This is a genomic window from Spirosoma pollinicola, assembly GCF_002831565.1.
In the GTDB taxonomy this organism is placed as follows: domain Bacteria; phylum Bacteroidota; class Bacteroidia; order Cytophagales; family Spirosomataceae; genus Spirosoma; species Spirosoma pollinicola.
Genome location: NZ_CP025096.1, coordinates 1,672,472 through 1,903,157 on the forward strand (window position 1 = coordinate 1,672,472; position 230,686 = coordinate 1,903,157).

The following is a 230,686-nucleotide window of genomic DNA, read 5'->3' on the forward strand; positions in this document are numbered from 1 at the left end:
TCATAGGGGAGGGCTTTTTCTGGTTCGTACATCCGCAAATGCAGTTCCGATTGCCACATATTTTCCAGTGCCGTTTTCAGCAATGCCCTAGTTGATTGTTCATGAAACGTATTCGTTTCGGCATCGTCATGATTGTGCACGTACTGCTCCATTAAAGCAGCCAGAGGGTCTTTGTTGTCATCAGCGGCCCCACTTCCATGATTGTGATCATGCTCATCATCGTCGTGGTGAGCTTGAGCAGGCCCGCCATGATCGCCTTCTCCTTCGTCGTGCTTGTGCATGTAGGCATCTACCAGGCCCGCTATGGGTGCCCCGTCGGTATTGGCGGGTGGGCCACCGCCACCGATTGATTTTTCAAATTCCTCGCCCAAAAACTGGCCGTAACGTAGTCGTAAGGCTTTTTGGTCGAACCCAATTTCATTCGACTGGCTTTTAAAGGCATGTGTCGGATTGGCCTTGTCGGCCATTTTTTTGCGGGTGGCAATTAGTTTTTCGGTATCGATAATAATTTGCCGCTGACTCCGGAAATACTCCGGCATTATATTTACGGCCATCGTAGCCAGTTCGCTTTCTTCAACCTTGGTTGTGTCTTTGTAAACGACAAAATACGTATCTGACTTCGTGAAATTTGGCTCGGGCTGGCGGTTGTCGAAGGCAGCCCAATAGTAATAAAGCTCGTCGCCGGGCGTGAAATTCAGCGCCTTTAGATCAATGGCCTTGGTAAATCGTGCTTCTTTGAAATTGGTCGGGCTGAGCGGGAATTTCATTTCCCGGAATTTCACGTTCTCGCCCGATCCCCGCGCTACGGTTGCCACAATAAACGCCTGAGTAATACTGAAATCATCAGAAATTTTAGCGGCTATGTTTAACGTTTTGGGGTCTTTGAGGTAATGAAACTGATACAGCACTTTTGAGTCAGGCTCAATTTTAGGCGCGAGGTCTGGCCTGGCTTCAAGGCGGTAAAAATCTGATTGATAAACAACCGAATCCTTATTGCTTTCCGTCCGCCAATAGGCTTTGATGGCATAAAGCCCTGAACTAATAAGTCGATCCTGATACGTGTACGCATTACCCGACTGCCGGAAGGCCAGTTCCTGTCCACGACTGCCAACCATTCGAACCGAGAGCTTCTGATTTGAACTAAACTGCACCCGCCAGCTCAGGTTCGAACCAACCACCGACGAAGCATTTAAATTTGATGAATTCGTTTCGGAAAGGCGTGTATAAGCAGGCGGCTGAATACGCAAACTGGCCGATTCGAAGGAAGGAGGAACGGGTTTGCTTTCAGGCATGACAGCAGCCATAAAGCCACTCTTTTTCGGCCCTTTCTCAGGACTTTTTTGTAGTAATGGATAGCCAACATAAACGGCGAGCGCGCCCACTAAAAACAGGCTGTATACACCCGCTTTCGACCAGACAACCACGGGTGCCTGTACACGTTGAATCTGCTGATTCAGCCGGTCAAGCTGAAGTTGTTCGGCCAGATTGAGCTGGGGTTTAGTCAATAGGGGCAAGCTATACTCAGCATCGCCAACCGTCTGATGAATGAGTTGAATGGCGAGCGGTTTTTTATCCTGGTACAGTTTATTGAAGATAGCGCCCGCGCCAAATCCTGCCACGCCCAGCAAAACTGGCCATAGCGATGGTCCCGTAAACGTAGCAGTCAATAAATAGGCCGAAGCGGCCAGCAGCAGGCAACGCAGAAGGACGTTCGCGTAAAGCTGGTACGTGACCGACGAAATAAGACGTTTTAGTTCGTTCATGCGTTTTTTGTCAAGGCGAGCCAGCGTTCAACTACAACTAAAACGATAAATAATAGCAGTAGTGCATGTTGCAGGCTCGCATGTTGTACCCTTGTTGGCTTGGTTGAGGGTATAAAAAGACTCTTGATCGCTTGTTGGCCAAGGGGCTGGCTGTTTATTTTCAGACCATAATACCGGAGTAACTGTTCGCCCAACCATTCCGGCAATTGCCCGGTTTCGACACGTTCGGAGGTTTGGGGGGTCAGTACGTCGTTCGTATAAATGACGTTGGGTAGTGACGTATGTTGCAAATTGCCCGAAACAATCGATAAGGTTTGTGGGGATGGTTTGGCAGGCAAGTGGTCGGTGAGTTGCCAGGTGTATGCCTGATTCGATGTAGGTTTTTCGTCAATCACCCACTCTATACCGTATACATCGGCTAGGGCGGTCAATGCGGCTGTAACCGTCTTTCGCTCCTGTTCATTTTTATATTGGACCAGCGTTCGGATAGGTCCCGAATGTACAGGCTCCGACTGGAATTTGAGCGAAGGGTCCAAGGCAGAGCTACTGGTAAGTTTACCGCCCTTGTTGATAAATAATTTTCGGTTGTCCTTTAAGGATAGATAAGCGCGGGGCTGATTCGTTGAATCGATGAGGGTATGAAGCTGAAAATGAGTTGGTACCGTAATGGCGGGAACATCGGCTAAGGCCTCCGTAGGGCTTATGTACAGATGAAGCACATTGTGTTGTGCATCAACCTGATTAATAGCTGTTTGCAAGCGCAATGGATCGAGTCGGGCTTGGTTCTGGAACGGGTATGGTTTGTCGTCTAGTTTCGTCAGACGATCATCGGCCCAGATAACTCTTTCCCCTTTCTTTAGAGCTTCGGTTAGTTCAAACTTGAAATTATCCGCAACAGACGAGCTTGGTTGGACCAGATGAATTTTCTGAACAGCTGGTGGCTTCGTCAGCCAGTTAAGCAACGGTTGGGCGAGTAAGACGGCTAGCAAAATCAAGAGTAAACATCGAATAATCAGCAGCAAAACATTGTCGAGCCGGAACCCCCGGCTTTGTTGCTGTTGCTTTTCCAAAAGCCATTGTGTAGCCGCCCAGGGCAGCGGTTTCCCCTGCTTCTGGTGCCAGAAGTGAATGATGACCGGAATGATAACGGCCAGCGCCCCCCACAATAAAATTGGCTCAACAAATGGCATATTAACTTGTCAAATACTGTTTTAGCACCAGGGCAATTGGCTCGCTTAAGCGAACGCGGATCAGCCGAACGTGCGGAATTCGTAAACTGGTTTCTAATTGGGTCAGGTAGTCGGCAGATCGTTGGCGAACCGTATCCCGAATGGCATCGGCCTGTAATTCGATTTCTTTCCCCGTTTCCAAATCCTGAAACCGGTAAAAGCCACTCATCGTGAAGTCGATTTCCTGATCGCCCAATAGCTGGAAAATAACAATCTCCCGCCGGGGGCCAGACACTTTCTGAATCAGGTTCACCCACTCGTCATTTACCTGAAGGAAGTCGGACGCAATAATGAGCATCTCGCTTTGCTTCCGGCTGAATTCCGGGAAGGAGGTAGCTGTACTGTCCCAGGTACCATTCGCTTTAGCGGCTTCGAGCGTGGCTACGAGTTTCAGGAAAGACTGTTTACCTGCCGGAACCAGCGTTTGTATCGTACCATTCTGCAAGCTGTACAAACTGATCTGGTCGCTTTGTCGGTTACTCAGATAGGCGAGTGAAGCCAGCAGGATTTTGGCATATTGTAATCGACTGACATCCGCTTCGGTATAGTTCATCGAGCCGGACAGATCGAGCACAAACCTAACCTGCTGATTACTTTCAGTAGCTGATTCGCGGACCAGATATTGATTCGACTTGGCAAATAATTTCCAGTCTATCCGTTTCGGATCGTCGCCCGGTGTGTAGTGCCGAAATTGCTCGAACTCGGTGCCAATACCGGATCTGTTACTGGCCTGAATACCCAATAATGACTCATCACTGACTAATTTTCCAGCCAGTTGCAGGTTATTGAGCTTTATAAGATCCGTTGTGAGCATAAATCTTTACGACAATCGCAGCTCCGTAAGCAACTGCTTGATTACCTTGTCGGTCGTAATACCCTCAGCTTCGGCACGGAAGTTCAGGGCAATACGGTGACGCAAAATAGGGTAGGCCAGCGATTGAATATCGTCGGGAATGACCGAAAAACGCTCGTTTAACACAGCACGTGCCTTTGAGCACAACACCAGAGCCTGCCCAGCACGTGGACCGGCACCCCACTGACTCCACTGTTTTACATAGGCCGAAGGGGAGTCGTCAGGCCGGGTAGCCCGCACGAGCTTGTTGATATAGTCGATCAGTTCTTCGCTGATGTGGACCTGTCGGGTCAGCTTTTGCAACTGGATGATGTCCTCATCGGAGAGAATCGTATTCAACTCAGGGCGGGCCGTTCCTGTTGTACTTTTCAGTACGTTTAACTCCTCGCGTTCAGATGGGTAGCTGAGTTTGATATAGAGCAGAAAGCGGTCTAGCTGTGCTTCTGGAAGAGGATATGTACCCGCCTGCTCAATTGGGTTTTGGGTCGCAATGATCAGGAATGGCTTCGGCAATAAATAGTCTTTACCGCCGTAGGTAACCTTATACTCCTGCATGGCTTCGAGCATGGCCGCCTGCGTTTTAGGTGGAGTCCGGTTGATCTCATCGGCCAGAACGACGTTCGCAAAGATTGGCCCCTGGTTAAAGACGAATACTTTGTGGCCAGTCTCATGGTCATCTTCCAGAATTTCCGTCCCAACAATATCGCCAGGCATCAGGTCAGGGGTAAACTGAATACGTTTGAATCGCATCGCCAATGCATCAGACATCGTTTTGACCATCAAGGTTTTGGCGAGACCGGGAACACCTTCGAGCAGGCAATGGCCACCGGCCAGAAGCGAGATTAGTACTTCGCTAATGGCTTCTTCCTGTCCAATAATTACCTTTCCAATTTCTTTTCGAAGCAGCGGCAGCTTGGCTACCAGCGATTTGTAGTGAGTTAAGTCTGTTGATTCCAACTTGCTATATGTATCAGGTTGTAAGAAGGGGAGTACTAATGAATAATATAAAATGTATGATGAATAATGTGTCAGCAATTGAGCCTTTTTTCATTTTTCATTATACATTATTTAAGCGGTCAATGCGTACGTCACTATGTTCACACCAAACTTTGTATTGTCTTCGGCCAGGAAACGCTTGTTTCGGAAGTCGTAATCCCACTCGCAGCCGTAATCTTTGTTGCTGTATAAAACACCAATCCGCCCGTTGATCGTAATGGCTTTGAGGTAATCATGTACCAGGTCATCACCCCAGCCATTTAGCTCAAATGAGGTAGTTGGCGGGCCTTCGGGAAATTTGAAAAAGCAAGTATAGATGGGGTGTGAATTAGAGATTTTCTGGAGGGCTTTCGGACCAAATGTGCGTGCCATTTCCTGCTCAAATGATTTAGCAAAGAGGCCGTCCACGTCGTGGTTACAGTCGTCGACAAACACGAACCCGCCGTTCTGAATATAGCGTTTGAAGTGATCGCGCTCCAGGGCCGAGAACTCGACTAGTTTGTGACCGCTGAGATAGCAAAACGGGCTTTTGAACAGGTCTGGACTACTGAGTTGAACTACCTTTTCTTTCTGATCGACGGGTAGGGTTGTGTATTCTACAAGCGAATGCATCAGGTTCGATGGCATTCGCTGATCGGTTTCCCAGTCGCCGGAAGTATATTGGATTCGTGTGAAAAAAAAAGGTTTCAAGATCGTTTGTTGAGGGAGAAAACAGACCAACGTATCTATCGTCGTTTAGGTGTTTAACCGTCGATATTACTATTAGTAGTTAATATTATATTCATTTTAGTGGTCATTCTTAAAATTGGCATAATAGAGCTATATCGTGCCTTTTATCCTTAAAAATAGCTTTTCCAGCGCTATTTACCTAGGCTATCAACGGTTTTTCCATCACGAAATCCTCCATCAAATAGCCATCGCCAATGTCGATGTCTTCGTGATCAACGACCGAGAAACCCATTCGTTCGTAAAACTGGACAGCCTTATTGTAGCGGTTGACATTTAAACCCAAGCGAGTGTTCTTATGTTGCACGGCTATGGTAGCGACCTGATTTATCAATGATCGACCAACCCCTTTGCCCTGACTGGCGGGGAGCATGTAGATCTTGTGAATTTTGGTAAGGGGCTGCCCTTTATACGTTAGTTCGTAGGAAACGTAGCCCAGTGGCTCGTTGCTGTCGGTATCTTGGGCGATCAGAAAGACGTGTTTTTTCTCAATTACCTGCGTCCTGAGGGCCTCAGGACTATACATCATCTCCAGCATGTAGCTGATTTGGGCAGGCGATAAAATCTCCCCGAACGTAGTAGGCCAGGTTTGGTAGGCAATGTCGCGAATGATGGGGAGGTCTTGTTCGGCGGCTTTGGTAATGGTAATCATTGGTTGAGCATCAATCAGACGGGTTTTGTCATCAGAACCCGTAAGGTCTCCAGGTTAACTTGTTTATCAAAAATTGCCTTAACTGGAATCTGAAAACCAGGGACTGTAATTGCCGTAATGATATCATTTAGATAGAGGACCGCTATGAAAGCGAATGCCATTGTTGGCTCATCCAGTTGGTATTGCTCAACTGATTTTCGGACGGGGTCGATGATCCAATATTCCTGAACACCGTGTGCTGCATAGTCCTCAAACTTGACACCCCGGTAGCGACCCGTAGTACTTTTAGAGAGAATTTCAACGATTAAATCCGGTGCCGGATGCTCCATTTGATCATCCTCGAATGAATTCGCCGTCTCATTATTCCAGTAACAGATATCTGGCTCATAATCATTGCGCGTTAAACCAATCAGGGCTTTCTCTGAATCAACAGCACCTAAATCATGTAGGTGTACGTAGACTCGAAGTAGAGTCGTTAGATTTTGCGTTGCATCCAAATGTCGACGCTTAACAGGCGAATGCATAATGACTTCGCCGTTAATGAATTCGGCTTTAATATCATCGCGAAGCCATTCTCGAAACGCCCGACGTCGTTGCGCTTCGTCTGCCAAAATAGCCTGTGCCCGTTCAATGACCAATTTGGCATCAGGGGCTTCTAAGAGATCGGCAACACGAGATTCGAGCATCATAATTTTTAGATAGGGGAAACTACAGCTTCTAATTTGATTACATTACTGGTAACAAACGCAGTTTCATCTGCTTCAAATCCTTTTAAGGTTCTTCCAACTGACGTTTTCCATTCAATTAAACCATTGGCGTTTCGCCTCATAACGATGGTAGCAGCAGTTGAAGGGCTACCAAATATATAATCATCAGTAAACTCAAGACAATCATTGACTATAGATAATAAACCTTTTTCGATAAGATCCTGCCGAAGTTTTTGTGTAGATAAAGGAAATGAAGGAACCGTATTGGTAGCTGCTTTTGATCCTTTAAAAACTACGAATCCTTCTGATGTAGGAACCCCCAGTGCATTAGAACCTCGTGCGGAGTTAATCTGAAAAACTTCTTGTGGTTGCTTTGTTTCTGGTTTTGCTTCTCGTTTTTCCTCAAAAACCTTGTGGCCAAGTGTGTTAACTAAAAGCTTAATATTTTCCAGAAACTCTTCCATTTCAGCCTTATCTGATTCTGATATGGCAGACTGAGTAGGTGTATTTCCATTTTCTATTTTATAGCGGTTCGCATTTTTAGCGATGCTATGAAGTCTGTTCTCTAAATATTTAATATGGGCTTTGTTAAGGTTTTCATCCTTACTTATAAAGACAATAGCCTCATTCCAAAAATCTTTTTCCTTGTGTTGCGGCAATCGCTCTAACACAGATTCCGCTTCACCTATATAAACCTGTTCAGTACCTATTTCATTACGACCAAGTAAGAGATAAATACCAGTTTTACTCAACTCAGATCTATCAGAACAATCTTTTATTCGAACTCGTGGAATCTTGTACGCTTTACCTGTCCAATTGGAAAGCTCACAACTCATTCTGCCATTAGGGTCGCCATCTATCAGAAAAATTTTAATTGTTTTGCCAAACTTCATTTCACAAATGGCTAATTGATCTCTTCTAAATATACGATTTTGCGTTTAGTTGTGAAATTACTAAACGGTCTTTTCACGACTAAACGCAAAATCTTACACCGCATCCGACAAACTCGTGAACGTAAACTCCCGAATCTTCATGGCCGGAACCAGGTAGTTGCGATCCGTTTCAGTACTGACCACCCGTTCGGGTTTGCCCAGCGATTCGAGGTTATTAAGCATGATAATCGGGCTTTCGTTGAAACGGAAGTTCTTTACCGGATGCTTGATCTTTCCGTTTTCAATATAGAACGTACCATCGCGGGTGAGGCCGGTAAGCAGGATGGTTTGCGGATCGACTTCCCGGATGTACCAGAGTTTCGTGACGAGGATGCCCCGCTGGGTGCTCTTGATCATGTCTTCCAGCGACGACGTACCGCCCTGCATAATCATGTTGTTTGGGAAAGGAATGGCTTTTTTGCCTTGCTTCTGCGCCCAGTATCGCTCATAGGCAAGGTTTTTGACAACACCTTTTTCAATCCACATTGTATTCTCCTGCGGACGGCCATCACCCCCCCAGGGGGATGCGGGTAATTCCGCATTGGTGGGGTCAGAATAAATCGTGACGCGCTCATCAACGATCTTGTCACCTATGCGCGATTTGCCACCTGACTTGCTGAAATAAGAACGACCTTCATCGGCGGAGCGGGCATCCATGTTGAAATAGATGTTTTCGAGCAATACGATAGCGGCCGTCGGTTCCAGAATAACGGTGTATTTGCCCGGTTCAATGGCGCGAGCTTCGGCAGAACCCTGAGCTTTCTGGATGGCAATGCGTGTTGCGGCTGCCGTGTCCAGTTTGGTGTAATCACTATACCCCCGCGCTACGTAGCCAGAGCCTTTACCATCGGGCGTACGAACAGTTAAGGAGAAATTGACACCCGTGCTCGGGTAATAGGCAAACAGACCTTTGGAGTTCATCATGGCTGAATAGCCATAATTGTCCTGCAAAAAACCGGCGGCTGTTAAGTTTTTCTCACGAGAGAGTTGCAAACTTTTATCCACGGCCGTAGCTCGTGTGTCGGGCGTGATTTTGGCCGTTGAATTAAAGAAACCACTTGATTTTACATACTGTTGAGGCCCAAGAATGCCCACATACTCCGGGTTTTCGGGGGCAAGTTTCGCTAATTCTTCAGATCGACGTACTACTTTTTCGAGCGATGCTTCGTCGAACTCATCAATGGTTGCCGTACCAACGCGTTTGCCATAAGCCGATTGTACGGCTAAGTTTTTATTGATAAGCGAGCCGCTGGTCGAGACTTCATTACGAGCGTAACGAAGATTTCCCCGCTCTTCGCCCGAGAGATTCACTTCGCACTCGTCGGCTTTCGAGTAGCTGAGTACTTTGGTGAGCAGTGCTTTCGCTTCCGCTTCAGTAAGGATGATTGCCATGTCTATATAATTGGGACACAGAGATTCACTGAGTTATATGGAGATACACAGAGAATAGCAAAAAACTCTGTGTATCTCCATATAACTCAGTGAATCTCTGTGTCATAATTTTAAATTTTTCTAGCTGTATTGATCACATTAACACCATTAAAGCGGGCTGTGCTGCTACCATGCGATACGGCACTTGATTGTGGCGGCTGGCCTTTTCCATCGAAAAAGGAGCCGCCCAGCCGGTAGTCGCTTTCGTCGCAAACAGCTACGCACGAATTCCAGAACTCCTGCGTATTCGATTGATAGGCTACGTCTTTGAGCATACCCGCAATCTGGCCGTCTTTGATCTCGTAAAATAACTGCCCGCCAAACTGGAAGTTATAGCGCTGCTGGTCGATGGAGAATGAGCCGTCGCCGATGATGTAGATGCCTTTTTTAACATCCTTGATCATGTCCTGCACCGACAACGGTGTTTTGCCAGATGCTAAGGATACGTTGGCCATCCGCTGAAACTGAACCGAACTCCAGCTATCAGCATAGCAGCACCCCTGAGATTCTTTCTCGCCAATGATGTGTACCTGATCCCGGATAGCCTGGTAGTTCACCAGCGTTCCGTCTTTCACTAAATCCCACTTTTTGGTGGCAACCCCTTCGTCGTCGTAGCCAACCGCTCCCAGTGAGCCAACCTGTGTTTTGTCGGCAATGAGATTGACCTGTTTGCTGCCGTAGTTGAAGTTTTTCGACTGCCACTTATCAAGCGTAGCGAAGCTGGTTCCAGCAAAATTGGCTTCGTAGCCGAGTACGCGGTCGAGTTCGAGGGGGTGACCAACCGATTCGTGAATGGTGAGCCAGAGGTGTGACGGATCGAGAACCAGATCATATTTCCCGGCTTCGACGGACTTTGCGCTGTGCTTGGCCCGGGCCTGTTTGGCGGCTGCCGTTACGTCTTCGAGCATGTCGTACCCTTTATTGTAGCGGGTGGTAATGCCCGTTACTTTATCGGAAGGGTTCGCTTGCATATAGTCGTACCCCATGCCCATTGGCGCACTCAGGGAGTTCCGGGTTTCAAATTTTCCGCTTTTAGGGTCGATGGCTGTTACGTTGAAAGTTGGCCAGATCCGGTGAATATCCTGATCGGCATAAGTGCCATCGGTAGAGGCAAAGTACTTCTGTTCGTTGACCAGGAACAGCACCGAGTTTACGTAATTGGCACCGTTTTGTAGAGCGGAGGCATTAACGGAAAGGAGCAGATCCACCTTTTCTTTGATAGGTACCTCAAACGCATTCCGCTTGATGGGCGCTTTCCAGCTTACTTCGCCATAGCCTTTTTGGGGAGCCAGTTGAACGGGCTCTTTCATTAATTTGGCATTGGCTTTGGCAATTGCCACAGCTTTTTCGGCCGCTTTGGCCATATCGGCTTCACTTTTGGCATCCACTACGGCCGCAAATCCCCAGCAACCATCCGCAATCACACGAACGCCAACCCCATAGGACTCGGTATTCACAATATTCTGAACCTTGTCCTCCCGGGTAATAACGAACTGGTTCAGGTAGCGGCCAATCCGAACATCGGTGTAACTGGCCCCTTTACTCTTGGCGGCATTCATGGCCGCATCTGCCAGACGTTTCTTAACAGCTACATCGAGGCCAGGCTCCATCAGCGCTTCCGGACTGACGGGGCGGGAAAAAGCGGGCAGATTAGGCAGTAGGATACCAGCGGTTCCCATGCCTATAAGTTGGTTGAAATCTCTACGATTCAATGGTTGGTTCTCCTATTAATTGAATTTAGTGAAGCGTAATCAAAAGCAAGGTAAATATACAGCCTAGTGCCTGGAATCTAGAATTTAAACTCAGGAGCTTCTCCCTTTGCCAATCTTTGTTGAGCAATTGCGAATAAAAACCAAATCGGTAATAATTGCGAGTGTTAAATTTTGGACGGTAAAAAATTAGCTTGAACGGCAGTTCGAATAAAAAAATAAAGGAGCTGTACAGACCGCACAGCTCCTAATCTTAGAGTTATAAATTAAAGCTGTTTAAACTTTCATAAATCCTTGAATAATAAGTGCTCTTTTTGTCATCCCTCCTGCGTCGGGATGACAAAAAGAGCATCAAAACAAAAGTTTAAACAGGTTCATTGATTAAACACAGAGCTACGGAGAACACAGCGACAATAATTTATTTTTCTAACTCTGTGTTCTCCGTGGCTCTGTGTTTAAATCTACACCGCGTCCGACAGGCTGGTAAACGTGAAGTCACGTGCTTTGACGGGCGGAATCAGGTTGCCACCAACGCGTATCGGGGCGCCGAGGGCTTCCACGTTATTCAGTACGATGACTGCGCTTTCGTTGAACCGGAAATTCTTGATAGGAAATTTGATCTGGCCATTTTCAATGTAAAATGTTCCATCGCGTGTTAAGCCCGTTTGCAGCAGGGTTTTTGGATCGACCATCCGGACGTACCAGAGACGAGTGACCAAAATTCCCTTATCCGTACTTTTGATCAGATCGGCCAAGGATTGGTCGCCACCTGCCATAATAAAGCCGGTGGGTGGGGGAGTGGCTTTAACTCCTTTTTGATCGGCCCAAAAACGGGAATAACTCATGTTTTTGACAACCCCTTTCTCAAACCAAGTTAGTTTCTCCTGCGGGCGACCGTCCCCAACGCCACCACCGCCCAGAAAGGAGCCGGTGCGGTTACGTCCTTCGCTGGCAAAAGGTTCGCTGGGGGCTTCCAGATTCATTGGGTCAGAATAAATGGTGACCCTTTCATCCAGGAGTTTTTCTCCAAGGCGGGTGCCGCCCCCTTTTTTGCTCAGAAAACTCCGCCCTTCGTCGGCCAAACGCGTGTCCATCCCAGACATCATGCTTTGGAGCAATGTACTCATGGCGGTGGGTTCCAAAATAACCGTATACTTACCGGGTTCTAAGGCACGGGCGTTGGTCGAGGCCAGGGCTTTTTGCATGGCAATACCTGTTACGGATCGTGTCTTCAGCTTCGAGATGTCATTAAAGTCGCGGGTAACGTAGCCCGAACCGGTAGCATCGGCCGTCCGAACGGTAACCGAGAAATCGACCGAGGTCGCTTTGTTATAACCGAAAAGACCTTTACTGTTCGCGATGGCCGAAAAACCAGTTGTATCCTGCATGAAACCGGCCGCGCTGAGGTTCTTTTGCTCGCAGGCATCAACGCTGTCGAAGGCTACCTGAGCCCGATATTCAGAGTCCATCCTGGCCGTATTTTCTGAATACATCGGCGTTTCGAGGTAATTTTGTGGCCCAACCATCGGCATGTATTCCGAATTCTCGGGGGCCAGCCGGGCAATTTCTTCGGCTCGCCGGACAGTACGTTCTATAGCTTTATCGTCGAACTGATTGATCGTCGCTGAACCCATTCGTTTGCCAATTCCAGCCGTAATTAACAGCGACATGTTATCGGCTTCGCCACCGGACGAAACACTGTTGAGCGCGTAGCGAATATTGCTGGTTCGTCCACCGCTTAAGCTGACACTCATTTCGTCGGCTTTGGAAAAAGACAATACTTTATCCAGAATTTTCTTTGCTTCTGCTTGAGATATGATGGCCATATTGGTGAAGGTTAAATTTTCCGTCCGGTGTTGAGTACGTTGACGCCGTTGAAGCGGGCCGTTGAGCTGCCGTGCGATACCGAATTGATTTGCGCAGGCTGACCTTTGCCATCGAAGAATGTACCCCCTAGGCGGTAGTCGCGTTCGTCGCAAACTTTCACGCAGGAATTCCAGAATTCCTGCGTATTGGATTGATACGCCACATCCCGAAGCATGCCGACAATCTGGCCATCTTTTATCTCGTAAAACAACTGTCCGCCAAACTGAAAGTTATACCGTTGCTGGTCAATAGAATAGGAGCCATCGCCGATGATGTAAATGCCCTTTTTAACGTCTTTGATCATCTCATCGACCGTGAGCCTCTCTTTGCCCGGTGCTAGCGAAATATTCGCCATGCGCTGAAACTGAACCGTACTCCAACTGTCGGCATAGCAACACCCCTGCGATTCGGTTTCGCCCAGCATGTGCACCTGATCGCGGATCGCTTGATAGTTGACCAGAATACCGTCTTTAATAATATCCCATTTCTTGGTCTTTACACCTTCATCATCCCAGCCCACGTCACCCAGCGAACCCGGCTGGGTTTTGTCGGCGAAGAAGTTGACTTCCTTACTGCCGTAATTGAAGTTTTTCGACTTCCATTTATCGATTGTGGCAAAGGACGTACCCGCCAGATTGGCTTCGTAGCCCAAGACCCGATCCAGTTCCGTAGCATGCCCTACCGACTCGTGAATCGTCAGATAAATATGCGAAGGGTCGAGGACTAAATCCCATTTGCCCGCTTCTACTGACTTGGCTTTCAGCTTCATACGAGCTTGTTTTGCGGCTGCGGTGGCATCTTCGAGCATGTCATAGCCCTGATTATAGCGGGTAGTCACGCCAGTGAGCCGGTCGGGTGGGGCTGTTTGCAGGTAGTCGTAACTACGGCCCATAGGTGCACTCAGGGAGTCGCGGGTGGCTATAAGGCCGCTGGCTTTATCAACGGCGGTGACGGTGAAATTTGGCCAGATCCTGTGAACATCCTGATCGATGTAAGAGCCATCTGTCGACGCAAAATATTTCTGCTCATTGATCATGAACAGTACATTGTTGACGAAGTTCGCGCCGTTTTGCATTGCGGCCGCGTTGGCCGACAGCAACAGATCCACTTTCTCCTTAACGGGGACTTCAAACGAATTTTTCTCAACTTTTGTCTTCCAGCTTACTTCGCCAAAACCTTTCTGAGGAGCCAACTGGACTGGTTTTTTCATTAGCCTGGAATGCGCTTTGGCGAAGGCCACTGCCTTCTCTGCCGTTCGGGCCACCTCTTCTTCACTTTGCGTATCGCCAATGGCCGCGAATCCCCAGCAACCGTTGGCAATTACCCGGACGCCAACACCAAACGATTCCGTGTTGATGATGTTTTGCACCTTGTCTTCACGGGTCATGACGTATTGATTCAGGTAGCGGCCAATTCGAACATCGGCATAGGTAGCCCCTTTGGCGGTGGCGGCATGGAGGCCGGCATCGGCCAGACGTTTCTTAACGGCCACATCCAAGCCGGGCTCCAGTAATTCTTCGGCCGTAACGGTGCGGGCAAGAGCAGGTATTTTTGGTAAAAAAAGCCCGGCTGCGCCCACGCCAAGTGTTTGCGTAAAGTCTCGACGATTCAACGTGTATTCCTCCTATCTGGTTAAGTTTATGGAAAGTAATGGCTTGGCTTTAAGCTGACGGGATGCGGAGAGAGTATATAGTTCGTTCTTTAGAATAGTCAAATTGTAAAATATAATAAGCTGGAACAATTAAATGTCTTTATTTTATTTTGAATTGTTTTATATAGCTAATTAATTATTTGTTTACTGCTAAAATTTGAAATTCTCAGGGAGCAGACTGTTTATTTACATAGCAATAAGGAATATATAGCTGGTCATTTCAGATACTTTGCCTGCTTTCAGGTTTTAATTTTTTGGTACTTTTCTGTATTAAAAAGAAAGAGGCCATAACCCAATTGGTTATGGCCTCAATACGTATAATCTGGAAATTATATTGACTTATACCGCGTCCGACAGGCTGGTGAACGTAAAGTCCCGAATCTTCATGGGAGGTATCAGGTTACCACCCACTCGTACCGGTTTGCCCATGGCTTCAAGGTTATTGAGCATAATGACCGGGCTTTCGTTGAAGCGGAAATTCTTGACCGGAAACTTGATCTGGCCGTTTTCGATGTAAAATGTCCCGTCGCGGGTCAGGCCTGTATACAATTGAGTTTGTGGGTCAACGGCCCGGATGTACCAGAAACGAGTAACCAGAATGCCTTTATCCGTGCCTTTGATCAGGTCGGCCAGGGACTGCGTACCACCAACCATGATAAAACCACCGGGAGCCGGGATAGGTTGAACACCTTTTTTGTCGGCCCAGTAACGCGAATAGTACATGTTTTTAACAACCCCATTCTCGATCCAGGTCCGTTTTTCCTGCGGGAGTCCATCGCCACCACCACCGCCACCAAAACGGCCACCACCGCCACCTCCTCCGCCAAATGGCGATAAGGGTAATTCGGCGTTCAGCGGATCGGAGATAAACGTAACGCGCTCATCGAAGAGTTTTTCACCCAGGCGGGTACCGCCCCCTTTTTTGCTTAGAAAGCTCCTCCCTTCGTCGGCAGATCGGGCATCCATACTCCGCATCATATTCTGAAGCAACTCGACCGAAGCGGTGGGTTCCAGAATGACAGTATATTTACCGGGCTCCAACGCTCTGGCACTCGCCGAGGCCAGTGCTTTTTGCATGGCTATTTCGGTAGTTGCCTTGGTATTCAGCTTACTAACGTCTGTCACATCCGGGTTGGCATAACCTGAGCCTAACCCATCGGCGGTGCGTACAGTAATGGAAAAATCAACGTTGGTGGCCCGGTTGTACCCGAAAAGCCCTCTGCTGTTGCCTATGCAGGAAAAGCCCGTGGTATCTTCCATGTACCCGGCGGCAGTCAAATTCTTCTTCTTGCAGGGATCAATGCTGTCGAAAGCAGCTTTGGCCCGGAATTCAGGGTCAATTTTAGACGTGCTTTCAGCATAGGTTTTGGTTTCCAGATACGTCTGTGGCCCTAGCATGGGCATGTATTCCGGATTTTCAGGCGCCAGTTTGGCAATTTCTTCGGCCCGCCGAACGGTTTTTTCCAGCGACGCATCATCAAATTCGTTGATGGTGGCTGTGCCCGAACGTTTGCCGTAGACAGATGTGACGGATAGAGCCAAATTGTCCGATTCACCACTGGTTGAAACCGAGTTCCGGGCGTATCGAATGTTACCCGTGCGATTGCCCGTCAGGCTTACACTCATTTCATCAGATTTGGAGTAAGCCAGTACTTTATCAATTATCTTTTTTGCTTCTTCTCTCGTTAGGATCGCCATGTCTATATAATTGGGACACAGAGATTCACGGAGTCAGGCGGAGATACACAAAGAATAATAAAACTCTGTGTATCTCTATTTAACTCCGTGAATCTCTGTGTCATAATTTTAAATTTTACGTGCTGTATTAATTACATTGACGCCGTTAAAGCGGGCCGTTGCGCTGCCGTGCGACACTGCGCTCGACTGTGGTGGCTGACCTTTGCCATCATTAAACGCGCCCCCCAGCCGGTAATCACTCTGGTCACAAACGGCCACGCAGGAATTCCAGAATTCACGGGTATTGGCCTGATAAGCTACATCTTTCAGCATACCAACAATTTCGCCGTCTTTGATCTCGTAAAATAACTGCCCGCCAAACTGGAAGTTATAGCGCTGCTGGTCGATGGAGAACGAGCCGTCGCCGATGATGTAAACGCCCTTCTTGACATCTTTGATCATTTGCTGCACCGACAGTGGTGTTTTTCCGGCTTCCAGCGATACGTTGGCCATGCGTTGAAACTGAACCGAACTCCAGTTGTCGGCATAGCAGCACCCCTGCGATTCTTTCTCGCCAATGATGTGCACCTGATCACGAATGGCCTGGTAATTGACCAGAATACCATCCCGAACCAGATCCCATTTCTTGGTCTTTACGCCTTCATCGTCCCAGCCAACTGCTCCCAACGAACCCACCTGGGTTTTGTCGGCCACCAGGTTTACGGCATTGCTGCCATAGTTGAAAGTCTTGGTTTTCCACTTGTCGAGGGTAGCAAAACTGGTTCCGGCATAGTTGGCTTCGTAGCCGAGTACGCGGTCGAGTTCGAGGGGGTGACCAACTGATTCGTGGATGGTGAGCCAGAGGTGTGACGGATCGAGAACCAAATCGTATTTGCCCGCTTCTACCGACTTGGCAGTCAGTTTTTCTTTGGCCTGTTTAGCCGCCGACGTGATATCTTCCAGCATGTCATACCCTTTATTATAGCGGGTAGTCACGCCGGTTACTTTGTCACTTGGGTTTACCTGAAGGTAATCGTAACCCATACCCATAGGGGCGCTCAATGAGTTTCGGGTCGAAAATTTTCCGCTCTGCGCATCAACGGCGGTTACCGTGAAATTTGGCCCAATGCGGTGAATGTCCTGATCGGCATAGGTGCCGTCGGTGGAGGCAAAGTATTTTTGCTCATTGATCTGGAACAGCACGTTGTTGACGAAGTTCGCGCCGTTCTGCATCGCAGCCGCATTGCAGGAAAGCAGCAGATCGACTTTTTCCTTGATGGGTACTTCAAACGCATTCCGCTTTATGGGGGCTTTCCAGCTTACTTCACCGTATCCTTTCTGAGGGGCCAGTTGAACGGGTTCCGTTAATAGGCGGGCATTCGCTTTTGCAATAGTCACCGCAGTTTGGGCTGCTTTGGCAACAACGGCTTCATCGCGGGCATCACCCACCGACGCAAAACCCCAGCAACCGTTAACGATAACCCGAACGCCAACGCCGAACGATTCGGAATTGATAATGCCCTGTACCTTGTTCTCGCGGGTGAGGACGAATTGGTTCAGGTAGCGGCCAATACGCACATCGGCATAGGTAGCACCCAGCGACTTGGCTGTATTGAGAGCGGCATCGGCCAGACGTTTCTTAACGGCCACATCCAGACCCGGCTCCAGCAGGGCTTCAGGCGATACGGAACGGGAAAAAGCAGGTAGGGAAGGCATTATAATGCCCGCGGCTCCCATACTTAACAATTGATTGAAATCTCGACGATTCATGTTTTATTATTTTGGGCACAGAGATTCACAGAACAGAGATTCACAGAGAAGACACAAAGATTCACAAAGAAAAATTTGTGAGTCGTTTAATGCCATTTTGCAGCATCTTGACCCGAAAGTTGATAAGTAAGCCTAAACGATAATTGCAAAATTTAAAATAGGTTAGAAGCTGTGCCACATTGAGATCATTCAGTTCTTCCACGGTTTTAAGTTCAATAACGAGCTGATCTTCAATTAGTAAGTCGAGCCGATAGCCATGTTCCAATACAATGTCTTTGTAAATGATTGGCATCGGTTTTTCACGTTCGACATAAAGGCCAGCGGCTTGAAGTTCGTAGCATAGACACTCCTGATAAGCTGATTCAAGTAAACCTGGTCCTAAAGCTCGATGTACTTCAATCGCTTTCCCAATGGTAATGGTTGCTAAATGATCCTCTGTGGATCTCAGGGTATCTTCGTGCATCTCTGTGGCTCTACAACTAAACAGCGTCCGACAAACTTGTGAACGTGAAATCCCTGATTTTTAAGGGAGGTACCAGATTACCACCAATGCGAACGGGTTTGCCCATTGCTTCGAGGTTGTTGAGCATAATGACCGGGCTTTCATTGAAGCGGAAATTCTTGACCGGAAATTTGATCTGGCCGTTTTCGATGTAAAACGTCCCGTCGCGAGTAAGGCCTGTGTAGAGCAAGGTTTGCGGATCGACCGGGCGGATATACCACAGGCGGGTGACTAAAATGCCTTTCTCGGTTCCTTTAATCAGGTCGGCCAGCGATTGGGTGCCGCCTTCCATAATGAAGTTGCCACCGGGAGGAGTCGCATGCACGCCTTTCTTTTCGGCCCAATATCGGGAGTAGGGCATGTTTTTGACGACACCCTTTTCGATCCACGTCACTTTTTCCTGCGGACGCCCATCCCCGCTGAACGCACCGTTGGGTACTTCGGGATTAGTTGGGTCGGAGTAAATGGTAACGCGTTCATCGAAGAGCTTTTCGCCGAGCCGGGTCCCTCCGCCTTTCTTGCTCAAAAACGAGCGACCCTCATCGGCGTTGCGGGCATCCATCGAACGGACCATAGCCACCAGCAGGGAGGCATCGACGTTGGATACAAGGGCGGCCGGTTCCAGAATAACCGTATACTTGCCCGGCTCCAGAGCCCGCGCGTTAGCCGAGGCCATTGCTTTCTGCATGGCAACTTCGGTCATGTTTTTGGTACTCAGTTTCGATACGTCGGTAACGTCCTGAGTAGCATAACCCGAACCCAGGCCATCGGCGGTACGTACGGTGATAGAAAACTCGACAGACGTTTCCCGATTATAGGCCGATAAACCTTTGCTGTTTCCGATAGCATTGAATCGGGTTGAATCTTCCATGTACCCGGCGGCCGTCAGATTCTTTTTTCGGCAGGGATCAAGACTTTCGAAGGTAGCTTGCGCCCGGAAATCCGGAGTCATTTTAGCGGTACTTTCGGAATACGGGTCCGTAGACAAGTACGTCTGCGGCCCTAATGCCGGCATATATTCCGGGTTTTCGGGGGCTAGTTTAGCAATTTCTTCGGCCCGCCGAACGGTTTTTTCCAGCGACGCATCATCGAATTCGTTGATGGTAGCGGTGCCGGAGCGTTTACCAAAAACCGATGTAACACCTAGAGAGAGGTTCGTACTTTCGCCACTGGTCGAGACCGAGTTTCGGGCATAGCGGATATTCCCGGTGCGTCCGCCCGACAAATTGACACTCGTTTCGTCGGCTTTAGCGTAAGAAAGTACCTTGTCAATTATCCTTTTTGCTTCTTCTTTGGTTAGGATGGTTGCCATGTTTAATTAGTCATTGATGGTCATTGTGGACATTGATTGTCAGAGATAGTTAGCAGTTGCAAACACAGCTAATGACTATTCCTGACAATCAATGACCACAAATAATTATATTTTCCGTCCGGTATTGATCACATTAACTCCGTTAAAGCGGGTAGTGGCGCTACCATGTGAAACAGCGCTGACCTGTGAGGGTTGGCCTTTGCCATCGAAGAACGAACCAAATGTGCGGTAGTCGTCCTTGTCGCAAAGCTGGGCGCAGGAGTTCCAGAATTCCTGGGTGTTCGACTGATACGCTACGTCATCGAGCATGCCAACAATTTCGCCGTTCTTGATTTCGTAAAACAACTGCCCGCCAAACTGGAAATTATACCGTTGCTGATCAATGGAATACGAACCCCGGCCGATGATGTAAATACCTTTATCAACGCCCTTGATCATGTCGAAGACGGACCGTTTTTCAGTACCCGGCTGCAAGGATACGTTAGGCATCCGCTGAAACTGCACCGAGTCCCAGTTGTCGGCGTAGCAGCAGCCATTGGATTCTTTTTCGCCCAGGATGGCGGCCTGATCGCGAATGGCCTGGTAGTTGACCAGAATACCATCTTTAATCAAATTCCATTCTTTGCAGGGAACGCCTTCGTCGTCGTACCCAACGGTGCCGAGGGTGTGTGGCTGTGTTTTATCAGCAACAATATTGACCAGCTTGCTGCCGTAATTGAAGGTCTTGGTCTTCCACTTGTCGAGCGTAGCGAAGGATGTTCCGGCGTAGTTGGCTTCGTAGCCCAGCACCCGGTCGAGTTCGGTGGGGTGCCCAACCGATTCGTGGATAGTCAGGCCGAGGTGGTTCGGGTCGAGCACCAGATCGTATTTGCCCGGTTGTACACTTTTTGCCGTTAACTTTTCCTTTGCCTGTTTAGCCGCCAGTATGGCATCCTCGACCATGTCGTAGGAGTTTCGGTAGCCGACTAATCCATTGGGAGCCTTGATTTTTTCAGACTCCAGACCGTCCAGGTACTCGTAGCCCATGCCCATCGGCGAGCTAATAGCGTCACGGGTTTTGAATTTCCCGGCGGCCCGGTCAACTACAGATACGGTGAAGGTTGGCCAGATCCGATGAACATCCTGATCAATGTAGGAGCCATCGGTGGAGGCAAAGTACTTCTGTTCGTTGACGAAAAACAGGTTTGATGTCATGAAAGCCGCGCCGTTTTTCATGGCTTCGCTGTTGACCTTCATCAGCAGATCAATCTTTTCCTTAACCGGAATCTCGAAGGCATTTTTCTTGATCGGGGTTTTCCAGGTTACCTCTCCAACACCCTTTTGTGGGGCTAGTTGTACGGGTTCTGTCTGGAGTCGGGAATTGGCTTTAGCAATGGCTACGGCTGTTGCCGCGCATCTGGCAATGCCATCGGGCGTAACATCGCTGGTAGCAGAAAATCCCCACGTTCCATTGGCAATTACCCGAATACCCACACCAAATGATTCAGCATTGGCGATGTTCTGCACCTTCATCTCCCGGGTAAAGACAAACTGTTGGAGATAACGGCCAATACGAACGTCGGTGTAGGTTGCGCCCTTGCTTTTGGCAGCGTTAAGCGCAATGTCTGATAAGCGTTTTTTGGTGGCGGTGTCGATGCCTATGCCCCGGCCACTTGCTTCGAGCAGGTACTCTGGCGATACTGCATTACCCAGAACGGGAATTGACGCAGTTAACAGACCGCCAATGCCTAAGCCAGACAACTGAATAAAGTCTCGTCTTTGCATGTATTAAAAAAGATGATCGTTGATGAACGAGCGTACTAAATAGCTCGGAAAAAGCACGAATATGGCTAAAAATTATGTACCAGTTAATAAAGAATTTTATTTTGTGACGAACGGTAAGGACGTAGTAGACGGATATACCCAATATTATTTGGTAAAATTGCTCAATGACAGTTAATTCACTATATAGAGGAAATAGCGTTAAATCAATATAGGTATGGCTATTTATACTTAGTAGCTGGAATAACTTGTAGGTGATGAATTAATTACGATTACTGCCAATATTTTTGATTGGCGTGCTCCAGTGCAAGTATCGGCGCAGGAATATTGGCCTTAATTCAAAGCCAATTAATAATCTGAAAGGAGCGAAGATTGGCAATCAATTTGTCAACTAACGCTACTTAAAGCCGCACTAGTGTGCGGGTAGCTGTTGCCGATTGATTGAAGCCTAATTCAAAGAAATTCTCAACAAGCAACTGATTGCCTTTTCGCTCGATTTTATAGGCTGACCGTTGAGTTGAACTGGAAAATAGACTGATAACCAGAATGCTTTTATCCTTAAGCTCATAGCCATAATACCCACTGCCCAATTTGGGTACGAGCGACCCGGCAGAGTTAACTTCTCTACCCCGATTAACCAGGAGACTATTAGGTAATGGCCTGCCCGAACGGTCAAGATTAAAAATTAAAGTATCCTGACGGCCAGTTTGTTCGACCCAAATACCTGTAAGGGTGTCAGGCGAGACGGCAGTTGTTTTCTCGCAGGCAACGAAACCCAGGCTGAGTAAGAGTATGCAAATTGAGAATCGCATAAACAGGTGTTTGGGAAGAGGATTCTGCTTCGTTGCGAAGGGTTGGAACGATACTAAAACGTCGTTACCAGACGTAATCCGGTAACGACGTTTTTTAGTGTACGCTTATTATTTCTTGGCTTTCTTAGGCTTATCCGCTATAGCTTCTTCTTTTACGTTCTCAGTCTTTGGTGCTTTTGCTGTTTCCTTCTTCGCTTTAGGAGCTTTAGCTTCTGTTGAGGGTACAGTTACGAGGGGCTGGTTTGCCACCGAACTACGCACAAACGTACCCCAAGTCAGGTTATCTTGTCCCTTCTTCGCCTTGCCTGCCCGATCAATGGCCATGTTGGCAGCCGCTTCAACGACCCAATCAAAGTTTTTCTGACCAACCGAATGCACATCGGCGTCGGGAGCTGGGTTGCAGAAGTCAATGGCAATAGGGATACCATCGCGCACAGCAAATTCGACGGTGTTAAAATCATAGCCGAGACCGTGATTGAGTTTTAACACATAGTCGGTCATGGTGGCCAGTAGCTTCTTGCCCGCGTCGCCAGTGGTTTGCATTTCGGCTGCATAGCGCAGATGGTGCGGGTTGCGAGGTTCGTAAGGCATAATCAACACATCTTTACCGCCTATACAATAACAGCGGAAATAGTCTGTGAAGTCGATGGCTTCCTGATACAGCATAACTAACTGAGCTGTTTCGTCGTATGCCTTGAACATTTGGTCGGGATTGTCAACTTTATAGACACTCTTCCAACCTCCACCGGCATGGGGCTTCATAAAAGCAGGGAAGCCAATATGGTTGAAAATGCCTTCCCAGTTCATATTCTGCAAGTTGCGGAATGAATTATGATTCGTATCGTCGGGCCGTTCTTTGGAAGGCAGCAGAATGGTTTTTGGAACAGGAACGCCTAGTTGAACCGCCAGTGCATTATTGAAAAACTTTTCGTCGGCACTCCACCAGAATGGATTGTTGATGACGGCCGTACCGGTCAATGCTGCATTTTTCAGAAATGCTTTATAGAAAGGCACATCCTGCGAAATCCGGTCAATGATTACGGCATAATCGGTTGGCACACTCTGTTCAACCTGATCGATACGCACAAATTCAGCTTTAAACTGGCTTTGCTTTTCATTAACGCGGTCCACAAATGCCTGTGGGAACGTATTCTCCTGACCAAATAATATACCTATCTTGCTGTTAGTGCTCATAATGAGTTAGTTATGTCGATAAATCCAATCATTCAGGTGATCGTTAGGCTAGCAAACCAGAAATTTGCTTTCCTGATTCGGGTAAAAGTAAGAAAAAATCACCCAGCCTCTAAAACAATGATAAAGGGTAAATTGATTATATGATTGATTAAAAAAACAGCTATGTGTATTTTCCTTTATTAAAAAGCCTGATGTTAATGACTGATTTTTCCGTTTGGTAACAACATAGTAGATAGTCAATTAACAAACTGTTTCAGATCAGCATTGGCAATTCACTACCCGAATGTGTACCTGGATTTAGGTAGGAACCAGGGGCTACTGACGCAACAGGCTTATTTGCCCCGCAGGCAGTAAAAAAGACTAGTTGAAAGAGTCTTATGCAACTTCTATTTGATTGGATTGTATTCCAGATAATGGTCCTGAGCCAATGGAAATAGGCTGTTTATGTAGCTCAGGTGCAGTAAGGCAGCTTATTCTGGGGATGATTCCCATTTTGAGAAGGGATGGCTTACGAGCTGGGAATTATAATACTTCGGTTCTGAGGTTACCTCCCGATCAATCCAGGAAGGTAGTTTCACTTTCTGGTGTTCATCGCTCAATTCTACTTCGGCCACTATCAGGCCAGTATTTTCTCCCTGGAATTCATCAACTTCCCAAACGAGTCCTTCATACTCAATCCGGTAGCGAGCCTTTTCAATAATAGGCTGTTCACATAGGTGATGGAGTAGCTCCAGAGCATCCTGAAGGGGAATTACATATTCATACTCAACCCTACGGGCACCTTCGCTTTTGCCTTTGATGGTTATATATCCCTTATCGTCTGCCCGACGAACCCGAACCGTTCGATTCGCGTGAGTACTTAAATAGCCTTGCTGATACAATTGGGCCTTCGTTCCTTTTTTCCAGTCGGTGCCCTTGACCAGATACTTTCGTTCAATTTCAATGCCCATTTAATTCAGTCGTTTAATCCTTTTTGATTGATCTCATCCGGTTCCTTTTGCCAGAGCTTCCAGTATAGTCGATAATGATCTACAAATGAATGGGGCTTTTCGGCAAACAACCGGTTGGCCAGGAGATAGATTCGCTCCTGTAAGGCAGTCCGCTGCCCATGAAGCGCCTGTAATACCTTTTCTTTGCTCTCTTTATTTCTTAAGATTAGCCGGTCTGAGTCTATCTCCATAGCTAACACGCCAAAGTCATGGTCATCGCCTAGTAACTCGCCTAATTGGCCGAACTCGTGTTCGTAGGCGCCAATAACACCCGGCCAGATCGGCTCAAGCAAGCGGGTATGATACCAGATGGTTTTTACCTCTTTGCGTAATTCATGCAAATTATCAATACTGGCTTCGTGGTGGGCTAAGTGTAACGCCCGACGACCACGGCGGTACACGTCTTTCAGGTTTGGTCCAAAAAACGAGAAGGACCGCTGGTGTTTACTAAGGCCGGAGAGCTTCATTGGAGCCTGCCGAAAAGCCTCAGCTACCGCTCCAATGTTCATTGGGTCATCAAAAAAGGCCCGAGATGCCTGGTCTTGCCGGAGAGTCAACGTTTTGTTCAGCGTAGCGAAAACAGCCGGGGCAATCTGCGGGGGATGAGTCTGGCGAAGTTTATCAAGGGTTTTGATCATCACCGTGGCATCCCGTAGCGGAGATAACGTCTGGCCAATAGTTCGGTAGTGGGCATTGATTCGTTTGAAGTCGTCCTTTTTTAGCTCACTTTTGACCAACCGAATCAGGGCTCGAATCTTTTTAATTCGTTTTCTGACGCTATGAATAGCTTCTCCCTTTGCCTGTCCCGTTTCGTTCAGCGCTTGACGGGCTGCCTGCACTTGCTCGTTAAGGATTCGATGGATGTTGGGAGCAATTGCCTGCTCTCGACTTAACGCATATCCCATAGTAGTTACGCTGATTTAAGGTAATTTGATAAAGCATAACCAACGAAAGAGCTAATTGTCTTTTCGGCATCTTTATATTTAGCTACTATAGGCTAATCACTATTTTTCCCTGAATACCGCCCTTGGCTGCTTCTGTGTAGGCTTGTTTAAATGAGGCTAGTGGATAGGTTTTATACACGACCACATCCAGACCGTTGGCTGCGTCATGGGCAATCTGGTCGAGATAGGCCCGCGACGGTTTGAGGTTGAGAATTTCACGCTTCTTTCCCGAAAACAAGTTGTGAGCGAATGCGCTGGCCAGGGCCGTAGGTGTGGGAAGAGTACTAACATAAACCGAAACCGGTTTCATCCGTTCTTCCACCTGATCATACGGTAGTTTGCCCGACAGGTCGAGTACCACATCGTAGGTCGAGGGGTGGTCCAGAACGTTCTGCTGATCGTAATTGATGACCTCGTCGCTACCAAGTTTCCGGGCCAATTCAATCCCCTTTGTCCCTACCACGGCGGTAACACGGGCACCCTGCCGTTTGGCGAGTTGTATGGCAATAGTGCCGATTCCTCCGGTAGCACCCACAATTAACAGCTCCATACCGGGTTTTAACGGAGCCAGTTTGTCGAAAATCTGTACAGCCGATTCGCCAACCACCGGTAATGCAGCCGCTTGTTCAAACGAAAGAGTGGCAGGTTTGTGACTAATTGTATCCGCCTTCACCCGTACATACTCCGCCATGGCTCCACCCTTGAAAATATCGGCAGTGCCCAGTACTTCGTCGCCTTTCTGGAAACCGTCGACCCCATTACCTACGCGCTCAACAATCCCGGCGAAGTCGATACCGACGCTTTTTGGAAAACTGAAGCCGGTCAAAATTTTCATTTCGCCTGCCCAGATTTTCCAGTCCAGGGGGTTGATGGAAGCGGCTTTCACGCGCACCAGCACCGTGTCTTTTTCAACTTCGGGAACCGGAGCGTCAACTAATGTGACAGTATCTAAGCTGCCGTATGCAGAATACTCTAACTTTTTCATGCGTTATTTTCGTGGTTTCAGACTTTTACGCGCGCTTTCAAAAAATCAGCCGCCATTCCCGAATGGGAATTTAGTGACGCAAATGTCTGGCCTTGCGGGCAGTTAAAATAACCTGAAAAGCCCGAAAAACAGTCCTATCCGCCCACCGAATAGCGCTTCGGTTTGATTCCGTACTGCTTTTCGAATTGGCGGCTAAAATGACTTAAATTCACGAAGCCCAGTTCGCTGCCCACCTCTGCTACCGAGTGGCCGCCGTGCTTCAGCAGAAACGCGGCCTCCTCCAGCCGAGCTTTCTGGTAGTAATCGTAAATGCTGTCGCCAAAGAGTTGGCGAAACAATTCTTTCATTTTTGTCTGACTCAGGCCCCCGAATGTAGCCAGCGACGGCAAATGGGGCGGCTTGCTTAAGTCGGCCAGAATGGAGGCTCGAATTAGCAACAGCTTAACCAGGTCAGCTTTGTTGATGGGACCATTTGACTTGGTTTCCCGGCGGAGTAGCTTCTCAAAAACCAGATAGACCAGTTCCTGCACTTTGATCTGGTAATAAAACAGGCTCAGGGCTCCGTCCGATTGGGCATCCCGCAGTTGCCTTAGTATTTTTTCGATTGCCGGGTCCAGTCGTTCATACGCCAGAAAGCCCGGTTCACTGGACAAAATAGCCTGAACCGTTGCGTTGGGTTCGTTGACCTGAAGGACGCTTCGCAACCGGGATGCCGCTATGCCAATGACGGTAAAATAGATGGGCGTATGCGCCGGAAAACGGATGACCGAATCTAGTTGCGTCGACGAAATCTGAATGGCAAAGTCCGTATTTTTAGCCAGTAGTATCTGCCGTTCACGGGTGGACAATGGCACCAGCTGGTCGTGGCTGTGACAAATGATACTAATCAGGTCATACGGTTCCAGAGCCGGTCTGCGCCGGATAACAAACTCTTCCTTCAGGGTGTAGTGATGAATGAGTAATTTAAAGTCGGGTGCCAGGTTAATTTTTCTGATATAACCCGTACCCAGCGAAAGCGGTATGGAGAGTGTGTCGCCCTGAACCGGCGCGTGGAATTTATCGCTGAAATAGGTCAGAAAATTAAAGTCAGGACTACTTGTAAAGGCTACTTCCATTGTTTACCGAGTCAATAAGCTGTCTACGTCCGTAACCAACTACCTGCGCTTTTACTCGTTATATCTTACTCAAATACCTCGGAAACTGATCTTTCCAGACTGGCCAGTCGTGATTGCCCCAGGGGGTTATATCCAGCTGATGACGAATGCCTTTATGATTGAGAATACCCGAAATCTTGATGTTACTGTCTTTGCAAAAATCATATTCCGACGTACCCAACACGATATTCATGTGGTGTAGTTCTTTATTCGGGTCGTTGGGTAGATAGTCGGGTGGGTTATTGAAATAGACGTTTTCGTCGTAGTAGCCGCCCAGAAACGAACGAATATCGAAGGCCGCGCCCATCGTGAGCAGATGACCTACTTGCTCGGGGTGACGAAAAGCGAAATTCAAGGCATGATACCCACCAAAGGAAGCACCAGAAACGCCTATCTTCTGAACATTACACTCCCGCTGAATGCTCGGCACTAACTCTTCGTGCAAAAAACGATCATACAGCACATGATTCCAGATGCGGGTGCCGGGGTGTAGGTGTTTGGCATACCAGCTATCGCGGTCAACGCTGTCGATACAATATAATTTGACCTTTCCTGACTCAACAAACCAACGGGCCGTATCGGTCAGACCAAAGTCTTTGTATTCGTAATAATGCCCCATTGAGGTTGGGAAAAGCACGATCGGATACCCCCAGTTACCATAAACCAGCATCTCGATGTCGCGACCCAGATGGTGCGAATAGAATTTCCGATAATCTTCCTGCACGATTGTGTTTGTTTGATGAGAACGACGCAAATTTCGTATGAAAATAGCCGAAATTGCTACTGCTGGCAAAAAACAGACCGGTATGCGCTAAAAAAATCTCAATTTTGCGTCACGTGATTGTACTTCTTTTGACATTATTTTCTCTTATGGCTGACTTTATACCGGCCCAAACTCGCCCTGAATCAATGACCGAAACGGTTCAGTATAACGACTCTGTGCAGTCTGTTCCGCTCAATCGAACGGTTCATTTAACAATAATACTTCCTCCTGACTATCAGGCAACTACAAAGTTGTATCCAGTTTTATACCTGAATGACGGGCAGGATTTATCCCGTCTGCACATGCGTGAGGTTCTGGATTTACTTTATCTTAAAAAGGCGATTCAGCCGTTTGTACTGATCGCCATTCATGCGGGCGACCGGATTCAGGAATACGGAACGGCGGCTCAGGCAGATTATATGCACCGGGGTAGTAAGGCAGGCCTTTACACCGACTTTGTGCTCACAGAATTATTACCTTATAGTAAAAAGCATTTTCGAGTTGTTACCAACCCAGATCAGTCAGTGTTTGCCGGGTTTTCGTTGGGTGGATTATCGGCTTTCGACATCGTGTTTCATCATCCCGAACGGTTCAGTCGGGCCGGTGTGTTTTCTGGTTCGTTCTGGTGGCGCAGCAAAAGTACGGCCGATGGCTACCGCGACGAAACCGATCGGATTATGCATAATCTGGTTCGAAAAGGGGCATATCATAAGAATCTAAATTTCTGGTTTGAGACAGGAACGGAAGACGAAACCAGCGACCGGAATAACAATGGTATTATCGACTCAATTGATGATACAACGGACCTGATCGATGAGTTAACCAAAAAAGGCTACCCGCGTGAACAGGCTATCCGCTATGTCGAACTGACAGGCGGTAAGCACAATCAGGAAACATGGAGCGCTATTATGCCTGATTTTCTAACGTGGGCGTTTGGTACTAAATAGTAACCGGAGCTATGGTGTTCCGGCAAAAAAAAGATGTAGACTCTGAGCAAGCATGAGAAACATACTATTTATAAATGCTGCGGTTGTACTGGTTTTCCTGGCTTGTAAAACCCATGATGTTGCTTTGCCGGTAACTATGGGTGGTGCTACCGACACTCGAAAGCTCATCTGGTCTGATGAATTTAATGAACCCGGTCTGCCCGATTCAACAAATTGGAAATACGAGGTAGGTGGAAACGGCTGGGGAAACAATGAATTGCAGTATTATACCGATCAACGAACCGAAAACGCTCGGGTAGAAAACGGCAAACTTATTATTGAGGCCCGAAAAGAAGATTACAAAGGGAGTAAGTATACATCGGCCCGACTGGTAACGCAAGGTAAGGTCGAGTGGAAACATGGCCGAATTGAAGCCTTAGCCAAACTGCCCGCCGGACGGGGCACATGGCCCGCTATCTGGATGTTGGGTAAGGATATTACAAAAGTAGGCTGGCCCAAGGGTGGGGAAATTGACATTATGGAACACGTGGGCTATGACGAAGGCGTTGTTCATGGCACCATTCATAGCGAGGCCTATAACCACGTCAAGAAAACGCAAAAAGGAGGGGAGGTAAGGGTCAAAAACGTAGCGACAGAATTTCACCTCTACGCGATCGAGTGGACTGCCGACCAGATAGATTTTTTTGTGGATGATCAGAAATATTACACTGTTCAAAGAGCAGTGCTGGGCAGTGAGGTTGAGGAGTGGCCTTTTGAACAGCCATTTTTCCTGATTCTAAATATGGCCGTTGGTGGCAACTGGGGCGGTCAGAAAGGGGTGGATGAAAGCATCTGGCCGCAACGGATGGAAGTTGATTATGTGCGGGTATATCAGTAGTAAGTTTGTATATTTCTCGCTGATAATCAACCTGCCTTCTCTCATGAAATACGCGCTACTCATCTTTAGTGGGCTGCTTGCTCAGGTATTGTATGCCCAGTCATCCGTTGGCCCGGTATCATTCTCTGTCTCTTTCCCCGTTTCGAAAAGTAAAGTCCCACTCGATGGACGCGTACTCCTTATACTCGCAAAAACGAACAAGCCCGAACCTCGTGAGCAGGTGAGTGACGCGGTAGAAACCGCTCAACTGTTCGGCCTTGATGTAAATGAGCTGCAATCAGGTCAAAAGGTAGTTGTTGATGGTACTAGTTTTGGTTATCCAAAACGGAGTTTAACCGACATCACGCCCGGCGATTATTATGTGCAGGCCGTTTTGCACAAATACGAGACATTCAAACGGAAAGATGGCCATACCGTAAAATTGCCGATGGATAGGGGCGAAGGCCAGAATTGGCGGACGGCGCCGGGAAACCTGTATAGTAAACCTCAGAAAATCAGGATTAACACCGGATCAAGGCAGTCTTTTTCCGTTGTCATGGATCAGGAGAATCCACCCCTCGATGCGCCCAAAGACACGAAGTTTATAAAACATATCAAAATCCAAAGTAAACGCCTGACCGAGTTTTGGGGCAGACCAATGTACCTCGGAGCGCACGTATTGATTCCGGCTGGCTTTGATGAACATCCCGAAGCACACTACCCTATTTGCATCAACCACGGCCATTTTCCATCCGATTTTGACGGTTTCAGCGAAACGCCCCCACCCGCCAATATGGATACAACCGACTATGTTGAGCGATTCAAGATTCATGGATACAAGAAAATCGTAGCCCAGGAAGCCTATGATTTCTATAAAAAGTGGACGAGTAAGACCTTCCCCCGTATGTTGATCGTTGAGATTCAACACGCAAACCCTTATTATGACGACTCGTATGCCGTGAACTCCGAGAATCTCGGGCCGTATGGCGATGCTATTATGTATGAACTCCTGCCCGAAATAGAAAAACGGTTCCGGGGAATTGGCAAGGGTTGGGCGCGTTTTACCTATGGCGGCAGCACGGGTGGCTGGGAGGCACTGGCTGCACAGGTATTCTATCCCGATGAGTTCAATGGTTGCTTTGCTGCCTGTCCTGATCCAATCGCATTTGATGCTTATACCGTATTCAATCTATACAAAGACAAAAACGCTTACTATGCCGAGGGACCTTTTCGGCGGACGCCCCGACCTGGGCAGCGAAATTACCTTGGGCAGGTTAAAGTGACGGTCGAAGAAACGAACCATCGTGAACTTGCGCTCGGTACGCATTCGCGCTCCGGCGATCAGTTCGACATTTGGGAGGCCGTCTATTCACCTGTGGGACCGGATGGCTATCCAAAACGGATTTGGGATAAGCTAACGGGCGCTATTGACCCCACTGTCGCCAACTATTGGAAAGATCATTATGACTTGCTCCATATTCTTCGGCGCGACTGGAAAACTCTTGGTCCTAAAGTGACAGGCAAAATCCACATCTATTGCGGAGACATGGACAATTATTACCTCAACAACGCCGTCTATCTGATGGAGGATTTTTTAAAGAGTACTAAAAATCCATCTGCCGTCAGCGAAGTTGCCTATGGTGATCGAGCCGAACACTGCTGGAATGGTGATCCTACACAGCCAAACTACATCAGCCGCCTTCGTTACAACACGTTGTACATCGACAAAATCCTAAAGAGGATTGACGAATCTGCACCAAAAGGGGCCGACGTGAAAAGCTGGCGATATTGATAGGATGTATGATATATGTATCCGTAAGGAAATATATCATATAGCCTTTAAAAAGGCCATCATATCTACACCATCGGCATAGTCGCTGAGGCCGGGGCGCTGGGTTTTTCCAAATGGAACACTACCCGGATACCAACCCTGGGCTGAGGCTACAACCTGAATCTGGTCTGCATGACTATTGAACCAGGCAGCTGCATCGTCCTGTGTTTTGTAGGTTTGGAAATACAGCACCGAAATAGGAGAGACCAGTGCATCATTTTCCGTTACCAGCAAATAGCCATTATCCAGATGCGGAACGGCATTGATCAGGTAGATCGACTTATTGTAGTCGTAGTTGTTCTGGTACTTGTGATTGTTCAGATAGATAGAAACCTGTGGCTCCAGTGTGCGTAACAAGGGCGTAAAATCATATCCTTCCGGCACCAGAATGGTAGAGATATTTCGGCATCCCAGGCCGTAATAATCGGAAATGTCGTGGCTAAGTTTTAAAAACTCGTCTTCACTTTCTTCACCCATCAATAGCCCAACCGACGTTCTGTTCTTACGAATTATGTGCGGTTTTTTAGCAAAGTAATACTCAAAGTAACGAGCTGTGTTATTGCTTCCGGTTGCGATATAAGCCTCGGCCGCATTTAATCGATCGGCTTCATCAATTAAATCGCTAAAATTAGGATTGATCTCCTTTAATTTTTGTATTAAATAGTGGATTAGTACAAAATCCTGGCTACTTAATTTAGCCATTAGTTTATGGCCGCTCACTAAAACGCAAAGCATGTCATGAAAACCAACGGCCGGGATATTTCCCGCCATGATTACACCAACCGCACGAGGAACTTTAGTTTGGCTGTTGACTGATTCATCAATATATTGATTTGCCCAGGCAGTAAGTTTATCGGCCACTAGAAACTCACTGGCAATTGCCCGAAGAGAATTCAGTGAGTTATTTAGTGTAAACCAGTTATTTTTATAATTAGCTTGTTGAGCGATTTCGTTAAGTTCGGGTTGGGCATCAGTCGAGCGAATAAAGTCGCCCAGGGTAATAAATGTTTGTAGTCGTTCCTGTAAAAGCATGAATTGGATAAACAAATGGAATACACCATCAACTAATGTAATGAAATATTAGTTTGTCGCCAACCTTTAAATAATTATATTTGTTGTTCAATTTGTAAGGACATCATTTTACTGTTAATAAATCAATACTGCTCATGGCAATCATGATCACCGATGAGTGCATCAACTGTGGTGCCTGCGAACCCGAATGCCCCAATACGGCTATCTACGAAGGTGGCGTTGAATGGACCTGGGGAGGTGGAACCGAACTGAACGAAGTTGATTTTGGCGATGGTACAGTTGTGAGTGGTAAAGCTCCTCAAGCCCCTGTTTCAAACGAGTTCTATTATATAGTGTCAGATAAGTGCACCGAGTGCATGGGCTTCCATGAAGAACCTCAGTGTGCGGCTGTTTGCCCGGTAGACTGCTGTGTGCCTGATCCTGAACACGTAGAGGAGGAGGACACACTGTTAGCTAAAAAAGCCTGGCTCCACGCAGAAGCTTAAAAATACACATACACTCATTTTTGATAAGGCTCAACCAGTTTACTGGTTGAGCCTTATTGTATTTTAGCTATATATAGTTAATAAAATAGGCCATTTGAGATAGTTAATCATGAATGAGTAAGAGAATAATATTTGGTCAATAGGGGTATATACAAAATATAATAAAAAATATTATTATGCCATAATTCAGGTATTTATCCCTGAATTAATAGTAGTTTTTCAACTAAATTGGCTATTTTTTAGCTAAATGCATAATTATTTTGGGTTGACTGTTGCGTAGGATAATTTATGTGACAAAATTTGCTTCGAAATAAGACCACAGCAAAAGTTATCTACAACCGAATAAAGAGTATGAAAAAAACAATTTTACTTGTTAGTTCTTTGTTTTTGGGTTTTACCGCTCAAGCTCAGGATACCACCGCCACTGCAACACCTGGAAAATTCACTTTCTCAGGGTATATGGACACGTATTATTTTGGAAACTTCAATAACCCCAAAAGCCAATCGAACCTAGGGTTGAATGGCACGGGCGTAGGTAATGCACGGGCATTCGACCAGCGAGCCGGGCAGTTCGGTATTGGATTGGTTCAGGCCAAAGCGGTCTATTCGGCCAGCAAAGTTGATGCTGTAATGGATTTGACTTTTGGTCCCTTCTCTGACTTAGGTAACTACGGTAACTACATCGGACCGCTTGGACCGGGTTCTACCTCACTGGCTATCAAACAAGCCTACATTACTTACAAAGCAACAAGCAAATTATCGTTTACGGCTGGCCAGTTCGGTACACACATTGGCTATGAAGTCATTGATGCACCCGTTAACTACAACTATTCGCTGTCTAACCTCTTCAACAACGGTCCGTTCTATCACATAGGTCTGAAAGCGCAATACGCCTTTAGTGACCGGGCTTCGTTGATGGTTGGTTTGGTGAACAACGTTGATAACCTTAACGACAACAACAAAAAGAAAGGGCTGATCGGGCAACTCTTCTTCGCTCCGGTTTCCGGCTGGAATGTGTACCTGAACGCAATTGTATCAAATGAAGCTTCAAATGACGTTCTCAACACAAATGGTACTGTGGCTGTTCCGGCTGGTGATGCGTCTTACCAATTGTTCGATTTAACGACCACTTATCAGGTGACGTCTAAGTTCTTCCTTGGCCTGAATGCGGCATCTGGTTCGCAAAAGGGCGATTACCAGGGATACGGCGGGCCATTGACATCGAAAAGCTGGGGCGGTGTAGCTGTCTATTCTAACTACGCCTTCACCGACAAATTTGGACTTGGTGTTCGTTACGAAACATTTGATAACAAAAATGGTGCTCGTGCCCTGACAGATGCGGCTGGTAACGGCGCCAGTGTTAATTCCATTACCGTAACCGGGAACATTACTGCTGCCGATGGTCACCTGCTGTTCAAGCCAGAACTACGTATTGACAGCTACTCGGCTAACAAATTTGAGAAAAACGATGGTTCGTTAACGACCTCTCAGGCTACGCTTGGTATGGCCGCCATCTTCAAGTTCTAATATCTTCTTCTCATTTTCTTAACCCTAATGTCTCACTAGTACAACAAAAAACCCTCAAGTCCTATGCAAAAGCCCAATTACATTCCTCTCGTCATTCTGCTGGTTATCAGCATTGTGGCTGTCCTCATGCCTGCCGTTCCAACGCAAATCGTGACGGAAGGTATTAACTCAGGCGATACGGCCTGGATGCTCGTTGCGACTGCGCTTGTTTTGTTGATGACACCCGGCCTTGCTTACTTCTACGGTGGAATGGTCAACAACAAAAATGTGATTTCGACCATGCTGCAAAGCTTTGTAGCCATGGGTGTTATTAGTATCCTTTGGGTAGTGGTTGGCTACAGTCTGGCGTTTGGTTCGTCGATTGGTGGTTTTGTTGGGAATCCAATGGATCACTTTATGTTCAAAGGCGTACTTGATGGTAAGCCCTGGTCGCTGGCGCCAACCATTCCGTTGGTGGTGTTTGCTTTCTTCCAGTTAAAATTTGCGGTTATCACACCAGCCCTTGTTACGGGTTCGATGGCCGAGCGGATCAACTTCCGGTCGTATGTTCTGTTCATGATTCTGTTTAGCCTGTTCGTTTATGCGCCATTAGCACACATGACCTGGCATCCAGAAGGTATCCTGTTCAAACTAGGTGTACTTGACTTTGCCGGTGGTACGGTTGTTCACATGTCGGCAGGTTGGGCTGCTCTAGCGGGTGCTCTTTACCTGAAGCGCCGTAAGTCGCACATCGAGGCCAGCTATTTCCCACCAGCAAACATTCCTTTCGTACTGTTGGGCACAGGTCTGCTGTGGTTCGGCTGGTTCGGTTTCAACGCTGGTTCGGCAGTTGCAGCGTCTCCATTAGCGGCTTCGGCTTTCGCAACAACAAACACGGCGGCTGCTTCGGCTGGTCTGGCATGGGTGTTATTCGATGCGGCTAAAGGAAAGAAAGTATCGGCGCTTGGTTTCTGTATCGGTGCTGTCGTTGGTCTGGTTGCTATCACGCCAGCGGCTGGTTTCGTAACGATTCCTACGGCTATTTTCATCGGTACTGTTGGCGCTATGGTGTCTAACTACGTAGCTCACCTGCGGTCGAAATCGACGCTTGATGATACACTTGACGTATTCCCTTGCCACGGTGTTGGCGGTATGGTAGGTATGCTCATGACCGGTATCTTCGCTACCAAAGGGATCAACTCGGCTGTTGTTGATGAAGGGCTGGCATTTGGTCAGACGAAATTATTCATCACCCACATCATTGCTCTTGTTGGTGTGTCGGTATTCGCTTTCGTAATGTCTTATGTAATTCTGAAAATCACCGATCTTATTCTCCCATTACGTGTAACGGAAGAAGACGAGAAGTCTGGCCTCGACGTAAGTCAGCACGATGAATTCCTGATCGAAGCATAAACGTATAGACGACTTACGATTGACGAAGTACAATTGATTGCTGATGCAGGAAAATTGTAAGTCGTCAATCGTAAGTCGTACCTCAACAGATCCACAGGCACCCTGTCTGGCCTACAATGTCTGACAGCTTTATCTGTGGTTTTGTTGTACTCATGGAGCCGTTCCCGCTTGGGGACGGTCTCCTGCTTTTAGGGGGTATCAGATTGCCCGCATGCGGTTGTTTTTGGGATTATGTTCCACCTCGGCCAGGCCGAGAGCTTCCATGAGTGGGGGAAGATACATGCCAAAGCGTCCGCGAAGTCCTTTCTTTAAGCCATACCAGCCTCCTACTGGATTCTCTGTCGACCGCCCCCAGGCTTCCACAGTTCCCTCTTTAGCTGGTTTCTGCTCATCGGACGCACCCAGTTCCATCCAGTCGCCATACTCTTTCAGCCTGGTATGTAAATCAGTAATACAGCGGTAATCATAGTGCAAGATGGTTTTGCCGACAGTACAAACCAGGATGTCGACACCATCTTTTTCTGCTTTATACATCGTGTACTCCGATGTACCGGATGGCGTTTTTAACTGCCAGGGATTTCCTTTTGTACCTGTCTCTGATTCCATAGTAGGTGATTTGAGGTGTATATAAAGCGAGAACGATTTAACCGAAAACAACCGCCAGCAGAGCCAGAATTGCCGGAAGCGCCTGCACAAAAAAGATTGACCGTTGTGCGGTGACCGCACCAAATACACCGGCCACAATCACGCAGCCCAGAAAGAAGTAAGCCACGTTTATGCTCCAGGCAGCGTCAGCAATCAGCAACGACCAGATGAGCCCTGCCGATAAAAAGCCGTTGTAAAGTCCCTGATTGGCCGCCAGCGACTTCGTCTTTTCAAATAAGTCAGGCGGAAATGATTTAAATGTTTTGCGTCCCTGCGTTGTCCAGGCAAACATTTCGAGCCATAAAATATAGATGTGTTCAATGGCCACAAAGCCGATCAATAGTTTAGCAATCAGGTGCATAGGTGTAGGGATTAGGGCATGAAGTTATGTAAGCCCTTTAAAGCTACCAGATTTTTCTGCAAGTAGATAGTCATTAGGCACCTGCGTTGTGAAAGGAGATTACTTTACCGTGAGTACCTACCACAAAAAAGGCCGGTATTGCTACCGGCCCGGATAGTTAAAGAAATCAATGGGTGTCAAATACAGCTTCCGGTTCTGTTACTTCCATTAGGCCGTCTGCATTTACCGTCGTCAAATGGACCGCCAGCGTTTCGTTAATTAGCAAGGGATCGTATTTTGCTACTACACGAATATAGTTTTCCGTGAATCCCTGCATTAAGCCATTTTCAACGTCTTCCTCGAAGAGTACGGTTGCATCCCGGCCTACCTGCGAATCATAAAACGCCCGGCGTTTCTTGTCTGACAGAATATGCAGCATTTTCGACCGTTCAGCCCGGACGTTTCCCGGTACAATTGGCTTGATGTCTAGGGCTGTTGTGTTTGGCCGCTCGGAGTACGTGAAAACATGCAAATAAGAAATAGGCAACTCGTTTAGAAACAGGTACGTTTCTTTAAATTCTGCATCCGTTTCGCCGGGATGACCCACTATTACATCGACGCCAATGCAGGCATGGGGCATCAATTCTTTTATTTTCTGAACCCGGTTAACGTACAACTCGCGCTTGTACCGTCGACGCATCAGACCCAGCACACGGTTGCTGCCCGATTGGAGAGGAACGTGAAAATGGGGCACAAATCGTTTCGACTGAGCTACAAAAGCGATGATCTCATCCGTAAGGAGATTTGGCTCGATGCTCGAAATTCGGAAACGCTCAATACCCTCAACTTCGTCTAAGGCTCGGACTAATTCGAAGAATGTTTCCTTCTTTTCGCCGTTGCTTATGCCAAAGTCGCCAATATTAACGCCAGTCAATACAATCTCTTTAACCCCACGATTAGCAATTTCATATGCCGCCCGTACTACGTTCTCAATCGTGTCAGAGCGGCTTTTTCCCCTTGCTAATGGAATGGTGCAGTAGGCGCAGGGATAATCGCAACCGTCCTGTACTTTCAGGAATGTACGCGTTCTGTCGTTAAGCGAATAAGCGGCATGGTAATCGATAGCTTCCTCGATGGGCGAATTGAATACCTGCGCCGGTTGGCCCGAGGGCACTTTTACAAACGTCGGCATGATTTCATGCAGACGGAATTTCTCGGCGGCTCCCAATACCGCATCAACGCCGGGTATCTCCGAAATCTCTTTCGGTTTCAACTGAGCATAACACCCCAAAATAGCTACATAGCCGTCTGGATTGATTTTCTGCGCTTCACGAACAATCTTCCGACATTTTTTGTCGGCATTATCCGTCACGGAGCAGGTGTTTATGATAAAGATATCGGGTTGTTGATTGAACTCTACCCGCTCGTAACCATGCTGTTCCATCAAGCGGGCAAGGGTAGAGGTTTCGGAGAAGTTCAGTTTACAACCGAGTGTATAAAAGGCGACTTTTTTCACAGTGAGTGATCTATTCTGCAAAATTACAAAAAAACAAGCGGGCGGGTTCCGTTTCTTAACCGACAGGCGGTAGTTTCAGGTATTAACTGCCTTCCTTGATGATGAAACATCGATTACTAATTCTTCTCATTAGTAGTGTATTGCCGGGGTTTATGCAGGCTATTCAGGCCCAGCAAAAGCCCGTGAGCGAAACCCTGACTTACGGCCCTGATTCGCAGCGGCAGCCAAATGTTCCGAAAGGGACCGTAACGAAATTTGTCTGGAAAAGTAGGGTTTTCGCCAATACCATCCGGGAATATTATGTGTATGTACCTGCCCAATATGACCCAAAAAGCCCGGCCGCGTTGATGGTGTTTCAGGACGGTCACACATACGTTAAAGAGGATGGCGATTTTCGGGTGCCGATTGTGTTTGATAACCTGATTCATCAAAAAGCCATGCCCGTTACGATTGGTTTATTTATCAACCCCGGACAGCATGGCGAGGAATTACCCAAAGACCCGTTCCGAGCAGACAACCGAAGTGTTGAGTACGACACCCTTACCGACCAATATGACCGCCTGCTAATTGACGAGTTGATCCCGGAAATCAGTAAGACATACAAATTGGCCGATTCACCGACGATGCGTGCAATTGGTGGTCTGTCGTCGGGAGGCATATGTGCGTTTACGGCTGCCTGGCAACGACCCGATTACTTCCATAAAGTGCTGAGCCACGTTGGTAGTTTCACGAATATTAAAGGCGGTTATGCCTATCCATCGTTGATTCGAAAAGCGCCAAAGCGAAAAATTAAAGTTTTTTTGCAGGATGGAAGCAATGATCTCGATAATCAGCACGGTAATTGGTGGCTTGGTAATCTACAGATGGACGCGGCACTGAAGTTTAGCCAGTATGACTACAAATTTGTTGGCGGCACCGGCGGACATAATGGCAAGCATGGCGGTGCTATCTTGCCTGAATCGTTACGTTGGTTATGGGCTGATGTTGTCAGTAAATGATAGCACAGATACATTGACTGCGTACTTTTGCCTTACTTATGCACTTATTTTATCAGCCTGACATTCGTTCGAACGAGTCTACTCACATTTTAACCGAAGATGATTCGCGCCATGCCGTAAAAACGTTACGCTTACGTGTTGGTGATTCTGTTCTGGTCACAGATGGACAAGGAAACCGCTATTCAGCCGTTATTCATACAACCGATCCCAGACGTTGTTCATTTCGACTAACTGATGTTCAAACAACGCCACCGCGCCCATTCTCAATTCGAATCTGTGTGGCGCCAACCAAGAATCTGGATCGAATCGAGTGGTTTATTGAAAAGGCAGTAGAGTTGGGTATTGAGCGGATCAGTTTCTTTTTCGGACAGCATTCCGAACGGCGTGTTTTAAAGATGGAACGGTTGGAGAAAATTGCTGTTTCGGCCATGAAACAGTCTTTACAATCTTATTTACCTAAATTAGACGACGCATTATCATTCAGTGAATTGCTGAAAACCATCACTGAAGAAGAACGGTTTATTGCCCATTTGCCAAATGATGAGCCGCCCGTGAATTTAGCTAAACGGGCAACCGCAACGGGTCAGTATGCTGTGCTGATTGGTCCGGAAGGAGATTTTTCGGATAAAGAAATTCAACAAGCCGTGGCCGCTGGTTTTCAGATGGTAACACTTGGACCAAATCGATTACGTACCGAAACAGCCGCACTGACGGCCTGTCAACTATTGAACTTTATAAACGCATGAGAAAGCTTCTTGCTCTGGTTATACTTTGCTGCTTCGTCTTCACCGCAAAGGCACAATACGCTTATAAAATTGCCAAGTTGAAATACAACGGTGGTGGTGATTGGTATGCCAACAAAACCTCGGTACCAAATCTGATTAAGTTTGCCAATGCCAATTTACGCATGAATATCTTTCCCGAAGAGGATATTGTCGAGCCGGGCAGTCCCGATATTTTTGGGTATCCATTCGTTCACATGACTGGCCACGGCAACGTGACCTTTAGCGATGGCGATGTACAGAACATGCGCCGTTATTTGATGTCAGGAGGCTTTTTGCATATCGACGACAATTATGGGCTGGACAAGTTTATCCGTCGGGAGATGAAAAAGGTATTTCCTGAACTCAGTTTTATTGAGCTGCCCTTCAATCATCCAGTGTATCAACAGAAGTTCAAGTTTGCGAGTGGTCTGCCCAAAGTACACGAACACGATGGTAAGGCACCGCAGGGGTTTGGCCTGATTTACCAGGGGCGCTTAGTGTGTTTTTACAGTTATGAGTGCGATTTGGGCAATGGTTGGGAAGACCAGAGTGTATATAATGATCCTGAACCAGTGCGCCAGCAGGCCCTGCGTATGGGTGCCAATCTGTTACAATACGCGACGACCACAAATTAATTAAAGTATTATTTGAGGAAGGCAAGCCAAAACGCCTTAAATTTCGTTAGTTTTGTAGGAGTATTCTCAGGTAGTAATCTTCACCCTTTAATAATCATTATTGTGATTGTACTGGCCGCGTTCATTGGGCATTGGTATCTGTCCCTGTTCTGCCAAACGTTCTTTCTGCACCGTTATTCAGCCCATAAAATGTTCTCTATGAGCAAATTCTGGGAGCGGTTCTTCTACGCGCTGACTTACATTTCGCAAGGTTCGTCGTATTTGAGCCCACGTGCATATGCTGTGTTGCATCGCATGCACCATGCGTTCAGCGATACCGAAAAGGACCCTCATTCTCCCCATCATACGAAAAATATTTTTACGATGATGTGGAAAACCAAAGATATTTACAACGCGGTTCTTCACCGTAAACAACCTATCGAGCGTCAGTTTGACCGGAATTATCCGGAGTGGAGCTTCATCGAAAAAGTGGGTGACTCCTGGGTATCCCGCGCTGGTTGGGCAGTTCTCTATAGCGTGTTCTACATTTTCGCGTTCATCTATTTAGATATGCACTGGGCATTCTTTTTCCTGCTGCCCGTTCACTTCGTCATGGGACCCGTTCACGGTGCTATCATTAACTGGAGTGGTCATAAATACGGTTATTCGAACTTCGACAACCAGGACAAATCGAAAAACTCATTAATTCTGGACGTCGTTATGATGGGTGAATTGTTTCAGAACAATCACCACAAACGCCCTAACTCGGCTAACTTTGGAGCCAAGTGGTTTGAATTTGATCCAACGTTCCCGCTCATCGGCATTTTGCATAAACTTCACGTTGTTCGGTTACGACCGTCTGCCGAAGCAAAAAGGGCACAGCACGAAGTTGGGCATGATCGCCGGGTTGAAGAGATACGAGACGAAGTAGAGGCTTAATTGTTATCTAGTTTTACTTCATAAAAAAAGCTCCGATACGTCGGAGCTTTTTTTATGAAGTAAAGCGGGTGGAAACCCGTTTATTCTCTATAAGTGCGGGTTTCCACCCGCTTTACTTGTTTATAGCAAATGGGCCGCAATATCATGCCATGATTTCATGCGCCGGAATTGGTTGTCTTCGCGGTTATGCAGGGCGTCGAAGAGCAATCCTTCACCCTTGAACGTATGCAGATTACGGGGTAAGTCGTCAATTAGATAATCGGTATTGAGAACACTCTTGTCGCCCAGGAAAATGTAATTGTGCCAGGAGATTTCCGGGAAGTGCTCCTGTAGCCAATCCCATTTTTCACGCAGTGAGTTAGGGAATTCCTGTGCCGCCGAAGCTACGAATATGTCATACTTCTGCATCAATTCTGCAATGACTTCTTTGGCGCCTTTCATCACCGGAATATCCCGAAAGAAACCGGGCTCATAGACCCGTTCTGAGATTGCTTTGTACTCGTGCTCATCGAATAATTCATGAAAAGACTTTTCTTTTAATTCCTCAAGTGTGTAGCGGGGCATATCCCCTTCCAGATACAATCGGATAAATTTAGCGTGAGTGTCGGCCATGACATCATCCATGTCAATAGCAATGCGTTGTTTCATTCAAGTCAGACCTTGCAGGGCTTTAGATTTATACTGTTATGTACTGTTAAAATAGTAATGACATTACCAAACTGTTATTCTTTGAGTTTCGGGTTTATACATTTTATCGCCCGGTTGTACGCTAAACGCTTTGTAGAAAGGCGTAAAGTTCATAAGCGGTCCGTTTACACGCCATCTGGCCGGTGAGTGCGGATTGGTGTTGACATACATACGCATATACTCATCCTTTGTTTTTACACGCCATATTCTGGCAATCGAGATAAAGAAACGCTGATCGGGTGTAAAGCCGTCCAGTTTAGTCGTGTCCTTTCCTTGCGCAGTGAGTTTGAACGCATCATATGCAATAGCAACACCGGCAATGTCAGCCGTGTTTTCCCCTACGGTTAGGGCTCCCTTTACGTGCATCGAATCGAGTACGGTAAACGAATTGTATTGATTGATTACCTGCTGTGTCTTCGCTTTGAATTTGTCGTAATCCGCTTTTTTCCACCAGTTAGTCACGTTGCCAACTTTATCATACTGTGCTCCCTGATCATCAAATGAGTGCGTTATTTCATGGCCAATCACCATACCGATGCCGCCATAGTTGAGCGCATCATCGGCGTTTACGTCGAAATAAGGGGATTGCAGGATACCAGCCGGGAAAACAATTTCATTGAGCGGAGGATTGTTATACGCCGTTACCGTTGGCGGAGTTGTGTACCATTCCGTCCGGTCGACGAGCTGGCCTACTTTAGCCAGGTTATACTGGTAATCATTTTTGTTGGCCGATAGCCGGTTTTCAAAATAAGCATCTCGTTTCACGTTCACCTTCGAATAATCCCGCCATTTGTCGGGGTAACCGATTTTCTCAGTGAAGGCATACAGTTTTTCTTTCGCCTTTGCCTTGGTGGAATCGCTCATCCAATCCAGTTTGTTGATACGAGCTTCAAATGCCTTTTCAAGGTTGTCGACCAAAACAGCCATGCGCTTCTTCGCCGATTCAGGAAAATATTTTTTTACATACAACTGAGCCAGTGCCTGTCCCAGCGAGCGATCAACCGCCTGCGTCATTTCCTCGGCCCGTGTTTTCTTAACCGCTTGACCAGTTAATATTTTCGTGTAGTCAAAGGAGGCATCAACAAACGGTTGGCTTAAGAAATTCGAATAATTGGTCAGCGCATTGGCTTTTAAATAGACTTTCCAGTCACTGATGGGAACCGATTTTAACAGCGTATTGAGTTTATCATAATAAGCTGGTTGTCCTACGTTGACCGAATCGGCCTTCACCCCTAAATTGGTTAATAATGTTTTCCAGTTCAGGGTAGGCTGTCTTTTTGACAAAGCCGCGACCGACAGTTTGTTGTAATTAGCTTTTACGTCCCGGAGTTCGATGTTGGTTCGGTGTGCAGTGGCCAATTGTTTCTCTAGTTCGTAGGCCATAGCTGCGTTTTTCTGGGCAGCAGTAGCTTCGGTCCCTGTTAATTCAAACAAGCGAGTGAGGTATGTTTTGTACGCTTTCTGAATGGCGAGCGTTGAGGAATCGGACTTTGTATAATACTCCTTTTCGGGCAAGCCAATTCCGCTTTGATAAAACTGGGCAATGTTGACCGTACTATGTTTGTCATCGGGCCCAACCGAAAAACCAATGATAGAACCATCACCAACCTGTTGTTCCTGTGCTACCAGCGTCAATAACGAAGGAACATCGGTCACCGCATCGATGCGGGCGAGTAGGGGCTTGATAGGTTCATAACTGCGTTTGTTAATCGCGGAGGTGTCCATTCCTGACGCATAAAAATCACCCACCTTCTGTTCGATACTTCCTGCCGGATTCTTGCTGCCTGACAGGCTGTCAAGAATACCTTGCAACCGTATGCGCTGTGGGTAATTCATGAAGGAATAAGCACCAACGCCTGTTTGACTGGGCGGTATCTGGGCGGTATCGTACCAAATGCTGTTGGCGTACATGAAAAAATCATCTCCGGGTTTCTTTGACGTGTCAACTCCAGTTAGAACTACACGTTTTGTGTCCGAATCAGAAACATGTTTACAGGCCACTGCCATCAGCAGGACTAAAGAAAAGCACACTAGTTTTTTCATGGATTGTAGGTAAAGGTATTTGTCAATGTACAGCCGCTTATCCCAATCAAAAGTTGACATGATCGGTTATGGTGGAGTAAAAAATTGTTAAAAAATCTACCAATGATTCAGGTATTCGGGGCATTGCCAAAGCTACTCAATAAGCGTACAAAGTTGTTATCAAATAACCGGTTGCAGAGGCAAGGTTAACCATTTATTTATAATTTAATAGAGAGGATATTGACGATTGGTTTACTTCAATCGGTCGCAGCGCCCTCCATCACGAACAATGCCTGACTACTTACCAAGGTAGTCAGGCATTTACCTAAAAAATAATAAAGTCACTTCCGGGCAATCAGCGTGTACCGTTTTCCGCTACTGGTAAAATCTAACGTAAAATCAGTGCCATTGATCGAGCCTATTCGAACGCTGTTAGTTGAACTGAGTATATCATACTCTTTGCCACTTGCCTTTCGGATCGTAAATGTGCCATAAGGCTCGGTACTCGTTTTTCCGTTTTCTGTTTCGATCACTGTCACATTAATTTGACTATCAGATGGGCGCGTTATCACCGCGTTGGCCGATGTGCCGTTTCCATCCGGATAGTTCACTGTTGTGGAGCCAATACTAATTCGACTCACCTGATACGTACCCGCCAGATCAGGCTCTACGTCTTTATTTTTTTTGGGTAAGCACGATACGACCGTCAGAAAGAGGATACTGAAAATGATTCTGTTTTTCATAAACGTCCTGGAAAAGTGTTTTCCTAAATAACATACACGTAAAGCAGGATAGCGGCAGCCGCCACAATACCAATGACCATACCCGCTAAAGCCAGTCCCTTGCCCTTGAATCGGTTGGGTTCTTTGCGGATTCGAGCCAGACTCAGCGCCCCAAACACAACAGCCGCAGCACCCAGTAGAAGTGAACCCAAGCCGGTGAAGATGGCCAGACCACCTGCTGAAATAGCGACAATAGCAAATGGATCGGTGCGGGGACCGTCGTTTTGCGGACTGGTAGGGCTATTGTAGGAATTTGAACTACCGCTCGAACTCGTGCCCGAGGAGTTGCTTCCCGATGTAAACCGTTCTACTTCGCCCGTCGAATACTTGATACTAAGAACGTCGCGTTTAGAAATCGTATAGTCTGGTCCATTGGGCCGGTCACATTTTTTATACCGAATTTCATTTACCGCCACTTCTTTTACTTTTGCTTCAATGACATCGCCATTGCGCAGAACGATTTGGTCGCATGTAGCATCAATGGGTTTGTGGGGTAAAAGCAATCTGGCGCGACGTAAGAGCGTAGACCGTCGAACAGTAGTCGCTATTGCGGCCTCCGGGGCAGGAGCGGATATTTCCCAGATTGGTTTAGTGGCAACGGGAGGACTGTCGATTAATGAAGCAGTAGCCGATGAATCCGGTATCGACCCGATTGCTGGTGTACTTATTGCCAACCGCTGAGGGGCTGGATGGGGAGTCGGTGCGAAGTAGGCCGTGGAGGCTCGTTGACAGGACGACAGGCCCCCGAGCATTATCAGGATAATCAGGAAAGCAAGACGGCTGAACAGAAGTCCACGTTCCTGACAGGCAGCGAAGGCCCGTATTTCCGATACGTATAGAAAGCGTTTTTTCACAACAGCTGGTCGTTTTGGGGTGATCTGGGTCGATCACCGGGGCAAAACTACCGGCTGGTTTCAGTGCCGACAATACCGCATTTGTATGATTTTGGTCCGAAAAGGCGATTCGTCACCCCGACGCTCGGCCCCGTTTTTCCGGCTTATTTACGCCCCAGGTACTTATTGACAGCCTCCACTTTAGAGTGTACCTGAAGTTTCTGGTAGATATTGAAGATATGCTTGCGCACAGTCGTGGGGCTGACAAACAGTTCGTTGGCTACTTCCTTATGGCTGTGGCCCTTCGACAGCCGGTCGAGAATTTCGCGCTCACGAGTTGTCAGGATGTCCAGTTCGCTGGGAGCGGTTGGGCTCGTATAAAATGAATCCGCAATTTTACGGGCAATGGTGCTACTCATGGGTGAACCGCCCTCATGCAACTCAGTGATTGCTTCGAGGAGTTTGTGGGGCGGGCTGCGTTTGAGAATATAGGCGTTAGCACCGGCTTTTAGCGCGTCAAAAACGGTCTCGTCTTCATCATACATGGTACACATCATAAACTGGGTATGCGGACAGAGCACTTTCAGTTGCCTCACACAGTCGATGCCGTTCATGCCGGGCAGATCAATATCCATCAGCACAACGTCGACGCAGAGACCCGGCAACTGATCGATTGCCAGTTCGGCATTTTCGAACGTAGCCTGACAACTAAACCCCTCCGCCCCATCGACCAAAATGGCCAGCGACTGTCGAATCGGCTCCTTGTCTTCCACGATGGCGACGGTAATGGTGGTTTTCATCCGGCAATATTGACTTTTTTTTTCGGTCGGTACTATACTACGTTTGTAGTATTTTGTCTGCTGGCACTAGCGGGTAGGGAAACGTAATTTTTACCCAGGTACCCCCCGGCGAGGACTCAATTTCGCAGGTGCCCCCCGATTCGCTCATACGGTGCTGCATGTTCCCCAGCCCATTCCGCAATCGGGTTCGCTCACTGGGTACAAACCCCTGCCCATCGTCACTTACCTCAATGAACAACCGGGCATTTTCTGGCCGAATCGTGAGCGATACATGGGTCGCGTGAGCATGCTTCACCACATTATGCAAGGCTTCCTTGACAGTCAGGAATACATTTCGGCGATCGATTCCCCGGATAGTGATCTCTTGGGGTGACTCATTGACCTGCGTAAGTAAGTGTAAATCTGTATTGTCGATAAACTCGCTGGCATACGCCCGTATATAGGCGATCAGTCCGTTGAGACTATCATTTTTGGTATTTAGCGACCAGATTATTTCGTTCATGGTGGTGATCATATCGGCTGAGATCGTCGAAATCTTTTCCACTTCAGACGTTGTTGACGTGCCCATACGGGTTTTGACCACTTCGCTCAACAGGCCAATGGCCGTTAAGGAAGCCCCCAGATCGTCGTGCATTTCTTTGGCGATGCGCAACCGTTCGCTTTGCTGTCCCTGCAACTGCGATTGTACGATTGCCAGCGCATGGGCGCTTTCGGCAGCCAGCAATGCGTTGTGGGCGGTAAGCTGGCGCTGTCGGGCATACAAGTAGGCGAATACTAACCCGCTCACAACCACTACGCCCGCGAGGGCTGCTATCAATATCCACAAATTTTGCCGTTGCCGGTCTTGTTCCAAACGATCAATCTGCCGCTGTTTTCCGGCCAGTTTTTGGCTGGCTTCAGCCTGACGCAGTTTGAGCTCATACTCCTCCAGAAGCGCTTTGGCCTCCAGAGTAGATAGCGAATCCTTGGTTTGCATGTATTTATCATACCAGGGTATAGCCGCTTTATAGTTGTGTAAACCCAGATTCGCGTTTGCCAATTCGCGGTAAATATTACGGAATTCCGATAGTCCAACTTTGTGTTGTTTGGCTAATACATGAGCCTGGTTTAGCAGGGTTTTTGCCTGTTCATATTGCTTCATTTCGTTGTACGTTTCGGCGAGTCCCGCTAACAGATGCAGTTCCTGAAGGGGATTATTGGCCGAATGATTCAGGCGAAGGGCCTTTTGGTAGTAATAAAGGGATGAATCAATATGAGTCAATTCTTTGTGCAGATTGGCCTGATTCCCATAGACATTGATCAGGAATACAATGTCGCGGGTCGAGTCGAGTAGTGGCAATGCTTTTTTATAATAGGTCATTGCCAGCGGCAATCGGTTTTGCTTCACATAAACCGTTGCCATGCTTTGATAATCCAGCGAGATATCCTGGGGCGAACTTTTGGCCAGCCGATCATTGGTAAGCGCCCGGTTAAAATAGGTTAGCGCCTGCGGATAAAGTTTTTCGGTTTCATAAATAAGCCCGAGATTCTGGTAGAGAACGGCGGCTTTCCGGCGATTGGGATGGGCAAGCATAAACGGAGCTGCCTGCTTGAAGTAGCCAATGGCTTCTTTGTTTTTACCCTGCCATTTGGCCGATTGCGCCAGCGCGAAATAGCATGTACTCCGGTATTGCTGATTAGTATCACGCAGGGCTTTCTGTAGCCCTTCATTGGCTAATTTGTGGGATTCATCATGGCGACCCAGTACATCGAGTAAATAGGTTATCAGCCGGATACTCTCAAAATAGCCTTTGGTGTAATCAATTTTTTGAGCGAACGAAAAAGCTCGTTGATAATCCTGTAAGGCCTTTTGAGGCTGCTGCATTTCAACGGCTTCTGCTTTCCTGAGCAGAGCCATGATGTAGGTCGTGTCTGTGGGGCTGGGTGCTCGTTGAGCAAAACTGCAGACGGAATAGAAAAACAGGAAAGAAGCTGGAATAAGGAGTTGTATAACCCGCATACCTGGAGCAGTTTCGCTATAAAGTTGATAGGCAAAGATACTGATCTGGCGGCTTGGATTAGTAATCGATTACTACATGTTGATCTTATTAGATTACAACGTCAATGGGGCGAAATCGGCTTAAGCCAAAAAGACTACTTCGCAAACTAAAACGACTACGAGCTGAAAACCCGTAGTCGTTTAGTTTGGTCCGGTCTTGAAACCCCGGTTATAGTTTAAGCGTTGTATCAAATTTTTCAAGGTAATCGGCGACGCGACGCACGAACTGGCCGCCCAACGATCCATCAACAACGCGATGGTCGTAGGAGTGGGAGAGGAACATTAATTGCCGAATACCGATAAAGTCGCCCTGTAGGGTTTCAATGACAGCCGGTTTCTTCACAATAGCACCAAAGGCCATGATGGCCACCTGGGGTTGAAGAATAATGGGCGTACCCATCAGGTTGCCAAACGTGCCAATGTTGGAGATCGTATAGGTGCCCCCCGCCAGATCATCGGCGGTGAGTTTATTTTCACGAGCGCGTTTTGTCAGGTCGTTGACCTTTTTTGTCAGGCCAACGAGATTGTACTGGTCGGCGTTGTGAATGACGGGCACGATCAGATTGCCACTCGGTAAGGCAACGGCCATCCCGATGTTGATTGCCTTTTTGACCAGTATCGAATCGCCTTCCACCGAAACATTGATCATCGGGAAGTCTTTTATCGCCTTCACAATGGCTTCGACCAGCATGGGCGTATAGGTCAGATTCTCGCCAGTCTGTTGTTTATATTGATCTTTTATCCGGGTGCGCCACTCCACAAGGGGAGTCAAATCAGCTTCAACAAACGAGCTGACGTGGGGCGAAATCTGCTTTGATTCGACCATCCGCTGCGCAATCAATTTGCGCATCCGGTCCATCTGGATAATATCAGTCTGGCCGTTTACAGAGCCATTTACCTGTTTTCCCGACTGCGTTGGCACAGGTTGTATAGCTGGGGTTGGTAGCTGGACACCGTTAGTTGCCTGTGGTGTATCGCCAGCTTTTGCCCCGTTACTCGTTGTGTCATACCCTCTACCTTCTGCCCGATCAATGACATAGGCAAGAATGTCTTTTTTAGTGATACGGTTCTCGGCGCCTGACCCCTGGATTCGGTCGAGTTCATCGCGCGAAACGCTTTCTTCCCTGGCGATATTCAGTACCAGCGGGGAGTAGAACCGGTCGGCAAAAATAGGTGAGTCGCCAGCCAGCGTTGTGGCAGACGTTGCCACGGCTTTCTCAACAGGAGCTGACCGGCTACTCATAGCCGCAATACTTGATTCGAGTTCATGGGCGGCTGTAAAAACCACCGACTCGTGCAACTCTGTTTCCTCGGGAGCCGGAACGTTGGCTACATCACCAATGCCAACGGGTGTTTGATCGGAATTCGCTGCCGACTGTTCGGCTGGGGTAGTCGAGGCTGGTTTTGTTCCTTTATCAATAGCTTCTTCGACTTCGATTCGGGCAATAGGAGCGCCCACAGCGACTACGTCGCCATTGTTTGCCAGAATTTCTTTCAGAATGCCATTATGCGGGGCAGGTACTTCGGTATCTACTTTGTCTGTAGCGACCTCCAGCAACGATTCGTCTGCCTCAATCCGGTCGCCCGGCTGTTTCAGCCAGGCGATAACCGTGCATTCCATTATACTTTCGCCCATTTTGGGCATAACCATATCAATGAGAGCCATATTCTTTTAATGAATAATGAAAAATGGATAATGAAGAATGATCAGATAATTAGGATACATTCTTCATTATCCATTTTTCATTGGTTTATAAGTTCTTCCCGCAGCATATTCAATACATACATTGTTGTAAGCTGAATGTTCTGGTCGCGGTATTGGCCCAGTTTGAGTAGTCGTGTCACGGTGCGCTGGTCGGTAGCACAGGCAATCCAGATCGTACCAACGGGCTTTTCGGGCGTTCCTCCACCGGGGCCTGCAATGCCACTCGTGGCAATCCCTACGTTTGTACCGAGTGTTTTGCGAACACCTTCGGCCATCTGGCGAATCGTTTCTTCGCTAACCGCTCCGAACTGATCCAGGGTTTCAGGTTGTACGCCCAACTGCGATATTTTTACGCTGTTGCTGTAGCTAACAACGCTTCCCCAGAAGTAAGCCGACGACCCCGGCACTTTTGTGATTTGAGCCGATACATAGCCTCCTGTACAACTTTCGGCAACGCTTAGTGTTAAATTTTTCTCAACCAGCAGCTTACCAACAACGTTTTCAATCTCATCACTGTCGAAGCCGTATACATTTTTTTCTATAAGCGGCATCACCTTCGCCACTTGCTCGGCCAGTTCCTGATCTAATAATGCATTATCGTCGCCGGTTGCGGTTAACCGAAGTTTTACACCGCCAAAACTTGGCAGATAAGCCAGTTTAATGTGGTCGGGTAGGGCATCTTCCCAGGCTTCGATCCGTTCGGCGAGAAATGATTCGCCAATGCCAACCGTCCGAATCATTTTATGCTTGATAATGGGCGTTTTAAAATGCTCGGTCAGTTTCGGCAGAATGCGGTTCGACATGAGGTGTTTCATCTCGAACGGTACACCTGGCAGCGACACATACACCCGCCCCTCGTGCTCGAACCACATGCCGGGAGCGGTGCCCCAATCGTTCTGCATATAAGTTGCATTGGCCGGGAGATCGGCCTGACCCCGATTTAGGTCGGTCATTTCACGGCCCCGCTTCTCGAAAAATCCCGTAACCAAAGCCAGGGCAATCTCATTGCGAACCATCCCGACACCAAAATAGGTACAAAGCGTCTTTTTGGTAATATCGTCTTTAGTTGGCCCCAAGCCACCGGTTATAATAATGATGTCGGCACGCTGATGGGCTTCCTGCAGGCTTTGCAAAATGGCATCCTGTTGATCGCCTACGGATGTTTTCCGGACAACACGAACGCCAATATTTGTTAGTTCGGTGCCTATCCAGGCGGTATTCGTATCGGTGATTTGGCCGAATAATATTTCGTCGCCAATGGTTATTACTTCGGCGCGGACGGTGTTGGTCATTTTACTTGAGTAATAAAAAAAGTAGAATTGAGTAAAGTGTGACGAATTGGGAGTCTGATTGTCAGTGTATCAGAATAAAACATCCAGTCTCCAGTTTACTTTACTCATTCGGTGTTGTCAAAAGTACGAAAAAACGATTTAGGGCCATTGGCCGTTATAAATTGGCAACCTGATTAAGTCAATCCTATGATAAAGAAAAAAGTTTTCGCAGCCGCCTTATTGGCGCTAACCATAAGTCAAAGCAGTTTTGCTCAGGACTCAACCAAAACGACAGCTCCGCAACAATCAGGTGGTGGCATTTTTGGTAAAGTGCTAAAGGCAGTCACGAATGCGACTTCGGGTACATCGGGTGGCCTGACCAGCAGTGATATTGCTACAGGTTTGAAAGAGGCTCTTCAAATTGGCATTAGCAAGGGCTCTGATCAGGCGTCGGCATTGAACGGCTATTTTAAAAACCCATTGCTAAAAATTGCCTTTCCACCCGAAGCGCAGAAAGTTGCTTCAACCCTCCGGCAGATAGGTTTCAGCAAGCAAGTCGATCAATTCGAGCTGTCGCTGAATCGGGCTGCTGAAGATGCTGCCAAAAAAGCAAAGCCGGTGTTTATCAAGGCCATAACATCAATGAGTATCCAGGATGCCGTTGGTATTTTGCGGGGGCAAAATGATGCCGCTACGCAATACCTGCGCCGGACGTCAGGTCAGCAACTGGTATCTGAGTTTACACCCATTGTTGATAGTACGCTTAAGAAAAACAATGCTACCAAATACTATTCTGAACTGGTCAACACCTACAACAAGGTACCGTTTGTGCAGAAAGTTAACCCAGATCTAACTCAATATGCGACTAATAAAGCGGTTGACGGGCTGTTCATTTTAGTGGCTCAGGAAGAGCAAAAGATTCGGGAAAATCCGGCGGCACGGGTTACGGACTTGCTGAAGAAAGTATTCAGCAAGCAATAGCCGCGATGGTGGTTTACCGAACTGGTGAACCACCATCGTGAGTATTGTTACTCCGAATTTCAGGGCAACATAAACGGTATTGACGGGCCATTATCACCCCTCCACCCACCGACGCAGATCGGGCGTGCGGGCAGTACTACCGATGAGCGGTTCGGTTCGGCCTACGATGCGTACAGCCAGCCTGTCATTGAAATAAGGTTCCAGACGATCAATATACCGGATGTGGATCAGCTCAGACCGATTGAGCCGGAAAAAACGGGCGGGGTCGAGCTGCTCCTCCAATTCGTTCAGGCTGCCATTCAGTGGGTACTTTTGTCCCTTTGTATCGTAAGCAAAAACAACCCCTTCGTCTGCCTGCATGTATGTGATCTCATCAACATCCAGCAGGTGAATACCCTGACGAAGTTTAACGGCGAAGCGTTGTCGGTAGCTCGTTTGTGCAGGGCGGAGCGCATCGCGCAATTGGTTCAGGACCGCTTCAGTTAACGTGGGTACGAGTGTGGTCAGCGACATTTGCAGCCGTGTATATTTGTCCAGTGCCTGCCGTAGCTGATGCTCGGTAAACGGCTTAAGCAGATAAGCAATACCGTTTCCCTGAAAGGCCCGTAACAAAAACTGATCGTAGGCCGTTGTGAAAATAACTGGGCAGCTCACCTGCACCCGGTCAAACAAGGCAAACACGTTACCATCCAGAAGTTCAATGTCCGAAAAAAGTAAGTCGGGTGCGGGGTTGCTTGACAGCCAGTTGGTGGCTTCCTGAACGCTGGGTAATGTGGCCAAAATATGGGCATCAGGTACTAATCGAGTCAGTAAATCGACGAGTTGACGGGCAGCTATGGCTTCGTCTTCGAGTAGAACAATGGTCACGGGCAGCTATTTACTAACAGTAAATGGGTTATTCGATTCGACAACAGCGGGACGCAGGATTGGTAACGTGACGACAAACTCGGTTGCTGTCGGCTGCACCAGCACGGCCTTATCCGACAGCAGTTGGTAGCGAGCCTGTAAATTCCGAAGGCCCGTTCCCGTAGAGTCAACGGGAGTAAGTTTAGGACGCAGTTCATTCCTCACCACGACGGCTTCATCCGTAATCGTCAACTCAATCAGCAAGGGGTCGGTGTCGCTGCTCTGGTTATGCTTCACGGCGTTTTCGACCAGCGTTTGCAAACTTCCCGGCAGAACCAGCACACTAAGCGTGTCGGCAATACGCATCGTAGTCACGATTTCGTAAGCCCGCCCAAACCGTTGCCGAATCAGATAAATGTAATCGCTGAGAAAGGCCAGTTCGTCGGCCAGCGGCACAACGTCTTCATCTTTGTTCCGAATGAGGTAGCGATACAACGCCGAAAATCGGTGTAAATAGGCACTGGCCTGTTCAGGACTGCGCTCAATAAGGGCACCCAGCACATTCAGGTTGTTGAACAGAAAGTGCGGGTCGATTTGTGCTTTGAGGTGTCGCAATTCGGCTTCTGCGCGTTCTTTCTCGGTGTGGACCAGCCGTTGTTGTGTCTCAAAAAACTGTTTCCCCGTCAATACCGCTGCCAACACACTCGCCTGAGGGGCGATGTTTACCAGGCTGGTAATGACACTGAACCATCGGAACGGTTGATCCTGGTAATGAAGCAGCCAAAGGCCGAACCTATGGACAGTAGCAAAAATCAGTAGTGCTCCCAGTAAAGAAAAAAACAACATCAAATACCGGCGGGTGAATAGAAAGGCAGGAAACAGGATGTAAACCATCAGAATGGCTAATCCTGAATGGATGAGCACATCGAACGCCCAGCCAGTCAGAATAAACCACCAGGGACGGCCCAGATTGCCGAATACCATAAAGGGGAAAGCCATCGCCCACAAAATCGCCATCAATGTCCAGTCGGAGCGGGTGGGCTTGCGAAAGTTCGGCTGACTAATTTTCATTTGTTGGGTTGGTTAAGGCCATCAAAATTAAATGGATTTGCGCTTTCTTCCCGCTGTTTCTTGAATCCAAGATTATAGCGCACACTAAAACCAACCCGGCGGGTGTCGCCCCGACGAGAACCCTCCGCCATAATACTACCCTGATTCAGAACAAACGTATTCCGGTTGGTATAGACCATGTCCGAAAGAGATAGGGTAACCATCAGTCGGCTGTTCAAGAACTTGCGGTTGATGCTCATATCGACAGTACCAAAATTACCGAGTTCATAAAACTGCCGCTGCCCATGAATCGACCAGAACCCGTTAACCTGAAGCGTAGAGCGACTATCGAGGTCAAGCTGGTGATAGGTCAGCAATGTCCACGAACCCCGATTGAAGGTAAGTGGCTGGCCTTCATACTGCCCCAGGTATTGGTTATAATTATACTGCCCGATCACAACGAAGAAATAGCGGCCACCGGGTGGAATACCGAGCAACATGCGAAAGTAAGTCTCCCGATTTTGACCGAGGTTGTCAGTTGTTCGGTAAGCGATGCTGGTGTTAACGTGGCTCTGGTATAGCACACTTGAAAAGAGCTGCTGCGTGTAGTTCTGCCCCACAGACAGAATCGGCAGGTTAGCTACGCTTAGGTTAGCCTCCACGTTTTGCGTAAATTGGGGTTGTAAGGCTGGATTACCCGTTTCGTACAGATACTGATCTACGTAGCGAATAGCGGGATTTAGCTGCTCATACCCAGGTCGGGTAATGGACCGACGATAAATGAGCGATGCCTGAACGGGAAAATTAGCGATGGACACCACCGGCCGACTCAGGTAAAGATAGGGGAAGAAGTCGGTGCGCCGGACCCGGAAGGTAGTGTCGGTCGGAACACGCTGATGGCCGTCCATATTCGTATTTTCGACTCGAAGCCCGGTTTTTAGGATGAACTTACCAAATGTTTTAGCCGCCTGTACATACCCACTATGGATGCCATCGGTATAGTCGAAGGTATTAGTGCGGGACAGATCAGGCTGGCGAACCGCCTGGAGAATATTGACGTAATTAGTCTTGCTGGCCAGCCATTGGTTACTGGTTTTCAAGCCCGCTTCGAGTGTTAATTTATGCGGCAGTTTCTGAATCCAGTCTAGCTTGGCAGTTGCCAGTTGTCGGCGATTCAGGAGGGTGCCCTCACTAACCAGCGTAGGGTTTATCGGGAGTTGAAACTGGGTCTGGTATGCCTGGTCCGTACGGTTGTCGAAGTAGCTGTACGAAAAGTCTGCTGTGATTTCAGATCCCAGCGAATCGAGTTTATAGCGACTGGATAGCCCCTGCGTTAGCGATCCGTTTCGGCCTTTGTTCTGAAGTGTATTGATATTTTCGACGAATGGCTGGCTGCCCTCTGTCGCCCGGATTTGGGTGGTGTTATCAGCAAAACTGTTGGTAAACCCATAATTTGCCCGTCCATCAAGATTCACTTCCCATCGCCGGTTTAGTTGGTAGCCCAGGCCATACCCCGCAAAGAGTGCATCGCCCGGCGTACGGGTATAAGCTTCCTGGCTGATGGTCTGGTTGCCGGGTAGCTGTCGTGAACTGGTTAGCAGGTCATAATTATTTCGTCGACTGTAATTTATATTCAGGTAAGTTGATCGAGTTCCGTTACCATCGTTCAGACTAAACCCAACGCCCTGATTGCCAAATCTCCCCTGATTCATGTTGGCGGTTACGCTTCCCGTCCGGCCCAGTTTGACTCCTTTTTTCAGGACAATATTTACCGCTCCTCCGGCGCTCGACGCATCATAACGGGCCGAAGGCGTCCGCATCACTTCTATTCGTTCAACGCTGTTGGGTGGGAGGCTCCGAAGTAACGTGGCCACGTCCTCGGCGCTCATACGCTGCTCCCGGCCATTAATGTAAATAGTGGCTGGTACTGCACTATTCAGATAAACATTGCCATCCTGATCCAGAAACAAGCAGGGTGTCTTGGTAAGTAGTTCGAAAGCGTTCGTACTGCTGTTAGCAATGAGCTCAGGGTTGATTATGGTTTTATCGTCCTCCTGCTGCATAAGGGCTTTCCGGGCCGTGACCGTCACGGTCGTTAACGTTTTGGCTTCGGCTTCGAGTGTGAAACGGAAAGTGGATTGGGCTTTCGTCAGCCGGATTCCCTGAGTAAGGGGCTTTTTGCCCAGCGCGGTCACGCTCAACGCATAGAGTGCATCAGACCGCAAATTCAGTTGAGCGATACCCGCCGTATCGCTGATGGTAGTGACCTGGCTGGTGGAATCCGTCCAGAGCCGAAGCCGCACCGTAGCCCCAAAGATGGGCTGTTGTTTAGCGTCGGTCAGCACAATCCGAACACGGCTTGACCCAGTAACGGATGTGGTCGTTGACGGAGCCGATTGTGCCCATAAACCAGAGGGTAAACATAAAAGGGTAAAGGCGAAGAATAGGAGTCGCATAACGAAGGATCATTTTTCTTTAATGATCCAAACGTATACCTCGTCTCGACGTTATACGCTTCTTTTTTGCCCAAGTAGGGGAAATTATCGATGAGTAGGGGAGAAATGGCCTTTAAACAAAGCAGCTGCTAACGCCCCAACCAGTCTTTAAACTCAGACAGGCGGCTCAGACTAACGAACACATCTTCCTTTGCCGAGGGCTGCAAATTCAGTTTGAGCTTGCCCGCCGAGTAGGTATGAATGGCCTGAATGGCAGGTCGGGCAACCAGGAACTGGCGGTTCACCCGAAAAAACAGGGAAGGATTAAGTAACCCCAGTAACTGGTCGAGGCTGTATTCGAGGGGCATAAATTGACCGGCCTTGTTTACCAGAAATGTAGCTTTCTCCTCTGTGTAGAAATAAGCAATATCGGACACTTCTACACTGTGGATTTTGGTGCCAAGGCTAATCATGAACCGCTCTTTAAAACCGACTGTCTGGGGTTTTTGCAGCAGTTGTAGAAGCGTATTAAGATCAGGCGTCGTTGAGGAGTTGCGAACGGCTTTGAATTTGTCCAAAGCCGCCACCAGTTCATCGTAGTCAATGGGTTTGAGCAGATAGTCGATGCTATTGACCTTGAAGGCTTTTAGCATATACTCATCATAGGCCGTCGTAAAAATAATGGGTAGACGGAGTTGAAGCTGTTCGAACACGTTAAAAACCAGTCCATCTTCCAGGTGTATATCCATAAAGGCCAAATCTGGCAAAGGATGGTCCTTAAACCAGGCAACCGTCTCGCTGACAGAGGGAAGCTGGGCCAGAATGTTAATCGAGGGCTCATATTTTTTTAGTAGGCGCACAAGCTGGCGGGCGGTGCGATCTTCATCTTCGATTAGGACGACATTCATGATAGCAGGGGGAGTTTTACCAAAAATTGACCAGTATCCTCGCCATACCATACCGCACGGTCGGTGAGCAATTTATAGCGGTTTGCAATATTATTCAGCCCGATTCCAGTCGATTCGTCGGCCTGGTCACGAGCCTGTAAGGAGTTCGTAATCCATAGATACCCATCCTGCACAAGAATATGCACGCGAAGCGGTTCGCGTACCGACATGCGATTATGTTTAACTGCGTTTTCCACAAGTAATTGCAGTGATAAAGGGGCAATGCGGTACTGTTGCTGTATGTCTGCCGGTACATCCAGGGTAACGTCAAATTTATTTTCGAAGCGTATCTGGAGTAGAAACGTATAGGACTGAATGAAATCCAACTCCGTTTTGAGCAGTACGGTAGCCTGGTCGCGTTGCTCCAGAATATACCGATATACTTTGGCAAGTTGCTTTACGTACTGCTCCGAAAGATCAGCGTCTTCGTGAACCATAGACGTGAGAATGCTCAGGCTGTTGAATAAAAAATGGGGGCTTAGCTGATTTTTCAGGGCTTCAAACTGGCTGATAGCTGCTTCTTTCTCCAGCTGTTCAGCTTTAAGCTGCACATCTTTGAGTTGCAAATACGAGCGGGCAATGATTGTCAGATAGAAGGCTGATAGCATAATCACCACAGAAAACCCATTATTAGCCCGTTTTATATAGGTGAACACCTCCGCAGGCATGTCCGAACTATTGGGTTTGGCTTGTAGAGCAGGCCAGAATTGAAAAATTAATGTAGCAATCAGGTGAAGGATCTGTTGAAAGACCTGGATATAGAGTATAGATAGAACCAGCGAAATCAGGAAGGTTACGGCTAAAGCTCCCCAGTTGAATCCCAGTAGAAAATCGTCACCGAACCGTCTGAACAACAAGTGCTGAATCCAGTCGGTCACGCTGATCCAGAAGAAATACAATACAAGGGCAAGTAGCAAAATTGGGATAAGAATTGGCAGAATATGCAACAGACTGGCTACGGTGCGCGCTTTCTCAGGTAAATTAACATAGAGCAGGAGGGGAGAATACAGCAACAGCAGCCGGATGGCCAGTTGCCATTTTTGCCTGGAAGTTAACCTGTCAGTCATGGTTAAACAGAATAGGAATCGGCCAAAGTTGCAGACAGGCGATGGATAACCCAAACGAAAGTGGACAATCACGCCAATTATCTCGAAGAGTGCGGGTAATGGCGGGAAGAGTACAGATCTGGTCAATAATTGACAGCCAAAATCGTACTCCTGAATTGTTTAGTGCAGCGTAATTATCTTTTGTAAGTGGGTTTACTATTAACCCATAAACGAGTCATTATTCAGGTACTCAAGTTTATTAGCCCACACAAGCGCAATTTGGGTGGCTCGTTGGCGGACCTCATCGACAGCTTCGCCCGTAAAATTCTCGGATAGGGTAGCCGAAAACAACTTAAGCCAACGGTCAAAATGATCTATGGTGAGGGTATGTTGCTGGTTAATAATCAAATGCGGGCGGAAAGGGTGGCCGTCATAGGCGTTATTGCCGAGAATCAGCGACTCCCAAAAGGCATACATTTTAGGTAAGTGTTTTGTCCAGTCCACCTGGGCTACATCCGTAAAAACAGGGCCAATAAATGCGTCGGCCTGTACTTTTTCGTAAAACGAATCCACCAGAAATCGAACAGCTTCCGGCGAATCCAGCGTTCTTTTTGACATTTCAGTACTATTTTATTGGAAGAACCCCGGCTTGGATAGAAAACGTTTCTTTGTAAGTGTCTGCGTTAAACCCGAGGGCAATAATTCGGCCATCGGCTTCAATCAGCGGCCGACGAATAAGGGAAGGTTTCTCGATCATCAAGGCAATGGCTCCTGCGGCATCGGTGGGTTTTTCGGCATCAGAAAGCTTCTTCCAGGTTAATCCGTTGCGGTTTACTAATTCCTCCCAGGGCTTTTGCGATAACCAGTTTTCAATTGTTTTCTGGTTGATACCCTGTTTTTTATAATCGTGAAATTGATAATCAATGGCCTGTTGTGCTAACCAGACACGGGCTTTTTTTACCGTGTCGCAGTTGGGAATGGCATATAAGGTGTACATGAGGGATGTTAATTTGGGACGAAAGTACCTAAAATGCCGTTTCCCGTTCTAGCAAACGCCGATGTTTGTTGACAGTCAAGTCGCGGGTTTCGCCCGCGCTACGTATTTTTGTATCTATGAAAAAATCAGACATTCATTTTTCGGTTGAACTCGACAACCAAAATATCCCTGAGAAAATATACTGGGAAGCCACCGATAACCCAAACGAAGGCCTGAGCGATACGCGGGCTATTGCCATTTCACTTTGGGATCATTACCATAACAGCACCCTAAAAATTGACCTTTGGACGAAGGACATGGAAGTGGTGGATATGAAACGCTTTATGATTGAGATCATGAGCGGCATTGCTGATACTGCCCTGAGTGCAACCGGCGATCAGCGTATGGCAGATGATATTGAGAAAACATGTCAGGTGTTGAGCAAGCGGCTGGAGGAGGAAATTAAACAGCAAAAACAGCAACAGCAATAGCTGATACCAGCTCGGCAACTTTGGTCGTTAATTTGCTGAGATGTACATCGTAACGACTGTCCTTATTTTATGAAAAAGATACTTTTGCTACTTCTGGTAGCTAACATTACGCTCGCGCAGAAGTCTGGCGGTATTCTATTCAAAACCACACCGATTGGTAGCGTTTTCCAGGAAGCAAAACGGGCGGGAAAGCCGGTATTCGTCGAAATTTATTCGCCCACCTGCCATACCTGTCAGAGTTTCATACCAACGCTGGCCGACAGCCGGGTAGGTAAATTCTATAATGCCAAGTTCCTGAGTACAAAGCTCGATATTGGCGAGCCTGCCACACGGGCGTTTTTAGAAAGTCGACACTTGTATGTGCCTTCGTTGCCCTTGTTTCTGTATTTCGATCCGCAGCAGAATCTGGTTCACTTTGCCATGAGCAACAATATGACGGATGAAGTGATTCGGCATGGTACCAATGCAATGGACCCCCAGGCTCGTAGTCAGAACATGAAAATCCGTTACCAACAAGGTGAGCGGGCGGCCAATTTCCTGATCGACTATGCCATGTATGGCCGTGTTATCAAAGATACAGTTGCCAATATGGCGGCAATGAATGAATACGCCCGGCAGCAGTCGGCGGCAACGTTTGCCAATCAAACAAACTGGCTGGCCTTACAGAAACTCGTGCTGGATTTTGAAAATCCGATGTTCCAGTACATGCTTGGACATTTGGAGACCTATCGGAAAGCCTATGGTGCAGAGCCTGTTTTGCAGGTCGCCGAAAATATTCTAATGTCGTCGCTGTTCAGTGGTCGTGGCGCACAATATCCGATTTCTAAAATTTTAGAGGTGAAGCAGGATTTAATAAAAATTGGCATTGATCCGAAAATAGCAGCCAACCGGACATTGTTATCCGAGGTGAGCGCCTACTTCCGTGCCCGTCAAACGGCGAAAGCTGTTGAACGGATGGATAATCAGGTTAATTCCAATCAGTTGACGGTGCCAGAGTATATGTATATTTCACGGCTTTTCAACCGGTCGAGTCCCGATGCAGTGGATGCACCTACGGTTGTCAAGTGGATCAATAAAGGCCTTGCGTTGAAACCGGGTCCGAAAGAACAAGCTGATTTATACTACGAAATGGCTGAGGCCTACCGTCGGGGCGGCAAAAGTGCTGATGCTCAGAAAGCCGCTCAAAAGTCGATGGAGATGTCTCAGGCAAGCCACCTTGACACCCGTCGGAATGTAGAGCAACTGGGGAAACTGAAATAGGTTTACGGTATTTGGTTTACGGTTGGCTGACGCGGCTATTGATGATGTGTCAGCCAACCGTAAACCAAATACCGTAAACCTTACTTTTGGTACACCGGTCGTGTAAACGGCGGTTGAAGGAGAATGTGAAATGAATTTTCGTCGCCAAGTGAAACGGCCCGGCGGAGGTCATTTTCTGCCTGGGGCAACTGCCGAACCTGAATGCGGGCTAAGGCTCTCCACCGATAAGCATCAGGCTTTTCATCGCGAAAATGCCAAACGGCTTTATCAAATTCCCGGAAAGCCTGTTGGAAATCAGCTGTATAGTAATAAGCCATGCCACGGTCCAGGTAGCATTCGGCCAGGGTATTATCTCGGTTGATAGCCTGCGTCAAATCATAAATGGCCGAAAAATGATTTTCCTGTACAAGCTGGCATTTGCCTCTGTAGGCGTAAGCAATGGCTGATTTTGGGTACTGCCGAACCGCATCATCGAAATAATGATGGGCTTCTATAAAGTTCCGGTTCTGAACCAGGTCAATACCTTTCTGGAATCGTTTTCGGTCTTTGTCAGATGGCGTATCATGATCCACCAGAAAGAACCGGAGGGTCAGATAAATTCCGAAAAAAAGACTTAAGAGTACAACTTCCATAACCAAGTCTGGTTTTTTCCCAACCTTACGAAATTAAGCGTTTCAGGCTGTTTTGACAAACTATTTTCTCAGATTAATCCTGCCCTAACTGCCTTCGGTAAACTCGCTCTGACCAGTTCATACGAGTGGTCAATCCACTCCTGAACTTCGCTTGTACGAACGCCACCGTCTATCGTGATGGTGTTCCAGTGCGTTTTATTCATGTGGTAACCGGGTGTTACGGCGTTATGTTCTTCACGAAGTTGAACCGCTCGTTCAGGATCACATTTTAAGTTGATCGTTGTTGGCTGGCTTTCGGTCGATAGCAAAGCAAACATCTTTCCGCCAACCTTAAAAACCAGCGCATCACCACCAAATGGGAACGACTCGGTCGCATTTGGTTTGCTAATACAATAGTCGCGCAGGGCTTCCGTGTTCATCGGGTGCAATGACGAACGGTGTAAAAAATAATCGCAAACAGAAACATAAGAATCGAGATGCGATTGATGCCATGCATCATCCTTAGGTTCACACTAGTTGGACTTTTTGGGTCGGGTTTACGAAACACCCGTAAGAAATAGGTGAAAACAGGCCCAATTTTGAAATAATCAACGAATTTATTCACGGGGAAATCAATGGAAAATGGATAATGAAACTAGTTAACTACATAACAAAAATGATTGCCAGAACATTTACTTTACGACCATTATTCATTCACTAAGCTTGGTTCAATCCAGCGGCTGTCTTCCCGAATAAGCTCAATCAACTCATCGACGGCACGGTCGGCAGGAACCGATTTTTTGATCACCTCCTGACCGCGATAAAGCGCAATCTTGTCGCGTCCAATGCCCACGTAACCATAATCTGCATCGGCCATTTCGCCCGGCCCATTAACGATGCAGCCCATAATACCAATCTTAACCCCTTTAAGATGGTCGGTACGCTGCCGTATTCGGGCTGTTGTTTCCTGTAAGTCAAACAGCGTCCGACCGCAGGATGGGCACGATATGTATTCGGTTTTGGTGATGCGCGTACGAGCGGCCTGTAATATGCCAAACGACAAACTGTTTAGCCCTTTTAGTGAATCAGCAGACCCCGACATTCCCACCGATGACAACATTGTGCCATCACCCAGACCGTCGATCAGCAACCCGCCTACATCGGTGGCAGCATAAAGCGGCAAATTCTCTTCAGCCACCTGGGTATAGGCTCTGCTAATAACTACCGGCGTAGTTAGCCCTTGATTCATCAGTTCGACAAACAACCGCCGAAGCTCAGGCATAGCATGTGCGTTGTCGGACGAAATAATCAACACAACCGTTGGGTCATTACGCAAAGAGACAAGCAGTTCGTTCGATAGCTCAGGCAAGGATACACGAACAAAATTCAGGCGAGTTTGCAATTGCGTCTGGGTCGCATGAGCTGTCAGATAGTCCGTTGCGGATAACACCGGCGATGTATTTACCTGATCTGAATAGGTTTGCCAGACGGCATAATCCAGAATCTGTCTAAGGCCATTAGGCAGCATGAACTGCGCGGGTTGCGAACCCGTGTATATATAGTCTGCACCAAGATCGTTCATCCGCCACTTATCGGGTTCGGGCAAGTAAAAATGCCCGACAGGATGAAGGTCCCTATGTTCCGTAACTGGTATCTGACTAAAGTCGGCAATGACACGAGGGACATTCTGCCCGCCAAAATTGGCTACTTCGTGCGTTTTTCGACGGGTATATTGAAATGGATTGATCGGGTAATGCGTAATTTTCGGAATTGGATTACTGGTTGCTGCCCGGTTTGTATACCGATCAATCAACGCCTTTGCAACGGGGGCTTCCCGCTCGGGCTCTTCCGTTAGCGATACCCGAACGGTATCCCCAATGCCATCTTCCAATAGCGTTCCTATGCCCAGGGCTGACTTAATACGCCCATCTTCGGCCTCACCGGCTTCGGTCACGCCAAGGTGCAATGGATAGGGTTTCAGCCCTTCCTCATCCAGACGTTGTACCAGAAGTCGATATGCCTGCACCATCACCTGCGGGTTGCTCGACTTCATCGAGAGGGTAATATTGTAATAGTTTTCGGCTTCGCAGATGCGCAGAAATTCGAGCGCCGACTCAACCATACCCACCGGAGTATCGCCGTACCGACTTAAAATACGGTCTGAGAGCGAGCCGTGGTTGGTGCCAATTCGCATGGCCGTACCATATTCTTTACAGATACGAATGAGGGGCAAAAATTTAGCCTGAATGCGCTCCAGTTCTGCTGCATAGGCCGCGTCGGTATAGTCGATGAACTCGAAGCGTTTCCGGTCGGCATAATTGCCCGGATTGATACGAACTTTCTCGACTATACGTGCTGCAAGTTCGGCTGCGTTTGGTGTAAAGTGAATGTCAGCTACCAGAGGGGTGTTGTATCCTTTAGCCCGCAATTCTTTGCGAATGTTTTCTAGATTCTGAGCTTCTTTTACGCTCGGTGCAGTAATACGAACGTATTCGCAACCTGCTTCGATCATCCGAATTGTCTGTTCAACAGAGCCTTTCGTATCCATCGTGTCTATAGTTGTCATCGACTGAACCCGGATGGGGTAATCGGAGCCCATAGGCACATCGCCAATCGTAACCGTACTGGTTTTTCGGCGGATGTATTGCGTGAGTGAAGGCGTGTACTGAATAAGTGATTCAGACCGTTCCGGCGAATCGGTATTAGTTGATAAAGAAGGAGAAAGCAACGAATCGAGCATACAGGTATCGGCAAGGCCGTTTGACCAGGCAAAGGTACGGAAAAAGCACTTTCCGGCGGTTTACCTGTTTAGTTGAAAAACGTTATGCTGAACGCAAATGTTCGCCTGAATACATATTATCCATAAATGTTTTCTTGGTTGATTATTAGATAGTTATCTGATTTTTGGAAAACAAATTAGTGAACTGGCTCGTTAAAACAACAAATGATAGTCTCCTCCTTTTACCGAAGGAGGGATATATACAACCTGGTTTTTAAAGTCGATATGTTATGAATACGAAATGGATAAGTGCTTTGGCACTGACAGTATTGATTAGTGCCGGGGCCTATGCTCAGGACACAACGGCTTTGAGCAAGAAAGAAATTCGGCAGCAGGAGCGTGCCGAGCGAAAAGCACGCGTTAAGGAAGATCTGAAAAATGCGGGCCAGCGTGTCGGCAGTGCCGCTACAGAGGTGGGTAGGGGAGCTAAAGAGAAAGCAAAAGTAGCTGACGAAGCCGTTAGCAAGGGTGCTGCAAAAGTAGGCAGCACGGTCAATAAGGGGTTAGACAAGGCCGAAAACGCAATTGTTACAGAAGCCGACAAAATCAAAGCGAAGCGCGATTCGTCACGTGCCGAAAAAGCCCGTCGTGATTCCCTATAGTAATAAAAACTAGCGTATAGGTGCCGCACAATTGTGCGGCCCTACGCTAGTTTTGCCATCACTTTGGCGTATTTCCCGCGCCAGTGTTTCCAGCGTTTATGCGACCAGAGCCAGTCGGATGGGTGATTACAAATACTCTGCTCCAGATGATCTCGATACGTCTCCAGAATGGCTCCTTCTGACAGGTTCTCATAAGGCGGTTCTACAATGAGTGTAAAGGTGCCTTCGTAATAGCCCCGGCGAACTCGTATCAATTCCAGAAAGAACACGGGCATATGCCGGCTTCGGGCCAGACGCTCGGTGCCAGGGTAAAAAGGGGTATCCCGGTGTAAAAAATCCATCCAGTAGCCTTGCTCCGGGACATCAGGAACCTGATCGGCCACCAGGGCAATAACCCGGGGAATATCTTTGCGAACGATCATCTGGCGGGGTAGCAGTTGCATGGGTGTAGGTACTGCACCGTGACTGGCCCGGACCTGCTGCATGATTTTCTCCATTCTGGGACTGGTCAACGGTTTGTATACGCTGTCGACCGGTATGCCAATAACAACGGCCGCCGATGGAACCCATTCCCAATTGCACTGATGAGAACCTGTGCAGATTACCGTCTGGCCAGCGCTCAGAAACGATTTTATAACTTCAGGATTCGTATAAACGAACCGCTTTTTTAATTCGACGGGAGATATGCTGGTAAGTTTGATAGTTTCAACAAGAATATCGGTCAGATTTCGGTAGAAATCATTGGCTATCAGACGAATATCGTCAGGCGACTTGCTTGGAAACGAGTGTCGTAAGTTTTCCAGAATAACCTGTTCCCGGTAACGGAATATGTATCGAATGAAGAAGTACAAGACATCCGAAATACCGTAAAGGATACCGAATGGTAAATGGGACACAAGTCGAAAAAAAATCATCTGGTGGGTACACCAAGTAGTAAGGTAAAACCATTGGCTGCCCTAAAGGTAAAAATTACAAGTTTGAAAGGCTATAACTATATATGTATTTACCGGCAGTATGTGTACTAGCTTAGTTTTGCGCTTACTTTAGCGTATTTCCCGCGCCAGTGTTTCCAGCGTTTGTGCGACCATAACCAATCGGATGGGTTATTTCGGATAGACGTTTCAAGTACGTCGCGATACCCTTCCATAATAGCTCCAGGCGGAAGATCATCATAAGGCGGCTCGGCAATAAGCCGGAACGTCACTTCATAATAGCTCCGGCGCACCCGAACAATATCAAAGAAGAAGACCGCCATTTTTCGACTACGGGCCAGTCGTTCGGAGCCGGGATAAAAAGGCGAATCCCGATGTAGAAAATCAGTCCAGTAAGCCTGCTCGGGTACATCAGGTACCTGATCGGATATTAATCCAATAATTCGGGGTATGTGCTTGCGAAGCACCATTTGCCGGGGCAGCGAGTTCATTGGCGTCGGAACCGGCCCCAGATGCGACCGGATATGAATCATTAACTGTTCAAAAAACGGGCTGGTCAGGGGCTTGTAAATACTATCGACCGGCATTTTATTTAATACCAAAGCCGCCGGTATCCATTCCCAGTTCGCCTGATGGGAACTCATGCCTATGACTGTTTCGCCCGCCAGAATTCGTTTTTGAATCAGGTCAATATTTGGAAACCGTATATGCTTCTGGAAAAATTCTGGCGGTAGACTTGCTTGCTTTATTGTCTCTACAATCAAATCGCCCAGATTTTTATAGAAACCTTTGGCAACGGCTTGAATGTCGGCCGGTGATTTTTCGGGAAAAGATAGTCGCAGATTTTCCAGTACCACTTTCCGTCGATAACGGATAATGTACAGAAGTAAAAAAGACAAAACATCGGAAATGCCATATAATATAGGGAGAGGCAAACGCGATAGGAATCGAAAAAAGATCATTAGTTGAGTGTAGGGCAAACGTAGGCGCAAAGGGTCGTTTGCCGGGAAATTAAAAAAATACCAAAATCAGTTGACAGTATCGCTTTTTTGCGTTAATTGTGAACGGATACTAATTTGAGTAATTGGAAAAAGAACAACCAGGGTCTCAAAAAAGCGCTTTACTCATTGATCTGCATTATTTGCCTTGCATTGATTACATCTCAGGGCTAATGCAGTTTGACCAGGTGCTGCTTGAGGCCAGAGAACATTATCAAAAGCAAAGTTACAGAAATCGTTGCTACGTTCAGACTGCAAACAAAATTGACGTTCTTACGGTGCCTGTGCAACAGGGAACAACTCATCAGCCAATCCGTGATTTACGGATAGCAAATGACCAACCCTGGCAAATACATCACTGGCGATGTTTACAGGCTGCCTACGGGAAAGCTCCATTTTTTGACTATTACGTACCCGATTTTGAACCAGTTTATCGGAAAAGTTGGACATTTTTATTTGACCTGACTAATGAACTGCTGACAATTTGTCTGAAACTAATGCGTCTGAAGGTAAACCTGAGCCTGACAGAATGGTACGATAAAACTCCACCGGTCGGTCTATTTGACGCTCGGTCGAGGATAAATCCGCGAAATGCGCCGGAAACGTATGTATTCCATCAGCCTGTCAGTTATCAACAGAATTTTGGCCAAAAATTTGTACCAAATCTTAGTATAGTAGACCTGTTGTTCTGCCAGGGACCGGCCGCTTCGGACGTGTTACTGGCTGGCCTTCGGGAGTGAACAAATCCTTAAAACTCTTCGTTAGGCCTATAGTACGGTTACCTAAGGAGACCCTAAAACGAATGGAAGCAAAATTCTCAAACCGCGTTAAGGAAGTTATCACGCTGAGTCGGGAAGAAGCCTTGCGCTTAGGCCACGATTATATCGGCACAGAGCATCTGTTGCTGGGTATGATTCGTGAGGGTGAGGGTGTAGCGGTCGGGTTGCTGAAAAAACTTGGCATCTCGCTCGATGAACTCCGGGTTACCATCGAACAGGCAACGAAAGGAACGGCCACCAACAATGTGAAAAATCTGGCGAACATTCCGCTGACCCGTCAGTCGGAAAAAACGCTGAAGATCACATACCTGGAGGCTAAAATCTTTAAAAGCCCGCTCATTGGTACGGAGCACCTTTTACTGTCGATTCTGCGCGATGAAGACAATGTCGCCACGCAGATTCTCAACAAGTTTAATGTTAACTACGAAGTCATTAAAGAGATGCTGGAATATCAATCAACCGGAACGCGCCCCACAATGGCAAGCGATACCGACGATGACGATAATGACCGGGGTATGTTTGGTGGCAGCAGCAGTTCCAGTTCAGGGAAAGATCCCAAAGGTACTGAGAAGTCTCGGACACCGGTACTGGACAATTTCGGCCGGGATTTAACCAAACTTGCCGAAGTCGGCAAACTCGATCCAATTGTTGGTCGTGAAAAAGAAATTGAACGGGTAGCTCAGATTCTGAGTCGCCGGAAGAAAAATAACCCGATTCTTATTGGTGAGCCTGGCGTAGGTAAGACAGCTATTGCCGAAGGTCTTGCCCTGCGCATTGTGCAGAAGAAAGTATCGCGGGTGTTATTCGGTAAACGCGTCGTTACGCTTGACCTGGCGTCACTCGTAGCGGGTACCAAATACCGGGGTCAATTTGAAGAGCGGATGAAGGCTGTGATGAACGAGCTGGAAAAATCGCCTGAAGTGATCCTGTTTATTGACGAGCTGCATACAATCGTTGGTGCCGGTGGTGCCTCGGGTTCGCTCGATGCGTCAAATATGTTCAAACCAGCGTTAGCGCGGGGAGACATTCAATGTATTGGTGCGACAACCCTTGATGAATACCGTCAGTATATCGAGAAAGATGGTGCGTTAGCCCGTCGTTTCCAAATGGTTATGGTCGATGCCACATCCATTGATGAAACCATCGAAATTCTGAACAACATCAAGGATAAATACGAAGAACACCACCACGTTAACTACACAAAAGAAGCCATCGAGGCTGCCGTGAAGTTGTCGGAACGGTATATCTCGGATCGCTTCCTGCCCGATAAAGCCATCGACGTGATGGACGAAGTAGGCGCTCGTGTACACATCTCGAACATCACGGTTCCTGAAGATATTCTGAAACTCGAAGAGCAGATCGAGAATATCAAGAAGGAGAAAAATCAGGTTGTTAAGAGCCAGAAGTACGAAGAAGCGGCCCAACTGCGGGATAAAGAAAAACGCCTGATCGACCAACTCGACCGTGCGAAACAAGTTTGGGAGGAAGATACCAAGAAACGTCGCTATACGGTCAACGAAGAAAACGTTGCCGAAGTCGTTGCGATGATGACCGGTATCCCCGTCACGAGCGTGTCGAACGATGAAGGCAAGAAACTTGTCAACATGGGCAACGAACTGAAAGGTCGGGTTATTGGTCAGCAGTCGGCCATCGACAAGTTGGTGAAAGCCATTCAGCGGACGCGTGTTGGTCTGAAAGATCCCAAGAAGCCAATTGGTTCGTTCATTTTCCTCGGCCCAACGGGTGTTGGGAAAACAGAGCTTGCCAAGGTACTAGCTACCTATCTCTTCGATAAAGATGACGCCCTTGTACGGATCGACATGTCGGAATACATGGAGAAATTCAGTGTAAGCCGGTTAGTTGGAGCACCTCCAGGCTATGTTGGTTATGAAGAAGGTGGTCAGTTGACAGAAAAAATTCGTCGGAAACCATATAGTGTTGTCTTGTTGGACGAAATCGAAAAAGCACACCCGGATGTATTCAACATCCTGTTGCAAGTGCTTGACGATGGTATCCTGACAGATGGCCTTGGCCGCCGGGTGGATTTCCGGAACACGATTATCATCATGACCTCAAACATTGGGGTTCGTGACCTGAAAGATTTCGGTGCAGGTATTGGTTTCGCCACTAAGAAAAGTGCCGAAGGTCAGGATGATTTGATGAAGAGCACGATTCAAAGTGCGCTTCGGAAAGCCTTCTCGCCTGAGTTCCTGAACCGTCTTGATGATGTGATTGTGTTTAACTCGCTCCTCCGCGAAGACATACACAAGATCATTGACCTGATGCTGGGCAAACTGCTGGGCCGCGTTACAAACCTGGGTTACACCGTCGAACTGACCGAGAAGGCAAAAGACTTCCTGGCCGAGAAAGGGTATGATCCACAGTATGGTGCTCGTCCATTAAGCCGTGCTATCCAACGTTACCTCGAAGATCCCGTTGCAGAAGAAATTCTGAAAGGCGAACTGAAAGAAGGCGATGTGATTATGGCCGACTACAGTGGTGAAGGCGAAACGCTGACCATAACGGTGCGGAAGCCTGAAGTGGCAGTAGAATAGATATCTGAAATTTTGGATATAGTGAAAAAGGCTGGACTTGTGTGAGTCCGGCCTTTTTTGTAGCGCGGCCGGGCTGGCGCACCAGCATCCTGTCCGCAAAGCTAAATCAAAATCAGCCCTGCGGACAGGATGTCCGCGCTACTTAAATATTCTTCTGCTTAACCTGATCAATATAATATTGCGACGTCCGCATAGCGCTGGCCAGGATAGTCCAGGTTACGTTTTTGTCGCCTTGGGAGACGAACGGAGCCGCATCGACTACGAACAGGTTCTTGACATCATGCGCTTGCTGATATTTGTTCAGGGCTGACTTCTGCGGGTCGCTGCCCATACGAACTGTGCCAACTTCGTGAATGATTCTGCCGGGTGCGGCTAGTCCGTAACCATGTGCCGTGTTTGGGCCAGGCTTAGGGCCAAGAGCAATGCCGCCCATCGAATGAATGATTTCCTCGAATGTATCCTGCATGTGTTTGGCCTGCTTCACCTCATAGTCCGACCATTTATAATGGAAACGTAAGGTTGGAATACCATATTTATCGACGCCGTTAGGGTCAATTTCGCAGTAGTTGGTTTCGAGCGGTACCGGCTCTCCCCGTCCTGCCATACTGACGTAAGCCCCGTAGAAACGTCGGTAATCATCTTTCAAACTTGCTCCATAACCGCCACCGGTTTTCATCTTCCCATCGCGGCCGGGAACCAGGCTGTTCATGGATTCAATACCGCCACCATAACCGTAACCGGGCATACCCATACCACCACCATATTCAATATGATACCCCCGTGGGAAGTCTAATTTCTTGTTGTCGAGCCACCAGGGGGTAAATACGTGCATACCGCCAACGCCATCTTCATTGTAACGTTTGCGATCCATCAGAGCCGGAATAAAACCAGAACGGCTGGCACCGGTCGAGTCATTGAGGTATTTGCCTACCACGCCACTGCTGTTAGCTAAGCCATTTGGGAAGCGGGACGATTTGGAATTTAGAAGAATCCGGGCCGATTCGCAGGTACTAGCTCCCAGCATAACGGCTTTGGCCCGAACGGTCACTTCTTCCAGCGTGCGATTATTCACGTAGCTCACACCCGTAGCAAGACCAGTTTGAGGATCGGTCAAGACTTCGCGCACCATCGCGCCATTGATAAGCGTCACATTTCCGGTCTTAACGGCTGGGATGCATAACACCGACGAGGCCGAAAAATCAGCATAAGCCTGACAGCCCCGATTACACTGGTGGCAATAAAAACAGGACCCCCGATCTTTGTTGATGGGCTTCGTTAGAATGCTTAGCCGGGAAGGAATTACCGGAATACCAATGCTTCGGGCACCTTTTCGAAGCATTAACTCGTGTAAACGAGGTTTTGGCGGTGGCAGAAAAATGCCATCGGGTTCGTTCGGGAAATTTTCGACCGAGCCAAACACGCCAATCAGCCGGTCTACCTTATCGTAATAGGGTTTTAGATCATCGTAGCCAATTGGCCAGTCGTCGCCAACGCCCGAAAGAGACCGACGCCGGAAATCGTCTGGTCCGAAACGCATGGAAATACGTCCCCAGTGATTGGTGCGTCCGCCGAGCATTCTGGAGCGGAACCAGCCAAATTCTGTGCCTGATTTGGCGGAGTAAGGTTCTCCGTCAATTTCCCAGCCGCCCCAGGCTGCGTCGAAATCTCCTCCCGAACGGGCCTCGGTGCTGGCTCCGCGACGGGGAGATTCCCAAGGCCATTTTAATTGAGTAATATATTTTGGATCGGCGGGGTCATAATAACCGCCTGCTTCAAGCAGTATAACTTTTGCTCCTGCTTTTGCAAGCATATAAGCCGCCATGCCGCCCCCTGCGCCTGAGCCGACAATAGCCACATCGTAGATAAGAGGAGCCTTTTTTAGTTGGGGAATATCCATCTGGAAAAACTGTGGTTAGTGCAGTTGAAAATGCAGTAACTACAAAAGCCAGAAGGTACTTCGGGTTACTATATAATTCAAATTTTGCGATATAGTTGATCTTAACTATAGATAGGAGGGGCTAACTGGTTTTACCAAAAGAAAAGGTATTTTATGATGAAACCACAGAGTTTTTGGCATGTCTCTGTGGTTTCGTCGTCAATATTGATGAAAGAAAATCTCAGCGTAAATCTTTCGCGGCCTCCGCTACTTTATCGGTATTGATGATATCGACGCCCAGTTTCTTTAACTGTTTCCATCCGTTAGGGGTATCTGGGATGGCCCAGAAACGAAACGGTTTATTGTCGCTGTGGGCACGTTTTATGACCCGCTTGAGTTTGTCCCGGTCAAGATCTGCAATATCGCCAACGCCATTCCAACGAGAGTAAGACTGGAAATTGTCGCTAATCATAGCTACACGCTGAAGGGTTTCCTGGTCGTAAACTTCACTGGGGCGCCCATCGAACTGAAGAAGCGGATAGTCAAGAAAGGTATTGATTCTGGGCCGCTCCCCGCTGATGACGACCTGTATAGCTTTGGCGTTGGCCGACCGGTTGAAACAAACCAGATTTGCCTGTAACATAGTCATAAGTAGTGGCAGCACTCCGGCAGGGTTTTCTTTAATGTCAATTACCAGGGCGAATGTGTAGTCCCGATCGGCGCTTGGTTTACCCTTATATTGCTCGAATAAGCGCACAATAGGCTTTAAATAAAGCGAATCGAGCGTAGGTGGCACTATTGCCAGAGAGTCAGGCTTTTCGTGTGATACCACTAGTTTACCGTTCCGCAACCAGACATCGGCTTCGATAAAGTCAGCTTTCTGCTCATACGCTTCGGTAAACGGTCGTATCTTGGCATAATCGTTGTGTGAGTGAATCTTTTGCGCCAGTGTAACCGATACTGACGATAGCAGGAGGAGTAGGAGGAAACGATACTGCATGGTGATGTACCTGATTTTTTGCCAAAGTAACACAGCTTATCGGCGAAACCAAAACCTATGCGTACCTTGTCATTTGCGACCAAACCACTAATTTTGGCTAAACTTATTAAATTATTAGTGCATAATGCATAACGGAAAATGCATAACGATAAAGTAGACTTCATCTGCTTTTTTGTTCATTTCCCATTACTTATTATCAATGGATTTACTGAAAGGAAAAGTTGCGCTGATTACGGGTGCGTCGCGTGGAATTGGTCGGGCTATGGCCCAGAAATTTGCACAGGAAGGAGCGAGTGTTGCCTTTACGTATCTGTCGAATGTTGAGAAAGGTCAGGCACTGGAAGAAGAACTTAGGGCGTTTGGCGGACAAGTGAGAGGCTACCGTTCCGATGCATCGGATCATAAAGCAGCCGAAGAACTCATTACTCAGGTTCTTGCTGATTTCGGTAAGCTTGATGTGCTGGTTAATAATGCCGGCATTACAAAAGATGGTCTACTGATGCGTATGACCGAAGAGCAATGGGATACCGTAATTAACGTTAACTTAAAGTCGGTCTTTAACCTCACTAAAGCAGCCATCAAAACTATGATGAAGGCGAAGTCGGGGTCGATTATAAACCTGACATCTGTAGTGGGCATCCGGGGTAACGCGGGGCAAGCCAACTATGCAGCGTCTAAAGCAGGTATTATTGGTTTTACCAAGTCGGTTGCCCTTGAATTAGGCTCGCGAAATATCCGTTCAAACGCCATTGCACCGGGTTTTATCGAGACAGAAATGACTGGCGAAATCAATGAAAAAGCGCTTGAAGAGTGGAAACAGCAAATTCCAATGAAACGTGGAGGCCAACCTGAGGAAATAGCCGATTGTGCTGTTTTCTTGGCCTCCGACCTCTCCCGCTACATCACCGGTCAAGTGCTGCAAGTGGATGGAGGAATGCTAACCTAGAAAGGGAGGAAGGAGGAAAGGGAAGAGAGGGAGGAAGGAAATTGCAAACGTCACTTGGTTCGTTTATCAGTAGTTCCCTTCCCCCTTTCTTCCCTTTCTTCCTTTTCTTCCACCAATTTATGAACTTCATTTTTCAATCCTCGCCCTGGTGGATTTTGGTATGTCTGCTCGTTGGAGCAGTCTATGCGTTTGCTTTGTATCAACCAATACCCCGATTTGTGGGTAGCGGCACTGCCACGGGTGGATTTGATAAACGGACAACCTATGGATTGGCCGCACTACGATTCGTTGTGGTCAGTTTTCTGACCTTTTTGCTGTTGAATCCCCTAATTCGCAGTCTGCGAACGTTAACGGAAAAACCAAAGGTCGTACTTGCCATTGACAATTCGGAGTCGGTGGCTGCTGCTGGCAGGCCCGCACTTACGAAGGCACTGGCCGAGTTGCAAACGCTTCAGAAACAGTTGACCGACAAAGGATTGGATGTATCCATTCATACATTTGGCGATTCTATTTCGGGCGACTTGACGCAGATTCCCTTCACCCAGCGCACGTCCGATTTATCGGGCTTGCTGTCGAGTATTCGATCTGATTACGAAGGCCGCAACCTGACCGATGTGGTGCTGGTTTCGGATGGCATCTTCAACCAGGGCCTTTCGCCCACCTTTGGTCAATATCCATTTGCCGTTCAGACCATTGGTCTTGGTGATACTATTCCTAAGAAAGATATTCAGCTTAAAGGTATTATTGCCAACCGAATTGCCTATTTAGGTAATCAATTTCCTATAAAAGCCGAGGTGGTTAGTAGTGGCTTTCAGGGACGTGCCGCAACCGTTGTGCTGCGACAGAACGGCAAGGAGTTAGGGCGGCAGTCAATTAGTTTGGGGAAAAATGAGACGTTTAACCAACTGACGTTTCAGGCAACAGCTACCCAAAAAGGCGTTCAGCATTATGTGGTGGACGTGTTGCCGCAACCCGGCGAATTCAGTACTCGTAACAACCGTCAGGACGTTTATTTAGACGTTATCGACGGTAAAGAAAAAGTGCTGTTGCTAGCCTTGACACCCCACCCGGATGTAAAAGCGTTGCGCAATATTCTGGAGAAAAACCAGAATTATGAACTCGATGTACGTATTCTTACCGGAACCCCCGCAGAAGCTACGCCCCCCGCAGACAAAACCTATGATCTAATAATTCTGCACCAGATTCCCGACAATGGGGGAGCAGGCACTGCGTTGATTCAGAAATACCTGGCAAAAAATACGCCGGTATTGTTTGTACTGGGGAATCAGTCGTCGATGGGGCCATTCAACACCTCGAACCCGGTGATGCAGGTAAACGCCCAACCGAACCAGAGCGATAAAGTGACAGGGGTATTTAACCCTGAATTCAAACAACTCAATCTTGACCCGGCGCGGCTTGACATTCTATCCAAGCTGCCCCCTATGTTAGTGCCATACGGGGAATTCAGGTTGCAGGCCGGTAGCGAAGTTGTACTCTGGCAACAGGTGGGCAGTGTTCGCACAACCAAGCCACTGTTAGCACTAAACGTCACCAGTCCGCGCAAAACTGCTGTGCTGGCCGGAGAAGGACTGTGGGCATGGCGGCTTGAAGAATACGCCCTGACCGACAAACAGGAAGTCGTTGATGAACTGATTCAAAAAGTGATTCAATTGATTTCGGTGAAAGAGGACCGGCGCAAACTCCGGGTCTACCCAATTCGTAACGAATTTGTGGCTGGGGAGAAGGTTATTTTTGAAACTGAGTTATACAACGACATTTACGAGCGGTTGTACGACAAGCCTGTCCGGCTCGAAATCAGCGATGAGAAGGGCATAACGCGCACTTATAACTATACGCCTACAGACGCTAACAGCCGGTTTGAAATTAGTCGATTGCCAGAAGGAGCCTATCGTTTCCGGGCGAGCGTAACAGTCAACAACAAGGCTGAACAGGCGTCGGGGCAATTTGTGGTCCGCGACCTGCAACTCGAAGCCCTCAACACAACTGCCGATCATGGTTTGCTACGGCAGCTTTCGCAGCAAACGGGTGGCAAATTCTACAACGCCAGCCAAACCGAGGAGCTTGTTCGCACGCTGACCAACCGTCCGCATCCAGCCCGGTTAACGAGTACTGAAGAGATGAACGAACTCATCAACTGGCGTTGGTTGTTCTTTGTGGTGCTCACACTGGTAACGATAGAGTGGGGGTTACGAAAGTTTTATGGTGGGTATTGATTATCTATATTTATAAGCCAAATTAAGGTTAAAACAGTAGAGCCGCACTGCCATGTACATGGCAGTGCGGCTCTACTGTTTTAACCTTGTGTATTTATGAATCGTGTACTAGCCTACGGCAACGCGAACGCTACATACTGGTTCCCTTTCTTCGCACCTAATTTCCCTCCGCCACAGGCAATGACAACATATTGTTTCGTGCCGACCTGATAGGTGGCCGGTGTGGCAAAGCCAGCGGCTGGCAGCGTCGTTTCCCACAAAAGTTTGCCGGTTTTTTTGTCGAACGCTCTGAATTTTCCGTCTTTAGTAGCGGCTATAAATAAGACGCCACCAGCTGTTATAACCGGCCCGCCGTAGTTCTCTACGCCTGTATTGTGAATGCCTTTAGCGGCCAGTTCCGGTTCCTCGCCAAGGGGTATTTTCCACAAATACTCGCCGGTGTTCAGGTCAATAGCGTTTAGGGTACCCCAGGGTGGAGAAATGCCCGACAACCCTTTACTGTCCAAAAACTTGGTGTAGCCCGAAATCTTGTAGGGAACGTCAGGAGACTTGCTGCCTTTAGCTATCTGGCCAACAGCTTCAACTTTCTCATCATCGAACAGGAAGCCGATGATAGCTTGTTTTTCGGCAGCCGACAACTGAGTGAAACCCGGCATCATCCCTTTACCGTGGCCGATAATTTCCGATACATAGGCTCGGTCTCTGCGTTGTCCAATGTTTACTAACGATGGGTAGCCACTTGTTGCATTGCCCTTACGTTGGGCACCATGACAATTGGAACAGGTAGTGGTGTACAGTCGATTGCCAAGGGTGAGATGCGCCAGTTCGTCCTGTTTTGGGGCCAGATTGAGCGCAATAAGCCAGGCGGCTTCGTTGGCATTCACATACATGATACCATCTGGGTCGGTGGCGGCACCACCCCATTCGGCACCCCCGTCCAGACCGGGATAAATAAACGTCCCCTGGCGGCTTAGAGGTTGGAAAGTACCCTTTCGACTTCGCCGAAACTGAGCCAATAGTGAGTCGCGTTCGGTTGAATAGGGGTTCAGGTCGGCTTCACCAAAATTCTGGCGGGCAAAGGGAGCAGGACGGGTAGGTATGGGTTGTGTGGGCCAGGCTTCCTCGCCGGGAACATCGGATTTGGGCATTGGGGTTTCCTTGATCGGGAAAAGCGGCTTTCCCGTAACCCGGTCGAAGACCAGGACAAAACCCGACTTGGTAACCTGTGCTACGGCGTCAACGCGCCGGGGCTTCCCGTCGGGGCCTTTGCTGCTCAAAGTGAGGAGATTGGGCGGTGCCGGAAAGTCACGATCCCAGATGTCGTGGTGAACCGCCTGAAAATGCCATAGCCGTTTGCCGGTGCGGGCATTGAGTGCCAGCAAACAGTTGGCAAACAGATTTGGCCCTTTTCGATTGCCGCCGTAAAAATCAAAAGCTGCCGAACCGGTGGGTACATATACAATACCGCGTGGCCGGTCAACGGCCATACCTGACCAGTTGTTAGCCCCGCCAACATCGGTATTTTTGTAGGTGTCTTTAGGCCATGTGTCGTAGCCATATTCACCGGGTTGCGGAATGGTGTGGAAAGTCCAGACCAGTTTTCCTGTCCGAACGTTGAACGCCCGGACATGTCCCGGTGCCGCATCGGCTCCTTCCGACAACCGCACAGGCATGATAATGAGGTCTTCGAAAATTGTGCCGGGTGTATTCGAGATAACGAATTTATCTTTTGCTTGGGCACCCAGGCCTTCATGCAGATCAATGTGCCCATCCTGCCCGAACGCCGGAATAGGCTTTCCTGTTTTGGCATCAAGTGCGTAGAGCAACGACCCAACCGTATATAAAATACGGGCTTCAGGTGCCCCGCTGCTGGCCTTCCAGTAGGTTACGCCCCGGCTGGTACTAAGTGATTGCTTCGTTGGACTACCAAATTTCCAGATTTCCTTCCCTGTGGTTGCATCCAGTGCAATCGCCTGAACAGCAGGCGTTACGCTGTACAATACGCCATCCACAATAATTGGGTTCGCTTGAATCTGTCCACTGTCGGGGGTGGCGTAGGTCCAGGCAACTTGCAAGTTTTTTACATTATCGGGGGTGATCTGGGAAAGAGCCGAATAATGACTTCGGTCCGGCCCGCCGAGGTATTCTCCCCAGTTGGTGTAGTCATTGGGTTTGCTGTCGGTAGTATTCTGGCGGAACTGAGACCAGCCAACCACCAGAGCAACCAGCGTACTGATCGTAAAAAGCAATCGTTTCATGTAGCTAAAGGAGTAGTCTGACAAATCTACATCAAAAGCCATTGCCCTGGTATTACTCCCTATCTGTGTTCACTAAACGCCTGGAAATCCTAAAAACGATGGCGCATAAAAAAGCCCCGAAGAATATCCGGGGCTAATTGCTTAGTTATTGCAAACAACTAATAATTCTTATCACTGCTTGTATTGCTGAACCGGCTGTTTCCAGTGCCCCGGCTTTGCGTCTGCGGACGACTGGTGCTTCGGCTCGGGCGGCTGCTACTTTCTTCCCGTCGAGGTGCCGATGCGTTATTTCCCTGACTTTCAGATCGGGGACTTTGGCTTCTTGATTGACCGCCATTGTTCGACGATCCGGCTGAACGACCATTGTTATTTGGGCGACCACTTCCCCGACGGTTATCGTTGCGGCCCTGGCCCTGGCGGCTAGGCGTTGCTGATACGGCGGCTGCGGAAATGTTGAGTACAAATGGATGATTGTCAATTACGGGAACGTGTTTGCCAATCAGCTTATGAATGTCCCGGAGAAACTCAGTTTCTTCGGCATCGCAAAAAGATAAGGCAATACCATCGTGCCCGGCCCGGCCAGTACGACCAATCCGGTGAACGTAGGTTTCTGGTATGTTTGGTAGTTCGTAGTTGATCACGTGCGACAGTTCATCTACGTCAATACCACGGGCGGCAATATCGGTAGCGACCAACACACGTGTTTCCCGGCTTTTGAAGTTCGAGAGGGCACGCTGGCGGGCGTTCTGTGATTTGTTGCCGTGGATGGCCTCCGCACCAATACCAGCTTTCAGAAGGTCTTTTACGACCTTATCGGCTCCGTGTTTGGTACGGGCAAAAACCAATGCTGATTTAATATTCTTGTCGTCGAGGATGTGTACAAGTAATTTGCGCTTATCATCTTTTCCAACAAAATACATAGCTTGTTCGATAGTATCAGCCGTAGAGGATACGGGCGTCACTTCAACTTTAGCCGGGTTATTTAAAATCGTATCGGCAAGTTTGGCTACATCGACCGGCATGGTAGCTGAGAAAAACAGCGATTGCCGGTGAGATGGCAGTTTTGTGATGACTTTCTTGACGTCATGGATAAAGCCCATGTCGAGCATGCGGTCGGCTTCGTCAAGGACAAAGAACTGCACATCACGAAGATGCACAAAACCCTGATTCATCAGGTCGAGCAAACGGCCGGGGGTGGCGATCAATACGTCGATACCCGATTTCAGTGTGTTTACCTGTGAATGCTGCGAAACACCACCAAAAATAACGGTATGACGAAGGTTCAAATGGCGACCATACGATTCAAAACTTTCGGCTATCTGAATGGCTAATTCGCGTGTTGGTGTCAGAATCAGCGCTTTAATGCGTCGTGGACCACCTGTGCTTTTGCTGCGTTCTTCGTTGAGAAGTTGCAGAATAGGGATAGCGAAAGCGGCTGTTTTACCAGTACCGGTTTGAGCGCAACCCAGTAAGTCTCGGCGGCTCAATAAAATCGGTATGGCTTTTTCCTGGATTGGGGTTGGGTTAGTATATCCTTCTTCGGCAAGGGCCTTCAGGATGGGATCAATTAATGATAATTCGGAAAATTGCATGTGTAGGCTGGACGTCGGTAGGCAATGGAATAGGGTAATAATGTAGGTCCAGCATCCAACGTCTTTGTAAAGTTATATGTGTACAACGGCGACACTACAAATAAAGTGCCATTTATTAGCGGAATACAATTTGCCGGAAATGCATAGACCTGCCTGAATACATTGTAAGGCAGGTCCACGCATTTCTGACTACTATGGGAATGTCAATCGTAAATACTGCCGGCTGTTTGTTCGACGAGTCCCTTCGGGAGTAGCCACGCCATCAATTTCCCGGCTTTATTTAGCACACCCGTTACCACTTCGGTCTTACCAGCCAGTGTTGCAGCAACGGCTTGTTTGGCAACATCGTCGGGTGTCATATTAACCTTTTCAGCCGCCTTTCGGCCTTTATCGCCGATTTGTGCCCGGTCAACGAAATTCGTGTCGGTAGCGCCGGGACATACGCAGGTAACAGACACCGGCGTGCGTTTCAATTCCTGATGCAATCCCCGGCTAAACTGAAGGACGAATGATTTTGAGGCAGCATACAAACTTAATCCCGGCACGGCTTGGTATGCCGCTGAACTGCCAATGTTGAGAATGTAGGACTTAGATTGCTGCTTGAGTTGCGGCAAAAACAGGTAGGTCAACTCGACCAGTGTCGTCATGTTGACCGCCATCATGCTGTTGTGCTCGGCCATAGCATGTTTCTCGAAAGGACCGCTCAGGCCGTAGCCCGCATTATTTACCAGCATGCCAATGGTGTATTTCTTTTTGCTACACCAGTCAAAAACCTGTTGAGCGGCTCCGGTTTCAGCCAGATCAATAGCCAGGAAATCGGTCTTTATGCCATGGTCGGTGGCTAACTGGCCCGCTATCTCCTGCAACAGCGATGAGGAGCGGGCAACCAGCAACAGATCGAACTTCCGACGGGCAAGCTCTTTGGCAATGGAGAGACCAATCCCTTTGCTGGCTCCGGTAATTAAGGCGTAGGGCATAAAAAATAAGTTATAAAGTCAATAAGTCGGTAATGGAGCCGCCTGTCCGGTCGGTAAATGGCAAACACGAGCGTATTGCTTTTGCTTCAGCCACTTACCGACCGGGCGGGCGGCCCCGTTACCGACTTATTGACTTACCGACTATTTAGATGTTTACTTTCGAAATAAAGCGGTGATAGAATGGAGTTTTACTGTTGGCGTTTTTAGGCATGTATTTACCTGTTACAACAGGAACATACATAACCCGCCGACGGCTGCCTTCACCAACTAAAGGTGATTGTTGAGCCCGATGCCAGAGACGACCATCGTGTACCGACAAATCGCCTGCATTTATATCGAAGCCAATTTCATGCTTATCCGGCTCGTTGTCCACGAAGTATTTTTTTCGGAACAACATTTTGAATAGCCCTTGTTTGTGTGTACCCGGAATAACGCGCAGGCCACCGTTTTCGTAAGGTGTCGGATTCAGGTGAATGCCTACATTAAGCATCGGCATGATCCGCTGACCAAGAAAAATATCGCGTGGGCTATCTGTATGCCAGCCCATCTGCGAAAACTTACTGTTAGGCGTACGAATGTAATGGTTGAGAATAAGGCCGTCTTTTTCAATTTCAGCAATACGTCCTTCGTAAGGTTGAAGAAGATCAACAACGGCCTGAAGGCGTGGGTCCTGCAAAAATTCGTGAAGCGCCTTGCTGTGCTGAGACAGAAAACACATTCGTTGAATCATTGCATTTCCGCCTTCATCCTGACCAAATTTCAGCGGAACGCCATTGACTTTGTCCCGCCCTTCGGCCAGCCACTCTTTTTCAATTCGTTCAACCTCACTGATGAATACCTTAACTGTTTCCGGATTAATAAAATTACGAAAAACGATAACACCATTCTTGTTGAAAAATTGGCGTTGTTCGGGGGTAATGGTGTCGCCCAGCGTAAAGGGCGGCAGGTTTATTTTGCTCATATCGGTGGTTTACAATTCGGAGGTTCCGTCCTTGGTGCCAACCGGCGACCGCGCTCTGTCCGATGGGCGCAAGTTTCACGGTATATTAAAGGGCCAAATCTACGAAATTTACAATTTTAGGAGTACTTTGCCGCAATTTAATTAATGTGACTTTAATTAACGATCGTTCTTATTCTTGTGTGCGTTTTACTACATAAAAGGTTGATTTTGCTGTTAATCAGCCTGTTAATAGGTAGTTTGGGAACCTTAAAAGCCCAGTCTGACAGTATACCACTACCGCGTCAACCGATTCCAATTCAACCATTAAAAACCAGAAATACCCTAATTCTACCCTTAGTAGCCCGTTCCATTGAAACGGACTGGTCGGTAGGATTAGCGGGTTCGTTTACCTTTCGATTCAATCGGCATGATACTCTCACCCGTACTTCCAACACTCAGGCGCTGGCATTATACTCCCTTCGAAAACAATTTATTGCTGCTATTAATGGCACGACTTACTTTCCCGGTGAGCGTATTATTCTGAATCACCAACTGTCGTACAGTAACTTCCCCGACAAATTCTGGGGCCTGGGTAAAAACGCACCCGACAACCATGAGGAGGCTTATACTTTTCAACAGTATTATGTTTATCTGCATTTTCAGCGCAAACTCAAGGATCGCATTTTTCTGGGGCTTCTTTACGAATACCAGCGGTTGCTGGGAGTCGAATATCTGCCCGGCGGACTGTTTGACCAATTAGCTGTACCGGGTCGCTATCCATATCATATTTCTGGAGCTGGGTTAAGTTTAACGTATGACTCACGCAACAATGCGTTTGCGCCTGACAAAGGCGGGTTCTTACAGGTCTTTTTTAATCATTTTTCACCCGCTTTTGGTTCCAATTTCCAGTACACTAATTATGTGATAGATTTCCGTCGATTTATTCGTCTCTATCGACAGCAGGTGCTTGCCATACAGGCTTATGGCTTTTTTAATTCGGGTGATGTTCCCCTGCGGAGTCTGGCCAGTTTTGGCGGATCGAACAGCATGCGTGGATTTTATGACGGCCGTTACCGAAGCAAAAATCAGGTAGTCGCACAGGCCGAATACCGTGTACCTCTTTTCTGGCGAATCGGCGCAGTTGGTTTTGTGGGTGTAGGCAACGTGGGAAGTCGTGTGAGCGAACTGAATTTTCAGGAAATAAAATACTCCTACGGGGGAGGTGTGCGTGTAGCTTTAAACCGAAAAGAACGCCTGAATCTTCGAGTCGATTATGGTTGGGGCGTAGGGCAGAACCTATCCAATGGCCTTTATTTTCAGTTAGGAGAGGCCTTTTAGGGGAGGGGTAAATGGATAATGTAAAATTGATAATGAATAATTATTGCTGATACATAATGGTTTTACATTATCCATTATCCCTTTATTTACCCCTCAACAACAACTACGCTCAATTCTGCTGTTTTTCTATATTGTCCCAACCCGAGAGGGCAAACTTCTTACCAAGCCAGTAGAGTGGGTAGGTAAACGCAAAGGCACCCAGCACATCGACTGTATAATGTACATGTTGTACCAGCAATAAGCTGCCTACTACCAGCGAGCCAATAAGTGCGAACAGCCGATCCCACCACTTACGAAGGCAGAGAAACATTAGGAAAATAGATGACGTATGGCCGGAGTAGAACAGGTCTTTGGTAATGTACGTCTTCCCGTAAAAGGCATTACTAATAGGGTCGATGAGTGGAATCAGGCCAACAGGTGGATCGAGCGGTACGAGGTTAATACTGAGCATGCGTGATAGGCTGACGATGATGTATCCGTAGATGAACATCATGAATACCGCAGGACTGAATCGGGCACGAAGGAGTAAGAGTAAGGCGGTAACCCAAATTGTCAGGAAGATGCCAATTGACACATCCTGTGGAGGCAATTGTTTGAGCACCCAATCATTGAGAACAGGTCCGGAATGATGCTCAATAGTTTGGAAGAAACCTGGAAATGTAAATAGTAGAGCAAGGGTAGCAATGATACCCAAACTAAGTTTCCAGCGAAAAACAGGTGATTTCCAGGCCGTTTGCCAGATAAGGTCACTGGTTGGATTCGGTACGAGAATGGACATGTAAAACGGTAAAAGGCCGCAAAGGTACGAACAGGCTTTTATAATTGACAATCCTGTTTACAAGTCAAACCATCAACAGTCGCCAGATTCCCGAGATCAGCAGAAGAATCAATCCTACGGGCGTCAGGATTTTCCAGCATAGAAACATCATCTGATCGACCCGAACGCGCGGAAAGGTCCAGCGTACCCACATTTGTAACAGAACGGCAAAAAACACTTTCGACAGAAGCCAGAACGCGCCTGTCAGGTTTCCCCATATGGTGCCGGGGTCACCACTCGTCCAGTCGGCGAGTCGAACGGGGCCGATGTTGGGTAGGGGTGTGTTCCAGCTACCCAGAAACAGGACGGCTCCCAAAAAGGAAACCAGCAGCATCATGGCATACTCCGACAAGTATACCAAAGCGAACCGCATGCCCGAATATTCGGTATGAAAGCCGCCAACAATTTCCGATTCCCCTTCGGGCAAATCGAAAGGAGCCCGGTTGCTTTCGGCCAGCGTACAAATGAAGAAAACAACGTAGGCAATGAGCAGAAACGGATTACGGAGAATATTCCAGGAGAATATTCCGCCCCAATGGGTTACATCGATTCCCAATGATTTGAGGCCGAAGAGGTAGTTACTTTTGGTCGTGAAAATGCCTTGTTGAAAGCTGATCTCCTGCAAATCGAGGGTTTGGCAAATCATTACCACACACAAAATGGTAAGTCCGAGTGGTATTTCGTAAGAGATGATCTGCGCTACAGAACGCATCGCGCCAAACAAAGAATACTTATTGTTTGAACCCCAGCCTGCCATTAGAATGCCCACCACATCGAACGAGACAATCGCCATCAGGTAGAACACGCCAACTGCCGCGCCTGAGCCCTGTAAATCGGGCGTAAGGGGCAAAACGGCAAAACCTGCAAAGACAGAGGCAAAGATAAGGGCCGGGGCAAACAGAAAGAGGTGCCGGTCGGCGGCTGTTGGAACGATATCTTCCTTTTGAAGTAGTTTCAGCAGATCGGCAAAAAGCTGAAGCAATCCCCATTTTCCCGTTTCCATCGGCCCAAGTCGATCCTGCATAAATGCCGAGACCTTACGTTCCGTGTACACACCAACAACGACAAAGCCGGAGGCAAGAGCGAGAAAAATGGGGAGTGCGAGCATATTGTAGCGCCGGACCTCTGGTCCGGATATGTAAACTTGGTTTCACTACCGGACCAGAGGTCCGGCACTACCTTAAAATTCTGCCGTTTTAGGTGCGCGTGGGAACGGGATTACATCGCGGATGTTGCCCATGCCTGTTACAAACAGCACTAACCGCTCAAAGCCAAGGCCGAAACCTGCGTGGGGTGCCGACCCAAATCGGCGGGTGTCCAGATACCACCAGAGGGCTTCGGGTTCGATTCCTACTTCCTGCATTCGGGCAGTGAGTTTGTCGAAATCGTCTTCCCGCTGTGAGCCGCCAATAATTTCGCCAATGCCGGGAAATAAAACGTCCATGGCCCGAACTGTTTTTTGCCCCGGGTTTTCTTCTGACTCGACGTCTTGTTTCATATAAAACGCCTTGATATCACGGGGGTAGTTGGTGAGAATCACTGGTTTTTTAAAGTGCTTCTCAACCAGGAACCGCTCGTGCTCTGACTGCAAATCGACGCCCCAGCTTACTTCGTACTGAAACTGGCCTTTCTTTGCCGGTTTTGAGTTCACCAGAATGTCGATGGCTTCGGTGTAGGTTAACCGAACGAACTCGTTGCTAATAACGAACTGAAGTTTTTCGAGCAGGCTGAGTTCGCTTTGTTCCTCTTTCTTTTTGGTTTTTTCTTCTTCTTTCAGTCGATTATCCAAAAAGGCCAGATCGTCGGCGCAGTGTTGCAGGGCATAGCGAATGACCGTCTTAACGAAATCTTCGGCCAGATTCATGTTGTCTTCCAGCTCGTAGAAGGCTACTTCGGGCTCAATCATCCAGAACTCGGCCAAGTGGCGGGTCGTGTTGGAGTTTTCGGCTCGGAACGTTGGTCCGAAGGTATAGATTTTGCCCAGAGCCATTGCGCCTAATTCGCCTTCCAACTGGCCCGATACTGTCAGGTTGGTTTCGCGGCCAAAGAAGTCCTGGCTATAATCAACCTTACCTTCTTCGGTGAGCGGTGGTTTTGTGGCGTCGAGTGTTGTTACGCGGAACATTTCGCCTGCCCCTTCGGCATCAGAAGCCGTAATGATGGGGGTGTTCAGGTAAAAGAAACCGTTGTCATTGAAGTATTTATGTACGGCAAATGCCAGTGCGTGCCGAATGCGCAGAATGGCACTAAAGGTGTTGGTGCGAGGGCGCAAATGGGCAATCTCGCGCAGAAACTCCAGCGAGTGCCGTTTTGGTTGCAAAGGATATTTATCAGGATTGGCCGGGCCGTAAATGATAACATCTGAAATCTTGACTTCAACGGCTTGGCCTGCCCCCTGCGATTCGACCAACTGACCCGTAACGGCCAGGCAGGCACCGGTTGTAATGAGCTTGAGGGTTTCTTCGGGAAGTTGACCGGCTTCGGCTACTGCCTGAATATTATTGATTGTTGACCCATCATTGAGGGCAATGAAAACGGCATTTTTACTCTCGCGTTTAGTGCGGACCCAGCCCTTCACGGTTACACTGGCACCGATTTGGGCGGTTTTTAATAATTGCTGAATAGATAAATAACTCATACGAAACGGCGACCAGTATAGTGGTTATGGGCGTAAAAGTACGGATTGTCGCCCGAATCGCCCATAAAGGTGTTAAACACATTTCTATAAAAGATTAAAATTGCCGTTAAGTACAAACTTGTCCTTTACTGGTTAGTTAGCTGCCAAATACCGTCTTATTTTTGTATCAACTTTACTAAACACATGTCGATTACTCTGTTTATTGTCCGTCATGCTAAAGCCGAAGATCGGGCTACTTTTATGGCCGACCATGACCGTCAGCTAACCTCTGATGGAATCACGGCTGCCGCCCGAATTGGCCATTTTCTGCACGGGAAAGCTATTTTGCCTGATGTAATCATAAGTAGTACTGCACCACGTGCCAAAGACACTGCCAAGATTATTGTCGAACAAATTGGGTATGATCCAGCGAAAATTGATCTGGATGATGCGCTGTTCAATGGTGGTCCGAAAGCCTATCTGGCAGCCCTGAATGTGTTGTCCAATACGGTTCAGACGGCAATGATTGTTGGCCATAACCCGGATGTGTCCTATCTGGCAGAATACCTGACGCACCAATCTATTGGCTCAATGAGTAAGGGCGCTGTTATAGCAATTATATTTGATAGCCTGAACTGGGCCGAAGTCTCTGGACGAACGGGGAGCGTATTGTTTGAAATTAGCCCCAAACAACTTCCGAATTAGTTAATTGGTAGAGTAGTTGATTAGTTAAATTGTTAATTGAGTAGAAAGAAAAGCACACAGCAGCGAATTGGCCATTTGACCACTCCACAATTCAACTAATTTACCACTCCACCAATGCCACAGATATGAATCGAAATCGCCGAATTTTCATCATTGTTTTCATTGTTTTTACTTCGATCGTGATCTTGATAGCCATTGACATGGGCCGTCGGACTACGGCTCCATGGAATAAACGCCGGGAAGTTGAACGGGCTTTACCGGCGGCAAAAGATGGCGTTGCCGTTGATACAATGGCGACCGATACACTTCTAACACCCTAGTCCCTCATGCTCAACCTATCGGCGGTACATCACATTGCGCTTATTTGCTCCGATTATGAAACGTCAAAACGGTTCTATACCGAGGTGCTGGGGCTGACCATTTTGGGGGAGTATTTCCGGGCCGAGCGTAATTCGTATAAATTAGACCTGGCGCTAAACGGGCACTATATCGTTGAGCTGTTTTCATTTCCGAACCCGCCCAGGCGTCCATCCCGACCCGAAGCGCTGGGGTTGCGCCATCTTGCATTTGCCGTACCAGACCTCGATGCTGCTATTGCACACTTAAACGAAAAAGGCGTACTTACCGAACCCATCCGGGTAGATGAACACAGCGGTCGACGGTTCACGTTCTTCCCCGACCCCGACGATTTGCCGCTGGAATTTTATGAACTGTAGTGTAGAGCCGCAAAGGGTTGCGGCTCCTGACCGGATGGTTTTGGCTGAGGCAAAGGAGCCGCAAGGGGTTGCGCTCCTATAAATTGATAACCTTCCTCAACACCCGAATTAGGGCATCCACATCTTCGGGGGTGTTATACACATGAGGGGTGATGCGCAATGCTTGTGCCCGCGCAGATACCGATACCTTTTCGGCCTGTAGTGCCTGTTGAACAGTCATTGGATTCGTATGATCCGGTAACCACAAGCCAACCAGGTGGTGGCTGCGTCCCCGATTTTCATTTACAGGCTCAACCCGACAGCCAAGACTTTCGAGCGCAGGCCAGGCGTCACGCATAAGCTCTTCTGTATACGCTTGAATACGTTCAGGTTGCCAGTCGAGAAGTTGTTCCAGAGCAGCTTCGAGCATGGGCATCTGGAGAAAATGACTGTGTTCACCAACATTGTACCGGTAGGCTTTGGGGCGATAAATCGGCTGGTAATCCATCAGTCGATGAAACTGGTTGCTGTCGAGCCGATTCATCCAGCCTTCTTCCAACGGCGTTCCTTCATCAAAGGCCGACCCGAAATAGGCCAATCCCAGCGAGTAGGGGCCCATTAGCCATTTATAGCCTGCACAAATTACGGCATCGGGCTGAATTTTTTCCAGATCAAACGGTAAAGCACCAATGGCTTGTGTGCCATCAATGGCAAGCCATGCACCCACTTCCCGTGCTCGTTGTCCTATCGCTTCCAGATCGAACCGAATGCCGTACATCCAGTGAACAGGGGGAACGATAACCAACGCTGTGTCGGGCCCAATGACGTCCAGCACGCGTTCATTCCAAAGCGGTCCCTTCGGAAATTCGTCTGGTACGTTGATAGTTGTGATCGCAAGGCCAAGTTCGTCGCAGGCGCGATCCCAGGCGTAGACATCGCTTGGAAATTCACTGCCTACCAGCACGATTCGCTGTCCTGCTTCGATACCGGGTTTATTGGGCAGGTTTCGGGCCACCACGGCCATACCATACGATACGGAGGGTACTACGGCAATGCGTTCGGGATCAGGGTTGTTTATGAGTTGCGAGAATAACGTCCGCACACGAATAGCTCCACTAAAAAAATCGTCGGGTCGCAGGCCAAACGGATTCGTGTCGCGCTGAATAGCGGCATGGCCTGCCTGTTCAACCGATCGGCTTAAGGGCGAGCGGGTTGCGCAGTTTAAATAGTGAATGTCTTCGGGAAGCGTGAACTTATCTTTTTGGGTAAGTAGTGGCGTAAGAGCGGTTAGCATGTTGAAGAAGCGAAGTGGTTAAGTCAGTCTGGCACGAGGTTTGTTTATGCTATTGTAAATTCTTAAACAGTACGATTCCTATGACTACTCTGTTGGGCATCGGCTCACGTATTCAGCACGACGAGTTTGGTAACGGCGTTGTTATCAATCTGAAAGCGAATGGCTATATCGTAACATTTCTCGATCATGGCGTGAAGATACTCAAATTCGACGCGCCCCTGACTATTATCGAAGCCCTGGAGCCCGATAGCGATATGGTTAGTTTATTCGACGTAGAACAGTCAATTACGCGTGTTCTTCAGCGATGGGTCGACCAGACAGAAATTGTTCCACTGGGCGATAAATGGAAAGGCGGCAAGCTGATTCTAAAGCCCGGAAGATCCGATCTATCCCCGAAAGAAATGCCGATTGACGCCTTCTTTCATAAAATAGTCATGGTGCGCGACCGCCTTCGGGTACTTGAACAACGTATAAATGCCAGCGCCATCGACGACGAAGAGAAAGTAAACATTCAACAATACATCACCCGCATTTACGGTAGCCTGACATCGTTCAATCTGCTTTTTAAACACCAGCACCAACAGTTCGTCGGCGAAAAAAGTACGGCAGACGCCTAGTTCGCCGACGCGTAATAGTCAAAAATAAAGAGTGTAGTTTATCATTAAGTTTTGGGTTAGTTAAATTGGGGCTCCCCGCCATCGGATTCGATAGCGGGGACTTTTTTTAGCTGGGATTTAGCCTTTATACTTAGGTTATTCTATCCGTTGAGTCTTTGTATGGATTCGCTGAGCTCGTGGATGGTATTCCCGAAGCGTCTGTTTTAAGTAATCCCGGTCGAGGTGAGTATAGATTTCTGTAGTGGTAATGGACTCATGGCCAAGCATTTGTTGAACGGCCCGCAGATCTGCTCCGCCCTCTATTAGGTGTGTGGCAAACGAGTGTCGGAAGGTGTGCGGGCTAATTGTCTTCTGGATGCCTGCTTCGGCAGCCAGTTTTTTTATAGTTGTGAAAACCGAAATTCGCGATAGCTGTTTTCCTCTTAAATTAAGAAAAATAGTGTCTTCGTCGCCCTTCTGAACATCGAGTTTAGCCCGTACGTGTTCGACATACATAAGGGTATAGTGCATGGCATCCTGGCCGATGGGCACTAATCGGACTTTATCGCCTTTGCCCAATACCCGCACGAACCCCTCCTGGAAATAGCAATTTGTTAGCCGCAGGTTAAGCAACTCCGATACGCGAAGGCCCGAACTATACAGGACTTCGAGCATGGCCCGGTCGCGAGTGCCACCGAGTGTAGAGAGATCAATGGCCGACAGCATGTCTTCGATTTCGGGAAAACTGAGCGTGTCGGGAAGCTTTCGACCCAATTTTGGTGCTTCCAGTAATTGAGTCGGGTCGTGCTGAATCAGATTTTCGAGTATCAGGTACTTAAAAAACGACTTCATCCCTGACAGCATTCTGGCCTGGCTATGCGCCGATAAACCCAACTCGCCCAGATACATCAGAAAATTCATCAACTCTTTTTCTGTCACCTGCATGGGCGTCAGGCTGGGGTTGCTAAGAAGAATGTATTCATGAAGTTTTTCGGCATCGTGAAGATAGGCTTCTACTGAATTTTCGGCCAATGACCGTTCCAGTTTAAGGTAGTTCTTAAAGGCGTTTATATAACTTTGCCACATATCAAGTAAATGTACAATGTATGATGGGTAATGAATAATGGCTGGTAGGTCCTGTATTCTGCAACTTCATTATACATTATTCATTACCCATCATACATGTATGAAACAAATTCTGATCATTAACGGCCCAAATCTCAATCTGCTGGGCAAACGGGAACCGACAATTTATGGTAATCGCTCGTTCGTTCAATATCTTGAAACGCTCGAAGCCCTGTTTCCTGACGTGCAACTTCGCTATTTTCAATCGAATCATGAAGGCGAATTGATCGATAAAATCCATGAGCTAGGTTTTGAGGTAACTGGCATCGTCATAAATGCGGGGGCTTATACGCATACCTCTATCGCTATCGCCGATGCGCTATCAGCCGTAACGGCCCCGGCTGTAGAGGTTCATATATCTAATGTTCATGCGCGTGAAGAGTTTCGGCACCATAGTTACCTATCGGCAAAATGTAAAGGCGTTGTTGTCGGTCTTGGTCTGATGGGCTATGAAATGGCAGTGCGGTATTTAATGAATAATGTAGAATAAAAAATGTAGAATTTATAGTGAACAATGAATAACCTGCTGTACCGGCATTATACATTCTTCATTATGTACTATCAATTCATCAGTATGATAACCTTCTATCCCGGTCCGTCAAAAGTCTATCCGCAGGTGGCCGATTATGCGGTCGATGCCGTGCGTGAAGGTATCGTGAGCCTCAACCACCGCAGCGCGGGGTTCATGGACATCGTAAAGGAGACCGTTCGGCTGCTGCACGACAAACTCGACATTCCAGCCGATTACCATATTGCCCTGGTTTCATCGGCTACAGAGTGTTGGGAAATTGTGGCGCAGTCGCTCACGGCAGCATCAAGCCTGCATCCCTACAATGGCGCATTTGGTAAAAAGTGGGCCGAATATGCTTATAAAATTAAGCCCCCCGTTAGCCTGAGCGAGGCAGATGTATTGTGCATTATTCAAAATGAAACGTCAAATGGCACACAGGTCACGATGGAAACGCTGGCTCAGTTTCGCCGGGATTTTTCGGCCCTGATAGCGGTCGATGCTGTTTCGTCGATGGCGGGTATCGCCTTCGATTGGTCGTTGGGTGATGTCTGGTTTGCCTCGGTACAAAAATGTTTTGGCTTGCCTGCCGGACTGGCGGTACTTATTTATTCGCCAGCCGCGCTCAAACGGGCAGAAGAAATTGGTGAGAATGCCCATTACAACAGTCTCCTGTTTATTCACGAGAATTTTTCGAAATTTCAAACGCCCTATACTCCCAATGGTTTGGGTATTTATATGCTGATGCGTGTGCTGCAACAGCTGCCACCCATAGCTGTCGTTGATATCATAACAAAAAAACGGGCGGCTGACTGGTATACTTTTTTCGAGCAGTTCGGTCCAGGCTCCAGCCAGGCCCACGGTTCATTGACTAAGCCAGCGCTCAGCCCGGACTTCCGGCTGCTGATCAATGACAAGCCTGATCGCTCCGATACGGTTATTGCCGTAGAGGGTTCCGAATCTGCCATAAAGGCCATCAAAGTAGCTGCTCAACAGGCTGGTATCATGTTGGGAAACGGCTATGGGGACTGGAAGAATACGACCTTCCGAATCGCCAACTTCCCGGCTATTTCTGACGACGAGATTGGAACCTTAATGCAATTTCTTCGGTCATACTAAATTGTATCAATCATAAACAGCCAGTTTATTGAAGCCAGTCTGTTTTGCACTCTGTATATGTTTAGTTTTAAAGAAATCGTTTCCGTTACGCTCATCCTGTTTTCGGTCATCGATGTAATTGGGTCGTTACCCGTAATTATTGACCTGCGCAAGAAAGCGGGTAAAATCGAGTCTGAGCGGGCAACATTTGCTTCGGGCGTTTTGATGATCTCGTTTCTGTTTCTGGGCGAAAAGATCCTTAAGTTATTCGGGGTAGATGTGGCTTCGTTTGCCGTAGCGGGTGCGCTGATTATTTTTCTGATTGGTCTGGAAATGATTCTGGGACGAACGATCTTCAAATCAGAAGTGTCTTCGGGCGGCTCCACCCACATCGTACCTATTGCGTTTCCACTCATTGCCGGGGCGGGTACGCTAACAACACTTATCTCACTTCGGGCCGAATACCAGACACTTAATATTGTTATCGGTGTTATTCTTAACCTGATCCTTATTTATGCCGTTCTGAAATCGTCGGGCTGGCTCGAAACGAAGCTTGGCTCGGGAGGGTTGGAAGTGTTGCGCAAAATCTTTGGGATTATCCTACTGGCAATTGCCATTAAGCTGTTCAAGACCAACCTGATTGCTGATTTCTGATCACAAAAGGTTCGTTCTTTATTGTAGTTGCAAAAAGAGGTGATTTCTACAGAAATCACCTCTTTTTGCATGAGTAAACCTACTATTTTTCACTATATCAAGACGATCGGTCTATTTTCTCGGTTAACCACCCAAAATTATAATGTGATAAATAATCAGTCTAAATGTTGCATTTTACTGTACTGAACGAATTTAAATTATAATATTTCCATAAAAACAGTAAGAAGTACGGCTAAAGTGTATAATGGCATTTATTTTTTATTGTAAAGCGATACTATATTTGCTAAAAGTATTGTGACAAAACCCCTATTCAATTAATCCACTTGTACATCATGGCAAAGGCGAAGTTAGAATACATTTGGCTCGATGGCTATAAGCCCACACAAAGCTTACGTTCCAAAACTAAAATTGAGGCTGATTTTTCGGGTGAACTCGATGATTGCCCAATGTGGTCGTTTGACGGTTCTTCGACCGGACAGGCTGAAGGTGGTTCGTCGGACTGTTTGCTGAAACCAGTTTTTATCTGCCCTGATTCTCAGCGCAAAAATGGTTACCTTGTTATGTGTGAAGTCCTCAATGCTGATGGCACTCCTCACCCAACAAATGGCCGTGCCACGATTGAGGATGATGATAACGATTTCTGGTTTGGCTTCGAGCAGGAGTATTTCCTATGGGATACGTCAATCGACAAGCCACTTGGCTTCCCGGAAGAAGGTTTCCCAACACGTCCTCAGGGTCCTTATTATTGCTCGGTAGGTGCTCAGAACGCCTACGGCCGTAATATCGTTGAAGAACACCTTGACGTTTGCCTGGATGCCGGTTTAAATGTAGAAGGTATCAATGCCGAAGTAGCCACAGGTCAGTGGGAGTTTCAGATTTTTGCCAAAGGTGCTAAATCCGCCGGTGATCAGATCTGGGTTGCTCGTTACCTGTTAGAGCGCATTGGTGAATCATACGATGTGTCGATCAACTGGCATTGCAAACCCCTGGGCGATACCGACTGGAACGGCTCGGGTATGCACGCTAACTTCTCGAATACTGCGCTGCGTACATCGGGAAGCAAAGAAGTCTATGACAAAATTTGTCAGTCGTTCTCGCCAGCCGATGTTATCAAAGCACACATCGAGGTATATGGTGCCGACAACGAACTTCGCCTGACGGGTAAACACGAAACCCAGTCAATCGACCAGTTCTCATACGGTATCTCCGACCGGGGCGCTTCGATCCGTATCCCTATCGCTACGGTAGAACGCGGCTGGAAAGGCTGGCTGGAAGATCGTCGGCCAAACTCGGCGGCTGATCCATACAAAGTAGCTGCTGTAATTATCAAAACCGTTAAATCGGCTGACGTGCTGGAAGAAGCCTAAGCCCAATTCAATAGATCAACAAAGCCCGACCGCGTAAGTGGTTGGGCTTTTTTAGTTTCCCCGTTGTAATCCGTGAAGAAGGCGTGTATGTTTGGCTAAATATTTGGACCTAAACACTCAAAGCCTAATCGATGTCAAATTTTCGATTCAAAGCCCTTGAAATTGCCCAAAGTCGCCATGCGATGCAGGTGACTGCACCCACCGAGCGGGTTGGTGATTTTTTTGGAAGCTATACGTTTAATAATGAAGTGATGCGGGCCTTGCTCTCGCCCGAAGCGTACCTGAAAGTAACCGAGGCAATCAGTACCAATGGCCAAATTGACCGCACCATTGCCGACGAAGTAGCAGGGGCCATGAAGTCGTGGGCCACCTCAAAAGGGGCTACCCACTACACACACTGGTTTCAGCCACTAACGGGAGAAACTGCCGAGAAACATGACGCTTTTTTCGACATAACGCTCGATGGAAAAGCCGTTGAGAAATTCAAGGGAAGTGCCCTGGTGCAACAGGAACCCGATGCGTCGTCGTTTCCAAACGGTGGCCTTCGTAACACCTTCGAAGCGCGGGGGTACACCGGCTGGGACCCGTCGTCGCCCGCGTTCTTGATGGACAACGGGGCAGGGGGGAAAACCCTCTGTATTCCGTCGGTCTTTATCTCGTACACAGGCGAAGCTCTGGACTATAAAACACCCCTGCTGAAAGCCCTGAATGCCCTCGATAAAGCGGCAACGGCCGTTTGTCAGTACTTCGACCGGAACATTACGAAAGTGACGCCAACGCTCGGTCCCGAGCAGGAGTATTTTGTGGTTGATCGGGCGCTGTTCTATGCCCGCCCTGATCTGGTGCTGGCAGGCCGGACGGTTTTTGGGCATTCACCCGCCAGAGGGCAACAATTGGAAGACCATTATTTTGGCTCCATTCCGCCCCGCGTCAATGCCTTTATGGTCGATTTTGAATTCGAGTCCATGAAACTTGGTATGCCCGTTCGGACGCGCCATAACGAAGTAGCACCGGGGCAGTTTGAAGTGGCACCAACGTTTGAAGAAGTCAATCTGGCCGTAGACCATAACGCTCTGCTGATGGATTTGATGGAAAAGATTTCGGAGAAACACAACCTGAAAGTGCTTTTTCATGAAAAACCATTCGCTGGAGTCAATGGTAGCGGGAAGCATAATAACTGGTCGATGGGGACCAATACAGGGGTGAACTTGCTTGCTCCGAGCACTAAGCCGAAAGAGAGTTTACGGTTTTTGACCTTCCTGGTCAATGTCATCAAAGCGGTTCATGACAACGCCGATCTATTGCGGGCCAGTATTGCCTCGGCAGGTAATGAACATCGTCTTGGGGCCAATGAAGCCCCGCCGGCTATCGTGTCTATATTTTTGGGTGAGTCCCTCACACAGGCGTTAAATGACCTGGAGGTCAAGTCGGAAGTGACCGTCAATAAGGGCGATAACGTATATTATAAACTTGGTTTGAATCGGATTCCAAGCCTGATGCGCGACAACACCGACCGCAACCGAACATCGCCTTTTGCCTTTACGGGCAACAAATTCGAGTTTCGGGCGGTGGGCAGTGCAGCGAACTCCGCTTCGACGATGACTGTGCTGAATGCGATCGTAGCCGACCAACTGAATAAGTTTAAAATGGATCTCGATGCGCGTCTGGCGAAAGGCGAAAAGAAAGAACTGGCAATTGTCGATATTCTGAAAGAATATTACACCAACACGAAGCGAATTCTGTTTGAAGGCAATGGGTATTCTGACGAATGGGTTGAAGAGGCTGACCGCCGGGGACTGTCGAACATCAAATCATCGCCCGAAGCGCTGGGTATTTTTGTAAAGCCGGAATCGCTGGCGTTGTTTGAGCGGACAGGCGTTATGAATCATGCCGAAGTAGAATCCCGCTATGAGATTGAGCTGGAGAAATACATTAAGAATGTACAGATCGAGTCGCGCGTGATGGGCGATCTGGCTATGAACCACATCGTATCGACGGCTCTAAAATACCAGAACAAACTGGCCGAAACAGCCCGGAATTTAGTCGAATTAGGTATGAATGCCGAAGCTGAGCCAATAAAGGCTATTCTGCGCGAAATTTCGACCCGCGTTATCGCTATTAAAAGGAATGTAGAGTCGATGGTTGAAGCGCGCAAAAAAGCCAACAACGTAATTGACACCAGCGATCGTGCGAAACTCTATTCGACTGAGGTAAAAGATCATTTTGATATTATCCGCTACGAGGTGGATAAACTTGAAGAAGTCGTTGACGATGAAGACTGGCCATTGGTGAAGTACCGCGAATTGCTGTTTATTAAATAGGTAGTACGAATTCGGAGGGGTAATACCCTTCTGAATTCGTACTATTCACGTTAAATCAAGTTTGAGAATGAACATCCCGCAGGGCCGTCTGACGGTTCAGAAAATTCTCCGCGAACTCTCTTCGTTGCCTCATCGTGGAGCGGCTACCGCCAACGAAACCAAAGCGGGCGATCTGCTGCAGGGTTACCTTGCCGGTATGGGGGCAACGGTAAAAAAGGAGCCTTTTCAAACGCCCAAAACCTATGCAACAATTGTTTACTGGCTCATGGGCGGGCTGTTGACAGGATTGGCCCTGATTCCGGTTACTGGAGTTGCCGTTGGACTGGTTTGGTATTTCGTATGGCTGGCCTGGCTGTACTTCAACTGGCGATATTCGTTCATCACTAAGTTTCCTGTTCAGCATACAGCCCACAACGTAGTTGGCAGATGGGCATCCCGAACCAGGGAAGGGGAGGTTCGTAAAAAAGTTATCCTGATAGCGCATTATGATACGGCCCCGGTATCATTGCTTTACAGCCCCAAACGACAGGCTTACTTCCGATTATCCCTCATTAGTTCGTTGTGGCTCATGCTGTTGGCGGGTGCGCTGGCTACGCTCGAAGCCTTCCGAATTGCCTCGCCCTATCTTACCTATGTCCGGTATGGATTGATGGTCTACTTTGTTGTTCAGGCCGTTTTGGGCACTCTGGGGTATTGGCTTAAAGGGTATGCTAATGGAGCTAATGACAATGCCACTGGCGTAGCGGCAGCCCTCGCCACTGCCAACAAGCTACGACAGGCTAATCTGCTCAATGTGGATATTGAGGTCGTATTGACAAGTGCGGAGGAGGTGGGTATGATAGGCGCATATCACTATGTGGAAGCGCACCGAAAAGAGTGGAAGCGGGGCCAGACACTGGCCATAAACTTCGATTCGCTGGGGGCTGGGAAGCTGACTGTTGTTGAACAAACCGGCACTGCAGAAGTGATCCGGTATGATAATGAACCCACCCGGCTGGCGCGTCAATTAGTCAATACCGATGCGTTTCGAGATCGTGCCCAGATGCGAAACTGGCACACCGCTGATTTTGATAGTGTTTGGTTTGTGCGTAAAAAAATACCTGTTCTGGCCCTTTGCGCGGTAGATGCCGACGGGCGAATGCCACGCATTCATCAATTGGACGATACCCTCGACAATGTAGACGAATCCCCCATTTACACCGCCATCGACATGGCCACCGCCGTTGTGATCGCTTGGTTAACAAGCGATAAGGCTTAATTTATAAGGTCTTTACTTCATATTGTCGCCCGTAAATATAGCGTAGAGCAACCCCAATTCCCCAGCCCGTTCCATTGGCCGTGATGGTGGCCTGTTGCATTGCGCTATTATTGATTGTATAGACTAAATCTGCTTTGAGCGCATTGCCAAGACCCCAGTATTTACGAGCATAAAAACCCAGTTCAAGATGGGGCGATAAACGGGTTGTATAATCTAATCCGAGTTCAGCAACGCCCGTAACCCGTTTGAAAACTATAGTTGAATTTGTCAGCCTGAGTGTGTCGACACGGTTTCTGCCAAGGTGACTATAACCAATCAGTTTGAAATCGCCCGTTTGTCCAGCACCATTTGGTGTTAGCCAGGCACCGCCCGTTATCCAGAAACCTGTACCATTTGCAGCCTGCTTTCCCGAGCCAATTCGCCGTTTTATTCGAAGTGGAATGCCATAGCCACTATTCAGGTAATTGAACGCAAGTGGGCTCGCATTGTTGGCGATGCTGATGTCCAGGTGAATAGGGGCACGCGTGTAGCCAGTCTCAATAGACCATGCATTACGAAAATTATACCCAACCAAGGCGCTCCACGAAGTTTTTGTAGGAGTTGGATTACTCACCAACCTGTCAAACGAGTTGCTGAGAATGCTGGCATCGCTGCGAAAACCGCTTTCGGCACCTATATACCAGGTCTGCACTTCATTGAGTTGGTCGATCAACTCGCTCCGTCGCCGACTGGCTCTCGATTGGCGTGGTTCTAAATTATTGTCAGGGTCTTCTGTTAGCACCCGTTTCCGAACGACCGGTGGCGGTGCATAATAATTTGTATCAATAACGACCTCCTGTGCCAACGCAGATATAGATAAGCTGACTAAAGAATAAAGAAGGAAGATGTGTTTCATTGATAAGCAAAAATAGAGTTGCGAGTTGCAATATGGAGTTTACATCAGATTACGCATGTCAGGTAAATTCTGTTGCGACTTACTGAAAATTCAAGTGTGAGAAAGAATTTGTAAAGATTATGTTTCTGAGCATATTAACCGATGGTATCAGGGCGAAGGGTACTGCATTTCTGGACCCCCTCAATTGTAAGCGCTTACATAAGTAGGATAGGAATACGTTTGTCAAAAGGGCTCCGGGTATGGTTTCTGATTAAGAAATAGTAGCTTTGCCTCATGGCAAATTACAAGAATGACGGGTTCGACCCTGAAGAAATCAGCGCACTCAAGGATGAGTGTAAGCAGGAAGGCAAATCGTTTATTTATGTAGAAGATGACGACCTGGACGTGCTCGAAGAAGGCGAATGCAGGCACATTCAGTTTCCGGGACAGTATCAGGGACAAGAGGTTATTTTCGATACACTGGTGTATACACTCCGGTTGCACCACAGCAGTTTAGTGTATGAAATGGCAGTTGAAGAGGTTCAAAAAACCTTTCCAACCTACGTTCCCCCCGAAGAACGCAAACCCAATTATAAAATCACGCCTGAGCTGGAAGAGGAAGCCGAAACGGCCCTGACAGAAATTATCGAGGAAATCGAAGAAACCGAAACGGTTAAGGTTCAAGAGCATGTAGAGGTCGATATGGAGTCCGATTATGGAATTGCTCTCGATGTTTGCCTTAATGTTGAAGAGATAACCGATGAGGTGATCGAAGACTTCATTACGCATTTCAAAGCAAACACCTTATCCCTGGATACGACACTCTATTCCTTCACCAGCGAAGAGGACGAAGATTAATTTTTTAATTTAGAATGAAGAATGAATAGTGAAGAATAGTTCGGTATACCCGTATTCTTCACTATTCATTCTTCATTTTCATTCTACACAAAATGCAGCAACCAGACTCGCTTAACCAGGTGGCGGAATTTCACCGCACCTTTCATGCTCCTGTTTTAGAAACGCCCCAGATTCCGTCGGAGGCACGTAGCCAACTCCGGGTTTCGCTTCTGGCCGAAGAATTGGACGAACTGCGCGAGGCAATTGCCGAAGGCGATATTGTGGCCGTGGCCGATGCACTTTGCGACTTGCAGTATGTGTTGTCGGGAGCGGTGCTTGAGTTTGGGCTGGGCGATAAATTCAAAGAATTGTTCGATGAGGTACAACGGTCAAACATGAGTAAGGCTTGCCTGACGGTTGCCGAAGCCGAAGCCACCGTGGCACAATATCAGGCAAAAGGTGTTCCCTGCCATTTTATCGAGTCGGATGGCAAGTTCCTCGTTTATCGCGATGCCGACCATAAAACACTCAAAAGCGTAAACTACTCTCCCGCCGATTTAGACGGGATTTTGGTTCCAACTGTGTAAGGTTGGGTCATTCAACCACGAAATACCGCTCCAGTAAACCACGGGGAGATTTACAGAAAAACTTGATGGATAACTACCAATATACGGCCGTTGATCGTTTTCTGCGGTACGTGCAGATTGACACCCAGTCGGACCCGCAATCGACGACCAATCCGAGTACCGGGAAACAAAAAAATCTCAGCCGGGTGCTGGTTCAGGAATTGCTCGATATGGGCGTTGCCGATGCCGAAATGGATGAGTGGGGCTATGTGTATGCAACGATTCCGGCTAATACCGATAAGCCGAACGTGCCAACCATTTGTTTTTGCTCGCACGTTGATACATCACCCGATGTAACAGGCGAAGGAGTGAAGCCACTAATTCACCAACAGTGGCAGGGCGAGGACATTGTTTTGCCGGATGATACTACTCAGATCATTCGCGTAGCCGATCACCCCGATCTAACGCATCAGGTTGGTAACGACATTATTACGGCCAGCGGCACAACCTTGCTGGGGGCCGATAATAAAGCGGGCCTGGCCGAAATTATGGATGCAGCCCATTATATACTGACGCATCCCGACATCAAACACGGCCGGATTCGGTTGCTCTTTACGCCCGATGAGGAAGTAGGACGCGGAACCGAAAAGGTTGATATTCAGAAACTCGGTGCCGATTTTGGCTATACTATTGATGGAGAAGCACTGGGAACGCTTGAAGATGAAACATTTTCGGCTGATGCCGTAAAAATTACCATTCAGGGCGTTAGCACACACCCCGGCTTTGCAAAGGGCAAACTCGAAAACGCGCTTAAAATAGCCGCTGATCTACTAGCTGCACTGCCTAAAAACGCGCTTTCGCCCGAAACAACTGACGCGAAAGAGGGATTCGTACATCCAACCCGGATGGAAGGCAATCAGGATAAAGCCGTGTTGGAGTTTATCATTCGCGATTTTACCGAAGCGGGTTTACAGGAAAAGGAAACCTATCTGCAAAACCAGTTGACCGACGTATTGACAAATTACCCCGGTTCATCGGCGCAGTTTGTTGTGAAAGAGCAGTACCGCAATATGAAAGATGTGCTGGATCAACATCCGGCGGTTGTGGAAAACGCACTCGAAGCCATTCGGCGAGTAGGGCTGTCGGCGCAACGACGCAGTATTCGGGGCGGTACAGATGGCTCGCGGCTGTCGTTTATGGGGTTGCCTTGTCCGAATATCTTTGCAGGCGAACACGCCTTTCATTCGCGGCAGGAGTGGGTATCGGTGCAGGATATGGAAAAGGCTGTTGCCGTAATCGTACAGGTTGCGCAGGTGTGGGAAGAGCGAAGCTAGGCTTGAAAGTGAATGGATAATGTAGAATGGATAATGGATAATGTAGAATGATTGCTGATCTTCTATTCTTCATTATCCATTATCTATTCCCTTACCCCGTTGGCGCACTTCATTTAACATTCTACTGAACCTATAGGTTGATGTCCTAAACAAACTCAACCCTATGGAAACTCAGTTTGACATTGATTCGCCGACCGATACCGGCACGCAAACCCCCTATGATGTTACCGCCGATGTGGCTGGCATAAAGACCTTATTTGTTAATGTTTTTTTTATTGGTACGCCCGGACCCGGCAATCGCTGGGTGCTTGTCGATACCGGTTTTATGGGGTATGCCGGACAAATAAAAAAACGGGCCGAACAGCTTTTTGGCATTGGTACTCAACCCGACGCTATTGTTCTAACACACGGCCATGCTGACCATACCGGCACGCTGAAAACACTACTGAAAGAGTGGGATGTGCCGGTTTATGCGCACAAGCTCGAGTTGCCTTATTTGCAGGGTAAATCGAGTTATCCGCCACCAGATCCAGCCATTGGCGGGGGAGGAATGTCGTATATGTCGTGGGTATTTCCAATTGGCCCAATGGATTTTGGCGACCATATAAAAGCCATTGCCGACGATGGTAAGATTCCTGAGCTGCCAGACTGGCGGGCCATTCATACACCAGGCCACGCACCGGGGCATATTTCACTTTTCAGGGATAAAGACCGGACGTTGCTGGCGGGCGATGCTTTCGTAACGACAAATCAGAATGCGATTACATCCGTCGCTACACAACGAGAAGAGTTTCATGGCCCCCCTGCCTATTTTACCTGCGATTGGGATGCTGCCAAACGGTCGGTTTTGGCATTGAATAACCTCAACCCCAGGGCAGTAGGAACGGGACACGGTGTATCAGTGCGTGGGCTTGATCTGGAATTAGGATTGAATAAACTGGCACACGATTTTGAGTCAAGATCCATCCCGTCAGAAGGGCGATATGTAAAACAACCCGCCGTTACAGATGAAAACGGTATCGTTGACATGCCAACACCAACGTCTTTTCACGTTGCCCGTGGCATCGGGTTAGGCATACTTGGCGGTATTTTGCTTTACGCAATTTGGGCAGGTGTTCGGGACGATGAGTAAGCACGAATAAAGAAATACAGTCAACCTAAAAAGCCCTGCCGATGCGGGGCTTTTTAGGTTGACTGTATAATTCAGGGCATTTGAGTTTTACAAACGTAGTTGTCTCTGTACTTTTGCAGAAAGACGACGGCAACATGGCTGAGAAAAAGCCCAAATTTTATGTAGTCTGGCACGGCAGAAAACCCGGTGTTTATGATAGTTGGGATGAAGCCAAAGCGCAGACGGATGGCTTTCCAAAACCATTATTTAAGTCCTTCGACAGTAAACCGGCCGCGTTGAAAGCGTTTAAAGATAAACCTCACGCGCACATCGGTCAGGGGCCTAAGCCAACAGCAAAGCAGGGGAAATTAGATGGTTTGGTCGGACTGCCTATTCAGGATAGTCTGGTTGTCGATGCCGCTTGGAATACCGCTTCGGGCGATATGGAGTATCAGGGAATTTATTTGGCCACGAAGCAAAAACTGTTTTTAAAAGGGCCTTACTGCGACGGAACCAACAATATTGGCGAGTTTCTGGCCATTGTTCATGCCCTGGCACTGCTTCACCAAAAGAATAGTAACATCCCAGTTTATTCAGATTCTCGTACCGCAATCGGCTGGGTGAAGAAGAAGAAAGCCAATACCAAACTCGAAGAAACCGCTCGCAATGCCGAACTGTTCGAACTTCTCGACCGAGCCGAAAGCTGGCTTCAGACGCACCGTTTCGCGAATCCGGTCTTGAAATGGGAAACAACGGTTTGGGGAGAAAATCCGGCAGATTTTGGTAGGAAATAGGTAGTCGAGCAAAAACCTACAAGCCGGGCCGCCGAAGCGGTCTTCGAGACCTTATAGGCTTATGATCATGAGTACGAATTTGTTAAAACCCTGATGTTCCGTTTCAAGCAATTCACCATTCAGCAGGATCGTACCGCCATGAAAGTGTGTACGGATGCCTGTGTGCTTGGAGCGTATGCGGAGGTGATGGGCGCTGAATCAACGGCCTTATTACCTACTGTGGAGCGGATACTCGACATTGGCACTGGCACTGGTTTACTGGCGCTTATGGTTGCCCAACGCAATCCGACAGCGCTTGTTGACGCTGTTGAGGTAGATGAATCGGCTTTTGGACAAGCTATTGACAACGTAGCCGCCAGCCCATTTTCTGAGCGAATACGGGTCGTACAGAGCCGCATTCAGGATTTTGTGCCTGGTATTCGCTACGACCGGGTTTTAACGAATCCTCCTTTTTATACAAACCATCTTCGCTCGCCAGACGTGGGCGTGAATCGCGCACTGCATACCGACGAACTCCCGTTTTCGGAGTTGATTGAAGCTGTTGTGCGTTTGATGAAACCGAATGGACAATGGTGGGTGTTGTTGCCGCCTTATGAAGCAGAAATGCTGGCTGCTCAGGCGAAACAAGCCGGGCTATTTGCCTTTAAGCGGTTGTCGGTACGGCACAATGCAAAAAAGCCCATCTTTCGGGTAATTACCGGATTTGCATTTGGAGAAAATAGCCTACTGGATGAAACCCTGACTATTTTCGAACCCCGAGAACCCGTTAATCCCGGCGAAAAACCGTCTGGAGAGACCTATACGTCAGAATTTCGGACATTACTCCACGATTATTACTTAATATTCTGATTCTCTTACGACCTTTAGGGCGGAGAATTGTTGATGCGCAAAATTCGTTAGTGGCTTATAGCGCACATCGTCCAAAAATAAATGACAGAATTGCTTCAGTTAACCATTTTAATTCCACTGTACAACGAAGAAGAGTCGCTGCCCGAACTGCACGACTGGATCGTGCGGGTTGTGACTGAACATCAGTTTACGTATGAAATTCTGTTTGTCGACGACGGCAGCACCGATGATTCCTGGGCTGTTGTAGAGCAATTGGCAAACCGTAACCCCCATGTTCGGGGCGTTCGGTTTAACCGGAATTATGGCAAAACAGCCGCTTTGCAAACGGGTTTTCAGGCTGTTCGGGGGCAGGTTGTCATTACAATGGATGCCGATTTACAGGATAGTCCCGACGAAATTCCGGAACTGTACCGAATGATTACGGCAGAAAAATATGACCTTGTATCGGGTTGGAAGCAGAAGCGATACGATCCAATCACTAAAACACTTCCTACAAAACTGTTTAATTCCGTGTCGCGCTGGATTTCCGGCGTACAACTGCACGATTTTAACTGCGGACTAAAAGCCTATAGACAAAAAGTTGTTAAAACTATTGCGCCTTCGCTGTATGGCGACATGCATCGAAACCTGCCCATTGTCGCTAATTGGGACGGTTTTAGTCGTATTGGCGAGAAAGTTGTACAACACCGCGCTCGTAAGTACGGCACCACCAAGTTTGGTCTGGAGCGTTTTGTGAACGGGTTTCTGGATGTACTCGTTATTGCGTTTGTACACCGGTTCAGCAAGCGGCCAATGCACTTCTTCGGAACCTTTGGAACGCTCTCGTTTTTTGTCGGTTCTGTGCTCGCTATCTGGCTAATCGTTGAGAAACTAATCAACATTGCGCAAGGGGAGAAATTTCGGAACGTGACGGATAATCCCCTGTTTTTCTTTGGCTTAGTCGCCATAATTCTGGGTGTTCAGCTGTTTCTGGCGGGTTTTCTGGGCGAAATGCTCGTTCGACAAACCCTGAACCGCTCGGCTGAACAACTTGTCGCTGAAAAGGTTGGATTTTCAGAACAAAATGTGCCGGTATAGCTGGTTAACAATGTTTACTCATTTTATAAATTTATAAGTAATATATACAACCAATGAAGAGTAATTTTAAAGCTCACCCATGGCACGGCATCCCGATCGGAGAATTAGCCCCTAAACAAGTTACGTGCTTTATCGAGATTGTGCCTACTGATACTGTTAAGTACGAGATTGACAAAGCAACCGGTTACCTCAAAATTGACCGGCCTCAGCAATATTCCAATGTGTTGCCTGCTTTATATGGCTTCATTCCCCAAACCTACTGTGGTGATCAGATTGCTCGTCTGGCGAGTGAAAAATCGGGTAGAATCGTTGAAATGGGCGATGGTGACCCGCTTGATATTTGTGTGCTGACAGAGCGCGAAATTACCCACGGTGACCTGATCTTACAGGCTATTCCTATCGGTGGCTTTCGCCTGATCGACAAAGGAGAGGCTGATGATAAAATCATTGCTGTTCTTAAAGGAGACGCCATGTATGGGCAATATACCGAACTGGGTCAACTACCCGAAGCGGTCGTTAAGCGCCTTCGCCACTACTTCCTGACCTACAAAAATCTTCCTGAAGAACCAGCCGTTATGGAACTGGCGAACATCTACGGGCAAGCTGAAGCCTGGGAAGTTATTCAAACCTCTATCAACGATTATAAGCTGATGTAAGGTTTACGCCTTTCGTCCGTTGTTTTCGTTCACTTAACACTTTTATAGCCCGGAAATTAACTTCCGGGCTATATTTGTATAGGGCCTGTTTAATAAGGTCCGTTTATTCATTCGTATTCATGCGTCAGTTTCTCAAATATGTTCTGGCCACAATCGTTGGCCTGCTGTTGTTTTCATTCGTCGGCTTTCTCCTTCTGGTTGGGGTTGCTGCCGCTTTATCGTCTTCGTCTGATACCAAGACGACAGTAAAAGAAAATACGGTTTTAAAATTAGATTTAGACAAGCCAATCGAAGAGCGGAGTGTTGATAATCCCTTTAAAGGGTTTGGGCCGGTAAGCGGCACAGGCGATGCCATCGGCCTGTTCGAGTTAAAGCGAACGCTCAAAGAAGCCAAGGAGGATAAGAATATCGAAGGTATTTACCTCCAGACCGAAAACCCGATGGCTGGCTGGGCCTCATTGGAAGAAGTTCGTAATGCGTTGATCGACTTCAAGCAGTCGAAGAAATTTGTCTATGCCTACGCTGAGACAATGACCGAAAAAGGCTATTACCTTGCTTCGGTAGCCGATAAAATCTACCTTAATCCGGCTGGCGACCTGGAATGGAACGGTCTCAACGCCGAGTTGTCATTCTTTAAAGGAACGCTTGATAAACTGGGTATTAAACCGGAAATCTTTAAAGTAGGTGATTTTAAAAGTGCCGTTGAGCCGTTCATTCGTGAGAACATGAGCGATCCAAATCGCTTGCAGGTAAACTCGTTTCTGGGGTCTATAAACGACCAGATGCTGGTTCGTGTGGCGCAAAGCCGGGGCCTTCGGGTCGACTCGCTGAAACGCTATGCAGATAACCTGACGATCCAGAAACCCGCCGATGCGCTTCGTACGAAGCTCGTTACAAATCTTGGGTATCAGGACGAACTGGAGACGGTTATCAAGAAACAGTTAGGTGTTGATGAGAAAAAGAAAATCAATTACGTTTCATTGAGTAAATACGAAACGTCTGAGAAAACTGGCGACGATACCGAGGGGAGTTCCAAGAATAGAATTGCGGTCATTATCGCTTCGGGTGATATTCACTCGGGCAAAAGCGGTGAAAACAGCATTGGCTCCGAAACGATTGTTGAAGAACTTCGTAAAGCTCGGTTAGACGATAAAGTAAAAGCGATTGTGTTGCGGGTTAACTCGGGTGGCGGCAGCGCATTAGCGTCGGATGTGATGTACCGCGAGGTTCAACTGGCCCGCAAAGTAAAACCCGTAATCGGGTCAATGTCCGACTACGCTGCTTCGGGCGGTTATTATATGCTGATGGGTTGCGACAAGATCGTTGCACAGCCAAACACCATTACGGGCTCTATCGGGGTATTTGCCCTGCTGTTCAATACTGAAACCTTCTTTAAAGATAAACTCGGTATCACGTACGATCGGGTCAATACCAACACCAATGCTGACTTTCCGACCGGAACGCACGAAATGACTCCGTTCCAAAAGCAAACGATGCAAAAGTCAACCGAGCGGATTTATGCTGAATTTACCAGCAAAGCCGCTGCCGGTCGCAAACTGCCAGTCGACAGTCTGCGGGCTCTTGCCGGTGGACGTGTCTGGACCGGTACGCAGGGCAAAGCCAATGGGCTGGTCGATCAGCTTGGGGGTATCGATGATGCCATTAAACTGGCGGCTCAATCAGCTAAGCTGAAAGAGGGCGATTATCAAATTAAATACCAGCCTCGTAAAAAAGAGTTCTTCGAACAGTTGATGAATTCGTTCAGCGATAGCGAAGAAGCTAAAATTCAGGCGAAACTTGGCGATTTAGCTCCCTACGTAAAGTATATGAATAAGCTTAAACTGATGGAAGGCATGCAAATGAGGATGCCGTTTGAGGTAGAGATTCGGTAAGTTAAGTTGGTTTATAGTATAGAGACCTGCACGTTTTTCCTCACGTGCAGGTCTTTTTTTTACCTTGCGCTACGCAACGTTATTCTGATGCAGACACTCCCCATTAACCTTGACTTGTTTGCCCTCATTATTTTTCTGGGTGTAGCACAAGGTATTTTTCTGGGTATCTTCTTTTTGACCGGTGAGCGCTTAAGACGCGTGGAAAATCGCTGTCTGGGCTTGTTTATGCTGGCTCTATCGGCAGTGAGCGGAGAAATATTTCTCAACTACACAAATTATACGTTTCGGCTTTTATGGACCGTCGACTTTGCAGAATCCATCAATTTTGTGCTGGGTCCGTTATTCTATTTCTTCGTTTTTAGTCGTATTCAACAGCGATTACCTCAGTATTGGGGTTGGCATCTGGTGCCATTCATTATCTGGCTGGCAAACTCAGTCACCTGGCTTTATCAGCCCATAGAAGTCAAATACAATGCCTATGTAAACTCACAGCACCCCGAACTTCCCTTTATCCGTCAATATGCTTATTGGGATGATGACTTCACCGGGCTTCGTGATTTAATTAATGAGATGACATTGCTGAGCTGCCTGGTATATGCTGTGTTATCGCTCATTACGATTCGAAGGGCTACCCGATCTGAAGATCAGATAAACGGACACTATAAACTTGCCTCGCTACGCGTTTTAAGCGTACTGTTTGCGTTGATGCCTTTTCTGATTGTACTTGTTAAGCCTCAGTTCTATCATGATGTTGGCGATTATTTGCTGGCTACCTATGTGGCCGCTACGATTTATACGACCAGCTTTCTGGTGATGCGAGGGTCCGATTTTTTTCGGCTTGAAATGCCGGGTCAGCCAACAGTTACTGAGGCCGAACCGCAACCAACTGAGTTGAAGAAAAAGTACGAAAAATCGGCCTTATCGGAAGAAGTTGAAGATGCTGTTCTCAGCAAACTTAGTCGATTACTTGAAGCCGAAAAGCCTTACCTCAATAGCGACCTGTCGTTACCAAAACTAGCTGCCCGATTAGATACGAGCCCGCATAATTTATCACAATTACTAAATGACCGCCTTGGGCAAACGTTTTTCGACTGGCTTGCATCTTACCGAATTGCCGAAGCGCAACGGCTGCTAAACGAACCAACTACAACTCATCTTAAAATCGACGAAATTGCCGAGCGGGTAGGGTATAATTCAACGTCGGCGTTCCATACGGCTTTCAAACGGCTTACTAACCAGACTCCGGCGCAGTACCGGGCAAAGGATCCTGGGCCGGGAGCCGACAAGTTAAGTTAATGTCTCAGGCGTGTTCGTCCCGGTCGGCACGAACTTCTTACTTATCGGGAAATAGGGATTTTGGCCGTCAGAACGTCAATTTTGGATCGTTAACACAAAACGATCCTTCCATGCAACCGACTGAATTTTCTGCTACTAACAGGGCTGCTTCTGCTGACCTGAGTCTGCGTCGTTATGATCTTGACTGGCTGCGGATCATTGCCATTCTAATCTTGCTCTTCTATCATACCGGCATGATTTACGTATCGTGGGGGTGGCATATCAAAAGTGCCGAACACAGTACAGTCATGGAGCAAGTGATGCGCTGGCTCCACCGCTGGCGTATGCCGCTGTTGTTTTTTATTTCGGGAGCCGGTACATTCTTTGCACTTAAGAAGCGGTCATATGGGACGTATGCCGGTGAACGGGTCCGACGATTATTTGTGCCTCTTGTATTCGGTATGTTCGTGATCGTGCCACCGCAGATATACATCGAGTGGTTATTTAGAGGGCGGTTTAGCGGCAGGTATATCGACTTTTATCCGGAAGTTTTTAAGTTTCAGGCCTACCACGATGGTGGTAAGGGTGGGGCGTTCAGCTGGCATCACCTATGGTTTATCTGCTATTTGTTTTTCTACTCACTCATAAGTATCCCCGTATTCAGGTGGTTGAAAAGCGAGCAGGGACAACGATTTATGGACAAAATAGGTCGATTGATTGCCCGCCCCGGTGGCGTTATGTGGTCAGGCTTTGGCGTTATTTTTATAAGTCAGCTACTACTGAAACCTTATTTCCCGGAAGAGACCCACGCTCTTGTCAATGACTGGGCTTATTTTGTCAAGAATCTGCTGTTATTCTGGTTTGGGTATATACTTATCAGTAGACCTGCTTTCTGGCAAATTTTAAATGATCAACGACGAATACTGCTGGCAGGGACGTTGGTATGTACGGTTTTACTCTACGCCATAGGGTTAGTATATGATACCGAAGGGCCAGATATCCTGGCCTGGGAAATTGCTTACCTAACAAATTCGGATTGCCTGATGTGGTTTTCTGTGCTGGCCACTGTTGCGTATGGACACCGCTATTTGAACGTTAATCGACCCATATTACCAAAGTTGAACGAAGCCGTCTATCCGTTCTATATTCTTCATCAAACAGTTATTATACTAATTGGCTATACTATTTTGACCCGTACCCGGCTGGGTGTTTATGACGGATTTCTGGTTATAAGTCTTTCTTCGCTAGTTGTTTGTGTAGCAATTTATCTTCTTCTGATTCGTCCGTTCAAGCTGACCCGGTTTTTATTTGGCATGAAATGATGTTGGTTTATGGCGTTTGATTTACGATTTTTGATTATTCTTTGCTCTCGAGATAAGCTTTCCACAGCTCCGCATTGATTTCGGAGCTTATAACTGAAAAATCGTATATCATGCGTACCGATTGGACTCGTGCCGAAATCGCCGAAATCTATAATTCACCCGTTCTGGACCTGATGTACCGGGCCGCTACTGTTCACCGCCAGCATCACGATCCACAGGAAGTGCAGGTTTGTACACTGTTGTCGGTCAAGACGGGTGGTTGCCCCGAAGACTGTGCCTATTGTCCGCAGGCTGCCCGTTACCACACCGCAGTGAAGGTACATAAACTGATGGAAGTGGATGAGGTGTTGACAGCCGCTCAACGAGCTAAAGACACGGGTAGCACACGCTTCTGTATGGGTGCCGCCTGGCGTGAAGTGCGCGACAACAGCGACTTCGACAAAGTGCTCGACATGGTGCAGGGTGTCAATGAAATGGGGCTGGAGGTATGCTGTACCCTTGGCATGCTTACCGAGAGCCAGGCGCAGAAACTCAAGGATGCCGGGTTGTATGCCTACAACCACAATCTTGATACAAGCGAAGAATTCTACGGGGACATTATCAGTACCCGTACCTACGATGACCGTCTGGACACGCTGGGACACGCCCGCAAAGCCGGAATTTCGGTTTGTTCAGGAGGAATTATCGGTATGGGCGAGTCCGATCAGGACCGGATTAGCATGTTGCTTACCCTGGCCACCTTACCACAACACCCCGAGTCGGTACCCGTTAACGCACTGGTACCCGTAGAAGGAACTCCCCTGGAAGATCAGCCCCGTGTATCGGTCTGGGAGATGATTCGGATGATTGCCACAGCACGTATTATTATGCCGAAAGCGATGGTGCGCTTGTCTGCCGGACGTGTTCGTATGAATACCGAAGAGCAAGCCCTGTGTTTCCTCGCTGGTGCCAACTCGATCTTTGCCGGAGACAAACTCCTGACTACACCAAACCCGAACGAAGACGCCGATCAAGAATTGTTCCAGACGTTAAACATTCGTCCCCGTAAAGCCTTCAAAGATGCCGCTCAGCCAGCCGTGGTGTTTGAACAGATACCGATGTAATGTCGCTTGACCTTCATTGATATACCTATAGTGAAAATCAGCTTTTAAAACAGAATCCTCGACTTGAGTTCTGTTCTAAAAGCTGATTTCTTGTTTAAAAAGTACTTTAAACGGTAATGGTTATCCTGGAAAATAAACGGCCCCACAACTAAAAGAAGCGCCGGTCTCTATGGTCAAATAATGTGAATTATGGATGATATAATTCTAAGCGTCTGATAATGAGCTAAGTGTTGTTGAACGTTTTGTCATCCCGACGCAGGAGGGATCTTCGGTAAAGTGGGAGCACAGTCTCGGCCGAAGATCCCTCCTGCGTCGGGATGACAAAAAAATAGTTCATTTAATTTTTATGGTTCCGTTATTCTCGAACCTGTTTAAACTTTACCAGCAGGTGGTTTTTGTCCTTCTGACGAAGGAAGAATCTTAACGTATCCATTTTTGGAAGTAAAGATATATTAAGATTTTCCTTCGTCAGAAGGACAAAAACCCAACCTTTGGCAGCTATTTTCAAAAGTTTAAACAGGTTCCTCGTCAAATATGAACGGTTTGCCACACCAAATTCAGCCAGCTTTCCCGCCCTTCGCAAGACCAGTGGGTATCGCTTTTCAAGTAAGGCGATTGAGGACTTTTCTTGAACGCTTCGTAGGTATTGATAGTTGGCACCCGTAAGTTGGGATGCTGTTGTATACGCTCAACCAGGTGATTATAGGCACCCCGATTCGTTTCGAGAATGCTGGCCTTATTGGGGATAACGGAAAGGTACACGGCATCGAAACCAAGACGACGATACCGTTCTGCGACGGAGTTTAGACTATCAACCAAAAGGGTAATGCGCTGATCAGGAATATTGGCAAACGATGAATTGAGGGTTTTGCTGGTATCCGTATCGCTTCGCAAAAACAGATACTTGTGATCTTTAGACAGACTAACGCTCGAATTCTCACGGTCAAACCAGTTCAACGTAAGACTTGCTTTCAACTCCTTGAACCAAAAAGCCCAATCGTGGCTAAACAGGGCTGATTCGAGCCGCTCTTCCATATCACTTCTGTGAAATTCATTGCTAACGCGCTGACGAAGCGGAAGCTGTGGGGTGGGGGTTAGGCTGGTATCTTTTTCAACAACAAATTCACTGACAGGCCGGGAAAAGTGCTCACGAATATGTCGCTCCACCGATTCGATCAGCAACACATTTTTCTTCGATGGGTCAAGCTGCACCCGCTGCTGGTAATCCCAGGCCACGCGCTGAAAGTGGCTCACCCGAAAATCAGATTTGTTTAACCGTTGAGGCTCCGAAAAGCTATCGCCAATGAGGTAAAGGTGAGTAGAGGCTGTATCGCTTGACCGATTTGATCCAGCACAAACGGGTTGCGCCTGCTTAAACTGAGGCAGAGCCGAGAGCCGGTATAAGTCGCCAAACCGGTAGTCGTCCACAACAATGCCCGCTTCATAAAGGCCGTGAAGTAGGGTGCTCGATAGACCACCGCCCCAAAGCACAAGAGCAAGTAGTAAAATTATATAGCGTAGTACGCGCATGAATGTGGACGTATAGGTTGCCTGAGCAATATCCTCTTTTCAGGGTTACCTTAATCGAATACTAAATAACTGGACAGCCTGCTGTGCGCCACTAAGAACATACAATTCATTTGTACGTTCGTCGAACTGCAAGGCTACCAGAAAATCGCTTGGAATGGGGCGGTCGTTCAGGATGCGTCCATTCAGGTCATAGAGCATCGTGAAACCACCCGACTTAACACTAATCAACTCGATTCCGGCACCAAGCCGATGATACCGAACGTTGTTGCGACCTGATTGTAGGGCTCGAACATCAAATCGCCGTTGCCCCTGCTGATCGAGCACGGATAGTTCTGTATCTGTCGTACGGAGAAGCAGCCAGTTGGTTTGGTCTTCATCGGGGAACAACCTGAACGAGCCGCTACGAACGGGTCGATACAATTGTATCCGCTTTGCGATTAGCCCGGTTGTATTGATAGTGAGTAATTGGCCCTCATCAGTAATGGTACGGATTTGTGTTTGGCCTGAGGGTAATAGCGCAGGCCCATCAAAATGTATTTCAGGTTCTTCCTCGTTGGTACGCTCAATTTTGGCAGGGAAATGCGGATACTGCGTACCGTTTTCGCGCCAGTGATTCAGTGTTCCGTCTGCCTGTATGGCAAGCACATCCATACCCATAGGGGTCGATATGACCTGGAAAGGGAGTTGTAATGCGCCTTTATTCGGAGCCGTCATAAGGCGAACAAAAGTCCGGTGCTGGCGGTCTAAGGCATAAATATGGCCATCTTCATGCGCAACCAGGGCAACCATATTGCGCTGCTGACTTCCTCGGGGTCTGGCTAAAAAAGATGGGTCGATACCTTTTGGCAGTGGAATAGCCTGAAGGGCTACTTTTTTACTAATACGTACCGGATCGGCTATATAAAGGGTTCTGTCGGTCATGAACAAGTACTGCAACCGGCCATTGTTTAGGAAATCGACGCCCAGTGCATTGCTGCGAATAGGCCCATCGGTATTGTTCTGCACTAACTTATCGCCGTCGGGGGTCACCAGTACAAACTGGCCCGCATTATTTTGCGCGTAGAACTGTGCTGAGCTATCGCTAAGATTGCCCGTAACAATGGGTGCCGAGATAAGGGGCGCGTTGAACAAGGTTTTCTTTTGTAATAAAACTTTGTTCAGAACTGCCTGACTGGCCCGGCGGGTGGTTCGGCCCAAAATGACAGTCGACTGAATATTTTCATTCCCATAGCTGGCCTGATAAGCTATATTTTCCAGGTTCGCCAGCGCCGGGCTGCCAGTTGTTGGGTCGACCTGATCGAGCAGGTTTTGCCAGCCCAATGGCCAACTGGTGAGCATATTTGCATGACCCCGATTCACGCGGGCAAAAGCGGTGAAATTAGCCGGGCGTAATGTGGTTTTCAGTAACTCGGCCTGTCGCGCATCGGCCGTCCATACGGCCCCCCGCTGCACTTGCTGCAGGTAATCCTGCATGGCATCTTCGCTGTTGGCCACAATTAGGGACGAGCCATGCTGCGTTATCCAGCTTTGTGAAAACCCGGAAAATAAACTGCTAAAGAGTGATGCGGGTAGTTCGGGAACGTTAAGCAACAGGATCTTGTGACCCAGATAGCTTTTAGGGGTAGCCTGCGTTTTAGCTCCCGAACGAAAGGCTATCTGCTGATAGGCATTCGCGAGCTTTTTACCATCCTGAGCGGTCAGAATCAAAACCTGCCGTAGAAAACCTGTTGGCGATTCCAGTCGGCACAGAAGAATATCCGGCCCTAAAGACTGATATAAAGGCTTGGTTTCTGGTTCGATTTGCTTAAAGCGGCCCCGCAGAAAATCGCTGGACGCAGATCCCAGCAGATTACTAAGCGATTTGCCAAACTGGGATGCATCGCTAATGCCGATGTGATAAAGGGTAGCGGTTGTTTGTGGGATGAGATACGCGTATTGAATGCGCCGGGGTGTTTGGTTGGCAAACAAAGCCGCTACATCCTGCCGGTTCCCAATCTGATCGACAGCGTAGCCAACCAGATGAGAACGGGAAGCAGATGGCCGGAATTGAAGCGTTAACTCTTCGGGTAAAAACAGCCTGACCAGCGAGCCCACGTTGCTAAACAACGACTGGAGCACTTCGGGCCGAACGGACAAACCTGCCAGGTGGTCGGCGTCTACCTGAAAGTCTGCATCTGCCGATGCAAATTTCAGTGACTGGTGCATCCGTTTGGCAACGTTCTCAATCAAAATACCCGATACACTGCCTACTAAAAAGTCGTCGGTTAGAATAAACGAGCCAACAGGCTCATTACCCCTTTGCACTAAATCAAGTATTTTCTCGCCGGCAAACGTATGATTAAGCACACGGTACTGGCGCGGGTCGGGATTGGTTAACCGGTTCAGGAAAGGCTTGTCACTGGCCGTAATGGGAATGTAAAATATGAAATCAAGCGTTGTCCTGGAAATTGAATGAAGTGAGTAACGGATAGTTCGACCAGAAACGAAATTTAGAACTGTTGCTGAATCGGCAGTGGCGTATAAGAAGCGGTCTAGTTTCTGTCGGGCTTCATCGAAGACCGGTAATTGCCGGAGCGAAATCTGATTACGTAATACTCGTGCAGAAACCGTATCCTGTAGTCGGTCGCTGGCTAGTACGAGCAAAGCACCCGGCGGAACCAGCGAGCCAACGGTGCGGCCCGCAGGAAATACCTGTCGGTAACCCAGCCAGCCACCTAGTAGCAGCAACACCGCACCAACACCAATCCAGAGACTTCGTTTCATAGCTGACTTCAGTATTAGTTATAAGTTAATAAGTGGCTGACACGGGTTACTATTGACGCGTCAGCCACTTATCAACTTACAACTTACTCGTTTATTTCCCCCACATCGCGTTGGCGGTATCGGGGAACGGCAACGTTAGTTCAGGAACATTTGCAGCTACCCGATTTGCCCATTCAACGCCCTGCATAAGGGAGTGGTCCTGGTTGCTAACCTCGTATTTCCAGGCCCCAAACCGACCCCGTGAATAAATACCAAAGGGCTCTAACTTAGGCAGAACTGCTTTTAGAATAGTGTCGCGCTCAACCGATGGCGTTGGGTAGCCATAGTCAAACGCCATATGAAATGTCGAAACAACGTCGTCGGCTGACTCAATGAGCTTATCTTCAATAAGCGCCCGAATGGTATCATCGATCAGCGTTTCGCGATTAACCGGTTTGGCTGACGATTCACTCGTTTCGGTCATTAGCGACCAGTTTTGCGTACTGTCCGGCACGTTGTTAGGACTATAGTTCGAGAAAACCGTTACCCGATAATAGGGGCTGTTGTATTCCGGGAAATACATCCAGCACATGGTTTCGAGGCTTTGCTTGGGTTTACCTTTCAAGCCAATCCCAACCACGTTTGTAGACGAATGCTTAAGTCCCTGAGCCATTTGCACGGTTTCAGCGTCAAGACCTTCTACCCGTTGGGTGAACAGATCGAGTGGAACCGTACTCATCAGGTATTCGTACTCGATTTCTTCGCCACTGGCCAGAATTACCTTCTTTTCCGGTCCATTAACTTTTTCGACCGAAGCATTCAGTTTTACGTATTCCCGACCAACAAGGTCACCAACGGCTTCCCAAATACCACCCGTACCCCCCTGTTTGGGGAACTTAAAGGTGCTGTTTGGCCCCCATGAAAAATCGTCCTGGTCGAAGATGATATTTTTCGTAACCCGTTGAAGATCGGTAATGGCTACCCGTTCGCCAACCAATACGGCGTTCATATCTTCTGGCGGGTAAGCCCACACTTTGAAGTTATACGGGAACATAAATGTATCGGCCAGCCCCTGCCCGAAGGTTGCCAGAATCCATTCCCGGAAATTCGCAGGTTTTTGGTTGATCGGAAATTTGTAGTTTTGGATAATACCGTCAAGGCATTTCCACATCGTTTCGGGCGTCAGGTATTTGATGTTATTTTGAAATGGATAGGGCACGAAGCGATTTTCAATCCATACCCACGACTCCCGCTGGTGGCTGAGCCAGCCATCTTCGCCGAGGGCTTTCAGCATCAGCTCATCGAAGTACTTATAGTGCGAAAACTGCACATGGCCGCCAACATCCCAGGTAAATCCTTTGTCGTCGACAAAACTTTTCGACAAGCCCCCAATTCGATTTTCTTTCTCTAAGACGATGAAGTCGGTAATCCCTAATTCTTTCAGGCGGTATGCTGCTCCAAGGCCCGTTGGGCCGGAACCAATGATGACATATTTATACTTCATGAAATGGTCTTTTATTGACCGTAAACCGTAAACAGACTATAAACCTCTTTTAAGCGGTTACGGGCTCTGGTTTTTTTAGAGCTTTCACTTTGCCACTCAGTTCAAACCGGAATTGAGCTAATTCTTTAAAACTTTGGATACACACTTTAAGAAGCTTCCATTTTAAAATCGACACGGTACCCGTCAAGCGTTCTTTATGGGTAATAGGGATATCAAATGTGTTAAATCCTGCTTTCTTTGCCATAACCGCAAGAAAAATATTAGGAGCAAAGGGAGTTGGATCGGGGAGCTGGGCCAGTAGCTTCCGGAGAAACGTACCTCGAATCAGCCGGAAAGGGATATTGCTATCCATAATATACGTCCCATAAATGAACGCGATACTCAAACGAAGAATTTTCGTGATCAGCAGCCGGGCCGGTGCATCGTACCGTTCCTCACGATAGCCTAAAATAAAAGGCGAATCATCGCGTTTTGCCCATAATTTGGCAAAATCGTCAGCAACAAACTGGTCGTCGCTATCGGTCTGAAACACGTATGCAGAATCCAGCGCAACCGCTTGCCGATACCCATTGACAACAGCGTTACCATGCCCGCCATTGGGCTGATGCACAACCATAAGTTTAGGATAGCGATTCTTGATTTGATCTAATATGGCTCCTGTTTTGTCGCGAGAACCGTCATTAACGACAATAAGACGTGTATTATCGGCAGGAAATTGGCGGGTCAACAAATCAGTCCACTGCTTGACAACAGTTTCGATAACTTCTTCTTCGTTGTAAGCCGGCATTACAATTGACAGCAGGAGACTCATATTTTAATAACTAGTGAATACAGATTTATGTACAATGACTACGGGTGGCCAGTAAACAGGTGACTAGAATAAGTCGTCTTTGCCAGTAAACCATAGAGTCAACCGCGTGCCTGATTAAGCATTTAATAAAGACTTGCAAATATAGGAAATTGTTGCCGGGTAAATGGCTAAACCCGGCAGTACCTTAGGGAGCGGGAACTGGAAATTGCCTGTAAGTTGAGGTTGTGATTACAATTGATCAATAGGAAAACCGATCTTTCAGGTCATTGATCGGCTTTTCAATTACAAACCAGGAAATTGTTGCCAATACAACGGTCAATGCCAGATAAAATGAGAACTGGAAGAAATAGGAACTGTGAAGGAATGGCATGATGTCAGACAGACGTCGCCAGGCGCGTACGGTAAAATGCGTTGGCTGCGTGTGAAAAACGTTAAAAATAAAGTTGTGAAACAGATACAGCCCATAGCTGATACGCCCCATATATTGACTCACAGGGTGTTCGAGTACCCATTTCATTGGCCCTTTGAACCCAATAATAGCATGACCAATCAGGAAGAACCCGAGTAGAGATGCGGCAAATCGCTCCCATACTTCAGACACTACGTTATGGTAGCCCCTTGGCGAATCAACGGCGATCCAGTTGTTCAGGTATACAATGACCGCAAAGCAGGCAATACTTAACCAGACGCCCGTTGCCGGGGAGAAGATACGAACGAGCCATTCCCGTCGGTAAAGCCAACCGTAAGCCATAATAGCGCCTAAACCGAAGGAATCAAGGCACGTGGGTGTCGATACGTACTCGATAAACCAGGGCATTCGGCTACGATACATTACATACCGTAAGCCAATACTGCCAATTATCATGAGGATCGCTGTGACGGGTACAAGCCGCCGTGGGACATAAAAGAGAAGCAACGGGAAAATTAAATAAACTTGCTCTTCAACGGCCAGTGACCATAAATGATCTACCGTTCCCATCCAGGATTTGGTGATGGCTATATAAATATTCGTGCCATAAAGGGCCAGCCAGCCTATCGTTCGGCGAACGGGCGGCTCGTTGATCAGATAAAGAATAAACAGCGTAAGGTAGTAGATCGGGAAAATCCGAAGGGTTCGTCGGATGTAAAACGTTTTCAGGTATTTCCCCAACCCCCCATTGGGCTGGCTGCTTAATTTGTCTTTACTTGACAGCAAAATCCGGGTAATCAGAAAGCCGCTTAGCACAAAGAAAATTGTGACGCCTAACGCGCCCAACGGCAGCCCATCTATCCGGCCAACCATCCAGTGATCGAATAAGACCATACCTACGGCCAAAAACCGGATGCCGTCTAACTGCCGAAAGTGATTCAGGGTAGATCGGACAGATGTAGTCGTTGGCATAGAGGAAGGGCTATGCGAATCGGACGGGTGACTTTGATTATGAACCAATGGGTGATTTGATTTACTTAAAACTGATTTTACCAATTTTTAACGGTTTCCGTAGCCAACGGCCCCGACGATACGATGGTTTGATTCGTAGGATGCAGGTCGTACTTACCCTTATCGGAAACCGTCAGAATAAATAGTTGATACGTACCGGCTTCCATCTCGGCCGATAATATACTGGCTTCAAACCCGTGTACAAATAAGTTTCCGGGTGCAAAACGGGCTGTAAAAATAGACTGTTGTTTTTGCCAGACAGGAAACAAATACGTTCGTTTGCCCGAGCGCGCCAATAAATAAGCGCCTGCATCACCCAGGCCCAAAGCGGGTATGGTCGTATTATGAACAGAATAGCCGGAATTTGTTTTAGTTGTCTGAACATTTACGACCGGTTGCCCAGCCGACCCATACAGGACGGGTAATGCCTTATCGTAAAATGCCGGACTGGGTAACGAATAATTTTGTGAAACCGAATCCGAAGAAAAAGCTGGTGTATTTGTCGTGTGTGTCCAGTTAAACTGGTTGGTTGTCAGCCAGTGCCGCCACCAGATTGTTTCGTCCAGAAAAGAAAAATAAGAAAGCATCGCGAATAAAACACTGCCCACAATGCCGGTTATCATCCACCAGCAAACAACCCGTTCGTTTAAATTAACAACACCGTAGACGTACAACAGCGCCAAAGCTGTTAACGAATACATTTTGTACCTGCTGGTGATCAGCAAGTCGATACCGGCTCCTGTTCGGGCCCAGGCAACAACGGCTGCAGTTCCCAGGATAAACGCGGCACAACTCCAGAAAAACACGGTAACTGATGGAATCTCGTGCGCTGACGTATGGCCTTTCGTTGTGCGGGAAAGTAAATTCTGCACTCGTTTGCCAAGCGCGAATCGATGAACGACAAGGCTCCAGATGATGATGCCTACAGTTGCCAGTACAAGTAGACCTCCGAGAAGAATACTGGAGCGGAGCGGAGCGCTGACAGGTACGGCTTCAGCAGCCGCACCCAGTACCGCCAGCCAGCCTTTTCCTAAGTCAATTATACCCGGTTTAACATACTTCGCATCGCCCGGTTTTGCAAAACCAACAAAATATAAGCCTACAACGACAGCCGCACCAATTAACCAGCCAAGCAGGGGGGCGAGCGGTGTGCGGTTGCCTTGACTTGCGTAAACGGGTAGTCGCAACAGTAAAATCAGGAAACCGATGGGCCACACCATCAGGCCGTTGCCGCTGGTAATAGTGGCCAGAACACCTGCTAAAAAGGCCAGTTTCCAGTGAGTTGTATAGCTCAAAAAGTAAAAGGCAGCTACTACCCAGAGAACGACCGAAAAGTTTTGAAGGGCAGCCATTCCCCAGAACATATTTTCCCACTGCGACAGATTAAACAGCAGCCAGGCTACTGGTAATGAGTAAAATACCCACTGGCCAGACACGCCTGCTCTCGATCGGCGCAGTGTGGCCATAAAAACAGCTAACAAGCCAACAAGACTCAGGTTACCCACCAGCATCAGGTGAACGTAATTCAGTTTCCCAAACAAGCGGTAATCAAGTGCTGTAACGATACGGTCATAAACAATCCGGTGTTCGTTATGCTGTCTGAAAAGCTGGTAGATTTTACCTGCCCACGTTGGTTCCTTATCATAATTGTATAAAAAGGCGCGTAAGGCGTGGTCGTCCCATTTTGGAATGTTCACTGCGTAAGCGTACCAAATCAGACCGAAGAGAAGTACCGGTATCACGAGCAGCACCCAGGCAAGGCCACGTTGCCACCGGCTGGCTCTTAAGAGCAGACCGGCGCGTTGAGTGTTGTTCGATGTTAGCTGTTGTGTGGTCACAATTAGTACCGGTATTTGGTGCCTTCGAAGTTAAAGATCGTAATCCGCTGACCCGATTTCCCTTTTACCAAGATGATTCGGTCGGTCTGAGTCGTATCCATTCGCTGATAGTAAGTCGCGTCTTTGGGTAGATACAGATTCGTGTATTGTGCATCAATAATTGAATGGCGGGTATAGGTGTTTTCAATCTCATCGCGCGGGGCTGTCCGTGCTGATGGGTACAGAACTGTATCGCCGGGGGCATATAGCTGTTTGATACGATCCGCTGCCGTATTGTATGGATTTGCAATACGATAGCGACCATAATACGTGTATTTAGGTGCCTGATCTTCGTAAATGCGGTATAGTAAATCGACAAGATAAACACTCTGAAGCAACAATACCGCCACCAGCGTTACCCGAAGGTAGGTAGGTTGTCGAAATACCTGCCGAATAGTCAGGCCGCCAAGAATCACTGCGTACGGAAAGGAAAAGCCGGAGTACCGCTGCATAAGGCCGTAGGTGTGGTCATTACGAAACGCAATACCAATGATAAACAGGGTTGGAAAAACAGTCATCAACGCCAGCAGAAACAGGAATCGCCGATCTGACCGGTTTTTATAGCTTTTGAACGACTGATAAAGCAAATAGTAGAATAGGGGTAAGGCAGCCGTGACAATCAGGCGGGCCGATAAAATAGTGTACAACGCAAAGCCAGCAACCAGCAGCACGGGTATAACAACGCTAACCCAAACGGGCACCGACCTTCCCCGACCAAACTGGTGAACAATGAATACGGCAATACAACCAAACGCTAACGCAATGATCATGTTCCGGAAGGCCAGCGTTTCGGACGATAGACCATTGGTAAACAGCATCAAATCAGCCCAAAGGGGTATCGACTTCTTGGTGACGTTGGAAATAGTAGCCGGTAAAATGATGTTGAAACCATTATTATACGGATTCGTGTAGGCAAGGCCCCCGTAGAGTTTGGCCTGGTAAGCTAATGTTTGGAACGTATACTTGCCTCCGCCAAAGACAAACCAGGGAATAACCAGTGAAACCGCTCCCCCAATAGTACTTAATCCCAACCCAATGTATGTTTTCAGGTTCCTGTTGTACAAAATCAGGTAGAGACCATGACACATGAAAATGGTGACCGACAAGTAGTGGCCCAGTGTGGCAAGGGCAAATGACAGACCATAAGCAACATACAAGCCGATGGGTTGTTTCCCCTCTTCACGTCGGTCAAGGATACGCAGAAAAAGGTATGAGCCCAGCATTGTCAAAAAAATGGTCATGCAGTAATTGCGTGCCATGTGACTGTAAGCAATAAAAAACGGTTCGATAGCCGCCAGAAAAGCGCAGAGCAAGGCGAGTGGCTCTGATCGCAAATACCGCTTCACCATCATGAAAACCAGACCTACAATAAGCGTACTGAACAGAATAGATGGCATTCGGATGGAAAGGTCGCTGTTGCCAAACAGTTCAACCCAAACCCAAAGCAAGGCATAGTGCGATGGACTGTTGCCAATATCGGTCTGCATAATAGACCGTATGTAATCGTAAAGGTGTTTCTCTTTCCAGAATTCTTTGGGGGTAAAGTACGTCTTGCCGGGAGTAAAGAACACATCGTGCTGATTGAATCCTTCCAATGCTACCCCCGCCGTATTGATCAGAGTAAATTTCTCATCCAGGTAAAGCCCATGAATACTTGATTTGTAGAGTCGAAGGCCAAGGGCAAGAACCAGAATTAGAAATAACAGTAAGCGTGGAGAACTTAACTGGGCAAATAAACCAGAACGGTTATCGTTCATCATGCGGTTTGTGGTGAGTGAATGCGGCATTTGGGCGCAAAGGTAAGCCACTACCTGTCTGTTTTACAATTTCAGGATGGTGAATTCTACCCGGCGGTTCAGTTTACGCTTCTCTTCGGTTTCGTTGCTGGCGATTGGTTTGCTGGGTCCCCAGGACTTTGTTTGAATACGTTCTTGGGCAATTCCTTTTTCCAGCAGGTACTCTTTCACCACCCGAACACGGTCGCCGGCCAGCTTCATATTGGGTTCCCAATCGCCCTGATTATCGGTGTGGCCTTCAATGAGCAACTCCATTGTCGGGTATTTTTGCAGCATATCGACCACCCGATCCAGTTCTGTATCGGCACCCGGCAACAGCGCGAACTGGCTTTGCTGGAATAGTACTTCGCGCATGGTTATTTTCTGTCCCGGCTCAATTTTTACCAGGAACAAACTCTTTTTAATGTCGCGAAACCGTTTGTCTTTGCTTAAATCAATGACTTCGGTCGTTGGAAAGTAACCGTCTCGACTTGCCGTAAGGCTGTAGGCTTTTTGTGTCGGTAAGATAAGTTTAAATTCACCGGTTTCGGGGCTGTACTCAACTTTATCGATGCTCTTCTGTTCACCAAAAATGCTTGATACCACCTCCGAGGCAACCGGTTTTTTGCTTTGCGCATCAAGCACCACACCCGTGATAATAGCTACAGGGTCAGGCTTAATGGCAGGGTATAGTTTTAATCGAAAAATATCATCTTCGCCAAGTGATCCAGCTCGTGAGCTTAGATACGCATAGTCGCCGGAAGCAGGAATGGTAAAATACCCGTCCCACTCACCCGTGTTTATGCTTGGGCCGAGATTTTCGGGTTCACTCCAGTTTCCCCATGAATCATCGAGCCGACGCGATACAAAAATATCGCCATTACCAAAACCTGGATGACCACCAGACGTAAAGTACAAGGTGCGACCATCAGCGGCCAGAAAAGGTGAACTCTCAAAGTCGGCCGAGTTGATAACCCCGCCTAACGACACAGGCTCTAACCAACTATTGTCCGACTTTTGTACGGATACATACAGGTCACGATCACCCCGGGTGTCTTTTCGCTGAACAGCCAGAATAATAGCCCGACCATCGGGAGAGACGCAAAACTCCAGTTGATTTTTTTCGTGCAGGTTGTAGTTGTTCACAATCTTACATTCAACTGGCTGCGACCAGCCTGCTTTTGTGCGGATGGACTTGGAAATGCCAAACGACATGCCGCCATCGGGTCTGTACACATTGATGAGGTAAGCTGTTCGACCATCGGCCGACATGCCGCTTATGGCATTGTCGCCCGCATTGTTGATAGGAGATCCAATGTTTACGGCCTCATTCCAGCCCGATGGATTGCCGCCAACCCCCGATTCAAGTGTCGAGAACCAGACATCCTGCCGGTCGGAAGAGCCTGTATTGGCTTTATTAAAATTTCGGGTAAAATAGAGCGTCCGGCCATCGGGTGCGATAACCGGAGCCACTTCCTGCCCCGCCGAATTGACCGTTTTGCCAAGGTTTTCTTTCTTTATTTCTTTAGGAGTTTCTTTCGAGACGACGACGCTGGCCGTAAAGGGTCTTACGTCTTCCGAAATGCCTATGGCGTCGATTTGATTGATGCCTTTAAGGGCGGCTCCGTTAATGACTACTTTGATCTGCTGACACATCAGCGCCGAATCTTTCGGAAAAATTCGTAATAACGGTTCGGGTCTCGCCTGAATGCTTGTGGCTTGATAAACAGGATGTTCAACCCCTTTTTCGTCGATAAGGATCACTTTAACTACCGCTCCCGGATTCACATTTTCGGCAATAACAATCTGCCGGGCAGTAATGGCTTTTGCAAAGCCAACCTGAATCCATTCATCGGCGGTACCATCGGCATAAAACGGTGCCCAGGCGCAGGGGCTTTCACCTGTTTCCGGCAATTTGCTGGGGCGGCCCAGTGCTTGAGAGGCTTTATATTGCTCGCCGTACGGTTCGCTTTTCTTTTCCGATGATACACCAATAACCCGACTGGCCCATTGAATTGTGCTTAGGGTTTGCGGTTTCGACGCGGACTTATTTTCCTGTGGCTTAAGTTCAGACGAATTGGGCTTTACCGTACGCGTTTCGGCCGGACGAAGCTCATTTGATTGTGCTGACCCGGCAAACGAAATAAGTAAAAGACTAATAAAGAAAAGGTTACGTCGCGAATGCATAAGAATAAACGCTCAATAAGCCCTAATATAGGCAGCAAACCCTATTGAAAAAAGGAATAGTTGACAAATGGATAACCCCCTGTAATGCGGAACGCCGAATTTGACCGTATAACTAGCTGATTTTAATTCGTCATAACACGATATTCCCAGGGCTTTAACGAAACAAGCATTTCGGGCTTCATCTCAACTGGCTGATGGCTAAAAACATCGGTATACATGCCTGCATAGCTATCACCACCGAGTTGAACATTCTGTGGTTTATCACTAAGATTCAAGACAACCGTAACGCGGTCATTATCGCGTTGTCGGTAAAAGGCGTATACTTTGTCATCGTGATTAGTCGGAATTTTTACCGCCTTGCCACCCGCTAAACCGTTCCATAGAGCACGGTTTCGGTGCTTTAGAGTTAGTAACGTTTTAAAAAAGTCGCTTTTTGCGTAGTTGCCCCAGGCGATTGTATCTTTCTCGAAAAAAGCTAATCGTTTGTTCAGGCTGGCTTCCATGCCATTATATACCAGCGGCATGCCTTCCAGGGTGCTGCTTAACACAATGAACGCATCAGCCGCCGGGCCGAATGATTCGGACAGGGTACCGTTATGCGAATTTTCGTCATGATTTTGTGTGAACAACATCTGATAATACCAGGCAGGAAAACGTTTCTGATTGGCGGAACGAAGAGAATCAATTTTGTCGGCGGTCCGGGCACCTACGGCAACTGCCTTCATGAGCGTATGCATACTCCAGCCGTAGTTCATATTGAAGCAACTCTTAAAATGATCGGGCTCGTCTTCCCATTCCGACAGCATAAAAACGGTCTTGATTTTATCTAATTCCGGACGGACTTCTGCCCAGAAGCTATTCGGAACAAAACCGGCCACATCGCAGCGATACCCGTCAATTCCACATTCTGTTAGCCAGTATGCCATCGCATCGATCATGCCCTTACGCATAGCTGGGTTGTCGTAATTCAAATCGGCAACATCAGTCCAGTCTGTAGGTTTTCCACTTTTGGGGTCAATAGGCGTTGTCATTTTGCCATTCACCTTCGTATACCAATCGGGATGTTGCGTAATCCAAACATGATCCCAGCCAGTATGATTGGGTATCCAGTCTAAAATAACCCGCAACCCAAGCGCATGGGCCCGGTTCACGAGCGATTTAAAGTCGGAAAGAGTACCATATTCGGGATTCACGGCTTTGAAATCGGATATAGCATAGGGACTGCCCAATGTACCCTTCTTGTGTTGTTGGCTAATTGGATAAATAGGCATCAACCAGAGAATATCGACGCCTAACTCTTTGAGCCGGGGCAGTTGTTTTTCTACAGCTTTGAAGTTTCCTTCGGCAGAGAACTGACGGGTATTGACCTCGTAAATAGTAGCGTTTTTGGCCCAGTCGGGAGCAGGCGGTGCCCCGTGGGTTGTTGTATCTTCATTCGAAGCTTCAGTCTGATTAGTTTGAGAATTGCGGCAGGCTGTTGTTAGAAACAACGCACTTAGCAAGACGGTCAGGTATGATTTCTTCATGAAATTGATTCCAGGTCAAGGAGGGTAAGGTTACGGAAACGATCAGGCCACCAGTTGCTGGCGACTGTTTTTTAACTGATAAATTGCATCCAGCGGGTCAACTGCCCCGAAAACTGAATTGCCAGCTACCAGCATATCGGCTCCCACATTTAGCAACGCATGTGCATTGCTTAGGCTAACACCACCATCAACTTCAATAAGGGCAGAACATTGATTTGCTACCAGCAACTGCTTCAGATCGGCAATTTTTGACAGCGTATGTGGTATAAACGATTGACCACCAAAGCCTGGATTTACGGACATGATTAAAATGACATCAATCTGTTCCAGCACATCCACCAAACCCGAAACAGGCGTGTGCGGATTGAGCGCTACACCAGCCTTACAGCCTAATTCCCGAATTCGGGTCAGGGTACGGTGCAGGTGCGGACAGGTTTCGTAATGAACATGAATAGTATCGGCACCCCCTTTCGCAAATTCGTCGAGGTAGCGATCTGGATCAGTGATCATTAAATGTACGTCAATCGGTTTCTGACAGTACTGTTTAACTGCTTTGAGCAGTGGAAAGCCAAACGAGATGTTTGGGACAAAGACCCCATCCATTACATCAAAATGAAGATAATCAGCCTCGCTCCGGTTAACCATTTCCAAGTCGCGTTGAATATTGGCAAAGTCGGCCGCAAGCAGCGAAGGAGCAATGAGAGGCTGTATCATATACAATAATGTCAGTAATATACGAAGTTGGAAAATGTTGGGAGCGTAGTAATCACAAAGCAATCAGTTCTTTACAGATTACTGGTAACACACAACTTTTTTTATCCCGTAAAAGTACCTTTTTTTGGATGAACGAAGAAACAATACCTATGTTGCCTGTTAAGTGCATACCGAAGTTTTTAGCAATAGCTAAACAATTTGCCGATCTGCCATAGAAGACCATTACCTAACGATTGACGATTGACTTATGAATCCCCAGGAACGCATTGCCGAACTGACTACTCTTCTGAACTATTATAACCATCAATACTACCAGAATAGTGTTTCGGAAGTAGATGACTTTTCATTCGATAAACTGCTGGCTGAGTTGACGAATCTGGAAACACAATACCCAGACCTGCGTTTGTCTGCTTCCCCCACCGCCCGGGTAGGCGGCACCATTAGTAAAGAATTCAAAACGGTGTTCCACCGTTTTCCGATGCTTTCATTGGGCAATACCTATTCTGAAGAAGACCTCATTGAGTTCGATAAACGTGTGCAGAAAGGCTTGAATGGCCAATCCTACGACTATATATGTGAGCTGAAATTCGACGGTGTAGCCCTGAGCCTGACGTACGAAAACGGCGTATTGGTGCAGGGAGCCACTCGGGGTGATGGCGTTCGGGGCGACGATATAACCAATAACATCCGAACTATTCGCACGGTGCCACTGCGGGTACATGCCGATAGTGTTCCGGCTTTGTTCGAAGTGCGGGGCGAGGGATTTTTACCCCTGGCAGAGTTCGAGCGGATCAATAAAGAACGCGAAGATATTGGTGAGGCTTTATTAGCAAATCCCAGAAATGCCGCTTCCGGCACATTTAAACAGCAGGATTCGGCCGCGGTGGCCAAACGACGTCTGGATTGCTTTTTGTATTCATTTTTGTCGGATGTCGATGTATTCGACACGCACGAAGAAAGCCTGATTGCGTTGAAAGGGTGGGGCTTCAATGTGTCTCAAACCTGGAAAAAATGCGCTGATATTCGGGACGTGATGCTTTACATAAATGAGTGGGAAACCAAACGATTCGACCTCCCGCTTAATACCGATGGCATTGTTATTAAAGTGAACCGCTACGATCAGCAACGCGATCTGGGCTACACAGCCAAAAGTCCGCGCTGGGCAATCGCTTTCAAATACAAGGCAATGGCTGCAAGTAGTGTGTTGAACGGCATTCGATATCAGGTTGGCAGGACGGGAGCTGTTACTCCCGTTGCCTTATTAACTCCCGTGTTGCTGGCAGGTACTGTTGTAAAGCGGGCATCGCTTCATAATTCGAACGAAATCGAACGACTGGGGATAATGCTGCACGACACGGTTTTTGTAGAGAAGGGGGGCGAAATTATTCCGAAAATTACGGGTGTCGACTTGACTCGTCGCACCGGACAGAGCCAGCCAATTGTTTACCCGACCACTTGTCCGGCCTGCGGAACGCCCCTGATTCGGAAGGAAGGCGAGGCCAATTTTTACTGCCCGAACGAGCGGGGGTGTCCACCCCAGCGGCAGGCGCGGTTCGAGCATTTTATCCAGCGTCGGGCCATGAACATCGAGAGCCTGGGTGAAGGTAAAATCGAACTGCTCATTGATCGGGGATTGGTGCAAACGCCCGCCGATTTGTATAAACTCACGGTTACTGATTTGTTGGGTATCGAAAAAATATTTCTCGATGAGGAGACTGGCAAAAAGCGCATTGTCAGTTTTCGTGAAAAAACGGTTGAGAATATTTTAACTGCCATCGAGCGGTCGAAAGCGCAATCGCTGCCAAATGTATTATTCGCCCTCGGCATACGGTATGTGGGTAATACCACCGCCGAAAAACTAGCCGATTATTTCGGGTCAATGGATGCCATTATGAATGCCAGTTCGGAAGCCCTGCTTGCGGTACCGGATACCGGCCCTCGAATTGCCGAGAGCATTGTAGCGTGGTTTGCCGATGCCGAAAACCGGGAGTATGTCGAAGGGCTCCGGGCGGCCGGATTGCAATTTGTTGGGGAGAAAAAAATGGTGGAGCAGGAGGGGGATTCACTCACGGGCAAAACGTTTTTGTACACCGGCACATTTGAAAATTTCAGCCGCGAAGAACTTGAATCACGCATTGAGGCAAATGGCGGTCGGCTTCTGAGTGGGATTTCCAAAAAGCTGAATTACCTGATCGTCGGCGAAAATGCAGGGCCATCGAAGGTTGAAAAAGCAAAAAAACTCAACGTCCCCATGATTGGCGAAGATGAGTTTATGGCCATGCTGGTGATGTAAACTCTATTGAAAATGAATTCGTTATCTTTGCCACTACAATAACCCCACCGATATATGGAATCTCCCAATTTTGATACGATTCGTCAGATACTTCAGGATATAGCTTTAAGCCAGAAAGAGCTTTCTCAGAGCCAGAAGGAAACAGATCGCTTAACTAAATCGAATGCCAAGCTTATAGGAGACCTGGGCAATAAATTTGGCAGCTTTACCGAAGGCATGGCCTTTCCCTCAATGGAGAAAGTTTTGCGAAAACAGTTTGGCATGACCACCATTACGACCAACTACAAAACAGAATACGGGCCGGATACGCTGGAAGTCGATGTGTTGGGTATAGCGAATGGAATGGTCAACGCGGTAGTTCTTGTGGAGGTGAAAAGCCATCTCAAGGAGCGTGATATAGATCAACTACTAAAAAACCTGGACCGCTTTCGGCGGTTTCATCCGGAATACAACAACAAGAAGCTATTCGGTATATTGGCCTGTGTTCAAGGGTCGCAGGAAGTTCGGGAAAAAGCCATAACCGCTGGTTTATATGTGGCGTCAATTCATGATGAGGTGTTTGAGCTAAAAACACCGGCTTATTTCGTCCCCAGAGATTTCTCGCTTACTGTGACCGCGTAACGCATAACTCCAGCCTAAATTCCCGTAACTTTGCCCTAATAAATTCCTGTATCCAGTTAACTAATGGACACTCGTAGCCAATACGGTAAATTTCACGGCGTTGGCGTCGCTATTGTGACGCCCTTTAATGCTGATTATTCAATTGATTTTGACGGCTTCGGCCGCATTGTCCAACACATCGCTGATGGTGGCGTTCGTTACATCGTCCTGCAGGGCACAACCGGCGAATCGCCAACGGTGACGAAGCAGGAGAAGGCACAGTTGCTGCAATACCTGAAGGAAAACAACGCCAAAAATCTTCCCGTAGTCTTTGGCGTTGGCGGCAACGTTACCGCTGATGTGGTGTCGGGTATGAAGGATATTGATTTTGAGGGTGTCGATGCTATACTGTCGGTTTGCCCTTATTACAATAAACCTGGTAAACGGGGTGTGATCGAGCATTTTACTCGTGTGGCCGACGCCAGCCCGGTACCGGTTATTCTATACAATATTCCGTTTCGGACGGGAATCAATATGAGCGCCGAAACGATTTGCGAGCTGGCTCAGCATCCAAATATTATTGGGGTGAAAGAAGCGTCATGTGTGATTGAGCAGTGCATGGAAATTGCCCGTGATAAACCCGATGATTTTCTGCTTATCTCTGGCGATGATGTTCAGGCCGTGCCAATCATCAGCATTGGTGGCGTAGGGGTGATGTCGGTTATTGCCAATGCGTTTCCCGCTAAATTCACGGGGTTGATCGAAGCCGCTTTGCAGGGCGATTTTGCTTTTGCCCGGAAAGAGCTTAGCCATTTCCTGCGCATCGATCCACTCCTGTACGAAGAAGGGAATCCGGTGGGCGTGAAGAGTATTCTCGATATTATGGGCCTGATTTCGTCGGAGGTACGATTGCCCCTTATGAAAGCATCCGATGATCTGGTTGAACGGCAACGGGCTGTGTTACAGCGGGATCGTCTGCTGGAATTGGTCGCTTAAAAATTAGTCTATAGAAATCAAAAAGCCGAACCCAATGGGTCCGGCTTTTTGATTTCTATAGACTAATTTATTAGGGATTTCTATTGCCGCCAAACAGTTTCGATACGAGCCAGATGACAACGGCCAGAACTACAACAACGCCGATTATACCTGTATAGGCACCCGCTTTAAAAATATCACCGATAGCTGCGCAACTGGTCATAAACAAGGTTAAAACCATTGCGACCAAAGCTGAAGGAAAAAAACGCAGAAGACTTTTCATAAACGTTGACCGAATTTAGTGTAGTTATTATCCGTTCGATTTTCGGCGGATTTTCAAATAAACCTACACAAATACAGTTTGTTTAAAAACCTGTGTATTAGAGATTCCACCAGTAAGTCCATTTCAATACCAACGCCCGATTCTTAACCGATAAGAAGCCCGGAACATCCTGACCAATCTGCGCCGAATTAGGTAAATAGTTGTCGGTATAAACGAGGAAAAAGTCGGATGCAGGCTTATAACGCCATTGAACACGAGCATTTACATTCATGTTTTTTTGCTGCTCATTATACTGCACAAAGGTGGTCAGGTAAAGCGTATTCGTCAACGTCAGGTCGAACCGAGGGCCAATAAGCCAGAATGTTGTTTGCCCCCAGGGCTGAGGTAACCGAATATCATTATAACTCGCGCTGGCTGCCAGACTAACATAGGGCTGAAAACGATAGCCCAGATCGGCGGTCAGGTTCAGGCGGGTGCCATTGTCATAATAGCCACCGTAACGGGATGAAAATCCATAGGTAAACACACTTTGGGGCTTCGAGATAAATTGGGTTCCCCAGGCTGTCCAGTTGTGCTCTGTGCCGGTTGCCAATGTTTGGCGACCCGTGTTCGTAGGGTCAAAGGGTTGTAGGAGTCGTACATAATCTGTAGCAACCCAGCCTGTAAGCACACTTTTGCTGCGAAAGGTAACGGAATAACTCAGGTAATTTTCGTTGTCGCTTTGCTTACCCGACGGGTCGAAAAAATAAGTCGATGTTAACGTCGGCCCATGACTCAGCACAGCGCTTGCCGTTGGTAGAAACGTATAGCCAACGTTTGTTAAAAAGCGTTCATACCCCCGGCGTGGTACATAACCTGCTTCGGCCGTATAGTTCTTACCCACAGATTCTACCTGCCCGCTAATGAGCCAACGGCGTGTATTATACTGCAAATTGGCGGCATAAACGGCATCGTTACCCAGCTGCTCAGGACTGAATGACTTCACATACATAGCCTTTCCTGACCAGAAGTTATTGGCCGAAGCCAGATTATATTCAAGGCCTAAATTTCGATTATACCGGCTATAAAGTGGCTTGTCCGGGTCGGGCGTGTAGGCGAGCGATTCTTTATTAACGAACATCATACCTACGTTTGACCGGGCCGAAACCCGCCGTTGAAGGGCTACAACCGCAAAGTTTTGGGCGGGTAAACCCGTATTATCCACGCTGCCGGTCTGCATATCCATAATACCGATCCGCCAGTCTTTATTGAGCTTGCCGCTAAGTCGGGCGCCGAACCGAATGGGAACACCGCCAAGCCCAATTCTACGACTGAAAAACGGTCGAATCGTGGCATAACCGAAATTGGTGAACTGGTCGCCGTTTTCCAGAAAAAACTGGCGTTTCTCAGGGAAAAACAGCTCGTATCGGTCGAGGTTCGTTACCTGCTGATCCACATCGACCTGCGAAAAATCGGGGTTGACGGTTAAGTCCAGATTGAGTGATGACGTAATCGCTACTTTGGCATCCAGCCCGGCATTAAATCTATTTTGGGTGGGCACGCCGTTCTGATAGTCACGATTCAGACCGCTTAGTGCATAGGGAATCAGGGATATATTTGGGCCCGGTTGTGGCGGGGGCTGGTCCCAAACCAACACACCTGTCAAGGCTAGTGAGGCTGTAGGGAATTGCCGCTGGATTGGTGTCCAGGACGATTTTTCTGTTGTTTTTAAATCCTGACGACTAAAGTTAATGCCCCACCGGGTGATGCCTCGTTTATAGCGAATGGTTTTGAACGGGATAGAGAGTTCAAGTACATAGCGGTCGGGATAGTTGCGTACCACCGAGGTCCATTTGTTATCCCAGCTCAGATTTGCCTTTCCTCCTTCATATAACAGACCATCCCATTGTGCCCCGGCGGCATTGGTGCCAAAAGTGAACCCATTCGTCTGATCGTCGAACGTATCCATGAAAAAGATGAAATTATCATTTTTACCAAACGCCCAGTCACGTCGAAGCGATTCGACAATGTAGGGACCGTCTACATTTCCGTGATAGCAAACGGCACTCAGGTAGATGTGATGGTCGTCGTAGGTCATTTTGACGTCGGTGCGAACGTTGGCGCGGCTGGTATCCATCGGGAGGACCATCCAGAAATCGGTTGCCAGTTCGGCAGCCTGCCAGGCGGGTTCGTCAACCGAGCCATCGACAATAACAGGCGACGTGGCCCGACTAATATGAAGCTGATATTGCTCGTTTTTCTTCTGCGCCAGCAGGGGAGAATAGCCCACAGCCAGTATGAGAAGCGAAAGAATAAGTAAAAATCTCACAAAGTGAATACGTTAAAAATCAATTACAAAAGAGGATGCACATGCAAATTTACCCCGCTGCTTTTAAAAACAGAGACGCAACGAAAAACAAATCGTTGCGTCTCTACCTAATAAAAAAATGACTAATGGTCTAATTACCGACCATAAATACGGCATTGCCAAATAGCAGCTTGCCGTTATACCAGAAACCCCGGAAAAGTGGATCATCGGCCAGATAAACGACACTACCCCGGCCAAGCTCCTGAACACCCATGACGAGTGTATTCTTTAGTTTCTCTTTGGCGTTTCTACCCGAGAAACCAGCTATGTAGTTATTGGCTTTTAAGTACCCAACGTTCCAGCCATCTTTCAGGAAATCAAAGTTATAGGCATTCTGCACCAGCGCATAATAACCGCCCGAGAGGCCGAAACCCAGTGGGTGTGAAGTGTCGATGTCTACACGATAAATACTTCCCGGAATATCATCTACAATAGCCGAGCGCTCCCGGTCAATGTAGAGTTTAAGTGAGTCCAAGGCAGCCCCTTTATCTTTGCTTTTATCTTTCGCTTTATCTTCTTTTTCCTTCAAATTAAACCCATCTTTTCCGGCCAGAAAGGCTGCTGCCCGTTCCATAGCGATGAGTTTGCCACCTGCCCGTACCCATTCCCTTATTGTGGACAGGGTTTTTTCATTCAGGTAACGGCTGTAATTATAGTTCGTTGGCAGAATCAACACATCTAACTTATTCCATTGTACGTTGCTTAACGTATTGCCGTCAAGTAAGGCGATAGGATAGTGCAACTCCTGGTCGAAGTAATGCCATACTTCTCCAGCCGAGGGTGGGGGCGTACCTTCACCAACGACTACACCTACGCGGGGAGCCTTTAAGCCGGTTACGAAATCAGAGCCGAAGTCAGAGCCTTTTGACACAAACCCCGTTTGAACGGGCGTCAGGTCGGCACCTGTTTTGGCGGCTTCTGCCCGTACCAGCGCGTCGAAGCGGTCGCCCAGGCGTTCATTGCCTGCCCTGGCCACAATGAGTGTGCCTGATGGGAAGGATTTGTTCTCTAAATCGAATGGCTTTTCTGCCGCCCGAACCCGGATTTTTTGCTTGAGCAAGCCCGCTAGCATCTGAACCGCCGGAAGTGACTGCCAGCGAACGAGATAGGCATATGGCCGGGTAGCAGTCGTTGTTCCGGCCGAAGCCGATGAGCTAGCTGTAGCTGGCTGATTGCTTGTTGGGTTAATCCGCGTTGTCAGGCCAAAGGTTTGCAAGCCAAAAGCATAAGGTAAAGACCAAGCCGTTATATCGTAAGTCGCCGAATCTTCCAGCGCCGAATTTTGCTCGAACAGGATTTTCAACAAAGTCGATTTTGGCTGATAAGCACTAATCACAATGTCATCGGCCCCCACCGATACGTTCTTTTCATTCTTCTGGCTGGTATAGTTGAATCCGCTGGTAACCGTTTGGGCTTTGCCTGAGTAGCCAAAACTGATTTTATTGCGTTCCAGCAGTTGCTGTAAGGCTTTTAATCGACCAGCATCGCCATTTGATTTGATGACGTAGCTTTTATAAACGCCAATGGGCGTGTTCCGCGACTTGTCGAAAAACTGACCGAACTCTTTCACGATCTCGGCGGGGCGGTCGGCTACTGATTCAAGCGTGGCGAAACTAGAGGCAACATGGTGGTCGATCCGTTGACGAAGAGTAAGTGTATCGCCATCGGCTTTCTCAATAGCTAACCCTGCTCGGCCGCTACCACCCTGTTCAAAGGTCATACCAATGGCACCGTTATATGTTGGATAAGTATCGCCGTAGCTGGGGTAAAAAAGATCGAAACGCTCGCGGGTGTAATACAGCCAGCCATTTTTATCGAAATAACGGCTACAGTATTCGCCAATGGTTTGTTGAAACTTCCGCTGAAACGGCGTTATATCTTCATGATACGGTTTTGCCGAAGGTGCAAAGTAATAAGGACTCTCAACACTCATTTCGTGAAAATCGCCATGAAGCTGTGGCATCCACTGTTGGTAGAGCGCCATACGCTGCTGGGTGATTTCCTGCGTTTGCCAGGCCCAGTCGCGGTTTGGATCGAAAAGATAGTGTGTATAACGACCGCCAGGCCAGGGCTCATTGTGTTCACGGGCCGAGGGCGTTGGGTCGGGTGTGCTGCCCAGCATTTGATTGTACCAGTTCACGTACCGATCATGCCCGTCGGGGTTCAGACCCGGATCGAGAATAACGACTGTGGTGTTCATCACTTTCTGCGAAACGGCATCCGACGGATTGAGCAGGCGATACAATACATCCATGAACGTTTCGGAACTGACGGCCTCATTTCCATGAACGTTGTAGCTGAGCCAGGCAATTGGTGGTTGAGCGGCTGCCGTTGGATTGCCATCCATCAGGCCAATGCGTTTCAAATTGTTTGTCCGAATTTCTTCCAGGCGGCTGATATTTTCTTCTGAGCCGATGGCCACCACCATTAATTGTCGGCCTTCGTAGGTGGTTCCGTAAGGAATTAATTTAATTCGTTTTGGAAGTTGGCGGGCCACTTGTTCGGCATAAGCCAGCACGCGGTAATGGGGAGTGAACCGTTCGCCAATCTTGTAGCCCAGAAATTTTTCGGGCGAATCGACCCCCGAAATCGATGGAGCAGATGCTGGAGTAGAGGAAGTTGTCTGTGCCCAGGCCGATTCGGAATGCATGGTCAGTGACGCGGCTGTAAGGCCCGCCAGCAGCAAAAAGTGTTTCATGAATGTGATGAAAAAATTGATAGGCTAATCCCCTCAAAAATAGCAGTAAAACACGTAGAAACCCTTTTTTTAAATTTTTTTTAGGGGGTACTATTGCATTTTAAAAACATCCACTTACCTTTGCACCACGATTCGCCAACACAGCGACAAAAAGTCAAAAGGTTGGGTCTTTTAAACAAGACGGCCGATTCGTCTAGCGGTTAGGACATCGCCCTTTCACGGCGGTAACACGGGTTCGATTCCCGTATCGGTCACAGTCCAGTGACTAAAAAGCCCACCCCGACAGGTGGGCTTTTTTTATGCAGAAAATGCTTTGATAGGGTTGTCAAAAACTAAAAAATGCCGCAGAGATATTAGTTTTTCTCTGCGGCATTTTTTAGTTTTTGACACTTACTTCTTATAGCTCACCCGATAAATTACCCCGTTGTTATCTTCGGAAAATAAGAACGACCCATCAGGCATAGGGGCAATGCCAACCGGTCGACCAAATTGGGCCTGGTTGTTATCGACAACAAAGCCCGTTACCATATCATCAATGCGGGTGGGTTTGCCCGCTTCAAAATGAATACGCACTACTTTGTAGCCTGAAGGCTGACTACGATTCCAGGAGCCGCGCATGGTGGCAAAGGCGTCGTTCTGGTATTCGGCTGGGAAACCTCCGGTGGCTCCGCTTCCTGTGTAAAATACCATGCCCAACGGTGCTGCGTGTGCATCATATTGTAAAGAGGGTAGAGTAGTTTTGGCTAAGATCTGTGCGTAGGTCGTATCGCCCATGGGTCTTGGATGGGGGTTGTAATTGCCATCGCCATAGATGTATGGCCAGCCATAAAAAGCACCGTCTTTAATCAAATTCAACTCTTCTTTCTGTTGTTCATCGCCCAGCCAGTCAATGCCATGATCGAGTCCATAGAGTTCTTTGGTTTCGGGATGCCAGCCAAAGCCAATGGTGTTTCGCAGCCCTTTGGCATAAATCCGGCGGCCCGAACCATCAGGGTTTGCGCGTAGAATAGTGGCGTTTTCCGGATTCGTATCGGCACAGGCATTGCAGGTGCTACCCACTGTAATGTACATGAAGCCATCCGGACCGAAGGCAATGGTCCTGTTCGGGTGCTGACCCGCGTCGGGAAGGCCACTCATAATTTGCTGGGGCGTTCCTAAAGTACCATCGGCATTTATTGTGGCTGAATAGACTTCGTGGATTGCCACCAGATACATTTTGCCCGAGAAGATCGTGATGCCATGAACGTCTTTAATCGTAGCCACGACTTGTTTCTGATCTAACTGACCGTCGTTGTTTGTATCCCGAAGTAAGGTAACGGTCCCTGCTTCGCGGCTCGTTACATAGACATTGCCGGTTTCACTAACAGCCAGCATTCGAGGCTTGCCTAGTTGGTCGGCAAATTTAGCGACAGTGAAACCCGCCGGTACTTTGAGTTGCGCAATGCGCTCGTTTGTTGCAGCAACCAGAGCAGGTTCAAAAACATTTCCCTCTACCTGCGCTGTTGTTGGCTGCTGGTTCGTTTCTGGAATTTGCGTGTTGAATACCTCATCTTTATTACAGGAGGCAAGCATGGAGACTAAAACCATCCCGGATAAGATGGTAGGTTTGACTACGTTTTTCATTGATTTTTTAAATTATCTATACCGTTGAGATTAGTGTCAATGCCCCTCTTTCTGGTGCCTATGTTGATTTGACAAACAAATTAAAAAGCAATTAACAACGGCTTAACTTCAAATAATTGATCGTGTTGTCGGGCAGATTAATAAAATAAGCTACTGGTCTAGGCTGAAATTAGGGCTGTTCAGAGGCATTTTGTGGATTTCGGGATTATACTCTACAAAATCTGTAGAAAAACATATTCATAATATGTAAGCCTGACACTATAAACATCAGATTATCAGCGTCTGGCATGGTTTTGGTCCCTTGGCAAGTACAATTCAACGTTAAACTTTAACCAACAAAACCATGGCTTCTTTAGGATCTCAAATCGCAAATTTTTTTAGTGGTGATGATAACAACACACAAGAAGGCTTGCATGGCCTATTTGTTAATGAGTTGAAAGGCATTTATTACGCAGAAAAACAGGCTGTTGATGCGCTTGGCGAACAAGCTGATGCATCTACAACTGACGAAGTAAGGAACGCCTTTCTGCAGCATCAGGAAGAAACTCGTGGCCAGGTTGCCCGACTGGAAGACGTGTTCCGCTCCATTGGAGTCGAAGCAGATGATAAAACCTGTGCTGCCATTGATGGATTAGTCGATGATGCTCAGGAAGTTGTTTCTATGACTGACTCTGGGTCGCTGACACGTGATGCCGGACTGATCATTGCCGGTCAGAAAATAGAGCATCATGAAATTGCAGCCTACGGGTCGGCGGTTACACTGGCTAAGGTTTTGGGTTACTCCGAAGCTGCCCGTATGTTACAGCAAACGCTTGAAGAAGAAAAGAACACAGACGTGAAGCTGACTAAATTAGCTGAGTCATTTATTAACCAGCGAGCTGCTTCTGAAAATGACAATGACAACACATCGTATAATTCTGACTCAAATCAGATCGTTAGTCAGGGTCAATATGGTAATAGTGTAGTTGATCCAGATGGTACTCGTTACAGTGATAGCTCAGTAGCGGGTTATAACTCCACAAATGATACCATTTCGGGCGGCTCGCGAACGCTGTAATTCAGAATACACCAATAATAAAAAAGGTCCGCTACAGTTAGCGGACCTTTTTTATTATTGGTCTGAAAATAAATGGCTTATATAGTCGATGGTTAACTTAATAAGTACTATTTGGGTCATTCATTTCTGGATCAGGCTCTGTGCCGTCATTGTTTCCCAACGAATCGCCATTGCCGTAATTAGTCCGGTCGGCTTCCATGTTTGGGCTACCCGAAAATGCTCCAGTACCATCATTGCCAGTAGCAGCTTCCTCCTCATCAGTTGGAGTGGTTGGCGGAGAGTTTACATCACCTGCCAGATCAGCAGGGTTGTAATCCTCATTAAGCATAATACTGTCATCCGGCGTTTGGGCTGTTCCGCCTGTAGTGGGGCTAAATGTCTGCGACTGTTCGTTGAGCATCGCATCCTGATTTACATTTTCCATTACGTAAACTGTTAGATTGAGTCATGTTGTAATCACATAACCCGCAAAGCACACTTCAGTTTAGCCTCTCGTAAATAATTCCCATAGACGGTTGTAAAGTTTACCGGCATAGGTTTTTACATCGTGATGCGAGGCATGAATGGTAAAAGGGACAAACTGATTGGCAGATGAGGGCAGAGGTTCGATCCGAACCGTTCGGCCAGTGTTCCATGTGCCAGCCAGCCGACGAACAGAACCCGTCAAGCGTAAACCGGCATCAATTAAATCGGTGCTATTGCTTTGAGGGTACTGTGCAAGGGCTAATTCCTGCGAAAATTGCTGCAACTGATGAGCATCGAACCAGGACAATTCAGGCATATGCAGATGGTTCGCATATCGATTATGACGACACAGAAAGCGAACAGATAAAAGAGATTTGCCAGCTTTTCGACGGGCCGATACGTGTAAGTCGATAACTTCAATTGGTGATGTTTCTGATGCGGTAGATAGTTCTATATTCATATATGATGAAGAGTAAATAGTATTGATAAAAGTATGGCTGATAATCGTATTTGACAATAGCTCGCTGTTACGCTTAATAAATAAAACACGGCAATCAGCCATACTTGTTGGTAATAAACCCAAAAAAGGGTGGGGTGTTCGAGAAAAGTCCGTCTTATACGTAGATCATTTTCCGTGACATGCCTCCATCGACCACAAAATTTTGCCCGGTAATAAAGCTGTTTTCAGGGGCAATAAGAAACAGAATCATGCGGGCAATATCGTCGGCCTGACCCACACGTCCTGCCGGGTGCTGGCTGTGATCTTCGGGGCGAAGTTCATCTGATTTAGCTTTCGCCTTTTTCTTCAATCCCGAAACATCGATCCATCCGGGGCTGATGGTGTTGACCCGAATGTCTGGTCCTAAACTCACGGCCATTGAATGGGTGAGTGCCAGAATACCTCCCTTACTGGCCGAATAAGCGAACGTGTCGGTCTCTGACTGAAAGGCTCTTGTTGACCCAATGTTAATGATACTTCCTTTCTGAGCGGCTAAATAAGAGGCCGTATGTTTGGCGCACAGGAAAGGTCCTGTAAGATTGGTGCCAATGACCCGATTCCATTCATCGAGCGTTAATGAGTTAAGGGGTTTTTCAATCATGATGGCCGCGTTGTTAATGAGCGCATCGATCTGACCGAAGTGAGAAATAGTTTGTTCGGCGGCCTTTTTGACGTTCATCTCGCTGGAGACGTCGCAGGAAACGAACAGAATTTGCGCCGAAGAGGCTTTGAAGGCTTCCCGAAGCTCTGCCAATGCATCGGTGTCGGCTTCCCAAATGGCTACACGATAGCCGTGTGTGAGTAAATACTGCGTGGCCACCCGGCCAATGCCCTGACCACCGCCAGTGATAATAGCTGTTTTCATACAAGTTGGATAAACCCTACTAACGCCCAAACCCGGGAGTTTGGTAACACAAGCCTGCCCGAACCGGTTAACTTAAGCGTATCTTTATCGAACGGCCCCGCCTATTTTTGTCAGTATGCTTCAAATTGCGTTTTCGCCGGTGTACCGGCTGCGGTTACCCGAAGGCCATCGGTTTCCCATGCTTAAGTACGAGTTGATTCACGAACAGTTGCTGTATGAAGGCACCTGTACGGAGGAAAATTTCTTCGCTCCGGCCCCTGTGGATGACCGCTGGGTGCTAGGTGTGCATACGCCCGACTATGTGCAGGCGTTGAAAACGGGCACCGTCGATCCGAAAATGATGCGCCGTATCGGCTTCCCTTTAACCCCGGAACTCATTGAGCGCGAATGGATTATTACACAGGGAACAATTGACTGCACCCAACTGGCCCAGCGCGATGGGGTGGCTATGAATGTGGCGGGTGGCACACACCATGCGTTTCCTGACCGGGGTGAGGGATTTTGTATGCTCAACGATGTGGGGGTGGCGGCTCACTATTTACTTGAAAGCGGGCAGATGAAAAAAATCCTGGTGGTAGACCTGGATGTGCATCAAGGCAACGGCACCGCCCTCATGTTTCAGCATGAATCACGGGTCTTTACGTTTAGTATGCAGGGCACAGATAATTATCCGCTCAAAAAAGAACAATCCGATCTGGACATCAATTTGCCAACGGGTACAACAGACGAAATTTACCTGAATGCATTGTACGATACGTTGCCCGGTCTGATTCAGCGAGAGCAACCCGATTTCCTGTTTTATGTATCGGGTGTGGATATTCTGGCCTCTGACCGGCTGGGTAAATTAAATGTTAGTCGAGACGGTTGTCGGCAGCGCGACACGTTCGTATTTGAGCAGGCAATAAAAAACGGATTGCCAATTGCCGTTTCGATGGGAGGGGGTTATTCACCTCGTCTGACAGATATTGTGGAAGCGCATTGCAATACATTCCGGGTTGCCGCTGATCTGTTTTTTTAATGATAAAGCGGTCACCCGAAAAAAAACCTATAGTTTAACGCAGTAAAGCAGAGAGATGCGTCCGTTTAGCTTAGAACATGAAACAAAATATTGTTAAAACCCGGCTTAAAAACAGCCAGCCCGTACTGGGCGTTCTATCCAATAGTGCTGATCCGACCGTAGCAGAACTTTGCGGGTTCTCGGGACTGGATTTTTACATGATTGATGGCGAACATAGTTCAGTTACCACAGCACAAGTGCAGGATATTGTTCGAGCCTGCGAGGGGAGCGGTATTACCGCACTGGCCCGCGTTCGCAGCAACGACCCGAAGCTCATTCTTCAATTTCTGGATGCGGGTGTTATTGGTATTATGATGCCCGCCATCAGCACTGTTGCCGAAGCTGAAGCGCTGGTTCAGGCCGTAAAGTACCCGCCTTTTGGCCTGCGGGGTTTTGCGCCGGTGCGGGCTAATGATTATTTGCTGGGTACAATGAACCAGGGTGAGGCCGTTGCCTTTGCCAATGAACAGGTGTTGATTCTGGCCCAGATTGAAGATAAAGAAGCCATTGATAATCTTGATGACCTGCTAACGGTAGAAGGCATTGACGGATTTGTGATCGGCCCGCGTGATCTAGCCATGAGTATGGGCTATTATGACGGACCCGGCCATGATGAAGTAAAACGAACAATTGCCGGGGTTGTCGAAAAAATCAGGAAAGCTGGTCGGATTGCCGGCACTACAGCCGCCACCGGCGATCAGGCCAGAGCGTTGATTGACCGGGGTGTTTTATTCTGTCTGAATTCGTTTGCCGGTTTGTTGAAAACGGCCTCAGCAGATTTTATGAAAGGAAGGGGGTAGAGGTTTGATTCAGGAATAAAATCATAGTTCATCATTCGTAAATCGTAATTTTTTTATTTACCTTTGCACCCTCATTTCCAATTTCATACAAAACACATGTACGCAATCGTAGAGATCGCAGGACAGCAATTCAAGATCCAGAAAGGTCGCCATATCTATACCCACCGGTTAGAAGGCGATGTGGACGCTGTACTTGCCTCCGACAAGGTGAAGGTTCTCCTTGTTGATAACGAAGGGAGCATTACCGTTGGTGCTCCAACTGTCGCAGGAGCGACAGTATCGGCAAAAATTCTTGAGCACCTGAAAGGTGAGAAAGTTATCATTTTCAAGAAGAAACGCCGGAAAGGATACAAAAAGAAAAACGGCCACCGTCAGTATTTGACGAAGGTCATGATCGAAGACATAACTCTATAATAGTAGTAAGTTGTACGACGTAAGTATCAATTTATAGTTGAACTTACTACTTGTAAACTTACCACTTACTAACTTCCATAGGAAAAAATGGCACACAAGAAAGGTGTAGGTAGTTCCAGAAACGGCCGCGATTCGCATAGCAAGCGTCTGGGCGTTAAATTGTTCGGCGGTCAAACGGCCATTGCCGGCAACATCATCATCCGCCAGCGCGGTACGAAACACCACCCCGGCAAGAACGTGGGTTGTGGTAAAGATTATACGCTGTTCGCTCTGGTAGCGGGCACCGTGAAATTCCGTCCGGGTCGGGATAACCGCTCGTACGTGGATATCATCCCGGCAGAAATAGCAGCTCCTGTAGCTGCGTAAACCTATCAGTTTTTAAAACATAATAGGTTTGATAAGAAAACCCCGTTTAACGATTGTTGAATGGGGTTTTTTTGTGTAGAAAAACTAAAAAAACAACCCGGCTGTTACGTTTGTACCAATGCCGGTCGATGCGCCGGTTAACTGAAAACTTTCCTGACAATGAATCCTACGCTAAGCCGTCCCGTATCCATCTTTACGGAAGGAAGCCCCAACCCGAACTCCATGAAGTTCGTCGTTAATTTTGAACTCGTGCCCGACGGGCTGTCCTTCGATTATGCCACCGCTGGCGATGCGCTGCTCGACGGAAAAGCATCGCCCCTGGCCGTAGCTTTGTTTGGGTTTGACTTCGTGCGCCGTGTATTTATTTCGGGCAACTTTGTTACGGTTACCAAGGATGACGAAACCGATTGGGATGAGGTGTTGCTTGAGGTAAAGTTCTTTCTGAAAGACTACTTTGGTGAGCAGAAGCCTGTTTTCTCGCAACGGACCGTAGACACCAATACGACCAAACTGGATATGGATTCTGAGACCGTCCAGAAAATCAAAGCGGTTCTGGATCAATATATCAAACCCGCCGTTGAGTCGGATGGGGGCGCTATTAGCTTCTATTCTTTCGATGAGCCAAGCGGCACCGTGAAGGTCTTGTTACAGGGTTCTTGCAGTGGTTGTCCATCATCTACGCTAACCCTAAAATCGGGTATCGAAAATCTGCTGACCCGGTTGGTGCCGGAAGTAAAGTTAGTAGAAGCCGAAGGTGTGTAAAGATTAATAGAGAATCAAGTGTTAGACACCGTTACAGTAACCAGAACAAGTTACTGTAACGGTGTTCTGGTTTTCGTCCAGCTTATGAAGCGGCAGGAACGTTCGGTAGCGACTATATATCAGATAGATATCCTGACTAGTACAATTAACCGTTTACCGCTAAATCAAAATAAATTCGATTTTAGTAAACCTCGCTCACAGAATCACGTTTACTTTGCAATTCACTCTGCCATTCTACCCGTGACTGCATGAAGTATTCGCATATAATTGCCTCAATTTTATTCTGTTCAACAACCAGTTTTGCCCAAAATTTACTCGGTATTTCGACCAGTCGGTATGGTGGAACTAACCGACTTTATATCAACCCGGCCCTGGCGGCCGATTCGCCTTCCAAATTTTACCTGAACGTTTTTACGGGCAACGGCCACGTCGATAATGACTACGTACGATACCAAGCTCCTTTTTCGCTGGCACGTCTGATTACGGGAACGGTGCCGGCACAATACAAAAGCGCCGATGGTTCGCTTCGCTTTGCTTCCGATTATACAAAGGAAATGTTGGATGGCAGCCCTAAAAATGGGACGATCTGGGGCGAAGTGCGCGGGCCGTCCTTTTTAATTAAAACCAGCGACCGGGGGGCATTTGCGGTAACTACACGCTTTCGGGCAGTGGGACAGGTTCTGAATGCGTCAGAACCATTGTTGTCGGCTATGCGGGCGAGTTTGAATGATGGTGCTTTCTACAGCGTTCCCAGCAACGATAACAAGTTTAGCGCCAACACGAATACCTATGCTGAAGTGGGGTTGACCTATGCGGGCACTATTCTGGAAGGCGATGGGCGAAAACTTCTTCTGGGTGCAACAGCAAAGTTTCTGTTAGGGTATAATGCCCAGCAGTTAATCAATAGAGGACTAAATTATCGCATTGTACCAGATCCCGCCAATGCAAGTTCGGCAATTCTGGAGGTTAATAAATTAGATGCGTCGCTTGCCTATACAACTTTTTTGCAAAACCGAAGCCTGAATCCACAAACGTTGTTTAATGCCAATGCACCGGGCAAAGGACTGGGTGTTGACATTGGCCTAACCTATATTGATCAGCCCGACGAGTATAGCCCAACGCTGCAACTAGGCGCGGCTATTACTGATATTGGCGGGCTTACCTACACAGGACCAAAATATAACTATACCGATATTGGAGCTAATCCTGCACAATTTCGCCCTACTGACTTTAATAAAATCAGCGGGCCACAAGCCATTGCCGAAGTCATTCAGACAAAATTAAATACAGGCCGCACCCCGGATAGCCAACGCTTTAACGCAGGCTTACCTACTTCCTTAAACCTGAGTGCCGATTATCAGTTACCGGATGGTTTAGGCATAAACCTGACCTATTTAAAAGACCTTCGCTCGGTGGAGGCAACCGCAATTCATCAGCCAACACTACTGGCTATAACGCCCCGTTATGACGCTCGTTGGCTTAGCCTGGCCGTTCCGCTGGCTTATCTGAATGGCGGGTTTACGGCAGGGGCTTCTGTTCGGGTAGGGCCGGGATGGCTTGGTTCCGATAATATACTTGGCCTGCTGGGTAATAGCTCTAATTCTATTAAACCACGCGGACTGGATATTTACCTGGGGGTAGCTTTCGGGATTGGGCAGGTGGAGAAATAAGGGAGGTGAGTGAAATGAGTTGAGTAAGTTGAGTGAGTGGAATAGGTGAAGCGGATAGGAGCTTACTTCACTTACTCTACCTACTCAACTCACTTCACATACTCCACCAACTCTACTCACTTTCGGCAGAAATGCGTAATTTTGATCAGATCCTGCCCAGAAACCCGGATATAGTATTTGTCCACAATGGGACTGTTATGACCGAACGAGCTACTTTTTTCGATACACCGCTACTTTATCTGAAAGGGTTAGGGCCGCAGCGGACCGAACTGCTCAACAAGGAGTTGAATATGTTCACCTATGGCGACCTGATTCAATACTACCCCTTTCGGTATGACGATCGAACCCGCTACTACACAATCAGCGAGTTGATGGATTCGATGCCATCAGCACAGATTCGTGGACGAATTCGCGATTGGTATCTGGAGGGAGAAGGCCCAAAGAAGCGCCTGGTCGCTACATTTTCTGATGGGACAGGTTCCATGAGCCTGGTTTGGTTTCAGAGTATAACCTACCTGGAAAAAGCACTCCGGCGTGAAGGCGAGTACATTGTTTACGGAAAACCTCAATCCTTTAACGGGCAGTTCAGTATCGTTCATCCGGAATTGGAAAATGCCAATACCGCTTCTGAAAACGAGCCGGGTTTGTTTCCGGTTTATAACCTTACCGAAAAACTCCGCAAGCGTCATCTGGATAGCAAAGTGCTTGGGAAAGCGATGCGTATATTGCTTGAGCAATCCTGGGCGCATATTCACGAAACCCTGCCCGACTTTCTTATCCAGCAATATCGGCTGATCGGGAAGCGGGAGGCAATGTGGAATATTCACCTGCCTCAAAATCAGGGCTGGCTGAAACAGGCCCAACGGCGGCTGAAATTTGAAGAGTTATTCTACAATCAACTGCGACTGATCAAGAATAAACTCATTCAGAAAGAGGAGTTTCCGGGACAGATTTTCCGGGACACGTCGCTAATGAAGCATTTCTACAAAGAACTGTTGCCGTTTGAATTGACGGGTGCTCAGCAGCGGGTTATCAAAGAAGTTTATGCTGATTTTCTGACGGGTAAGCAGATGAACCGCCTTTTGCAGGGCGATGTGGGCAGTGGTAAAACCATCGTGGCCTTCATTGCCTGTTTGATGGCTATTGGCAATGGCGCTCAGGCCTGCCTGATGGCACCAACCGAAATTCTGGCCGATCAGCACTACAACGGGCTCAAGCCTTTTGCCGATGCAATGGGGTTGAACCTGGGGATTTTGACAGGATCAACCAATAAAAAACGTCGGGTTGTGCTTCATGAGGAGCTGCAATCGGGTAAAATGCATATTCTGGTTGGAACCCACGCGCTGCTCGAAGATGCGGTTCAGTACAAAAACCTGGGCCTGTGCATCATCGACGAACAACACCGTTTTGGTGTAGCACAGCGGGCTAAACTCTGGCGTAAAAACGAGACTGTACCGCCACATATTCTGGTCATGACGGCCACACCCATACCGCGAACACTGGCAATGACCCTTTATGGAAACCTCGATGTATCGACCATCGATGAGTTGCCAAAAGGAAGAAAACCCATCAAAACGGTACACAAATACGATAAGCACCGTGCCGAAGTGTTCGGGTTTATGCGGCAGCAGATCGAACTTGGTCGGCAGGTATATGTCGTATATCCGCTGATCGAGGAATCGGAAAAACTGGATTACAAAGACCTGATGGATGGCTTTGAGAGTATGCAGCGGGCTTTTCCCCGACCGAAGTATGAGATTGGCATGCTGCACGGCAAGATGCTGGCCTACGAAAAAGACGACGAGATGAAGCGGTTTCTGAAACAGGAAACCCAGATTCTGGTGGCGACTACTGTAATTGAAGTGGGCGTTAACGTGCCCAATGCCAGTGTTATGGTCATTGAAAGTGCCGAGCGATTTGGCCTCTCGCAGTTGCACCAGTTGCGTGGTCGGGTAGGGCGGGGTTCCGACCAGTCGTACTGTATTATGATGACGGGATACAAACTCAGCAGTGATACCCGTACTCGACTCGAAACAATGGTGCGTACCAATAACGGCTTTGAGATTGCCGATGTAGACCTTCAACTGCGCGGTCCCGGCGATTTGTCGGGTACGCAACAAAGCGGTGTTATGGATTTAATGATTGCCGATCTGGCTAAAGACGGGGCCATTCTGGCTGCTGCCCGTGAATCAGCACAAGCTATTCTGACTGAAGACCCTGAACTCTTGTTGCCCCAACATGCTCCCATCCGTAACCACGTCGATAACCTGAAACAGACAGAAAACAACTGGGGAAGAATTTCATAATTATACGCTCTTACAAAACGCCGTACGTTCATGCAGATTGCCTGCAGGAAGTACGGCGTTTTGTGAAACTGCATTCTAAGTAAAATATAAGTATACGAAACATATATAAGTTGTATAATATCAACATTTAATGTTAAAATAAACTAGGTATTGGGTAGAAATGAATAAGTAAAAATATGAATTGGAATGGCTTTAACTTGTAATTAATATACGTTAATTACTCGTTTACCATGCTAAAACAATTTACTCAACCGGAGAGCTTCTTTTTACGAAAAAGAACCTCTCCATCTAATGCAGCCTGGTCTCGGCGAACTGCGTTCTTCTCTCTGATTTTGTTCAGCCTGTGCTGTTCTGTCGGAGCGTTCGCACAGTCGAAAGTATCAGGAAAAGTCGTCGACGCTCAGGGATTGGCCCTCCCTGGTGTCAGTATTGTGGTGAAAGGCACTACTACAGGGACAGTTTCTTCGGCGGAGGGCGATTACAGTTTGAATCTGGCCAGGGGAAACGAAACGCTTGTGTTCTCCTACATTGGCTTTATGAGCCAGGAAGTAGCAGCCGCTAACAAAACTACCATTAATATTACGCTGGCTTCAGACGACAAAATGTTGAATGAAGTGGTAGTTGTGGGTTACGGAGAGCAGAAGAAAGAAACTGTAACGGGGGCCGTTGCCACTGTGAAGGGCTCTGACCTGGTTAAATCACCGGCTATGAACCTGACTAATTCGATTGCGGGTCGGATGCCGGGTGTTGTAGCCACAAACTCCAGTGGACAACCTGGAAATGACGGTTCAGCCATTCGTATCCGGGGCTCAAACACGTTAGGAAACAACGACGCCCTGATCGTAATTGATGGGGTTCCGGCTCGGGCCGGGGGTATCGACCGGCTTAATCCTGCCGATATCGAAAGTATGTCGGTCCTGAAAGATGCTTCGGCAGCCATTTATGGCTCACGGGCGGCCAACGGGGTTATTCTGGTCACCACCAAGCGGGGTAAGACCGGCAAGCCCGAATTGTCCTACAGCTTCAACCAAGGCTTTGCGCAGCCAACGGTGATTCCTAAAATGGCGAACGCGGCCGAATATGCACAGTTGAATAATGAAATCAATCTGTACAATATCCCCTCTCAGTATTGGAAAGATGCCAATGTTGCTTTCAACAAAACCGGAAGTTATACATTACCCGACGGCTCGATTGCCAAAGCGGCTTTCACCCCGGATGACGTTAAAAAGTTTCAGGATGGGTCTGATCCCTGGGCACATCCCAATACGGATTGGTTCGGTGCAGCTCTGAAAACCTGGTCTCCTCAGTCGCGGCACACGCTGCAACTGGTGGGTGGTTCGGAAAACATCAAATACCTCACCTCTGTGAACTACCAGAATCAGGATGGCTACTACAAAAACTCGGCAACGGGCTATAAGCAGTACGACTTCCGCATGAACCTGGACGCCAAGGTTAGTAAGTATATCAATACCGTTGTGGGTGTTGTCGGTCGTCAGGAAAATCGGTTCAATCCAACTGTAGCACCAGGAGATATCTTTCGGATGCTGATGCGGGGCTATCCCAACAAGCCAGCGTTCTGGCCGAGTGGTCAGCCTGCTCCCGATATTGAGAACGGCCAGCAGCCGGTACTGGTTACCACGAGTGCCACGGGTTACGATAAGGACACCCGCTACTATCTGCAAAGCAACGCCAGTGTGAACATCACTAACCCCTGGATACCGGGTCTGAAGTTAACCGGTAGTGTGGCGCTTGATAAATACCTTCAACAGGGAAAAACCTGGCAAACCCCCTGGTTTGTTTATAGCTGGGATTATACGTCCTACGATGCCGACAAGCAACCATTGCTACAGCGTGTACAGAAAGGACCTGCTCAGGCAACGCTCAATGAGTACACCAACGATCAGTTCAACTCGCTGTTATCGGGCTTGTTAACATACGACCACGTATTTGCCAGTAATCACGCTGTAACAATACTGGCTGGTATTACCAAAGAGCAATCGAATTCCAACGGCTTCTCGGCCTATCGGAAGTATTTCTCGTCGACGGCTATCGACCAGTTGTTTGCGGGTGGTAGTGCCGAGAAAAACAGCAATACGACGGCGGCCTGGCAGCGGGCTCGTATGAGCTATTTTGGTCGGGCAGCGTATAACTACAAAGAGAAGTACATTGCTGAATTCCTGTGGCGGTATGATGGATCGTATATGTTCCCGGCATCGAGCCGGTGGGGTTTCTTCCCCGGCGTAACGGCGGGCTGGCGTGTTTCGGAAGAAGATTTCTTCAAGAAAGCGTTGCCAGCAGTAAGTTCGCTGAAACTGCGGGCCTCATGGGGTCAGTTGGGGAATGATCAGGTATACTTTAACAATACTCTGCGCGAGTATGATTACCTGCCAACCTATGCCTATGGTGATGCTGCCAACTCAGCTTTCGGTTATGTAACAGGTGGTCAGGTCTCGCAAACGCTATATGAAAATGGCGTGCCAAATACCAAATTAACGTGGGAAGTAGCTAACAACTCTGACATCGGTCTGGAAGGTTCGTTGTTCAATGGTAAAGTATTCTTCGAATTCGACGTATTCCAAAACAAGCGGTCGAACATCCTATGGCGTCAAAGTGCGTCCATTCCACAAACAACAGGAGCTACCTTACCCGCAACGAACATTGGTCGTGTTACCAACAAAGGGTATGAGTTCCGGGTGGGCTACAATGGACAGGCTGGTGAGTTGAAATACAACGTGAGTGTGAACGGCGGGTATGCCAAGAACACGATTACGTTCTGGGATGAAGTGCCGGGTGCACCCGAATGGCAGCGCTCGACAGGTAAGCCTATCCCTAGCGATGTAAACAACCCTAACAACGCCAATGGTACGCTCTTGTATCAATATGACGGCATTTTTTCTACTCAGGCTGATATCGACGCCAATAAACTGGACTACAGCGGAGTTGGCGCGAGCTTGCTACGGCCTGGCGATATGAAACTGAAGGACATTGATGGAAATGGCAAAATTGATGGCAACGACCGGGTACGTAATGACCGCAACAACCAACCTCGTTTTCAGGGTGGTTTCAACGCAAGTCTCCGCTATCGGAATTTTGACTTTAGTCTGTTGGTGCAAGCGTCAACGGGTGGTCAGATCTTCCTGCAAACCGAGTCGGGTACGATTGGTAACTTCCTGCAATACAGCTATGATCACCGCTGGACGGTAGACAACCCAAGCACGGTTGATCCTCGTATTGTAGACCGCAGTAACCAGTATTTCTCCAACGGCACCAGCTACTGGCTGAAAAGCACCGATTATGTCCGGTTGAAAAACGTTGAACTTGGCTATACACTGCCAGGTACAATTGGCAAAAAGATTGGCTTGAGCAGTCTGCGCATTTACGTGAATGGGCTTAACCTCGCAACCTACGCTCCGGCTATGAAAGGGCTATTCGATCCTGAGTCGACCAGCGGCAGTGCACAGTATTATCCCCAGGCGCGGGTGATCAACACGGGTGTATCACTTAGTTTCTAACCGATCAATCAACATAGTATGAACTATATAGTAAAGTGCCTGTCGTTCGGCCTGTTTTTGGGCGTTACGATGGTAGGCTGTAATGCTGATTTCCTGAATACACAACCTCTCGACAAGGTGTCGGCAGATGCTGTCTGGGCCGATCAGGCCCTTTCAGAAGCTTTCGTAACGGATGTGTACAATGGCTTGCGGGATGGTATTCTGTCGCAGATGAATTTCGATTGCCAGACAGATAACGCTTTGTATAGCTTTGGCAAACAAGCCGTTAACGAAGCAACCGTTTCTCCTTCGAATTTAGGCGATATTCCGGTTATGACCGAATGGAGTGCTATGTATGCCCGTATCCGGGCAGCAAACATTGCACTGTCAAACCTGGCCAAACCCAAATTTGATAACACTACCGGGATTGCCGACCGCATGAAGGGGGAGATGTATTTTTTACGGGCTTATTATTATAACCAGTTGTTGCGGTACCACGGTGGAGTACCCATCATCAATAAGCCTTATACATTGATCGAGCCAGACTTCACTGTTGCCCGTAACACATATGAGGAATGTGTGAATGCTATCGTCAGTGACCTGGATTCTGCCGCCATCCTGCTCAAAGGCAAGACCCTGGCCAGTGGTCGGGCTACTCAAGGGGCGGCATTGGCCCTGAAGTCGCGGGTATTGTTATATGCTGCCAGTGATCTGCACGACATCCCAACGGCCAAAGCCAAGTCGAGCGTCATTGCCGCTTTCAGCAAGCCGGAGTTGCTGGGCTACGTGAGTGGCGACCGGACGGCGCGTTGGCAGAAAGCCAAAGATGCTGCTAAAGCCGTAATTGACCTCAATCAGTATGGCTACAAGCTCAACCTGACCGCTCCGGTCACGGCGGCCGAAGGCCAGCAGAACTACATCAACCTGTATTTGTCCCGCAATGGGGGCGAAGCGGATGGGATCTTCCTGAAGTATTACATCCGGGTGTCGGCTGATGATTGGGGTTCCTGGTATCCCCGCAACAACATGCCCAATGGCTATCATGGCTGGACATCGAGCGAGCCTACCCAGAATCTGGTCGATGGTTACGAGATGATGGACGGAAGCAAATTCAATTGGAGCAATCCGGCTCATGCGTCGGCACCCTACGAAAACCGGGACCCTCGTTTCTATGCGTCGATTTTGTATGACGGCGCGCAGTGGAAGCCCCGTACACCCGATGGTGCTGGTATTGATCCGGCGGGTCAGATTCAAATGGGTTTTTATGAAGTTGGAACTGCGGGTGCTACTACCCCATATAACGGCCTTGATACCCGCAACAGCACCATTGAGAACTGGAATGGAAGCTGGACAGGTTATTCCGTCCGCAAGTTTATGGATCCAGATCCAACACTGGTGGATCAGAACATTCGTCAGGAAGTTCCATCCATTCAGATTCGTTTCACGGAGGTAGTCTTCAACTATGCCGAAGCGTGTATGGCGCTTGGTCAGGATGCGGAAGCTAAAACGTGGCTCAACAAGATTCGTTTCCGGGTGGGTATGCCCGCTATTACCGAGTCGGGTGCAGCCTTGGTGACTCGTTATCAGAACGAGCGGAACATCGAGATGCTGTTTGAAGAGCAACGGTTTTACGATGTGCGTCGGTGGATGATAGCTCCCGCTACACTGGGTAAGCAAGCACAGATCATCGTCATTACGGGTAAGTTGAAGCCGGGTAAAACAGTAACGACTTATAAGTACAACAAAGACAACTATACCTATTCGTATAGCGTACAGGATTTGGGTACAGGTAAGGAAAACCGGCGCTGGAACGATAATATCTATTTCATGCCGATCAGCCGCGATGAGATTAACCGAAATAGTAAACTGGTTCAGAATCCAGGATACTAAATGCAAGCATAAAAAGACATTGATACAATGGCCTTTTATACTTGTTTATAGTATAGTATGATAAATTGACATCATATTTATATAAGTAAAAACCCCACTAGCTGAGTCTTAGCTGGTGGGGTTTTTACTTATATAATTTATTAGTGATTTTATCGAATAAATGTGCTTTTAACAGTTAAAAAGACTTTTCTACGGACCATATAGATCATATATGTATACTATTAGATATGTTATTGGGTAATTTTATTGTGAAATTTCAATATAAAATGGTAAAATAATTTTAAGATTAGATAATATACAATAGGTAGAAACACTCAGTTTATTGGCTTTGCCCTGTAATTAATCTCTATTAAAAACGGGTTACTCATGCAAAAACAATTTACTAACCAGAGGGTCTTCTTTCTACAGAAGAGTACCTTACAGACAAACGCGTCCTGGTCACGACGACTCGCGTTCTGCTCCCTGTTTTTACTCAGTCTGCTGGGTTCACTGGGCGCTCAGGCCCAGTCGAAAGTGACGGGCAAAGTCACCGATGCTCAGGGCCTGGCCCTGCCCGGTGTCAGTATTGTGGTGAAAGGCACCACCACCGGAACGGTCTCCTCGGCACAAGGCGACTATACATTGAATTTGGCGCGTGGCAACGAGACAATTGTGTTCTCTTACATTGGCTTCCTGACCCAGGAAGTGTCAGCGGCTAGCAAATCGACCATTAACATTACCCTGGCTTCAGACGACAAGATGTTGAATGAAGTTATTGTGGTGGGATATGGTGAGCAAAAGAAAGAAACCGTAACGGGTTCTGTTGCCACTGTAAAAGGGAGCGAACTTATCAAATCACCGGCCATGAACCTCTCGAACTCCATTGCGGGGCGGATGCCGGGTGTCATTGCAACCAATGCCAGTGGCGAACCGGGTTATGATGGGGCCGCTATTAAAATTCGGGGCTCGAACACGTTAGGAAACAACGACGCTCTGATCGTAATTGACGGGGTTCCGGCTCGGGCCGGGGGGATCGACCGGCTCAATCCAGCCGATATTGAAAGTATCTCGGTCCTGAAAGATGCTTCGGCAGCTATTTATGGCTCACGGGCGGCTAACGGGGTTATTCTGGTCACCACCAAGCGGGGTAAGACCGGCAAGCCCGAATTGTCCTATAGCTTCAACCAGGGCTTTGCGCAGGCAACGGTGATTCCTAAAATGGCAACGGCTGCACAGTATGCTGAGTTGAACAACGAGATCAACTTATATAACTTACCGGCTCAATATTGGAAAGATGGCTCGGCGGCTTTCAAATCCACCGGTAGTTATACACGTCCTGATAATGGTTCGATCGCTAAAGCGGCTTTCACCCCGGATGATATTAAAAAGTTTCAGGATGGGTCTGATCCCTGGGGCCACCCCAATACGGATTGGTTCGGGGCAGCCCTGAAAACCTGGTCTCCTCAGTCGCGCCATACGTTGCAACTGGTGGGTGGCTCGGAAAATGTGAAATACCTCACCTCTGTGAACTACCAGAATCAGGATGGCTACTATAAGAACTCGGCAACGGGCTACAAGCAGTACGACTTCCGGATGAACCTGGATGCCAAGGTTAGTAAGTACATCAGCACGGTTGTGGGTGTTGTCGGTCGTCAGGAAAACCGGTTTTTCCCAACTGTCGGTGCAGGCTCTATTTTCCGGATGCTGATGCGGGGTTATCCCAACAAACCCGCGTTCTGGCCGAGTGGTCAGCCTGCTCCCGATATTGAAAACGGCCAACAGCCGGTACTGGTCACAACAGATGCCACGGGTTACGATAAAGACACCCGCTATTATCTCCAAAGCAATGCCAGCGTAACGGTAACCAACCCGTGGATAGCTGGATTGAAATTTACCGGTAGTGTGGCGCTGGATAAATATATTCAGCAAGGCAAAACCTGGCAAACCCCCTGGTTCGTTTATAGCTGGGATTACACCTCCTACGATGCCAACAAGCAACCATTGCTACAACGGGTACAAAAAGGGCCTGCTCAGGCAACGCTTAACCAGTACACCAACGACCAGTTCAACTCGCTGCTATCGGGTATCCTCTCCTACGACCATGTCTTCGGTGGTAGTCATGCAGTAACGTTGTTGGCTGGTATAACCAAAGAGCAATCGAATTCGAACGGCTTCTCGGGTTACCGGAAGTATTTTGCGTCGACGGCCATCGATCAGTTATTTGCGGGTGGTAGTGCTGAGAAAAACAGCAATACGACAGCAGCCTGGCAACGGGCTCGTATGAGCTATTTTGGTCGGGCTGGTTATAACTTCAAAGAAAAATACCTGGCTGAATTCCTGTGGCGGTATGATGGTTCCTACATGTTCCCGGCATCGAGCCGGTGGGGTTTCTTCCCCGGCGTAACGGCGGGCTGGAGACTGTCAGAAGAAAATTTCATCAAGAAGAGCATGCCTGCCATCAGTTCACTCAAGTTGCGGGCCTCATGGGGTCAGTTGGGGAATGACCAGGTGTATTTCAACGGCGCTTTACGAGAGTATGATTACCTGCCAACCTATGCCTATGGCGACGTTGCCAACTCGGCTTTCGGGTACGTAACAGGTGGTCAGGTCTCGCAAACGCTGTATGAAAATGGTGTACCTAACCCGACACTTACCTGGGAGGTTGCCAACAACTCTGACATCGGTCTGGAAGGGTCGTTGTTTAATGGTAAAGTATTCTTCGAATTCGACGTATTCCAAAACAAGCGGTCGAACATCCTGTGGCGTAAGAGTGCTTCCATTCCCCAAACAACGGGCATGACCCTGCCAGCAACCAACATCGGTAAAGTTACCAACAAAGGGTATGAGTTCCGGGTAGGTTACAATGGTCAGGTGGGCGAGTTGAAGTATAACGTGAGTGTAAACGGCGGGTATGCCAAGAACACCATTACGTTCTGGGACGAAACGCCGGGTGCACCCGAATGGCAGAAGTCGACGGGCAAACCAATTCCAAGTAACGTCAATGATCCCAATCAGCAGAACGGTACACTCTTGTATCAATATGATGGCATCTACTCGACCCAGGCTGAAATTGATGCCAATAAGCTGGATTACAGCGGAGTTGGCGCGAGCTTGCTACGGCCTGGCGACATGAGACTGAAGGATATCAACGGCGATGGTAAAATCAATGGCGATGACCGTGTGCGGGCTGACCGCAACAACCAACCTCGTTTTCAGGGTGGTTTCAACGCAAGTCTCCGCTATCGGAATTTTGACTTTAGTCTGTTGGTGCAAGCGTCAACGGGTGGTCAGATCTTCCTGCAAACCGAGTCGGGTACGATTGGTAACTTCCTGCAATACAGCTATGATCACCGCTGGACGGTAGACAACCCAAGCACGGTTGATCCTCGTATTGTAGACCGCAGCAACCAGTACTTCTCCAATGGCACCAGCTACTGGCTGAAAAGCACTGATTATGCTCGATTGAAGAACGTAGAAATTGGCTATACATTACCAGGTACAATTGGCAGCAAGATTGGCCTAAGTACCCTACGGGTATATGTCAACGGACTGAATCTGCTAACATACGCTCCGGCTATGAAAGGCATCTTCGATCCTGAATCGACTAGCGGCAGCGCACAGTATTATCCTCAGGCACGGGTTATCAACACGGGTGTAACAGTTAGTTTCTAACCGAAAAATCAACATAGTATGAATCATATAATAAAGACACTGTCGTTTGGCCTATTGGTGGGTGTTACGATGGTAGCCTGTAACAGCGACTTTCTGGACACTAAGCCCCTCGATAAGGTGTCGGGTAGTGCAGTCTGGAACGATCAGGCTCTTTCAGAAGCTTTCGTAACGGATGTGTACAATGGTCTGCGCGATGGTATCCTGGATCAAATGAATCTGGACTGCCAGACCGACAATGCCCTCTTTAGCTTTGGCAAGCAAGATGTTGCCGAAGCAAACGTGAGTCCATCCAACTTGGGTACAGTGAAGAATACCATGGAATGGAGTGCCATGTATGCCCGTATCCGGGCTGCAAACATTGCCATTGCTAATCTGGCTAAACCCCAGTTTGATAACAGCAGTGGCATTGCCGACCGGATGAAAGGGGAGATGTACTTTATGCGGGGTTATTTTTATAACCAGCTATTGCGTTATCATGGTGGGATACCCATCATCAAATCGCCTTATACGCTGGATAATCCTGATTTTACCATCACGCGTAATACCTACGAACAGTGTGTAAATGCCATCGTCAGTGACCTGGACTCAGCCGCTATCCTGCTCAAAGGCAAGACCCTGGCCAGTGGTCGGGCTACTCAAGGGGCAGCTATGGCACTTAAAGCGCGGGTGTTATTGTATGCTGCCAGTGATCTGCACGACATCCCAACGGCCAAAGCTAAGTCGAGTGTGATTGCCGCTTTCAGCAATCCTGAGTTACTGGGCTACGTGAGTGGCGACCGGACGGCGCGGTGGCAGAAAGCCAAAGATGCCGCCAAAGCTGTAATTGACCTCAACCAATACGGCTACAAGCTCAACCTGACGGCTCCGGTCACCGCGGCCGAAGGCCAGCAGAACTACATCAACCTGTATTTGTCCCGCAACGGGGGCGAAGCGGATGGGATCTTCCTGAAGTATTACATCCGGGCATCGGCTGATGACTGGGGTTCCTGGTATCCTCGCAACAACATGCCTAATGGCTACCACGGCTGGACATCGAGTGAACCCACTCAGAACTTAGTCGATGGCTATGAGATGATGGACGGTAGTAAGTTCGATTGGAGCAATCCGGCACATGCGTCGGCACCTTACGAAAACCGGGACCCTCGCTTCTACGCGTCGATTCTGTATGATGGAGCGCAATGGAAGCCCCGTACACCCGATGGTGCCGGTATTGATCCGGCTGGTCAAATCCAGATGGGTGAATATGAAGTTGGTAGTTCAGCATCTCCAACCAAGTTTTCAGGCTTAGATACCCGCAACAGTTCGATCGAGAACTGGAACGGTACCTGGACCGGCTACGCTATCCGCAAGTTCATGGATCCGGATCCAACGTTGGTGGATCAGAACATTCGTCAGGAAGTTCCTTCTATTCAAATTCGTTTCACGGAGGTGGTCTTCAACTATGCCGAAGCTTGCCTCGCGCTGGGTCAGGAAGCCGAAGCTAAAAGCTGGATCAACAAGATTCGTTTCCGGGTGGGCATGCCCGCCATTACCGAGTCGGGTGCAGCCTTAGTGGCGCGTTACCAGAACGAGCGGAACATCGAGATGCTGTTTGAAGAGCAACGTTTCTATGATGTGCGTCGCTGGATGACGGCTCCCGCCACACAGGGCAAGCAGGCGCAGATCATTACTATTACGGGTAAACTGAAGCCGGGCAAATCGGTCACAACCTACAAGTATAGTAAGGATAATTACACCTACAGCTATAGCACACAAGATTTGGGAACGGGTAAAGAGAACCGGAAATGGGCAGATAAAGTCTATTTCCTGCCGATCAGCCGGGATGAGATCAACCGAAATAGCAAACTGGTTCAGAATCCAGGCTACTAATTGTAGCATCTGAATTTATTTGATTACGAAAAATGCCAGTACTCACGGGTACTGGCATTTTTTTGGTTTATTTTTAAACGATTTTTGGGTAATCAGTCCATTATCTGACGATCGGCGCGCTCCCCGTGACTACATTTTACTGACCATGTCAACTTCTGAAATATCGAATAATTTGAAAACGCTGGCCCGTTTTTTTATCCCGTTAAGTATAGTCTTACTAGCTGCCTGTCAAGATTCCAAGCAACCGAATGATGCCACTGCCGCTGGTGGGCCACCACTGTTTACATCCCTTTCGCCAGAACAAACCGGGGTCACGTTTGCCAATAACCTAACAGAAGGGCTTAACACCAACGTACTGATGTATGAGTACTTCTATAATGGTGCGGGGGTAGCCGTTGGTGATCTGAACGGCGACGGACTGGACGATATTTTCTTTAGCGGCAACATGGTTCCCAACCAGTTGTACCTCAACAAGGGCGGTATGAAATTTACGGACATTACCGCAACGGCAGGTGTCGCCGGGCGAGAAGGCCCCTGGCGAACCGGCGTTTCTATGGCCGATGTCAATGGCGATGGGCGGCTCGATCTCTTTGTTTGCTACTCGGGGAGTTTACCACCGCAAAAACGGATTCCGCAATTATTCATTAACGATGGGCCGGATGCTCAGGGAATTCCGCACTTCTCAGAACAAACGGCGCAATATGGCCTGGATCAACCAGGTCAGACCACGCAGGGTGCTTTTTTTGATTACGACCTCGATGGCGACCTGGATCTCTTTTTACTGAACCACAATCCGCGACTGTTACCGATACTCGATCCACAGGCAACGGCGGCAATAATGAAACAACCCAATCCGGATATTGGTGTTCGCCTATTGAAAAATACCGGCAAGCGGTTTGAAGACGTTACCGGAAAGTCGGGTCTGAGTAATTCGGTATTGAGTTATGGTCTGGGCGTGGGTGTATCGGATTTGAATGCCGATGGCTGGCCGGATCTGTATGTCTCCAATGATTATGGCGTGCCCGATTACCTCTACATCAATAACCAGGGCGGGCGGAATGGCGGGCCAGTGTTTACAAACCAGTTGAAAAACAGCATTGGGCACACATCCAACTTTTCGATGGGTAACGATGTGGCCGATGTCAATAATGACAGCCGCCCCGACATTATGACGCTCGATATGCTGCCCGAAGATAACAAGCGGCAGAAATTGTTAATGGCCCCCGACAATTACGACAAATTTGATCTGGCTGTTCAGTCGGGATTTTATTATCAGCACATGCGGAATATGTTGCAGATAAATGAAGGCGTAGGGCAGGGAAGCTCATCACTAAAGGGCGTTCCTTTATTTAGTGAAGTTGGCCAAATGGCGGGTGTTTCAAACACCGACTGGAGCTGGTCTCCGCTTTTGGCTGACTACGACAATGATGGCTGGAAAGACCTGTATATCACAAACGGATACGTCCGTGATTACACAAACATGGATTTCCTGAAATACATGACTGACTACATGCAGAACCGCCCGGCCAATTTCCGGCGCGAAGATGTACTTGATTTGGTTCATCGAATTCCATCGTCGAACGTTATGAACTATATGTTTCAGAATCGGGGCAGCCAAACGAATGAGGTGACGTTTGCCAACGTAGGCACTGCCTGGGGGCTGAATCAGCACTCCAATAGCACGGGCGCTGCTTATGCCGATTTAGACAATGATGGTGATCTGGACCTGATTGTTAATAACACCAACCAACCAGCGTTTATCTTTCAGAATGAAGCAAATAAAGAACGAAAACACCATTATCTAAGTCTTCAACTCGCCGGTAGTGGAGCCAATACACAGGGCGTAGGCACCAAAGTGACACTCTATCAAAAGGGAAAACAGCAGTACATTGAGCAGATGCCCATACGGGGCTATCAATCGAGTATGTCGCCAAAGTTGCACTTCGGGTTAGGCACCGATGCCGGTATAGATTCGGTACGCATTATTTGGCCAACGGGTAAACAGCAAGTACTGACAAACGTAAAATCGGATCAACTGCTAAAGGTGGATGAGAAAGATGCGCGTTCTGTCTACAAAGCGCCACAACGTACGCCCTCACTTTTCCGGGAAGTAAGCTCGCCGGTCGTTTACGCAGACCCGGTAAAGAAAATTAATGATTTTAAACGCCAGTCTCAGCTAGTCAATGCACAGTCGTTCAATGGTCCCTGTATGGTAAAGGCCGATGTCAATGGCGATGGCCGGGAGGATATTTACGTTGGAGGTGGGAGCGGGCAGGCGGCTTTTTTATTTGTTCAGCAGGCTTCGGGGCAGTTTAGTAAACTGGCACAACCCGCTTTTGACGCCGATAAATTGAGTAATGATGCCAATGCCGTTTTCTTCGATGCCAATGCCGACGGTTTTCCTGATCTCTATGTATGCAGTGGCGGCTACGACAATTTGCTCCCCGACGACCCGAATTTGCAGGATCGGCTCTATCTGAACGATGGCAAAGGAAAGTTCACGAAAGCCTTGGGCGCGTTGCCCGTCATGCTGACCAGCACAAGCTGCGCCAGAGTAGCGGATGTGAACGGCGACGGTCGCCCTGATTTGTTTGTGGGTGGTAGGGTTATACCGGGTCGCTACCCCGAAGCGCCCAAGAGCTACCTGCTCATTAACACTGGTAAGGGACAGGGTGGCCAACCCAAATTCACCGATCAAACAACTCAACTCGCGCCTATGCTCTCGACATTAGGCATGGTAACCGATGCGGCCTGGGTCGACTTAAATGCCGACCGTAAACCAGAATTGATCGTTGTGGGCGAGTGGATGCCTGTGATGGTGCTGAGTATGACAAACGGAAAGCTGACCGACCAGACAAAAACATACTTTGACAAAGAGTACCGGGGCTGGTGGAATAAACTGCTGATCGATGATTTCAACGGCGACGGTCGCCCCGATCTGGTCGTTGGCAATCAGGGTCTGAACACTCAATGTCGGGCTACGGACAACGAGCCTGCCGAGTTGATTTACAAAGACTTCGATAACAACGGTAAAGTCGACCCAATTTTGTGCCTGTATGTGCAGGGTAAAAGCTATCCCTATGCCAGCCGCGACGAACTCCTCGATCAGCTAGGTATGTTGCGCCACCGATTTACGAATTACGATAGCTATTCAAATGCCACGTTGGCTGATGTGTTCACGGAAGCGGAACTGACAGGCACGAATAAACTGACCACCAATCAGTTGACCACGACCTATTTTGCCAGTACAACTGGTGGCAAACTGGTCGAAAAACCATTACCGGTATCGGCCCAAATTTCACCCGTCTTCACACTGACATCGCTGGATTATGATCAGGATGGGCACAAAGACCTTTTATTGTGTGGCAACGCGGTACAGGTCCGATTGCGTTTTGGCCGATCAGATGCCAACGAAGGATTGTTGCTACGGGGCGATGGGCGAGGAGGATTTGTTGCGGTACCACAACCTCGCTCAGGCTTCCGGCTGTCGGGTGATGTGCGAACGGTGTTGCCCGTGGGTAATACGTTATTGTTTGGTATTAATCAACAAGGCATTCGGGCGTATCAATCAGTAAATGCTAAATGATGGTATGATGTATCTGGCGAGAGCATTTGCTCGTGCCTTTTAAAAAAGTCAGTATTTACTGACGCAATTTGATTCGATTCGCCAGTGAATACTGGCTATATGAACAGGCACGGGTGAATACCCGCGCCAGAATGGCAGGAAACAAACTATGACTTTCCTTTTTTCGGTAATTGAAAACGGGCTGATTGGTCGGGAGGGGAGATGGACTGAATCCCCGCCAGCAGGAACGTTTCTGCCCGATTCGGTCTTTGAGGCACTTCGGCAGTTTGTGTTCGAGAACGAAAATGCCGATGGGCTGTTCTCATTTACCGTACAAAAAGGGAGGGAGTGTATACGCGTTCGCAATTATGTTGGCCTACTGACCTTACCGGATGGTTCACAACTTGAGATTTTGCCCAAGATCGAGAATCAAGCTAATGCCAAACCGTTGCTACTCAATATGCTTCGTTATTTGCGCCATAGCCCGTTTCGGACTATCCGGGTTGCCCAGTCAAAGGCCGTAAAAATGCCATTATGGGAAGTGTTTATCACCGCTTTTCTGGATACGATTGAACCCCTGGCCCAACAGGGCATACAGCGGGCTTACGTGTCGGTCGACAGCAACGAACGTTTCTGGAAAGGGAAATTTCAGGCCACCCGGCAGCAACGCGAAAACGGCTTCCATGCAGAGCGGTTGGCCGTTATGTATGACACGCTGACCGCTAATGTGCCTCCCAACCGAATCCTGAAATCGGCTTTATTGTATCTGAACGGCAAATCGGCCGACAAGGCAAATCAGTATCGGATTCGGCAACTGTTGTGGGTGCTGGACGAGGTACCACCTACCGAATCTATAACCAATGATTTGACCGCTATCCGGCGAAATAGTCGCCTGTTTGCGCGTTACGAAGCCGCCTTACTCTGGGCAAAAACGCTGCTTCTTGGACAAGGGCTGGGGGTTAGATCGGGTAATACATCGAGCCTGTCCCTGTTGTTTCCAATGGAACGGGTGTTTGAAGATTATGTGGCATATGGCCTGCGAACCTACTGGCCCAATGCCGATGAGGTCCGCGTGCAGGAGTCGTCCGTTCATTTGGTCGAGGAGCATGTGGGTATACCCAAATTCAGGCTTCGGCCCGACATCATTATACGGCATAACGACCGTGTATTCATACTGGATACCAAATGGAAGCAGGTAAATGGACAACAGCCTGGAGAGAATGAGGTTACAGGGTCATACGGTATCGAACAGTCTGATCTGTACCAGTTGTTTGCATACGGAAAAAAGTATGATGCCGACGACCTGTTTCTGATTTATCCCGCCAATGAGACCTTCCACAAGGCATTGCCTGTATTTGGCTACGATGCCACCACCCGATTACACGTCGTGCCCTTCGACCTGAGCAATTCACTGGCTGGTGAAGTAGAAAAATTAGCTGATTACGCTTTATCGTACTAAACGCAGTACTTCGAAAAATCATTATATGCCCCTAATTTTAACGTTAATCGGTATTCTGACGCTTGTTGTCTTAGTCGCTTTTGTTCGCCTAGATACCTTTATATCCTTTGTTATCGTCTCGCTAGGAATTGGCCTGGCGTCGGGAATGGACGTGGTGGCCGTTGGGAAATCCATACAAACGGGTATTGGCGGCACTCTTGGCGAACTGGTACTGATTATCGGTTTTGGGGCCATGTTAGGTCGACTCGTCGCCGAAAGTGGGGCCGCACGGCGCATTACGGATGTACTGATTGGCTGGTTCGGCATCAAAAATATTCGATGGGGATTGGCCCTGGCCGGTTTTGTGATCGGGATACCGTTGTTCTATAATGCCGGATTTATTATCGTTGTTCCACTCATCTTTACCATTGCAGCCTCGTCTCGCTTGCCATTAATGTCGGTAGCGGTGCCAATGCTTTCGGCATTGTCAGTAGCGCATGGATACCTGCCTCCGCATCCATCTCCCTCGGCTGTGGCGGGTCAGTTGAATGCGAATATCGGTCAGACGTTGATTTACGGAATCATCGTTGCCATTCCGGCTATCATCATTGCCGGGCCGTTGTTTGGCAAAACACTTTTACACATTAAAGCAACGCCCAACCGGGATTTATTCAACAACCGCGAAGTGCCCACCCAAAACTTGCCGGGGGCGGGTATCAGCTTTTTTGTGGCGTTACTGCCGGTGCTTCTCCTGACAACATTTGGCCCATTGAAAAACGCAATGCACGAACCATCGTTCTTGAAAACTATTGTCACGTTGCTGGCCGAACCTTATATCGGTATGCTTGTTTCGGTGCTGACGGCTATGTATGCGCTGGGTATTCGGCAGGGATTAACCGTAAAGGCTATTACAAAAGACATGGAAGAAGCAGTGAAAGCGGTGGCCCCAATTTTATTGGTTATTGCCGGTGCTGGTGCCTTAAAGCAGGTTTTCGGCGATAGCGGAACTAGTAAGTACATTGGGAGCTTACTGGCCGATGCCGCCATCCCACCACTATTGCTGGGATGGGGTATTGCCGCCTTTATTCGAGTTTGCGTTGGTTCGGCTACGGTAGCTGGTTTAACAACGGTGGGTATCATTTTACCCCTTATTCAATCGCAGGCGATAAAGCCGGAGTTGATGGTACTGGCCATTGGCTCCGGAAGCCTTATGTTCTCACACATCAACGACGGTGGTTTCTGGCTCTTCAAAGAATACTTTAACCTGACCATTGGGCAAACCATTCGGACATGGTCGCTAATGGAAACTATTGTTTCCATCGTTGGCCTTGCTGGCGTGTTGTTGCTGAACCTGGTCGTTTAAACAGATCCAGTATCAGGATCTGCTGTTTTTCATCTTCGTGATCCACAGGTAAACGCTCCAGCTGACGGTAATACTGAACAGTATGAAAAGTAGTAGGTAATAGTCTTGGAAAAAGTCATGAAAATAACTCCCCACTAGTATGTAAGCCGCTGCTATACAAAGTTTTAATGGGATAAATTCTGCATTTGACCAGCTTGTTTTGATGTTGAAAAAATCCATATTGGTAGCTTATAAATTTCTTTTGATGGAAGCATGTCGTAATGATTCCCTTTTTCATCAAAGATCAATATTGGCTGTCTGGTAGTACGTGATTCTGCTTTCTCCTTCAGTTGATTGTCGTCATAAAAAGAGGTGGCCTGTTGCCAGACCACCTCTCCATTAAATAACCAAATAACTTCTACAGCTGCAATCAGGCCAGATCGAAACGGCCAAGATTCATCACTTTGGTCCATGCCGCAATGAAGTCCCGTACGAATTTCTCCTGGGAGTCACTACACCCGTAGACTTCTGCAGTAGCGCGGAGTTCTGAATTAGAGCCGAAGATCAGATCGACACGCGTGCCCGTCCACTTGGGTTCGCCCGTATTACGATCACTACCCACAAACACGCTCTGGGCATCTGAAGTTGCCCGCCAGGTGATACCCATATCGAGCAGGTTAACGAAATAGTCATTCGTAAGTGCTTCCGGACGTTCTGTAAAGACGCCATGCTTCGAGTGATCGAAGTTTGTATTGAGCACGCGCATACCACCAACAAGCACCGTCAATTGAGGGACAGTCATTGACAATAGTTGTGCTTTATCGATCAACATATCCTCGGCAGGCGACTTATGTTTAGCGTTCAGATAGTTGCGGAACCCATCGGCACTTGGCTCCATGGCATCAAAAGATTGCACGTCAGTTTGTTCCTGCGACGCATCGGCCCGGCCCGGCGTGAACGGTACCGTTACCTCATGACCGGCATTCTTGGCCGCCTGTTCAATACCTACGCATCCACCCAGCACGATCAGGTCGGCGAGTGAAATCTTCGTGTCGCCGGCTTGAGCATTATTGAAGTCTTGCTGAATTCCTTCAAGCTTCTTCAACACAGTATCCAGTTGGGCCGGGTCATTAACTGCCCAATCCTTCTGCGGTTCAAGACGAACACGAGCCCCGTTAGCGCCACCGCGTTTGTCGGAATTACGATAGGTGGAGGCTGAAGACCAGGCGGTAGATACCAGCTGAGACACCGACAGGCCCGAAGCCAAAAGGGTATTTTTAAGGGTAGCAATCTCCTGGTCGTTTACCAACTGATGCGTAACGGCAGGAATTGGGTCTTGCCAGAGCAGTTCTTCGGTTGGTACTTCCGGACCGAGATAACGTTCTATCGGCCCCATATCGCGGTGGGTCAACTTAAACCACGCCCGGGCAAACGCATCTGCGAACTCATCCGGATTCTCGTGGAAGCGTCTTGATATTTTCTCGTAAGCAGGGTCTGCCCGCAATGCCAAATCGGTTGTTAGCATCGTTGGTGCATGCCGCTTCAATGGATCGTGCGCGTCGGGTACTGACCCCGCGCCTGCACCATCTTTTGGCTGCCACTGGTGCGCTCCGCCGGGACTCTTCGTTAGTTCCCATTCGTAGCCGAACAAGTGATCAAAATAGTCATTGCTCCATTGGGTTGGGGTTGTTGTCCACGTTACCTCAAGTCCACTAGTAATAGTATCTGCACCATGACCACGACCATATGAGTTTTTCCAGCCAAAACTTTGCTCTTCAATTTTCGATCCAGCCGGTTCAGTGCCAACGTATTGACCTGGATCAGCAGCACCGTGGGTTTTGCCAAAGGTGTGCCCGCCCGCAATAAGAGCAACGGTTTCTTCGTCGTTCATAGCCATCCGACCGAAGGTTTCGCGAATGTCATAAGCCGCTCCAAGCGGATCTGGCTTACCGCCTGGACCTTCCGGGTTCACATAGATGAGACCCATATGGGATGCCCCAAGGGGTTGCTCCAGCTTACGCTCATTCGGGTTAGGATAACGCACATTGTCTCCCATCCATTCGGTTTCAGACCCCCAATAGACATCTTCTTGAGGCTCCCAAAGATCCTCACGACCGCCACCAAAACCGAACGTTTTCAGGCCCATCGATTCAAGGGCGCAGTTGCCGGTTAGGACCAGAAGGTCAGCCCATGACAGCTTTCGGCCATATTTCTGTTTGACTGGCCAGAGCAGCAGGCGAGCCTTGTCGAGGTTCGTATTGTCGGGCCAGCTGTTGAGTGGTGCAAAGCGAAGCATGCCCGCACCCGCTCCACCACGGCCATCACCAATGCGGTAGGTACCCGCGCTATGCCAGGCCATGCGAATAAAGAAAGGCCCGTAGTGACCAAAATCGGCTGGCCACCAATCCTGAGAAGTGGTCATCACCTCGGTAATATCTTTCTTAACAGCCGCCAGATCGAGTGTTTTAAATTCCTCAGCGTAATTAAATCCCTCGTCCATTGGGTCGGAAAGGGATGAATGCTGACGGAGTATGTTTAATTTCAGTTGAGTTGGCCACCAGTCACGGTTTCGCGTACCACCGCCAGCACTCTTGTTCAGTGCCCCACTCGTAAATGGGCACTTGCCCACAGTGTTAACTTTACTTTCATCATTGACGTCCCATACTGTTGTATCCGAACTTCCGTTGTTTCCCATTATTTGGTAGAGTTTAAGTGCTGTTTGATGGATCAAATTTAAATTAATCTGAGCTATAGTTTTTATTCATTGTTTTTATGAACTTATAGATAATATCTATAAGTTCATGATATTAATTATCTGAGGAGCAAATCCCAGTTACCTTTCTTAAATGAAAAAGTCGCTTTATTTTAGTTTTATACTCTTTTCGCTTACGGGTTTATCACACATTACCTCGGCGCAAACCGTTTTTGGTAACCTTAGAACAGTAGACGAGCGAGCTATTCGTTCCTTGCGTAACCAGTCAAATCAGTCCATTCAAAACCGTAATCTGGCCGGTTTTGGTGAAACCATGATGTCGGAAATCGACGTAACGCGCGGAAGCGGGTCGCATGTGTCAGGCCGGGACTCGGTGCTGGCATCGGTAGCAGTACAATTCAAAGACCCTGCCTTTCTTGGGTACGTTCGCACAACAGACACCATACAAATCAGCTCCTCGAATCCGCTAGCCGCCGAACATGGCCATTGGACGGGTCGCTTTAAACGCCCTGATGGTGTTCAAACCATTACGGGTACGTATTTAACTATGTGGCGGAAGACGAACGAAGGCTGGAAAATTCGCTCCGAGCTTTTTGTGAGTTTGGCGTGTACGGGAAGTGCAGCCTGCGGGAAGTAATTGCGTATAGATTTAATCCCCTTGGCCGGGCAAGTTTTCTAAATCTCGTAGGTCTTGCGGGCGACCGAAATTACGGCATGCCCACCCAGTACGACATACTTAACGCCTTCTTCGTTGAATAGGCTTATCAGATTTAAGTACATGTCCTCCATTGCCCAGGGGTGGATTTGCGGGATTTGAATAATAAATAGCTTTTGCGCGACGAATCAATTTTAGGGCTGCCGCCAGTCGTTCCTGTGGCATTCAAGCCCACCAATATTCTTTATCGTACGACGGAATATCGTTGATGTTGCTCGATTTATGGATGGTAGACATAGTGAATTTTAATTGAGCAACTGCTATAATGGAAAAACAAGTGGTCTTTGATTTATGATTATAAAATCGGAAATCAAAGACCATTTATAGTACTCGTACTAAAAACCTTTACCCTTTCTTTTGCTCCTTTGCCCAGGCATCTTTCAGTGTGACAGTCCGGTTGAAAACGGGCCGCTCGGCAGTAGAATCCTGATCGAGAATGAAGTAGCCTTTGCGCATAAACTGGAAATTAGTTTGCGCACCTGATCGGGCCGCTTCAACCAGCGCCGGTTCGACAAACGCACGAACGGTAGCCAACGAGTTTGGGTTAATCAACTCTTTAAAATCCCGCTCGTCGGCGGCCGGGTTCTCGACCGAGAAAAGCCGGTCATACAAACGTACTTCAGCTTCTACAGCATGAGGCACCGATACCCAGTGAATCGTGCCTTTTACGTTGATGCCCGATGTATCCGAACCGCTCCGGCTTTCGGGTATATACGAGCAGCGCAGTTCGATAATCTCGCCCGCGTTGTCTTTCACGACCTCGTCGCACTTAATAATGTACGCACCTTTCAGCCGTACCATGCCACCGGGAAACAACCGGAAGAATTTTTTGGGCGGCACTTCCATGAAGTCGTCACGCTCAATATATACCTCGCGACTGAAGGGTACATTCCGTTCGCCCGCGTTTAGGTCTTCCGGATTGTTTTCAATGTGCATGACCTCTTCTCGACCAACTTCATAATTGGTGATGACGAGTTTAAGCGGCTTTTCGTCCAGAACGGCCATCACGCGGTGAGTCGATTTGTTCAATTCTTCGCGAAGGCAGAATTCCAGTAAACCCACATCGATCAGGTTGTCGCGTTTGGCAATACCGATGCGGTCGGCAAACTCGCGGATACTGGCGGGCGTGTAGCCGCGCCGACGAATACCCGCAATGGTTGGCATCCGGGGATCATCCCATCCGTTTACGTGTCCTTCTTCCACCAGTTGTTTCAATTTGCGTTTGCTCATGACCGTATAGGTCAGGTTGAGCCGGGCAAATTCAATTTGGCGGGAAGGGAAAATGTCCAGCTTGTCGATAAACCATTCATACAAAGGCCGGTGTACTTCGAACTCCAGCGTACACAACGAGTGCGTAATGTGCTCGATAGCGTCCGACTGCCCGTGAGCAAAATCGTACATCGGGTATATGCACCAGGTGTCGCCGGTGCGGTGGTGATGTGCGTGTTTGATACGATAGATGATGGGGTCACGTAACTGCATATTCGGTGATGCCATATCGACTTTCGCCCGCAGTACTTTGGCACCATCAGGGTATTCACCCGCTTTCATCCGCCGGAACAGGTCAAGGTTTTCGTCGACGCTCCGGTCGCGGTATTGACTCAGCCGACCCGGTTCCGTTGGTGTACCTTTCTGGGCGGCAATCTCTTCGGCGGTCGAATCGTCAACGTAAGCTAACCCCTTTTGAATCAGCGTTTCGGCAAATTGATAGATTTGATCGAAGTAATCAGAGGCATAAAATTCGTTTTCCCAATTGAAACCAAGCCAGCGCACATCATTCTTGATGGAATCAACGTATTCGGTATCTTCTGTAACGGGGTTTGTATCGTCGAAACGGAGGTTTGTCTGCCCGCCATATTCGTCTGCCAGACCGAAGTTCAGACAAATAGACTTGGCGTGACCGATGTGCAGATAGCCGTTTGGCTCGGGTGGAAAGCGCGTATGAACACGCCCGCCGTTTTTACCGGAAGCAATATCTTCTTCAACTATTTGTTCAATAAAATTCAACGAACCTCCCATGGGTTCGCCGGCCTCTTTAGTTACTTCGGTCATGTTGCTGATCGCTACTGATAAAGCCCCGAAATTACGGTCTTTGTATGGGTTTGACAAACATGATCGCGAGTTGTTCTGATTTGAAAGGGCTGTCGACTACTTAACTGAAGCCAGATACAGTGGGTTTGATCAATTATCTAAATCAGGATAGAATGCTGGACTTTCAATCCAACTAAATAATTGACTAACTTCTGTAAATCGCCTGAACATCAGGGAGATTCGTTTAGTTAATTCATGAAAGTACAGGCAGGAATATTACTTAAGTAATCAAGAATGCTTAATTAATTTATTATAAATCGCGAACAAAACGGCAATCGGAAACAGTTGTTGGATAGTACACGTTGTTGACTATTCGTTTCTCGGCGGGTATAAATGCCTCTCATCATTTTATGAAAACTTGTTGGTTTATAGTTCTACTTTGGATCGTTAGTACATTTTCTGGAGCGGTTTTCGCACAAAAAACATCCGATTCATTAGCCAGACAGGCTTACCTGCCCGACTGCATTCAGTATGCACTGGGTCACCAGCCAATTGTTCGTCAATCGGTTATTGACCAGGAAATAGCGGAGCGGACTGTGCAAAGCTCTCTGGCGGCCTGGTATCCCCAAATCGCGGCTGGCTACAACCTATTGCACTACCTCAAATTACCCGTTACACTGATTCCCGATGCCACAACTGGCGAAAAAAGGCCTGTCACGTTGGGCGCGCAAAACACATCGACAGCGTCATTCTCGCTAACCCAAAGTATTTTCAACCGCGACCTACTGCTAGCCAGTCGAACCGCTGATACATATCGTGCTCAGGCGAGCCAGACTACAGTTCGAAACAAGATTGATGTGGTCGTCAATGTAAGTAAAGCCTTTTACGATGTTATTCTGACGCAGCGGCAGGTAGATATTTTAACCGAAGATATTGCCCGCCTTCAACGCAGTTTACAGGACGCTACGAATCAGTACCAGGGCGGAATCGTCGATAAAACAGACCCTCAACGAGCGAAAATTGCGCTTAATAATAGTCGTGCTCAGCAAAAGCAGTACCGCGATTTGGTGGGTTCTAAAGTTCAGACGTTGAAGCAACTGATGGGCTATCCGCCGAATTTGACGCTCAATTTAACCTACGATACGCTTCAATTGGCGAATGAGGTAGCTCTCGATACAATGTTACTGGTAAACCCGCAGAGCCGTATTGAATACCAACTGCTGCAAAGCCAGGGGCAATTACTGGAAGCAAACGTACGATATAACCGTTGGTCCTACCTGCCAACAGTGAATGCGATTGCCAACTATAACCTGCTTTATCAGAACAATGCATTTGGCCAGCTATTTAGCCAGACGTTTCCAAACTCATTGATTGGCCTGTCGGTCGCGTTGCCCATTTTTCAGGGCGGACGACGTATTCAGCAGACGAAGATTGCGGAGTTGCAGGTACAGCGGCTGAATTGGGATCTGGTTGCTTTGACAAGTGCCGTCGATGCTGAATATGCGCAGGCACTAGCCAACTACAAAGGAAATCTGGCGAATTACCTCGCCCTGCGCGAGAACCAGTTGCTTGCCGAAGATGTGTATCGAATCATTAATCTTCAATACCGTTCAGGCATAAAAACGTATCTGGACGTGACCATTGCCGAAGCTGATTTACGAACCGCCCGACTAAATGTGTTCAACTCCCTGTATCAGGTATTGATCAGCAAACTGGATGTCCAACGCGCCTTAGGTGCTATACAATTTTAAAATTTTTGTCATGCTTCGACTCAGCCGCCCGGCTTCGTCAGTATAGCAAACGTGTTCTGAGATGATGAAACAATATATTAATCTGTCGATTATTAGCGCTGTTATCACGGTAACTTTTTGGGCCTGTGGTGGTAAAAAAGATGACCAGCAGCAGGCACCTCCGCCACCAACTGCCGTTTCGGCCGTAAAGGCGGAGAAGGGAAATGCAACCTATTATGATCAGTTTCCCGCCACGGTGACCGCCTTGCTTGAGGTAGAAATTCAACCTCAGGTGTCGGGTAATATCACAGGCATATTTTTCCAGGATGGCCAGCAGGTGCGTAAGGGGCAGAAACTGTATACTATTGATCCTCAGCAATACCGGGCCGGTTACGATCAGGCAGTAGCGAACCTTAACGTTCAGAAAGCGAATCTCAACCGGGCTCAGAAAGACGCCAATCGGTATAATACACTGGCCGAACAGGATGCCGTAGCCAAACAACTGGTCGATAATGCAAATGCCACGCTGGAAGCGGCTAAAATGCAGGTTGAAGCGTCGCAGGCAGCTATTCAGCAAGTAGCCACGAACTTGAAATACACGACGATTTACGCCCCCCTTGATGGTACAATCGGCATCTCGCAGGTGCGCCTTGGTGCCGCCGTTGCACCGGGCTCAACGCCACTTAACACGATCTCGTCTGACAATCCGATTGCGGCTGACTTACAGGTTGATGCGTCTGAAATTCCACGATTTCAAAAGCTGCAAAACCAGAAAAATACTGGCCGCGACTCAACGCTTGTACTGACGATGCCTGATGGCAGAAATTATAAATACCCCGGTTCTGTGCGCATTATTGACCGCGCCGTAGACCCGCAAACGGGTACGCTGCGTGTTCGTATCGCTTTCCCGAATCCAGACAAACAACTTAAAGTAGGTATAAACGCCAATGTTCGGGTGAAAAACAGTACGGGCGAGCCGCAACTGCTGATTCCGTATCAGGCTGTAACCGAGCAGATGAGCGAATACTTTGTGTTTGTGGTAGGCGACAGCAGTAAAGTGACCCAGAAGAAAGTAACGCTGGGTGCCCGAATTAACGATAAAGTAATCGTAAAAGCAGGTTTGAAAGAAGGCGAAACCGTCGTAACGGAAGGCACGCAAAAGATTCGTGAAGGCGCGAAAGTACGTGTTACCCAGGCTGGTCAGCAGGCTGGCCCCAAACAAGATTCGAGCAGTAAACAGACGGCAGCAAAATAATAATGAGTGAAAGAACGAAAGAGTGAAAGAGCGGCCTTCCAGATGACTTACTATCTGGTTCATGATTTCGCTCCTTGATTCGCTCTTTCGCTCTTTTGCTCTTTCACACTTTGACTTATGTTCGCAGAAATATTCATCAACCGACCTGTTACGGCCATCGTCGCATCCATCGTGATCGTCCTGTTGGGCGTACTGGCCTTATTGAGTTTACCCGTCAGCCAATATCCCGACATTACCCCCCCGGTGGTGCAGGTAACGGGTACTTACACTGGTGCCGATGCCCAGACGGTGGAGCAAACCGTGGCAACACCCATTGAAACGCAGGTCAATGGTACTCCGGGAATGGACTATGTTCAAACCAATGCCACCAACGACGGTCGTATGAGTATGAACGTGACCTTTAAAGTAGGCACCGACGTAAACATTGCCGCCCTCGATGTACAGAACCGGGTTGGTATCGCGCAACCGCAGTTGCCTCAGGAAGTTACCCGTCTTGGCGTCGTGGTTCGGAAACGAAATCCGTCGCTGTTTATGCTGGTAGCTATGTATTCGCCAAAAGGCACTCACAATGTTTCGTTTCTGGATAACTACACCAACATTTATATTCGGGATGCGCTGTTGCGGGTGCCGGGCGTGGGCGATATTTTTAGCCGGGCCGATGACTTCAGTATGCGTATCTGGCTTAAACCGGATCGACTAGCGCAATTAGGGTTAACTCCCGATGATGTTGTGGCGGCACTACAGGAGCAGAACTTACAGGTGGCGGGTGGCTCGGTAGGGGCATCGCCACAGCCAGCGTCACAAGCTTTTGAATATTCGGTCTTTACTAACAGCCGACTAAGCAAGGAAGAAGAATTTCGGAAAATCATTGTTCGAAGCGATCCGGCAAAAGGCTCACTGGTTTATCTGAATGACGTAGCACGGGTGCAATTGGGTAAGTTTTCATATGCCAGTAACTCATTCGTTGATGGCAAGCGGGCTTCCTATTTGCTTGTTTATCAGTTGCCGGGTAGTAACGCCCTGGAAACGGCCAAAGGCGTTTATGCGGCAATGGACAACCTGAAGAAAACCTTCCCCAAAGACATTGAATACGTAGTTCCCTTTGAGTCGGTTTCGGTTATTCAGGTCTCTATTGAAGAGGTAATAAAAACACTGGTTGAAGCCTTGGTACTGGTTATTCTGGTGGTATTCCTCTTCCTGCAAAGTTGGCGGGCTACACTCATTACGTTGCTGGCTATTCCGGTATCTATCGTCGGAACCTTCGCTTTATTTGTTCCTTTGGGCTTCACGATCAATACATTAACCCTTTTTGCGTTCGTGCTGGCTATCGGTATTGTGGTCGATGATGCTATTGTGGTGGTGGAAGCCGTGCAGGTAAATATCGACAAGGGCATGACGCCAAAAGAGGCTACCCGAGAGGCCATGCGCGAGATTTCAGCACCGGTAATTGCCATTGCTCTTATTCTGGCGGCTGTGTTCGTACCGGTTGGTTTTATCCCCGGAATTGTGGGGCGGCTCTACCAGCAGTTTGCGATTACGATTGCCGTTTCGGTGTTGATTTCGGCCTTCGTGGCCCTGTCGTTAACGCCCGCTTTATGTACGCTTCTGCTGCGCCCGATGCACATCGACGAAAACGCAAAAGGTCTGAACAAGTTCTTCTACAAGTTCAACAAGTGGTTCGAACGGGTAACCAATGCCTATTCTAACGGGGTTCAGCGACTCATCAAAGCAACTCCGCTGGTAATTGTCGGGCTGGTCGTTTTATATATCGGAACTGGGCTTTTATTCCGGGCTAAACCGACCGGATTTATCCCGACAGAAGATGAAGGTCGTTTAATTGTAACCTATGAAATTCCGGAAGCGGCTTCAACTACGCGTAGTCTTGAGGTGCTTAACCGAATCATGGCGATTCTTAAAAAACAGCCCTACGTCAATCACTTTGCAGCTTTGGGCGGTCTGAACGCCATAACATTTGCCTCCAAGTCGAATAGTGGTACGGTATTTATGCAGTTGAAGCCCTGGGACGAGCGTAAGGAGCGAAACATGCAGGCCGATTCGCTGGTGGTCAAGCTGCAAAAAGAATTGGCTGTTCTGAACGATGCCCGGCCTCAGGTGTTGCAGCCACCGGCTATTCCGGGCCTGGGTCAGTCATCGGGTTTTACCTTCGAAATTCAACAACGGGAGTCTAACGACGATGTCAAGGCGTTTGATAATGTGGTACAGACGTTCCTGACAGAAGCCAATAAACGCCCCGAAATTTCACGGGCCTTTACGTATTTCACCGCGAAATCACCAGCCTATCGGGTTGACGTTGACCGCGATAAGTGCAAAAAACTGGGTATCTCGGTTAGTTCTGTCTATACCACAATGCAAACGTTGTTGGGTAGTCAATACGTTAACGACTTCATTATTTACGGCCGGAAGTTCCGGGTCGTAGCACAAGCCGATACTATGTACCGCTCCGATATTAAGGCGCTCAATAATTATTACGTTCGTAATAGTGGGGGTCAGTTGGTGCCCATCAGTACAGTTATCACAACCAGCGTTATCGAAAATGCCCCGTTGATCTCGCACTTTAACCTGTTCCGATCGGTCGAGTTGAATGGGGGTGCCAAACCCGGATACAGTACCAGCCAGGCCAATGATGCCCTGCGTGAAGTAGCCGCCAAAGTGCTGCCTGCTGGCTATGCGTATGATTTTGGCGGGCTAAGCCGGGAAGAAATCAATGCGGGCAGCAGCTCAATCTATATTTTTATGCTGTCGATTGGCTTCGTATTCCTGTTCCTGGCGGCTTTGTATGAAAGCTGGTCGGTGCCTTTTTCGGTATTACTTTCTGTGCCAATTGGTGCATTGGGGGCCATTACTGCCCTGATCATTTTCCCATACCTGACCAATAACGTGTACGCTCAAATTGGGTTGATTACCCTGATTGGTCTGGCTGCTAAAAACGCCATCCTGATTGTGGAGTTTGCCAAAGAGCGTGTTGACAAAGGGGAGGATTTGCTGGAGTCTACAATCGAAGCTGTTCGCCTTCGTTTACGCCCAATTCTGATGACTTCGCTGGCGTTTATTCTTGGCGTGTTTCCATTGGCGTTGGCGAGTGGAGCTGGGGGCGTTGCCCGTTCAACCATTGGCCGGACAGTATTAGGCGGTATGCTGGCGGCTACCTCGCTGGCTATTTTCGTGGTGCCCGTTCTATATGTTGGCATCACAAGGCTGGCCTATGGCAAAAAAGGCTTAGCGGCTTTAAAGGAGAACGGCGAGAAAGCGAAAAAAGAAGATAAACCTGAAGAGCCAGTAGTTGCCCAAACGCAACCTGCCCCGTCCAACGGCAATGGCCAGAGTGGCGATAAGGTTCGGCACTAAGAAGCCGAAACGAAATAAACGGGTTTACCAGTGATACTGCCTGTTGTTGACAACATGTCAACAACAGGCAGTATCGTCATTTGTGGCCAATAGGGTCAGTAGGTCAACTTTTACATTTCCTTTACAATGTTTTACAGACGATTGACAAGCGGGTCTGCGTCGACCAGTAGCTTTGCTTCATCACTAACGAATAAAGCAAGGCATTGGACAAGATTAACTTCATCGTAGCCATCCGCGATAAGGCGACGAATACGTTACACATGTACTTGCGTAAGTCATTTCGGCAGATTCCAATAGAGCGGGTATTAGCTTCCTGTAAAAAAGGTGACTATATTGTTTTGCTGCCTGTTGGTAATCGATATGCGCTGCCACATAATGAGATTTTGGTGCGGTAACGTAGTTGATCCCGGGTCAATGAAACACAAACCATTTTGGTTCGGATTAAAGGCTAATTAGAGCCCCATATTATGAGGATTAGGTCAGGTTTTTTAACGATTATCCGTCTATTGATTATCAGTGGAATAGTGCTGATAACAGGGTTGCTGTTCACCCAGTTTGTGGGATTGTCAGCGGCCACGGACAACCTGTACTCTACCCAAAAAGTTAACCTGGCCCTCCGCCGAACAGCCCACCACCTGCTTCGGGCAGCCGGCGATTCTACCTCCCGAATACCGGCCGTTCAGCAACTTGACCCTCACACATTTCGCCTTCAACTGGCAACCAATTTTGACTACGACCGGCTACCTGGTCTCCTTCGGGAATCGTTCCGGCTTCACAACGTGATGGCCACCTACGATGTTGCCGTTCTGGATTGTGCCAGGGGGGAAGTACAACTGGGCTATTCCGTAAAAGACTTGCTGAGAAACGAATCCATTCCCTGTGTAAACCGCTCTCTAGCTGCGGGTTGTTATACATTGCAGATCACCTTCAACAGTCCCGCTCCGTCGGCAAAACGAGTACCTTTTTTGCCGCTACTCGGCATCGGTGGGCTGCTGGTGGGTTTGTTATTCGCGGTCAGGCATCGAAAAGAGCACACGAATAGTACTGTAGAGCAACCCATAGCGTCGATTCCAGCTTCATCGTTGATCCGGTTTGGTCGATCTTCGCTGGATTTACCCAATCTTACCCTTATCACGAATACGACTCCGCATAGTCTGACTTATCGGGAGGCCAAACTATTACGGTTGTTGGTGAGTCATCCAAACCAGATCCTTGAGCGTGACCAGATTCTGAAATTAGTTTGGGAAGATGAGGGTATTACGGTTGGCCGAAGTGTAGATGTGTTCGTATCGCGCTTGCGAAAGTTGCTGCAAGATGACCCAACCATCAAAATTGCCGCTGTGCATGGGGTTGGGTATCGGCTGGAAATACAAAATATTGTTTCTCAATAAGCTATTCCAGACTGTTACCGATAGTCACAACCTGTTACTGAATTAACAGGTTGTGACTATCGGTAACAGTCTTTAGTCCGTTCAGGGTGTTGTTGGTAACCGCATCTCCATTCGCAACAGGTAGCTGGCAAAGATGGTAAAAGCTACGGTTAAGCGACTGTTACTAGTTTGTATCTGCTAATGCCAGTTCACTAATTGTGTGGTTTAGCCAATCGGCCAACACGTCAATAATAATAGTATGGTCTTCGCGTTGAGGCAACCCCGAAATCGTGATCGTACCCACGCAACCCGAACCCCGAAGTAAGATCGGAAAACAGCCACCATGTGCGGCAAAGTCACGGAAATCAAGTCCTGCTTTGTCGAGAAGCGTATTTTGCGCCTTTTTTAGCTCAAGTCCTATGGCGTAGGAACTCCGGTGGTAGTGTTGAACCACGTTTCGCTTTCGGCGAATCCAGTCCACATTGTCTGGTGTAGTACCCGGCATGGCGTAGAAAAACAACGGTTGGCCGTTAAGTTGAATATCAATTGCAACAGCTTTGCCACGGGCTTTAACGGCTTCTTTGAGTTTGGTACCCAGTTGCCAAGCTGTTTCGTGGTTGAAAATATCAAATTGAAGCTGTTTTTCCTGAAGCGCCAGCTGCGCCAGATCGGTGTCGATAGTAGAATCCATGCCGTAAACATAAGCAAGACTTGAGTGCTTTTTTACAATAGGTAGGGTATAATTGTACGCAATTTTTGAAATTGCCAAGGTCTATTCCTTATTTACTGTAACGATCGTGAATTCGACGGTTGCAGCTTCCTGTAAATCCGATTTGTACTGCTTATGAAAGCTATACTTTGCAGAGCCTTCGGCCTCCCCGATACACTAACCCTCGAAGAGGTTCCTTCCCTTGTACCCGGTCCCGGTGAGGTTTTGACGCAAGTAAAGGCCTGTAGTTTAAACTACCCGGATACGCTCACCATCCGAAATTTGTACCAGTTCAAACCTTCATTGCCGTTTTCGCCGGGGAGCGAATCGTCGGGGATAGTTATGGCGGTGGGCGAGGGCGTCAGGCATGTCAAACCCGGCGACCATGTTTTTACGTTTGGTTCGCATGGCGGTCTGGCTGAAGAGCGAATTTCAGATGCCCGAGCAACAATTCCGCTCCCCGATGGGATGGACTTTATTACGGGAGCCTCTACACTCTACGCCTATGGGACGTCTTACCACGCGTTAAAAGATCGCGCCCAACTCAAACCTGGCGAAACCTTGTTGGTTCTGGGTGCTGCCGGGGGCGTAGGGCTTGCCGCTGTTGAGTTGGGTAAACTGATGGGTGCCACCGTTATTGCAGCTGCCTCAACCGATGAGAAATTAGCCGTTTGTCAGGAAAAAGGAGCTACGCATCTCATCAACTATTCTACTGAGGACCTGCGGCAGCGCGTTAAAGAAATTACCCAAGGCAACGGTGTCGATGTGGTCTATGACCCCGTTGGCGACAAATGGGCAGAACCGGCCATTCGATCACTGGCGTGGAAAGGACGCTACCTAATCGTGGGGTTTGCCGGTGGCGAGATCCCCAAAATTCCCCTCAATCTGGCATTGCTCAAGGGCAGCTCGCTGGTGGGCGTGTTCTGGGGAGCGTTTACCCAGAAGGAAGCCGCATTGAGTATGAAAAACATGCAGGAAATTGCCACCTGGGCGATACAGGGTAAAATTACACCATATATTTCCAGACAGTACACATTAGCTGAAGCGCCAGAGGCACTTACTGATATGATGGAACGTCGGGTGATTGGGAAAGCTGTGGTGGTGCTGTAAAACATTAGCAGGTATGCCCATGTTAATGTCTAGGGTATTTCCTGTTTCAAAAATGGGTAAAGTTTATGGAAGCAGGTGGTTACTGCTTGTCCTGTTGATAGGAAGTTATTTTAATGGTTCCGGGCAGGGACTTAGCTTACTGGGTATTCCGCTGGATACGCTGCTGAAAACCAAGATACCACGCGTTGACCGAAATTATATAACAACCTACTACCGACAACTGCATCTGTATGCAGTAAGTGATCGACAGGATTACACCTTGCGGGTGGTTGGCTCTCCTAATTCACTCATATACAGACCAAACTTGCCCTGGTCGCTCGGACTTGGTGCGAACTATAGATGGTTCGGTACAGAATTCTCCATTAAACTTCCCTTTTTTGGCTACAATAACGACCTGAGGGGGAAGACAAAACCGTTTGGCGTCACCATAAATTTAAATAACCGGCGGTTTTGGTTATCAACTCAGTACCAGTTTTACCGGGGCTTTTACATCAGCAATCCAGACATCCTTCAGGCCAACTGGTTTGATAGTCATTCGGCTTACCCGTACCGGAACGACCTGCGGAGTCAGACCGTATCGAGTCGTTTATTATACCAGTTCAACCCGCTACAACTCTCTACCCCGGCTACGCTGCTTCAACGCGAAGAGCAGCGGAAAGGAGCAAGTTCCTGGAATGTAGGGACTTCGCTAACGTACCAGCTCATCCGGGCCGATTCGTCGCTGGTGCCTACCGCACTACAGGAGGATTTTCGACCGGAAGCCAGGCTTTTGACCCTCAAATCACTATCAGTAGGTATTGATCTGGGCTACTCCAGAACAATGGTTTATCGAAAGCACTACTTTTTTAGTTTTACCGTGCGTCCGGGGGTAATAGTTTTGCTACAGCAAACCAGTACGGAGTTGACCGGTTTCGAGAGCCGGGTTCTACCCGGTTGGCAGGGCGTTGCATCGGCCACGCTTGGGTATAGTTCAAGTATTTTTTATGGTGGAATATATGGGTCCTCCACTCTGATGAACCGTACTTTCTCGCAGGCGTTGGTTAACACCAACGCCAACTATATTCGACTGGTTTTTGGTAAGCGAATCCGTTATAAACCCAAAGGTATAATTAAGCAGGTGCCGGGTTTGTAAATTCTGATAGCGCAAACGTCTTCGTTTGTGCTGGCTATTCCCCGGCCTCTGGCCGGAAGTAAGTTAATTGAAAACCGGCCAGAGGCCGGGGAATAGCCAGCACAAACGAAGACGTTTGCGCTATCAGAACGCGGACGTTTGCGCCATCAGAGCCACATCCTACTTTTTCACGGGCTTTGCGCTCATATAAAACGTCAATGTGCCGCCTTTCAAAATATCGGAATGGGTAATCATGGGCTGCGTTAGCTCCTTACCATTCAATAACACCTTCTGCACATACACATGTTTATCACCCTGATTGATAGCCTCTATGATGAAGGTTTTGCCGTTTTCCAGATTCAATCGGGCATTTCTGACCGATGGGCTTCCTAATGAGTACTCCTCAGAACCGGGCGCAACTGGATAAAAACCCATAGACGAAAACATATACCACGCACTCATCTGGCCGCAGTCGTCGTTGCCGCCTAGTCCGTCGGGGGTAGACTTGTACTGCATGTTGAGAATCATGCGAATGCGTTCCTGTGTTTTCCAGGGTTGTCCGGCCCAGTTATACAGATACGCGATGTGGTGAGCGGGCTCGTTGCCATGTATGTATCCACCAATGATTCCTTCGCGGGTGATGTCTTCAGTTTCGGCAAAAAACTCATCGGGCAAATGCATCGAAAACAGCGAATCGAGCCGGGTGGCAAATTTCTTCTGGCCACCCATCGTCTGAATTAGTGCCGCCGGATTCTGTGGAACGAAAAAGCTGAAATTCCAGGAATTGCCCTCAATGAAGCCCTGTCCATCGGTCTTCAGTACGTCGAACTCCTTTTTAAATGAACCATCTGCCAGTCGGGGACGCATAAAGCCGATGGAGGCATCGTAGACGTTTTTCCAGTTTTCGGAGCGTTTCATATACGTGTTATATACATCCTGCTTATTCAGTTTCTTAGCCAGCTGGGCAATGCACCAATCGTCATAGGCATATTCAAGGGTGTTCGATACCGATGTTCGGTTGGCTGTTGAAGCAATATAGCCCTTATCAATATACTCCCCGATTCCTTCATAACTGCGGTGGTTCGACGTAGCAATACAGGCGTCCAGAGCTTTTTGGGCATCGCCTTTATACACGCCTTTGATCACCGCATCGGTCACGACCGATATACTATGATACCCGCTCATGCACCAGTTTTCGTTCGCATAATGCGACCAGACGGGCAACATTTTTAATGTACTCTGGTCAAAATGATTCATCATGGATTGTACCATGTCGCTATTGCGTCCCGGCTGAATCAGGTTGAAAAACGGATGCAGCGCCCGATACGTGTCCCAAAGTGAAAAGGTCGTGTAGTTGGTATAGCCCGCGGCCGTATGTACGCCCTGATCCAATCCTTTATACTGGCCATTGGCATCCATATAGGTCGTTGGATTGATAAACGAGTGGTAAAGCGAAGTATAGAAATTCACTTTATCCGTTTCAGATGCGTCGATCTGGATTTTGTTTAATTCCCGGTTCCAATCGGCCTGTGCTTTTGCTTTTGTCTGTTCGAAGTTCCAGTGAGGAACTTCGGTTTGCATATTGGCCAGCGCATTCTCCTGGCTCACCGGCGACAGTGCCATCTTTACTTTAACCTTTTCACCTTCTTCGGTATCAAAGTCGAAATACATACGTATCCGTTTGCCCGCTATTTCGGGGAAGTTCTTTGTCTGGTTGAATTTCCCCCAAAATCCCCGATAGACCTGGGGTTTGTCCAGATTCTTCTGTCCGTAAGATTTAAAGGGTTTGGAAAACGACAGGGCGAAATACACCGTGCGGGTGCGGGCCCAGCCGTTGGTTTGCCGATAGCCCGTTATGAGCGTATCATTTACAACCCGCACAAACGTCCAGACTACCTTGTCCTCATAGTTATAAATGCCATGCGTCAAATCCAGAATGATGTGCGATTGATCGGATTTTGGAAACGTGTACTGATGAAAACCTACCCGGTTGGATGCCGTCATTTCTGCCGTGATCGCATCATCATCGAGTTTGACTTTGTAGTACCCTGCTTCGGCCACTTCGCTGGCGTGCGAAAACGCTGACCGATAGCCACTCTTCGGATTCGATGCTACGCCAGGATTGAGTTGCAACGTACCCTGTGTGGGCATGATTAAGAAATCGCCCAGATCGGAATGGCCGGTACCACTGAAATGCGTGTGGCTGAAACCGACGATAGTTTTGTCTTCATATTTATAGCCCGCACAGTATTTATAGACATCACCGTTGTATTTGCCATTGAGTTCATACGACAAGGTATCCGTGTCGGGGCTTAACTGAACTGACCCGAACGGCACTGTTGCCCCCGGATAGGTGTGCCCCATTTTTTCGGTGCCAATGAGCGGACGTACAAAAGGAACGAGATTCTGTTGAGCGTGAGCAAGGAGAAAGAGAAACTGGAAAAGGAAGGTTAGACTAAGTTTTAGCATTTTTGAAAGATATGGCCCGTTAGCGGAGTTTCAGACTAAAAAGGTACGAAAAGGTTTCGGAAAGATGTGCTTAATGAGCGTTTCCCAAACCAGTGCCCTACGCTGATCTTCCAAGAATTTTAACGTCTCCTAACTTAGTTTCAACGAGTGTATCCGACAGCATCCCTGCTGTCGAGCCGTCAGGCTAAATTAAGCAGATTAACGCTTACGGGTCATTTTTTGGCTAGCGGCTCAATAGCATGAATGCTGTCGCATACAAGCCGACGACCCCGTACGAGCATCAAAAAAAACGCCGGACTGAATCAATAGATTCAGTCCGGCGCCAAACAAATAAAATACAAACGATCTATACCTGAACGATCATCTTCCCGGTATTCTGACCCGAGAACAGGCCAAGCAGTGCTTCCGGCAAGGCATCGAATCCGTTGACAGTCGTTTCTGTATAGTGCAGTTTACCTTCCTGAAGCCAGGTGGCCAACTGCTGAATGCCTTCACTAAAGCGCTTGCTGTAATTGCCGATCGTGAAACCCTGCATCAGCACGCTCCGGGTCAGCAACATGGGCTGAATACGTGGGCCGACGGGCGTTTCGGTCGTGTTGTATAAAGCAATCTGACCACAGAGTGAAATACGGGCGTGGAAGTTGAGATTGGCAATGACCGCATCCGATACATCACCACCCACGTTATCGAAATACACATCGACTCCATCAGGACACGCGTCGGCAATCGACTTTTTTAAGTCCGAGCTTGTTTTATAGTTCACCACTGCGTCGAAGCCAAACGATTCGGTCAGCATAGCTATCTTATCGTCCGAACCGGCGATACCCACCACCCGGCATCTCTGAATTTTGGCAATCTGACCAACCAGAATACCCACGGCTCCGGCAGCTCCCGATACAACGACAGTTTCGCCCGCTTTAGGTTTACAAATGTCCAGCAACCCAAAATAAGCCGTCAGGCCCGGCATACCCAGAATGCCCAGGTAATAACTGGCGGGGGCCAGATTTGTGTCAATTTTTTTCAACGCACCAGCGGATACAACAGACTGGGTTGCCCAGGGCAAGCTGCCCGTTACCACATCACCGGCGGCAAACCCATCGGCTTGACTCTCAATAACTTTCGCCACGGCCCCACCCGCCAGCGGCTGGCCAACTTCGAACGCAGGTATGTATGATTTACCGGCATTCATCCGACCCCGCATGTACGGGTCGACGGAAAAGTAAGTGGGTTGAATCAATATATCGCCAGATTTCAGAGCTGGCAATTCTACGGAATCGAACTGGAACGTAGAGGCATCCGGCATACCCTTGGGACGCGATGCTAGACTGATTTGCTTGTTTTTCATGCCTGAACCGGGGTTTCCTGAGTCGTTACGGTGAGGGTTACGTCAACGTTGTTCCTGGTTGCGTTGGAGTAGGGGCATACCGCGTGGGCTTTCTGAACGAGGTCTTCGGCTTGTGCCTGATCAACACCCGGTACGTTGACCGCGAGCGTAACCGCCAGACCAAAACCGCCAGTGTCCAGTTTACCAATGCTCACCTGTGCGGCAACAGACGTGAGACCGGTCTTTAGTTTGGCCGTACGAATAACGAGGTTGAGTGCACTGTCGAAACAGGCAGCGTAGCCAGCCGCAAATAATTGCTCGGGGTTGGTGTAGGCACCACCTGAACCCCCAAGTTCACGGGGTGTGCGTACGTCGAGGTCCAGTACAGAATCGGAAGAGGTTACGTGACCGTCACGCCCGCCAGTGGCTGTAGCGTTGGCGGAATAAAGCGATTGAAACATACTTGTATTAGCTAATTAGTTATTTATTGGTGAGTTGATCAAGCAGCGTTACCAGTTGATCACGAAGATTAATAGCTTGTTGGTCTGAGAGTTGCAGGTGTTGTTGAAGTTGTTCCGGAACGGTGGCGGCTTGTTCGTTAAGGGCTTTGCCCGCATCGGTGAGTTTAATACTCACCTGCCGCTCGTCGGCAGTATTTCGCGTTCGGCTAACGAGCCCCTTTTGTTCAAGTCGTTTCAAGAGGGGTGTCAGCGTACCTGAATCAAGCAACAGCCGGTCGCCAATTGCGCTGACGAACTGGTTATCCGTTTCCCACAAAAGGAGCATTACCAGATATTGCGGATACGTCAGATCCAGTTGTTCCAGCAAGGGCCGGTAGTGGGCCGTTACCTGCCTTGATAGGGCATAGAGCGGAAAACATACCTGATTAGCTAGTGATAAACGATTCATTGTGTAAAATTAAATTGTGCACAATATAATTAACTTACATTGTTCCAATAAAGTTTTCTATTCCTGAATATTTACCTGTAAACCCGACGAGGTGTTGTGCGTAAACGCAATATCCTGTGCGATTTCGCACGTTTTTAATTGACTGGATTTCAGATAAACTGCTGATTTTTAGGGTTTTGTTCGCTGGCACAGCATTTGATTTATTATTTGTGAGAACACTACACAGATGATGGATAAAGAACTTGCCCCGGAGATCGCCAATCGTGGCCGCAATCGTAACCTACTCGTTGGGGTAATGGTTGTCGTTGCTCTGGTGCTGATTATTATCTTGGCACGAAACGCGCTCAAGACTTCCGTTGATGCCGGAAAAATCCGTACAGCAACGGCTGAAATTGGCCCGGTCGAAAATTCGCTGAATGCAACGGGCGAAGTTATTCCGGCTTACGAGCAGATTTACACCAGTCCCATCCGGGCCAGTATCCGCCGGGTACTGCTCACCCCTGGAACGGCGGTCAAACCCGGCCAGCCCATTCTCGACCTCGACAAATCGCTGACCGAAATTGAACTTGAAAGACTCGATGATCAACTGGCCCTCAAACGAAATGGCATCGACCAGCTACGGATGAAGCTGAACAAAAGTCTTTACGATGCCGAAGTAAACGACCAGATAAAGCTTCTGAATATCAATCGGCTCCGGGCAGATCTTGAAGGCACCCGACGTTTACAGAAGGTGGGTGGGAGTACAGGCGAGGATGTTACCCGCGCCGAAAACGCCCTTCGTGTGGCTGAACTGGAGAAAAAACAACTCGAAAACGATCTCGCCTACAATAGGCAGTCGATGGGGGCCAGCCTGCGCGAAACGACATTGCAGGCACAGATCGAAGAGAAGAACCTGAAGGAGTTGACCCACAAACTAAAACAGGCCGACATCATTGCCGACCGGCCGGGGGTGTTAACCTGGGTAAATGAAAACATCGGCTCGTCGGTCAACGAAGGGGAGATGCTGGCAAAACTGGCCGATCTGGCAAGTTTCCGGGTCGAAGGGTCGTGCTCGGACGTGTATGCCGATCAGGTCAAGGTCGGGCTGCCAGTAACTATCAAAGTAAATGAAACCAGTTTGCGTGGTTTGATTACGCAGGTGAAACCAGCCGTGAAAAATGGCATTGTGCAATTCGTTATTCAACTCGACAACAGCCATCACGCATCATTACGCCCGAACATGAAAGTAGAAGTGTTTGTGATCACCGACCGGGTGACGAAATCCGTTCGGGTGGCAAACGGCCCTGCTTTTAAAGGAAAGCGCAAGCAGTATGTGTTTGTTGTGAACAAGGGGAGTAATGTGGCGCGTCGACGAGAGGTATCGCTTGGCCTGTCGAACTTCGATTTTGTAGAAATCAAATCCGGTTTACAGGCTGGTGAGCAGGTTATTCTGACGGATTTGAGTCAATATGAGCATCTGGATGAAATTACTATTGAACCGAAACGCTAAATCCAGACTGTTATGAATTGCCTTTTAATTAGTGTTAGAAAAATAGATTTTTCCAAGTTTGACCTGTTTACCACCCCCAAACTTACCACCCCCAACCCCCTCCTAAAACAGGAGGGGGCTAAAACAAGGCGACCCTTCGGCATAGCCCCCTCCTGTTTTAGGAGGGGGTTGGGGGTGGTAAGTTTGGGGGTGGTAAACAGGTCAAACTTGAGAAAACTATGTATTCATTACATAATTATCTTGCTGCTATCAGCCCACCAACTCTCCGCCCAGCCCCAACCCACCACCTTATCCGACGTGTTGCAACTTGCTCAAAACCAGTCGGTAGCGGCAAAACGGGCGATTACCCAACAGCGTACAAATATCTGGTCGTACCGTTCATTTCTGGCCCAGTTCAAACCACAGCTTAGTCTGGATGGATCGTTGCCCAACTTCACGCGGTCGTATGTGCAGGTAACCCAGCCAGACGGAAACATTCGATTTGAGCCGGTATCCTATAATAATTCGATCCTGAATCTGTCGCTGAGCCAGACCATTGCCCCAACGGGCGGGACGATATTTGTGCAAAAGCAACTTCAGCGATTTGATAATTTTATCCAGAACAACACCCTGTATAATGGTATCCCGTTTGGAATTGGGTTGTCGCAACCCTTATTCCAATTCAACCCGATGCGATGGGATCGAAAAATTCAACCGCTGTTGTTTGCCGAAGGAAACCAGCAGCTTATCGAATCGCTCGAACAGGTGTCGCTCAATGCTACAAACCTCTATTTCGACTTGCTGGTGGCGCAGGTGAATCTGCAAATTGCCGAAACCAACCGCGCCAATAATGATACCCTTTACCGAATTGCTCTGCATAAACTGGATATGGGCAAGATATCGCAGAACGACCTGCTGCAATTGCAACTGAGTGTGCTGAATGCTGAAAAAGACCTGGCTTCTGCACGGCAGACAGCGGCTGTTGCCTCACTACGACTCAAAACGTTTGTTGGTTATCGGGATGATGCAGCTGGTCAAGTTCGTGCCCTTGAACTGGCTATTCCTAATCAAATTCCAGTGCTGGTCGTCGATGTAAAACGGGCTATCGACGAAGCGGTTGCCAACCGTGCGGCTGCTATTGGTTTCCGGCGACGATTGTTCGAAGCGGAACGGGATCTGGAAAAAGCCCGAAAAAATAATGGTCTGAATGCTACCCTTACGGCGGGTTACGGCCTTTCGAATCAGGGGCCAAACCTGATTGACGTGTACATCCGCCCGCAGAATCGGGAATACGTATCGCTTCAGTTTACGCTGCCCATTATGACCTGGGGGCGGGCGCGGGCACTGGTCGAAACGGCTAAGGCGAACCGGGAGCTGGCACAGCAAACCGTGGAGCAGGACAAACTTACCTTCGAACAGGAAATTTTTACGCAGGTGACCTTACTGCAAATGTTGAACCAGCAGGTAACCTTAACGGCTAAAGCCGATCAGATCGGGCAGGCCCGGTACCAGATTGCACAGGACCGTTTCAAGCTGAGTGACCTCAGTGTAACGGATTTAGGGATTGCTACGCAGGAAAAAGATCGCGCCCGTCGTGATGCCATTCTGGCCCTCCGCGACTATTGGCAGGCCTACTACACCTTGCGGCTTTTGACTTTATACGACTTTGACACGAACCTGAAGATTAAAGTAATGGATAACGGAAAATGAATAATGGACAATTCAGCGCCAGTCATTCAATTCGTTTTATCCAGATACGCTTATACGGTTCATTTTACAATATTCATTCTTCATAATCCATTATGATCTCTCTCCAGAATATCGAAAAAGTTTACCGCACCAGCACCATAGAAACGCTGGCGCTGAACAACATCAACCTCAATATCAAAAAAGGCGAGTTCGTCTCCATTATGGGGCCGTCGGGTTGCGGCAAGAGTACCCTGTTGAACATGATGGGGCTGCTGGATGAACCGTCTAAAGGGACCGTTCAACTCGATGGGCAGTCTGTTACGCAGTACCGCGACAAAGAACTGGCGCGGCTGCGTAACCAAAAGATCGGATTCATTTTTCAGAGTTTCCACCTGATCAACGATTTGACGGTGTTAGATAATGTTGAGATTCCGCTGCTTTACCGGGCCACGAATGGTAAACCCCGGCAGGAATATGCCAAAGAAGCACTCGCCAAAGTGGGCCTGAGTAACCGCATAAAGCACTTTCCGAAGCAACTATCGGGCGGGCAAAAACAGCGTGTCGCCATTGCCCGCGCCATCGTTGGCAATCCGTCAATTATTCTGGCCGATGAACCAACCGGCAACCTCGACAGTGCGATGGGCAATGAAATCATGACGATCCTACAGGAGCTCAACGATGGCGGGGCCACCATTGTGATGGTCACGCACGATGAACAAATGGCCAAGCGCACCCACCGGCTCATACGCCTGTTCGACGGCTCGCAGGTTTTATAAAGAGCGAATGGCGAAAGAGTGAAAGAGCGGGAAAGCTGAATCACTAGTTCGCTCTTTCGCTCATTCACTCTTTCACTCTTTAATCATGCTACTGAACTACATAAAAATCGCCTGGAAGGTATTGCTTCGGCATCCGTTCTACACCTTCATCACCCTCTTCGGTATCAGCCTGACCCTGACGGTTCTGATGGTGCTGACCTCTTTCCTTGACCACCTCATCGGTAGTCATTACCCTGAAAATAAGCGGGATCGAATGCTCTACATCATGCAAATGCATCTCCAGGATTCGAGTCGGACGTCAAGTACCAATGGGCCTATGAGTTTTAAGTTTTTGACGGAGTATGCCAAATCGCTGAAAACCCCTGAGCGGGTAACAATCACAACATTTATCAATAGCTCGAATGCATACGTCGGTTCGCAGAAAATAAAGCTCAATACAAAATTTACCGATGCCGAATTCTGGCAGGTGTCTGACTTCGAGTTTCTGGAAGGTAAACCCTACAACGAACAGAATATTGCTAACGGCGACAACGTAGCCGTGATTACCAATGATTTTAAGAAACATTATTTCGAAAGTGCTGTAGAATCCGTCGTTGGCAAAGATGTTGAAATTGAAAACATTCATTATAAGGTGATTGGCGTCGTTAAAGCCAGTCCGGTTACCCGGCCGTTTACCTACGCTGATGTTTTCTTTCCATACACGGCTCCCAAAAGTAATTACCAAAGTGCCGGCATGCGGGGTGGTTTTGTGGCGATGATATTGGGGAAAGACAAAGCAGACTTGCCGGCTATTCAGGAGGAATTTCAGGGCCATATCAACCGAATTCCGTTACCCATAATTCAGGATGGGAACAAGTTCTCGGTAATGGATGTGAAAAGTGTGCCTTACCTGGAGAATTTCGTCGGAAGTATTCTGGATGGCAACGCTGGCATAAAGGCCATCTTTTTCGGGGTAATTGGCTTTGTCCTATTTATGTTGATGGGGTTACCTGCCATCAACCTGGTAAACATAAATGTGAGCCGTATTATGGAACGCGCTTCTGAAATAGGCATACGGAAAGCCTTTGGTGCGCCCGTGAAAACGTTGGTCTGGCAGTTTATCGTTGAAAATGTTTTCATTACGCTCATTGGCGGTACCATCGCCCTGGGATTGGCCCTGATCGTCATCCACATAATCAACGCCAGCGGCATGATTGCCTATTCCGATCTGACGATCAATCTGAATGTGTTCATTATAAGTCTGCTAGTCTGTCTGCTTTTTGGATTACTATCCGGCGTTTTACCCGCCCTCCGCATGTCGAAACTAAACATCGCAGAAGCGCTTAAATCTTAATCATTATGATTCCTCATCTGCTGAAATTAATCTGGAACAAGAAGAAAGCTCATTCGCTACTCATTGTTGAGATCTGGGCTTCGTTTCTGGTGCTTTTTGGGTTGGCAACGCTCATTGTTGTGAACGTCCGAAATTATCGGGAACCAATGGGTTTTACGTATGAAAATGTCTGGGCCATTGGGCTGAAAAGTAATCAGGATACCGTTGCCCTTGCGGAGAAACTCCAGCGGGTTACGCAACGACTGAAAGCTTATCCTGAAGTGATGTCGGTGTCGCGTATGAGTAGTAATTTTCCGTTTTCATCAAATCAAATGAACAATGGGATCGAGTACAAGAAGCGGAAGGTGATGGCTGATTTTTATGCGACGGATGAGAATTTTGCCAAAACACTCGACATCGACGTGACCGAAGGCAACTGGTACCGAAGCGCCGATAGCGTTGGTAAATACGCCCCCATTGTCATTAATCAGAGAATAAAGGATGAACTGTTCGACAATGAAAATCCACTGGGGAAAATCATTGGCGATCGGTTCAAAGTGGTTGGGGTTATCAATACGTTCAAAGCCAAGGGGGAATTTATGTCAGACAAACCCGCTGTATTCGAGCTGTTCAAGCCCAATGCGATCTGGAATGATACGGTGTTGCTAAAAGTGAAGCCGGGAACCGATGCTGTCTTTGAAGCTAAACTGGTTAAAGAAGTTGCGGCTATGTTAACCGGCTGGAATGTTGAAGTCGATTACCTGACCGATTCACGAAAAAATCAGCACAATCTAGTTCTTGTACCCATCATCATCGCCTTGATTGTGTCTAGTTTCCTGCTAATCAACGTAGCGCTCGGTTTATTCGGCGTGCTGAACCTTAGTATTGCCAAACGCAGGGGCGAAATTGGTCTGCGTCGGGCGTTAGGGGCGACTGGAAGCGGGATTTCAACTCAGTTCATCGGCGAAATATGGGTTTTGGCTACTTTCGCCATGTTGATTGGACTGCTCTTTGCCGTTCAATTTCCATTACTTAATGTGTTTGACTTACAGGCTAGTATCTATGTAATTGCCATAGTCATGGCTGTCGCTATAATCTATGGCATTGTCACGCTCTGCGCCCTGTTCCCCAGCCAGCAAGCCGCCATGATTCAACCGGCTACTGCGTTGCATGAAGAATGAGAAGAATGTAAAATGAATAATGGATGATGAATAACGTAAACTGAATGATAGTCCATTTGCCCCCATTATCCATTATTCAACTTACATTTAAAAGTATGCTCCTAATTATCGACGACGATATCGCCATTCAAACATCCCTTTCCCTGCTGTTCAGGAAAGAAGGATTCACCGTGCGTCTGGCGGATGGCCCGTTTGAAACGTTCGAAATAATGGCCGAAGAAACGCCGGAGTTGATTCTGCTGGATATGAATTTCTCGGTCGATACCTCTGGCGATGATGGTATGCGGCTCTTGCGCCGGATTCGGGAGCAGCTTCCCAATGTGCCGGTCATTCTGATAACGGGCTGGGGGAGTATCGACCTGGCTGTTGAGGGAATGAAAGCCGGAGCGAAGGATTTCATTACCAAACCCTGGCAAAACGATTACCTTGTTCAGTCGGTTCGGACGGCCCTCAATCTGGCCCAATCAACACCGGCTTCGCCCAATCGACGCAAACTCGACCAGCAGTTTCGCTTCGATAATATCGTTGGCGAAGACCCGAATCTGCTCGATATTTTAACGACAATCGGGCGGGTGTCCCCAACCGATGCACCGGTGCTCATAACGGGCGAAAGCGGTACGGGTAAAGAGCTTATTGCCGAGGCCATTCATCAGAACAGCCGACGTCATCGGCAACCTTTCGTTAAAGTAAATCTGGGCGGTATCTCCTCTTCATTATTTGAAAGTGAGCTTTTCGGCCACGTTCGTGGGGCGTTTACCGACGCCAAAACAGACCGTGTTGGCCGGTTTGAACTGGCCAATAAAGGCTCGATCTTTTTGGACGAAATTGGCGATCTGGACCCGTCTAGCCAGGTAAAACTCCTGCGGGTGCTGCAGGATCGAACATTTGAACCATTGGGGAGCAGTAAATCCCGCTCGGTGGATGTGCGGATTATTTGCGCCACCAACCGAAACCTGGAAGACATGGTAAGTAAGGGGCAGTTTCGGGAAGATTTGTTTTACCGGATCAACCTCATCTCGGTACGATTACCCGCACTTCGCGAGCGGCCCAGCGATATCCCGTTGCTCGTTACGTATTTCGTCAATAACTTGAAAACCATCTATGGAAGGCCCGATCTTCGCGTGAGTACATTGGCCCAGAAATGGCTTAAAAACCTGTCCCTTCCGGGAAATATCCGCCAGTTGAAAAACGTAGTTGAACGAACGGTTCTCCTGTCGGCAAACGATGAACTACAATCCGACGACTTCGAGCGAAACTTGCCACAAATGGCTAGCCTGGTAGCTCATGACCGTACTGCGGGACTGTCTCTGCCTGATGTGGGTAGCCTCACGCTGGAAGAAATGGAGTACCAGATGATTCAGCGGGCGATGGCGTTTCATCAAAATCGGGTAGCAAAAGTTGCGCGGGCATTGGGCATTACCCGTTTTGCACTCTACCGCCGATTGGAGAAATTTGGCATTCCCTACAATAGTGAGGATTAATTCGTTTAAACACGGAGATACGGAGATCAACACAGAGAACACAAAGTTTTTCTCTTCTCTATATTGATCTCCGTGTTTACCTGACATCATATGCACGTCAACTTCCGCGTTCGGTATCTGCTATACATTGTTGCTGTCCATATAGCAATGACTGGGTTGCTGTTTTTAGTCCTACGACAAAATAAGCTCCTGCTCATTGCGAGTGAACTAGGGCTTTTACTGTCCATTTATAAGGCTATTCGTATTTACAGGCAATTCCAGCAACCGTCGGAGTTCATTGCATCTGGAATCGAAGCCATACGGGATAAAGACTTTACGGTCAAGTTCGTGCCCACGGGCAATCAGGAGGTTGATGATTTGATTACAGTCTATAACCTCATGATCGACCAGCTTCGGCAGGAACGAACGCGGCAGGTCGAGCAGCAGTTTTTTCTGGAAAAGCTCATTGATGCCGCCCCGATTGCGATTCTGATTTTTGACTTCGATGGACGAATTGCGTCAGTGAATCCAAGAGCCAGTCAACTGTTGGCTATAAATACCGGTGATGTAGTCGGGAAAGAACTGGTCGATCTTGGTTTCTCGCTACTGGCTCAGGTGGCCGATCTGGCCGATGGTGAATCCCGAACGATGAAACCCAACGGAATGGAGACCTACCGGGTGTTGCGGTCATACTTTATGGATCGCGGTTTCCGACGGTCGTTTTTGATCATCGAAGAGTTGACACCCGAGATTCTGGCCACCGAACGGAAATCGTACAGCAAGGTAATCCGGATGATGGCGCACGAAGTGAACAACTCCATCGGGGCCGTAAATTCCATTCTCGACAGCACGCAATCGTATGTGAATGAGCCGGATGTAAAGCATGCCATTCGCGTTGCCATCGAGCGTAATGACCGACTGAATCGGTTCATGAGTCGTTTTTCCGATGTCGTTCGGTTGCCACAGCCGCAGAAACGACCTGCCGATTTGACCGAACTGGTACGCAATGCAGTACAACTTATGCAGCCAATAGCGCAGGGTAGGGGCGTAACCCTCAGTAATGTATCGACGGGAAAAAATCTTCAGCTGGTCGACGTTGACCAGATGGAACAGGTACTGATCAACGTAGTTAAAAATGCCCTTGAAGCCTGCGAAGCGGGGCAGTGCGTTGAGGTAGTCAGCACAAGTCAATACCTGCTTATCCGCGATAATGGACAGCCAATTCCTGAACAAATTGCAGCTAACCTGTTTAATCCTTTTTATAGTAATAAGCCGGAAGGTCAGGGTATTGGCCTGACAATCACCCGCGAGATTCTTCTCAATCATAAACTTGCGTTTTCGCTTCACACAAAGGAAGATGGATGGACGGAGTTTCGGATTGAGTTTGCGTAATGGCGCAAGCCTTATCGATGGCGCAAGGCTCTGGCCTTGTGTCTGCTTTTCACCGGCCTCTGGCCGGAATAAAAAGAAACGTACTATAACCCGGCCAGAGGCCGACGAATAAGAGACACAAGGCCAGAGCCTTGCGCCATCGGGTAATGTCCGCAACTCACAGTATCTTGCCGGTAAGAATTCACCCACTTCACGCAACTCATTCCTATGCAAACCCGAAAGCAGTTTTTGAAAAATGTAGGTATGATAGCGGCTGGTGCTTCCTGGCTATCGGTAGACCAACTTGCTGGCTTTGCGATGCCCGCTCCCAAAAAGTCTATCTATTTTGATTTCCACTGCCACCCCGGTTGGTCGATGACCGAGCGAAACTTTGCCCATAACGCGGAGACAACGCAAACGGTTAGCGACATGAAAGAAGGCCACTTAACCGGTGGTTTTCTCGCTTTGGTGGCTGATGCGCCCCTAATAAAACCCGGTCCTAAAGGCATCATTATTACCCGAAAATATGCGCCCGGTGATGGCTGGACAGAATACAAGCGGCAGCTCCAGCGACTAAAGGAGGTCTTTTCGCAAGTCGGAATGCCATTTTCAACCGATCTCAATGACCTGAGTGTAAAAAGCAGCGGGCCAATTGGATATCTGGCTGTGGAAGGGGGCGATTTTCTGGATGACCAGTTAGAGCGAATCGAAGAAGCGTATCTGGACGGGGTCCGCTCCATTCAGTTGGTGCATTACGCCCCGAATAACCTCGGTGATCTTCAGACATCTGAAACCACATTCAACGGCTTATCGGCGTTCGGTAAGGGTGTCGTCAAAAAAATGAATGAACTGGGCATGGCCATTGATTTAGCCCACGCTTCGTTTCAAACGACAAAAGATGCGGCCAATGTGACAAAAGCCCCAATTATTTTATCGCATAGTGTACTGCAAATGGAGTCGGATCGACCCATTGCTTTGCGGGCAATTTCTAAAGAACATGCAAAAGTAGTGGCTGATACGGGCGGGGTCATTGGGGCATGGCCTTCGGGATTCAATAAAAGTTTCGACGAATATGTTGATAATATTAAGCGGCTGGTCGATGTGGTCGGTATTGATCACGTCGGTATCGGAACCGATATGAGTGCAAATTTCCAGCCGGTTTTAACCAATTACACCCAATACCCTCAGGTTGCAGAAGCCTTAAAATCGAAAGGACTGACTAGCCAGGAAGTTGACAAAATAATGGGTGAAAACGCAAGAGTCGTTCTGGGGAAAATTGCAAAATCCAGAACTAAATCCTGAACAGTCGTTACTGGTTATTCGGTGACTGCCAACCTCGTAAGTAATAACGAATAACAAATACCTAGTAACTAGCACCCAATGTCTTATTGCCGCGCCATCGACACCATGCCCGAAGAACGGAAAGCCCTTCACAAAGCCTACCACGACCATTTATATGGCTTTCCCATCCACGACGATAATGAACTGTTTTGTCGGTTGGTGCTGGAAATTAATCAGGCTGGTCTGAGTTGGGAAACTATCCTGAAAAAGGAAGCTACCTTCCGAAAAGCGTATGATAACTTTGACATAAAAACCGTAGCCACCTATACCGACGCCGACCGGGAGCGGTTGCTGTCCGATCCAGGCATCATTCGCAACCGATTGAAAGTTAACGCGGCCATAGATAATGCGAACACCATTCTGAAACTTCAACAGGAACACGGTTCATTTGAGAAATGGCTGGAAATGAACCACCCCAAAACAAAAACAGAGTGGGTGAAGCTGTTTAAAAACACGTTCCGTTTCACAGGTGGGGAAATAGTAAACGAATTTTTAATGAGTATCGGCTACCTGCCCGGCGCTCATACGGAGGATTGTGCTGTGTATGCCAGAGTCATGGAGTACAAGCCGTTGTGGATGCAAGTTGCTGGCTGATGACCAATTCTTACGAATTTCATCCGGTTTGAAGCAAAACAAACGTTATGTTTGTGAAGATATAACGATAAGTCGTTTCTGAACAAACAAATGCAGTCTATGCGTCAGTCTACAGTACGTATTGCTACGGTCATTTTACTAACCTGCCTGTTCAGTAGAATAGTATACGGACAGACGGTTCTGACTATCTCCGGCGAAGTAACCAAACCCTTTTCTTTACAGGCTGCTGACTTGAAAGCGATGCCCCACGCCGAAGTTGTTGCGAAAGACAAAGACGGTAAAAATCACACATACGCTGGCGTACCTCTCGCTGAGCTGCTGAAACAGGCAGGCACTACAACAGGAGCAGAATTACGGGGGAAAAACCTGAGTAAGGTTGTTATTGTGAAAGCAACAGACGGCTATGAAGTGGTCTTCGCGCTCCCCGAAATTGATCCCGAATTTACTACACGTATTATTCTGCTGGCCGACAGCGTTGACGGTAACCCATTAGCGCAGGGTGTAGGGCCGTACCGTATTGTTGTGCCCGACGAAAAAAAACCCGCCCGCTGGGTTCGGGACGTTAAGGCTATTGAGATACGATTTGCGAGTAAATAGTGTCGTTGACATATGAAAAAACTAATTCTAATCCTGCTCCTTTGCCCGATAAGCCTGTTGGCACAATCGCTCCGGGTGGCAGTAGCGGCCAACGCGCAGTTTGTCATGGAGCAACTGAAAACAGCTTACCAGAAAAAAACGGGGACGAGCATTGAACTGATTGTGAACTCATCGGGTAAACTTACTACCCAAATTCAACAGGGTGCTCCATATGATGTTTTTCTGTCTGCAGATATGCCGTATCCGGAAACATTATATAAAGCGGGCCTTACCGTCGATGCTCCCGTAATATATGCTTACGGCTCGCTGGTGCTGTGGACAGCGGGCGACATTCCATTGACAGCTGATTTGACGATACTGTCAAATTCAGTTATTCGCCATATAGCTATTGCCAATCCGGCCACAGCGCCCTATGGTGAAGCGGCCGTCTCCTATTTGACATACAAAAAGTTACTGGATAAAATAAAACCCAAACTTGTGTATGGCGAAAGCATTGCGCAGGTTAACCAGTACATCCTGTCGGGCGCGTCAGAAGTGGGGTTTACGGCCAAATCCGTTGTGCTTGATCCGAGTCTTGCTAAAAAAGGGCGCTGGGTCGATTTACCACAAACGGGCTATTCCCCAATTGCACAGGGCGTTGTAATTTTGAAACGAACGAATCAGGGTAAAGCCGCTCAGCAATTTGTTCAGTTTTTACGTAGTCCGGCTGCCCGACGCATCTTGCAGCAATTTGGTTACCGTTCACCCGCTTCCTGACCCCATTTCGTATGCCCATTGACTGGGAACCTATCTGGCTAACCCTGCGCTTAGCCGGTATTACCACCTTTTTATTACTCCTGATCGGCGTTCCGCTGGCCGGTTGGCTGGCGCTTAGCCGATTTCGGGCCAAGCCCATTGTTGAAGCGCTTATTAGCTTACCACTGGTTCTGCCTCCCTCGGTGGTTGGTTTTTATCTGCTATTGGCGTTTAGCCCCACTGGTGGGCTAGGAGCCTGGTTGTTGAAGACCGTTGACGTGCAACTTGTTTTCTCATTCGAAGGATTGGTTGTGGCGTCTTTGCTGTATAGCTTGCCTTTTATGGTTCACCCGATTCAGGCAGGTCTGGAAAATTTGCCAGTTTCGTGGCGGGAAGCGTCCTATACTTTGGGGCAGTCGCGCATAAAAACGCTCTGGCGGGTCCTGTTGCCCAATTGCAAGCCAGCCTTACTCACCGGTATTGTTCTGACATTTGCGCATACCATTGGCGAGTTTGGCCTGGTTTTGATGATTGGCGGGAATTTGCCGGGGCAAACGAGAGTTGCTTCCATCGCCATTTATAACGAAGTTGAACAGCTCCATTTCGAAACGGCACATACCTATGCTGCCCTTTTACTGGGTCTCTCCTTCGCCATTCTTTTATTGGTGTATGCCATAAACAAACGGGTTACGGTATGATTGATATCGATGTGATGATGCCCCGCCTGTTTACTGAAGGTACTCGTGATCTTCAGGTCAAACTTACTATTCAACCTGGTAGCCTCACCGCCCTTATTGGCCCGTCCGGTTCCGGAAAAACAACGTTATTGCGCTTGCTGGCCGGTCTAGAAACCCCTTCTCAGGGGCATATTACGGTAGATGACGTTACCTGGCTGGATAAAAAGAAAGGGATTAACTATCCACCCCAGAAACGTTCAATTGGATATGTCTTTCAAGATACAGCCCTGTTCCCAAACATGACTGTTCTGGAAAATATTCAATTCGCCACGTCGAAGGATCAGCAGGCTTTTGTGAATGAATTGATTGAGAAAACCGGTCTGGCAGCATTCAGCCACGTAAAACCAGATGCCCTGTCGGGGGGGCAACGGCAGCGGGTAGCCCTGGCCCGTGCCCTGGTGCGCCGACCGAAACTGTTGCTTCTGGATGAACCGTTTGCCGCACTGGACACCGATTCCAGTCAGTTGCTTCGGCAAGTGTTACTTGAACTACATCAGGCATGGGGTACAACCACGCTGCTGGTGAGTCATCACGAAGCAGATGTGAAAGCCCTGGCAGATCGGGTTATTCGGTTGGTGCAGGGACGCGTTCAAAAAGATGAGCTTCGTGTCTCGCGAAAATCTGCACTATCAATTGAAGAAACGATAACGCGTATTCAGTATGATGAAAGTCAAAAAGTATGGGTAATTGACACACAATCAACACAATTACGTTCAACTAATTCTGCCTGGGAGAAGCTTCGTGTGGGCGATTTGATGCAAGTTTCCAACTTACCCAATTAAATTAATTTTCTTAGATAATATATTGTTTATCAGATAGTTATCCAGTGAGGGGCTTGAACTAATAAAAGGGTTGCTCTGTTATTTAGTTACATCTGCAAACGCATTTTATGCCCGATTTCAATCCATCAATTATTCTGTATACTGCCGACGCGCTTAATGATAGGGGCAAAGCTGTTTTGTCTCAATTTCCACAGGCCGAACGACTGGAAGTAAAACAACATAATCGTCTGCCGGAGTTGGGAATGAACCATTTCAAGGTGAAATCCGACGTGCTTGTGTTGGGTAAGCTGAAAACGCAGGATATAAAATGGAGTGGTCGGAGTTCGGATTACATTGCGCCGAGTCTGGCGAATGGTTGCTATGGTGCCTGTACGTATTGTTACGTTGATCGCCATAAGAACGTGAATCCCATCACACTCTTTACCAACATCGACGAAAACCTCGCGAGTATTGACGCCCATGTCATTTCGCTGGCGTGGCCCAAACCTAAAAACCAGACAGATTCTGATTACTGGACCTATGATATCGGCTGTAACTCCGATATTTCTGTTGACTACGACCTCACGTCGGGCATTCAACAGGTATTCGAGTTTTACCGTGATCACCCCAAAGCAAAAGCTACATTCGCCACGAAGTTTGTTAATCCGGGTATGCTGGACTTCGACCCGAAGCGGAAGATACGTGTCCGGTTTAGCCTGATGCCCAGCCATGTAAGCAAACTGGTCGATGTGCGCACGGATAGCATAGAAAAGCGGCTGGCGGCCATCAATGACTTTTACGATGCAGGGTATGAAGTCCACGTCAATTTCTCGCCCGTTATTGTGTATAGCGGACCAGACGGCGACAAAAAGGCCTGGCGAAATGATTACCGCGAACTATTCCGGCAACTGGATGCCGCCGTCCGGCCCGATGTTCGGGAACAGCTTAAATGCGAGGTTATCTTTCTGACACACAATCAGCACCAGCATCAGGCCAACTTAGCTATCAACCCCAAGGCCGAGGAATTGCTGTGGGTACCTGAATTACAAGAGAGCAAGGTGAGTCAGTTTGGGGGGTGGAACATTCGATACGAGCACCAACTGAAGCGTAAAATGATTACCGTTTTTGAAGACATGGTTCGGGATGAAATTCCCTGGTGCGAGATTCGGTATATTTTCTAGACCGCACAGGCGGCCCTGCGGGATTTTAACAAGATTAGAAGGATTAAACAAGATTACTGCAATCATTCAAAATCAAACCTTCCTAATCCCTAAAGGATCGGGGAAATGGTTTGTACTTCTATAAACTTGTTTAATCCTTCAAGTCTTGTTAAAATCCCGGTCTACCTAGCGTGTTGTTTCACATATTCATCCATTGAGAAACGGCCGGAACCGATCACCAGAAACAGGAGCAACAGAATCAGTACGATGACTGACAACCACAATTCAGAATTCAAAGGGGAGAACCCCTGACGGATATTTACGAAGAAAAGCGCACCAACTAGAATTGGTAACTGGATGAGTACCATCAGGCGGGTCAAACAGCCGACGGCGATCAGAAACCCACCCATCAAATGGGCAAACGCTACATAGTGAACCAGGATAACCGGTAAAAGTCCGAAATGCAAGCCACCCACCAATCGGGTCAGGTAAGCCGTGTCGCTAATAAAACTAACGCCTTTCAGAACAAGAATAATGCCCAGCATAATACGCAGGGCATCGGTCCAGGCAGGGTGATGTGTATCCCCCCAATGTTCAACGCGATTTAACATATTCATACCTGTAAGCGGTTTAGTTAAAACTAACCGAATATAGGCTAAATATGACTGATTGTCAAGGGATTGGTTTTAAGGATGCTGGCGCGGGTATTTACCCGAGCCAGCATCCTTAAAACATAAATCTTAATCCTCGTCCAGCGGCCCGACATGAACCGGGGCCATATGTTCGTACTCGTCGGGTTCAAACAGGCGTGATCGAATAAGGAATCGAACACCCATCGGGATTTCGAGCGAGAAACTGGCCCCACGTCCGGGGGTTACGTCGATGGTCAGGTGGGTGTGCTGCCAGTACTCGAACTGATCGCTCGACATCCAGAAGTCGCACCCTTCAATCTGACCAAGTAAAACATCGGACTGACCAATCCGGAACTCGCCTTTCTCGAAACACATCGGTGATGATCCGTCACAGCAGCCCCCGCTCTGATGAAACATCAGCGGGCCGTGTTCTGCCCGAACTTTACTGATAATATCAGCCGCAGCCGGTGTTACATCGACGCGGGAAGTGGTTTGTGTCGTCATACGTAAACGTTGTTGGCAAGTGTTTAGAGTACCCGAACTACCTGGGTCAGGGGTTGTACATCCGTAAAGTTAGGGATATCGCCAAGCAGTTCACCGCCGTGGGTGCCCATACCTTTATCCAGCTCGTCTGTGTTGTTAAATTCTAAGAAGGTGATCATGGCGTAAGGAGGGAGCGCATCACCTCCGGCCAGTGCTTCATTCAAATTAACGCCTGTAAGGCCAAAGGGCGTCAACCGCTCTTTCACCAAGGGAATGTGTTTGTCCAGGTAATACGCCAGATCGAACTGACTACTGTTTGTTTTCGGGTAAAGAACGGTTAAGCGAATCATAGCGGAGTAGTAAAGGGGAGTAAAAGAATATGGGCTATTATAAAATAAGGAAAGAGCGTAAGCCTGCCGTTTGCAAACTTAACGCTCTTTCACGCATTCATGCGTTAATTTCTATCAAAAGAAACCAAGCTTGTTCTTGCTGTAAGAAATAAGCAGGTTTTTCACCTGGCGGTAATGATTCAACATCATCAGGTGGTTCTCACGACCAAAGCCCGACTTCTTGTAACCACCAAACGGTGCGTGCGCCGGGTAATCATGGTAGCAGTTCACCCACACACGGCCAGCCTGAATTTGCCGGGGAATGGTGTACAGCTCGTGGGCATCGCGGGACCAGAAACCGGCACCCAGGCCATACAGCGTATCATTGGCAATGGCAACGGCTTCGTCGGCGTCTTTGAAGGTCGTAACTGACAGGACAGGTCCGAAGATTTCTTCCTGGAAAATCCGCATCTTGTTGTTGCCCTTGAAGATAGTTGGCTGGATATAATAGCCACCTTCTACGCTGTCGGCTGGACCGCCACCCGTTAGCACTTCGGCACCTTCCTGCTTGCCAATGTCGATGTACGACAGGATTTTCTCGTACTGGTCATTGCTGGCTTGCGCCCCCATCATGGTGTCGGCATCCAGTGGGTGACCCAGCTTAATGGCTTTGGTGCGGGCAATAACACGCTCCATAAACTTGTCGTAAATGTCTTCGTGAACCAGCAAACGCGATGGGCATGTGCAAATTTCACCCTGGTTGAGGGCAAACATTACGGCACCTTCTACGCATTTATCGAAAAACTCATCGTCGTGATCGGCGATGGATTTCATGAAGATGTTTGGCGATTTGCCGCCCAGTTCCATCGTAACAGGAATCAGGTTTTCCGATGCATACTGCATGATCAACCGGCCTGTGGTGGTTTCGCCCGTGAAGGCTACTTTATTGATACCCTTGTGTTGGGCTAGTGGCTTACCAGCCTCTGGCCCGAAGCCCTGAATGATGTTCACAACACCCGCAGGTACAATGCCTTCCAGTAATTCGAACATGATTGCCAGCGACGTTGGCGTTTGTTCTGCGGGCTTGATAACGACACAGCAACCGGCAGCCAGAGCAGGAGCCAGTTTCCAGGTAGCCATCAGTAGCGGGAAGTTCCAGGGAATGATCTGGCCAACAACGCCAACAGGCTCTTTGATAATCAAAGAAAGGGTATCAGCGTTTAGTTCGGTGGCTGAACCTTCTTCGGCCCGGATTACGCCCGCAAAATAGCGGAAGTGATCCACGACGAGGGGCATATCGGCCGCCATCGTTTCGCGAAGAGCTTTGCCGTTTTCAACCGTTTCGACACGCGCCAGAAACTCCAGATTCTTTTCAATGACGTCGGCAATCTGAAGAAGTACTTTGCTGCGTTCAGTAGCCGATGTTTTACCCCAGGTTTCAAATGCTTTTTGGGCTGCTGCAACGGCCAGATCAACATCGGCTGCTTTTGAGCGAGGCATTTTAGCAATCAGGCTGCCATCTACCGGCGATGTATTATCAAAATATTCGCCACCAACCGGTGGTACCCATTTGCCACCAATATAGTTATCATAATGCGACCGGAACTTAGGCCGGTTTGCGTGGGTCTCTACGAGTTCAAGGGTTTCCATATAAATGTTAAAGAGATTATGCTGTAATAAAATCGTTACAAATTTTGCAAGAATTATTCAATATTAATTGGACAATCGTATCGGCTTCTTGCACAATCCTATCAAAAAGTTTAATATTAGTGGTAGGAAGGGGGACAAGCTGTAGTAAATTGCCAATCTATTCCATTCTGAAAGCCATAAACTAACCTACTGAAACCTGTTATGAAACGCGACACGGTTGTTTCTTTCGATGTTTCCCGGCATCTCAAAGCCCGAAAGCTCGAACAGGAGGTCGAAAACAGAACAGCCTATACCATCGACACGGCAGAGCTGAACATTTACGAAACCCAGCACATTGCCGAGAAAGTAGAATTGACGTTTTCCAGCCCGGTACTGGCCAGCATGATTCGGGGTAAAAAGGTAATGCATTTGCCCGGTACCCCCTCGTTCGATTTTTTGCCGGGTGAGTCGGTCATTGTGCCCGGTGATGAAACGATGCGTATCGACTTTCCCGAAGCACAAGCTCTAAATCCAACGCAATGTCTGGCGTTGGCTATTGCCCCCGATAAGGTTCGACAGGTAACGGATTTGCTCAATGATCGTGCTCCGTTGGTCGATACGCAGCAAGGTTGGCAGTTTGGGCACCATAATTTCTTCCTGACAAACGATGTCCCCATACACCAGCTCATTGCCCGGCTGGTATATATTTTTACCGAAAATAACCGGGCTAAAGAAGTCTTTGCCAATCTGGTGATTCAGGAACTTGTCGTTCGGCTGATGCAAACGCAGGCCCGCACACTACTCCTCACGCCCGAAACGGCCTTTGCCAACGTTAATCGTTTGGCTCACGTTGCCCAGTATATCAATAAACACTTACACCGGAGTTTGCAGATTAAAGAACTTGCCGATGAAGCCTGTATGAGCGAACCGAACTTTTATCGAACGTTCAAACAAACGTTTGGCATGACGCCTGTCGAATATATTAACCAGCAGCGGTTGGCGCTGGCTTCTCAATTGTTGCGTACCACAAGCCGCAGTTTAGAAGATATCAGCATGGAATGCGGCTTTAACAACCTGACCTATTTTATGAAGTTATTCCGGCGCGAGATCGGCTCGTCGCCCACCCAGTACCGAAAGCAGATACTCCCTTCCTGATGCGTCCGTTCATTCGCTAGTAAAGACGATTTTGATTGCCCAACTCAGTACATGATTGGTTATCTTTGACTAATCATGACAACAAAAACTTCATTGAAAGCTGCCTTCACAGCCCCTACGCTTGAGTTCATGCGCGAACTCGTTCAGAATAATAATCGTGAGTGGTTCCACGCCAATCGCCCCCGGTATGATGCGGCCAAAACCGAACTTATTGGGGTAGTGGAAAGGGTTCTTACCGGCATGAGTGCATTCGAACCGCTGGCAAATACAGCTGTAAAAGACTGCATCTTCCGCATCAACCGCGACATTCGTTTCTCAAAAGACAAAGCTCCCTATAAGTCCAATCTGGCATTCGCCATCGGACCCGGCGGCCGGCAATCGGGTCGGATTGATTATTACGTGCACATTCAGCCCGGCAATCAATCGTTTCTGGGAGCAGGTATGTGGCAGCCAACGCCTGCCAACCTTGCCAAGTTTCGGCAGGAGATCGACTATAATGTTCAGGAATTGAAGGATATCATCGAAGCCGATGAATTTAAAGCTTATTTCCCTGAAGCATCGGGGGAGTCAATGAAAACCACGCCCAAAGGTTACCCCGCCGATCACCCCGAAATTGAACTTCTGCGTCGGAAAGAATTATTCTTCCTGCACCGCTATACTGACAAGGAAGTACTCAAGCCCAACTTCGCCGATGAAATCGTACGGGGCTCCCGCATCATCAAACCCTACTGCGACTTATTAAACTACCTGTTTTTTGACGAGAAGGAAGAGATGGTGACGTTATAGAATATCAGGTAGATCGAACGTACATACCAGATTCTTGCTGAGTTTTTTTGGAAAATGACCTTTTAAAAATATATTTCCCAATTCACTTTGAAAAGCAAAGTACTTTATAATATATTTGTTCCACAAACTACTTACCTAAAGAACCAGGACTATGCTTAGTCAAAACAAACGACTGATCGGGATTGTGCTCACCGTAGCGCTTTTGCTGTCTGGACCATTCATCGCAATGCAGTTTACCCCTGAGGTGAACTGGACGCTATCTGATTTTATTGTTGCTGGTGGCCTATTGCTCGGCACGGGTCTGGCGTGTGAATTAGTAATCAGGAACGTTAACAGACTGAGTTACAGGGTAGCCATCTGTGGAGCGATTCTGGTAATCCTTGTTCTAATTTGGGTGGAGCTGGCTGTCGGTATTTTCGGTTCACCACTGGCTGGCAGTTAGATTTAAAGAGGGCATAGCAACTTCCTTATAAATCAGGCTATAGTGATGTCAGGTTTACGAATTTGACATTCGTTAAGATGGCTTGTACAAGAATAAAAATCAATAGGTACTGGCAGTAGCATCAGTACCGAATAGGCTTAAGGTATGATTAGGTGTACGTTTTAAAGAAACAGGCTATACTCATACAATGGTCACCAAGGCACTTCTAGTCACAGCATTGATCGTCCTTCAGGTAACGTCAGTTTTTTCGCAAAACAGAGTGCCGGTTATCAGAGAGAACGTACCCTTGGACTCTATTCGACTGAGTGACCCGTTTATTCTCGCGGATAAATCTACGTCGATGTACTACATGCCGGGAACGGGGGGCATGTTATGGAAGAGCAAAGACCTGAGAAACTGGACTGGCCCGTTCATCGTAGCCAGAACTGACCCTGACTCCTGGATGGGCAAGAGTCCGATGATCTGGGCCGCAGAACTGCACGCGTATAAAGATAAGTACTACTATTTTGCTACGTTCACCAATCGGGAGGTGAAAATTGATACGGTTGGCGAGAATGTCATCGAACGACGGGCTAGTCATATTCTAGTCAGCGACAAAGCGGAGGGGCCTTACATGCCCATGAAAGACCCGGTTTATCTGCCTGCCGACAAACCTACGTTAGATGGTACTTTTTGGGTTGACAAAGACGGGAAACCGTATATGGTGTACTGTTATGAATGGCTGCAAAACCTGAACGGAACCATGGAGAAAATTGAGCTTAAGCCCGATTTGAGTGGTTCGATAGGTGAGGGGAAATTGCTTTTTCGAGCTAGCGATAGTCCCTGGAGTCGTGAGAAATCGACAGGTGGCCCGAATAAAGTAACGGATGGCCCCTTTTTATTCCGTACGGGAACCGGCAGGCTCGGCATGATCTGGACCAGTTGGATTGATGATGTGTATACACAAGGGATTGTTTATTCGAAAGGCGGTACGCTGGATGGCCCCTGGGAGCACGAGAAAGAGCCGATTACACCACCTAATTTCGGTCATGGAATGCTTTTTCAAACACTAACCGGTAAATGGCTGATGTCTGTACACAGTCATCGAAACAGCAACGGTCGTTATATCCGGAACCCCCATTTGTTCGAGGTCGACTTTTCGGGCGATAAGCTGATCGTCGGTAAGCCATATCTTCCGTAGCGAACTTATCAGGAAGCTTTGGGATACATGGTGGTTTATTTATGACAGGTCTTTGATAAAACAGACGATCCGCACGACTTCGTGGAATCCTGACTTTTTATGAAAATCTATACTGGCTAAATTTGTTATCTCCGTGTCAGAGGCAATCTGCTTTACTCCTTTTTGTGTAGCCCAATCTTCTGCTACCAAGACCAGCTCTTTTGCGATATACTGTTTCCGATAATCGGGTTTTACATAGATGCCTTCAATATAGGCAACTGGTAAATCAGCAGAACCCTCAACATAATCATGCCGAATACTTATAAGTATAAAGGCAACATACTCTCCCCCAACACTTGCCAGATAGCAAGCGTCGTTTGTTGAATCGAGAATACGGGCATAATTTTCTAACTCTTCATCAAGGAGACATTCTGGCCATAGTTCCAGAACAAGCTCAACGACAGCATTGATAGTATGCGTTGACAGTGATTCAATATCCATTTTAGAGTTGATCTATTCTGTAAGCTAACTCTAAATTGCTGTTTGTCATTTATTGCCTTAAGTGATTTGTTAGCAGTACTACAGAGCGCAAAAAGGAAGATGTACTTTGAAACGAACCATAACACTTTTCTAATGATTTGCCAATGCCTGACTCCCACAAAAAAAGTCCGGCAACTGACGATGCCGGACTTTTTAGTTCCTTGTTGAAGGGTGAAAACCTATAAGGTCACAACGACCTTACAGGTTTAGAGGAATTACATATTAATCCACTGCAATCATCGAAACAGCTTTGGCTTCGAGTGTCGTTTCGCCCATAAGGTAGCAGTCGGCGGCACGGGCGGCTTCGCGGCCTTCCGAGATCGCCCAAACCACCAGTGATTGTCCACGGCGCATGTCCCCGGCAGCAAAAACTTTTGGGTTTGTTGTCATTTGGTAATTTACGGCCTTTACGTTTCCACGCTCGTCGTACTCAACGCCCAGATCGTCGAGCAAGCCGTTGTGCTGTGGATGCAGGAAACCTGCGGCCAACAGCGCAAGTTCGCAGGGAACGTCGCGCTCAGAACCGGGTAACTCAACCATTTGCATGCGTCCGTTCTCGTTTTTCCAGGTCAGATCAACAATACGCAGGGCTTTCAGATTACCGTTTTCGTCGCCGATAAATTCTTTCGTGTTGATCGACCAATGCCGGTCACAGCCTTCCTCGTGCGAGGTGCTGGTACGAAGCATCATTGGCCAGTTAGGCCATGGCGTGTTTTCGGCCCGGTCTTTGGGCGGCATTGGCATCAGCTCAATTTGGGTCACACTGGCTGCTCCGTGCCGGTTGGAGGTACCCACACAGTCGGAGCCGGTATCGCCACCACCAATGACAACCACGTTTTTGTGGGTCGCCAGCAGTTCACCATCGCCGTATTTTGCACCCTGATGATCGACTTCTATCGGCAAGTTTGCGTTGCGTTTGTTCTGCTGGCTCAGAAATTCCATAGCGGGATAAATCCCTTTGAGGTTCCGGCCCGGAATAGGCAGATCGCGCGGAACAGTTGAGCCGCCCGTCAGCATCACCACATCGAACTGTTCGAGCAGGTCGTTCGCTTTTATGTCGACGCCAACATTAACATTAGTTTTGAATGTAATGCCTTCGGCTTCCATCACTGCCAACCGACGGTCGATGGTCCATTTTTCCAGTTTGAAATCAGGAATACCGTAGCGGAGTAACCCACCAAGCTGATCGGCGCGTTCAAATAGGGTAACGGAATGACCCGCTTTATTCATCTGCGTGGCAGCCGCTAGTCCGGCAGGGCCAGAGCCAACAACAGCGACCTGTTTGCCTGTCCGTTCTTTCGGTGGTTTTGGCGACACATAACCCCGTTCAAACGCTACTTCGGCAATTGATTTCTCAATAAACTCGATGGCAACGGGTGGTTTGTTAATGCCCAGTACACACGACGCTTCGCAGGGGGCAGGACAAATACGACCTGTAAACTCCGGGAAGTTGTTGGTCGTTGCCAGAATTTCGTAGGCATATGCCCAGTTCTGTTCATATACCGCGTCGTTGAACTCGGGAATAATGTTGCCTAATGGACAGCCGCTATGGCAGAACGGCGTGCCGCAATCCATACAGCGGGCAGCCTGCCGTTGCGAGTCCTGTTCAGAAAACTGGACTTCAATTTCCTTGTAGTCATGAATCCGCTCCTGCGGATCGCGCTTTTTGGGTAGTTCGCGCGTAAATTCTAAAAATCCGGTAGGTTTTCCCATAATAGTACTACGCAATTACCCGTGCGTCACATCAACCGTTATATCCTGATAAACAATATTTTTGTCGCGAATCTGATCGGCCAGCGAGATGCCCCGTCCGGCAAGTGCCTTCTCGAAGTCGCCGGGCATAACCTTTACGAACTGATTAATTTGATCGTTCCAGTTCTGAATCAGATTCAAGGCCACATTACTCGTTGTGTACTGAAAATGCTTCTCAACGTACTCGCGAACGATACCCTGATCTTCGTCGGTCAGACGCTCCAGATTTACCATCTCCCGGTTTACTTTCGAGGCAAACGTGCCGTCCTGATCAAAGACATACGCTACTCCCCCCGACATACCGGCGGCAAAGTTGCGGCCTGTTTGGCCAAGAATGATAACCAGACCACCTGTCATATATTCGAGGCCGTGGTCGCCTACACCTTCCACAACAACTTTAGCGCCTGAGTTACGAACACCGAAACGTTCACCAGCCATACCCCGAATGAAGGCTTCGCCCGAGGTGGCTCCATAGAAGGATACGTTTCCGACAATGCTGTTTTCTTCCGGTTTAAATTGGGCTGTCCGGTCGGGATACACGATCAGTTGGGCACCGCAAAGCCCTTTGCCGAAGTAGTCATTGGCATCGCCTTCGAGTTCGAGTTTAATACCCGCCGTAGCAAAGGCCCCAAAGCTCTGTCCGGCTGTTCCGCGTAGTTTGACGTGAATCGTACTGTCGGGCAATCCAGGGCCGCCGTACACCTTCGAAATTTCATTGGACAACATGGTACCAATGCTCCGGTCAATGTTTTGTACGGTGAACTCGCCATACATCGATTCGCCAGACTCCAGCGCAGGCTGGGCAAGGTCGATCAGTTTCCGGTCGAGCACATCGTCCAGATAATGGTTTTGTTCTTCCTGTTTGTATAGCGCTACATCAAGGTTCGTTGGTTCTTTGAAGAGTAACGCGTTGAGGTTAACCTTCTTGTATTTCCAGTGAGGTAGGTTCTCACGCAGTTCGAGCATCTGCGCCTGACCAACCATTTCGTTGATAGTGCGGAAACCCAACTCGGCCATAATTTCGCGCAGTTCCGTTGCCAGGAAGGTGAACATGTTCACTACGTGTTCAGGCTTACCCGTAAAGAGCGCGCGCAATTCCTTGTTCTGCGTAGCTACACCAACCGGACAGGTGTTGAGGTGACATTTACGCATCATGATACAACCTGTGGCCACCAGCGCAGCCGTGGCAACACCAAATTCTTCGGCACCGAGCAGGGCGGCAATCGCCAGGTCACGACCTGTGCGCATTTGCCCATCGGCCTGTACCGTTACGCGGCCACGGAGTTTGTTCCGCACCAGCGTTTGGTGTGCTTCGGCCAGACCCAGTTCCCATGGCAAACCCGCGTGACGAATCGACGACAGGGGAGATGCTCCCGTTCCACCATCGTGGCCCGAAATCAGTATATGGTCGGCGTGGGCTTTGGCAACCCCGGCGGCAATTGTACCCACACCTGCTTCCGACACAAGCTTAACGCTGATCCGGGCGGCCCGGTTGGCGTTTTTAAGGTCAGAAATAAGCTGCGCCAAGTCCTCAATCGAGTAAATATCGTGGTGAGGAGGGGGCGAAATCAGGCCGACACCAGGTGTCGAGTGGCGCGTCCGGCCAATCCAGTCATCGACTTTAAAGCCGGGTAGCTGACCACCCTCGCCGGGTTTAGCACCCTGCGCCATTTTGATCTGAAGTTCGCGGGCGTTGGTCAGGTAATAACTCGTTACGCCAAAACGGCCTGAGGCAACCTGCTTAATACCCGAATTCATGCTGTCGCCATTGGCAAGGGGCGTATAGCGGAGTTCATCTTCGCCACCTTCACCCGAGTTGCTTTTGCCGCCAATGCGGTTCATGGCAATAGCCAGAGTGGTATGCGCTTCCCATGAAATAGAACCGAACGACATGGCACCCGTAGCAAACCGCTTGAAGATGCTTTCGATGGGTTCAACTTCATCAACCGGAATTGATTTTCCCTTCTTAAACCTTAGCAGACCCCGCAGCGTAATGGCTTTCTGCGTCTGGTCGTCAATAAGTTTAGAGTATTTCTTAAATATCGAGTAGTCGTTCTTTTGTGTCGATTGTTGCAGCAGGTGAATAGTATCGGGGTTGAAGATGTGCTTTTCGCCCCGCTGTTTCCACTGGTAAATTCCACCTACTTCGAGCCGGGGAGCTGATACGGGCATATCCGGGAACGCCACGCAGTGCCGCACCAGAATCTCGCGTGCCATCTCGTCCAGACCCATACCGCCAATGCGCGAAACGGTTCCGGTGAAGTAGCGGCTAACCACTTCTTCGTTCAGACCAAGGCATTCGAAAATCATGGCACCCTGATACGATTGCAGAGTAGAGATACCCATCTTCGAGAAGATTTTGAGTAACTCGCCATTTACTGCCTTGATATAGTTCTTGAAGAGTTTGTCAATGTCGTAATCGACCTGCAACAACCCTTTCTCCTTCATGTTGGCAATCGTTTCGAATGCCATGTAGGGATTTACGCCCGATGCGCCGTAGCCAATCAGCGTAGCCACATGGTGCGTTTCCCAAACGTCGCCCGCTTCGACTACAATACCAACTTTACCCCGCAGGCCCTGACGAATCAGGTAGTGGTGAATGGCTGCCGTAGACAGCAGTGACGGAATAGGCGCGTGGCTGGAGTCGATTGCGCGGTCTGACAGAACGAGAATCGAGTAACCATCCTGAATGGCATCTTCGGCATAGCGACAGATACGGTCGAGGGCGCGTTCCAAGGATTTACCTTCTCCATCAGCCGTAAACAGGCAGTTGATGGTTTTTGCCTGGAAATTAGGCTTGTCGATAAACCGCAGTTTGTCAAACTCTTTGGTCGTTAACACCGGCTGATCTAACTCAACCTGACGGCAATGTTTCGGCGATTCGCTCAGCAGGTTGTAGGTAGCGCCTACAAACGAAATCAACGACATGATCGACCGTTCCCGAATTGAGTCGATAGGCGGGTTGGTCACCTGGGCGAACAACTGCTTGAAGTAATGACTCATATGCTGGCTCTGCTCCGATAGAATTGCCAACGGGACATCGGTACCCATTGAGCCTAAAGCTTCCTTGCCCGTTTCGACCATTGGGGCCAGAATCATGCGAAGGTCTTCAGACGTAAAGCCAAAGGCCTGCTGCATCCGAAGCAGTTTCGCCGGATCATAATTGCTATACGTCCGAATGGGCGCTTCTAGATCCTGAATCCGTACTTTATTTTCGTCAAGCCATTTTTGGTACGGCTGACGTCCGGCCATCTCGGCCTTGATTTCTTCATCGGCGACAATCCGTCCCTGTTCCATATCGACTAGGAACATTTTGCCGGGTTGTAGGCGTCCTTTTGATACCACAGTTGCGGGGTCAATATCCAGAACGCCAACTTCAGAGGCCATGATAACCACGTCTTCGTTGGTCACCCAGAAACGCGACGGACGAAGGCCATTACGGTCGAGGGTTGCGCCTACGATGCGGCCATCGGTAAAGGAAATCGACGCCGGGCCATCCCAGGGTTCAATAAGGGCCGCGTGGAACTCGTAGAACGCCTTCCGAATGGGATCCATGTGTTCGTTGCCATCCCAGGCTTCCGGAACGAGCATCATCATCACGTGCGGCAACGACCTTCCGCTCATGACGAGTAGTTCGATGGCGTTGTCGAGGTTAGCTGAGTCGGACTGACGCTGGTCGCAAATGGGCAACAGCATATCCATTTCGTCTTTCGTAAACTTAGCCGATTCCAGTAAACCCTCAGCGGCTTTCATCCAGTTCACGTTTCCGCGAACCGTGTTGATTTCACCATTGTGGGCAATATAGCGGAACGGCTGGGCCAGTTTCCAGGACGGAAATGTATTGGTCGAGAAGCGTGAATGCACGACACCAAGAGCCGACACGACCTCTTCGTTCTGAAGGTCAGGGAAATAAGGCTCCAGTTGAAGCGTCGTTAATTGACCCTTATACGTAATGGTACGGCATGAAAGCGACGAGAAATAGAACGTATCGACACCAGCAATGGTCTCATTAATGATACGGGTGCTATAATTCCGAAGGATATACAGTTTACGCTCGAAGTCTTCGGCGTTCGTAACGTCGGTTGGGCGTTTAATAAACACCTGTTCCATTTGGGGTTCTGCCGACCGTGACCCGTTGCCTAGATCACTGTTGTTGACCGGCACGATACGGTAACAAAGCAGTTCCAGCCCAAGCATTTTCATTTTCCGATTCAGTACGGCCCGGCATTCTTCGCGGAGCCATACATCTTTCGGAAAATACACCATACCTACGCCATATTCGAGCGCAGGAGGTAGGTGAACGCCTAGTTTACGGGTTTCGTCTACAAAAAATTCGTGCGGAATCTGGATAAGCAAACCGGCTCCATCGCCGGAATTTGGCTCGGACCCTACTGCACCCCGGTGCTCCATACGCCGAAGCATCTGAAGGGCATCCGCAACAATTTTGTGAGACTTGCGGCCTTTAATATGGGCCACAAAGCCGATACCGCAGTTGTCGTGTTCGAACTCAGGGCGGTAAAGTCCCGCCGATTGGTCAACCTGATCAGACATGGTCGTAACAGTGTTGGATTAGGCCGCTATTTATCGACTCTAATTGACAGAATCGCAATAAATAGGGGTGAAAATTAAGAAAATCTAAATTTACAGGTAGCCCGGCGTGTAAAAAAAACAGAAGATATTAGCCGGGCTGACGGGCGTTTGTGACAAAGTCACGCAATATACTACTAAAAAAATTTGGCAAAAATCGCTTTTGTCGGAATTTAATAGTAGACGGTACTAATTGTGAAATTGGTTATAAATGTTCTTGAAATATGCCAACTTTAGTGAACCCTTTTGCCTGTTTTCTAGGGTTAAATGACTTTTATGTCACTAAGAATTGACTCTATTTGTTCCGAAAAGGTCTATTCAAAACAGATACATAAAAGAATGGAGGCAGTTATAGAATTAGTTGTCTGACTTTACCACCTTTCCGCCAATCATGACAAACTTCACTTGTTGAAGCTCTGTAATGTCAGTTAATGGATCGCCCTTTACCGCAATAATATCGGCAAGCTTTCCGGCTTCGATAGTACCCAGGTCTTTTTCTTTACCCAATAGTTCGGCGTTGACCTTGGTGCCTGCTTGTATAGCCTGCATAGGGGTCATGCCTAATTTGATAAGTTCGGCAAATTCACGGGCTGGAAACGTAGCTGGAAAACCTACATTATCGGTCCCCAATCCTATCTTGACACCTTTTCGAATAGCCAGTGAAAGCATTTTGCTCTTTGTATTTTCGTCTTTCTCGTGCTTCCCTAATTGAACGGCTTTCGCCAGTGCTTTACTGTTGAAGTATTTTTCCTGGAAGAAAAGGTCAACAGAAAGGGTTGGGATCAGATAGGTGCCGTTTTTGAGCATGAGGTCGATGCCCTCTTCGTCTATGTATGAAGCATGCTCGATGGAACGAACCCCCGCCCGAACGGCCATCTTGATGCCCTCGGTGGCGTGGGCATGAGCCATAACGGGCCTGTGTCGCCGGTTGGCTTCTTCCATTACCGCTGTCAATTCTTCCGAACTGAAATGTACATCCTGTGGATTGTCGCCAACGGTCATGAACGCGCCTGTAACCATTATTTTGATCCAGTCGCTGCCGTGCTTTATCTCTTCCCGTACGGCTTTCCGCATTTCGTCCGGCCCGTTGGCAATTAAACCGTCGGCAATGATGGGTTGCTCATAAGACGTGAAATTAATGTCGCCACCACCACCGGTCACGGAAATATAGTGTCCGGCTCCGTAAATATGTGGGCCTGTAAACAAGCCTTTGTTAATGGCATTGCGTATGTCGAACTGCGCATAAGCTACATCGGCGTCACCCGCAATTCGTAACGTTGTCCAGCCTGCCTGCAACAAGTCCTGCATGATTTTTAACCCTTCCAGAGCTTTCTGGGCCGAGGATCGCCGTAAATGATCGATCTGATAATCGTCTTTGTCGATGAACGGGTGGACGTGGGCGTCGATTAGACCGGGGAGTACGGTGAAGTCACCGAGATCAATAACGGAGGCATCTTTCGGTATAATGTCTTTACTGCCGACCGCTATAATTCGATCTGCTTCAATCACTATCGCTGCGTTTTGGACAATCTTTCCTGTACCGTCAATTAAGCGTTTACAGAGCAGAGCGGTCTTCTGTGCGAATGCGCCTGTGCTGAGACAACAGGCTATGAGAAAACGAAGACCATAGCGTTTTAACCTCATAAGCTAGTTAAGAGACAAGTATTGGGTAGAATTTAGGCAGTAGTTGAGTAAAGTCAGCGCTAAACGATGTGTCCGGTTTGACCAGGGGCTGGGCAAGAAGACAGGCACGACAGTTTATGGAAAATGAACAGTTCGCAGAAAGTCTGTTCCCTCAAAAATAAGTAAAAAAAAGAAGCGTAAACCAGTAAATAGGCATAAAAAAAGCCGCTCAATTAAGCGGCTTTGATATTTTGTGATCCGGCTGGGATTCGAACCCAGGACCCATACATTAAAAGTGTATTGCTCTACCAGCTGAGCTACCAGATCATTTCCCGTTTCAATAAACGTGCTGTTCGTCGTTTGGGAATGCAAAAGTAGGCTTTTGTTTTCATTAACGCAAGTATTGGTTAAAAAAAAAAGTTAATTGACCAGTGAGTTTTACCGCTTCTACCGCTTCCCTAACATCATGAACACGTAGAATAGAAGCCCCTTTATGGAGCGCGACTGTGTTCAGAACAGTAGTGCCATTTAAGGCTTCATCGGCACTGATGTTCAGGGTTTTCCAAATAGTTGTTTTGCGTGATAAGCCAACCAGTACAGGTTCCTCGAATAGGTTGAAATTCTGTAGGTGACTGAGCATCTCAAAATTTTGTGTCGGTGTCTTTGCAAAGCCGAAGCCGGGGTCTAAGATGATGTCCTTTTGGCCTAACGACCGAAGTTCAGCCAATCGGATCGCTAATTCGTCAATTACTTCGGTTGTTACGTTCGTGTAAGTTGCCATCGACTGCATGGTTTGGGGCGTGCCGCGCATATGCATCAGAATATACGGAACGCCCAACCCGGCAACAGTACCGAACATGGCCGGGTCCAACGTGCCGCCCGACACGTCATTTATGAGTGACGCCCCTGAATCGACTGCCTGCCGTGCTACCGAAGCTCGAAATGTATCAATGGAGATTAACGCATTGGGGAAGTTTTCCAGAATGGCTGTAATAACTGGCAGCACCCTATCAGCTTCTTCGTCCGGACTAACGTCTGCCGCACCGGGCCGGGTTGAGTAGCCTCCTATGTCTAAAAATGTGGCTCCTTCATGAAGCATTCGTTCGGCAGTAGCGAGGGTCATTTCAACCGAAACGCGGCTATTGGCGAAGAATGAGTCGGGGGTAATGTTTAAAATTCCCATCACTGCGGGTGTGGCTAAATCGACCAGCCGCCCCCGGCAGTTCAGTGTTTTTTTCGTAACTTTCGGCATAAAATCAGTTTTGGTTTACGGTTTTTGGGATACGGTAAACGAGCCTTAAACGATGGTAAACTGAAGACCGTAAACAGAAAACCGTGCATAATACCGAATTCGAATATCGGCAGGTTATCCAACGCTGCAAAGATTTATTTTTGAAAAAGAACCAGGACTACGGTACGGCCTGGCGTATTTTACGACTGTCGAGCATCACCGACCAGATTTTTATAAAAGCGCAGCGCATCCGTACTCTACAGGAAACGGGCGTTAGCCGCGTAGGAGAGGGGATTGAACCCGAGTTTGTAGGCATTATCAACTACTGCGTTATGGCTCTGATTCAGATGCAGTTGCTTTCCGACAAGCGCACAGAGATTCCCACCGACGAACTCGAAAAACTATACGACCACGAAATTGGCCGGGTTATTGAACTGCTTTTTGCCAAAAACCATGATTACGGCGAAGCGTGGCGCGATATGCGGGTTAGCTCAATGACCGATATTATTTTGATGAAACTCCTGCGTACCAAGCAAATTGAGGACAATCAGGGCAGCACATTGGTATCCGAAGGCGTTGATGCCAATTATATGGATATGATCAACTACGCCGTTTTTTGTTTGATAAAAATGACAAACGAGTTAAAAATGAAGAGTGAAAAATGAAGCGTATAAGTACATGGCTTTCAGACTAGACGTTGTCTTATTCTTCACTTTTAACTCTTCATTCTTAACTGTATATCTGTACTATGAATCCAACGACATCGCAACCTAAAATTAAAACTGGCACGCCCCCCATGCTGATTGCCGCCCGTGTCGCCCGTATTCTGGTCGGTATCGTGTTTATATTCTCAGGCTTAATCAAGCTCAACGACCCCGTTGGCACACAAATCAAGTTTGAGGAGTATTTCGAAGTCTTTGCGCAGGATCTACCGTTCATGCATGATTTCTTTATGGCACTGGTGCCGTTTACTTTAGCCATGTCGGTGCTGTTTTGTGCGGCTGAAGTAATTCTGGGGGTGGCCTTACTGGCATCGTATAAGCCCAAAGTGACGGTCTGGCTACTGTTTTTCCTGATCGTTTTCTTCACCTTTTTGACCTTCTACTCGGCTTACTTCGATCGAGTTACAGATTGCGGTTGTTTCGGCGATGCCATTAAACTCAAACCCTGGACCTCGTTCAGTAAAGACATTGTCCTGATGGTGCTTATTCTGTTCATCATTGGTCACCGAAATCGCCTTCGCTCCCGTAATACGGGCTGGCTGGTTGGACTGACCATAGTGCTGACGCTGGGCCTGGGTATTTATGCTGTTGAGTTTTTGCCGCCAATCGATATGTTACCCTATGCCGTTGGGAAGAGCATTCCGGCGGGGATGAAGCCCTCAGAACCCTTGCGGTATAAGTATCTGATGGAAAAAAACGGGAAGACATCAGAATTCGAGCAGTACCCATCCGATACGACATACAAGTTCAAGGAGATGATTCTGGTGAATCAGAATGCCAAGCCAAAAATTACCGATTACCGCATTTGGGACGATACCGGCGATTTTACGCAGGAAACGTTTGTGGGTAATAAACTCTTTATCATCGTTAAAAACACGAAAGATATTGATGCGGGCAGTTTGCCTGCCATTCGTGCATTAGAAGAGGGATTACAGGGTTCAACGGTGAAACCATACATCCTTACGTCAACCAGCGATGATGAAATCAAGGCGTTCCGGAAGGAGTTTCAATTAGAGTCGATTCCCTATTATAAAGCAGATGCCACTGTATTGAAAACCATTATGCGTTCCAATCCGGGCACCTGGCTGTTGAGCAATGGCGTGGTACGGGGCAAATGGCATTTTAATTCAACGCCGGATGCGGCCGAAATTAAGGATTTAGTGAAGTAGGTGAAGTGGGAGTATTGTTGAGATTGGTTAATTACACCCATTTCACCCATTTAACTAAATTCACTACGAATGAAAAATATCTTCCTGATTGGCATGCCATCGTCTGGCAAAAGTACGTTGGGTAAACGAATTGCAGATGCCCTGCATTACCGTTTTATTGATACCGATAAATTGATTGTTCGGGAGGAAGGCCGGACTGTGGCCGAGATTTTCGCCGAGTCGGGAGAGGCCTATTTTCGGGAGGCCGAACGCCGTGTGTTACGAACAATTAAGCCGGGCGGCAGTTTCGTGGTGTCGACAGGTGGTGGAATGCCCTGTTTTCATGAGAACATGGACTATATCAATGCAACGGGGGTATCCGTGTTTCTAGATGTACCCGTAGACATACTTGTGAAGCGGATAACGGCCCACGCCCAGGAAGATCGGCCTCTTAACAATGCTGCCGATCCTCAACTAGCCGCTGTTTTAAGAGGGCGGCATGAACATAGATATCCAATCTACTCCCAGGCCCATGTCACGATTTCCGGAGAGACAACGGAGGACGAAATTCTGCGACGAATAGGCAAGTTGCTCTAAACGTAAAAAGGCGGCCATGTGGCCGCCTTTTTACGTTTAGAGCTGATCGTTTAGAAAAACACACCAAACGAAAGCATCACATTTGTACTTTTGTTAGTAGTCGCTAATGTTGGCGTATCCACATCGTTTGGTAGTTGAAATGGAGTGAATCCAGATTTGTACGTCATGTAAGTACCTGACAGGTCAGCAAAAAAGCGGTCGTTGCGAACGCCCAACCCTGCAGACAACTGTAATTTGTCGCGGTCTGTTTTTGCCACCCGATCAAGTGCGATTTTATAAGGACTTGGCATATAACCAACACCCGCCCGCAGCCTGAGAAAACCTGCTCTGATTTCAGCACCCGCCCGTAAGTTCACAACGTTCTGATACGTTTCCTGAACAAATCCTTTCACATCATTTCTGAAGTCAACATTGTCCTGCTGGTTTGTAAAGGCAGAGGTCCGCACCCGCATTCCCTGATAGCCAACATACTCAGCCGTTGCAGTAAGGAAGCCAATTTTGCCCTTACCAAGAAAATAGGTAGCACCACCTGATGCCCGCAAAGGTGTTTGCAGTGAATACTGAAAGTTGTTGGATGGGTCGAGTACATCTACACTGTTCGCCTTCAACGTAATGTTTGCTGAATTTGGACTTAGGGTAACAGCCGAAAGTGTCTGAGTAAACGCTTCATTCGCACTTGAAAAAGTAGGGGTAACGACTGTAGCACCAATCTGCAAATCGGAGCTTAACTTATATATTAAGCCAAGGGTAGCATTGATTCCGTTTCCTTTTACACTCAAGTTGTTGGTTTGACCATAATTTGAGAACACAGTGCCATTGATTGGACTTTCCAGGAAAATATATTCGGAAGAATAATTCAAGCGAGTTAACGCTATAGAACCACCTATGTAAAGCTTGTCATCTAAATTCCCGGCATAAGCTATCGACCACTGGGAGTGTGCTCCCGAGCGGCTGAGCGTCGCACGCTGGTCTTTTTGCTTTGTAGCATCGAAACGAGTGTATGGTGGCCCGGAACCATTAGTACCCAGGTCGGTAGGGTTGATCAGAAATAAGCCGTAAGCAGCCGCTTCCCTAAAATCAGCACTTCGATCGCCGGGGAAAAAACCATCACTCAACTCGGCTTCACTATATTGGGCACTGTTAGCCGCGTTGGCGTACGTTTGAGCGATAGACGAGTTTGGGTTGTTGTTCAATCCACGGGCATTCGTATAATCGAAAAAGTTGGCCGACTGTGAGTAGGTAACCCCGAACGCCGTTCGGCGCCAGCGTCCACCTCTGTCCGATTTGCCCGCCAGAATCAAGCCCAGTTGACCTATGCTTAGTTTGCCCCCTGTGCTGTTTGTCTGTTGGCCCAGAAACGAATTTTGGTTGTTAACCGACGTAAACGTTGGGCTTATGCTCAACTCAGAGCGGTTGTAAAAGGCTAAGCCAGCGGCATTGCCAAACAGATTGCTGGCATCGCCACCAAGAGCGGCATGATTTCCGCCAAGAGCCCGAAATCTGGCAGTACCCGTTTGCCCGAAATCAGAATACCGGAAGGCATCATCGGCATAATCAAAAGCGGCCCCCTGACCAAATGCCAGTGGTGATAATAGCACAAGGGCTACTGAAAAAAAGAACTGTTTGTTCATGTTTATAAAGCGATTGGTGGCGTGTACTACGGTTATAGGGCTTAGAACAACTAAACGTCAGAACGTTTAATGGGGTATCTAACAAATTCGTAGCCAGCGCAACAAATACAAAACGAAAATCCCCGCTAATTGTCCTAATTAGCGGGGATTTTTTTATAAAAATTTAAAAAACTATCGTGGACCACGTCCGCCACCACCACTGGAGTGACTGGCACCTCCGCCGGATGAAACCCCGCCACTTCCACCACTGTAACTAGGGGCACTATAGCTACGGCTTGGCGCGCTATAGCTTGGTTGCGACTGCTGGAAGCTGCCCCGGCTTTGGCTTTGATACGAAGGCTGTTGATAGCTGGGTTGCGCCTGTTGTTGATAGCCGCTTCGTCCGCTATTGCCATTACTATACCCGCTGGTTCCGGTAGATGGCGTGTAACTACCCCGGCTACTTTCGCGTGGGCGAGCATAGTAGGTATTGTTGCCCGAGTTACTGTTGTAGGAAGGTGCCGTGGCGGCCGTGTTGCCAGAACGTCCATTTCCACTCGAACTGTTGTCGTAATAATACGACCCTCGGCTGCTACCATTGCTTGGACGAGCATAATACCCATCGCTGTTTCCACGGTTGGTAGCTGAGCCTGTATTGGCGCTGCGACCACCATTTGGGTTATATGTACGAGCCGTATTGTCGAAGGGCGCATTGAAGCGTCCTGCCGAACGGTCATTTGTCCGATTGTATGTCCGATTGCGATACGGGTCGGCACCGGTTACATATCCATTGTTGATGTAGCCCGAATTGCCGTAATAGCCACCGTAGTAGTTATTATAGAAAGGTGAATAGAATGGGCTGTAGCCACCGTAACCACCAAATCCACCGTAGGCATACGAACTATAGAAGGGATCATATCCATATCCGAATGGCGAATATCCGAAAGAACTGCCATAATAGGGAGAATAGAAAGGACTGCCGAAGCCCATGCCGAAGCTATTATACCCACCGTATCCACCAAAGGCACCCATGCCTAAACCAAGGCCGAGACCGCTATAAAAACCGGTGTTGTTGAAACCCCAGCGATTCCAGCTGTAAGCCGATGTCATAGCAGAATTATAGCCATTTGCGAAACCCGAGTTGTAAGCACTCGTTCCCGTATCATTCCAGCCCGGATCGGGCGACAGACCCCGGTTTAACTTGCGGGCGCTCAAATCCGCATAATATTCATCGGTATTAGAGCTGTTATTCGTGCTGTATTGCTGGTCATCGACGTAATCCGGGTTGGCATTACGTGAACGTTGCTGCTGACGGTCGAGCCGTTGTTGCTGCCGCGAGTTTTGCGGAGCAACCGAAGAGTAGTCAGACGAGTTGCTGGCATACACGGCTGCGTTGCCGGAATTACCATACAAATCATCCGTTTCACCGGCATTCTGCGCTGTTTTTTGACTGGAGCTACAACTCCAGATGCCCATCAGCGCAGCCAGTGATAAATAGCGATATAAGGGTTGCGTTTTCATTTGGCCAGAGAATTGGTGTAATAAAGGCTCATATTGAGAACTGTTTCAATATATAACACAGGAATCACGTGTTTGATTACAAAAATAGACTAAAAACCTATCTTTGCAAGTTCACAGGTATTAGATTCCAAATTGTTAGTAAAGGTTTAATCCCATTTAAAATAAAGTTGTAAATAGTCCTCTGAGAGCCTATACTTTGCATTCTAGCTGGTGTTGGTAATCGATGTCTGTTTATGACCCGTTCATGCATGGCAAAATCGCTTCCTTCCCGTAGTGAAAACTACTCCGAGTGGTATAATGAGTTAATTAAGAGAGCCGACATGGCCGAAAATTCGGCGGTGAGAGGTTGTATGGTTATAAAACCGTATGGCTACGCAATCTGGGAAAAAATGCAGCGGGCTCTGGACGATATGTTCAAAGAAACCGACCACCAGAATGCCTATTTCCCATTGTTTATTCCCAAATCATTTTTGAGCAAGGAAGCCTCCCACGTGGAGGGTTTTGCCAAGGAATGTGCCGTTGTGACGCATTACCGTCTTAAAAATGCCGAAGATGGCTCTGGCGTTATCGTTGATCCCGACGCCAAGCTGGAGGAAGAGCTTATTGTGCGGCCAACATCGGAAACGGTGATCTGGAGTACCTATAAAAACTGGATTCAATCGTACCGCGATCTGCCATTGCTCATTAACCAATGGGCCAACGTGGTGCGCTGGGAAATGCGTACCCGTATTTTTCTGCGCACGACAGAATTTTTGTGGCAGGAGGGACATACGGCCCACGCCACCCGTGAGGAGGCTGAGTTTGAGACGCGTCAAATGCTTGACATTTATGCGACATTTGCGGAAGAGTGGATGGCGATGCCCGTGATCAAAGGCAGCAAAACGGCCAACGAACGATTTGCCGGGGCAGATGATACGTTATGTATCGAAGCCATGATGCAGGATGGAAAGGCCCTCCAGGCAGCTACATCGCACTTTCTGGGTCAAAATTTCGCTAAAGCTTTCGATGTTCAATTTTTGAACAAACAAAACCAACTGGACTATGTGTGGGGTACATCCTGGGGCGCATCGACCCGGTTGATGGGCGCACTCATTATGGCGCACTCCGACGATGATGGTCTGGTACTGCCACCAAAACTGGCCCCTATTCAGGTGGTCATCGTGCCGATATACCGTACTAACGAACAACTCGAACAACTTACCGCCAAAATCAAACCGTTGGTTCAGGAATTGAAAAAAGCAGGTATTTCGGTTAAGTACGACAATTCTGATGCCAACAAACCCGGCTGGAAGTTTGCGGAATACGAACTTCGGGGTGTACCGGTTCGGCTGGCTATGGGTGGCCGTGATCTGGAAAACGGTACGGTCGAAATTGCCCGTCGTGATTTAAAAACTAAGGAAACGGTCCCCTTCGATGGATTGACTGAGCGCATTAAATCCCTGCTTGACGATATTCAGGAAACGATTTATAACCGAGCCAAATCCTTCCGTCAGGAGAATACATTTAAGGTCGACACCTTTGAGCAGTTTCAGGAACAACTCGAAAAAGGCGGCTTTTTGCTGGCTCACTGGGATGGCACCAGCGAAACCGAAGAGGCTATTAAAGAAGCTACCAAGGCGACAATCCGTTGCATTCCCTTCGATCAGGAAGCTGAAGAGGGTGTAGACGTTTATTCTGGCAAACCATCAAAAGGACGCGTGGTGTTTGCCCGCGCTTATTAAACGGAGAAGTTGGTCACTTAAATGAAGACGCCGTGACCCGTTTGAAACGGGTCACGGCGTCTTCATTTAAGTGACTGATACTATTAACGAACAGAAAACTGTTGCTGCCGTAGGTGTTGAAGATACCAGTTACCCACGGCAAACGTGACGCCACTCAGCCCGATTAGCCACACAACTCCGCCCGTACTTACATACGACCAGCTTCCCCGACTAACGCCGTCGACCATAGCCATTAACATCATACACAGGCTAATAGCCATAATGAACGCATTTCGAAGGGTAGTAGGGTAGGCCCGTCGAAGATCGTAGGCACCGTAGGCTTTGTTGCGAAACTCAAATACAATATCATCCAGACTGGCTTGCCGGAGCTGATCTTCAGTCATGGCTAACTCGATCTGGTACGTTTCACGCAGGTGACGAACTGCTTTTACATTAGCTTGTTCCAGAACGGTATTCATGGCCGCTTCGAAGGGGAGACCTAGCCATATATACTGTTCTACCTCGCAGGCAAGGTGGTCAAGTAATTCGTCAATCAGGGCATCGGTGGAACCGCTATGAATCAAGTGATTATGCAACGTGTACAGTTGCTGCGGGCTGAGTTTTTCCATGACTTTATCTCAGTTATGCTTGTTGTTTGATTACTGATTAATGGCCTGTTGCTAAAGCGTTGGGTAATTGGAGCAGATTTCGCATAGTAACCATAAATCGCTCAAAATCAGATACTTTTTGAACAGCAACCTGACTGCCCTGCGGAGTAAGCGTATAATATTTGCGGAGTCGACCTTCTACTTCTTCTGTTTCTGTTGTCAGTAAGCCTTCCTGCTCCAGTTTGTGCAAAACAGGGTATAAGGCACCAAATGAAAGAACAATTTCGCCCTGTGTTCGCTCTTTTACCGCCTGGGTAATTTCATAGCCATACATCCTGCCCTGCCGGGCTTCATCGTGACCGGAATGCCTGATACCGGAAGAACTGTGCTCTGAAAGCAGTTTTAGAATGATGGTTTTTAAAGTTCCCCTTAAAAACTCGTTTCCTGAAGATTCCATGCTTAAAAAAGACAAATGGATTAAATAATTACTGTAAATTATATATAAGATTACGATATATACAATTAAAAAAGATTTTATTTGACGGAATTGGCCATTGGCCAGAAAAACATAGAATTGACTAGTCTCATTAGGTTACCCTTGGTTAGACCCGTTTAAATGGGCGTTGAACCCGAAAAAAAGGTGATTTAGCTACAAATAATTGGAATACTAAACGTTGCTGAACAGTTTTGCAGGAATGATCCTATAGATAACTCGTTACTTTCCATGAAAAACAGACGTTCATTTTTGCGCGATACCGGGGCTTTAACGCTGGCTGGACTTGTATTGCCACAACTTACTGAAGCCGAAACCCTTTTTCCATCGCTGGCTCCCCGGCCAATTGGCCTTCAACTGTTCACGTTGTTTCGGCCGATGAGTGATGATCCGAAAGGAACGCTTGAAAAGGTGGCGGCTGTAGGCTACAAGGAAGTAGAATCGGCTTTTAGTCTGAAGGGCGGCTATTACGGCTATAAAGCGAAAGAATTCAAATCGTTGGTAGAAGGCCTGGGTATGACCTGGCGGGCACACCATGCCGGTGGGGCTCCGTTCCGGCCACGACCAACGCCACCCGCCAGCACAACAGCCGCAGCCACTGGCGGACAAACGCCACCGCGCCCGGCAATGGATTTTTCAAAAATGCCTCCCATGCTTAACCTCCGGGATAACTACCAGCAACTCGTTGACGAAGCGGGCGAAGGTGGGCTTACTTATTTAGTTTGCGCCAGTACACCCGTGTCAACGCTGGACGAAATTCAGAAGTCGATAGAGGTATTCCAAAAAACCGGCGAAGCCTGTAAAAAGGCTGGCATTGGTTTTGCCTATCATAACCATGCCACCGAGTTCGACTCTGTAGAGGGTGGAAAGACACCTTATGATTTAATTCTATCGCAAACAGATAAAGATCTGGTGAAGATGGAATTGGATTTAGCCTGGGCTGTTAAAGCGGGTAAAGATCCGGTCAAATTATTCGAAGAACATCCGGGCCGTTTTCCCTTGTGGCACACAAAAGACATTAAGGCTGATCTGAAAACGATTACAGAAGTAGGCAATGGGGTGGTAGATTTTAAACGCGCTTTTGCTGCTGCTAAAACAGCCGGACTTAAATACTTTTTTGTCGAACAGGATATGGCCGCTACGCCTATTGAAAGTATTACAACAAGTTATGCTTACTTGAAAAAGGTGGTTAGTTGATCAGTTTATTCAACGAAATTAGATGTTAATAGGGCACAATCGTTTGTACTGAAATAACAGCTTTTTTCGGATTGACTGATCGATAATGACGGGTTTTATATACGTATTGTTGGGTAAATTTTGAACTTTTGGCCTTAGTCGGTAGTTGGTCAAAAGTTAGCGTATAGACGAATTTTTACCGGAAGTTCCGGTACTTTTACGCATGCATTTTACCACAAACAAGATAATAATCAAGAAAATAATATGGCACAAGCAAAATCTGGCGACACCGTTCAGGTACATTATACCGGCACCCTGAGTGATGGAACTGTATTTGATTCATCGGAAGGACGTACGCCCCTGGAGTTTACTGTTGGTAGTGGCCAAGTGATAAAAGGCTTCGATGATGGCGTAACGGGCATGAATCAGGGCGAAAAGAAAACCATCAGTATTCCAGTTGACGATGCCTATGGGCCAGCCAACGAAGATATGATTTTTACACTGGAACGGTCGGATCTTCCGGCTGATATTCCGCTCGAACTGGGAATGACCCTGAATATGCATGAAGATGGTAATCCACGGCCTATTCCGGTTATTATCCGCTCGTTGACAGATACAAATGTTACCCTTGATGCCAACCATCCTCTGGCTGGACAGGATCTGACGTTTGATATTGAACTGGTTGGTGTAAAGTCGCCCTCAGGGTTAATCTTGTAACAGAAGCAAAGCCTATAAAAAAGGCGTAAGTAATGGGTTTCGAT

General features: G+C 48.0%; 190 protein-coding genes and 2 tRNA genes (1 of these 192 only partly in view). 92 read left to right on the forward strand and 100 right to left on the reverse strand.

Annotation, left to right across the window (positions count from 1 at the left end):
- The 24 genes from CWM47_RS07105 to CWM47_RS07220 all read right to left on the reverse strand — a co-directional run.
- Positions 1-1,763, reverse strand: the 5' portion of a protein-coding gene (locus CWM47_RS07105) for a hypothetical protein (RefSeq protein WP_100987326.1). Its footprint begins 472 nt before the window's first position; 1,763 of the gene's 2,235 nt are visible here — the first part of the coding sequence; its start codon is at positions 1,761-1,763; its stop codon lies off the left edge, out of view.
- Complete coding sequence (locus tag CWM47_RS07110) at positions 1,760-2,953, reverse strand: BatA domain-containing protein (protein WP_100987327.1); 1,194 nt, start codon at positions 2,951-2,953, stop codon at positions 1,760-1,762. The genes CWM47_RS07105 and CWM47_RS07110 overlap by 4 nt, the downstream gene beginning before the upstream one ends.
- A gap of 1 nt (position 2,954) precedes the next feature.
- On the reverse strand, positions 2,955-3,806 hold the full coding sequence (locus CWM47_RS07115; protein WP_100987328.1) for a DUF58 domain-containing protein: 852 nt from the start codon (positions 3,804-3,806) through the stop codon (positions 2,955-2,957).
- Positions 3,807-3,812: 6 nt separating this feature from the next.
- Positions 3,813-4,802 (reverse strand): AAA family ATPase, encoded by a 990-nt coding sequence (locus CWM47_RS07120; RefSeq protein ID WP_100987329.1) that lies wholly within the window; start codon positions 4,800-4,802, stop codon positions 3,813-3,815.
- Positions 4,803-4,913: 111 nt separating this feature from the next.
- Positions 4,914-5,531 (reverse strand): DUF4159 domain-containing protein, encoded by a 618-nt coding sequence (locus tag CWM47_RS07125; protein WP_100987330.1) that lies wholly within the window; start codon positions 5,529-5,531, stop codon positions 4,914-4,916.
- 178 nt (positions 5,532-5,709) lie between these two features.
- Positions 5,710-6,219, reverse strand: a complete 510-nt coding sequence (locus CWM47_RS07130; protein WP_100987331.1) for a GNAT family N-acetyltransferase — start codon at positions 6,217-6,219, stop codon at positions 5,710-5,712.
- A gap of 14 nt (positions 6,220-6,233) precedes the next feature.
- Positions 6,234-6,908, reverse strand: coding sequence for a Uma2 family endonuclease (locus CWM47_RS07135; RefSeq protein WP_317046724.1), 675 nt, complete (start codon positions 6,906-6,908; stop codon positions 6,234-6,236).
- A 5-nt stretch (positions 6,909-6,913) separates the two neighbouring features.
- Complete coding sequence (locus CWM47_RS07140) at positions 6,914-7,819, reverse strand: GIY-YIG nuclease family protein (protein WP_100987332.1); 906 nt, start codon at positions 7,817-7,819, stop codon at positions 6,914-6,916.
- A gap of 93 nt (positions 7,820-7,912) precedes the next feature.
- On the reverse strand, positions 7,913-9,250 hold the full coding sequence (locus tag CWM47_RS07145) for a TldD/PmbA family protein (protein ID WP_100987333.1): 1,338 nt from the start codon (positions 9,248-9,250) through the stop codon (positions 7,913-7,915).
- Positions 9,251-9,360: 110 nt separating this feature from the next.
- Positions 9,361-11,001: a TldD/PmbA family protein gene (locus tag CWM47_RS07150; RefSeq protein WP_100987334.1), complete on the reverse strand. Its 1,641-nt coding sequence runs from the start codon at positions 10,999-11,001 to the stop codon at positions 9,361-9,363.
- Between the two features lie 458 nt (positions 11,002-11,459).
- Complete coding sequence (locus CWM47_RS07155) at positions 11,460-12,824, reverse strand: TldD/PmbA family protein (protein ID WP_100987335.1); 1,365 nt, start codon at positions 12,822-12,824, stop codon at positions 11,460-11,462.
- Between the two features lie 11 nt (positions 12,825-12,835).
- Positions 12,836-14,476 carry a TldD/PmbA family protein gene (locus CWM47_RS07160; protein ID WP_100987336.1) on the reverse strand — a complete coding sequence of 547 codons (1,641 nt, stop codon included), beginning with the start codon at positions 14,474-14,476 and terminating at the stop codon, positions 12,836-12,838.
- Positions 14,477-14,854: 378 nt separating this feature from the next.
- On the reverse strand, positions 14,855-16,213 hold the full coding sequence (locus CWM47_RS07165) for a TldD/PmbA family protein (protein ID WP_100987337.1): 1,359 nt from the start codon (positions 16,211-16,213) through the stop codon (positions 14,855-14,857).
- A gap of 108 nt (positions 16,214-16,321) precedes the next feature.
- Positions 16,322-17,962 carry a TldD/PmbA family protein gene (locus CWM47_RS07170; protein WP_100987338.1) on the reverse strand — a complete coding sequence of 547 codons (1,641 nt, stop codon included), beginning with the start codon at positions 17,960-17,962 and terminating at the stop codon, positions 16,322-16,324.
- Positions 17,963-18,023: 61 nt separating this feature from the next.
- Complete coding sequence (locus CWM47_RS07175) at positions 18,024-18,425, reverse strand: GxxExxY protein (RefSeq protein WP_100987339.1); 402 nt, start codon at positions 18,423-18,425, stop codon at positions 18,024-18,026.
- A 16-nt stretch (positions 18,426-18,441) separates the two neighbouring features.
- Positions 18,442-19,776 (reverse strand): TldD/PmbA family protein, encoded by a 1,335-nt coding sequence (locus CWM47_RS07180; protein WP_100987340.1) that lies wholly within the window; start codon positions 19,774-19,776, stop codon positions 18,442-18,444.
- A gap of 105 nt (positions 19,777-19,881) precedes the next feature.
- Positions 19,882-21,540, reverse strand: a complete 1,659-nt coding sequence (locus tag CWM47_RS07185) for a TldD/PmbA family protein (RefSeq protein ID WP_100987341.1) — start codon at positions 21,538-21,540, stop codon at positions 19,882-19,884.
- A gap of 398 nt (positions 21,541-21,938) precedes the next feature.
- Positions 21,939-22,349 carry a hypothetical protein gene (locus CWM47_RS07190; RefSeq protein WP_100987342.1) on the reverse strand — a complete coding sequence of 137 codons (411 nt, stop codon included), beginning with the start codon at positions 22,347-22,349 and terminating at the stop codon, positions 21,939-21,941.
- A gap of 108 nt (positions 22,350-22,457) precedes the next feature.
- The gene (locus CWM47_RS07195; protein WP_100987343.1) at positions 22,458-23,543 is read right to left on the reverse strand and encodes an ATP-grasp domain-containing protein; all 1,086 of its coding nucleotides are present in this window, start codon (positions 23,541-23,543) and stop codon (positions 22,458-22,460) included.
- A gap of 470 nt (positions 23,544-24,013) precedes the next feature.
- The gene (locus CWM47_RS07200) at positions 24,014-24,493 is read right to left on the reverse strand and encodes a CYTH domain-containing protein (protein WP_100987344.1); all 480 of its coding nucleotides are present in this window, start codon (positions 24,491-24,493) and stop codon (positions 24,014-24,016) included.
- A gap of 5 nt (positions 24,494-24,498) precedes the next feature.
- Positions 24,499-25,437: a CHAD domain-containing protein gene (locus tag CWM47_RS07205; RefSeq protein ID WP_100987345.1), complete on the reverse strand. Its 939-nt coding sequence runs from the start codon at positions 25,435-25,437 to the stop codon at positions 24,499-24,501.
- Between the two features lie 85 nt (positions 25,438-25,522).
- On the reverse strand, positions 25,523-26,461 hold the full coding sequence (locus tag CWM47_RS07210; RefSeq protein WP_100987346.1) for an NAD(P)-dependent alcohol dehydrogenase: 939 nt from the start codon (positions 26,459-26,461) through the stop codon (positions 25,523-25,525).
- Between the two features lie 134 nt (positions 26,462-26,595).
- Positions 26,596-27,576 carry a helix-turn-helix transcriptional regulator gene (locus tag CWM47_RS07215; protein ID WP_100987347.1) on the reverse strand — a complete coding sequence of 327 codons (981 nt, stop codon included), beginning with the start codon at positions 27,574-27,576 and terminating at the stop codon, positions 26,596-26,598.
- 58 nt (positions 27,577-27,634) lie between these two features.
- Positions 27,635-28,339 (reverse strand): esterase family protein, encoded by a 705-nt coding sequence (locus CWM47_RS07220; RefSeq protein WP_100987348.1) that lies wholly within the window; start codon positions 28,337-28,339, stop codon positions 27,635-27,637.
- A gap of 146 nt (positions 28,340-28,485) precedes the next feature.
- On the opposite strand from CWM47_RS07220, the gene CWM47_RS07225 reads away from it, so the two are divergent.
- Genes CWM47_RS07225 through CWM47_RS07235 form a run of 3 tightly spaced genes read left to right on the forward strand, consistent with a single transcriptional unit; the run spans position 28,486 to position 31,973 of the window.
- Positions 28,486-29,325 (forward strand): alpha/beta hydrolase, encoded by an 840-nt coding sequence (locus CWM47_RS07225; protein ID WP_100987349.1) that lies wholly within the window; start codon positions 28,486-28,488, stop codon positions 29,323-29,325.
- A 52-nt stretch (positions 29,326-29,377) separates the two neighbouring features.
- Positions 29,378-30,202 carry a glycoside hydrolase family 16 protein gene (locus CWM47_RS07230; RefSeq protein WP_100987350.1) on the forward strand — a complete coding sequence of 275 codons (825 nt, stop codon included), beginning with the start codon at positions 29,378-29,380 and terminating at the stop codon, positions 30,200-30,202.
- Between the two features lie 43 nt (positions 30,203-30,245).
- Positions 30,246-31,973, forward strand: coding sequence for a hypothetical protein (locus CWM47_RS07235; RefSeq protein ID WP_100987351.1), 1,728 nt, complete (start codon positions 30,246-30,248; stop codon positions 31,971-31,973).
- Positions 31,974-32,009: 36 nt separating this feature from the next.
- Here CWM47_RS07235 and CWM47_RS07240 read toward each other — a convergent pair whose 3' ends face one another.
- On the reverse strand, positions 32,010-33,044 hold the full coding sequence (locus CWM47_RS07240) for an aldehyde dehydrogenase family protein (RefSeq protein WP_100987352.1): 1,035 nt from the start codon (positions 33,042-33,044) through the stop codon (positions 32,010-32,012).
- A 134-nt stretch (positions 33,045-33,178) separates the two neighbouring features.
- Between CWM47_RS07240 and CWM47_RS07245 the strand changes: the two genes are divergently transcribed.
- The 3 genes from CWM47_RS07245 (at position 33,179) to CWM47_RS07255 (ending at position 36,448) form a co-directional block, all read left to right on the forward strand.
- Positions 33,179-33,529 carry a 4Fe-4S dicluster domain-containing protein gene (locus tag CWM47_RS07245; RefSeq protein ID WP_100987353.1) on the forward strand — a complete coding sequence of 117 codons (351 nt, stop codon included), beginning with the start codon at positions 33,179-33,181 and terminating at the stop codon, positions 33,527-33,529.
- 351 nt (positions 33,530-33,880) lie between these two features.
- A complete protein-coding gene (locus CWM47_RS07250) occupies positions 33,881-35,056 on the forward strand; it encodes an outer membrane beta-barrel protein (RefSeq protein ID WP_100987354.1) in 1,176 nt (391 codons plus the stop codon).
- Between the two features lie 63 nt (positions 35,057-35,119).
- Entirely contained in the window at positions 35,120-36,448 is a 1,329-nt protein-coding gene (locus CWM47_RS07255; RefSeq protein WP_100987355.1) for an ammonium transporter, read from the forward strand.
- A gap of 198 nt (positions 36,449-36,646) precedes the next feature.
- Here CWM47_RS07255 and CWM47_RS07260 read toward each other — a convergent pair whose 3' ends face one another.
- From CWM47_RS07260 to mtaB, 3 genes are all read right to left on the reverse strand, one after another.
- Positions 36,647-37,054: a DUF6855 family protein gene (locus tag CWM47_RS07260; RefSeq protein ID WP_100987356.1), complete on the reverse strand. Its 408-nt coding sequence runs from the start codon at positions 37,052-37,054 to the stop codon at positions 36,647-36,649.
- A gap of 37 nt (positions 37,055-37,091) precedes the next feature.
- Positions 37,092-37,454 (reverse strand): DUF1304 domain-containing protein, encoded by a 363-nt coding sequence (locus tag CWM47_RS07265; RefSeq protein ID WP_100987357.1) that lies wholly within the window; start codon positions 37,452-37,454, stop codon positions 37,092-37,094.
- A gap of 166 nt (positions 37,455-37,620) precedes the next feature.
- Positions 37,621-38,949: a tRNA (N(6)-L-threonylcarbamoyladenosine(37)-C(2))-methylthiotransferase MtaB gene (gene mtaB / locus CWM47_RS07270; RefSeq protein ID WP_100987358.1), complete on the reverse strand. Its 1,329-nt coding sequence runs from the start codon at positions 38,947-38,949 to the stop codon at positions 37,621-37,623.
- A gap of 98 nt (positions 38,950-39,047) precedes the next feature.
- On the opposite strand from mtaB, the gene CWM47_RS07275 reads away from it, so the two are divergent.
- The 4 genes from CWM47_RS07275 (at position 39,048) to CWM47_RS07290 (ending at position 42,264) form a co-directional block, all read left to right on the forward strand.
- Positions 39,048-39,947: an alpha/beta hydrolase gene (locus CWM47_RS07275; RefSeq protein ID WP_240625747.1), complete on the forward strand. Its 900-nt coding sequence runs from the start codon at positions 39,048-39,050 to the stop codon at positions 39,945-39,947.
- Between the two features lie 38 nt (positions 39,948-39,985).
- Positions 39,986-40,693 carry a 16S rRNA (uracil(1498)-N(3))-methyltransferase gene (locus tag CWM47_RS07280; RefSeq protein WP_100987359.1) on the forward strand — a complete coding sequence of 236 codons (708 nt, stop codon included), beginning with the start codon at positions 39,986-39,988 and terminating at the stop codon, positions 40,691-40,693.
- A complete protein-coding gene (locus CWM47_RS07285) occupies positions 40,690-41,346 on the forward strand; it encodes a DUF4159 domain-containing protein (protein ID WP_100987360.1) in 657 nt (218 codons plus the stop codon). Before CWM47_RS07280 ends, CWM47_RS07285 begins: the two co-directional genes overlap by 4 nt.
- A gap of 102 nt (positions 41,347-41,448) precedes the next feature.
- Entirely contained in the window at positions 41,449-42,264 is an 816-nt protein-coding gene (locus CWM47_RS07290; RefSeq protein WP_100987361.1) for an acyl-CoA desaturase, read from the forward strand.
- Between the two features lie 120 nt (positions 42,265-42,384).
- Here the strand turns inward: CWM47_RS07290 and CWM47_RS07295 are convergent, their stop codons facing one another.
- The 8 genes from CWM47_RS07295 to CWM47_RS07335 form a co-directional block, all read right to left on the reverse strand.
- Positions 42,385-42,912 (reverse strand): 5' nucleotidase, NT5C type, encoded by a 528-nt coding sequence (locus tag CWM47_RS07295; RefSeq protein ID WP_100987362.1) that lies wholly within the window; start codon positions 42,910-42,912, stop codon positions 42,385-42,387.
- Between the two features lie 63 nt (positions 42,913-42,975).
- Entirely contained in the window at positions 42,976-44,994 is a 2,019-nt protein-coding gene (locus CWM47_RS07300) for a M13 family metallopeptidase (protein ID WP_100993771.1), read from the reverse strand.
- Positions 44,995-45,314: 320 nt separating this feature from the next.
- Positions 45,315-45,716 (reverse strand): hypothetical protein, encoded by a 402-nt coding sequence (locus CWM47_RS07305; protein WP_100987363.1) that lies wholly within the window; start codon positions 45,714-45,716, stop codon positions 45,315-45,317.
- Between the two features lie 23 nt (positions 45,717-45,739).
- On the reverse strand, positions 45,740-46,609 hold the full coding sequence (locus CWM47_RS38050; RefSeq protein WP_157815918.1) for a DUF4190 domain-containing protein: 870 nt from the start codon (positions 46,607-46,609) through the stop codon (positions 45,740-45,742).
- A 143-nt stretch (positions 46,610-46,752) separates the two neighbouring features.
- Entirely contained in the window at positions 46,753-47,388 is a 636-nt protein-coding gene (locus CWM47_RS07320) for a response regulator transcription factor (protein WP_100987366.1), read from the reverse strand.
- Positions 47,389-47,425: 37 nt separating this feature from the next.
- Positions 47,426-49,387 carry an ATP-binding protein gene (locus CWM47_RS07325; protein WP_100987367.1) on the reverse strand — a complete coding sequence of 654 codons (1,962 nt, stop codon included), beginning with the start codon at positions 49,385-49,387 and terminating at the stop codon, positions 47,426-47,428.
- A 208-nt stretch (positions 49,388-49,595) separates the two neighbouring features.
- Positions 49,596-51,092 (reverse strand): dihydrolipoamide acetyltransferase family protein, encoded by a 1,497-nt coding sequence (locus CWM47_RS07330; RefSeq protein ID WP_100987368.1) that lies wholly within the window; start codon positions 51,090-51,092, stop codon positions 49,596-49,598.
- Positions 51,093-51,169: 77 nt separating this feature from the next.
- Positions 51,170-52,423, reverse strand: coding sequence for a competence/damage-inducible protein A (locus tag CWM47_RS07335; protein WP_100987369.1), 1,254 nt, complete (start codon positions 52,421-52,423; stop codon positions 51,170-51,172).
- A 186-nt stretch (positions 52,424-52,609) separates the two neighbouring features.
- Here CWM47_RS07335 and CWM47_RS07340 point away from each other — a divergent pair, with 186 nt between their 5' ends.
- Positions 52,610-53,383 (forward strand): DUF4197 domain-containing protein, encoded by a 774-nt coding sequence (locus CWM47_RS07340; RefSeq protein WP_100987370.1) that lies wholly within the window; start codon positions 52,610-52,612, stop codon positions 53,381-53,383.
- Between the two features lie 93 nt (positions 53,384-53,476).
- On the opposite strand, the gene CWM47_RS07345 is transcribed toward CWM47_RS07340, so the two are convergent.
- The 7 genes from CWM47_RS07345 to CWM47_RS07375 form a co-directional block, all read right to left on the reverse strand.
- Positions 53,477-54,250: a LytR/AlgR family response regulator transcription factor gene (locus tag CWM47_RS07345; RefSeq protein WP_100987371.1), complete on the reverse strand. Its 774-nt coding sequence runs from the start codon at positions 54,248-54,250 to the stop codon at positions 53,477-53,479.
- A gap of 6 nt (positions 54,251-54,256) precedes the next feature.
- A complete protein-coding gene (locus tag CWM47_RS07350; protein ID WP_100987372.1) occupies positions 54,257-55,300 on the reverse strand; it encodes a sensor histidine kinase in 1,044 nt (347 codons plus the stop codon).
- Positions 55,297-57,735 carry an outer membrane beta-barrel protein gene (locus CWM47_RS07355; protein ID WP_100987373.1) on the reverse strand — a complete coding sequence of 813 codons (2,439 nt, stop codon included), beginning with the start codon at positions 57,733-57,735 and terminating at the stop codon, positions 55,297-55,299. The genes CWM47_RS07350 and CWM47_RS07355 overlap by 4 nt, the downstream gene beginning before the upstream one ends.
- Before the next feature lie 128 nt (positions 57,736-57,863).
- On the reverse strand, positions 57,864-58,622 hold the full coding sequence (locus CWM47_RS07360) for a LytR/AlgR family response regulator transcription factor (RefSeq protein ID WP_100987374.1): 759 nt from the start codon (positions 58,620-58,622) through the stop codon (positions 57,864-57,866).
- Entirely contained in the window at positions 58,619-59,728 is a 1,110-nt protein-coding gene (locus CWM47_RS07365) for a sensor histidine kinase (RefSeq protein WP_100987375.1), read from the reverse strand. The genes CWM47_RS07360 and CWM47_RS07365 overlap by 4 nt, the downstream gene beginning before the upstream one ends.
- A 198-nt stretch (positions 59,729-59,926) precedes the next feature.
- Positions 59,927-60,325: a group III truncated hemoglobin gene (locus tag CWM47_RS07370; protein WP_100987376.1), complete on the reverse strand. Its 399-nt coding sequence runs from the start codon at positions 60,323-60,325 to the stop codon at positions 59,927-59,929.
- Positions 60,326-60,332: 7 nt separating this feature from the next.
- Complete coding sequence (locus CWM47_RS07375) at positions 60,333-60,704, reverse strand: ArsC family reductase (protein ID WP_100987377.1); 372 nt, start codon at positions 60,702-60,704, stop codon at positions 60,333-60,335.
- Between the two features lie 116 nt (positions 60,705-60,820).
- Here CWM47_RS07375 and gldC point away from each other — a divergent pair, with 116 nt between their 5' ends.
- Entirely contained in the window at positions 60,821-61,174 is a 354-nt protein-coding gene (gldC, locus tag CWM47_RS07380; protein WP_100993772.1) for a gliding motility protein GldC, read from the forward strand.
- Positions 61,175-61,243: 69 nt separating this feature from the next.
- Positions 61,244-62,434 (forward strand): thioredoxin family protein, encoded by a 1,191-nt coding sequence (locus CWM47_RS07385; protein ID WP_100987378.1) that lies wholly within the window; start codon positions 61,244-61,246, stop codon positions 62,432-62,434.
- A gap of 80 nt (positions 62,435-62,514) precedes the next feature.
- On the opposite strand, the gene CWM47_RS07390 is transcribed toward CWM47_RS07385, so the two are convergent.
- The 4 genes from CWM47_RS07390 to ispG all read right to left on the reverse strand — a co-directional run bounded on the left by CWM47_RS07390 (position 62,515) and on the right by ispG (position 65,785).
- The gene (locus CWM47_RS07390; RefSeq protein ID WP_100987379.1) at positions 62,515-63,066 is read right to left on the reverse strand and encodes a tetratricopeptide repeat protein; all 552 of its coding nucleotides are present in this window, start codon (positions 63,064-63,066) and stop codon (positions 62,515-62,517) included.
- A gap of 68 nt (positions 63,067-63,134) precedes the next feature.
- Positions 63,135-63,485 carry an MmcQ/YjbR family DNA-binding protein gene (locus CWM47_RS07395; protein ID WP_100987380.1) on the reverse strand — a complete coding sequence of 117 codons (351 nt, stop codon included), beginning with the start codon at positions 63,483-63,485 and terminating at the stop codon, positions 63,135-63,137.
- Positions 63,482-63,670 (reverse strand): DUF6728 family protein, encoded by a 189-nt coding sequence (locus CWM47_RS39130; RefSeq protein WP_100987381.1) that lies wholly within the window; start codon positions 63,668-63,670, stop codon positions 63,482-63,484. The genes CWM47_RS07395 and CWM47_RS39130 overlap by 4 nt, the downstream gene beginning before the upstream one ends.
- An 81-nt stretch (positions 63,671-63,751) precedes the next feature.
- Positions 63,752-65,785, reverse strand: coding sequence for a (E)-4-hydroxy-3-methylbut-2-enyl-diphosphate synthase (gene ispG / locus CWM47_RS07405; protein ID WP_100987382.1), 2,034 nt, complete (start codon positions 65,783-65,785; stop codon positions 63,752-63,754).
- A 269-nt stretch (positions 65,786-66,054) separates the two neighbouring features.
- Here ispG and CWM47_RS07410 point away from each other — a divergent pair, with 269 nt between their 5' ends.
- Positions 66,055-66,426 (forward strand): hypothetical protein, encoded by a 372-nt coding sequence (locus CWM47_RS07410; RefSeq protein WP_100987383.1) that lies wholly within the window; start codon positions 66,055-66,057, stop codon positions 66,424-66,426.
- Positions 66,427-66,467: 41 nt separating this feature from the next.
- On the opposite strand, the gene CWM47_RS07415 is transcribed toward CWM47_RS07410, so the two are convergent.
- Together CWM47_RS07415 and CWM47_RS07420 are read right to left on the reverse strand one after the other, a co-directional pair.
- Positions 66,468-67,340: a lysophospholipid acyltransferase family protein gene (locus CWM47_RS07415; protein WP_100987384.1), complete on the reverse strand. Its 873-nt coding sequence runs from the start codon at positions 67,338-67,340 to the stop codon at positions 66,468-66,470.
- Between the two features lie 107 nt (positions 67,341-67,447).
- Complete coding sequence (locus tag CWM47_RS07420; RefSeq protein WP_100987385.1) at positions 67,448-68,320, reverse strand: lysophospholipid acyltransferase family protein; 873 nt, start codon at positions 68,318-68,320, stop codon at positions 67,448-67,450.
- Between the two features lie 209 nt (positions 68,321-68,529).
- Between CWM47_RS07420 and CWM47_RS07425 the strand changes: the two genes are divergently transcribed.
- The gene (locus CWM47_RS07425; protein WP_240625749.1) at positions 68,530-69,096 is read left to right on the forward strand and encodes a WbqC family protein; all 567 of its coding nucleotides are present in this window, start codon (positions 68,530-68,532) and stop codon (positions 69,094-69,096) included.
- A 62-nt stretch (positions 69,097-69,158) separates the two neighbouring features.
- Entirely contained in the window at positions 69,159-71,690 is a 2,532-nt protein-coding gene (locus tag CWM47_RS07430; protein WP_100987387.1) for an ATP-dependent Clp protease ATP-binding subunit, read from the forward strand.
- A gap of 142 nt (positions 71,691-71,832) precedes the next feature.
- Here CWM47_RS07430 and CWM47_RS07435 read toward each other — a convergent pair whose 3' ends face one another.
- Both CWM47_RS07435 and CWM47_RS07440 read right to left on the reverse strand, forming a co-directional pair.
- Entirely contained in the window at positions 71,833-73,587 is a 1,755-nt protein-coding gene (locus CWM47_RS07435) for a GMC oxidoreductase (RefSeq protein WP_100987388.1), read from the reverse strand.
- 220 nt (positions 73,588-73,807) lie between these two features.
- Positions 73,808-74,566, reverse strand: coding sequence for a phosphatidylinositol-specific phospholipase C/glycerophosphodiester phosphodiesterase family protein (locus CWM47_RS07440; RefSeq protein WP_100987389.1), 759 nt, complete (start codon positions 74,564-74,566; stop codon positions 73,808-73,810).
- Between the two features lie 199 nt (positions 74,567-74,765).
- Here CWM47_RS07440 and fabG point away from each other — a divergent pair, with 199 nt between their 5' ends.
- Entirely contained in the window at positions 74,766-75,512 is a 747-nt protein-coding gene (fabG, locus tag CWM47_RS07445) for a 3-oxoacyl-[acyl-carrier-protein] reductase (protein WP_100987390.1), read from the forward strand.
- 119 nt (positions 75,513-75,631) lie between these two features.
- A complete protein-coding gene (locus tag CWM47_RS07450) occupies positions 75,632-77,746 on the forward strand; it encodes a vWA domain-containing protein (protein WP_100987391.1) in 2,115 nt (704 codons plus the stop codon).
- Positions 77,747-77,859: 113 nt separating this feature from the next.
- On the opposite strand, the gene CWM47_RS07455 is transcribed toward CWM47_RS07450, so the two are convergent.
- From CWM47_RS07455 to CWM47_RS07470, 4 genes are all read right to left on the reverse strand, one after another.
- Positions 77,860-80,004, reverse strand: a complete 2,145-nt coding sequence (locus tag CWM47_RS07455) for an outer membrane protein assembly factor BamB family protein (protein WP_100993773.1) — start codon at positions 80,002-80,004, stop codon at positions 77,860-77,862.
- Positions 80,005-80,162: 158 nt separating this feature from the next.
- Complete coding sequence (locus CWM47_RS07460; RefSeq protein ID WP_100987392.1) at positions 80,163-81,596, reverse strand: DEAD/DEAH box helicase; 1,434 nt, start codon at positions 81,594-81,596, stop codon at positions 80,163-80,165.
- 203 nt (positions 81,597-81,799) lie between these two features.
- Entirely contained in the window at positions 81,800-82,573 is a 774-nt protein-coding gene (locus tag CWM47_RS07465; RefSeq protein ID WP_100987393.1) for an SDR family NAD(P)-dependent oxidoreductase, read from the reverse strand.
- Between the two features lie 145 nt (positions 82,574-82,718).
- Positions 82,719-83,534: a phytanoyl-CoA dioxygenase family protein gene (locus CWM47_RS07470; RefSeq protein WP_100987394.1), complete on the reverse strand. Its 816-nt coding sequence runs from the start codon at positions 83,532-83,534 to the stop codon at positions 82,719-82,721.
- 237 nt (positions 83,535-83,771) lie between these two features.
- Here CWM47_RS07470 and CWM47_RS07475 point away from each other — a divergent pair, with 237 nt between their 5' ends.
- Complete coding sequence (locus tag CWM47_RS07475) at positions 83,772-84,851, forward strand: BamA/TamA family outer membrane protein (protein WP_240625755.1); 1,080 nt, start codon at positions 83,772-83,774, stop codon at positions 84,849-84,851.
- Between the two features lie 109 nt (positions 84,852-84,960).
- Here the strand turns inward: CWM47_RS07475 and CWM47_RS07480 are convergent, their stop codons facing one another.
- The 3 genes from CWM47_RS07480 to asnS form a co-directional block, all read right to left on the reverse strand.
- Complete coding sequence (locus tag CWM47_RS07480; RefSeq protein ID WP_100987395.1) at positions 84,961-85,629, reverse strand: phosphatase PAP2-related protein; 669 nt, start codon at positions 85,627-85,629, stop codon at positions 84,961-84,963.
- A gap of 64 nt (positions 85,630-85,693) precedes the next feature.
- Positions 85,694-86,776, reverse strand: coding sequence for a complex I subunit 1/NuoH family protein (locus CWM47_RS07485; protein WP_100987396.1), 1,083 nt, complete (start codon positions 86,774-86,776; stop codon positions 85,694-85,696).
- 72 nt (positions 86,777-86,848) lie between these two features.
- Positions 86,849-88,306, reverse strand: coding sequence for an asparagine--tRNA ligase (asnS, locus tag CWM47_RS07490; RefSeq protein WP_100987397.1), 1,458 nt, complete (start codon positions 88,304-88,306; stop codon positions 86,849-86,851).
- 183 nt (positions 88,307-88,489) lie between these two features.
- On the opposite strand from asnS, the gene CWM47_RS07495 reads away from it, so the two are divergent.
- From CWM47_RS07495 to gloA2, 3 genes are all read left to right on the forward strand, one after another.
- Positions 88,490-88,990, forward strand: coding sequence for a SixA phosphatase family protein (locus CWM47_RS07495; protein WP_100987398.1), 501 nt, complete (start codon positions 88,490-88,492; stop codon positions 88,988-88,990).
- A 125-nt stretch (positions 88,991-89,115) separates the two neighbouring features.
- The gene (locus CWM47_RS07500) at positions 89,116-89,310 is read left to right on the forward strand and encodes a hypothetical protein (RefSeq protein ID WP_100987399.1); all 195 of its coding nucleotides are present in this window, start codon (positions 89,116-89,118) and stop codon (positions 89,308-89,310) included.
- 6 nt (positions 89,311-89,316) lie between these two features.
- Positions 89,317-89,706 (forward strand): SMU1112c/YaeR family gloxylase I-like metalloprotein, encoded by a 390-nt coding sequence (gene gloA2 / locus CWM47_RS07505; protein ID WP_100987400.1) that lies wholly within the window; start codon positions 89,317-89,319, stop codon positions 89,704-89,706.
- A 76-nt stretch (positions 89,707-89,782) separates the two neighbouring features.
- On the opposite strand, the gene CWM47_RS07510 is transcribed toward gloA2, so the two are convergent.
- A complete protein-coding gene (locus tag CWM47_RS07510) occupies positions 89,783-90,979 on the reverse strand; it encodes an aminotransferase class V-fold PLP-dependent enzyme (RefSeq protein ID WP_100987401.1) in 1,197 nt (398 codons plus the stop codon).
- 80 nt (positions 90,980-91,059) lie between these two features.
- On the opposite strand from CWM47_RS07510, the gene CWM47_RS07515 reads away from it, so the two are divergent.
- Positions 91,060-91,596 (forward strand): hypothetical protein, encoded by a 537-nt coding sequence (locus tag CWM47_RS07515; RefSeq protein WP_100987402.1) that lies wholly within the window; start codon positions 91,060-91,062, stop codon positions 91,594-91,596.
- A gap of 135 nt (positions 91,597-91,731) precedes the next feature.
- On the opposite strand, the gene xerD is transcribed toward CWM47_RS07515, so the two are convergent.
- Complete coding sequence (xerD, locus tag CWM47_RS07520; RefSeq protein ID WP_100987403.1) at positions 91,732-92,661, reverse strand: site-specific tyrosine recombinase XerD; 930 nt, start codon at positions 92,659-92,661, stop codon at positions 91,732-91,734.
- Between the two features lie 100 nt (positions 92,662-92,761).
- On the opposite strand from xerD, the gene aroQ reads away from it, so the two are divergent.
- From aroQ to CWM47_RS07550, 6 genes are all read left to right on the forward strand, one after another.
- Positions 92,762-93,190: a type II 3-dehydroquinate dehydratase gene (gene aroQ, locus CWM47_RS07525; protein ID WP_100987404.1), complete on the forward strand. Its 429-nt coding sequence runs from the start codon at positions 92,762-92,764 to the stop codon at positions 93,188-93,190.
- Between the two features lie 84 nt (positions 93,191-93,274).
- Complete coding sequence (locus CWM47_RS07530; protein ID WP_100993775.1) at positions 93,275-94,327, forward strand: aminotransferase class V-fold PLP-dependent enzyme; 1,053 nt, start codon at positions 93,275-93,277, stop codon at positions 94,325-94,327.
- Positions 94,328-94,384: 57 nt separating this feature from the next.
- Complete coding sequence (locus tag CWM47_RS07535) at positions 94,385-94,960, forward strand: MarC family protein (RefSeq protein WP_100987405.1); 576 nt, start codon at positions 94,385-94,387, stop codon at positions 94,958-94,960.
- A 332-nt stretch (positions 94,961-95,292) separates the two neighbouring features.
- Positions 95,293-96,327 (forward strand): glutamine synthetase beta-grasp domain-containing protein, encoded by a 1,035-nt coding sequence (locus tag CWM47_RS07540; protein WP_100987406.1) that lies wholly within the window; start codon positions 95,293-95,295, stop codon positions 96,325-96,327.
- 131 nt (positions 96,328-96,458) lie between these two features.
- Positions 96,459-98,648: a glutamine synthetase III family protein gene (locus CWM47_RS07545; protein WP_100987407.1), complete on the forward strand. Its 2,190-nt coding sequence runs from the start codon at positions 96,459-96,461 to the stop codon at positions 98,646-98,648.
- Between the two features lie 67 nt (positions 98,649-98,715).
- On the forward strand, positions 98,716-99,906 hold the full coding sequence (locus CWM47_RS07550) for a M28 family metallopeptidase (RefSeq protein WP_100987408.1): 1,191 nt from the start codon (positions 98,716-98,718) through the stop codon (positions 99,904-99,906).
- A 1-nt stretch (position 99,907) separates the two neighbouring features.
- Here the strand turns inward: CWM47_RS07550 and CWM47_RS07555 are convergent, their stop codons facing one another.
- Positions 99,908-100,801 carry a hypothetical protein gene (locus tag CWM47_RS07555; RefSeq protein ID WP_100987409.1) on the reverse strand — a complete coding sequence of 298 codons (894 nt, stop codon included), beginning with the start codon at positions 100,799-100,801 and terminating at the stop codon, positions 99,908-99,910.
- 273 nt (positions 100,802-101,074) lie between these two features.
- Here CWM47_RS07555 and CWM47_RS07560 point away from each other — a divergent pair, with 273 nt between their 5' ends.
- The 12 genes from CWM47_RS07560 (at position 101,075) to bioB (ending at position 113,596) form a co-directional block, all read left to right on the forward strand.
- A complete protein-coding gene (locus CWM47_RS07560; protein WP_100987410.1) occupies positions 101,075-101,638 on the forward strand; it encodes a hypothetical protein in 564 nt (187 codons plus the stop codon).
- A gap of 92 nt (positions 101,639-101,730) precedes the next feature.
- On the forward strand, positions 101,731-102,204 hold the full coding sequence (locus tag CWM47_RS07565; protein WP_100987411.1) for a pyrophosphohydrolase domain-containing protein: 474 nt from the start codon (positions 101,731-101,733) through the stop codon (positions 102,202-102,204).
- Between the two features lie 65 nt (positions 102,205-102,269).
- Positions 102,270-103,517 (forward strand): peptidase T, encoded by a 1,248-nt coding sequence (gene pepT, locus CWM47_RS07570; protein ID WP_100987412.1) that lies wholly within the window; start codon positions 102,270-102,272, stop codon positions 103,515-103,517.
- 163 nt (positions 103,518-103,680) lie between these two features.
- On the forward strand, positions 103,681-104,649 hold the full coding sequence (locus CWM47_RS07575; protein WP_100987413.1) for an MBL fold metallo-hydrolase: 969 nt from the start codon (positions 103,681-103,683) through the stop codon (positions 104,647-104,649).
- Positions 104,650-104,783: 134 nt separating this feature from the next.
- Entirely contained in the window at positions 104,784-105,422 is a 639-nt protein-coding gene (locus tag CWM47_RS07580) for a ribonuclease H1 domain-containing protein (RefSeq protein WP_100993776.1), read from the forward strand.
- Between the two features lie 93 nt (positions 105,423-105,515).
- Positions 105,516-106,271, forward strand: a complete 756-nt coding sequence (locus tag CWM47_RS07585) for a tRNA1(Val) (adenine(37)-N6)-methyltransferase (protein WP_100987414.1) — start codon at positions 105,516-105,518, stop codon at positions 106,269-106,271.
- An 81-nt stretch (positions 106,272-106,352) separates the two neighbouring features.
- Positions 106,353-107,348 carry a glycosyltransferase family 2 protein gene (locus CWM47_RS07590; protein WP_100987415.1) on the forward strand — a complete coding sequence of 332 codons (996 nt, stop codon included), beginning with the start codon at positions 106,353-106,355 and terminating at the stop codon, positions 107,346-107,348.
- Between the two features lie 53 nt (positions 107,349-107,401).
- Complete coding sequence (locus tag CWM47_RS07595; RefSeq protein WP_100987416.1) at positions 107,402-108,004, forward strand: inorganic pyrophosphatase; 603 nt, start codon at positions 107,402-107,404, stop codon at positions 108,002-108,004.
- Positions 108,005-108,123: 119 nt separating this feature from the next.
- Entirely contained in the window at positions 108,124-109,896 is a 1,773-nt protein-coding gene (gene sppA / locus CWM47_RS07600) for a signal peptide peptidase SppA (protein WP_100987417.1), read from the forward strand.
- An 87-nt stretch (positions 109,897-109,983) separates the two neighbouring features.
- Positions 109,984-111,192, forward strand: a complete 1,209-nt coding sequence (locus CWM47_RS07605) for a helix-turn-helix transcriptional regulator (RefSeq protein ID WP_100987418.1) — start codon at positions 109,984-109,986, stop codon at positions 111,190-111,192.
- 110 nt (positions 111,193-111,302) lie between these two features.
- A complete protein-coding gene (locus CWM47_RS07610) occupies positions 111,303-112,493 on the forward strand; it encodes an acyltransferase family protein (protein ID WP_100987419.1) in 1,191 nt (396 codons plus the stop codon).
- A 110-nt stretch (positions 112,494-112,603) separates the two neighbouring features.
- Positions 112,604-113,596: a biotin synthase BioB gene (gene bioB, locus CWM47_RS07615; protein WP_100987420.1), complete on the forward strand. Its 993-nt coding sequence runs from the start codon at positions 112,604-112,606 to the stop codon at positions 113,594-113,596.
- 528 nt (positions 113,597-114,124) lie between these two features.
- On the opposite strand, the gene CWM47_RS07620 is transcribed toward bioB, so the two are convergent.
- The 10 genes from CWM47_RS07620 to rpe all read right to left on the reverse strand — a co-directional run bounded on the left by CWM47_RS07620 (position 114,125) and on the right by rpe (position 129,682).
- On the reverse strand, positions 114,125-115,126 hold the full coding sequence (locus CWM47_RS07620; protein ID WP_100987421.1) for a hypothetical protein: 1,002 nt from the start codon (positions 115,124-115,126) through the stop codon (positions 114,125-114,127).
- A 45-nt stretch (positions 115,127-115,171) separates the two neighbouring features.
- Entirely contained in the window at positions 115,172-117,889 is a 2,718-nt protein-coding gene (locus tag CWM47_RS07625; protein WP_100987422.1) for a hypothetical protein, read from the reverse strand.
- 91 nt (positions 117,890-117,980) lie between these two features.
- On the reverse strand, positions 117,981-119,372 hold the full coding sequence (locus CWM47_RS07630; RefSeq protein WP_100987423.1) for a protoporphyrinogen/coproporphyrinogen oxidase: 1,392 nt from the start codon (positions 119,370-119,372) through the stop codon (positions 117,981-117,983).
- A gap of 49 nt (positions 119,373-119,421) precedes the next feature.
- The gene (locus CWM47_RS07635; RefSeq protein ID WP_100987424.1) at positions 119,422-120,183 is read right to left on the reverse strand and encodes a glycosyltransferase family 2 protein; all 762 of its coding nucleotides are present in this window, start codon (positions 120,181-120,183) and stop codon (positions 119,422-119,424) included.
- Positions 120,184-120,421: 238 nt separating this feature from the next.
- Positions 120,422-121,564 (reverse strand): acyltransferase family protein, encoded by a 1,143-nt coding sequence (locus tag CWM47_RS07640; protein WP_100987425.1) that lies wholly within the window; start codon positions 121,562-121,564, stop codon positions 120,422-120,424.
- A 77-nt stretch (positions 121,565-121,641) separates the two neighbouring features.
- Positions 121,642-123,441: a hypothetical protein gene (locus CWM47_RS07645; RefSeq protein ID WP_240625757.1), complete on the reverse strand. Its 1,800-nt coding sequence runs from the start codon at positions 123,439-123,441 to the stop codon at positions 121,642-121,644.
- Positions 123,442-123,443: 2 nt separating this feature from the next.
- A complete protein-coding gene (locus tag CWM47_RS07650) occupies positions 123,444-125,267 on the reverse strand; it encodes a glycosyltransferase family 39 protein (protein ID WP_100987426.1) in 1,824 nt (607 codons plus the stop codon).
- Positions 125,268-125,300: 33 nt separating this feature from the next.
- The gene (locus CWM47_RS07655) at positions 125,301-127,442 is read right to left on the reverse strand and encodes an OmpA family protein (RefSeq protein ID WP_100987427.1); all 2,142 of its coding nucleotides are present in this window, start codon (positions 127,440-127,442) and stop codon (positions 125,301-125,303) included.
- Positions 127,443-127,564: 122 nt separating this feature from the next.
- The gene (locus CWM47_RS07660) at positions 127,565-128,968 is read right to left on the reverse strand and encodes an alpha-amylase family glycosyl hydrolase (protein WP_100987428.1); all 1,404 of its coding nucleotides are present in this window, start codon (positions 128,966-128,968) and stop codon (positions 127,565-127,567) included.
- Between the two features lie 42 nt (positions 128,969-129,010).
- Positions 129,011-129,682, reverse strand: a complete 672-nt coding sequence (gene rpe / locus CWM47_RS07665; RefSeq protein WP_100987429.1) for a ribulose-phosphate 3-epimerase — start codon at positions 129,680-129,682, stop codon at positions 129,011-129,013.
- A gap of 247 nt (positions 129,683-129,929) precedes the next feature.
- Here rpe and ligA point away from each other — a divergent pair, with 247 nt between their 5' ends.
- From ligA to dapA, 3 genes are all read left to right on the forward strand, one after another.
- Positions 129,930-131,975: an NAD-dependent DNA ligase LigA gene (ligA, locus tag CWM47_RS07670; RefSeq protein WP_100987430.1), complete on the forward strand. Its 2,046-nt coding sequence runs from the start codon at positions 129,930-129,932 to the stop codon at positions 131,973-131,975.
- 54 nt (positions 131,976-132,029) lie between these two features.
- Entirely contained in the window at positions 132,030-132,596 is a 567-nt protein-coding gene (locus CWM47_RS07675) for a DUF3782 domain-containing protein (protein WP_100987431.1), read from the forward strand.
- 63 nt (positions 132,597-132,659) lie between these two features.
- Positions 132,660-133,571 (forward strand): 4-hydroxy-tetrahydrodipicolinate synthase, encoded by a 912-nt coding sequence (dapA, locus tag CWM47_RS07680; RefSeq protein ID WP_100987432.1) that lies wholly within the window; start codon positions 132,660-132,662, stop codon positions 133,569-133,571.
- 70 nt (positions 133,572-133,641) lie between these two features.
- Here the strand turns inward: dapA and CWM47_RS07685 are convergent, their stop codons facing one another.
- The 3 genes from CWM47_RS07685 to CWM47_RS07695 all read right to left on the reverse strand — a co-directional run bounded on the left by CWM47_RS07685 (position 133,642) and on the right by CWM47_RS07695 (position 138,878).
- Positions 133,642-133,773, reverse strand: a complete 132-nt coding sequence (locus tag CWM47_RS07685; RefSeq protein ID WP_394341983.1) for a hypothetical protein — start codon at positions 133,771-133,773, stop codon at positions 133,642-133,644.
- 157 nt (positions 133,774-133,930) lie between these two features.
- Positions 133,931-136,141 (reverse strand): carbohydrate binding family 9 domain-containing protein, encoded by a 2,211-nt coding sequence (locus CWM47_RS07690; RefSeq protein WP_100987434.1) that lies wholly within the window; start codon positions 136,139-136,141, stop codon positions 133,931-133,933.
- 130 nt (positions 136,142-136,271) lie between these two features.
- Positions 136,272-138,878: a M14 metallopeptidase family protein gene (locus tag CWM47_RS07695; RefSeq protein WP_100987435.1), complete on the reverse strand. Its 2,607-nt coding sequence runs from the start codon at positions 138,876-138,878 to the stop codon at positions 136,272-136,274.
- A gap of 182 nt (positions 138,879-139,060) precedes the next feature.
- Between CWM47_RS07695 and CWM47_RS07700 the strand changes: the two genes are divergently transcribed.
- A tRNA-Glu gene (locus CWM47_RS07700) sits at positions 139,061-139,132 on the forward strand.
- A gap of 136 nt (positions 139,133-139,268) precedes the next feature.
- Here the strand turns inward: CWM47_RS07700 and CWM47_RS07705 are convergent.
- Positions 139,269-140,501, reverse strand: coding sequence for a PQQ-dependent sugar dehydrogenase (locus tag CWM47_RS07705; protein ID WP_100987436.1), 1,233 nt, complete (start codon positions 140,499-140,501; stop codon positions 139,269-139,271).
- A 343-nt stretch (positions 140,502-140,844) separates the two neighbouring features.
- Here CWM47_RS07705 and CWM47_RS07710 point away from each other — a divergent pair, with 343 nt between their 5' ends.
- Positions 140,845-141,558 (forward strand): YciE/YciF ferroxidase family protein, encoded by a 714-nt coding sequence (locus CWM47_RS07710; RefSeq protein WP_100987437.1) that lies wholly within the window; start codon positions 140,845-140,847, stop codon positions 141,556-141,558.
- Between the two features lie 97 nt (positions 141,559-141,655).
- On the opposite strand, the gene CWM47_RS07715 is transcribed toward CWM47_RS07710, so the two are convergent.
- The 3 genes from CWM47_RS07715 to CWM47_RS07725 all read right to left on the reverse strand — a co-directional run bounded on the left by CWM47_RS07715 (position 141,656) and on the right by CWM47_RS07725 (position 143,387).
- On the reverse strand, positions 141,656-141,982 hold the full coding sequence (locus CWM47_RS07715; RefSeq protein WP_100987438.1) for a hypothetical protein: 327 nt from the start codon (positions 141,980-141,982) through the stop codon (positions 141,656-141,658).
- 60 nt (positions 141,983-142,042) lie between these two features.
- The gene (locus CWM47_RS07720; protein ID WP_100987439.1) at positions 142,043-142,483 is read right to left on the reverse strand and encodes a hypothetical protein; all 441 of its coding nucleotides are present in this window, start codon (positions 142,481-142,483) and stop codon (positions 142,043-142,045) included.
- A 154-nt stretch (positions 142,484-142,637) separates the two neighbouring features.
- Positions 142,638-143,387 carry an SDR family oxidoreductase gene (locus CWM47_RS07725; RefSeq protein ID WP_100987440.1) on the reverse strand — a complete coding sequence of 250 codons (750 nt, stop codon included), beginning with the start codon at positions 143,385-143,387 and terminating at the stop codon, positions 142,638-142,640.
- A gap of 115 nt (positions 143,388-143,502) precedes the next feature.
- Here CWM47_RS07725 and CWM47_RS07730 point away from each other — a divergent pair, with 115 nt between their 5' ends.
- From CWM47_RS07730 to CWM47_RS07795, 14 genes are all read left to right on the forward strand, one after another.
- Positions 143,503-144,405: a histone deacetylase family protein gene (locus CWM47_RS07730; protein WP_100987441.1), complete on the forward strand. Its 903-nt coding sequence runs from the start codon at positions 143,503-143,505 to the stop codon at positions 144,403-144,405.
- 77 nt (positions 144,406-144,482) lie between these two features.
- The gene (locus tag CWM47_RS07735; RefSeq protein WP_100987442.1) at positions 144,483-145,244 is read left to right on the forward strand and encodes an HpcH/HpaI aldolase family protein; all 762 of its coding nucleotides are present in this window, start codon (positions 144,483-144,485) and stop codon (positions 145,242-145,244) included.
- Between the two features lie 96 nt (positions 145,245-145,340).
- Positions 145,341-145,658, forward strand: a complete 318-nt coding sequence (gene rplU, locus CWM47_RS07740) for a 50S ribosomal protein L21 (RefSeq protein ID WP_100987443.1) — start codon at positions 145,341-145,343, stop codon at positions 145,656-145,658.
- 87 nt (positions 145,659-145,745) lie between these two features.
- Positions 145,746-146,024 carry a 50S ribosomal protein L27 gene (gene rpmA, locus CWM47_RS07745; protein WP_100987444.1) on the forward strand — a complete coding sequence of 93 codons (279 nt, stop codon included), beginning with the start codon at positions 145,746-145,748 and terminating at the stop codon, positions 146,022-146,024.
- Between the two features lie 159 nt (positions 146,025-146,183).
- On the forward strand, positions 146,184-146,786 hold the full coding sequence (locus CWM47_RS07750; protein ID WP_100987445.1) for a NifU family protein: 603 nt from the start codon (positions 146,184-146,186) through the stop codon (positions 146,784-146,786).
- Positions 146,787-147,034: 248 nt separating this feature from the next.
- Entirely contained in the window at positions 147,035-148,456 is a 1,422-nt protein-coding gene (locus tag CWM47_RS07755) for a DUF5723 family protein (RefSeq protein ID WP_100987446.1), read from the forward strand.
- A gap of 197 nt (positions 148,457-148,653) precedes the next feature.
- Entirely contained in the window at positions 148,654-150,762 is a 2,109-nt protein-coding gene (recG, locus tag CWM47_RS07760) for an ATP-dependent DNA helicase RecG (protein ID WP_100993778.1), read from the forward strand.
- A gap of 230 nt (positions 150,763-150,992) precedes the next feature.
- On the forward strand, positions 150,993-154,274 hold the full coding sequence (locus CWM47_RS07765) for a SusC/RagA family TonB-linked outer membrane protein (protein WP_100987447.1): 3,282 nt from the start codon (positions 150,993-150,995) through the stop codon (positions 154,272-154,274).
- 18 nt (positions 154,275-154,292) lie between these two features.
- The gene (locus CWM47_RS07770) at positions 154,293-156,143 is read left to right on the forward strand and encodes a RagB/SusD family nutrient uptake outer membrane protein (protein WP_100987448.1); all 1,851 of its coding nucleotides are present in this window, start codon (positions 154,293-154,295) and stop codon (positions 156,141-156,143) included.
- Between the two features lie 366 nt (positions 156,144-156,509).
- A complete protein-coding gene (locus CWM47_RS07775; RefSeq protein ID WP_100987449.1) occupies positions 156,510-159,794 on the forward strand; it encodes a SusC/RagA family TonB-linked outer membrane protein in 3,285 nt (1,094 codons plus the stop codon).
- Between the two features lie 18 nt (positions 159,795-159,812).
- The gene (locus CWM47_RS07780) at positions 159,813-161,663 is read left to right on the forward strand and encodes a RagB/SusD family nutrient uptake outer membrane protein (protein WP_100987450.1); all 1,851 of its coding nucleotides are present in this window, start codon (positions 159,813-159,815) and stop codon (positions 161,661-161,663) included.
- A gap of 145 nt (positions 161,664-161,808) precedes the next feature.
- Positions 161,809-165,249 (forward strand): VCBS repeat-containing protein, encoded by a 3,441-nt coding sequence (locus CWM47_RS07785; RefSeq protein ID WP_100993779.1) that lies wholly within the window; start codon positions 161,809-161,811, stop codon positions 165,247-165,249.
- Positions 165,250-165,397: 148 nt separating this feature from the next.
- Positions 165,398-166,687 (forward strand): McrC family protein, encoded by a 1,290-nt coding sequence (locus CWM47_RS07790; protein WP_100987451.1) that lies wholly within the window; start codon positions 165,398-165,400, stop codon positions 166,685-166,687.
- 25 nt (positions 166,688-166,712) lie between these two features.
- Positions 166,713-168,029 carry a gluconate:H+ symporter gene (locus CWM47_RS07795; protein ID WP_100987452.1) on the forward strand — a complete coding sequence of 439 codons (1,317 nt, stop codon included), beginning with the start codon at positions 166,713-166,715 and terminating at the stop codon, positions 168,027-168,029.
- A gap of 164 nt (positions 168,030-168,193) precedes the next feature.
- On the opposite strand, the gene CWM47_RS38055 is transcribed toward CWM47_RS07795, so the two are convergent.
- Both CWM47_RS38055 and katG read right to left on the reverse strand, forming a co-directional pair.
- On the reverse strand, positions 168,194-168,481 hold the full coding sequence (locus tag CWM47_RS38055; RefSeq protein ID WP_157815919.1) for a hypothetical protein: 288 nt from the start codon (positions 168,479-168,481) through the stop codon (positions 168,194-168,196).
- Positions 168,439-170,703, reverse strand: coding sequence for a catalase/peroxidase HPI (katG, locus tag CWM47_RS07805; protein WP_100987454.1), 2,265 nt, complete (start codon positions 170,701-170,703; stop codon positions 168,439-168,441). The genes CWM47_RS38055 and katG overlap by 43 nt, the downstream gene beginning before the upstream one ends.
- Positions 170,704-170,854: 151 nt before the next feature.
- Between katG and CWM47_RS07810 the strand changes: the two genes are divergently transcribed.
- Positions 170,855-171,358 (forward strand): YybH family protein, encoded by a 504-nt coding sequence (locus CWM47_RS07810; RefSeq protein WP_100987455.1) that lies wholly within the window; start codon positions 170,855-170,857, stop codon positions 171,356-171,358.
- Positions 171,359-171,781: 423 nt separating this feature from the next.
- On the opposite strand, the gene CWM47_RS07820 is transcribed toward CWM47_RS07810, so the two are convergent.
- On the reverse strand, positions 171,782-173,488 hold the full coding sequence (locus CWM47_RS07820) for a glutamine--tRNA ligase/YqeY domain fusion protein (protein WP_100987456.1): 1,707 nt from the start codon (positions 173,486-173,488) through the stop codon (positions 171,782-171,784).
- Between the two features lie 389 nt (positions 173,489-173,877).
- Between CWM47_RS07820 and CWM47_RS07825 the strand changes: the two genes are divergently transcribed.
- The 5 genes from CWM47_RS07825 (at position 173,878) to CWM47_RS07840 (ending at position 181,209) form a co-directional block, all read left to right on the forward strand.
- On the forward strand, positions 173,878-175,218 hold the full coding sequence (locus CWM47_RS07825; protein WP_100987457.1) for a TolC family protein: 1,341 nt from the start codon (positions 173,878-173,880) through the stop codon (positions 175,216-175,218).
- Between the two features lie 64 nt (positions 175,219-175,282).
- Positions 175,283-176,452, forward strand: a complete 1,170-nt coding sequence (locus CWM47_RS07830; RefSeq protein ID WP_100993780.1) for an efflux RND transporter periplasmic adaptor subunit — start codon at positions 175,283-175,285, stop codon at positions 176,450-176,452.
- Positions 176,453-176,569: 117 nt separating this feature from the next.
- Entirely contained in the window at positions 176,570-179,818 is a 3,249-nt protein-coding gene (locus CWM47_RS07835; protein WP_100987458.1) for an efflux RND transporter permease subunit, read from the forward strand.
- 203 nt (positions 179,819-180,021) lie between these two features.
- Entirely contained in the window at positions 180,022-180,213 is a 192-nt protein-coding gene (locus CWM47_RS38060; protein WP_157815920.1) for a hypothetical protein, read from the forward strand.
- A 72-nt stretch (positions 180,214-180,285) separates the two neighbouring features.
- Positions 180,286-181,209, forward strand: a complete 924-nt coding sequence (locus CWM47_RS07840; protein WP_206170617.1) for a winged helix-turn-helix domain-containing protein — start codon at positions 180,286-180,288, stop codon at positions 181,207-181,209.
- Between the two features lie 163 nt (positions 181,210-181,372).
- Here CWM47_RS07840 and CWM47_RS07845 read toward each other — a convergent pair whose 3' ends face one another.
- Complete coding sequence (locus CWM47_RS07845) at positions 181,373-181,879, reverse strand: heme-degrading domain-containing protein (protein ID WP_100987459.1); 507 nt, start codon at positions 181,877-181,879, stop codon at positions 181,373-181,375.
- A gap of 153 nt (positions 181,880-182,032) precedes the next feature.
- Here CWM47_RS07845 and CWM47_RS07850 point away from each other — a divergent pair, with 153 nt between their 5' ends.
- On the forward strand, positions 182,033-183,007 hold the full coding sequence (locus CWM47_RS07850; protein ID WP_100987460.1) for an NADPH:quinone oxidoreductase family protein: 975 nt from the start codon (positions 182,033-182,035) through the stop codon (positions 183,005-183,007).
- A gap of 52 nt (positions 183,008-183,059) precedes the next feature.
- On the forward strand, positions 183,060-184,139 hold the full coding sequence (locus tag CWM47_RS07855) for a DUF4421 family protein (RefSeq protein WP_100987461.1): 1,080 nt from the start codon (positions 183,060-183,062) through the stop codon (positions 184,137-184,139).
- 159 nt (positions 184,140-184,298) lie between these two features.
- Here the strand turns inward: CWM47_RS07855 and CWM47_RS07860 are convergent, their stop codons facing one another.
- The 4 genes from CWM47_RS07860 to CWM47_RS07875 form a co-directional block, all read right to left on the reverse strand.
- The gene (locus CWM47_RS07860; protein WP_100987462.1) at positions 184,299-186,587 is read right to left on the reverse strand and encodes a GH92 family glycosyl hydrolase; all 2,289 of its coding nucleotides are present in this window, start codon (positions 186,585-186,587) and stop codon (positions 184,299-184,301) included.
- A 346-nt stretch (positions 186,588-186,933) separates the two neighbouring features.
- A complete protein-coding gene (locus CWM47_RS07865; protein ID WP_100987463.1) occupies positions 186,934-187,932 on the reverse strand; it encodes an NADP-dependent oxidoreductase in 999 nt (332 codons plus the stop codon).
- On the reverse strand, positions 187,929-188,372 hold the full coding sequence (locus tag CWM47_RS07870) for an organic hydroperoxide resistance protein (RefSeq protein ID WP_100987464.1): 444 nt from the start codon (positions 188,370-188,372) through the stop codon (positions 187,929-187,931). The genes CWM47_RS07865 and CWM47_RS07870 overlap by 4 nt, the downstream gene beginning before the upstream one ends.
- A gap of 19 nt (positions 188,373-188,391) precedes the next feature.
- Positions 188,392-188,820 (reverse strand): MarR family winged helix-turn-helix transcriptional regulator, encoded by a 429-nt coding sequence (locus CWM47_RS07875; RefSeq protein WP_100987465.1) that lies wholly within the window; start codon positions 188,818-188,820, stop codon positions 188,392-188,394.
- 229 nt (positions 188,821-189,049) lie between these two features.
- Here CWM47_RS07875 and CWM47_RS07880 point away from each other — a divergent pair, with 229 nt between their 5' ends.
- From CWM47_RS07880 to CWM47_RS07945, 14 genes are all read left to right on the forward strand, one after another.
- Positions 189,050-190,309 (forward strand): efflux RND transporter periplasmic adaptor subunit, encoded by a 1,260-nt coding sequence (locus CWM47_RS07880; RefSeq protein WP_100987466.1) that lies wholly within the window; start codon positions 189,050-189,052, stop codon positions 190,307-190,309.
- A 240-nt stretch (positions 190,310-190,549) separates the two neighbouring features.
- Positions 190,550-191,998: a TolC family protein gene (locus CWM47_RS07885; protein ID WP_240625759.1), complete on the forward strand. Its 1,449-nt coding sequence runs from the start codon at positions 190,550-190,552 to the stop codon at positions 191,996-191,998.
- Between the two features lie 92 nt (positions 191,999-192,090).
- On the forward strand, positions 192,091-192,753 hold the full coding sequence (locus tag CWM47_RS07890) for an ABC transporter ATP-binding protein (protein WP_100987467.1): 663 nt from the start codon (positions 192,091-192,093) through the stop codon (positions 192,751-192,753).
- Positions 192,754-192,838: 85 nt separating this feature from the next.
- The gene (locus CWM47_RS07895; protein ID WP_100987468.1) at positions 192,839-194,086 is read left to right on the forward strand and encodes an ABC transporter permease; all 1,248 of its coding nucleotides are present in this window, start codon (positions 192,839-192,841) and stop codon (positions 194,084-194,086) included.
- A gap of 5 nt (positions 194,087-194,091) precedes the next feature.
- On the forward strand, positions 194,092-195,246 hold the full coding sequence (locus CWM47_RS07900) for an ABC transporter permease (RefSeq protein WP_100987469.1): 1,155 nt from the start codon (positions 194,092-194,094) through the stop codon (positions 195,244-195,246).
- A 95-nt stretch (positions 195,247-195,341) separates the two neighbouring features.
- Entirely contained in the window at positions 195,342-196,727 is a 1,386-nt protein-coding gene (locus CWM47_RS07905; protein ID WP_100993783.1) for a sigma-54-dependent transcriptional regulator, read from the forward strand.
- 90 nt (positions 196,728-196,817) lie between these two features.
- Positions 196,818-198,098 (forward strand): sensor histidine kinase, encoded by a 1,281-nt coding sequence (locus CWM47_RS07910; RefSeq protein ID WP_100987470.1) that lies wholly within the window; start codon positions 196,818-196,820, stop codon positions 198,096-198,098.
- A gap of 207 nt (positions 198,099-198,305) precedes the next feature.
- Complete coding sequence (locus tag CWM47_RS07915; protein WP_100987471.1) at positions 198,306-199,379, forward strand: dipeptidase; 1,074 nt, start codon at positions 198,306-198,308, stop codon at positions 199,377-199,379.
- Positions 199,380-199,457: 78 nt separating this feature from the next.
- Positions 199,458-200,012, forward strand: a complete 555-nt coding sequence (locus CWM47_RS07920) for a DNA-3-methyladenine glycosylase I (protein WP_100987472.1) — start codon at positions 199,458-199,460, stop codon at positions 200,010-200,012.
- Positions 200,013-200,111: 99 nt separating this feature from the next.
- Positions 200,112-200,609, forward strand: coding sequence for a molybdopterin-dependent oxidoreductase (locus tag CWM47_RS07925; RefSeq protein WP_100987473.1), 498 nt, complete (start codon positions 200,112-200,114; stop codon positions 200,607-200,609).
- A gap of 12 nt (positions 200,610-200,621) precedes the next feature.
- The gene (gene modA / locus CWM47_RS07930) at positions 200,622-201,365 is read left to right on the forward strand and encodes a molybdate ABC transporter substrate-binding protein (RefSeq protein WP_100987474.1); all 744 of its coding nucleotides are present in this window, start codon (positions 200,622-200,624) and stop codon (positions 201,363-201,365) included.
- Between the two features lie 11 nt (positions 201,366-201,376).
- The gene (gene modB / locus CWM47_RS07935) at positions 201,377-202,042 is read left to right on the forward strand and encodes a molybdate ABC transporter permease subunit (RefSeq protein WP_100987475.1); all 666 of its coding nucleotides are present in this window, start codon (positions 201,377-201,379) and stop codon (positions 202,040-202,042) included.
- Positions 202,039-202,863 (forward strand): sulfate/molybdate ABC transporter ATP-binding protein, encoded by an 825-nt coding sequence (locus CWM47_RS07940; protein WP_100987476.1) that lies wholly within the window; start codon positions 202,039-202,041, stop codon positions 202,861-202,863. The genes modB and CWM47_RS07940 overlap by 4 nt, the downstream gene beginning before the upstream one ends.
- 107 nt (positions 202,864-202,970) lie before the next feature.
- Positions 202,971-204,023: a spore photoproduct lyase family protein gene (locus CWM47_RS07945; RefSeq protein ID WP_100987477.1), complete on the forward strand. Its 1,053-nt coding sequence runs from the start codon at positions 202,971-202,973 to the stop codon at positions 204,021-204,023.
- Between the two features lie 161 nt (positions 204,024-204,184).
- Here CWM47_RS07945 and CWM47_RS07950 read toward each other — a convergent pair whose 3' ends face one another.
- The 4 genes from CWM47_RS07950 to CWM47_RS07965 all read right to left on the reverse strand — a co-directional run bounded on the left by CWM47_RS07950 (position 204,185) and on the right by CWM47_RS07965 (position 207,096).
- Positions 204,185-204,619: a DoxX family protein gene (locus tag CWM47_RS07950; protein ID WP_100987478.1), complete on the reverse strand. Its 435-nt coding sequence runs from the start codon at positions 204,617-204,619 to the stop codon at positions 204,185-204,187.
- Positions 204,620-204,742: 123 nt separating this feature from the next.
- Positions 204,743-205,138: a DUF779 domain-containing protein gene (locus CWM47_RS07955; protein WP_100987479.1), complete on the reverse strand. Its 396-nt coding sequence runs from the start codon at positions 205,136-205,138 to the stop codon at positions 204,743-204,745.
- 23 nt (positions 205,139-205,161) lie between these two features.
- Complete coding sequence (locus CWM47_RS07960) at positions 205,162-205,467, reverse strand: EthD family reductase (protein WP_100987480.1); 306 nt, start codon at positions 205,465-205,467, stop codon at positions 205,162-205,164.
- A 114-nt stretch (positions 205,468-205,581) separates the two neighbouring features.
- A complete protein-coding gene (locus CWM47_RS07965; RefSeq protein ID WP_100987481.1) occupies positions 205,582-207,096 on the reverse strand; it encodes an aldehyde dehydrogenase family protein in 1,515 nt (504 codons plus the stop codon).
- 201 nt (positions 207,097-207,297) lie between these two features.
- Here CWM47_RS07965 and CWM47_RS07970 point away from each other — a divergent pair, with 201 nt between their 5' ends.
- The 4 genes from CWM47_RS07970 (at position 207,298) to CWM47_RS07985 (ending at position 210,638) form a co-directional block, all read left to right on the forward strand.
- Positions 207,298-208,230: an AraC family transcriptional regulator gene (locus CWM47_RS07970; RefSeq protein ID WP_100987482.1), complete on the forward strand. Its 933-nt coding sequence runs from the start codon at positions 207,298-207,300 to the stop codon at positions 208,228-208,230.
- 75 nt (positions 208,231-208,305) lie between these two features.
- Positions 208,306-209,016, forward strand: a complete 711-nt coding sequence (locus CWM47_RS07975) for a DUF2461 domain-containing protein (protein ID WP_100987483.1) — start codon at positions 208,306-208,308, stop codon at positions 209,014-209,016.
- A gap of 151 nt (positions 209,017-209,167) precedes the next feature.
- Positions 209,168-209,458, forward strand: a complete 291-nt coding sequence (locus CWM47_RS07980) for a hypothetical protein (RefSeq protein ID WP_100987484.1) — start codon at positions 209,168-209,170, stop codon at positions 209,456-209,458.
- A 286-nt stretch (positions 209,459-209,744) separates the two neighbouring features.
- Positions 209,745-210,638 (forward strand): glycoside hydrolase family 43 protein, encoded by an 894-nt coding sequence (locus CWM47_RS07985; RefSeq protein WP_240625761.1) that lies wholly within the window; start codon positions 209,745-209,747, stop codon positions 210,636-210,638.
- Positions 210,639-210,677: 39 nt separating this feature from the next.
- On the opposite strand, the gene aac(6') is transcribed toward CWM47_RS07985, so the two are convergent.
- The 6 genes from aac(6') to folP all read right to left on the reverse strand — a co-directional run bounded on the left by aac(6') (position 210,678) and on the right by folP (position 220,371).
- Positions 210,678-211,118 carry an aminoglycoside 6'-N-acetyltransferase gene (gene aac(6') / locus CWM47_RS07990; protein WP_100987486.1) on the reverse strand — a complete coding sequence of 147 codons (441 nt, stop codon included), beginning with the start codon at positions 211,116-211,118 and terminating at the stop codon, positions 210,678-210,680.
- Positions 211,119-211,379: 261 nt separating this feature from the next.
- A complete protein-coding gene (locus CWM47_RS07995; RefSeq protein ID WP_100987487.1) occupies positions 211,380-212,870 on the reverse strand; it encodes a glutamate synthase subunit beta in 1,491 nt (496 codons plus the stop codon).
- A 15-nt stretch (positions 212,871-212,885) separates the two neighbouring features.
- The gene (gene gltB / locus CWM47_RS08000; RefSeq protein WP_100987488.1) at positions 212,886-217,460 is read right to left on the reverse strand and encodes a glutamate synthase large subunit; all 4,575 of its coding nucleotides are present in this window, start codon (positions 217,458-217,460) and stop codon (positions 212,886-212,888) included.
- A gap of 393 nt (positions 217,461-217,853) precedes the next feature.
- Positions 217,854-219,140: a metal-dependent hydrolase family protein gene (locus tag CWM47_RS08005; RefSeq protein ID WP_100987489.1), complete on the reverse strand. Its 1,287-nt coding sequence runs from the start codon at positions 219,138-219,140 to the stop codon at positions 217,854-217,856.
- 233 nt (positions 219,141-219,373) lie between these two features.
- A tRNA-Lys gene (locus CWM47_RS08010) sits at positions 219,374-219,446 on the reverse strand.
- A gap of 64 nt (positions 219,447-219,510) precedes the next feature.
- The gene (folP, locus tag CWM47_RS08015; protein WP_100987490.1) at positions 219,511-220,371 is read right to left on the reverse strand and encodes a dihydropteroate synthase; all 861 of its coding nucleotides are present in this window, start codon (positions 220,369-220,371) and stop codon (positions 219,511-219,513) included.
- Positions 220,372-220,454: 83 nt separating this feature from the next.
- On the opposite strand from folP, the gene CWM47_RS08020 reads away from it, so the two are divergent.
- From CWM47_RS08020 to CWM47_RS08030, 3 genes are all read left to right on the forward strand, one after another.
- Positions 220,455-221,015 carry a DUF1599 domain-containing protein gene (locus tag CWM47_RS08020; RefSeq protein ID WP_100987491.1) on the forward strand — a complete coding sequence of 187 codons (561 nt, stop codon included), beginning with the start codon at positions 220,455-220,457 and terminating at the stop codon, positions 221,013-221,015.
- 83 nt (positions 221,016-221,098) lie between these two features.
- On the forward strand, positions 221,099-222,241 hold the full coding sequence (locus tag CWM47_RS08025; RefSeq protein WP_100987492.1) for a BT_3928 family protein: 1,143 nt from the start codon (positions 221,099-221,101) through the stop codon (positions 222,239-222,241).
- A gap of 69 nt (positions 222,242-222,310) precedes the next feature.
- Positions 222,311-222,817, forward strand: a complete 507-nt coding sequence (locus CWM47_RS08030; protein ID WP_100987493.1) for a shikimate kinase — start codon at positions 222,311-222,313, stop codon at positions 222,815-222,817.
- Positions 222,818-222,867: 50 nt separating this feature from the next.
- Here the strand turns inward: CWM47_RS08030 and CWM47_RS08035 are convergent, their stop codons facing one another.
- Both CWM47_RS08035 and CWM47_RS08040 read right to left on the reverse strand, forming a co-directional pair.
- Complete coding sequence (locus tag CWM47_RS08035) at positions 222,868-224,448, reverse strand: hypothetical protein (RefSeq protein ID WP_100987494.1); 1,581 nt, start codon at positions 224,446-224,448, stop codon at positions 222,868-222,870.
- A gap of 171 nt (positions 224,449-224,619) precedes the next feature.
- Positions 224,620-225,948: a pilus assembly protein gene (locus CWM47_RS08040; RefSeq protein ID WP_100987495.1), complete on the reverse strand. Its 1,329-nt coding sequence runs from the start codon at positions 225,946-225,948 to the stop codon at positions 224,620-224,622.
- Between the two features lie 248 nt (positions 225,949-226,196).
- Between CWM47_RS08040 and proS the strand changes: the two genes are divergently transcribed.
- Positions 226,197-227,669 (forward strand): proline--tRNA ligase, encoded by a 1,473-nt coding sequence (gene proS, locus CWM47_RS08045; RefSeq protein WP_100987496.1) that lies wholly within the window; start codon positions 226,197-226,199, stop codon positions 227,667-227,669.
- A gap of 83 nt (positions 227,670-227,752) precedes the next feature.
- On the opposite strand, the gene CWM47_RS08050 is transcribed toward proS, so the two are convergent.
- Both CWM47_RS08050 and CWM47_RS08055 read right to left on the reverse strand, forming a co-directional pair.
- Positions 227,753-228,277, reverse strand: a complete 525-nt coding sequence (locus tag CWM47_RS08050; protein ID WP_100987497.1) for a hypothetical protein — start codon at positions 228,275-228,277, stop codon at positions 227,753-227,755.
- A gap of 37 nt (positions 228,278-228,314) precedes the next feature.
- Positions 228,315-228,713: a PadR family transcriptional regulator gene (locus CWM47_RS08055; protein ID WP_100987498.1), complete on the reverse strand. Its 399-nt coding sequence runs from the start codon at positions 228,711-228,713 to the stop codon at positions 228,315-228,317.
- 267 nt (positions 228,714-228,980) lie between these two features.
- Between CWM47_RS08055 and CWM47_RS08060 the strand changes: the two genes are divergently transcribed.
- Together CWM47_RS08060 and CWM47_RS08065 are read left to right on the forward strand one after the other, a co-directional pair.
- Positions 228,981-229,946: a sugar phosphate isomerase/epimerase family protein gene (locus CWM47_RS08060; protein WP_100987499.1), complete on the forward strand. Its 966-nt coding sequence runs from the start codon at positions 228,981-228,983 to the stop codon at positions 229,944-229,946.
- A gap of 243 nt (positions 229,947-230,189) precedes the next feature.
- The gene (locus CWM47_RS08065) at positions 230,190-230,642 is read left to right on the forward strand and encodes an FKBP-type peptidyl-prolyl cis-trans isomerase (protein ID WP_100987500.1); all 453 of its coding nucleotides are present in this window, start codon (positions 230,190-230,192) and stop codon (positions 230,640-230,642) included.
- The last annotated feature ends 44 nt before the right edge of the window (positions 230,643-230,686 follow it).

Coding starts and splice junctions, on each gene's coding strand:
- CWM47_RS07850 (WP_100987460.1), top strand. CDS start 182,033: ATGAAAGCTATACTTTGCAGAGCCTTCGGCCTCCCCGATACACTAACC.
- CWM47_RS07630 (WP_100987423.1), bottom strand. CDS start 119,372: ATGAAGTATAAATATGTCATCATTGGTTCCGGCCCAACGGGCCTTGGA.
- CWM47_RS07625 (WP_100987422.1), bottom strand. CDS start 117,889: ATGAAACGAAGTCTCTGGATTGGTGTTGGTGCGGTGTTGCTGCTACTA.
- CWM47_RS07130 (WP_100987331.1), bottom strand. CDS start 6,219: ATGATTACCATTACCAAAGCCGCCGAACAAGACCTCCCCATCATTCGC.
- CWM47_RS07425 (WP_240625749.1), top strand. CDS start 68,530: ATGCAGTTTGACCAGGTGCTGCTTGAGGCCAGAGAACATTATCAAAAG.
- CWM47_RS07575 (WP_100987413.1), top strand. CDS start 103,681: ATGGAAACTCAGTTTGACATTGATTCGCCGACCGATACCGGCACGCAA.
- CWM47_RS08060 (WP_100987499.1), top strand. CDS start 228,981: ATGAAAAACAGACGTTCATTTTTGCGCGATACCGGGGCTTTAACGCTG.
- xerD (WP_100987403.1), bottom strand. CDS start 92,661: ATGTGGCAAAGTTATATAAACGCCTTTAAGAACTACCTTAAACTGGAA.
- CWM47_RS07555 (WP_100987409.1), bottom strand. CDS start 100,801: ATGAAACACATCTTCCTTCTTTATTCTTTAGTCAGCTTATCTATATCT.
- CWM47_RS07265 (WP_100987357.1), bottom strand. CDS start 37,454: ATGCACCTGATTGCTAAACTATTGATCGGCTTTGTGGCCATTGAACAC.
- CWM47_RS07250 (WP_100987354.1), top strand. CDS start 33,881: ATGAAAAAAACAATTTTACTTGTTAGTTCTTTGTTTTTGGGTTTTACC.
- CWM47_RS07415 (WP_100987384.1), bottom strand. CDS start 67,340: ATGATTTTTTTTCGACTTGTGTCCCATTTACCATTCGGTATCCTTTAC.
- CWM47_RS07790 (WP_100987451.1), top strand. CDS start 165,398: ATGACTTTCCTTTTTTCGGTAATTGAAAACGGGCTGATTGGTCGGGAG.
- CWM47_RS08050 (WP_100987497.1), bottom strand. CDS start 228,277: ATGGAAAAACTCAGCCCGCAGCAACTGTACACGTTGCATAATCACTTG.
- CWM47_RS08005 (WP_100987489.1), bottom strand. CDS start 219,140: ATGAGGTTAAAACGCTATGGTCTTCGTTTTCTCATAGCCTGTTGTCTC.
- CWM47_RS07230 (WP_100987350.1), top strand. CDS start 29,378: ATGAGAAACATACTATTTATAAATGCTGCGGTTGTACTGGTTTTCCTG.
- CWM47_RS07655 (WP_100987427.1), bottom strand. CDS start 127,442: ATGCATTCGCGACGTAACCTTTTCTTTATTAGTCTTTTACTTATTTCG.
- CWM47_RS07980 (WP_100987484.1), top strand. CDS start 209,168: ATGCTTAGTCAAAACAAACGACTGATCGGGATTGTGCTCACCGTAGCG.
- CWM47_RS07900 (WP_100987469.1), top strand. CDS start 194,092: ATGATTCCTCATCTGCTGAAATTAATCTGGAACAAGAAGAAAGCTCAT.
- CWM47_RS07245 (WP_100987353.1), top strand. CDS start 33,179: ATGGCAATCATGATCACCGATGAGTGCATCAACTGTGGTGCCTGCGAA.
- CWM47_RS07810 (WP_100987455.1), top strand. CDS start 170,855: ATGAAAAAGTCGCTTTATTTTAGTTTTATACTCTTTTCGCTTACGGGT.
- folP (WP_100987490.1), bottom strand. CDS start 220,371: ATGCCGAAAGTTACGAAAAAAACACTGAACTGCCGGGGGCGGCTGGTC.
- CWM47_RS07275 (WP_240625747.1), top strand. CDS start 39,048: ATGATGAAACATCGATTACTAATTCTTCTCATTAGTAGTGTATTGCCG.
- ligA (WP_100987430.1), top strand. CDS start 129,930: ATGAATCCCCAGGAACGCATTGCCGAACTGACTACTCTTCTGAACTAT.
- CWM47_RS07530 (WP_100993775.1), top strand. CDS start 93,275: ATGATAACCTTCTATCCCGGTCCGTCAAAAGTCTATCCGCAGGTGGCC.
- CWM47_RS07960 (WP_100987480.1), bottom strand. CDS start 205,467: ATGATTCGCTTAACCGTTCTTTACCCGAAAACAAACAGTAGTCAGTTC.
- recG (WP_100993778.1), top strand. CDS start 148,654: ATGACCGAACGAGCTACTTTTTTCGATACACCGCTACTTTATCTGAAA.
- CWM47_RS08035 (WP_100987494.1), bottom strand. CDS start 224,448: ATGAACAAACAGTTCTTTTTTTCAGTAGCCCTTGTGCTATTATCACCA.
- CWM47_RS07785 (WP_100993779.1), top strand. CDS start 161,809: ATGTCAACTTCTGAAATATCGAATAATTTGAAAACGCTGGCCCGTTTT.
- ispG (WP_100987382.1), bottom strand. CDS start 65,785: ATGCTCGATTCGTTGCTTTCTCCTTCTTTATCAACTAATACCGATTCG.
- CWM47_RS07770 (WP_100987448.1), top strand. CDS start 154,293: ATGAACTATATAGTAAAGTGCCTGTCGTTCGGCCTGTTTTTGGGCGTT.
- CWM47_RS07200 (WP_100987344.1), bottom strand. CDS start 24,493: ATGGGCATTGAAATTGAACGAAAGTATCTGGTCAAGGGCACCGACTGG.
- CWM47_RS08030 (WP_100987493.1), top strand. CDS start 222,311: ATGAAAAATATCTTCCTGATTGGCATGCCATCGTCTGGCAAAAGTACG.
- CWM47_RS07260 (WP_100987356.1), bottom strand. CDS start 37,054: ATGGAATCAGAGACAGGTACAAAAGGAAATCCCTGGCAGTTAAAAACG.
- CWM47_RS07650 (WP_100987426.1), bottom strand. CDS start 125,267: ATGCCGCATTCACTCACCACAAACCGCATGATGAACGATAACCGTTCT.
- CWM47_RS07845 (WP_100987459.1), bottom strand. CDS start 181,879: ATGGATTCTACTATCGACACCGATCTGGCGCAGCTGGCGCTTCAGGAA.
- CWM47_RS07855 (WP_100987461.1), top strand. CDS start 183,060: ATGGGTAAAGTTTATGGAAGCAGGTGGTTACTGCTTGTCCTGTTGATA.
- CWM47_RS07365 (WP_100987375.1), bottom strand. CDS start 59,728: ATGACTGACAGGTTAACTTCCAGGCAAAAATGGCAACTGGCCATCCGG.
- CWM47_RS07390 (WP_100987379.1), bottom strand. CDS start 63,066: ATGGAAGTTGTACTCTTAAGTCTTTTTTTCGGAATTTATCTGACCCTC.
- CWM47_RS07950 (WP_100987478.1), bottom strand. CDS start 204,619: ATGAATATGTTAAATCGCGTTGAACATTGGGGGGATACACATCACCCT.
- CWM47_RS07510 (WP_100987401.1), bottom strand. CDS start 90,979: ATGCTAACCGCTCTTACGCCACTACTTACCCAAAAAGATAAGTTCACG.
- CWM47_RS07635 (WP_100987424.1), bottom strand. CDS start 120,183: ATGAGTCTCCTGCTGTCAATTGTAATGCCGGCTTACAACGAAGAAGAA.
- modB (WP_100987475.1), top strand. CDS start 201,377: ATGCCCATTGACTGGGAACCTATCTGGCTAACCCTGCGCTTAGCCGGT.
- CWM47_RS07535 (WP_100987405.1), top strand. CDS start 94,385: ATGTTTAGTTTTAAAGAAATCGTTTCCGTTACGCTCATCCTGTTTTCG.
- CWM47_RS07660 (WP_100987428.1), bottom strand. CDS start 128,968: ATGAAGAAATCATACCTGACCGTCTTGCTAAGTGCGTTGTTTCTAACA.
- CWM47_RS07450 (WP_100987391.1), top strand. CDS start 75,632: ATGAACTTCATTTTTCAATCCTCGCCCTGGTGGATTTTGGTATGTCTG.
- CWM47_RS07940 (WP_100987476.1), top strand. CDS start 202,039: ATGATTGATATCGATGTGATGATGCCCCGCCTGTTTACTGAAGGTACT.
- CWM47_RS07580 (WP_100993776.1), top strand. CDS start 104,784: ATGGCTGAGAAAAAGCCCAAATTTTATGTAGTCTGGCACGGCAGAAAA.
- CWM47_RS07140 (WP_100987332.1), bottom strand. CDS start 7,819: ATGAAGTTTGGCAAAACAATTAAAATTTTTCTGATAGATGGCGACCCT.
- CWM47_RS07970 (WP_100987482.1), top strand. CDS start 207,298: ATGAAACGCGACACGGTTGTTTCTTTCGATGTTTCCCGGCATCTCAAA.
- CWM47_RS07165 (WP_100987337.1), bottom strand. CDS start 16,213: ATGGCGATCCTAACGAGAGAAGAAGCAAAAAAGATAATTGATAAAGTA.
- CWM47_RS07880 (WP_100987466.1), top strand. CDS start 189,050: ATGGATAAAGAACTTGCCCCGGAGATCGCCAATCGTGGCCGCAATCGT.
- CWM47_RS07195 (WP_100987343.1), bottom strand. CDS start 23,543: ATGAGCACTAACAGCAAGATAGGTATATTATTTGGTCAGGAGAATACG.
- CWM47_RS07750 (WP_100987445.1), top strand. CDS start 146,184: ATGAATCCTACGCTAAGCCGTCCCGTATCCATCTTTACGGAAGGAAGC.
- CWM47_RS07830 (WP_100993780.1), top strand. CDS start 175,283: ATGAAACAATATATTAATCTGTCGATTATTAGCGCTGTTATCACGGTA.
- CWM47_RS07155 (WP_100987335.1), bottom strand. CDS start 12,824: ATGGCCATCATATCTCAAGCAGAAGCAAAGAAAATTCTGGATAAAGTA.
- rpe (WP_100987429.1), bottom strand. CDS start 129,682: ATGATACAGCCTCTCATTGCTCCTTCGCTGCTTGCGGCCGACTTTGCC.
- CWM47_RS07910 (WP_100987470.1), top strand. CDS start 196,818: ATGCACGTCAACTTCCGCGTTCGGTATCTGCTATACATTGTTGCTGTC.
- CWM47_RS07210 (WP_100987346.1), bottom strand. CDS start 26,461: ATGAAAAAGTTAGAGTATTCTGCATACGGCAGCTTAGATACTGTCACA.
- CWM47_RS07865 (WP_100987463.1), bottom strand. CDS start 187,932: ATGAAAAACAAGCAAATCAGTCTAGCATCGCGTCCCAAGGGTATGCCG.
- CWM47_RS07870 (WP_100987464.1), bottom strand. CDS start 188,372: ATGTTTCAATCGCTTTATTCCGCCAACGCTACAGCCACTGGCGGGCGT.
- CWM47_RS07545 (WP_100987407.1), top strand. CDS start 96,459: ATGTCAAATTTTCGATTCAAAGCCCTTGAAATTGCCCAAAGTCGCCAT.
- CWM47_RS08055 (WP_100987498.1), bottom strand. CDS start 228,713: ATGGAATCTTCAGGAAACGAGTTTTTAAGGGGAACTTTAAAAACCATC.
- CWM47_RS07285 (WP_100987360.1), top strand. CDS start 40,690: ATGAGAAAGCTTCTTGCTCTGGTTATACTTTGCTGCTTCGTCTTCACC.
- CWM47_RS07385 (WP_100987378.1), top strand. CDS start 61,244: ATGAAAAAGATACTTTTGCTACTTCTGGTAGCTAACATTACGCTCGCG.
- CWM47_RS07730 (WP_100987441.1), top strand. CDS start 143,503: ATGCTTCAAATTGCGTTTTCGCCGGTGTACCGGCTGCGGTTACCCGAA.
- CWM47_RS07735 (WP_100987442.1), top strand. CDS start 144,483: ATGAAACAAAATATTGTTAAAACCCGGCTTAAAAACAGCCAGCCCGTA.
- CWM47_RS07725 (WP_100987440.1), bottom strand. CDS start 143,387: ATGAAAACAGCTATTATCACTGGCGGTGGTCAGGGCATTGGCCGGGTG.
- CWM47_RS07280 (WP_100987359.1), top strand. CDS start 39,986: ATGCACTTATTTTATCAGCCTGACATTCGTTCGAACGAGTCTACTCAC.
- CWM47_RS07375 (WP_100987377.1), bottom strand. CDS start 60,704: ATGTACACCTTATATGCCATTCCCAACTGCGACACGGTAAAAAAAGCC.
- CWM47_RS07605 (WP_100987418.1), top strand. CDS start 109,984: ATGCAGACACTCCCCATTAACCTTGACTTGTTTGCCCTCATTATTTTT.
- CWM47_RS07975 (WP_100987483.1), top strand. CDS start 208,306: ATGACAACAAAAACTTCATTGAAAGCTGCCTTCACAGCCCCTACGCTT.
- CWM47_RS07325 (WP_100987367.1), bottom strand. CDS start 49,387: ATGCGGGTTATACAACTCCTTATTCCAGCTTCTTTCCTGTTTTTCTAT.
- proS (WP_100987496.1), top strand. CDS start 226,197: ATGGCAAAATCGCTTCCTTCCCGTAGTGAAAACTACTCCGAGTGGTAT.
- CWM47_RS07435 (WP_100987388.1), bottom strand. CDS start 73,587: ATGGATATTCCCCAACTAAAAAAGGCTCCTCTTATCTACGATGTGGCT.
- CWM47_RS07780 (WP_100987450.1), top strand. CDS start 159,813: ATGAATCATATAATAAAGACACTGTCGTTTGGCCTATTGGTGGGTGTT.
- CWM47_RS07540 (WP_100987406.1), top strand. CDS start 95,293: ATGGCAAAGGCGAAGTTAGAATACATTTGGCTCGATGGCTATAAGCCC.
- CWM47_RS07795 (WP_100987452.1), top strand. CDS start 166,713: ATGCCCCTAATTTTAACGTTAATCGGTATTCTGACGCTTGTTGTCTTA.
- CWM47_RS07640 (WP_100987425.1), bottom strand. CDS start 121,564: ATGCCAACGACTACATCTGTCCGATCTACCCTGAATCACTTTCGGCAG.
- CWM47_RS07500 (WP_100987399.1), top strand. CDS start 89,116: ATGAATCGAAATCGCCGAATTTTCATCATTGTTTTCATTGTTTTTACT.
- CWM47_RS07190 (WP_100987342.1), bottom strand. CDS start 22,349: ATGCGATTCTCAATTTGCATACTCTTACTCAGCCTGGGTTTCGTTGCC.
- CWM47_RS07295 (WP_100987362.1), bottom strand. CDS start 42,912: ATGAAACAACGCATTGCTATTGACATGGATGATGTCATGGCCGACACT.
- CWM47_RS07215 (WP_100987347.1), bottom strand. CDS start 27,576: ATGGAAGTAGCCTTTACAAGTAGTCCTGACTTTAATTTTCTGACCTAT.
- CWM47_RS07920 (WP_100987472.1), top strand. CDS start 199,458: ATGTCTTATTGCCGCGCCATCGACACCATGCCCGAAGAACGGAAAGCC.
- CWM47_RS07860 (WP_100987462.1), bottom strand. CDS start 186,587: ATGCTAAAACTTAGTCTAACCTTCCTTTTCCAGTTTCTCTTTCTCCTT.
- CWM47_RS07185 (WP_100987341.1), bottom strand. CDS start 21,540: ATGCAAAGACGAGACTTTATTCAGTTGTCTGGCTTAGGCATTGGCGGT.
- rplU (WP_100987443.1), top strand. CDS start 145,341: ATGTACGCAATCGTAGAGATCGCAGGACAGCAATTCAAGATCCAGAAA.
- asnS (WP_100987397.1), bottom strand. CDS start 88,306: ATGAGTTATTTATCTATTCAGCAATTATTAAAAACCGCCCAAATCGGT.
- CWM47_RS07395 (WP_100987380.1), bottom strand. CDS start 63,485: ATGAACACGGAAGCCCTGCGCGACTATTGTATTAGCAAACCAAATGCG.
- CWM47_RS07320 (WP_100987366.1), bottom strand. CDS start 47,388: ATGAAAACCACCATTACCGTCGCCATCGTGGAAGACAAGGAGCCGATT.
- CWM47_RS07485 (WP_100987396.1), bottom strand. CDS start 86,776: ATGCTCGCACTCCCCATTTTTCTCGCTCTTGCCTCCGGCTTTGTCGTT.
- CWM47_RS07550 (WP_100987408.1), top strand. CDS start 98,716: ATGAACATCCCGCAGGGCCGTCTGACGGTTCAGAAAATTCTCCGCGAA.
- CWM47_RS07205 (WP_100987345.1), bottom strand. CDS start 25,437: ATGGGATATGCGTTAAGTCGAGAGCAGGCAATTGCTCCCAACATCCAT.
- CWM47_RS07890 (WP_100987467.1), top strand. CDS start 192,091: ATGATCTCTCTCCAGAATATCGAAAAAGTTTACCGCACCAGCACCATA.
- CWM47_RS07695 (WP_100987435.1), bottom strand. CDS start 138,878: ATGAAACACTTTTTGCTGCTGGCGGGCCTTACAGCCGCGTCACTGACC.
- CWM47_RS07705 (WP_100987436.1), bottom strand. CDS start 140,501: ATGAAAAACGTAGTCAAACCTACCATCTTATCCGGGATGGTTTTAGTC.
- CWM47_RS07875 (WP_100987465.1), bottom strand. CDS start 188,820: ATGAATCGTTTATCACTAGCTAATCAGGTATGTTTTCCGCTCTATGCC.
- CWM47_RS07955 (WP_100987479.1), bottom strand. CDS start 205,138: ATGACGACACAAACCACTTCCCGCGTCGATGTAACACCGGCTGCGGCT.
- CWM47_RS07145 (WP_100987333.1), bottom strand. CDS start 9,250: ATGGCAATCATCCTTACTGAAGCGGAAGCGAAAGCACTGCTCACCAAA.
- CWM47_RS07350 (WP_100987372.1), bottom strand. CDS start 55,300: ATGAAAATTAGTCAGCCGAACTTTCGCAAGCCCACCCGCTCCGACTGG.
- CWM47_RS38055 (WP_157815919.1), bottom strand. CDS start 168,481: ATGGACCAAAGTGATGAATCTTGGCCGTTTCGATCTGGCCTGATTGCA.
- CWM47_RS07115 (WP_100987328.1), bottom strand. CDS start 3,806: ATGCTCACAACGGATCTTATAAAGCTCAATAACCTGCAACTGGCTGGA.
- CWM47_RS07560 (WP_100987410.1), top strand. CDS start 101,075: ATGGCAAATTACAAGAATGACGGGTTCGACCCTGAAGAAATCAGCGCA.
- CWM47_RS07585 (WP_100987414.1), top strand. CDS start 105,516: ATGTTCCGTTTCAAGCAATTCACCATTCAGCAGGATCGTACCGCCATG.
- CWM47_RS07820 (WP_100987456.1), bottom strand. CDS start 173,488: ATGACCGAAGTAACTAAAGAGGCCGGCGAACCCATGGGAGGTTCGTTG.
- CWM47_RS07755 (WP_100987446.1), top strand. CDS start 147,035: ATGAAGTATTCGCATATAATTGCCTCAATTTTATTCTGTTCAACAACC.
- CWM47_RS07235 (WP_100987351.1), top strand. CDS start 30,246: ATGAAATACGCGCTACTCATCTTTAGTGGGCTGCTTGCTCAGGTATTG.
- CWM47_RS07595 (WP_100987416.1), top strand. CDS start 107,402: ATGAAGAGTAATTTTAAAGCTCACCCATGGCACGGCATCCCGATCGGA.
- CWM47_RS07465 (WP_100987393.1), bottom strand. CDS start 82,573: ATGCCCTACGCCTTAATTACCGGAGCCAGCAAAGGGATTGGTCTCTCC.
- CWM47_RS07430 (WP_100987387.1), top strand. CDS start 69,159: ATGGAAGCAAAATTCTCAAACCGCGTTAAGGAAGTTATCACGCTGAGT.
- CWM47_RS07840 (WP_206170617.1), top strand. CDS start 180,286: ATGAGGATTAGGTCAGGTTTTTTAACGATTATCCGTCTATTGATTATC.
- CWM47_RS07905 (WP_100993783.1), top strand. CDS start 195,342: ATGCTCCTAATTATCGACGACGATATCGCCATTCAAACATCCCTTTCC.
- CWM47_RS07455 (WP_100993773.1), bottom strand. CDS start 80,004: ATGAAACGATTGCTTTTTACGATCAGTACGCTGGTTGCTCTGGTGGTT.
- sppA (WP_100987417.1), top strand. CDS start 108,124: ATGCGTCAGTTTCTCAAATATGTTCTGGCCACAATCGTTGGCCTGCTG.
- CWM47_RS07765 (WP_100987447.1), top strand. CDS start 150,993: ATGCTAAAACAATTTACTCAACCGGAGAGCTTCTTTTTACGAAAAAGA.
- CWM47_RS07170 (WP_100987338.1), bottom strand. CDS start 17,962: ATGAATCGTCGAGATTTCAATCAATTGTTAAGTATGGGAGCCGCGGGC.
- aroQ (WP_100987404.1), top strand. CDS start 92,762: ATGAAACAAATTCTGATCATTAACGGCCCAAATCTCAATCTGCTGGGC.
- CWM47_RS07175 (WP_100987339.1), bottom strand. CDS start 18,425: ATGCACGAAGATACCCTGAGATCCACAGAGGATCATTTAGCAACCATT.
- rpmA (WP_100987444.1), top strand. CDS start 145,746: ATGGCACACAAGAAAGGTGTAGGTAGTTCCAGAAACGGCCGCGATTCG.
- bioB (WP_100987420.1), top strand. CDS start 112,604: ATGCGTACCGATTGGACTCGTGCCGAAATCGCCGAAATCTATAATTCA.
- CWM47_RS07495 (WP_100987398.1), top strand. CDS start 88,490: ATGTCGATTACTCTGTTTATTGTCCGTCATGCTAAAGCCGAAGATCGG.
- CWM47_RS07945 (WP_100987477.1), top strand. CDS start 202,971: ATGCCCGATTTCAATCCATCAATTATTCTGTATACTGCCGACGCGCTT.
- CWM47_RS08040 (WP_100987495.1), bottom strand. CDS start 225,948: ATGAAAACGCAACCCTTATATCGCTATTTATCACTGGCTGCGCTGATG.
- modA (WP_100987474.1), top strand. CDS start 200,622: ATGAAAAAACTAATTCTAATCCTGCTCCTTTGCCCGATAAGCCTGTTG.
- CWM47_RS07225 (WP_100987349.1), top strand. CDS start 28,486: ATGGCTGACTTTATACCGGCCCAAACTCGCCCTGAATCAATGACCGAA.
- CWM47_RS07915 (WP_100987471.1), top strand. CDS start 198,306: ATGCAAACCCGAAAGCAGTTTTTGAAAAATGTAGGTATGATAGCGGCT.
- CWM47_RS07620 (WP_100987421.1), bottom strand. CDS start 115,126: ATGCGCGTACTACGCTATATAATTTTACTACTTGCTCTTGTGCTTTGG.
- CWM47_RS07135 (WP_317046724.1), bottom strand. CDS start 6,908: ATGATGCTCGAATCTCGTGTTGCCGATCTCTTAGAAGCCCCTGATGCC.
- CWM47_RS07340 (WP_100987370.1), top strand. CDS start 52,610: ATGATAAAGAAAAAAGTTTTCGCAGCCGCCTTATTGGCGCTAACCATA.
- CWM47_RS07255 (WP_100987355.1), top strand. CDS start 35,120: ATGCAAAAGCCCAATTACATTCCTCTCGTCATTCTGCTGGTTATCAGC.
- CWM47_RS07460 (WP_100987392.1), bottom strand. CDS start 81,596: ATGCAATTTTCCGAATTATCATTAATTGATCCCATCCTGAAGGCCCTT.
- CWM47_RS07300 (WP_100993771.1), bottom strand. CDS start 44,994: ATGAAAAAACTAGTGTGCTTTTCTTTAGTCCTGCTGATGGCAGTGGCC.
- CWM47_RS07240 (WP_100987352.1), bottom strand. CDS start 33,044: ATGCTTTTACAGGAACGACTACAAACATTTATTACCCTGGGCGACTTT.
- CWM47_RS07370 (WP_100987376.1), bottom strand. CDS start 60,325: ATGTCAAAAAGAACGCTGGATTCGCCGGAAGCTGTTCGATTTCTGGTG.
- CWM47_RS08025 (WP_100987492.1), top strand. CDS start 221,099: ATGAATCCAACGACATCGCAACCTAAAATTAAAACTGGCACGCCCCCC.
- fabG (WP_100987390.1), top strand. CDS start 74,766: ATGGATTTACTGAAAGGAAAAGTTGCGCTGATTACGGGTGCGTCGCGT.
- gldC (WP_100993772.1), top strand. CDS start 60,821: ATGAAAAAATCAGACATTCATTTTTCGGTTGAACTCGACAACCAAAAT.
- CWM47_RS07775 (WP_100987449.1), top strand. CDS start 156,510: ATGCAAAAACAATTTACTAACCAGAGGGTCTTCTTTCTACAGAAGAGT.
- CWM47_RS07715 (WP_100987438.1), bottom strand. CDS start 141,982: ATGGAAAATGTAAATCAGGATGCGATGCTCAACGAACAGTCGCAGACA.
- CWM47_RS07180 (WP_100987340.1), bottom strand. CDS start 19,776: ATGGCAACCATCCTAACCAAAGAAGAAGCAAAAAGGATAATTGACAAG.
- CWM47_RS07515 (WP_100987402.1), top strand. CDS start 91,060: ATGACTACTCTGTTGGGCATCGGCTCACGTATTCAGCACGACGAGTTT.
- CWM47_RS07675 (WP_100987431.1), top strand. CDS start 132,030: ATGGAATCTCCCAATTTTGATACGATTCGTCAGATACTTCAGGATATA.
- dapA (WP_100987432.1), top strand. CDS start 132,660: ATGGACACTCGTAGCCAATACGGTAAATTTCACGGCGTTGGCGTCGCT.
- CWM47_RS07720 (WP_100987439.1), bottom strand. CDS start 142,483: ATGAATATAGAACTATCTACCGCATCAGAAACATCACCAATTGAAGTT.
- CWM47_RS07470 (WP_100987394.1), bottom strand. CDS start 83,534: ATGAGCAAAATAAACCTGCCGCCCTTTACGCTGGGCGACACCATTACC.
- CWM47_RS07835 (WP_100987458.1), top strand. CDS start 176,570: ATGTTCGCAGAAATATTCATCAACCGACCTGTTACGGCCATCGTCGCA.
- CWM47_RS07610 (WP_100987419.1), top strand. CDS start 111,303: ATGCAACCGACTGAATTTTCTGCTACTAACAGGGCTGCTTCTGCTGAC.
- CWM47_RS07360 (WP_100987374.1), bottom strand. CDS start 58,622: ATGAATGTCGTCCTAATCGAAGATGAAGATCGCACCGCCCGCCAGCTT.
- CWM47_RS07825 (WP_100987457.1), top strand. CDS start 173,878: ATGAAAACTTGTTGGTTTATAGTTCTACTTTGGATCGTTAGTACATTT.
- CWM47_RS07710 (WP_100987437.1), top strand. CDS start 140,845: ATGGCTTCTTTAGGATCTCAAATCGCAAATTTTTTTAGTGGTGATGAT.
- CWM47_RS07410 (WP_100987383.1), top strand. CDS start 66,055: ATGAATACGAAATGGATAAGTGCTTTGGCACTGACAGTATTGATTAGT.
- CWM47_RS07565 (WP_100987411.1), top strand. CDS start 101,731: ATGCAGCAACCAGACTCGCTTAACCAGGTGGCGGAATTTCACCGCACC.
- CWM47_RS07685 (WP_394341983.1), bottom strand. CDS start 133,773: ATGACCAGTTGCGCAGCTATCGGTGATATTTTTAAAGCGGGTGCCTAT.
- CWM47_RS07590 (WP_100987415.1), top strand. CDS start 106,353: ATGACAGAATTGCTTCAGTTAACCATTTTAATTCCACTGTACAACGAA.
- CWM47_RS07965 (WP_100987481.1), bottom strand. CDS start 207,096: ATGGAAACCCTTGAACTCGTAGAGACCCACGCAAACCGGCCTAAGTTC.
- CWM47_RS07110 (WP_100987327.1), bottom strand. CDS start 2,953: ATGCCATTTGTTGAGCCAATTTTATTGTGGGGGGCGCTGGCCGTTATC.
- CWM47_RS07480 (WP_100987395.1), bottom strand. CDS start 85,629: ATGTCCATTCTCGTACCGAATCCAACCAGTGACCTTATCTGGCAAACG.
- CWM47_RS08065 (WP_100987500.1), top strand. CDS start 230,190: ATGGCACAAGCAAAATCTGGCGACACCGTTCAGGTACATTATACCGGC.
- CWM47_RS07335 (WP_100987369.1), bottom strand. CDS start 52,423: ATGACCAACACCGTCCGCGCCGAAGTAATAACCATTGGCGACGAAATA.
- CWM47_RS07995 (WP_100987487.1), bottom strand. CDS start 212,870: ATGGGAAAACCTACCGGATTTTTAGAATTTACGCGCGAACTACCCAAA.
- CWM47_RS07925 (WP_100987473.1), top strand. CDS start 200,112: ATGCGTCAGTCTACAGTACGTATTGCTACGGTCATTTTACTAACCTGC.
- gltB (WP_100987488.1), bottom strand. CDS start 217,460: ATGTCTGATCAGGTTGACCAATCGGCGGGACTTTACCGCCCTGAGTTC.
- katG (WP_100987454.1), bottom strand. CDS start 170,703: ATGGGAAACAACGGAAGTTCGGATACAACAGTATGGGACGTCAATGAT.
- CWM47_RS07440 (WP_100987389.1), bottom strand. CDS start 74,566: ATGCAGTATCGTTTCCTCCTACTCCTCCTGCTATCGTCAGTATCGGTT.
- CWM47_RS07895 (WP_100987468.1), top strand. CDS start 192,839: ATGCTACTGAACTACATAAAAATCGCCTGGAAGGTATTGCTTCGGCAT.
- pepT (WP_100987412.1), top strand. CDS start 102,270: ATGGATAACTACCAATATACGGCCGTTGATCGTTTTCTGCGGTACGTG.
- CWM47_RS07355 (WP_100987373.1), bottom strand. CDS start 57,735: ATGCGACTCCTATTCTTCGCCTTTACCCTTTTATGTTTACCCTCTGGT.
- gloA2 (WP_100987400.1), top strand. CDS start 89,317: ATGCTCAACCTATCGGCGGTACATCACATTGCGCTTATTTGCTCCGAT.
- CWM47_RS07305 (WP_100987363.1), bottom strand. CDS start 45,716: ATGAAAAACAGAATCATTTTCAGTATCCTCTTTCTGACGGTCGTATCG.
- CWM47_RS07420 (WP_100987385.1), bottom strand. CDS start 68,320: ATGATCTTTTTTCGATTCCTATCGCGTTTGCCTCTCCCTATATTATAT.
- CWM47_RS07330 (WP_100987368.1), bottom strand. CDS start 51,092: ATGGCTCTCATTGATATGGTTATGCCCAAAATGGGCGAAAGTATAATG.